This is a genomic window from Streptomyces sp. NPDC086023, from assembly GCF_044540325.1.
Lineage (GTDB): Bacteria > Actinomycetota > Actinomycetes > Streptomycetales > Streptomycetaceae > Streptomyces.
Genome location: NZ_JBITRX010000009.1, coordinates 114667 through 342492 on the forward strand (window position 1 = coordinate 114667; position 227826 = coordinate 342492).

The 227826-nt window shown below is 74.1% G+C and carries 191 protein-coding genes and 5 pseudogenes; 94 read left to right on the forward strand and 102 right to left on the reverse strand.

Annotated features, from left to right (window positions below):
- Nucleotides 1-19 precede the first annotated feature (19 nt).
- Nucleotides 20-1453 (forward strand): amidase, encoded by a 1434-nt coding sequence (locus ACIF6F_RS19295; protein WP_399948018.1) that lies wholly within the window; start codon nt 20-22, stop codon nt 1451-1453.
- A gap of 33 nt (nt 1454-1486) precedes the next feature.
- Here the strand turns inward: ACIF6F_RS19295 and ACIF6F_RS19300 are convergent, their stop codons facing one another.
- Nucleotides 1487-2965, reverse strand: coding sequence for a glutamate-cysteine ligase family protein (locus ACIF6F_RS19300; protein ID WP_399948019.1), 1479 nt, complete (start codon nt 2963-2965; stop codon nt 1487-1489).
- Nucleotides 2966-3134: 169 nt separating this feature from the next.
- Here ACIF6F_RS19300 and ACIF6F_RS19305 point away from each other — a divergent pair, with 169 nt between their 5' ends.
- Nucleotides 3135-3974: a class II glutamine amidotransferase gene (locus tag ACIF6F_RS19305; RefSeq protein ID WP_399948020.1), complete on the forward strand. Its 840-nt coding sequence runs from the start codon at nt 3135-3137 to the stop codon at nt 3972-3974.
- A 119-nt stretch (nt 3975-4093) separates the two neighbouring features.
- On the opposite strand, the gene ACIF6F_RS19310 is transcribed toward ACIF6F_RS19305, so the two are convergent.
- Together ACIF6F_RS19310 and ACIF6F_RS19315 are read right to left on the reverse strand one after the other, a co-directional pair.
- Entirely contained in the window at nt 4094-4384 is a 291-nt protein-coding gene (locus ACIF6F_RS19310; RefSeq protein WP_399948021.1) for an SHOCT domain-containing protein, read from the reverse strand.
- A gap of 28 nt (nt 4385-4412) precedes the next feature.
- Nucleotides 4413-4886 (reverse strand): DUF6325 family protein, encoded by a 474-nt coding sequence (locus tag ACIF6F_RS19315; RefSeq protein WP_399948022.1) that lies wholly within the window; start codon nt 4884-4886, stop codon nt 4413-4415.
- A 161-nt stretch (nt 4887-5047) separates the two neighbouring features.
- On the opposite strand from ACIF6F_RS19315, the gene ACIF6F_RS19320 reads away from it, so the two are divergent.
- Nucleotides 5048-6685, forward strand: coding sequence for an MFS transporter (locus ACIF6F_RS19320; RefSeq protein WP_399948023.1), 1638 nt, complete (start codon nt 5048-5050; stop codon nt 6683-6685).
- 74 nt (nt 6686-6759) lie between these two features.
- On the opposite strand, the gene ACIF6F_RS19325 is transcribed toward ACIF6F_RS19320, so the two are convergent.
- A complete protein-coding gene (locus tag ACIF6F_RS19325; RefSeq protein ID WP_399948024.1) occupies nt 6760-8115 on the reverse strand; it encodes a hypothetical protein in 1356 nt (451 codons plus the stop codon).
- 234 nt (nt 8116-8349) lie between these two features.
- Here ACIF6F_RS19325 and ACIF6F_RS19330 point away from each other — a divergent pair, with 234 nt between their 5' ends.
- Nucleotides 8350-8907 carry a hemerythrin domain-containing protein gene (locus ACIF6F_RS19330; RefSeq protein ID WP_399948025.1) on the forward strand — a complete coding sequence of 186 codons (558 nt, stop codon included), beginning with the start codon at nt 8350-8352 and terminating at the stop codon, nt 8905-8907.
- 128 nt (nt 8908-9035) lie between these two features.
- Here ACIF6F_RS19330 and ACIF6F_RS19335 read toward each other — a convergent pair whose 3' ends face one another.
- From ACIF6F_RS19335 to ACIF6F_RS19355, 5 genes are all read right to left on the reverse strand, one after another.
- Nucleotides 9036-9740: a DUF6766 family protein gene (locus ACIF6F_RS19335; protein WP_399948026.1), complete on the reverse strand. Its 705-nt coding sequence runs from the start codon at nt 9738-9740 to the stop codon at nt 9036-9038.
- Between the two features lie 81 nt (nt 9741-9821).
- Nucleotides 9822-10271 (reverse strand): hypothetical protein, encoded by a 450-nt coding sequence (locus ACIF6F_RS19340; RefSeq protein ID WP_399948027.1) that lies wholly within the window; start codon nt 10269-10271, stop codon nt 9822-9824.
- Nucleotides 10272-10437: 166 nt separating this feature from the next.
- The gene (gene xdhC / locus ACIF6F_RS19345; protein WP_399948028.1) at nt 10438-11256 is read right to left on the reverse strand and encodes a xanthine dehydrogenase accessory protein XdhC; all 819 of its coding nucleotides are present in this window, start codon (nt 11254-11256) and stop codon (nt 10438-10440) included.
- A complete protein-coding gene (gene xdhB, locus ACIF6F_RS19350; protein WP_399948029.1) occupies nt 11249-13657 on the reverse strand; it encodes a xanthine dehydrogenase molybdopterin binding subunit in 2409 nt (802 codons plus the stop codon). The genes xdhC and xdhB overlap by 8 nt, the downstream gene beginning before the upstream one ends.
- Complete coding sequence (locus ACIF6F_RS19355; RefSeq protein WP_399948030.1) at nt 13654-15171, reverse strand: xanthine dehydrogenase small subunit; 1518 nt, start codon at nt 15169-15171, stop codon at nt 13654-13656. The genes xdhB and ACIF6F_RS19355 overlap by 4 nt, the downstream gene beginning before the upstream one ends.
- Before the next feature lie 467 nt (nt 15172-15638).
- Between ACIF6F_RS19355 and ACIF6F_RS19360 the strand changes: the two genes are divergently transcribed.
- Nucleotides 15639-16436 (forward strand): lysostaphin resistance A-like protein, encoded by a 798-nt coding sequence (locus ACIF6F_RS19360; protein ID WP_399948031.1) that lies wholly within the window; start codon nt 15639-15641, stop codon nt 16434-16436.
- Between the two features lie 28 nt (nt 16437-16464).
- On the opposite strand, the gene ACIF6F_RS19365 is transcribed toward ACIF6F_RS19360, so the two are convergent.
- Complete coding sequence (locus ACIF6F_RS19365) at nt 16465-18204, reverse strand: alpha/beta hydrolase (RefSeq protein ID WP_399948032.1); 1740 nt, start codon at nt 18202-18204, stop codon at nt 16465-16467.
- Nucleotides 18201-20924, reverse strand: a complete 2724-nt coding sequence (locus ACIF6F_RS19370) for a cation-translocating P-type ATPase (protein ID WP_399948033.1) — start codon at nt 20922-20924, stop codon at nt 18201-18203. Before ACIF6F_RS19370 ends, ACIF6F_RS19365 begins: the two co-directional genes overlap by 4 nt.
- Nucleotides 20925-21120: 196 nt before the next feature.
- Here ACIF6F_RS19370 and ACIF6F_RS19375 point away from each other — a divergent pair, with 196 nt between their 5' ends.
- From ACIF6F_RS19375 to ACIF6F_RS19385, 3 genes are all read left to right on the forward strand, one after another.
- Nucleotides 21121-22380, forward strand: a complete 1260-nt coding sequence (locus ACIF6F_RS19375; protein WP_399948358.1) for an SLC13 family permease — start codon at nt 21121-21123, stop codon at nt 22378-22380.
- Between the two features lie 5 nt (nt 22381-22385).
- Nucleotides 22386-22901, forward strand: a complete 516-nt coding sequence (locus ACIF6F_RS19380; protein ID WP_399948034.1) for a universal stress protein — start codon at nt 22386-22388, stop codon at nt 22899-22901.
- Nucleotides 22902-23063: 162 nt separating this feature from the next.
- On the forward strand, nt 23064-24149 hold the full coding sequence (locus tag ACIF6F_RS19385) for a M20 family metallopeptidase (RefSeq protein ID WP_399948359.1): 1086 nt from the start codon (nt 23064-23066) through the stop codon (nt 24147-24149).
- Between the two features lie 129 nt (nt 24150-24278).
- Here ACIF6F_RS19385 and ACIF6F_RS19390 read toward each other — a convergent pair whose 3' ends face one another.
- A complete protein-coding gene (locus ACIF6F_RS19390) occupies nt 24279-25217 on the reverse strand; it encodes a glycoside hydrolase family 16 protein (protein WP_399948035.1) in 939 nt (312 codons plus the stop codon).
- A gap of 320 nt (nt 25218-25537) precedes the next feature.
- Between ACIF6F_RS19390 and ACIF6F_RS19395 the strand changes: the two genes are divergently transcribed.
- From ACIF6F_RS19395 to ACIF6F_RS19410, 4 genes are all read left to right on the forward strand, one after another.
- Nucleotides 25538-25912, forward strand: coding sequence for a hypothetical protein (locus ACIF6F_RS19395; RefSeq protein WP_399948036.1), 375 nt, complete (start codon nt 25538-25540; stop codon nt 25910-25912).
- 96 nt (nt 25913-26008) lie between these two features.
- Entirely contained in the window at nt 26009-28159 is a 2151-nt protein-coding gene (locus ACIF6F_RS19400; RefSeq protein WP_399948037.1) for a bifunctional polysaccharide deacetylase/glycosyltransferase family 2 protein, read from the forward strand.
- Between the two features lie 2 nt (nt 28160-28161).
- On the forward strand, nt 28162-29559 hold the full coding sequence (locus ACIF6F_RS19405) for an acyltransferase family protein (RefSeq protein ID WP_399948038.1): 1398 nt from the start codon (nt 28162-28164) through the stop codon (nt 29557-29559).
- Nucleotides 29560-29683: 124 nt separating this feature from the next.
- On the forward strand, nt 29684-30748 hold the full coding sequence (locus ACIF6F_RS19410; RefSeq protein WP_399948039.1) for an NAD-dependent epimerase/dehydratase family protein: 1065 nt from the start codon (nt 29684-29686) through the stop codon (nt 30746-30748).
- Nucleotides 30749-30775: 27 nt separating this feature from the next.
- Here ACIF6F_RS19410 and ACIF6F_RS19415 read toward each other — a convergent pair whose 3' ends face one another.
- The 3 genes from ACIF6F_RS19415 to ACIF6F_RS19425 form a co-directional block, all read right to left on the reverse strand.
- Nucleotides 30776-31183 (reverse strand): FKBP-type peptidyl-prolyl cis-trans isomerase, encoded by a 408-nt coding sequence (locus ACIF6F_RS19415; protein ID WP_399948040.1) that lies wholly within the window; start codon nt 31181-31183, stop codon nt 30776-30778.
- Between the two features lie 75 nt (nt 31184-31258).
- Nucleotides 31259-32194, reverse strand: a complete 936-nt coding sequence (locus tag ACIF6F_RS19420; RefSeq protein WP_399948041.1) for a 5'-nucleotidase — start codon at nt 32192-32194, stop codon at nt 31259-31261.
- A gap of 104 nt (nt 32195-32298) precedes the next feature.
- The gene (locus tag ACIF6F_RS19425) at nt 32299-32985 is read right to left on the reverse strand and encodes a hypothetical protein (RefSeq protein ID WP_399948042.1); all 687 of its coding nucleotides are present in this window, start codon (nt 32983-32985) and stop codon (nt 32299-32301) included.
- 337 nt (nt 32986-33322) lie between these two features.
- On the opposite strand from ACIF6F_RS19425, the gene ACIF6F_RS19430 reads away from it, so the two are divergent.
- Complete coding sequence (locus ACIF6F_RS19430; protein ID WP_399948043.1) at nt 33323-35779, forward strand: SpoIIE family protein phosphatase; 2457 nt, start codon at nt 33323-33325, stop codon at nt 35777-35779.
- A gap of 14 nt (nt 35780-35793) precedes the next feature.
- On the opposite strand, the gene ACIF6F_RS19435 is transcribed toward ACIF6F_RS19430, so the two are convergent.
- From ACIF6F_RS19435 to ACIF6F_RS19445, 3 genes are read right to left on the reverse strand one after another with little or no spacing between them, the layout of a single operon-like run.
- Nucleotides 35794-36882, reverse strand: a complete 1089-nt coding sequence (locus tag ACIF6F_RS19435; protein WP_399948044.1) for a tetratricopeptide repeat protein — start codon at nt 36880-36882, stop codon at nt 35794-35796.
- Entirely contained in the window at nt 36882-37943 is a 1062-nt protein-coding gene (locus ACIF6F_RS19440; RefSeq protein ID WP_399948045.1) for a hypothetical protein, read from the reverse strand. The genes ACIF6F_RS19435 and ACIF6F_RS19440 overlap by 1 nt, the downstream gene beginning before the upstream one ends.
- A complete protein-coding gene (locus ACIF6F_RS19445; RefSeq protein WP_399948046.1) occupies nt 37940-39277 on the reverse strand; it encodes an AAA family ATPase in 1338 nt (445 codons plus the stop codon). The genes ACIF6F_RS19440 and ACIF6F_RS19445 overlap by 4 nt, the downstream gene beginning before the upstream one ends.
- Nucleotides 39278-39460: 183 nt before the next feature.
- Here ACIF6F_RS19445 and ACIF6F_RS19450 point away from each other — a divergent pair, with 183 nt between their 5' ends.
- On the forward strand, nt 39461-40861 hold the full coding sequence (locus tag ACIF6F_RS19450) for a DUF5685 family protein (protein WP_399948047.1): 1401 nt from the start codon (nt 39461-39463) through the stop codon (nt 40859-40861).
- A gap of 117 nt (nt 40862-40978) precedes the next feature.
- Here ACIF6F_RS19450 and ACIF6F_RS19455 read toward each other — a convergent pair whose 3' ends face one another.
- Nucleotides 40979-42211 (reverse strand): lyase family protein, encoded by a 1233-nt coding sequence (locus tag ACIF6F_RS19455; RefSeq protein ID WP_399948048.1) that lies wholly within the window; start codon nt 42209-42211, stop codon nt 40979-40981.
- Between the two features lie 241 nt (nt 42212-42452).
- Here ACIF6F_RS19455 and ACIF6F_RS19460 point away from each other — a divergent pair.
- Both ACIF6F_RS19460 and ACIF6F_RS19465 read left to right on the forward strand, forming a co-directional pair.
- A pseudogene (locus ACIF6F_RS19460) lies at nt 42453-42821 on the forward strand (fumarylacetoacetate hydrolase family protein); the annotation flags it as partial.
- On the forward strand, nt 42818-44425 hold the full coding sequence (locus tag ACIF6F_RS19465) for a bifunctional 3-(3-hydroxy-phenyl)propionate/3-hydroxycinnamic acid hydroxylase (RefSeq protein ID WP_399948049.1): 1608 nt from the start codon (nt 42818-42820) through the stop codon (nt 44423-44425). The pseudogene ACIF6F_RS19460 and the gene ACIF6F_RS19465, both read left to right, overlap by 4 nt.
- An 80-nt stretch (nt 44426-44505) precedes the next feature.
- Here ACIF6F_RS19465 and ACIF6F_RS19470 read toward each other — a convergent pair whose 3' ends face one another.
- Together ACIF6F_RS19470 and ACIF6F_RS19475 are read right to left on the reverse strand one after the other, a co-directional pair.
- Nucleotides 44506-46029 (reverse strand): aldehyde dehydrogenase family protein, encoded by a 1524-nt coding sequence (locus ACIF6F_RS19470; RefSeq protein ID WP_399948050.1) that lies wholly within the window; start codon nt 46027-46029, stop codon nt 44506-44508.
- A gap of 196 nt (nt 46030-46225) precedes the next feature.
- Nucleotides 46226-47488, reverse strand: a complete 1263-nt coding sequence (locus tag ACIF6F_RS19475) for a GAF domain-containing protein (RefSeq protein ID WP_399948051.1) — start codon at nt 47486-47488, stop codon at nt 46226-46228.
- A gap of 247 nt (nt 47489-47735) precedes the next feature.
- On the opposite strand from ACIF6F_RS19475, the gene ACIF6F_RS19480 reads away from it, so the two are divergent.
- Nucleotides 47736-48242 (forward strand): MarR family winged helix-turn-helix transcriptional regulator, encoded by a 507-nt coding sequence (locus tag ACIF6F_RS19480; protein WP_399948053.1) that lies wholly within the window; start codon nt 47736-47738, stop codon nt 48240-48242.
- Nucleotides 48243-48389: 147 nt separating this feature from the next.
- Nucleotides 48390-49088: an alpha/beta fold hydrolase gene (locus tag ACIF6F_RS19485; RefSeq protein ID WP_399948055.1), complete on the forward strand. Its 699-nt coding sequence runs from the start codon at nt 48390-48392 to the stop codon at nt 49086-49088.
- 106 nt (nt 49089-49194) lie between these two features.
- On the opposite strand, the gene ACIF6F_RS19490 is transcribed toward ACIF6F_RS19485, so the two are convergent.
- Both ACIF6F_RS19490 and ACIF6F_RS19495 read right to left on the reverse strand, forming a co-directional pair.
- Nucleotides 49195-50595: an SWF or SNF family helicase gene (locus tag ACIF6F_RS19490; protein WP_399948057.1), complete on the reverse strand. Its 1401-nt coding sequence runs from the start codon at nt 50593-50595 to the stop codon at nt 49195-49197.
- 44 nt (nt 50596-50639) lie between these two features.
- Complete coding sequence (locus ACIF6F_RS19495) at nt 50640-53747, reverse strand: SNF2-related protein (RefSeq protein ID WP_399948059.1); 3108 nt, start codon at nt 53745-53747, stop codon at nt 50640-50642.
- Between the two features lie 164 nt (nt 53748-53911).
- Between ACIF6F_RS19495 and ACIF6F_RS19500 the strand changes: the two genes are divergently transcribed.
- Both ACIF6F_RS19500 and ACIF6F_RS19505 read left to right on the forward strand, forming a co-directional pair.
- Nucleotides 53912-54094, forward strand: coding sequence for a hypothetical protein (locus ACIF6F_RS19500; protein ID WP_399948061.1), 183 nt, complete (start codon nt 53912-53914; stop codon nt 54092-54094).
- A 56-nt stretch (nt 54095-54150) separates the two neighbouring features.
- Nucleotides 54151-54693, forward strand: a complete 543-nt coding sequence (locus ACIF6F_RS19505; RefSeq protein WP_399948063.1) for an MOSC domain-containing protein — start codon at nt 54151-54153, stop codon at nt 54691-54693.
- A 70-nt stretch (nt 54694-54763) separates the two neighbouring features.
- Here ACIF6F_RS19505 and ACIF6F_RS19510 read toward each other — a convergent pair whose 3' ends face one another.
- From ACIF6F_RS19510 to ACIF6F_RS19525, 4 genes are all read right to left on the reverse strand, one after another.
- Nucleotides 54764-55252, reverse strand: a complete 489-nt coding sequence (locus tag ACIF6F_RS19510; RefSeq protein WP_399948065.1) for an SAM-dependent methyltransferase — start codon at nt 55250-55252, stop codon at nt 54764-54766.
- 71 nt (nt 55253-55323) lie between these two features.
- The gene (locus ACIF6F_RS19515; RefSeq protein ID WP_399948067.1) at nt 55324-56247 is read right to left on the reverse strand and encodes a hypothetical protein; all 924 of its coding nucleotides are present in this window, start codon (nt 56245-56247) and stop codon (nt 55324-55326) included.
- 240 nt (nt 56248-56487) lie between these two features.
- Nucleotides 56488-57030, reverse strand: coding sequence for a barstar family protein (locus ACIF6F_RS19520; RefSeq protein ID WP_399948069.1), 543 nt, complete (start codon nt 57028-57030; stop codon nt 56488-56490).
- A 10-nt stretch (nt 57031-57040) separates the two neighbouring features.
- Nucleotides 57041-64471, reverse strand: coding sequence for a ricin-type beta-trefoil lectin domain protein (locus ACIF6F_RS19525; RefSeq protein WP_399948071.1), 7431 nt, complete (start codon nt 64469-64471; stop codon nt 57041-57043).
- 560 nt (nt 64472-65031) lie between these two features.
- Here ACIF6F_RS19525 and ACIF6F_RS19530 point away from each other — a divergent pair.
- Nucleotides 65032-68175 carry a DNRLRE domain-containing protein gene (locus ACIF6F_RS19530; protein ID WP_399948073.1) on the forward strand — a complete coding sequence of 1048 codons (3144 nt, stop codon included), beginning with the start codon at nt 65032-65034 and terminating at the stop codon, nt 68173-68175.
- Between the two features lie 199 nt (nt 68176-68374).
- A complete protein-coding gene (locus tag ACIF6F_RS19535) occupies nt 68375-69292 on the forward strand; it encodes an oxygenase MpaB family protein (RefSeq protein ID WP_399948075.1) in 918 nt (305 codons plus the stop codon).
- Here ACIF6F_RS19535 and ACIF6F_RS19540 read toward each other — a convergent pair.
- Entirely contained in the window at nt 69283-69882 is a 600-nt protein-coding gene (locus ACIF6F_RS19540; RefSeq protein WP_399948077.1) for a class I SAM-dependent methyltransferase, read from the reverse strand. The genes ACIF6F_RS19535 and ACIF6F_RS19540 overlap by 10 nt on opposite strands.
- A 159-nt stretch (nt 69883-70041) precedes the next feature.
- Here ACIF6F_RS19540 and ACIF6F_RS19545 point away from each other — a divergent pair, with 159 nt between their 5' ends.
- The 7 genes from ACIF6F_RS19545 to ACIF6F_RS19575 all read left to right on the forward strand — a co-directional run bounded on the left by ACIF6F_RS19545 (nt 70042) and on the right by ACIF6F_RS19575 (nt 76810).
- Entirely contained in the window at nt 70042-70818 is a 777-nt protein-coding gene (locus ACIF6F_RS19545; RefSeq protein ID WP_399948079.1) for an MHYT domain-containing protein, read from the forward strand.
- A 136-nt stretch (nt 70819-70954) separates the two neighbouring features.
- Nucleotides 70955-73567 (forward strand): nitrate- and nitrite sensing domain-containing protein, encoded by a 2613-nt coding sequence (locus tag ACIF6F_RS19550; RefSeq protein ID WP_399948081.1) that lies wholly within the window; start codon nt 70955-70957, stop codon nt 73565-73567.
- 20 nt (nt 73568-73587) lie between these two features.
- Nucleotides 73588-74007, forward strand: a complete 420-nt coding sequence (locus tag ACIF6F_RS19555) for a roadblock/LC7 domain-containing protein (protein ID WP_399948361.1) — start codon at nt 73588-73590, stop codon at nt 74005-74007.
- Nucleotides 74008-74024: 17 nt separating this feature from the next.
- On the forward strand, nt 74025-74408 hold the full coding sequence (locus ACIF6F_RS19560) for a DUF742 domain-containing protein (RefSeq protein ID WP_399948083.1): 384 nt from the start codon (nt 74025-74027) through the stop codon (nt 74406-74408).
- A complete protein-coding gene (locus ACIF6F_RS19565) occupies nt 74408-75025 on the forward strand; it encodes a GTP-binding protein (RefSeq protein ID WP_399948085.1) in 618 nt (205 codons plus the stop codon). The genes ACIF6F_RS19560 and ACIF6F_RS19565 overlap by 1 nt, the downstream gene beginning before the upstream one ends.
- 274 nt (nt 75026-75299) lie before the next feature.
- Complete coding sequence (locus ACIF6F_RS19570; RefSeq protein ID WP_399948087.1) at nt 75300-75695, forward strand: roadblock/LC7 domain-containing protein; 396 nt, start codon at nt 75300-75302, stop codon at nt 75693-75695.
- Between the two features lie 164 nt (nt 75696-75859).
- Nucleotides 75860-76810 carry a DUF6397 family protein gene (locus ACIF6F_RS19575; RefSeq protein ID WP_399948089.1) on the forward strand — a complete coding sequence of 317 codons (951 nt, stop codon included), beginning with the start codon at nt 75860-75862 and terminating at the stop codon, nt 76808-76810.
- On the opposite strand, the gene ACIF6F_RS19580 is transcribed toward ACIF6F_RS19575, so the two are convergent.
- The 3 genes from ACIF6F_RS19580 to ACIF6F_RS19590 all read right to left on the reverse strand — a co-directional run bounded on the left by ACIF6F_RS19580 (nt 76727) and on the right by ACIF6F_RS19590 (nt 80611).
- The gene (locus tag ACIF6F_RS19580; protein ID WP_399948091.1) at nt 76727-77134 is read right to left on the reverse strand and encodes a YchJ family protein; all 408 of its coding nucleotides are present in this window, start codon (nt 77132-77134) and stop codon (nt 76727-76729) included. The two genes, ACIF6F_RS19575 and ACIF6F_RS19580, sit on opposite strands and share 84 nt — an antisense overlap.
- A gap of 5 nt (nt 77135-77139) precedes the next feature.
- Nucleotides 77140-78018 carry an acyl-CoA thioesterase gene (locus ACIF6F_RS19585; RefSeq protein ID WP_399948093.1) on the reverse strand — a complete coding sequence of 293 codons (879 nt, stop codon included), beginning with the start codon at nt 78016-78018 and terminating at the stop codon, nt 77140-77142.
- A 79-nt stretch (nt 78019-78097) separates the two neighbouring features.
- Nucleotides 78098-80611 (reverse strand): DEAD/DEAH box helicase, encoded by a 2514-nt coding sequence (locus tag ACIF6F_RS19590; RefSeq protein WP_399948095.1) that lies wholly within the window; start codon nt 80609-80611, stop codon nt 78098-78100.
- A 145-nt stretch (nt 80612-80756) separates the two neighbouring features.
- On the opposite strand from ACIF6F_RS19590, the gene ACIF6F_RS19595 reads away from it, so the two are divergent.
- Entirely contained in the window at nt 80757-81548 is a 792-nt protein-coding gene (locus ACIF6F_RS19595) for a metal-dependent hydrolase (protein ID WP_399948097.1), read from the forward strand.
- A gap of 135 nt (nt 81549-81683) precedes the next feature.
- A complete protein-coding gene (locus ACIF6F_RS19600; protein ID WP_399948099.1) occupies nt 81684-82907 on the forward strand; it encodes a hypothetical protein in 1224 nt (407 codons plus the stop codon).
- A 95-nt stretch (nt 82908-83002) separates the two neighbouring features.
- Here the strand turns inward: ACIF6F_RS19600 and ACIF6F_RS19605 are convergent, their stop codons facing one another.
- The 4 genes from ACIF6F_RS19605 to ACIF6F_RS19620 form a co-directional block, all read right to left on the reverse strand.
- Entirely contained in the window at nt 83003-84784 is a 1782-nt protein-coding gene (locus tag ACIF6F_RS19605; protein WP_399948101.1) for an ABC transporter ATP-binding protein, read from the reverse strand.
- On the reverse strand, nt 84781-86628 hold the full coding sequence (locus ACIF6F_RS19610; protein ID WP_399948103.1) for an ABC transporter transmembrane domain-containing protein: 1848 nt from the start codon (nt 86626-86628) through the stop codon (nt 84781-84783). Before ACIF6F_RS19610 ends, ACIF6F_RS19605 begins: the two co-directional genes overlap by 4 nt.
- 78 nt (nt 86629-86706) lie before the next feature.
- On the reverse strand, nt 86707-89646 hold the full coding sequence (locus tag ACIF6F_RS19615) for an FAD-binding and (Fe-S)-binding domain-containing protein (RefSeq protein WP_399948105.1): 2940 nt from the start codon (nt 89644-89646) through the stop codon (nt 86707-86709).
- 19 nt (nt 89647-89665) lie between these two features.
- On the reverse strand, nt 89666-90208 hold the full coding sequence (locus ACIF6F_RS19620; protein WP_399948108.1) for a MarR family winged helix-turn-helix transcriptional regulator: 543 nt from the start codon (nt 90206-90208) through the stop codon (nt 89666-89668).
- A gap of 95 nt (nt 90209-90303) precedes the next feature.
- Here ACIF6F_RS19620 and ACIF6F_RS19625 point away from each other — a divergent pair, with 95 nt between their 5' ends.
- Together ACIF6F_RS19625 and mltG are read left to right on the forward strand one after the other, a co-directional pair.
- Nucleotides 90304-92136 carry an ABC transporter ATP-binding protein gene (locus tag ACIF6F_RS19625; RefSeq protein WP_399948363.1) on the forward strand — a complete coding sequence of 611 codons (1833 nt, stop codon included), beginning with the start codon at nt 90304-90306 and terminating at the stop codon, nt 92134-92136.
- A gap of 24 nt (nt 92137-92160) precedes the next feature.
- Complete coding sequence (mltG, locus tag ACIF6F_RS19630) at nt 92161-93108, forward strand: endolytic transglycosylase MltG (RefSeq protein ID WP_399948110.1); 948 nt, start codon at nt 92161-92163, stop codon at nt 93106-93108.
- Nucleotides 93109-93610: 502 nt separating this feature from the next.
- Here mltG and ACIF6F_RS19635 read toward each other — a convergent pair.
- Together ACIF6F_RS19635 and ACIF6F_RS19640 are read right to left on the reverse strand one after the other, a co-directional pair.
- Nucleotides 93611-94675, reverse strand: a complete 1065-nt coding sequence (locus ACIF6F_RS19635) for an NAD(P)-binding domain-containing protein (RefSeq protein ID WP_399948365.1) — start codon at nt 94673-94675, stop codon at nt 93611-93613.
- A gap of 61 nt (nt 94676-94736) precedes the next feature.
- On the reverse strand, nt 94737-95360 hold the full coding sequence (locus tag ACIF6F_RS19640) for a helix-turn-helix domain-containing protein (protein WP_399948112.1): 624 nt from the start codon (nt 95358-95360) through the stop codon (nt 94737-94739).
- Between the two features lie 78 nt (nt 95361-95438).
- Between ACIF6F_RS19640 and ACIF6F_RS19645 the strand changes: the two genes are divergently transcribed.
- From ACIF6F_RS19645 to ACIF6F_RS19655, 3 genes and pseudogenes are all read left to right on the forward strand, one after another.
- Nucleotides 95439-96431 (forward strand): class I SAM-dependent methyltransferase, encoded by a 993-nt coding sequence (locus ACIF6F_RS19645; protein ID WP_399948115.1) that lies wholly within the window; start codon nt 95439-95441, stop codon nt 96429-96431.
- Nucleotides 96432-96512: 81 nt separating this feature from the next.
- Nucleotides 96513-96932 (forward strand): secondary thiamine-phosphate synthase enzyme YjbQ, encoded by a 420-nt coding sequence (locus tag ACIF6F_RS19650; RefSeq protein WP_399948117.1) that lies wholly within the window; start codon nt 96513-96515, stop codon nt 96930-96932.
- Nucleotides 96929-97578 (forward strand): annotated as a pseudogene (locus tag ACIF6F_RS19655) (hypothetical protein). The gene ACIF6F_RS19650 and the pseudogene ACIF6F_RS19655 overlap by 4 nt, the downstream one beginning before the upstream one ends.
- Before the next feature lie 57 nt (nt 97579-97635).
- Here the strand turns inward: ACIF6F_RS19655 and ACIF6F_RS19660 are convergent.
- The gene (locus tag ACIF6F_RS19660; protein WP_399948119.1) at nt 97636-98190 is read right to left on the reverse strand and encodes a hypothetical protein; all 555 of its coding nucleotides are present in this window, start codon (nt 98188-98190) and stop codon (nt 97636-97638) included.
- Nucleotides 98191-98452: 262 nt separating this feature from the next.
- Between ACIF6F_RS19660 and ACIF6F_RS19665 the strand changes: the two genes are divergently transcribed.
- Entirely contained in the window at nt 98453-99832 is a 1380-nt protein-coding gene (locus ACIF6F_RS19665) for a glutamate decarboxylase (protein ID WP_399948121.1), read from the forward strand.
- Between the two features lie 94 nt (nt 99833-99926).
- Here ACIF6F_RS19665 and ACIF6F_RS19670 read toward each other — a convergent pair whose 3' ends face one another.
- Together ACIF6F_RS19670 and ACIF6F_RS19675 are read right to left on the reverse strand one after the other, a co-directional pair.
- Complete coding sequence (locus tag ACIF6F_RS19670; protein WP_399948123.1) at nt 99927-100547, reverse strand: LysE family translocator; 621 nt, start codon at nt 100545-100547, stop codon at nt 99927-99929.
- Between the two features lie 169 nt (nt 100548-100716).
- A complete protein-coding gene (locus ACIF6F_RS19675; protein ID WP_399948125.1) occupies nt 100717-101949 on the reverse strand; it encodes an ROK family protein in 1233 nt (410 codons plus the stop codon).
- Between the two features lie 339 nt (nt 101950-102288).
- On the opposite strand from ACIF6F_RS19675, the gene ACIF6F_RS19680 reads away from it, so the two are divergent.
- The 6 genes from ACIF6F_RS19680 (at nt 102289) to ACIF6F_RS19705 (ending at nt 108283) form a co-directional block, all read left to right on the forward strand.
- On the forward strand, nt 102289-103245 hold the full coding sequence (locus ACIF6F_RS19680; RefSeq protein ID WP_399948127.1) for a TauD/TfdA dioxygenase family protein: 957 nt from the start codon (nt 102289-102291) through the stop codon (nt 103243-103245).
- A 188-nt stretch (nt 103246-103433) separates the two neighbouring features.
- Complete coding sequence (ssuE, locus tag ACIF6F_RS19685; RefSeq protein ID WP_399948129.1) at nt 103434-103988, forward strand: NADPH-dependent FMN reductase; 555 nt, start codon at nt 103434-103436, stop codon at nt 103986-103988.
- Between the two features lie 100 nt (nt 103989-104088).
- Nucleotides 104089-105120: an ABC transporter substrate-binding protein gene (locus ACIF6F_RS19690; protein WP_399948131.1), complete on the forward strand. Its 1032-nt coding sequence runs from the start codon at nt 104089-104091 to the stop codon at nt 105118-105120.
- Between the two features lie 3 nt (nt 105121-105123).
- On the forward strand, nt 105124-105945 hold the full coding sequence (locus ACIF6F_RS19695) for an ABC transporter ATP-binding protein (protein ID WP_399948133.1): 822 nt from the start codon (nt 105124-105126) through the stop codon (nt 105943-105945).
- Nucleotides 105942-106865 (forward strand): ABC transporter permease, encoded by a 924-nt coding sequence (locus ACIF6F_RS19700; RefSeq protein WP_399948135.1) that lies wholly within the window; start codon nt 105942-105944, stop codon nt 106863-106865. The genes ACIF6F_RS19695 and ACIF6F_RS19700 overlap by 4 nt, the downstream gene beginning before the upstream one ends.
- Nucleotides 106866-106942: 77 nt before the next feature.
- On the forward strand, nt 106943-108283 hold the full coding sequence (locus ACIF6F_RS19705; protein ID WP_399948137.1) for an LLM class flavin-dependent oxidoreductase: 1341 nt from the start codon (nt 106943-106945) through the stop codon (nt 108281-108283).
- On the opposite strand, the gene ACIF6F_RS19710 is transcribed toward ACIF6F_RS19705, so the two are convergent.
- The 4 genes from ACIF6F_RS19710 to ACIF6F_RS19725 form a co-directional block, all read right to left on the reverse strand.
- Entirely contained in the window at nt 108255-109223 is a 969-nt protein-coding gene (locus tag ACIF6F_RS19710; RefSeq protein ID WP_399948139.1) for an SCO0930 family lipoprotein, read from the reverse strand. The genes ACIF6F_RS19705 and ACIF6F_RS19710 overlap by 29 nt on opposite strands.
- Before the next feature lie 138 nt (nt 109224-109361).
- Complete coding sequence (locus ACIF6F_RS19715) at nt 109362-110087, reverse strand: anti-sigma factor family protein (protein WP_399948141.1); 726 nt, start codon at nt 110085-110087, stop codon at nt 109362-109364.
- Nucleotides 110084-110665, reverse strand: a complete 582-nt coding sequence (locus ACIF6F_RS19720; protein ID WP_399948143.1) for a sigma-70 family RNA polymerase sigma factor — start codon at nt 110663-110665, stop codon at nt 110084-110086. The genes ACIF6F_RS19715 and ACIF6F_RS19720 overlap by 4 nt, the downstream gene beginning before the upstream one ends.
- Before the next feature lie 56 nt (nt 110666-110721).
- Entirely contained in the window at nt 110722-111693 is a 972-nt protein-coding gene (locus ACIF6F_RS19725) for a DUF1996 domain-containing protein (RefSeq protein ID WP_399948145.1), read from the reverse strand.
- A gap of 209 nt (nt 111694-111902) precedes the next feature.
- Here ACIF6F_RS19725 and ACIF6F_RS19730 point away from each other — a divergent pair, with 209 nt between their 5' ends.
- Nucleotides 111903-112877 carry a tellurite resistance/C4-dicarboxylate transporter family protein gene (locus ACIF6F_RS19730; RefSeq protein WP_399948147.1) on the forward strand — a complete coding sequence of 325 codons (975 nt, stop codon included), beginning with the start codon at nt 111903-111905 and terminating at the stop codon, nt 112875-112877.
- Here ACIF6F_RS19730 and ACIF6F_RS19735 read toward each other — a convergent pair.
- The 4 genes from ACIF6F_RS19735 to ACIF6F_RS19750 all read right to left on the reverse strand — a co-directional run bounded on the left by ACIF6F_RS19735 (nt 112847) and on the right by ACIF6F_RS19750 (nt 116616).
- Nucleotides 112847-113956, reverse strand: a complete 1110-nt coding sequence (locus tag ACIF6F_RS19735; RefSeq protein ID WP_399948149.1) for an aryl-sulfate sulfotransferase — start codon at nt 113954-113956, stop codon at nt 112847-112849. The genes ACIF6F_RS19730 and ACIF6F_RS19735 overlap by 31 nt on opposite strands.
- 46 nt (nt 113957-114002) lie before the next feature.
- A complete protein-coding gene (locus ACIF6F_RS19740; protein WP_399948151.1) occupies nt 114003-114995 on the reverse strand; it encodes an ABC transporter substrate-binding protein in 993 nt (330 codons plus the stop codon).
- A 137-nt stretch (nt 114996-115132) separates the two neighbouring features.
- Nucleotides 115133-115858, reverse strand: a complete 726-nt coding sequence (locus ACIF6F_RS19745; RefSeq protein ID WP_399948153.1) for an ABC transporter ATP-binding protein — start codon at nt 115856-115858, stop codon at nt 115133-115135.
- Nucleotides 115855-116616 (reverse strand): ABC transporter permease, encoded by a 762-nt coding sequence (locus ACIF6F_RS19750; protein WP_399948155.1) that lies wholly within the window; start codon nt 116614-116616, stop codon nt 115855-115857. The genes ACIF6F_RS19745 and ACIF6F_RS19750 overlap by 4 nt, the downstream gene beginning before the upstream one ends.
- Nucleotides 116617-116768: 152 nt before the next feature.
- Between ACIF6F_RS19750 and ACIF6F_RS19755 the strand changes: the two genes are divergently transcribed.
- The 3 genes from ACIF6F_RS19755 to ACIF6F_RS19765 all read left to right on the forward strand — a co-directional run bounded on the left by ACIF6F_RS19755 (nt 116769) and on the right by ACIF6F_RS19765 (nt 119864).
- Nucleotides 116769-117338, forward strand: a complete 570-nt coding sequence (locus tag ACIF6F_RS19755) for a helix-turn-helix domain-containing protein (protein ID WP_399948157.1) — start codon at nt 116769-116771, stop codon at nt 117336-117338.
- A gap of 353 nt (nt 117339-117691) precedes the next feature.
- Complete coding sequence (locus ACIF6F_RS19760; RefSeq protein ID WP_399948159.1) at nt 117692-119359, forward strand: hypothetical protein; 1668 nt, start codon at nt 117692-117694, stop codon at nt 119357-119359.
- An 88-nt stretch (nt 119360-119447) separates the two neighbouring features.
- Complete coding sequence (locus ACIF6F_RS19765) at nt 119448-119864, forward strand: hypothetical protein (RefSeq protein WP_399948161.1); 417 nt, start codon at nt 119448-119450, stop codon at nt 119862-119864.
- 65 nt (nt 119865-119929) lie between these two features.
- On the opposite strand, the gene ACIF6F_RS19770 is transcribed toward ACIF6F_RS19765, so the two are convergent.
- Genes ACIF6F_RS19770 through ACIF6F_RS19780 form a run of 3 tightly spaced genes read right to left on the reverse strand, consistent with a single transcriptional unit; the run spans nt 119930 to nt 120913 of the window.
- The gene (locus ACIF6F_RS19770) at nt 119930-120154 is read right to left on the reverse strand and encodes a hypothetical protein (protein ID WP_399948163.1); all 225 of its coding nucleotides are present in this window, start codon (nt 120152-120154) and stop codon (nt 119930-119932) included.
- 32 nt (nt 120155-120186) lie between these two features.
- Nucleotides 120187-120651, reverse strand: a complete 465-nt coding sequence (locus ACIF6F_RS19775) for a hypothetical protein (RefSeq protein ID WP_399948165.1) — start codon at nt 120649-120651, stop codon at nt 120187-120189.
- Nucleotides 120652-120667: 16 nt separating this feature from the next.
- On the reverse strand, nt 120668-120913 hold the full coding sequence (locus ACIF6F_RS19780; RefSeq protein WP_399948167.1) for a hypothetical protein: 246 nt from the start codon (nt 120911-120913) through the stop codon (nt 120668-120670).
- A gap of 290 nt (nt 120914-121203) precedes the next feature.
- Here ACIF6F_RS19780 and ACIF6F_RS19785 point away from each other — a divergent pair, with 290 nt between their 5' ends.
- Both ACIF6F_RS19785 and ACIF6F_RS19790 read left to right on the forward strand, forming a co-directional pair.
- Entirely contained in the window at nt 121204-121995 is a 792-nt protein-coding gene (locus ACIF6F_RS19785) for a hypothetical protein (RefSeq protein ID WP_399948169.1), read from the forward strand.
- 49 nt (nt 121996-122044) lie between these two features.
- Entirely contained in the window at nt 122045-122335 is a 291-nt protein-coding gene (locus tag ACIF6F_RS19790) for a hypothetical protein (protein ID WP_399948171.1), read from the forward strand.
- 318 nt (nt 122336-122653) lie between these two features.
- Here ACIF6F_RS19790 and ACIF6F_RS19795 read toward each other — a convergent pair.
- The 4 genes and pseudogenes from ACIF6F_RS19795 to ACIF6F_RS19810 all read right to left on the reverse strand — a co-directional run.
- Nucleotides 122654-122890: pseudogene (locus ACIF6F_RS19795) on the reverse strand (DapH/DapD/GlmU-related protein); the annotation flags it as partial.
- Between the two features lie 4 nt (nt 122891-122894).
- A pseudogene (locus ACIF6F_RS19800) lies at nt 122895-123544 on the reverse strand (transposase); the annotation flags it as partial.
- A 114-nt stretch (nt 123545-123658) separates the two neighbouring features.
- The gene (locus ACIF6F_RS19805; protein ID WP_399948173.1) at nt 123659-124645 is read right to left on the reverse strand and encodes an NAD-dependent epimerase/dehydratase family protein; all 987 of its coding nucleotides are present in this window, start codon (nt 124643-124645) and stop codon (nt 123659-123661) included.
- Nucleotides 124646-124649: 4 nt separating this feature from the next.
- Nucleotides 124650-125597, reverse strand: a complete 948-nt coding sequence (locus tag ACIF6F_RS19810) for a hypothetical protein (RefSeq protein WP_399948175.1) — start codon at nt 125595-125597, stop codon at nt 124650-124652.
- Nucleotides 125598-125714: 117 nt separating this feature from the next.
- On the opposite strand from ACIF6F_RS19810, the gene ACIF6F_RS19815 reads away from it, so the two are divergent.
- Nucleotides 125715-126464 (forward strand): MerR family transcriptional regulator, encoded by a 750-nt coding sequence (locus tag ACIF6F_RS19815; protein WP_399948177.1) that lies wholly within the window; start codon nt 125715-125717, stop codon nt 126462-126464.
- A gap of 61 nt (nt 126465-126525) precedes the next feature.
- Here ACIF6F_RS19815 and ACIF6F_RS19820 read toward each other — a convergent pair whose 3' ends face one another.
- From ACIF6F_RS19820 to ACIF6F_RS19830, 3 genes are read right to left on the reverse strand one after another with little or no spacing between them, the layout of a single operon-like run.
- Nucleotides 126526-127209, reverse strand: a complete 684-nt coding sequence (locus ACIF6F_RS19820) for an HAD family hydrolase (protein WP_399948179.1) — start codon at nt 127207-127209, stop codon at nt 126526-126528.
- A gap of 46 nt (nt 127210-127255) precedes the next feature.
- Nucleotides 127256-127735 carry an Lrp/AsnC family transcriptional regulator gene (locus ACIF6F_RS19825; RefSeq protein ID WP_399948181.1) on the reverse strand — a complete coding sequence of 160 codons (480 nt, stop codon included), beginning with the start codon at nt 127733-127735 and terminating at the stop codon, nt 127256-127258.
- A gap of 45 nt (nt 127736-127780) precedes the next feature.
- Nucleotides 127781-129367: a beta-N-acetylhexosaminidase gene (locus tag ACIF6F_RS19830; protein WP_399948183.1), complete on the reverse strand. Its 1587-nt coding sequence runs from the start codon at nt 129365-129367 to the stop codon at nt 127781-127783.
- A 287-nt stretch (nt 129368-129654) separates the two neighbouring features.
- Between ACIF6F_RS19830 and ACIF6F_RS19835 the strand changes: the two genes are divergently transcribed.
- A complete protein-coding gene (locus ACIF6F_RS19835) occupies nt 129655-129915 on the forward strand; it encodes a hypothetical protein (protein ID WP_399948185.1) in 261 nt (86 codons plus the stop codon).
- A 27-nt stretch (nt 129916-129942) separates the two neighbouring features.
- Here the strand turns inward: ACIF6F_RS19835 and ACIF6F_RS19840 are convergent, their stop codons facing one another.
- The 3 genes from ACIF6F_RS19840 to ACIF6F_RS19850 all read right to left on the reverse strand — a co-directional run bounded on the left by ACIF6F_RS19840 (nt 129943) and on the right by ACIF6F_RS19850 (nt 132740).
- The gene (locus tag ACIF6F_RS19840; RefSeq protein ID WP_399948187.1) at nt 129943-130221 is read right to left on the reverse strand and encodes an SHOCT domain-containing protein; all 279 of its coding nucleotides are present in this window, start codon (nt 130219-130221) and stop codon (nt 129943-129945) included.
- A 603-nt stretch (nt 130222-130824) separates the two neighbouring features.
- Nucleotides 130825-131490, reverse strand: a complete 666-nt coding sequence (locus ACIF6F_RS19845) for a response regulator (RefSeq protein WP_399948367.1) — start codon at nt 131488-131490, stop codon at nt 130825-130827.
- A gap of 59 nt (nt 131491-131549) precedes the next feature.
- A complete protein-coding gene (locus tag ACIF6F_RS19850) occupies nt 131550-132740 on the reverse strand; it encodes a sensor histidine kinase (protein WP_399948189.1) in 1191 nt (396 codons plus the stop codon).
- A gap of 239 nt (nt 132741-132979) precedes the next feature.
- On the opposite strand from ACIF6F_RS19850, the gene ACIF6F_RS19855 reads away from it, so the two are divergent.
- On the forward strand, nt 132980-133357 hold the full coding sequence (locus ACIF6F_RS19855) for a VOC family protein (RefSeq protein WP_399948192.1): 378 nt from the start codon (nt 132980-132982) through the stop codon (nt 133355-133357).
- Between the two features lie 178 nt (nt 133358-133535).
- Here the strand turns inward: ACIF6F_RS19855 and ACIF6F_RS19860 are convergent, their stop codons facing one another.
- The gene (locus ACIF6F_RS19860) at nt 133536-134765 is read right to left on the reverse strand and encodes a nitrate/nitrite transporter (RefSeq protein ID WP_399948194.1); all 1230 of its coding nucleotides are present in this window, start codon (nt 134763-134765) and stop codon (nt 133536-133538) included.
- A gap of 386 nt (nt 134766-135151) precedes the next feature.
- Here ACIF6F_RS19860 and ACIF6F_RS19865 point away from each other — a divergent pair, with 386 nt between their 5' ends.
- The 3 genes from ACIF6F_RS19865 (at nt 135152) to ACIF6F_RS19875 (ending at nt 139134) form a co-directional block, all read left to right on the forward strand.
- Nucleotides 135152-136654: an FUSC family protein gene (locus ACIF6F_RS19865; protein ID WP_399948196.1), complete on the forward strand. Its 1503-nt coding sequence runs from the start codon at nt 135152-135154 to the stop codon at nt 136652-136654.
- A gap of 207 nt (nt 136655-136861) precedes the next feature.
- On the forward strand, nt 136862-137995 hold the full coding sequence (locus ACIF6F_RS19870) for a nitric oxide synthase oxygenase (protein WP_399948198.1): 1134 nt from the start codon (nt 136862-136864) through the stop codon (nt 137993-137995).
- A gap of 56 nt (nt 137996-138051) precedes the next feature.
- The gene (locus tag ACIF6F_RS19875) at nt 138052-139134 is read left to right on the forward strand and encodes a lactonase family protein (protein WP_399948200.1); all 1083 of its coding nucleotides are present in this window, start codon (nt 138052-138054) and stop codon (nt 139132-139134) included.
- A gap of 138 nt (nt 139135-139272) precedes the next feature.
- Here the strand turns inward: ACIF6F_RS19875 and ACIF6F_RS19880 are convergent, their stop codons facing one another.
- Nucleotides 139273-140199: a sirohydrochlorin chelatase gene (locus tag ACIF6F_RS19880; protein WP_399948202.1), complete on the reverse strand. Its 927-nt coding sequence runs from the start codon at nt 140197-140199 to the stop codon at nt 139273-139275.
- Nucleotides 140200-140336: 137 nt separating this feature from the next.
- Between ACIF6F_RS19880 and ACIF6F_RS19885 the strand changes: the two genes are divergently transcribed.
- Nucleotides 140337-141014: a uracil-DNA glycosylase gene (locus tag ACIF6F_RS19885; RefSeq protein WP_399948204.1), complete on the forward strand. Its 678-nt coding sequence runs from the start codon at nt 140337-140339 to the stop codon at nt 141012-141014.
- A gap of 36 nt (nt 141015-141050) precedes the next feature.
- On the opposite strand, the gene ACIF6F_RS19890 is transcribed toward ACIF6F_RS19885, so the two are convergent.
- Entirely contained in the window at nt 141051-142139 is a 1089-nt protein-coding gene (locus ACIF6F_RS19890) for a WD40/YVTN/BNR-like repeat-containing protein (RefSeq protein WP_399948206.1), read from the reverse strand.
- 325 nt (nt 142140-142464) lie between these two features.
- Between ACIF6F_RS19890 and ACIF6F_RS19895 the strand changes: the two genes are divergently transcribed.
- Together ACIF6F_RS19895 and ACIF6F_RS19900 are read left to right on the forward strand one after the other, a co-directional pair.
- Complete coding sequence (locus ACIF6F_RS19895; RefSeq protein ID WP_399948208.1) at nt 142465-146082, forward strand: hypothetical protein; 3618 nt, start codon at nt 142465-142467, stop codon at nt 146080-146082.
- 4 nt (nt 146083-146086) lie between these two features.
- Complete coding sequence (locus tag ACIF6F_RS19900; RefSeq protein ID WP_399948210.1) at nt 146087-147019, forward strand: hypothetical protein; 933 nt, start codon at nt 146087-146089, stop codon at nt 147017-147019.
- A 43-nt stretch (nt 147020-147062) separates the two neighbouring features.
- Here ACIF6F_RS19900 and ACIF6F_RS19905 read toward each other — a convergent pair whose 3' ends face one another.
- Nucleotides 147063-148139: an NADH:flavin oxidoreductase/NADH oxidase gene (locus tag ACIF6F_RS19905; protein ID WP_399948212.1), complete on the reverse strand. Its 1077-nt coding sequence runs from the start codon at nt 148137-148139 to the stop codon at nt 147063-147065.
- 129 nt (nt 148140-148268) lie between these two features.
- On the opposite strand from ACIF6F_RS19905, the gene ACIF6F_RS19910 reads away from it, so the two are divergent.
- The gene (locus tag ACIF6F_RS19910) at nt 148269-148622 is read left to right on the forward strand and encodes an ArsR/SmtB family transcription factor (protein WP_399948214.1); all 354 of its coding nucleotides are present in this window, start codon (nt 148269-148271) and stop codon (nt 148620-148622) included.
- Nucleotides 148623-148923: 301 nt separating this feature from the next.
- Here the strand turns inward: ACIF6F_RS19910 and ACIF6F_RS19915 are convergent, their stop codons facing one another.
- Entirely contained in the window at nt 148924-150276 is a 1353-nt protein-coding gene (locus ACIF6F_RS19915; protein WP_399948216.1) for an FAD-dependent oxidoreductase, read from the reverse strand.
- Between the two features lie 54 nt (nt 150277-150330).
- Entirely contained in the window at nt 150331-150990 is a 660-nt protein-coding gene (locus ACIF6F_RS19920; RefSeq protein WP_399948369.1) for a DUF305 domain-containing protein, read from the reverse strand.
- Nucleotides 150991-151178: 188 nt separating this feature from the next.
- On the opposite strand from ACIF6F_RS19920, the gene ACIF6F_RS19925 reads away from it, so the two are divergent.
- On the forward strand, nt 151179-152663 hold the full coding sequence (locus tag ACIF6F_RS19925; RefSeq protein ID WP_399948218.1) for an LVIVD repeat-containing protein: 1485 nt from the start codon (nt 151179-151181) through the stop codon (nt 152661-152663).
- Between the two features lie 29 nt (nt 152664-152692).
- Here the strand turns inward: ACIF6F_RS19925 and ACIF6F_RS19930 are convergent, their stop codons facing one another.
- The 4 genes from ACIF6F_RS19930 to ACIF6F_RS19945 all read right to left on the reverse strand — a co-directional run bounded on the left by ACIF6F_RS19930 (nt 152693) and on the right by ACIF6F_RS19945 (nt 156105).
- Nucleotides 152693-153328, reverse strand: coding sequence for a TetR/AcrR family transcriptional regulator (locus tag ACIF6F_RS19930; RefSeq protein WP_399948220.1), 636 nt, complete (start codon nt 153326-153328; stop codon nt 152693-152695).
- A gap of 181 nt (nt 153329-153509) precedes the next feature.
- The gene (locus ACIF6F_RS19935) at nt 153510-154130 is read right to left on the reverse strand and encodes a phosphatase PAP2 family protein (RefSeq protein WP_399948222.1); all 621 of its coding nucleotides are present in this window, start codon (nt 154128-154130) and stop codon (nt 153510-153512) included.
- A gap of 274 nt (nt 154131-154404) precedes the next feature.
- On the reverse strand, nt 154405-155340 hold the full coding sequence (locus tag ACIF6F_RS19940) for a M56 family metallopeptidase (RefSeq protein WP_399948225.1): 936 nt from the start codon (nt 155338-155340) through the stop codon (nt 154405-154407).
- 129 nt (nt 155341-155469) lie between these two features.
- On the reverse strand, nt 155470-156105 hold the full coding sequence (locus tag ACIF6F_RS19945; RefSeq protein ID WP_399948227.1) for a DUF5134 domain-containing protein: 636 nt from the start codon (nt 156103-156105) through the stop codon (nt 155470-155472).
- 325 nt (nt 156106-156430) lie between these two features.
- Between ACIF6F_RS19945 and ACIF6F_RS19950 the strand changes: the two genes are divergently transcribed.
- Nucleotides 156431-156979 carry a GNAT family N-acetyltransferase gene (locus ACIF6F_RS19950; protein WP_399948229.1) on the forward strand — a complete coding sequence of 183 codons (549 nt, stop codon included), beginning with the start codon at nt 156431-156433 and terminating at the stop codon, nt 156977-156979.
- 50 nt (nt 156980-157029) lie between these two features.
- Here the strand turns inward: ACIF6F_RS19950 and ACIF6F_RS19955 are convergent, their stop codons facing one another.
- Complete coding sequence (locus ACIF6F_RS19955) at nt 157030-157713, reverse strand: glycerophosphodiester phosphodiesterase (RefSeq protein ID WP_399948231.1); 684 nt, start codon at nt 157711-157713, stop codon at nt 157030-157032.
- A 183-nt stretch (nt 157714-157896) separates the two neighbouring features.
- Complete coding sequence (locus ACIF6F_RS19960; protein ID WP_399948233.1) at nt 157897-158535, reverse strand: PadR family transcriptional regulator; 639 nt, start codon at nt 158533-158535, stop codon at nt 157897-157899.
- Between the two features lie 67 nt (nt 158536-158602).
- Here ACIF6F_RS19960 and ACIF6F_RS19965 point away from each other — a divergent pair, with 67 nt between their 5' ends.
- The 5 genes from ACIF6F_RS19965 to ACIF6F_RS19985 all read left to right on the forward strand — a co-directional run bounded on the left by ACIF6F_RS19965 (nt 158603) and on the right by ACIF6F_RS19985 (nt 164073).
- Nucleotides 158603-159724, forward strand: coding sequence for an LLM class flavin-dependent oxidoreductase (locus ACIF6F_RS19965; protein WP_399948235.1), 1122 nt, complete (start codon nt 158603-158605; stop codon nt 159722-159724).
- Between the two features lie 28 nt (nt 159725-159752).
- Complete coding sequence (locus ACIF6F_RS19970; RefSeq protein ID WP_399948237.1) at nt 159753-160754, forward strand: alpha/beta hydrolase; 1002 nt, start codon at nt 159753-159755, stop codon at nt 160752-160754.
- A gap of 81 nt (nt 160755-160835) precedes the next feature.
- A complete protein-coding gene (locus ACIF6F_RS19975) occupies nt 160836-162233 on the forward strand; it encodes a DUF6421 family protein (RefSeq protein WP_399948239.1) in 1398 nt (465 codons plus the stop codon).
- 23 nt (nt 162234-162256) lie between these two features.
- Complete coding sequence (locus ACIF6F_RS19980) at nt 162257-163015, forward strand: SDR family NAD(P)-dependent oxidoreductase (RefSeq protein ID WP_399948241.1); 759 nt, start codon at nt 162257-162259, stop codon at nt 163013-163015.
- The gene (locus ACIF6F_RS19985; protein WP_399948371.1) at nt 163012-164073 is read left to right on the forward strand and encodes a threonine aldolase family protein; all 1062 of its coding nucleotides are present in this window, start codon (nt 163012-163014) and stop codon (nt 164071-164073) included. The genes ACIF6F_RS19980 and ACIF6F_RS19985 overlap by 4 nt, the downstream gene beginning before the upstream one ends.
- A gap of 123 nt (nt 164074-164196) precedes the next feature.
- Here ACIF6F_RS19985 and ACIF6F_RS19990 read toward each other — a convergent pair whose 3' ends face one another.
- Nucleotides 164197-165048 carry an MBL fold metallo-hydrolase gene (locus tag ACIF6F_RS19990; protein ID WP_399948244.1) on the reverse strand — a complete coding sequence of 284 codons (852 nt, stop codon included), beginning with the start codon at nt 165046-165048 and terminating at the stop codon, nt 164197-164199.
- 69 nt (nt 165049-165117) lie between these two features.
- Nucleotides 165118-165780, reverse strand: a complete 663-nt coding sequence (locus ACIF6F_RS19995; RefSeq protein ID WP_399948246.1) for a GNAT family N-acetyltransferase — start codon at nt 165778-165780, stop codon at nt 165118-165120.
- 263 nt (nt 165781-166043) lie between these two features.
- Between ACIF6F_RS19995 and ACIF6F_RS20000 the strand changes: the two genes are divergently transcribed.
- Entirely contained in the window at nt 166044-166688 is a 645-nt protein-coding gene (locus ACIF6F_RS20000) for a GAP family protein (RefSeq protein ID WP_399948247.1), read from the forward strand.
- A gap of 13 nt (nt 166689-166701) precedes the next feature.
- Here the strand turns inward: ACIF6F_RS20000 and ACIF6F_RS20005 are convergent, their stop codons facing one another.
- Complete coding sequence (locus ACIF6F_RS20005; protein WP_399948249.1) at nt 166702-168132, reverse strand: MFS transporter; 1431 nt, start codon at nt 168130-168132, stop codon at nt 166702-166704.
- A gap of 83 nt (nt 168133-168215) precedes the next feature.
- Between ACIF6F_RS20005 and ACIF6F_RS20010 the strand changes: the two genes are divergently transcribed.
- A complete protein-coding gene (locus tag ACIF6F_RS20010; protein WP_399948251.1) occupies nt 168216-168755 on the forward strand; it encodes a CGNR zinc finger domain-containing protein in 540 nt (179 codons plus the stop codon).
- Between the two features lie 65 nt (nt 168756-168820).
- On the opposite strand, the gene ACIF6F_RS20015 is transcribed toward ACIF6F_RS20010, so the two are convergent.
- A complete protein-coding gene (locus tag ACIF6F_RS20015; protein ID WP_399948255.1) occupies nt 168821-169543 on the reverse strand; it encodes a lysophospholipid acyltransferase family protein in 723 nt (240 codons plus the stop codon).
- Nucleotides 169544-169807: 264 nt separating this feature from the next.
- On the opposite strand from ACIF6F_RS20015, the gene ACIF6F_RS20020 reads away from it, so the two are divergent.
- From ACIF6F_RS20020 to ACIF6F_RS20045, 6 genes are all read left to right on the forward strand, one after another.
- On the forward strand, nt 169808-170140 hold the full coding sequence (locus tag ACIF6F_RS20020; RefSeq protein WP_399948256.1) for a thioredoxin family protein: 333 nt from the start codon (nt 169808-169810) through the stop codon (nt 170138-170140).
- A 215-nt stretch (nt 170141-170355) separates the two neighbouring features.
- Nucleotides 170356-170436, forward strand: coding sequence for a putative leader peptide (locus tag ACIF6F_RS20025; protein ID WP_399948373.1), 81 nt, complete (start codon nt 170356-170358; stop codon nt 170434-170436).
- 43 nt (nt 170437-170479) lie between these two features.
- Nucleotides 170480-171019 carry a flavin reductase family protein gene (locus ACIF6F_RS20030; RefSeq protein ID WP_399948258.1) on the forward strand — a complete coding sequence of 180 codons (540 nt, stop codon included), beginning with the start codon at nt 170480-170482 and terminating at the stop codon, nt 171017-171019.
- Between the two features lie 214 nt (nt 171020-171233).
- Nucleotides 171234-172022 carry an electron transfer flavoprotein subunit beta/FixA family protein gene (locus ACIF6F_RS20035; RefSeq protein WP_399948260.1) on the forward strand — a complete coding sequence of 263 codons (789 nt, stop codon included), beginning with the start codon at nt 171234-171236 and terminating at the stop codon, nt 172020-172022.
- 57 nt (nt 172023-172079) lie between these two features.
- Entirely contained in the window at nt 172080-173042 is a 963-nt protein-coding gene (locus ACIF6F_RS20040) for an electron transfer flavoprotein subunit alpha/FixB family protein (RefSeq protein ID WP_399948262.1), read from the forward strand.
- 224 nt (nt 173043-173266) lie between these two features.
- Nucleotides 173267-174556 carry a DUF6986 family protein gene (locus ACIF6F_RS20045; RefSeq protein WP_399948264.1) on the forward strand — a complete coding sequence of 430 codons (1290 nt, stop codon included), beginning with the start codon at nt 173267-173269 and terminating at the stop codon, nt 174554-174556.
- 123 nt (nt 174557-174679) lie between these two features.
- Here ACIF6F_RS20045 and ACIF6F_RS20050 read toward each other — a convergent pair whose 3' ends face one another.
- Complete coding sequence (locus tag ACIF6F_RS20050) at nt 174680-175666, reverse strand: LacI family DNA-binding transcriptional regulator (RefSeq protein WP_399948375.1); 987 nt, start codon at nt 175664-175666, stop codon at nt 174680-174682.
- Nucleotides 175667-175877: 211 nt separating this feature from the next.
- Here ACIF6F_RS20050 and ACIF6F_RS20055 point away from each other — a divergent pair, with 211 nt between their 5' ends.
- The gene (locus tag ACIF6F_RS20055) at nt 175878-176921 is read left to right on the forward strand and encodes an NUDIX domain-containing protein (protein WP_399948266.1); all 1044 of its coding nucleotides are present in this window, start codon (nt 175878-175880) and stop codon (nt 176919-176921) included.
- On the opposite strand, the pseudogene ACIF6F_RS20060 reads toward ACIF6F_RS20055, so the two are convergent.
- Together ACIF6F_RS20060 and ACIF6F_RS20065 are read right to left on the reverse strand one after the other, a co-directional pair.
- Nucleotides 176900-177331: pseudogene (locus ACIF6F_RS20060) on the reverse strand (MBL fold metallo-hydrolase); the annotation flags it as partial. The gene ACIF6F_RS20055 and the pseudogene ACIF6F_RS20060 sit on opposite strands and share 22 nt — an antisense overlap.
- A gap of 137 nt (nt 177332-177468) precedes the next feature.
- Complete coding sequence (locus tag ACIF6F_RS20065) at nt 177469-178833, reverse strand: dipeptidase (protein ID WP_399948268.1); 1365 nt, start codon at nt 178831-178833, stop codon at nt 177469-177471.
- 365 nt (nt 178834-179198) lie between these two features.
- Between ACIF6F_RS20065 and ACIF6F_RS20070 the strand changes: the two genes are divergently transcribed.
- A complete protein-coding gene (locus ACIF6F_RS20070) occupies nt 179199-180455 on the forward strand; it encodes a geranylgeranyl reductase family protein (RefSeq protein WP_399948377.1) in 1257 nt (418 codons plus the stop codon).
- Between the two features lie 11 nt (nt 180456-180466).
- Here ACIF6F_RS20070 and ACIF6F_RS20075 read toward each other — a convergent pair whose 3' ends face one another.
- Entirely contained in the window at nt 180467-180925 is a 459-nt protein-coding gene (locus ACIF6F_RS20075; protein ID WP_399948270.1) for a nitroreductase family deazaflavin-dependent oxidoreductase, read from the reverse strand.
- 166 nt (nt 180926-181091) lie between these two features.
- Here ACIF6F_RS20075 and ACIF6F_RS20080 point away from each other — a divergent pair, with 166 nt between their 5' ends.
- Together ACIF6F_RS20080 and ACIF6F_RS20085 are read left to right on the forward strand one after the other, a co-directional pair.
- Complete coding sequence (locus ACIF6F_RS20080) at nt 181092-181793, forward strand: TetR/AcrR family transcriptional regulator (protein ID WP_399948272.1); 702 nt, start codon at nt 181092-181094, stop codon at nt 181791-181793.
- Between the two features lie 93 nt (nt 181794-181886).
- Nucleotides 181887-182015, forward strand: a complete 129-nt coding sequence (locus tag ACIF6F_RS20085) for a hypothetical protein (protein WP_399948274.1) — start codon at nt 181887-181889, stop codon at nt 182013-182015.
- Between the two features lie 1006 nt (nt 182016-183021).
- Here ACIF6F_RS20085 and ACIF6F_RS20090 read toward each other — a convergent pair.
- Genes ACIF6F_RS20090 through ACIF6F_RS20100 form a run of 3 tightly spaced genes read right to left on the reverse strand, consistent with a single transcriptional unit; the run spans nt 183022 to nt 184920 of the window.
- Complete coding sequence (locus ACIF6F_RS20090; RefSeq protein WP_399948276.1) at nt 183022-183468, reverse strand: DUF6332 family protein; 447 nt, start codon at nt 183466-183468, stop codon at nt 183022-183024.
- A 24-nt stretch (nt 183469-183492) separates the two neighbouring features.
- Entirely contained in the window at nt 183493-184230 is a 738-nt protein-coding gene (locus ACIF6F_RS20095) for a maleylpyruvate isomerase family mycothiol-dependent enzyme (RefSeq protein WP_399948278.1), read from the reverse strand.
- Nucleotides 184231-184254: 24 nt separating this feature from the next.
- Nucleotides 184255-184920: an alpha-ketoglutarate-dependent dioxygenase AlkB family protein gene (locus ACIF6F_RS20100; protein ID WP_399948279.1), complete on the reverse strand. Its 666-nt coding sequence runs from the start codon at nt 184918-184920 to the stop codon at nt 184255-184257.
- Nucleotides 184921-185012: 92 nt separating this feature from the next.
- On the opposite strand from ACIF6F_RS20100, the gene ACIF6F_RS20105 reads away from it, so the two are divergent.
- Nucleotides 185013-186257, forward strand: coding sequence for an ROK family protein (locus ACIF6F_RS20105; RefSeq protein WP_399948281.1), 1245 nt, complete (start codon nt 185013-185015; stop codon nt 186255-186257).
- 19 nt (nt 186258-186276) lie between these two features.
- Here the strand turns inward: ACIF6F_RS20105 and ACIF6F_RS20110 are convergent, their stop codons facing one another.
- Together ACIF6F_RS20110 and ACIF6F_RS20115 are read right to left on the reverse strand one after the other, a co-directional pair.
- Nucleotides 186277-186825: an ATP-binding protein gene (locus tag ACIF6F_RS20110; RefSeq protein ID WP_399948283.1), complete on the reverse strand. Its 549-nt coding sequence runs from the start codon at nt 186823-186825 to the stop codon at nt 186277-186279.
- A 217-nt stretch (nt 186826-187042) separates the two neighbouring features.
- Entirely contained in the window at nt 187043-187327 is a 285-nt protein-coding gene (locus ACIF6F_RS20115) for a hypothetical protein (protein ID WP_399948285.1), read from the reverse strand.
- A gap of 193 nt (nt 187328-187520) precedes the next feature.
- Between ACIF6F_RS20115 and ACIF6F_RS20120 the strand changes: the two genes are divergently transcribed.
- Nucleotides 187521-188663 carry a PLP-dependent cysteine synthase family protein gene (locus tag ACIF6F_RS20120; RefSeq protein ID WP_399948287.1) on the forward strand — a complete coding sequence of 381 codons (1143 nt, stop codon included), beginning with the start codon at nt 187521-187523 and terminating at the stop codon, nt 188661-188663.
- A 15-nt stretch (nt 188664-188678) separates the two neighbouring features.
- Here ACIF6F_RS20120 and ACIF6F_RS20125 read toward each other — a convergent pair whose 3' ends face one another.
- Nucleotides 188679-191942: an ATP-binding protein gene (locus ACIF6F_RS20125; RefSeq protein WP_399948289.1), complete on the reverse strand. Its 3264-nt coding sequence runs from the start codon at nt 191940-191942 to the stop codon at nt 188679-188681.
- A 356-nt stretch (nt 191943-192298) separates the two neighbouring features.
- Here ACIF6F_RS20125 and ACIF6F_RS20130 point away from each other — a divergent pair, with 356 nt between their 5' ends.
- Complete coding sequence (locus tag ACIF6F_RS20130; RefSeq protein WP_399948291.1) at nt 192299-192991, forward strand: VOC family protein; 693 nt, start codon at nt 192299-192301, stop codon at nt 192989-192991.
- A gap of 153 nt (nt 192992-193144) precedes the next feature.
- On the opposite strand, the gene ACIF6F_RS20135 is transcribed toward ACIF6F_RS20130, so the two are convergent.
- Complete coding sequence (locus ACIF6F_RS20135; RefSeq protein ID WP_399948293.1) at nt 193145-193627, reverse strand: SRPBCC family protein; 483 nt, start codon at nt 193625-193627, stop codon at nt 193145-193147.
- A gap of 204 nt (nt 193628-193831) precedes the next feature.
- On the opposite strand from ACIF6F_RS20135, the gene ACIF6F_RS20140 reads away from it, so the two are divergent.
- Nucleotides 193832-196504 carry a hypothetical protein gene (locus ACIF6F_RS20140; RefSeq protein ID WP_399948295.1) on the forward strand — a complete coding sequence of 891 codons (2673 nt, stop codon included), beginning with the start codon at nt 193832-193834 and terminating at the stop codon, nt 196502-196504.
- Here ACIF6F_RS20140 and ACIF6F_RS20145 read toward each other — a convergent pair.
- The 5 genes from ACIF6F_RS20145 to ACIF6F_RS20165 all read right to left on the reverse strand — a co-directional run bounded on the left by ACIF6F_RS20145 (nt 196464) and on the right by ACIF6F_RS20165 (nt 202897).
- Nucleotides 196464-198941 (reverse strand): right-handed parallel beta-helix repeat-containing protein, encoded by a 2478-nt coding sequence (locus ACIF6F_RS20145; protein WP_399948297.1) that lies wholly within the window; start codon nt 198939-198941, stop codon nt 196464-196466. The genes ACIF6F_RS20140 and ACIF6F_RS20145 overlap by 41 nt on opposite strands.
- Nucleotides 198942-199090: 149 nt before the next feature.
- Nucleotides 199091-199720 (reverse strand): hypothetical protein, encoded by a 630-nt coding sequence (locus tag ACIF6F_RS20150; RefSeq protein ID WP_399948299.1) that lies wholly within the window; start codon nt 199718-199720, stop codon nt 199091-199093.
- A gap of 295 nt (nt 199721-200015) precedes the next feature.
- A complete protein-coding gene (locus ACIF6F_RS20155; protein ID WP_399948301.1) occupies nt 200016-200849 on the reverse strand; it encodes an MOSC domain-containing protein in 834 nt (277 codons plus the stop codon).
- Between the two features lie 81 nt (nt 200850-200930).
- Nucleotides 200931-201401, reverse strand: coding sequence for a DUF6643 family protein (locus ACIF6F_RS20160; protein ID WP_399948304.1), 471 nt, complete (start codon nt 201399-201401; stop codon nt 200931-200933).
- Nucleotides 201402-201724: 323 nt separating this feature from the next.
- The gene (locus ACIF6F_RS20165) at nt 201725-202897 is read right to left on the reverse strand and encodes a glycosyltransferase (RefSeq protein WP_399948306.1); all 1173 of its coding nucleotides are present in this window, start codon (nt 202895-202897) and stop codon (nt 201725-201727) included.
- A gap of 138 nt (nt 202898-203035) precedes the next feature.
- Here ACIF6F_RS20165 and ACIF6F_RS20170 point away from each other — a divergent pair, with 138 nt between their 5' ends.
- The gene (locus ACIF6F_RS20170; protein ID WP_399948308.1) at nt 203036-203827 is read left to right on the forward strand and encodes a glutamate racemase; all 792 of its coding nucleotides are present in this window, start codon (nt 203036-203038) and stop codon (nt 203825-203827) included.
- 639 nt (nt 203828-204466) lie between these two features.
- Here ACIF6F_RS20170 and ACIF6F_RS20175 read toward each other — a convergent pair.
- A complete protein-coding gene (locus tag ACIF6F_RS20175) occupies nt 204467-205459 on the reverse strand; it encodes an ADP-ribosylglycohydrolase family protein (RefSeq protein ID WP_399948310.1) in 993 nt (330 codons plus the stop codon).
- Between the two features lie 109 nt (nt 205460-205568).
- Here ACIF6F_RS20175 and ACIF6F_RS20180 point away from each other — a divergent pair, with 109 nt between their 5' ends.
- The 4 genes from ACIF6F_RS20180 to ACIF6F_RS20195 all read left to right on the forward strand — a co-directional run bounded on the left by ACIF6F_RS20180 (nt 205569) and on the right by ACIF6F_RS20195 (nt 208691).
- On the forward strand, nt 205569-205946 hold the full coding sequence (locus tag ACIF6F_RS20180) for a VOC family protein (RefSeq protein ID WP_399948312.1): 378 nt from the start codon (nt 205569-205571) through the stop codon (nt 205944-205946).
- 71 nt (nt 205947-206017) lie between these two features.
- Nucleotides 206018-206530: a hypothetical protein gene (locus tag ACIF6F_RS20185; RefSeq protein WP_399948314.1), complete on the forward strand. Its 513-nt coding sequence runs from the start codon at nt 206018-206020 to the stop codon at nt 206528-206530.
- 74 nt (nt 206531-206604) lie between these two features.
- Nucleotides 206605-208185, forward strand: a complete 1581-nt coding sequence (lnt, locus tag ACIF6F_RS20190) for an apolipoprotein N-acyltransferase (protein WP_399948316.1) — start codon at nt 206605-206607, stop codon at nt 208183-208185.
- A 29-nt stretch (nt 208186-208214) separates the two neighbouring features.
- A complete protein-coding gene (locus tag ACIF6F_RS20195) occupies nt 208215-208691 on the forward strand; it encodes an NUDIX hydrolase (protein WP_399948318.1) in 477 nt (158 codons plus the stop codon).
- A gap of 493 nt (nt 208692-209184) precedes the next feature.
- On the opposite strand, the gene ACIF6F_RS20200 is transcribed toward ACIF6F_RS20195, so the two are convergent.
- Nucleotides 209185-209943 (reverse strand): trypsin-like serine peptidase, encoded by a 759-nt coding sequence (locus ACIF6F_RS20200; protein WP_399948320.1) that lies wholly within the window; start codon nt 209941-209943, stop codon nt 209185-209187.
- Between the two features lie 239 nt (nt 209944-210182).
- Here ACIF6F_RS20200 and ACIF6F_RS20205 point away from each other — a divergent pair, with 239 nt between their 5' ends.
- Nucleotides 210183-211475, forward strand: coding sequence for a GNAT family N-acetyltransferase (locus tag ACIF6F_RS20205; protein ID WP_399948322.1), 1293 nt, complete (start codon nt 210183-210185; stop codon nt 211473-211475).
- Between the two features lie 496 nt (nt 211476-211971).
- Entirely contained in the window at nt 211972-212283 is a 312-nt protein-coding gene (locus ACIF6F_RS20210; RefSeq protein WP_399948324.1) for a DUF6191 domain-containing protein, read from the forward strand.
- Between the two features lie 18 nt (nt 212284-212301).
- On the opposite strand, the gene ACIF6F_RS20215 is transcribed toward ACIF6F_RS20210, so the two are convergent.
- A complete protein-coding gene (locus ACIF6F_RS20215) occupies nt 212302-212943 on the reverse strand; it encodes a TetR/AcrR family transcriptional regulator (protein WP_399948326.1) in 642 nt (213 codons plus the stop codon).
- A gap of 90 nt (nt 212944-213033) precedes the next feature.
- Between ACIF6F_RS20215 and ACIF6F_RS20220 the strand changes: the two genes are divergently transcribed.
- Both ACIF6F_RS20220 and ACIF6F_RS20225 read left to right on the forward strand, forming a co-directional pair.
- A complete protein-coding gene (locus ACIF6F_RS20220; protein WP_399948329.1) occupies nt 213034-214194 on the forward strand; it encodes an FAD-dependent monooxygenase in 1161 nt (386 codons plus the stop codon).
- Nucleotides 214195-214348: 154 nt separating this feature from the next.
- Entirely contained in the window at nt 214349-215824 is a 1476-nt protein-coding gene (locus tag ACIF6F_RS20225) for an SH3 domain-containing protein (protein WP_399948331.1), read from the forward strand.
- A 64-nt stretch (nt 215825-215888) separates the two neighbouring features.
- Here ACIF6F_RS20225 and ACIF6F_RS20230 read toward each other — a convergent pair whose 3' ends face one another.
- The 5 genes from ACIF6F_RS20230 to ACIF6F_RS20250 form a co-directional block, all read right to left on the reverse strand.
- Entirely contained in the window at nt 215889-216644 is a 756-nt protein-coding gene (locus tag ACIF6F_RS20230) for a hypothetical protein (protein WP_399948334.1), read from the reverse strand.
- Nucleotides 216641-218296 carry a serine/threonine-protein kinase gene (locus ACIF6F_RS20235; protein ID WP_399948379.1) on the reverse strand — a complete coding sequence of 552 codons (1656 nt, stop codon included), beginning with the start codon at nt 218294-218296 and terminating at the stop codon, nt 216641-216643. The genes ACIF6F_RS20230 and ACIF6F_RS20235 overlap by 4 nt, the downstream gene beginning before the upstream one ends.
- A 131-nt stretch (nt 218297-218427) precedes the next feature.
- Entirely contained in the window at nt 218428-219690 is a 1263-nt protein-coding gene (locus ACIF6F_RS20240) for a Tm-1-like ATP-binding domain-containing protein (RefSeq protein ID WP_399948336.1), read from the reverse strand.
- Nucleotides 219691-219748: 58 nt separating this feature from the next.
- Nucleotides 219749-220237, reverse strand: coding sequence for an NUDIX domain-containing protein (locus ACIF6F_RS20245; protein ID WP_399948338.1), 489 nt, complete (start codon nt 220235-220237; stop codon nt 219749-219751).
- A 19-nt stretch (nt 220238-220256) separates the two neighbouring features.
- Nucleotides 220257-221339, reverse strand: coding sequence for a cation diffusion facilitator family transporter (locus ACIF6F_RS20250; protein WP_399948340.1), 1083 nt, complete (start codon nt 221337-221339; stop codon nt 220257-220259).
- A gap of 171 nt (nt 221340-221510) precedes the next feature.
- On the opposite strand from ACIF6F_RS20250, the gene ACIF6F_RS20255 reads away from it, so the two are divergent.
- From ACIF6F_RS20255 to ACIF6F_RS20265, 3 genes are read left to right on the forward strand one after another with little or no spacing between them, the layout of a single operon-like run.
- Nucleotides 221511-223895 carry an FHA domain-containing protein gene (locus ACIF6F_RS20255; protein ID WP_399948343.1) on the forward strand — a complete coding sequence of 795 codons (2385 nt, stop codon included), beginning with the start codon at nt 221511-221513 and terminating at the stop codon, nt 223893-223895.
- Nucleotides 223896-223901: 6 nt separating this feature from the next.
- A complete protein-coding gene (locus ACIF6F_RS20260; protein WP_399948345.1) occupies nt 223902-224573 on the forward strand; it encodes a hypothetical protein in 672 nt (223 codons plus the stop codon).
- The gene (locus ACIF6F_RS20265) at nt 224573-225577 is read left to right on the forward strand and encodes a serine/threonine-protein kinase (RefSeq protein ID WP_399948347.1); all 1005 of its coding nucleotides are present in this window, start codon (nt 224573-224575) and stop codon (nt 225575-225577) included. The genes ACIF6F_RS20260 and ACIF6F_RS20265 overlap by 1 nt, the downstream gene beginning before the upstream one ends.
- Here the strand turns inward: ACIF6F_RS20265 and ACIF6F_RS20270 are convergent.
- The gene (locus ACIF6F_RS20270) at nt 225574-226875 is read right to left on the reverse strand and encodes a streptophobe family protein (protein ID WP_399948349.1); all 1302 of its coding nucleotides are present in this window, start codon (nt 226873-226875) and stop codon (nt 225574-225576) included. The two genes, ACIF6F_RS20265 and ACIF6F_RS20270, sit on opposite strands and share 4 nt — an antisense overlap.
- Nucleotides 226876-227826: the final 951 nt, after the last annotated feature.

Below are 227826 nucleotides of genomic sequence, written 5' to 3' on the forward strand. Positions count from 1 at the left end.
CCGAGGTGCTGAGGTAGCGGTGACGGGTTTCGAGGAACGGCCCACGGTGCACGCCTTCCGGGACGACGCGCTGGGGGAGCACGACGCCGTCGGGCTCGCGGCGGCGATCCGGCGCGGTGAGGTCGGCGCCGCGGAGGCCGCCCGGGACGCGGCGGAGCGGGTACGGGCCGTCGACGCGCGGCTCGGCGCCGTCCAGGTGTACGCCGACGCCCCGGCGCCCGCGGGCGGAGCGGCCCCCGCCGACGGCACGGCCGGTGCCTTCGCCGGCGTACCCACCTTCGTCAAGGACAACACCGACTACCAGGGCCTGCCCACAGGCCACGGCAGCGCGGCCTTCACCCCGCGGACCGCGCGCCGGCACGCGCCCTTCACCCGGCAGTTCCTGAGCAGCGGCGTCACGGTGCTCGGCAAGACCCGGCTGCCCGAGTTCGGCTTCAGCCCGAGCACGGAGTACGAGGGCGCGGAACCCGTACGCAACCCCTGGCACACGGGACACTCCGCGGGCGGCTCCTCGGGCGGCAGCGCCGCCCTCGTCGCCGCCGGGGCGGTACCCGTGGCGCACGCCAACGACGGCGGCGGCTCGATACGGATACCCGCGGCCTGCTGCGGGCTGGTCGGGCTCAAGCCGACCCGGGGCCGGGTCGTGCGCAACGCCCAGAGCCGCCAACTCCCGCTGGACATCGTCTCCGACGGGATCGTCAGCCGCTCCGTGCGGGACTCCGCGGCGTGGCTGGCCGCCGCCGAGGCCCACTGGCGCAACCCGAAGCTGCCGCCGCTGGGCCTGGTCGAGGGCCCCTCCGACCGGCCGCTGCGCATCGGCTTCCTCGTCGACTCGCCGAACGGGGTCAAGGCCGACGCCACCACCAGGGCGGCCGTCACCGAGACCGCGGCCACGCTGGAGGGCCTGGGCCACCGCGTCGAGCCCGTCGAGCTCGCCGTCGACCCCCGCTTCACCGACGACTTCCTCACCTACTGGGGACTGCTCTCCTTCCTCATCGGCGCCACCGGCCGCACCTTCGGCCCCGACTTCGACCGGCACCGCATGGACGGCCTCAGCCGGGGGCTGCGCGAGGAGTACCTGCGGCACTGGCGCGGCACCCCGGGCGTGCTGCGCCGCCTGAAGCGCACCAGGGAGGCGTACGCGGCGGCGTTCCGCGGACTGGACCTCGTGCTCTCGCCGGTGCTCGCGCACACCACCCCCGAGATCGGGCGCCTCAGCCCGGCCGTCCCGTACCGGGAGCTGGTCGAGCGGATCCTCGCCTACGTGGCGTTCACGCCGCTCAACAACGTCGTCGGGACCCCGTCGGTCTCGGTGCCGGCCGCGCGGGCGACCGAGGACGGGCTGCCCGTCGGCGTCATGTTCTCCGGCCGGCCGGGCAGTGAACGCCTGCTGCTGGAGGTCGCGTTCGCCCTGGAGGCGGACCGCCCGTTCCGGCGCATCCAGGACGTGTGACCCGGGCCGGCCGCCCGCCGCAGGGTCCCGCGGTCAGTCCACCGGCCAGGTGTGCACCGGGGCGTTGAGGTGCATGAACTCCATGTACTGGCAGGTCATCCGGCGCAGCGCCTCGTGCCGGTCGCGGTGCAGCGTGTCGTCCAGGTGGTGGAACATCTCCGCCTGCCAGGTCGCCCCGTTGCGCCCCGTCACACAGCGCTGCTCGATCACGCCCAGCAGCGGCTCCCGCCACGCGTCGTCCATGCCCGCGGCCGCCAGCCCCCGGTGCGCCAGCGGCAGCAGCCGGCGCAGCACGAGTTCGGCGGGCGGCACCTCGCCCATGCCCGGCCAGTACAGGGAGGCGTCCATGCCGTGCCGGGCGGCCGCGTGCAGGTTGTCCTCGGCGGCCGCGAAGGACATCCGGGACCACACCGGGCGCTCCTCCTCGACCAGCGCCCGGGTCAGGCCGTAGTAGAAGGCGCCGTTGGCGAGCGTGTCGGCGACCGTCGGACCGGCCGGCAGCACCCGGTTTTCCACCCGCAGGTGCGGCTTGCCGTGGGCGACGGCGTACACCGGCCGGTTCCACCGGTACACCGTCCCGTTGTGCAGCGTCAGCTCCGCCAGCTCCGGGACGTCCCCCGCCTCCAGCATCTCGTGCGGGTCCTCGTCCTCGCACAGCGGCAGCAGCGCGGGGAAGTAGCGCTGGTTCTCCTCGAAGAGGTCGAACACGCTGGTGATCCAGCGCTCCCCGAACCACACCCGGGGCCGCACGCCCTGGACCTTGATCTCCTCCGGCCGGGTGTCGGTGGCCTGCTCGAACAGCGGGATCCGGGTCTCGCGCCACAGCTCCTTCCCGAACAGGAACGGCGAGTTCGCCGCCAGGGCCACCTGGACACCGGCGATGGCCTGCGCCGCGTTCCAGTACGCGGCGAACTCCTCCGGCGCGACCTGGAGGTGGAACTGCGTGCTGGTGCACGCCGCCTCCGGGGTGATCGTGTCGGCGTACGCGCGCAGCCGCTCGATCCCGTCCAGCGCGAGCCGCAGGTCCTCGCCGCGGGCCGCGAAGACCTGCTCGTTGAGCAGGTGGTAGCGCGGGTTCTCGGAGAGCGCGTGCTCACCCACGTCCGACAGCCGCAGCGTCGGCAGGATCCCGACCATCAGCAGGTGCGCGCCGACCCCGGCGGCCCGCTCCTCGGCGTGGTTGAGGGCGTCGCGTATCTCCCGCTCCCAGGCGTCCGGGCCGCCCTCGGTCAGCCGCCGCGGCGGAATGTTGATCTCCAGGTTGAACCGGCCCAGCTCGGTCGCCCAGGCGGGGTCGGCGATCGCGGAGAGCACGTCCGCGTTCCGCATGGCCGCCTCGCCGGTGCCGTCCACCAGGTTCAGCTCGATCTCCAGCCCGACCTGGGGCCGCTCGTTGTCGAAGCGGGACTCCCTGAGCATGCGGGCGAGCGCGTCGAGGCAGGACTGCGTCTTGTTGCGGTAGCGGCGCCGGTCCTCCCGGGTGAACACCAGCGCCGGGACATCCCGTCCCATCGGACCTCCCGAGTCCCCCGGGCCGGGCCCGGGCACTCGTCGGCGTTCTCCCTCCAGCGTCGCACGTCCCCCGCCGCGCCGCCCGTGGCGTGCGGGGCGTCCTGGACTACGCTCGAAGAACGCGCGTCCGGATGCGTGCGCCGGGCGCGTACGAGAGAAAGGACGCGCCATGTGCCGCTGGCTCGCCTACGCCGGTGCCCCCGTCCTGCTGGACGACGTCCTGTACAAGCCGGACCACTCGCTGATCGACCAGAGCCTGCACTCGAAGCTGGGCGTGGAGACCACCAACGGCGACGGCTTCGGCGTCGGCTGGTACGGGGCGAACGGCGACCCCGAACCCGGCGTGGTCCGGGACATCGGTCCGGCGTGGAACAACCGCAACCTGCGGGAGATCGCCGCGCACGTGCGCTCGCCGCTGTTCTTCGCCCACGTCCGGGCCTCGACCGGCACGGCGGTGCAGCAGACCAACTGCCACCCGTTCCGGCACGGGCGCTGGCTGTGGATGCACAACGGCGCGATCACCGACTTCCACCGGCTGCGGCGCGACCTGTGCATGGCCGTGGACCCGGCGCTGTTCGCCTCCATCGAGGGCTCCACCGACTCCGAGGTGATGTTCTACCTCGCCGTGACGTTCGGCCTGGACCAGGACGTGCCCGGGGCGGTGGCGCGGATGGCCGGCTTCGTGGAGCGGCTGGGCAAGGAGCACGGCGTGGAGTCGCCGCTCCAGATGACCATCGCGGTCTCGGACGGCGAGCGGCTGTGGGCCTTCCGGTACTCCACCCAGGGCCGCTCCCGCTCCCTCTTCTACAGCAGCCGGGCCGACGAGATCCGGCAGCTCCATCCGAACCTGGCGTTCCTGCGCCTCTCCGACACCACCCGGCTGGTCGTCTCCGAACCGCTGGGCGACCTGCCCGGCGCCTGGAACGAGTTGCCGGAGAGCAGCTACATCATCTGCCCGACGGGGGAGGGCGAGGCGGACTACTTCCCGTTCTGGCCGGAGGACCCCTGAGAGGGGGCGGAGGGCCGCGCCGCAGGCAGCCGACGGCCCCCGCACGCGCGACGCGTGCGGGGGCCGCCGGCGCGCCAGCCGGACACCGCGGGCACCACACAGGACTTTCGCAACACCCCCTAACCCAGGAGGCGCCGCTTCTGCTCGGCGAACTCCTCCTCGGTCAGCACGCCCTGCTCCTTGAGGGCGCCCAGCTCCTTCAGCTGGTCGATCTTGGACGACATGTCGTCGGCCGGCGCGGGCGGGGGCGGCGGAGGCTGGTACGCCTGCTGGGGCGCCATCTGCGCCTGCTGCTCCTCCTCCTGCCGGGCCCAGCGGCCGGCCTGACGGCGGCTCACACGGTTGGACACCGCGGTGGCGGTGCCGGCGACGACGGCGGTGCGGGCGACGCCGCGAAGAAGTCCGGGCATGATCCTCATCTCCAGGCCGGGCCGGGGTTCACTCCCCGTCGTACGTCTCTTCCAAGGCGTCCAGCGACGCCAGCAGCGCCTGGACGGGGATCCGTCCGGCTGCGACGAGCTGCGCCCCGCCGCGCCGGAGGGCGCGGGCGAACGGCGCCGCCCAGGTGTTCTCGTACACGATGATCCCGGCCGAGTTCCCGGGTTCCAGGGCGCTGCCGGCCTCGTCCAGGTCGCCCTGGTCCAGGAGGCCCGACGAGGCTCCCTCGAACACGGACAGGTCGACCTCGCCGCCCAGGTCCTGGAGCTCCACCGCGGTCACGGTGCCGTCCAGGTCCTTGCGGACGAAGACGAAGTCGAAGATGCGGATGATCCCGCGGTCGACGAGATCGACGAGGATCGGGAGTCCCTCACCCGTCATCCGGTTGCCCGGGAACTCGACCACGACGTAGTCGACCGGGCCCAGTTCCTCGATGTCACCGAAGCCCGGCGCGGTCTCGGCCTCGCTGCTCATGCGCAGCTCCTGTCGGTATGGGGTGAAATGTCATCTCATTCCAGCACGCAGCCCGGGCCCCCGCACGTCCGGAACGCCTCCGCCGAAGAGCCGTCGCCAGTCCGATGAGCCCACCGGCGAGGCGCCCGGCCGGGCCACCGCTCCCGTGGCACGCTGCGGGCATGACACAGGCGGATGCGGCCGGCAAGGCGGCGGGCGCGAGGGTCGTCCTGCTGACCCTGGCGACGGGTCAGTTCCTGATGGCCCTCGACAGCTCGGTGATGAACGTTTCCATCGCGACGGTGGCGGAGGACATCGGCACGACGGTGAGCGGCATGCAGGGCGCGATCACCGCGTACACCCTCGTCATGGCGATGCTCATGATCAGCGGCGGCAAGGTCGGCGCGCTCATCGGCCGCAGGCGGGCCTTCATGATCGGCTGCATCATCTACGGGTGCGGGTCCCTGCTGACCTCGCTCGCCCCCAACCTGACCGTCCTGATGGTGGGCTGGTCGTTCCTGGAGGGCGTGGGCGCGGCCCTGATCATGCCGGCCATCGTGGCGCTCGTCGCCTCGAACTTCGACAAGGAGCAGCGCCCGGGCGCGTACGGCCTGGTCGCCGCCGCGGCTGCGGTGGCCATCGCGGTGGGCCCGCTCATCGGCGGCCTCGCCACCACCTTCTTCTCCTGGCGCTGGGTGTTCGCGGGCGAGTCCGTCCTGGTCGTCGCCATCCTGTTCCTGGCCCGCCGGTTCGCCGACGCCCCCGTGGACCGCCGTCCGCACATCGACGTACCGGGCGCGATCCTGTCCGCCGCGGGCATCGGACTGTTCGTCTTCGGCCTGCTGCGCACCAGCGAATGGGGCTGGTTCCGGCCCAAGCCCGGGGGCCCCTCCTGGTTCACACTCTCGCCCGTCGTCTGGCTGATGCTCGCCGGGGTGCTGCTGGTCTGGCTGTTCTTCCGCTGGGAGGCACGCCTGGTGGAGCGCGGGGCGGAGCCGCTGGTCGATCCCGGGCTCCTGGAGAACCGCCAGCTCACCGGCGGCCTGACCATCTTCCTCTTCCAGTACCTCGTCCAGATGGGCGTGTTCTTCGTCGTCCCCCTCTACCTGTCCGTGGCGCTCGGCCTCTCCGCCCTCCACACCGGTGCGCTGATCCTCCCGCTCTCCCTGACGCTGCTCGCCGCCGCGGTCGGGATCCCGAAGTTCCTGCCGCGCGCGTCGCCGCGGCGCGTGGTGCGGTTCGGCATCCTGGTGATGTTCATCGGCGCCGGGGTCCTGATGGCGCTGCTCGATCCGGACTCCGGCCCCGAGGTCGTCACCGTCCCGATGCTCCTGATCGGCCTCGGGATCGGGGCCCTCGCCTCCCAGCTCGGCGCCGTCACCGTGTCCGCCGTACCGGACGAGCAGAGCGCCGAGGTCGGCGGCATCCAGAACACCGTCACCAACCTCGGCGCCTCGATCGGCACCGCCCTCGCCGGCTCGATCATGGTCGCCGTGCTGGCCTCGTCCTTCCTCGCCACCATCGACCAGAACCCGGCGGTCCCGGCCGAGGTGAAGACCCAGGCGCACACCAACCTCGCCGGCAGCGCCCCCTTCCTGTCGGACGCCCAGCTGGAGGATGCGCTCGACGCGGCGGGCACGGACCCGGCGGTGACGGAGGCCGCGCTGGAGGCGAACGACACCGCGCGCATCGAGGGGCTCAAGGCGGCGCTCGGCATCCTCGCCTTCGCCGCCCTGGTCTCCCTCTTCTTCACCCAGCGGATCCCGGGGGCACAGCCGGGCGCGAAACGGGCGGCGGCCGGCGCCGACGCCCCTGCCTGATGCAACGCCGGCGCCCCGCCCGGAGGGCGGCGCCGGTGGCGCCGGATCCGGGCGGGGCGTCGTGGGCAGTGCGGTCAGGAGGGGCCGGGCGGCGAAGACGGGCCGGGCGGTCCCGGCGACACCTTGTCGGCCGGCTCGTCCGCGGCCTCGGGATGGCTGTCCGCGGCGAGGAACTCCGCCACCGCGAGCGCGAAGAGCAGGGCCAGCGCCAGCCCCAGGACCACCCAGCCCGTCGGGTAGGACCACAGGATGTAGACCAGGGCGGCCACCGCCACCAGCCCCCAGGTGATCCAGGTGCGGTGCCGCCGGACGAAGGGGCCCACGGGACCGGTGCGCAGCCCCAGGCGGTCGGCGGCGGCCCGGGTCGAGGAGATGCCGGAGTGCCACAGCGAGCGGGCCGCCGTCGCGTACCGGCCGGGGCCGGAGAGCCAGGCCGCGAGGGCCACCACCACGCCGAGGACCACGACCATGCGGATCGTCGTGCGCAGCAGGCGGATCATCGCGTCGTACACCGAGCCGGCGGCCGGCTGGGACACCGTGTCCGGCAGCGCGTTCAGGTAGACCGTGCGGAAGACCGTCAGGACGACGCCCAGGACGAGGGCGGCGAACGCGAGGCCCAGCGCCCCCGCGACCAGGGTGCGGCGGCGGTGGACGGAGGTCAGGATGCCGGCGACGACCAGCAGCACGGCCACGATCGGCAGCCACACCCCGGCCAGCTCCAGCAGCCGGAAGCCGGTCTTGACCCGGCCGATGTCCTCGGACTGCACGACGGTGAAGTCGGTGTGGATCTCGGGGATCTTCGCCGCGACGTTCATCCCGGAGTCCACCAGGCGCTGTTTGACCTGCTCGACGACCGGCGCGAGGTCCACCGTCACCGTGTCGTTCTTGATCTCCACCGCGCCGTCGCCGCTGCCGGTCAGCGCCCGGACCACGGAGGTGTGGATGGTGCGGTTGGCGTTGGTCCAGATGTTCTCGAAGGCGTCCGACGCGACGACGTCCCGCGCCTTCTCCTTCACGAAACTTGCGACCGCGTCCTCCAGCGAGCCGCCCAGCTTGCCCAGCGCCTTCTCCAGCAGCGGCCGGTCCTCGGGGGCCGCGTCCGTGAGCAGCGTGGCGAGGTCGAGCCGTTCCTTCACGGCGTTGGTCACCCGGTTCGCCACGGCCTCCTGGACGTCCGGGTCGGAGGCGAGCGGCGCGACCGTGGAGACGTACCGGTCGGTGTTCCCCACGATCTGGGAGGTCCACGCGGCGACGATGCCCAGCGGGGCCAGTACGCACCCGATCACGATCAGCAGCGTGGACAGCAGCGCCCGCATCCGGTGGTGCTCGCGCGGTGGCCGCTGCGCGGTCGCCTTCTCGGCCTCCAGCGCCGCGATCCTGGCCCGGAGCGCGGCGATCTCACCCGCGCTTTCCTCACCCTGACCCTGCACGGCTGACCTCCTACGGCGTCGGGGCACGGGAGCCGCAGGGGCGGCCCACGTGCCCCACAGCCTGCCGCCGGCCCGCGCGGGCGGCACGCAGTGCGCGGCCGACCGGATGACGGCGGGCCCGCCGGGAACCGCGTGGCAGGACCGGTGGCCACCGGTCGGGCGCGGGCGCATGGCGCGCGCCACGGCGGGCAGCCGCGGGCCATCAGGACCATCCAGGGGGGACGGGAGCCAGCCATGTCCACCGACGCGATCGTGATGCTGAGGGACGACCACAAGGAGATCAGGAAGCTCATCCGCGCCTGCCGGGCCGCGGCGGACGGCCAGGACCGGCCCGCCGGCGCGGACACCGGGGGCACCGCGGACACCGCGGACACCGGCGGCGGCACCCCGGCCGCCGAGGCCGTCAAGGAGTTGCTCCACCTGCTGAGCGTCCACACCTACCTGGAGGACGAGGTCATGTACCCGCGGGCCCGCCGGCTGGTGCCGGAGACCGGCGGGACCGTGCTCCGGTTCCACGAGGAGCACCACGTCGCGGACGTCCTGGCCGGCGAGCTGGAGGCCATGGACAGCCGGGACGAGGGGTACGCGGCGAAGGCCGCCGTGCTGATGGACGCCGTGGAACGGCACATGAAGGCGGAGGAGGAGGGGTGGTTCCCCCAGGTCCGCGCCGCCGTGGGCCGCAAGGAACTGCAGGCCATCGGCGCCCGCATGGCCGAGCTGCGCGAACTGGCCCCGCAGCGGCCCCGCCGGACGCTGCTGCGGAAGGTCGCCGACGCGCTGTCCGCGGCATGAGCCCCGGCCCGGCGGGGGCCGCCGGACCACCGGGACGGGCGGAAAGGGCTGCCCGCCCGCCCGTGGCCCGGCGGCCCCCACCGGGCCGGTCTCCGGGCCGGACGCGCCCCGCCGCGTCCTCCGGCGGTTCAGCCCTCGACGCCCGTGGCCGAGTGGGCCGCGCCCACCGGCTTGGACTCCGGGGATCCGCGCTGCCGGAGGTAGACGGAGAGGATCGCCATCGCCGCGACCGCGAGCAGCTCGGACTGCCAGTTCTGCAGCGAACGGTTCCAGAAGTCGGCCGAGGCCAGGTACGCACCCCAGCCCACCGGTTCCTCCAGCTGCCGCAGCTGCTGCTCGTCGTACGCAGCGACGCCCGTGATGGACTGCGCCAGCCACGAGAGCAGGAACAGGCAGGCCATCACGGTGCCGAGCGAGCGCGCGTACAGAGCCTGGCGCCAGCCGCCGCGACCCGCCCACCGCGGCGACTCCGGCCGGGCGTGCTCGCCCATGCGCTGCTCGCGCTCGCTCTCCGGCCCGGCCTTGTGCAGCTCCTTCGACTCGGGCGAGCCCCGCTGGAGCAGCCAGACCGTGCCGAAGATGTAGAGGAAGAACTGGAGGAACTCCGACTGCCAGTTCTCGGTCACGTCCACGGCGAAGTCGGAGGACATCAGGTACTCGCCGAGGCTGAGCTGCTGGAGACCGTCCACGGCGAGCGCCTCGTTGAACTCGGCGTGCCCGGCGAGCGCCTGGCCGGCCAGGACTACGAGGAACGCGGAACCGAACGCCAGGGTCAGGCTGTTGTCGTGCCAGAAGCCCCGCCGCCGGCCGCGCCCGCCGCCCGCGGGGCTCACCGGTGCATCACCCCGATGGCGATGAAGTAGCCGAGCCCGCCGACGACGACCACCAGGCAGGCGACGAACAGTGCGCGCATCTCAGGCCCCTTCCACCGTGCACCGGTACGGGAGGTCCCCGCGCGGCTCGCAGCCGGCGGCCACCACCCTCCAGCCGCCGCGGAACTGGGAGAGGAACAGCGTGTCGGCCGTCAGCCGCAGCAGCGCCTGGCGCCCGTACACCTCGGTGCCGTGCACCGCGCCGCCGCGCGGCAGGTCCTGGTCGCCCAGGGCGGCGGCACAGGGCCGCTCCTCCTGCTCCTCCAGCCGGGTACGCGTGACCGGGGCGAGCAGCGCGCAGGCGGCGGCGTGGTCACCGGCGGCCAGGGCGCGCTCGAAGGCGGCCCCGGCCTCCCGGGCCGCGTCCTGCCGGGAGGCGGGCGCCCCGCACCCGGACAGCAGCACGGCCGCCGCGGCGCAGACGAGCACGGCCCCCGGGGGGCGCGTGCGACGCGCTGTCCGGGGCGGCGGCGCCCCTGCGGTGGTGTCCATCGGCTGCTCCTCGGCCGGGCACCGGCGACGGCCCGCCGGCGTTCGCCGGAGTGTTCCCGCCGACCGCCCGGCCCAGCCGCGCCGTGCCGGAAAATCCACCCGCCGGCCGCACCCGGCCGCACCCGGCCGGACCCGGCCGGACCCGGCCGCAGCCGGAGGACAGGCCTCAGGGGCGGTCCTCCTCGAAGCGGCGGAGCAGGTCCGCCGCGACGCTCACCGCGATCGTCGCGGGTTCCTTGCCGGTGATCCCGGGGATCCCGATCGGGGTCCTGATCCGGTCGATCGCCTCGGCGTCGTGGCCGCCCTCGGTGGCCAGCCGCTGCCGGAACCGCGCCCACTTGGCGGCCGAGCCGATCAGCCCGACCGAGCCGAGGCCCTCCGTGCGCAGGGCGGCGTCGCAGAGCGCGGCGTCCTCCGCGTGGTCGTGCGTCATGATCAGGACGTGCGTGCCGGCCGGCAGCCGCTCCAGCACCTCCTCCGGGAGCAGCGGGGTGTGGTGCACCCTGATCTGCGCCACCGCGTCCGCGAGCACGTCCAGCCGTTCCTCCGTGAGCATGTCCGGCCGCGAGTCGACCAGGTGCAGGTCGAGGTCGTGGCGGGCCAGGATGCGGGCCAGCTCCAGCCCCACGTGGCCGACGCCGAAGACCGCCACCGCCGGGACCGTCGGCAGCGGTTCGAGCAGTACGCCGACGGCGCCGCCGCAGCACTGCACGCCGTGCGGGCCGCTGACCTTGTCGTTCAGGGCGAAGTCCAGCAGCTCCGGTTCCGGGCCGGGCGTGCCGATCAGCTCCCGAGCCCGGTCGATCACGACGGCCTCGATGTTGCCGCCGCCGATCGAACCCCAGGTCGCGGTCCGGCCCACGACGAGCTTGGCCCCCGCCCTGCGGGGTGCGTGGCCGCGCACGGTCGCGACGGTCGCGAGCACGCCGGGTTCCCGGCGCGCCCGCAACCGCGCGACCGCGGCCACCCAGGTGGTGTCAGGCATGGCTCAGGGCGCCGGAGTCCGTGCGGGACGCCGCGCCGCGGCGCGGGGCACCGCCGTCGGCCCGCGCACCGCCGGCCCGGGCGGCCTCGACCGCCCAGTACACCGCCTCGGGCGTCGCGGGAGAGGCGAGCTCGACGCAGACCCCCTCGGGCCCGAAGGCGGCGGCCGCCTGCCGCAGCGCCTCGCGCACCGAGAACGCCAGCATCAGCGGGGGCTCGCCCACCGCCTTCGAGCCGTAGACCGCGCCCTCCTCGGTGGCGTTCTGCAGCAGCCGTACGTGGAACTCCTCGGGCATCTCCGAGAAGCTCGGCAGCTTGTACGTGCTGGCCGCCCGGGTCAGCAGCCGGCCGCGGTCCGGGCCGTCCCCGGTGTCCCAGCGCAGGTCCTCCAGCGTCAGCCAGCCGGCACCCTGCACGAAGCCGCCCTCGACCTGTCCGACGTCGATCATCGGGGACAGGCTGTCTCCGACGTCGTGCACGATGTCCACCCGCCGGATGCGGTACGCGCCGGTGAACCCGTCCACCTCCACCTCGGCGGCGGCGGCGCCGTACGCGAAGTACTTGAACGGCGAGCCGCGGAAGGCCTTGGCGTCCCAGTGCAGGCCCTCGGTCCGGTAGAAGCCGGCCGCCGACAGCTGGACCCGCTGGACGTACGCGGTGCGCACCAGGTCGTCCCAGGCCAGCTCCCGGTCGCCGCCCAGGACGCGTGCGACGCCCTCGGTGATCCGCACGTCACAGGCGTTGGCGCCGAGCCGGGTGCCCGCCACCCGCAGCAGCCGTTCCAGCAACTGCTCGCAGGCGTTCTTCACCGCCGCGCCGTTCAGGTCGGTGCCCGCGCTGGCCGCGGTGGCCGAGGTGTTGGGCACCTTGTCGGTCCGGGTCGGGGCCAGCCGCACCTTGTGCAGCGGGATGCCCAGCGTGGTCGCGGCCACCTGCAGCATCTTCGTGTGCAGGCCCTGGCCCATCTCCGTGCCGCCGTGGTTGATCAGGACCGAGCCGTCCTTGTAGATCAGCACCAGCGCCCCGCCCTGGTTGAAGGCGGTCAGGTTGAACGAGATGCCGAACTTGATGCCGGTGACCGCGAGCGCCCGCTTGGTGTGCGGGTGCGCGGTGTTGAAGGCCGCGATCTCCCGCTGCCGGTCGGCGAGGCCGGCGTCCTGCCGCACCTGCTCCCAGACGGTGGAGATCCGCTCGGCCTGGGTGACCGGCTGCCCGTACGGGGTGGTCTGGCCCTGCCCCGGCCGGTAGAAGTTCCGCTCCCGCAGCTCCATCGGGTCCAGGCCGAGCAGCGGCGCGCACCGGCCCAGGATGTCCTCGATCACCAGCATGCCCTGGGGCCCGCCGAACCCGCGGAAGGCGGTGTTCGAGACCTTGTTGGTCCGGGCGATGCGCCCGGCGACGCGGGCGTTCGGGATCCAGTACGTGTTGTCGATGTGGCACAGCGCGCGGGCCACCACCGGCTCCGACAGGTCCAGGCTCCAGCCGCCGTCCGCGGTCAGCGTGGCCTCCAGGGCCTGGATGCGGCCCTCGGCGTCGAAGCCGATCCGCCACTCGGCGTGGAAGCCGTGGCGCTTGCCGGACATGGTCAGGTCCTGGGTGCGGTTGAGCCGTACCCGGACCGGCCGGCCGGTCAGCCGGGCGCCGAGCGCGGCGACGGCCGCGAAGCCGTGCGGCTGCATCTCCTTGCCGCCGAAGCCGCCGCCCATGCGCAGGCACTGCACGGTCACCTCGTGGCTGTGCAGGCCCAGTACGTGCGCCACGATCTCCTGGGTCTCCGAGGGGTGCTGGGTGCTGCTCTGGACGAACACCTGCCCGTTCTCGTCGATCAGGGCCAGGGCCGCGTGCGTCTCCAGGTAGAAGTGCTCCTGGTCGGAGAACAGGAACTCGCCGGTGAACACGTGTGCGGAGTCGGCGAAGCCGGCCGCCACGTCGCCGGACTCCATCACGGGCCGGGCGCCGTGGAAGCTGCCTGCGGCGATGGCGTCCGGCAGCGTGAGGACGGAGGGCCGCTCGTCGAGCTCCACCTCGACGGCCTCCGCCCCGAGCCGAGCCGCCTCCAGCGTCTCGCCCAGCACCCAGGCGACCGCGTGGCCGTGGAACATGACCTCGTCGGGGAAGAGCGGCTCGTCGTGCTTCATGCCCGCGTCGTTGACGCCCGGCACGTCGGCGCCGGTCAGCACGCGGACCACGCCCGGCACGGCGAGCGCGGGCGCGGTGCGCAGCGCGGTGATCCGGCCGTGGGCCTTCATGACCTGCACCGGGTAGGCGTGCAGCACGTCCTTGGTGCGGTGGACCAGGTCGTCCGTGTAGAGCGCGGCGCCGGTCACGTGCAGGTGCGCGCTCTCGTGCGGCATCGACACGCCCACGACGGGCTTCTCGGGACGCTCGGACAGTCGGCTCATGACGTCACCGCCTCGGTGGTCTGCGCGTACAGCTTCAACAGGCTCTGGCCGAGCATCGCGGAACGGTAGCCCGCGCTGGCCCGGTGGTCGTCCATGGGGGTGCCCTCGGTGCGCAGCACCTCGGCCGCGGCGCCCACGGTCTCCGCCGACCACGGCCGGCCCTCCAGGGCCGCCTCGGCGGCCAGGGCGCGCAGCGGGGTGGCGGCGACGCCTCCCAGGCCGATGCGGGCCCTGCGGACGGTGCCGTCCTCGATGTCCAGTGCGAACGCCACGGCCACGCTGGAGATGTCGTCGAAACGCCGCTTCGCGATCTTGTGGAACGCGGTCACCGGAGCGAGCGGCAGCGGAATCCGCACGGCGCGGATCAGCTCACCGGGCCTGCGCACGCTCTGCCGGTAGCCGGTGAAGTAGTCGCGGAGCGGCACCTCGCGCTCCCCGTCGGCGCCGGCCAGCACCAGCGACGCGTCCAGCGCGAGCAGCGCCGGCGGGGTGTCGCCGATGGGGGAGCCGGTGCCCAGGTTGCCGCCCAGGGTCGCGCTGTTGCGGATCAGCCGGGACGCGAACTGCGGGAACACCTGCGCCAGCAGGGGGATCCGCCCGTCGAGGCGCCGTTCGAGCTCGGTGAGGGTCAGGGCCGCGCCGAGCTCGACGTGTCCGGACGCGAAGCGCAGTTCCCGGAGTTCGGCCAGCCGGTCGACGGCCACCACACAACTCGCGCGCCGGGAGCGGATGTTCACCTCCACGCCCCAGTCGGTGCTGCCTGCCACCACCACGGCCTCGGGACGTTCGCCCAGCAGGCGCAGCGCCTCCGGGAGGCTGGCGGGACGCAGGAACGCGCTGCCGCCCTCGGTGTACGCGGTCGCGGCCGGGGCGGGCGGCGCCTGCTCGCGGCGGCGCGCCAGCGGGTCGTCCTCGGCGGGCTCGCCGACGGCGAACGCGGCGTCGCGGATGGGCCGGTAGCCGGTGCAGCGGCACAGGTTGCCGCTCAGCGCGTGCAGGTCGAAGCCGTTCGGGCCGTGCTCGGGGTCCGGAGCGCCGGCCCGGTCCGGGGAGCCGGCCGGGTGCGGGGCCCCCGCCGGGTCCGTGCCGGCGGTGGGCTCGGCGTGGGCGCAGCGGCCGGGCCGGTAGAACTCGGCGGCCATGCTGCAGACGAACCCCGGTGTGCAGTATCCGCACTGGGAGCCGCCGCGCACGGCCAGCTCCTGCTGTACGGGGTGCAGCGCGGGCGGCGTACCGCCCTCACCGCCCGTGGCGAGGCCCTCCGAGGTGACGACCTCCTGGCCGTCGAGCGCCGCGGCGGGCACCAGGCAGGCGTTGACCGCCACCCAGTCCGTGGGCTTGTCCACGCCTGGCCGTGCCACCAGCACCGAGCAGGCGCCGCACTCGCCCTCGGCGCAGCCCTCCTTGGTGCCGGTCAGGCCGCGCTGGCGCAGGAAGTCCAGCAGGGTGGTGTGGGGAGCGGCGGGGGCGAGCGGGGCCGCCGTCCCGTTGACCGTGATCCGCGCCGCGGTCATCGCATGTCCTCGTCTCGGTGGGCGTTCGTACTGTCGGTTCTGGTCGCCATGGCAGCAGCCTTCTGTTTCGGGTGGCGCAGCTCAGGAACCCGGCGCGCGCTCGACACGCAACGGCGTGCGGCAGCCGGGTGGGGAAATCAGAGGGAATCAGAGAACACGAAAGGGCCCGGGCCCGCGATCGGGCACACCGGGAAAGGGGGACGGCTCAGCAGCCGTGCGCTACACGGCCCGGGGTCCAGGCGGTCTCGTGAGCCGAGCGGGGCGCGGGGAAGACGACCGGCATCCGACGCCGCCCCCTTCCGTCATCTCACGAACCAGTGCGCCCGAAGCTACGTCGCCCCAGGTCCGCAGGTCAAGCCCCGCCGGGAGCCGGCGCCGGGCGCCGGGCGCCGGGCGGAGCCGACGGGTAGCGTGGGGGCGGGGGAGGGCCGAGACGACCCGTCGGCAACGGAAGGACGGACTCCGCAGTGCCTTCCCGCGATCAGGACCACGGCACCCCGGACGCCCGCCCGCACGGCCGGTGGCGCCGTTCCCGCAGCACCCGGCACGGTCCCCTCGGTACGCGGCGCCGTCCGCTCGGCACCTGGCCGGCCGTCGGGCTCACGGTGGCCGTGCTCGCGGCCGCCAACGTCCTCATCCACGAGTGGTCCGGCGCGGCCGCCCTGCTGACGTCCGTCGCGGCGGCCGCCCTGCTGCTCGGCGTGCTCTTCCGGGCCGGCGGCACCCTGGCCGACGCGGGCCTGGCGCCCGGCACGCTGGGCCGCGGCGCCCGCTGGGCGCTGGCGCTGATCGGCCTGGTCGGCGCCGTCTACCTGATCGGGGCGCTGCTGCCGGCCACCAGGCCGCTGTTCGAGGACCGGCGGTACGCGGAGATGGACGCGGGCCAACTCACGCTGCGCGTCACCGTACTGGTCCCCCTCGGCACCGTCCTGCTGGAGGAGACCGCGTTCCGCGGTGTGCTGTACGGGCTGGTCGCCCGGGCCCGGGGCACCGGGTGGGCGACGGCCGTGTCGAGCGTGCTGTTCGGCCTGTGGCACGTCCTGCCCTCGCTGCGCCTGTCGACGGCGAAGCCCGCGCTCGACCCGGTGTTCGGCGACTCGGCGTTCGGGGCCGGGCTGGCGGTCGCGGGCGCCGTGCTGTTCACGGCGGCCGCGGGCGTCCTGTTCTGCGAACTGCGGCGCCGCAGCGGCAGTCTGCTGGCGCCGATGGGGCTGCACTGGGCGGTCAACGCGCTCGGCTACCTCTTCGGCTTCGTGCTGCGCTGACCGCTCCGCGGGTCCGGCGCGCGCCCGGTCAGTCCTGGGGCCGGACGAGCTCCTTCAGCCGTTCCAGGTCCTGCGGCGTGAATCCGGTGGGCCGCATCACGGCGTTCCAGCCGTCGACGTACTCGGCCTTGTACGTGTGGCCGTGGCCGTCCGGCACCCCGGTGGAGAACGGCAGGTCGGCGGTGACCTGCCAGAACGTCACGAACGGGATCCACACCATCGCTTCGAGCACGTCGCCGCCCGGCGCCTCGCCGATCCAGTCGGGTTCGGAGAGCAGCAGCTCGGGGCTCCACCAGACGATCGGGTCGGACGGGTGCATCAGGTACAGCACCCGCGTGCCGTCCCACGGCCGGTCCGCCGGCGGGATCCCGGACGCCGGCCCGTCGGTGAAGCGTACGGTCCGCCCCTCCTTGTAGACGGGCTCGATCTCGGGGCTGCCGGGCTCGCGCTGGTCGCTGAACTCCCGGAACAGGACGTTGAAGTTGGGCGGCCCGGCGAACAGCGTGCCGGCGGTGCGGTTGCGCAGGTCGTACTCGCCGCTGAAGGCCGTCTCGCCGCCGAACGAGCCGAGGCTCTCGCCCGCCACGAACAGCCGCGGCCGCCGGTCCTGGGGCAGCCCGGACCAGACGTCGTACACCGCGTCGAAGAGCTCGCGGCCGGCCTCGCGCGCCTTGGACTGGTCGACGAGGTACGACAGCCACGACGGCAGGTACGAGTACTGCATCGCGACCGTGGCCGCGTCGCCGCTCCCCAGGTACTCGAACGTGTCCACGGCCGCCGGGTCGACCCAGCCGCTGCCGGTGGTGGTCATGACCAGCAGGTTCGCCCGGTCGAAGCCGCCCGCCCGCTGCAGGTCGGCGACGGCCCGCTCGGCCCGGTCCTCCGCGCTGCCGGCCGTGTCCAGGCCGGCGTAGGCGCGTACGGGCTCCCGGGCCGTGCGGTGCGTGAACGCGCCGATGTCCGCGGCGGTCGGACCGCTGCCGGTGAAGGCCCGGCCCTGGCGGCCCAGCGTGTCCCACGGGATGAGCGAGCCGGGGCCGCCGGAGCGCAGGGTGGAGGTGGGCTGGTGCACGCCCTCGGGCGTCTCCGTGTCGCGCAGCGAGAACGCCTCGTTGGCGGCGTTGACGAAGCCGCCCAGCAGCACGCCGCTGAACACGGACCAGGCCAGGCCCGCCACCACGAGCCAGCCGACCACCTTCGTGGCCTTCGCGCCGATCCAGCGCCCGAGGAGGCGGACGACCCAGTGGTACGCGCGCCGGAGCCCACGTCCCGCGTAGAGGAGCAGCCAGAAGACGAGCAGGGCGATGAACGGGCAGGCGACGGTGGCGAGGACGCTGAAGTCGGTGACGCCCATCAGCCTGCGGATCTCCCGCTGCCAGTACTGGCCGAACCCGAAGGCGAGGCCGAACAGCACGACGGCGGTGATGATCAGGACCTGCCACGACCGGTGCGAGGCGGGCCGCGCCTCCCGGTCGGCGAACGCGCGCCACACGTACGCGGCGACGACGCCGAGCCCGTATCCGATGGCCCCGCTGATGCCGCAGATCAGGCCTTGGAGGACGCCGCCGCGGGGGAGCAGCGAGGGGGTGAACGACAGGCAGGCCAGGAGCAGGGCGCCCCAGCAGCCGGGCAGCGTGAGGCTGATCCACCGGCGGCGCCTGCGGGAGAGCGGCGGCGCGGGTTCCCCGGCGGGCGCCGGTGCTTCGGCACGCGCCGGCTCCTCCGGGGGCTCCGGTTCGTCGGGAGGCCTCGGCCGGCCGGTGATCATCGCGCGTCCCCGGAGCGCCTGGCCACCCACTTGCCCAGCTCCCACAGGACCAGCAGCACCAGCGCGGCCAGCACGGCCCAGCCGAACTGGCGGGCGTCGATCCGGGTCGTCCCGAGCAGGTTCCGGAAGCCGTCCAGCTGCGTCACCAGCACGGCGAGCACCAGCTGGGCCAGCGCCACCCAGTTCATCTGCCGGCTGTCGAAGGTGTCGGGCGTCAGCACCGACTCCGTCTCGCTGCGGCACTCGAACGCCGCCACGATCAGGCAGAGGGAGAACGCCGTGAACGCGATGGACTGGCCGGTCTCCACACCGTCGAACAGCTCCTCGCCGAGCTTGACGAGCCCCAGCAGCAGGATGGTGACCGCGAGCCCGGCGAGGCCGACCGTGACGAGTACGGGACGGGTGAGCACAGACTCCCCGCGGGGGCGCGGTCTGCGGCGCATCAGCCCCGGGCTCTCCCGGTCGAAGCCGAGCGCGAAGCCGAAGGACGCGTTCACCACGAAGTGGATCCACAGCACCTGCGGCGGCGTGAAGGGCTCGCCCGCCGCGATGTCGAAGACGGTGGCGCCGAGGAACGTGAGCACGAACGTCACCAGCAGGAGCAGGACGAACCGGATGTACTTGGTGAGGTTGTCGTAGATCCTGCGGCCCTGCCGCACCGCGTAGACGATGGTGGCGAAGTTGTCGTCGGAGAGGATCATGCGGCCGGCGTTCTTCGCGACGTCCGTGCCGCTGCCCATCGCGATCCCGATGTCGGCGGCCTTGATGGCCGGGGCGTCGTTGACGCCGTCCCCGGTCATCGCCACGACCTCGCCCTTCTTCTTGAGCGTCTCGGCGAGCAGCACCTTGTGCTCCGGCGCGACACGGCCCACCACGCCGATCCCGTCAATCCGGGCGAGCTGCTCCTCCTCGCTCATGGCGGCGAACTCGGCGCCCAGGACCGCCTCGCCGGGGATCCCGAGCTGACGGGCGATGGCCGCGCCGGTGGTGACGTCGTCCCCGGTGACCATGCGGACCCGGATGTGCGCCGCCTGAGCGCCCGCCACGGCGTCCCTGGCCTCCTCGCGGGGCGGGTCGACCATGCCGACGAGGCTGGTCACCCGCAGGTCGGTGACGTACCCGAGCAGGTCGCCCGCCGGGTCGAACCCGGCCGGGTCGAGGTCCCGGGTGGCGGCGGCCATCACCCGGCGCCCCTCGCCGCCCATCCGCTCGGTCTGCGCGTCGGCGCGTTCGGCCAGCGCGGCGTCCCAGGGGATCGCCCCGCCGCCCGCGAGGGCGGTCGCCGCCCGTGTCGTCACCGCCGGGACCGCGCCCTTCACGAAGCACCGGACGACCTCCCTGCCGTCGGCGTCGACCGCGGAGTGGAAGGTGGCCATCAGCTTGTAGCCCGGGTCGAACGGCAGCGTGGCGAGCCGGGGGAGGCGCTCCCTGGTGGCGTCGGCGTCCAGCCCGGCCTTGTGCCCGAGGACCAGGAGCGCCGCCTCGGTGGGGTCACCCACCGGCACGCCGTCCACCAGCCTGGCGTCGTTGGTGACGAGGTACGGCAGGACCGCCTCCTCCACGCCGGCCGTGGTCCCCGCCGCGTGGTTGACCTGCCCCTCCAGCCCGTAGCCCGTACCGGAGACCGTGTACCGGCCGGTGGGTGTCACCACCTCGACGACGGTCACCTGGTTCATCGTCAGGGTGCCGGTCTTGTCGGAGTTGATCGCCGAGGTAAAGGCCAGGGTCTCGACCGACGGCAGCTCCTTCACGATCGCGTTCCGCTCGGCCAGGTTGAGACTGCCGACGGACAGGATCGCCTGCGTGACGGTCGGCAGCGCCTCCGGGATCGCCGCGATGGCCAGCGACACCGCGCTGACGAACAGGGCGTCCCACGCCTGGTCCCGCTGCCGGCCCAGCGCGAACATCACGATCATGGTCAGGCCGGCCGCCGCGGTGATCCACAGCGTCAGGGTGTTGAGCTCCCGGGTGAGCGGCGGCACCTCCTTCTCGGTGGCCGACAGCATCCCGGAGATCTTGCCGAGTTCGGTGTCGGCACCGGTCGCGGTGACGACCAGCACGCCGCTGCCGTGTGTGACCGGCGTGTTCATGAAGGCCATGTTGGTCCGGTCCCCGGGCGTCGGCAGCGGCCCGGCCAGCGCCCCGGTGTCCTTGGCGGCGGGCACGCTCTCGCCGGTGAGCGCGGACTCGTCGATCTGGAGGGCACTGGCCTCGACGATCCGGCCGTCCGCCCCCACCTGGTCCCCGGCCGAGACGAGCACGATGTCGCCGACCACCAGCTGCTCGGCCGGGATCTCGGCCTCCACGCCCTGCCTGCGCACCCGGGCCGTGGCCTTGAGCATCGACTGCAGCGCGTTCATCGCGCTCTCCGCCTTGCCCTCCTGACGCAGGCCCACGACCGCGTTCAGCAGCGTCAGGACGACGAGCAGGACCGCCGTCGTCCACTCCTGGATGAGCAGGGAGACGATCGCGGCCGCCACGAGCACGAGCTGCATGTAGCTGCGGTACTGGGCGAGGAAGCGGCGCCAGGCCGGGATCCGCCGCTCCTCGGGGAGCGCGTTCGGACCGTGCGCCCTCAGCAGCTCCGCGGCCCGCTCCGCCGACAGGCCGGCCTCGGGATCGACGCCGAACGCGCCGAGGACCTCGGCCGGCGTCCGGGCGTACCAGTCGTCCCCCGCGGCCCCGTGCGCCCCTCCCGGGGCAACCGACCGTTCCGTCATGGTCCCGCCTCCGATCCGTGGCCTGTTCATTGTCGGCGTGGCCGCCCGACTTCGCCTGCCGGAGCCGGGGCGGCCCCCGCCCTGCCCACGGCGGGACGAGCAGCAGGTCAGCGCGGGGGAGCGGCGGCTCGACGGGTACCGTGCGGGGTGATGGAGCACAGGCGGGCCGGCCGCCCGGACGCGGAAGGACCCGACCCTGAACACTCAGCTCGCGGAGGCGCTGTCCGCGGCCCTGCTCGTGCTCGTCCTGGTCTGCGCCGTCGTCCGCCCCTTCGGCTGGCCCGAGGCGGTGACCGCCGTCCCGGCCGCAGCCCTGCTCGTCGTCACCGGCGCGATCTCCCCCGAAGACGCGCTGGCCGAGGCCGAGCGCCTCGGACCGGTCGTCGGCTTCCTCGCCGCCGTGCTGGTCCTCGCCAAGCTCTGCGACGACGAGGGGCTGTTCCAGGCGTGCGGGGCGTGGATGGCGCGTACGGCGGCGGCCCGGCCGCGCCGGCTGCTGGCCCAGGTGTTCCTGGCCGCCTCCGCGATCACGGCGGTGCTCAGCCTCGACGCCACGGTGGTGCTGCTCACCCCGGTGGTGTTCGCCACCGCCGCCCGGATCGGCGCCCGCCCCAAGCCGCACGTGTACGCCTGCACCCACCTGTCGAACACGGCGTCCCTGCTGCTGCCGGTCTCCAACCTGACCAATCTGCTGGCCTTCACGGCCAGCGGCCTCGCCTTCACCCGGTTCGCCGCGCTGATGGCCCTGCCGTGGGCCGCGGCCATCGGGGTCGAGTACCTGGTCTTCCGCCGTTTCTTCGCCGCCGACCTCGACGCCGGGGCGGAGGCGCCCGCGGCCGTCGAAACGCCGCCGCTGCCCCTGTTCGCCCTCGTCACCGTGGGGTGCACGCTGGCCGGCTTCGTGCTGACCTCGGCGGTCGGCGTCGACCCCGCGTGGGCCGCCCTCGCCGGGGCGCTGGCCCTCGCCGTACGCGCTCTGGTACGGCGGCGCACGACCCCGCGGGCCCTGCTGAGTGCCGCCTCCGTGCCGTTCCTCGCCTTCGTGCTGGCGCTGGGCGTCGTGGTGCGGGCCGTGGTCGACAACGGGCTCGACGACGTACTGGGGCGGGTCGTCCCGGACGGCACGTCGCTGCCGGAACTCTTCGCGCTGGCCGCGCTGGCCGCCGTACTCGCCAACGTGATCAACAACCTGCCGGCGGTCCTCGTCCTGCTGCCGCTCACCGCCCCGCTGGGACCGGGAGCCGTCCTCGCCGTCCTGCTGGGCGTCAACATCGGCCCCAACCTCACCTATGCGGGCTCCCTGGCGACCCTCCTGTGGCGGCGCATCGTCCACGCGCACGACAGTGAGGTGGAACTGAAGGAGTTCACCCGGCTCGGCCTGTACGCGGTGCCGGCCGCCCTGGCCGCGGCGGTACCGGCACTGTGGGTCTCGCTGGCCGTCATCGGAGGAGGCTGACGCCCGTGCGCGTGGTCGTCTGGATTGTCGAGGGCACCTGGCCCGCCTGCGTGGACGCCGCGCGCGCCCACGCCCCGGCGGACGCCGCGATCGTCCTGCTGCACGTCACGCCGGCCGGTGTACCGGGCGCCGCGCACGGCGCGTTCGCCGGCCTGCTGGGGCGGGGCCACCCGCCGGAGGACCGCCCGGCCGGAGGCTGGGGGAGCGACCCGGGCACCCGCATGGAGCACCTCGCCACCGCCTCGGCGGAACGACTCCTCCGCGACGCCGCCGACCGCCTGGGCCGGCCCTGTACGCGCCGCGAGCGCACCGGCCGGGTCGAACGCGAGGTGCTCGCCGAGGCCGGTGCGGCCGACCTGCTGGTCCTGGCCCGCGACGGGGACCGCGCCCACCCCGGCCCGCACGGCATCGGCCCGGCCGCACGCCACGTCGTCGACCACGCCCCGTGCCCGGTCCTCCTGGTCTGGCCGGACCCCGCACCGCCCGGCCGCGCCCCGCGGCCCGGCCCACCGGAGACGTGACACGGGCGCGCCACCACCCCGGCGGCGTCCGGCGTGATCCGGGGGAGACGGCCTAGCGTGGGGGGATCCCGACCCGGAGGACGCCCCGTGCCGACTGACCGAGGACCCCACCACCCGTGGGCGGACCACGTGTCCGTCCCCGCCCTGCCCCGGCTCGACGCCATGCTCGCCGACCTGGAAGAGCTGGTGACCTGCGAGTCGTACTCCGCCGACCACACCGCGGTGGCCCGCAGCGCGCACGTCGTCGCCGAGCAGGGCACGCGGCTCCTCGGCGGGCAGCCCCACACGCTCGTCGTCGACGGCGTCACCCACGTCCGGTGGACCTTCGGCAGCCCGCGCGTCCTGCTGGTGGGCCATCACGACACCGTCTGGCCGATGGGGTCGCTCGCCGGCCACCCCTGGTCGGTGGAGGACGGCGTCGCCCGGGGGCCCGGCGTCTTCGACATGAAGGCCGGCCTGGTCCAGATGTTCCACGCCCTGGCCTCCCTGCCCTCGCTCGACGGGGTGTGCGTCCTGGTCACGGGCGACGAGGAGGTCGGCTCCGGCACCTCCCGCCACCTCGTCGAGGACCTGGCGCGGCAGTGCGCGGCGACCTTCGTCCTGGAGCCGTCAGGCCCGGGCGGAGCGCTCAAGACCGGCCGCAAGGGCGTCTCCTTCTACGGGATCACGGTACTCGGCCGCGCCGCGCACGCCGGCCTGGAGCCCGAGAAGGGCATCAACGCGGCCACCGAACTCGCCCACCAGATCCTGGCGTTGCGGCAGATCGCCGACACGGTGAACGAGCGCACCGGACCCGGGACCACGGTCACCCCGACCCTGGCCTCGGCCGGCAGCACGGCCAACACGGTCCCCGCCCGCGCCGAGCTCAGCGTGGACGTACGCGTCCCCGGCGCCGCCGCCCAGGACATCACCGACCGCCTGATCCGCGCCCTGCGCCCGCACGACCCGGAAGCGAGCCTGCGCATCTCCGGGGGCCCGAACCGCCCGCCCCTGGAAACCACCGCCTCCGAGAAGCTCTTCGCCCTGGCCGAGGACATCGCCGCCCGCCTGGGCATGGCCCCCCTGGGCCGGGCCGGCGCCGTCGGCGGCGGCTCGGACGGCAACTACACCGCCGGCGTCGGCTGCCCCACCCTCGACGGCCTGGGCGCCGTGGGCGACGGCGCCCACGCCGACCACGAGCACGTCCTCACCCCCGAGATGCCTCCCAGGTCCCGCCTCCTGGCCCACCTCGTGGGAGCCCTGCAATGACCGCACCTGACGGTGCGTGAATGATTCGAAGAAGAATTGACGGGGTGTCTTCTGCCTTTTTCCGGGCGGAAGTCGAACGGGTGCGAAAATCGATCTTGATTGGCCGGTCCTGGAATTCCGGGGGGAGGGTCAGGGCTTCGGCAGGGTGTTGATGTGGTGTGTGTCCGAGGCGTAGAACGCGTTCACCGTGTTCTTGATTTCCGTGTGGGAGACGGCTTCGTCGGCCTTGTAGTAGAACCAGTTGACCTTCATGTCCCAGGTGCGCGGGCCGCCCGTGAAGGGGAGGTCGATGAACCAGCTGCTGAAATGGACGTCCATCTTCTCGCGCGGGACGTACTTGCCGGAGCTGGTGAAGAGGTCCTCGCCGTCCAGCGAGTAGGTGACCTTCCCGTCCATGGCGGTGATCATCAGGATGTGCCAGCCCCGGAGGCGCTTCTTCAGGGTGTGGCTGACGCGGTCCGGCGGGTCGGCCTTGTACCAGCTGACGTTGTCGAGCTGCGGCCCGACCGAACCCCAGCCGCCGTTCGGCAGGTACTCGCAGTCCAGTTCGCTGTAGTTCTCCGACGAGTCCGCGGGCGAGATCGGGAAGAAGGTCTGGACGACGTGGTCGCCGTCGCGGCCGCTCGTCGGCTCGTCGCTGAAGTGGACGCGGGCGGCGAAGGTGCCGGTGAAGAGGTTCCGGCCGGTGCTCTGCACCTCGACCTGGCTCGTGCCCTGCGCGGTGCCGTCGGTGGAGGAGCGGAGCTGCAGGACGCGGCCGCCCTGGGCCGTCGGGTCGGCGGGGAACCCGGCGCCGGCGGACCAGGTGTCCTTGATGCCGGGGCCGCCCCCGCCCGTACGCACCTCCCAGCCGTTGGCGGCGAAGGCGGGGTCGTCGGCGCCGCTGTACCGGAAGTCGTCGAAGAGGATCCCGGGCGGGCCGGCCGGGGTCGGCGGAGTGCTCGGGGCCGGCGCGGCGGCGTCGTCACCACCCGGGGCGCCGGAACACGCGGCGAGCACGCACAGCAGGGCGGGCAGCGTGAGCGCGCTCCACGCGCGTCGGCGAGAGGTGCGGCGGGGCAGGCTCACACGGGCTCCTTGGGGCGCAGAGGCGGTTTCGGAACACGCCCGGCTTCGTGAAGATCAATTACTGGTTTCTGATCGCCGATCCGATGATCGCGGTCATGTGAGGCGTCATCTTAAAGGCCCCGGAGGTATTCGCCGTCACGGCCTCGTGCACGGGTGGAACTACCCTCCGGTACGAGAATTTGGCATTTCGATCCGATTACGACGGCCGAGCAGAACACGCCAAATCCAGACAACGGGTCCAAGTCGAATCGGACCGGTGCACTAGCGTTCGCCCTGCGATCCCGCGGTCTACGTACCCTGCACTGAAAGGCCCTCGCAAGGTGCGCCAAGATTTCAATTTCTTCGAACGCGGATCGGCGTACCAGGCGCAGCCCGACACCCCGGGGCCGAGCCCCGAGGAACCCGCTCCCGCACCGGTGTTCGTCGACCAGTCGGGCACGCGCGGCCGCCTGCTACGGGGTCTCGGCTGGCCCGTCTCGGTGATCGGCGCGGTCCTGGCGGTCGCCATGGGCGGCAGCCTGATCGGCGTACAGGCCGACGCCCCGGCGATGGGCGTACCGGAGCAGCCCACCTGGGCCCCCGCCCCGCCGACCCCCCTGCCGTCGCCGGCGCGCACCCGCTCGTCAGCGCCGGCCGCGTCGCCGGCGGCGTCGCCGTCGATGTTGCCGTCCTCGTACCCGGCCGCCTCCTCCTGACCCCAGCAGGCCCGAGGACGGTCCGGCCACGCCGGACGAAGACTCCACCCCCGGCCTGCCCGGCCGGCCCCGCACCACCCATCTCCAGGAGCGTCATTGTCCCGCCACCAGCGCCGCCGGCAGTCCCTGCTGAGGCCGCGCCGACTGGCCGCCCCGCCGCTGCGCTTCTTCATGCCGCTGTCCCTGCTGGCCTGCCTGCTCGCGCTGCTCGTGCTGCGCGGCCTCGCCACCAACGAGGCGTTCCACGACGACCGCATCGCGATCTCGGTCGACAAGTTCAGCGTCCCGCGCCACCTGCTCAAGGGCGGTCCGGTCATCGACGCGCGCGGCAGCCGCAACGAGCAGCCCGTGAGCTACCGCATCCCCGACCGCACCGCCGTCCTGAGCTTCGACGACGGCCCCTCGCCGAAGTGGACCCCGAAGATCCTCAAGATCCTCGCGGACCGCGGCGTCCGCGCGGACTTCTTCGTCACCGGCGCCATGACCACCCGCGAGCCGGAGCTGATCCGGCAGATCGTCGCCGGCGGCCACGAACTCGGCGTGCACACCTTCACCCACCCCGACCTCGTGTACCAGTCCCACGCCCGGATCAGCTGGGAGCTGGCCCAGACGCAGCTGGCCCTGGCCGGCGTGGCCGGCGTACACAGCGCCCTGTTCCGCCCGCCGTACTCCTCCGACGCCACGGCGATGGACGACTGGAACTACCCGGTGATCAAGTACGTCGGCGCGCGCGGCTACCTCACCGCCTTCGTCGACCGCGACACCGACGACTGGAAGCGCCCCGGCGTGGAGAAGATCGTCAAGGCGGCGATGCCGACCAGGCCCGGCGCGGGCGCCGTGATCCTGCTCCACGACGCCGGCGGCGACCGCACCCAGACCCTCGCCGCGCTCGGCCAGATCATCGACCGGCTCCAGGCCCAGGGCTACCGCTTCACCACCATCTCGGACGCACTCGGCGCCTCCAGCGCCACCGTGCCGGTGCAGGGCTACCAGCTGTGGGCGGGCAAGGGGTACCTCTGGGCGACCCAGTTCGCCGTGCTCACCCTGCCCGTGCTGGTCGGGCTGCTGGCCGTGGTCGGCTTCCTCAACTTCGGCCGGTTCGCGCTCATGCTGGTCCTCGCGCCCGTCCACGCCCGCCGCGCCAAGCGCCGCGACGCCTGGGGCCCGCCCGTCACCGAGCCGGTGACCGTGCTCGTACCCGCGTACAACGAGCGCGAGTGCATAGCGAACACCCTCAACTCCCTCGCCGCCGGCGACCACCCGATCGAGGTGATCGTCATCGACGACGGTTCCACGGACGGCACCGCCGACATCGTCGAGGCGATGGACCTGCCGTTCGTCCGGCTGATCCGCAAGGCGAACGGCGGCAAGTCCAGCGCGCTCAACACCGGCATCGCCGCCGCCTCGTACGACATCATCGTGATGATGGACGGCGACACCGTCTTCGAGCCGTCCACCGTCCGCGAGCTGGTCCAGCCCTTCGGCGACCCGGCGATCGGCGCCGTCGCGGGCAACGCCAAGGTCGGCAACCGCGACAGCCTCATCGGCGCCTGGCAGCACATCGAGTACGTCCTCGGCCACAACCTGGACCGCCGGATGTACGACATGCTGGGCGTCATCCCCACCATCCCCGGCGCGGTCGGCGCCTTCCGCAAGGAAGCCCTCCGGCAGGCCGGCGGCATGAGCGACGACACCCTCGCCGAGGACACCGACATCACCATCGCGGTGCTCTGCGAGGGCTGGCGGATCGTCTACGCCGAGCACGCACGCGCCTGGACCGAGGCGCCCGCCAGCCTCCAGCAGCTCTGGTCCCAGCGGTACCGCTGGAGCTACGGCAGCATGCAGGCGATGTGGAAGCACCGCGGCGCGGTCACCTCCGACGGGCCGGCCCGCCGCTTCGGGCGGCTCGGACTGCCGCTCATCGTGCTGTTCGGCGTGGTCGCCCCGCTGCTGGCACCGCTGGTCGACCTGTTCCTGCTGTACGGCGTGTTCTTCGGGGACGCCGCGCTCACCCTGACCAGCTGGGGCGGCTTCGTCCTGCTCCAGGCCGCGCTGTCCTGGTACGCCTTCCGGCTCGACCGCGAGAAGCCCTGGCACCTGATCAGCCTGCCGATCCAGCAGCTGGTCTACCGGCAGCTGATGTACGTCGTCCTGCTGCAGTCCGCGATCACGGCGATGACCGGTGGCCGCCTGCGCTGGCAGAAGCTCCGGCGCACCGGCGAGGTCGCCGCACCGGTGGAGGCCTGACCATGACCGCGCCCATGCACTCCGGACGCAACCAGGACACCCTGAAGCTGAGGGTTCCCCCCATCCCGCGACCGCAGCCGGGGGCATCGCCCCGGGAGGCTGCCCCGCCCCGGCCGACGGCGTACCAGGAGTGGCCCGAGCCCTGGTCAGAGCCCTGGCCCGCACCCGCTTCCGTGCCCGCTTCCGTGCCCGCACCGGGACCGGACGCCCCCTGGACTCCGGAGGCACCGGAGGCGGCCGAGGAAGAGCCCCGACCCGCCCGCGGCCGCGACCGCTACCTCGACCTCCTCCGCGCGCTGGCGCTCGGCCGCGTGCTGCTCTACCACAACTTCGTGTGGGGGTGGCTGCCCCTCGTCTTCCCGTCGATGGGCGTGATGTTCGCCCTCGCCGGCTCGCTGATGGCCCGCTCGCTCAGCCGCCCGGCCCTCGGCGTGATCCGCGGCCGCCTGCGCCGCCTGCTTCCCCCGATGTGGCTGTTCGGCGCCATCCTCATCACCCTCCAGATCATCGACGGCTGGGGTCCCGACTCCGAGGGCCACCCCAACTGGTGGTGGTCCAAGATGGCGTTCTGGATCCTGCCGCTGAGCACGCCGCCGTACGCGGACGAGCTGACCGGCTTCGGGCTCGTGGAACAGTCCTGGGCCGCCCAGATCGTCGTACCGCTCTGGTACCTGAGGGCCTACCTCTGGTACGTCCTGTTCTCCCCGCTGATGCTCCGGGCGCTGCGGCGGCTGCCCTGGGTGACGCTGTTCGCCCCGCTGGCGCTGACGATCGTGATGCACACGTTCCTCGCCGACCAGGAGTTCATCTACTACCGGGTCTGGGAGACCGCGAGCGACTTCGCCATGTTCGGCTCCTGCTGGATCCTCGGCATGGCCCACCAGGAGGGGATCCTCAAGAGGATCCCGCAGTACGTGCTGCCGTCCGTCGCGCCGCTGGTCATGGTGGCGGGCTTCTGGTACCTCCAGACCAGGCCGGTCGACCCGACCGTGCCGACCGACATCGAGGCCTGGCCGATCGCCCAGGCCCTGTGGTCCCTCGGCTTCGTCGCCATCCTGCTCCACATCAGCCCGTCCTGGGACCGGTGGCCCCGGTGCCTGGAGCGCTGGAACGGCCTGATCGCCTTCCTCAACGCACGCGCCGTCAGCGTCTACCTCTGGCACCAGGTGGCGCTCGTGGCCGCGATCCCGCTGATCGACCCCCTCTGGAGCGTCCCCTTCGTCTACGAGCACTTCCAGTGGCTGCTGGCAAGCCAGTGGTTCACGCTCCTGGTGGCGATCCCGCTGGCCGCGCTGCTCGTGCTGACCTTCGGCTGGGTCGAGGACGTGGCCGCCAGGCGCCCGCTCCGCCTCCTCCCGTACCCGCGCCGCCAACGCGGCAGACGCCGCTCCGCAGGCTGACGGGCGCGCCTGCCACCGCGACCCCGGCACCGTGACCCCCTGGTGCCGGGGCGGGCCGTCGGCATAGGCTCCGGCGACCCGCGCGGCCGTCGTGCGGCGAGCGCGTCCGAGGGACGGTGGGGGAATGGACAGCACGCAGGGCGTCGTCGGGGAGCCGGTGCTCGTGACCGGTGGCACCGGTTTCGTCGGCAGTCACCTGGTCCGGGCGTTGCTGGAGCGCGGCTACCGCGTTCACGCCACGGTCAGGTCGCTGCGGGACGCGGAGAAGGTGCGCCCCCTGCGTGAGATGGCCGACCACTTCCCCGGCCGCCTGGAGCTGTTCGAGGCGGACCTGCTCGTGGCGGGCTCCTTCGACGCGGCGATGGACGGGTGCCGGGTCGTCTTCCACGTCGCCTCGCCCTTCCTCATGCCCGAGCAGATCAAGGACGGCCTCAAGGACGTGGTGGAGCCGGCGCTGACCGGCACTCGCAACGTCCTGGCCGGCATCGAGCGGACGCCCACGGTCGAGCGCCTCGTCTTCACCTCCACCGTCGGCGCGATCTTCGGGGACTACGCCGACGTCCTGGACATGGACGGCCGCACCCTCTCCGAGCGCTACGTGAACACCACGAGCACCGTCGAGAACAACCCGTACCACTACGCCAAGACCGCCGCCGAGCAGACCGCGTGGGAGGCGGAACGCGCCCAGGACCGCTGGCGCATGGTGTCGGTCAACCCCGGCCTCGTGCTCGGGCCCTCGCTGACCCCCGCCTCGGCATCCGGCAGCCTCTTCCTCGTGGACGAGCTGTTCAAGGGCTGGTTCTGCTACGGCGCACCCGACTTCTCCTTCACCGTCGTGGACGTCCGGGAGGTGGCCGCGGCCCACATCGCCGCCGCCGAGAAGCCCGGCGCGCACGGCCGGTACATCCTCGCCCGGCCGGAGATGGTCTCGTTCCGCGAGATGGCCCGGGCCCTGCTGGCCGTACGCCCCGGAGACCCCCGACTGCCCAGGTGGGGCCTGCCCCACTGGCCGGTACGGCTCCTGGGACCGGCCTTCGGCCTGACGCAGGACTACATCCGAAAGCACCTCGGGATCAGGTTCGCCGTCGACAACCGCAGGAGCACCGAGGAACTCGGCATCACCTACCGCCCCTGGCAGGAGACCCTCCTCGACCACCACCGCGCCTGGACCGGCCGCCGCGCAGCGTGACCTCCGGGCCGGCCGGGGGAGACGGCCTCACGAGGCGCTGCTCCACCCGCCCGTGCCCGTGTACGAGTCGACCAGGTCCACCACGAAGACCAGCGTCGACCCGGCCGGGATCAGTGGTGAGGGCGACTGGTTGCCGTAGCCGAGACGCGGCGGGACGACGATCTCGCGCCGGCCGCCGACCCGCATCCCCTTCACCCCCCGGTCCCAGCCCTTGATCACCCTGCCGCTGCCCAGCGCGAACTTGAACGGTTCGCCCCGGTCCCAGGAGGCGTCGAACTCCCGCCCCGTCTCGAAGGTCACCCCGACGTAGTGGACCTTGACGACCATGCCCGGCTTCACCTCGGGCCCGTCCCCGACGACCAGGTCCCGGACGGTCAGCTCGGCAGGGGCCCCACCCTCCGGAACCTTGACCTCCGGCTTCTCCAACGCACCCATTGCAGCCCTCTCCCTCGCCGTCGACAGCCCCCGCACCGACCGGCCGGACATCCCGGACGCCCCGTGCGGCGGGTGTCACGCTACCGGCGCGTTCACGATTCCGAACGGCACGTGGACGCTCGGGGTGGCCGGCGCCGTGCCGTTCAGGTGGGCGACCTGGTCGTCGAAGAAGAGATGCGGGTCGAGGGCGCGCATCACGGCGGCCTTGTCGATGCCGCCGAGGAAGAAGGCGTCGTTGACGCGCAGCCCCCACTGCCTGAGGCTGCGCACCGCCCGCTCGTGTGCGGGCGCGTCCCGCGCGGTGACCAGGGACACCCGCAGACGGGGCTGGTACGACGGGACCGTGCGGCGCTCCTCCTCCTCGCGCCGCTGGATGCGGTTGACGCCCGCGAGGAACTCCCTCAGCGGGCCGGGGTCGTGCGGGGTGGTCGCGTTGAGGACCTCGTGCGCGCGGAACTCGTCGATGCCACCGGCCTGGTAGATCCGCTCCGAGGCGTCGTCCGCCAGTACGCCGTCGAAGTCGAAGGCGATGCGCAGCTCCCGGTCGGCCTCGTCGTCGACCCGGTCCGTCCGGAGCACGTGCCCCGCGGGCATCCCGTCCGCCATGGCCTCACGGACGTCGGACCCGTTGGCCGACAGGAACAGGGACATGTTCAGGGCGGGCATGAACCGGTGTGACGGCAGGCCCTGCCGGAAGACCGCCCGGCTGATCTGCAGCCCGTGCGCCGCGATGGAACGCATCACCCGCAGCCCGGTGTCCGGGTCGTTGCGCGACAGGATGATGACCTCGACCAGAGGATCGGAGGGATCCGCGAGGTCGTTCAGCGACAGCAGGCGCCGGACGAAGGGGAACGCCACGCCCTTGTCCAGGACGTCGTCCACATGGGCCTCCTGGCAGCTCCGGTACGCGGCCTCACCCCGCTCCCGGAACACCGCGTCGCACTCGGTGAGGTCGAACAGGGCACTGGAGGCGATCCCCACGACGAGGCGGTCGGACAGGTCGTACTTCATCACGCCCCCCGCCGGCACACCTGCAACACCGAGGGGGTTATCACCCGTTCGAATATGCCGGAAACGCGTGTGCTGCCCAGAGCCGTCCCGTCGGACGTCGGCCGTCAGGCGAGGACGTTGACCGCGCGGGCGACCACGAGTCCGAGGATGAGCAGGGAGACGAGGGACTGGATGCCCATGGCGATCTTTGCCCAGGGGGCGAGCGGCATGACGTCGGTGGGGCTGAACGCGGTGGCGTTGGTGAGCCCGAGGTAGAGGTAGTCGATGAAGTAGGGCCGCCAGTCGGCGCGGCTCAGCCGGGGGTCGAGCTGCTGGGGGAAGGCGAGGGCGGGCGCGGAGGGCATGCGGTGGGCGCGGGCGGCGGGCCCGCCGCCGTCGAGTTCGAAGTACAGCAGGGAGAAGGCGAGGACGGTCCCGGCCCACACCGTGCCGCCGGTCTGCAGCAGGCTGACGGCGGAGCTGGTCTCCTTGCCGGCGTGGAGGATGTCGTCGACCAGTTGAACGGTCGACCAGACGGCGCTGAGGGCCAGCACGCCCACCAGGGCGATCGACAGGGTGCGCAGGGCGGCCGAGCGCCGGTCGATCCGGCCCGGGTCGCCGGCGATGAGCGCCAGCAGGAGCAGGCCCTCGACGGAGGGAAGGAGCCAGCGGGGCGCCAGTCGGAGGTCGTCGGGGAGCAGCACGGTCAGCACCATGGCGGTGACGACGGCCGCCGCCATCGGCCATCGGGGCTCGCCCAGGGGCTCGTCCGGTCCCGGGCTCGGGGTCGGCTCGGGGGTGGGTCCGGTCACGATGGCGGCCCCTACGGTCGGGTGCGGAGGGATGAGGTGCCGGTCGCCCAGGACCGGATTCCGACTCTGGAGGCGGCCGCCCGGCCGGTCAAGGAGGCCACGCCGGTGCGGCCGGGCGCCCCGAGCCGCCGCTGCGCAGGGCCCGGGGGGTCGGGCCCGGTCCGTACGACGACCGGCCCCGCGAGCCTCCCGGCGCCCTGGCGCCCTGACGCCCGCCGGGGCCGTCCCGGCCCGTCACGGCCCGCCCCCACGCGTTCCGACTCGCCCGCACGGTCCCGGGCACGACAGCATGGAGGGAGGGCGCCCGGCGGATTCCCGAGAGGAGGCGACGCGGACGGTGACCAGTCGTGGCTTTGCGTTCTGCGGCGCCGAGCTCGCCGCTGTCTACGTGGTCGCCGACCAGGGCAGGGAACTCCATCTGGCCGAGCTGACCGGAAACCGGGGCCTCCTCCACGGACTGCCCGCGGTCCTCGCCGTGGCCGGCCGTTCGCCCGCCGCCCATGCCTTCCGCGCCGGCCGCGCCCTCTGGCTGGCCCCCGGGGAACTCACCACGTTCACCGCGGACGCCCCCCATCACGCCCACCACCACGCCCCCCGTCACGTTACCGCCGGGAGCCGCGGCGGCGGCCCCGACCCGCCCGCCGGGATCTCGCTCGGCGCGCTGCCCCTCGGACACGGCGACCAGGAGCTCGGGTGCCTCGTGGTGGCCGGGGAGGTCGGCGACGGCTTCAGCGCCGACCGCCGCAGCCTCCTGGAGCTCTACGCCGACCAGGTGGCCGCCGGACTCGAATCGGTCGCCGCCCGCTCCGCCGGGCGCAAGGCCCCCCAGGCGCACCTGGCCCAGTCCCTGGTACCGCACCAGGGCGGCGCGTTCATCGTCGAACTGAGCACCGGCCGCATGGAGGCACACGCGCACGTGCTGGAACTGCTCGGCCTGCCTCCCGAGGAGTTCGACGGGAAGGTGGAGACGCTGCTCGCCCGCGCCGTCCCCGACGACATCCCCGCACTGATGGCGGTCGTGGAGCCGGACCGGCGGGACGCCGACGGACAGCAACTCGCCTTCCGCGTCCACCGCCCGAACGGCGAGCTGCGCTGGCTGGGGCTGCGCTGCCGCGTGGAGACGGACTCCGCCGGCACCCCGCGCCGCGTCCTGGGCGTGGTGGCCGACGCCACCTACCTGCGGCCCAGCGCCGACGAGGTCTCCCTCGTACAGCGGCTGTCGGCCACGCTCGCGGGTGCGGCGACGATCCGGGAGGTCAGCCGGCTGGCGGTCGCCGCCCTGCGCGAGCCGCTCGGCGCCGCCCGGGTCGCGGTCGGCGAGCTGGAGCCGGAGCGGCTCATCATCACGTCCCTCGACCCGCCGGAGCCCGATGCCTGGCCCGAGGCCTGGCGCTCGGAATGGCGGTCGGAGTGGCCCGACGTACCGCTCGGCGACCTGCCCACCCTGCAGAGCGCCGTGCGCGGGGGACACCTGAGCCTGTGGCCGCCCGGCGCGGCGCTGGAGCGCGGCCTCTCGGGCCTCGGCCCGGGCGGTCTGGCGGTCCTGCCGCTGTCCGCCGGGGGAAGGACGGTGGGAGCGTGTCTGGTGGGGTGGGACGCGGAGCACCGGTTCGGACCGGAGGAGAGGTCGCTGCTCACCGCGACGGCCGGCCTGGTGGGGCAGGCGCTGGTGCGCGCCCACGCCCTGGACGCCGGCCACGAACTCGCCACCATGCTCCAGCGCAGTCTGCTGCCCCGCAAACTCCCGGAGCTGCCGGGCGGGGTCGCCGTCGCCCGCTACCTCCCCGCCACGGCGGGACTGGAGGTCGGCGGTGACTGGTACGACGTCATTCCGCTCGGCGGCGGCCACGTCGCGTTCGTCATCGGGGACGTACAGGGCCACAGCGCCGCGGCGGCCACCATCATGGGCCAGATGCGGACGGCCGTCAGGGCGTACGCGGTGGAGGGCCACCCCGCCGACGTGGTGGTCGCACGGGCCAACCGGCTGCTCGTCGGCATGGAGACCGACCTCTTCGCCACCTGCGGGTACGTCGACCTGGACATGGAGGAGGGCATCGCCAAGGTCGTACGGGCGGGCCACCTCCCGCCGGTGCTGCGCCACCCCGACGGCGTCACCGAGGAGATGGTCGTCGAGGGCGGCCCCCCGCTGGGCGTGCTCGCGGAAGCCGAATTCCCCATGACCGAGGCGGGGCTGCTCCCCGGCACCCTGCTCGTGCTGCTGACGGACGGTCTGGTCGAGTCCGCCAGGCTGCCTCTCGAAGAGGGCATGCGGCGGGTGCGCGACGTGCTCGCCGTGGCCAACCCGGTCGACGCGGGAGCGGTCGCCGACGAGCTGCTCGTCGCCGTGGGCCGTCGCGACGACGACGTGGCGCTGCTGCTGCTGCGCTACGACGGGACACGGGACCGGCCGTTGCGCAGCCACTGGAAGGTGTGGCGGCTGCCCGACGCGGTCCTGCACGCGCGCCGCTTCGCCGCACGCACCCTGCGGTCCTGGGGAGCGGCGGACGAACTCGACACGGCCCTGCTGGTCGTGTCCGAGCTGGTCACCAACGCCATCGCGCACACGCAGGGCGAGGTGGGGATGGACCTGACCCTCTCGGCGGACCGCCTGCGGATCGCCGTGAGCGACGCGTCGCCGCGCAGCCCCGTCAAACCGGTGTCGGTGAGCTGGGAGTCGACCGGTGGCCGGGGGCTGCTCATCGTCGAGGCGATGACGGCGGCCTGGGGCTCGGTGCCGCTCAGCGGCGGCAAACAGGTGTGGGCCGAGATCCCCTGGCGCCGCCCGGCCGGCTGACCCGCCGAGTGGGGCTACGGCTTCGGCGCGTTCTGCCGGAGGGCCGTGTGGCCGGCCACCGACATGACGAGGGCGAAGAAGAACAGCGGAATCGCGAGTGCGCTGAACAGGGCGCTGTGCCACAACACCAGGGCCAGGACCGGGTGGACGACGAGCAGCCCCACGGAGAAGGCCATCCCGAGGACCGGCCGGGAGCGGCGCGACACCAGCAGGAGGGGACGGCGCAGGTGGGGCGGGATCCGCCGGGTCTGCCACAGCAGCCAGCCTCCCCAGCTGCCGACGAGCACGCCGGCGCACACCAGGAAGGTGACGACGGCCCCGGTGCCGGTGGCGCCGGCACGCAGGTGGGCGGCGCCCAGCGACACCGCGACGATGCCCGCGAGGGCGACCCAGCGGGATTCCACGAGCGCTCCCCAGGCCATCCTCTCCAGGTTGTGGGGGGCGTGCCGGTCGTCCACGTCGAGGGCGGCGGACCGGACGAAGCCCTCGGCGGCCCGGGTCCACGAGCCGGGACGGAGCCGGCTGCGGCGCAGGTGGAGCAGCGAGAGGTTGTTCAGGGCCTGGCTGCTGTCCGGATCGAGGCGCAGCGCCGTCTCGTACGCCTCCTGGGCGACCTGGTACCGGCGGGCGTGGTGGGCGGTCAGGCCGACGAGGAAGTGCGCGTCGCTCTCCTCGGGGGCGAGGGCGGCGGCCGTGCGCGCCGCCTCGTGTGCGGCCCGCCTGCGCTTCCCGCCGCCGGCTCGGCGGGCGCGGCCGGTGCGGTCCAGCACGGTGCCGAGGGTGTAGTGGCTCCCCCAGTGCTGCGGGGCGAGTTCGACGGCGCGCCGGGCGGAGCGCTCGGCCTGCTCGTACTCCTCCAGGGCGAGCAGGACGTGCGCGCGCATCAGCCAGGCGCCCACCGACTCGGGTGCGACGTGCAGGGCCCGTTCGACGGCGGTGAGCGCCTGCTCCTCGTTGCCGAGACGGTGCCGGCAGCGGGCGAGCAGCACGAGTGCGTCGGCGTCGTCGGGGTCGTCGGCGAGGTGCCGGGCGGCGAGGACGGCGGCCTGCTCGTAGCGCCCCAGGTCGAAGAGGGCCTCGGCCTGCTCCAGGGCCCGGCCCATCAGACCTTGTCCCGGTCGTGGGTGATGCTGAGCAGGTTCGGTACGAGCGCCAGCCAGAACAGCACCTGGGGGACGGTGCGCCCGCTCCACGGAAGGGCCACGATCAGCAGCGCGCACAGGGTGGCCCAGGTGGCCTGGCCGAGCACGACCCTGGGCCAGAAGGAGCGGCGTACGAGCGAGAGCACCGTGAGCCGTGCCCCGGTCCGCAGCCGCCGGTACCGGCGCCAGGCACCGAAGCCCCACACCACGGCCATCAGGGCCAGCGCCCACAGCCGGGTGCCGGGATGGACGGGCAGCTCCTTCGCCTCGCCCCCGGTGGGGAAGACGCCGACGGTGACGGCGGCCATGACGAGGCAGAGCAGCGCGAGCCACCGGGTGCCGCGCAGCATCCGGTAGACGGCCCTGTCGAGGTCGGAGCGGAGCCACCCGGACTCCGGGGCGACGGCGAGTGCACCGGCGTAGAGGTCGGCGGCCCGGGCGGCGGACGTGCCGGGCTTGCGGGCCTCGCGCTCGGTGACCACGCTGACGGCGAGCTGGTCGGCCGGGTCGATGCGCAGGAGCTGCCGGATGGCCTCGTCCACCAGGTCGTGGCGGCCGCTGAACGGGGCGACCTTGTACATGGTGTGCCACGTGTCGACGACGTCGGGTTCGAGCCGTACGGCCTCCAGGGCGTGCTGGAGCGCCTCCTCCTTCGTCCCCACGAAGATCAGCATCTCGGCGAGCTGGGTACGCGGGCCCCAGCGATCCGGCGCGAGGCGGATGGCCTCGCGCTGTGCCAGCGCGGCCTCCGGCAGCCGGCTCAGCCTCCGCAGGGCGAATCCGCGCATGAAGTGCCCGTCGGCGAACTCGGGTTCGAGCTTCAGCGCCTGGTCGGCGGCGTCGAGCCCCTCCTCGTGCCGGTCGAGGCCGGTCAGACAACGGGCGCGCGTGGTCCACGCCCTGCGGTCGTCCGGTGCCTCGGCGAGCCGCCGGTCGAGGAGGGCGAGGGCCTCGTCGTGGCGCTTCATGTCGTAGAGCTCAAGGGCCTGTTCGACCCGCGGGTCCAGGGAGGTTCCACTCACAGCTTGCGCTTCCTCTTCAGGTAGGCGACGAGGTCGTCGTAGATGCCGCCGTCGTTGGCGAACATGGCGACGTTGCGGGCGGAGGCGAACCAGGATTCGCTGGAGGGCTTGATCTGCCCGGCCGCGGCCAGGAGGTCCTTCGTGCCGATCATGCGGACGGAGCCGGACCGGGCGGAGTCCAGGAGTGCGTACTCGGCCGCGCTCTCGCAGACATGGGCGAGATCGGCGCCCGAGAAGTCCTCGGTGGCCTTGACGAGCTTCCCGAGGTCCACGGACTCGATGGGGCGCTCGCGCAGGTGGTAGCGGAGGATCGCCTCCCGGGCCGGGGCGTCGGGCGGCAGCACGAGCAGGGTGCGGTCCAGGCGGCCGGGGCGGCGCAGGGCGAGGTCCACGTCCCAGGGGACGTTGGTCGCGGCGAGCACGAAGACGCCCTCGTTCTGGGCGGCGTCGATGCCGTCGAGTTCGGTGAGGAGCTGGTTGACGACGTTGCGCAGACCGCTGTGGTGGGAGCGCGATCGCTTGGCGCCGAGTGCGTCCAGCTCGTCGAGGAAGACCACGCAGGGCGCCTGCCGGCGGGCGGCCTGGAAGATGTCGTGGAGGTTCTTCTCCGAGGTGCCGATGTACATGTCGAGGATGTCGGAGAGCGAGACCGACAGGAAGCCGGCACCGAGTTCGCCGGCGACGGCCCGCGCGATGAACGTCTTGCCGCAGCCGGGCGGGCCGTAGAGGAGCAGCCCGCCGCGCAGCGACTTGCCGTACAGCCTGCGGAGTTCGGGATTGCGCATCGGGGCGAGGAAGGCGGCTTCGAGCCGGTCCTTGACCTGCTGCATGCCGCCCACGTCGGCGAGGCGTACGTCGCCCGGGGCATCGACGTCCCACGCGGATGCGCCGCCGGGGTCGCCGCTGCCGTCTGCGGTGAGGGGGGCCTCGGTGGCCCCGCCCGCGTCGGCGGGGCCGGTCGGGGCGGTGGGGCCGGCGGTGAAGCGGGGGCCGACGACGCCGGCGACCTCCTGCTCGGCGGCGGCCCAGTCGAAGGCGGTGGGCCGGGCTGAGTGCGTGCCGGGCGCGGGCGTTGCCGCGGAGTGCGTGCCGGCCGAGTGCGTGCCGGCGGGGGACGTGCCGGGTGTGGGCAGTTGCATGGCACGGGCCATCAGGCCCCGTACCGCCTCGTCGCCCGGCGCGTGCTGCAGTGCGACCGCGGCCTCCACGACAGCCTCGTCGTGCCTCCCCTCCGCGAGCAGCAGTTCGGCGAAGTGCAGCCGCAGGGGAACGTCTTCGGGAGCGGCTGCGACGGCGGCCCGCAGGCTGTGGATGAGAGGTGACTCGTCGGACATGGGGTCAGCCTAGGAACCGGCCCGCGACGCTCGTGCACCGGGTGCGGTCACGATCGACGGACCGGGAACGCCTGCATCCTCGGCACGGGGAAGGAACCATCTAGGATGTCGGCCGCGTGTTGCTGTCACGTGCGGTTGACGTCACGCCGCCGTGGCTCGCTGTTCCTACGGGGGAGAACTTCGGTGTTCGGAATCATCAGGCCCTGCCGTCATCGCCTGGGCGAGGGCTTGCGTACCGAGTGGATGGCGCATCTGTGCGGGTTGTGCCTCGCGTTGCGCAGCGAGTACGGACAGTTCGCGCGGGTGGCCACGAACTACGACGGCCTGATCGTCTCGGTGCTGACCGAGGCGCAGTCGGAGCGGACCGGGGACTGGCGGCGCGGTGCCGGTCCGTGCCCGCTGCGCGGGATGCGGTCGGCGGACGTGGCGCAGGGCGAGGGCGCACGGCTGGCGGCGACGGTGTCGCTGGTGCTGGCCGCGGCGAAGATACGTGACCACGTGGCCGACGGCGACGGCCTGGTGGGGCGCCGCCCGGTGGCGCTGGCGGCCCGCCGGATCGCCCACGGCTGGGACCGTGCGGGCGCCGCGGGCGGCGAACGGCTCGGCTTCGACACGGCCGTGCTGACCGGGGCGGTCGAGCGCCAGCCGGAGGTCGAGCGGTCGACCGGGCCCGGCGGCTCGCTGCTGACGGTCACGGAGCCCACGGAGACGGCGACCGCAGCCGCCTTCGCGTACACCGCGGTGCTCACGGACCGCCCGGGCAACGCCGGACCGCTCGCCGAGGCCGGCCGGCTGTTCGGCCGACTGGCGCACCTGCTGGACGCGGTGGAGGACCTGGCCGCGGACGAGGCGTCCGGTGCGTGGAACCCGATCGCCGTGACCGGCGCGGACCTCGCCGAGGTGCGCCGCCTCTGCGACGACGCCGTCCACGGCATCCGACTCGCCCTGTCCGACGCGGTGTTCGTCGACGGACGGCTGGTGGCGGCTCTTCTGGGCGGCGAGCTGGAGCGCGCCGTCGACCGCGTCTTCGACCCCCGGCACCGTCACCATCGGCACCGCCCCCAGGCGCGGGGCCTGCGCATGCTGCCCTGGCTGGGCCGCCGCACGGCGACGGACGCGGCCTCGGAGACCGGCATCGGCACCGGTGCCGCCACCGGCGCGGCATGCGGCGTCGGGGCCCTCGCGGGTGCGGCCGCCGCGGGCCCGTCGATGGCGTCGGGCCGGCCGCCGGAGGGGCAGTGCCGGCGGTGCGGACAGTGGCGCCGGCTGTGCGCCCACTGCGGGTTGTGCCCCGCCTGTTGCCGCTGCGACGCCGACGACGCGGAACCCTGGGACTTCGGCGGCGGCGGCAACAGCGGTTCGGGCCGGAACGGTTCCGGGGGTGACGGCTGGTTCGGAGGCCATGGCGGAGGCCACGGCGGAGGCAACTCGGGTGGCTTCTCCGGCGGTTCAGGGGGAGGCCACGGCTCGGGCGGCTCCGGTGGCCACGGCGGCTCGGGCGGCTCCGGCGGCTCGGGTGACGGCTGCGGCGGTGGCGGTGGCTGCTGCAACCCGTGCAAGTGCTGCTGCGACTGCTGCGACTGAACGAGGTCGGCGCCCCGGCAGGACGCGGACCGGCCCCTGACCGTGGCCGTTGCCCTGCCGTCTCACCGGTTGAGGGTGAGGGTGAGGTGAGACGGCAGGACAACGACGCCCTCGGTGTCAGGTACGGACCGGGCCCGTTCCCGCGATCACCTCGGGCCGCAGCAGGGCGCTGAGTTGCCCGGCCGGCAGCAGGCCCCGTTCCAGGACGAGTTCGGCCACGCCCCGGCCGGTTGCGAGGGCCTCCTTGGCGATGTCGGTGGCGGCGGTGTATCCGATGTACGGGTTGAGGGCGGTCACCAGGCCGATGGAGTACTCGACGGTGGCGCGCAGCATGTCGGTGTTGGCGGTGATGCCGCTCACGCAGCGTTCCGCGAGCGTCAGGCAGGCTGCGCGCACGTGGGTGACGGACTTCGACAGCGAGTGCAGGATGACCGGCTCGAAGGCGTTGAGCTGGAGCTGTCCGGCCTCGGCGGCCATGGTGATGGTGATGTCGTTGCCGATCACCTCGAAGGCGACCTGGTTGACGACCTCGGGGATCACCGGGTTGACCTTGCCGGGCATGATGCTGGAGCCCGCCTGGACCGGCGGCAGGTTGATTTCGCCGAGTCCGGCGCGGGGCCCGGAGGACAGCAGGCGCAGGTCGTTGCAGGTCTTGGACAGCTTGACGGCTATGCGCTTGAGGACGCCGGACATCTGGACGAAGGCGCCGCAGTCCTGGGCGGCTTCGACCAGGTCGGGAGCGGTGACCAGGGGCAGGCCCGTGATGTCGGCGAGGTGACGGCGGGCGGCCTCGGCGTATCCGGCCGGGGCGTTGAGACCGGTGCCGATGGCGGTGGCGCCGAGGTTGATCTCATGGATGAGCCCGAGGGCTTCCGCGAGCCGGCTGCGGTCCTCGTCCAGCATGCCGGCGAAGGCGGAGAACTCCTGTCCGAGCGTCATCGACACGGCGTCCTGGAGCTGGGTGCGGCCCATCTTCAGGACATCGTGGAACTCGGCGGCCTTGTCGGCGAAGGCGTTCTGCAGGACGGCCATGGCGTCGAGCAGACCGCGCACCGCGAAGACGGTCGCGATCCGCACGGCGGTGGGGTAGACGTCGTTGGTGGACTCCTGGCAGGCGGCGACGATGACGGCCGCCTTCGAGGGCTCCAGCAGGCCGAGTTCGCCGTTGGCGAGGGCTGCGGCCTCCTTGACGGCGGCGAGGGCGTCGATGAGGTGCGGGTAGGCGGAGATCGGCGTGCCGGTGATGGGGAAGTTCTCGGTGGCGCGCAGCGTGTGAACGCCCCAGTAGGCGTCTGCGGGGACGTCGCGGTCTCCGAGCAGGTCGTGTTCACTGCGGCTGGAGGCGGTCATGGGTGTGCGGACCCTCTTCCTGAGGTGGGCGGATCAGAGGTGGTGACAGGGCCGGGCGGGAGTCAGGCGGTCGCGGTGACAGGGGCGCCGGGCGGGACAGGCCATCCCCGGCGCGGGCGGACGGGCGGACGTCCGGCTCAGCCGTCGCGCCCGGCGGCGGCGCGCGCCACGCGGCCGCGGACCGCGTACCAGCCGGCGGCCAGTGCCGCGGCGATCAGCGGTACGCACAGCACGGTGGTGTCAGGACCGCACCCTCGCCGACATGATCGTCCGCCCGGCACAGGCGCTGACCTTGCTGGCCCGTTTCCAGACCCTCGACCCGGGCGACCTGCTGCTCACCGGGACCCCCGGCGGCACGGCCCTCAAGGCCCCGCCCAAAGGGGTCGAGAAGATCGGCGCGCTGCTGCCGCCCGCCGTGAAGTGGAAGGCGTTCTTCAAGAGCCAGGCCCGCAACCCGCACTACCTGCACACGGGTGACGTGATCACGGCGACGATCTCGACCGCGGACGGGCGGATCGACCTCGGCGAGCAGCGCACGCCCGTCACGGACGCCGGGGACACCCCCTGCTCGAAGAGCTCGGGAGAAGGACCCGAGGTGAGCCGCACATGACCGCCGACCAGGCCGGCCCCCGGGACACCGCACCCGGGCCCGCACGGACAGACCCCGCACCCGTCGTGATCATCGGCGCCGGGCCGGTGGGCGTGACCGCCGCCCTCCTCCTCGCCCGGCACGGTATCCGCACCGTCGTCCTGGAACGTCACCAGGACGTCTACCCGCTCCCGCGCGCCGTCGCCACCGACGACGAGGTGCGCCGCATCCTCCAGGCCGCAGGCGTGGGCGAGGGGTTCGCCGCGATCGCCCGCCCCGCGAAAGGACTTCGGCTGCTGGACGCCCGGCACCGGGTCATGGCCGAGTTCCGTCGCTCCGAGCACGGCCACCACGGCTACCCGCAGACCAGCATGTTCGACCAGCCCGAGCTGGAACGACTGCTGCGCGACGCCCTCGCCCGGAACCCGCAGTGCGAACTGCGCAGCGGCGTGGAGGTCTCCGGTGTCACCCCGGACAGCGCCGGCCCCGTGCACGTGACCTACCGCGACGACGTTGGTGAGCATCAGCTGTCGGCCGAGGCGGTCCTCGGCTGCGACGGCGCGGGCAGCCTCACCCGCGACGCCATCGGCGCCGCATGGGAGGACCTGCGCTTCGAGGAACGCTGGACCGTCGTCGACGTCCGCACGAAGGCCGACGTCCGCTGCTGGGAAGGCGTCGACCGGGTCTGCGACCCGCACCGCCCGGCAACCTTCATGCGCGTCGGCGAGGACCGGTACCGCTGGGAGTTCCGGCTGCAGGACGGGCAGCAACCGGTCCGCGAGCTGATCGCCCCATGGCTGCCACCCTCCTACGACGGGGACTTCGAGGTCGTCCGCGAGACGCAGTACACCTTCCGGGCACGGGTGGCCGACCGGTGGCGCAGCGGACGGGTCTTCCTCCTCGGCGACGCCGCCCACCTCACCCCGCCGTTCATCGGACAGGGACTCTGCTCGGGCCTGCGTGACGCCCACAACCTCACCTGGAAGCTGGCCCGCGTCCTGGGCCAGGGCGGCGACGAACGGCTGCTGGACACCTACGAGAGCGAGCGCAAGCCGCACGCACGGCACGCGATACGGCTCGCGGTCGCCATGGGCTGGGCCATGACCGGCGGCCAGGACAGTGCCGCAGCACTGCGCCGCGGGATCCTGGCCGCGGCCTGCCGCATACCCGGCCTCACGCAGCTGGCCGGCCGCGACCTCAGCCCGCCCCTGACCGCCGGACCCCTCGTCCGGCGCCGCAGCAAGGGTGTGGTGGGCACCCACACCCACTGCCCGCAACCGTGGGTGGTGGGACTCGACGGCCGGCGCACCCGTCTCGACGGGTTGCTCGGCGACACCTTCACCGTCCTGACCGCCGCCGAGCCCTGGACCTCGCTGCGCGCACTCGCCCAGGGGCTCGGCGTCCCGGCGATCCCCGTGACCGACCTCCGTGACGACGGCACCCTCGCCGCCTGGCTGCGCGCCGCCCGGGCGGACGCCGTCCTGCTGCGCCCCGACCGCGTCGTCATGGACGTCGTCCCGGCCGGGAGGCACGACTTCACGGCCACCGCCGCCTGGGCGTCTCTCCTGCACACCGCGCGCAGCCCCCACCCTTCCCCGCCCCGACCTGCGGATCGGGTGTCGTGAGAGCGGCGATGATCGACGGGTCACCCAGCGCGAGGCGCCTGACGGCCCAAGGCCCGGCTCAGGCGCCTCGTTCTGCGCCTCTAGAAGAAGCCGAGCTTCTTCGGCGAGTAGCTGACCAGCAGGTTCTTCGTCTGCTGGTAGTGCTCCAGCATCATCTTGTGCGTCTCCCGGCCGATGCCGGACTGCTTGTAGCCCCCGAACGCGGCGTGGGCCGGGTAGGCGTGGTAGCAGTTCGTCCAGACGCGGCCCGCCTGGATCGCGCGGCCCGCGCGGTACGCGGTGTTGATGTCACGGGTCCAGACGCCCGCGCCCAGGCCGTACGACGTGTCGTTCGCGATGCGGACCGCGTCCTCGAAGTCCCGGAACGACGTGACCGAGACGACCGGGCCGAAGATCTCCTCCTGGAAGATCCGCATGCGGTTGTCGCCCTCGAAGATGGTCGGCTGCACGTAGTAGCCGCCCGCGAGCTCGCCGTCGTGCTCGATGCGCTGACCGCCTGTCAGGATCTTCGCGCCCTCCTTCCGGCCGATCTCCAGGTACGAGAGGATCTTCTTCAGCTGGTCGTCCGAGGCCTGGGCGCCGATCATCGTGTCCGTGTCCAACGGGTTCCCGGGCGTGATGAGTTCGGTACGGGCCACGGCGGCCTCCAGGAAGTCCCCGTACCGGCCGTGCTCGATCAGGGCGCGCGAGGGGCACGTGCACACCTCGCCCTGGTTCAGCGCGAACATCGTGAAGCCCTCCAGGGCCTTGTCGCGCAGGTCGTCGTCCACTGCCCAGACGTCGTCGAAGAAGATGTTCGGGCTCTTGCCGCCCAGCTCCAGCGTGACGGGCTTCAGGTGCTCCGCGGCGTACTGCATGATCAGGCGGCCCGTGGACGTCTCGCCGGTGAACGCGATCTTCGCCACGCGCGGGCTGGCGGCGAGTGGTTTGCCCGCCTCCTCGCCGAAGCCGTTGACGATGTTCACGACGCCCGGCGGCAGCAGGTCGGCGACCAGCCCCATCCAGTAGTGCACGGACGCCGGGGTCTGTTCGGCCGGCTTGAGGACCACCGCGTTCCCGGCCGCCAGCGCCGGAGCCAGCTTCCACACCGCCATCAGGATCGGGAAGTTCCAGGGGATGATCTGCGCGACCACGCCCAGCGGCTCGTGGAAGTGGTACGCGACCGTGTCGTCGTCCACCTCGCTCAGCGTGCCCTCCTGCGCGCGCAGGGCGCCCGCGAAGTAGCGGAAGTGGTCGATCGCGAGGGGGATGTCGGCCGCCAGGGTCTCGCGCACCGGCTTGCCGTTCTCCCAGGTCTCGGCGACGGCGAGGCGTTCGAGGTTCTGCTCCATGCGGTCGGCGATGCGCAGCAGGACCGCGGAGCGATCCGCTGCCGGGGTGCGGCCCCAGGCCGGTGCCGCGGCGTGCGCGGCGTCCAGCGCCCGCTCCACGTCCTCGGCCGTGCCCCGCGCGACCTCCGTGAACGGCCGGCCGTTCACGGGGGAGGGGTTCTCGAAGTACCCGCCGCGCGCGGGCGGTACGTACGCGCCGCCGATCCAGTGGTCGTAGCGGGGTGCGTACTCGACGAGCGAGCCCTCGGTGCCGGGCGCTGCGTAACGGGTCATCCCTGACTCCTCCCGATGACGCGCCCGTCCGCGGTGACGGGCGCTCGCCGTGACGCTAGGAGCCGGTACGTTGCGCGGACGTTGCCCCGCGGGCCGCAGTCCGGGCAGGGAGGGCAGGGAGGGCGGGGCGGGCGGGGCGGGCGGTGCAGCGCGGGAAAGGGGCACGGCGGGTCGTCCGCGGCCGGGGCCCGGCCGGTCAGCCGGCCGCCGTACCCAGTTCCGCGTCCAGCGCCCGCGCCCGGGCCAGGGCCGGGCCCCGGCGGTCGGCCGGCAGGGCGTGCGCGAGGGCCCGCCAGACCTCCAGGTCCCCCTCGCCCCACGGGCTGTACGCCCAGTCGCCGAGCAGCCCCGCGTCGCCGCGCGCGACCAGCGCCGCCCGCAGCCGGTCCGCGAGCCGGCGCCGCAGCCGGGCGATCTCCGGGGCCGTCGAGGACGGCAGCAGCGGACCGGCGTACGCCGACAGGGCGGCGGACACCGCGCCCAGCGCCAGCTGCTCCGCCACGTACGCGTGGTCCGTCGTCACCGGGGACGCCAGCCGGTAGGGCCGGGACAGCAGGACGCCGGGGCCCAGCAGGGCGCGCAGCCGTGACATTTCAGCGCGCAATGTCACAGGTGACACCGTTTCATCCTCGTACAGCCTCACCAGCAGTTCGTCCCCGGTCATCCCCTCCGGGCGGCACGCCAGCAACAGCAGGATCTCGCTGTGCCGCCGCCCCAGCCGCACCCGACGACCACCGTGCGCGAACACCGCCTCGTCCCGCCCCAGCACCCGCAGCCCGTCCACCGCCACCGCCGGCTCCGGGGCCAGCAGCGCCAGCTGCGACTCCGCCGCCCGCGCCACCGCCTGCACGAACGCCAGCGAATGCGGATGCGCCAGCCCGTCCCCACCCGTGATGTCCACCGCCCCCAGCAGACGCCCGCTCCGCGGATCGTGCACCGGCGCCGCCGCACACGTCCACGGATGCACCCACCTGCTGAAGTGCTCCGCACCGAACACCTGCACGGGACGGTCCAGGGCCATCGCCGTCCCCGGCGCGTTCGTCCCCATCGCCGACTCCGCCCACCGCGACCCCGGCACGAACCCCAGTCCGTCCGCGCGCCGACGCGTCGCCGCGTGCCCCTCCACCCACATCAGCCGCCCGCCCGCGTCGCACACCGCGAGGAGGTGCTCCCCGTCCGACGCGAACGCCCCCACCAAATCCCGCACCACCGGCATCACCCGCGCCAGCGGATGCTGCTCCCGGTACTCCGCCAGCTCCGCGTCCGGCAGCTCCACCCGCGCCGCGCACTCCGGGCTCACACGGGCGCGCGCACACCGCCGCCACGATTCGGCCACCACCGTCCGCACCGGTGGCCCCACCCGCCCCTCCGTGGTGAACACGGCGTGCGCTCGCCGCAGTTCACGCGACCGCCGCACCGGATCGGCACCGGCCGGCAACGCCACCCACGGATCGCTCAACACGCCCTCCCGCCCTCGCGTGCCGGGCCCGCGCCGCCGCGAGCCCTCCGGCGCCCCCATCGTCGTACCGGCCCCGGGCCCCGGCAAGAAGCGCGCCGGCCACCCCCTCCCGGCCCCGCCGCGCCGATACGGCCGATTCGCGCCGCACGCCGGAGAGGCGCCCGACGGCGGCCTTGGCTAGGGTTGCCGAGGGGCCGCGCCACCACGACGCCACCCCGCAGACACCGCGAGGCACCCAGGGGGAACCATGCCCGGCACCGCGCCAGAAGACCGGCGCCCGGACGACCGGCGTGCCGTCTTCCGCCAGTACGTCGACGCCGTCGGCCTGCACGGAATGGCCGGCGCCGAGGCCGCGGGACTCCAGCCCTCCGAGTGGTTCGCCCTCAGCCACCTCACCCGGGAGGGACCGCTCACCTCCGGCGAACTCTCCGCCCGCACCGGACTCACCACCGGCGCCACCACCCGCCTCATCGACCGCCTCCAGCGGGCCGGCTACGTACGCCGCACCACCGATCCCGGCGACCGCCGCAAGGTGCTCGTCGAACCCGTGCCGTACGCGCTCGCCGACGTGGACGACGTCGTCTCCCCGGCCAGGCGCCGCATCGCCGAACTCCTCGACACCTACTCGGCCGACGAACTCGACCTGCTCTTCGACTACTTCAGCCGCGCCGCCCCCGCCTTCCACGCGGCCACCGAGGAGATCCGCGAGGCGGCCGGGCCGCGCCGCAGGACCACCGCCGCCGACCGGCTGTAGCCCGGCGCCCGGCGCCGTCGTGACCGGTGCCGTCGTGACTGTGACCGGTGCCGTCGTGACTGTGACCGGTACCGCCGTGACCGGCGACCGGCAGGGCCGCTCGCCGGGAACCACCCGCTGTCGGTGCCACCGGCTAGCGTGGCGGCCATGAGCGAATTCGTACTCGTGCCGGGGGCCTGGCTGGGCGCCTGGGCCTGGGACACCGTCGTACGCGACCTCCGCGCGGCCGGCCACGGCGCACTCCCGCTGACCCTGACCGGCCTGGCCGAGCGTCGCGGCACCCCCGCCGGACAGGCCACCCACGTCCAGGACGTCGTCGACGCCGTGGTCGGCGCGGACCTGCGCGACGTGGTGCTGGTCGGGCACAGCTACTCGGGCATCCCCGTCGGCCAGGCCGCCGAGCGCATCGGCGACCGCCTCACCCGGGTCGTCTTCGTCGACTCCAACGTCCCCGCCCACGGCGAGTCGTTCGTCTCCGCCTGGCCCGACGGCCGCGCCATGGTGGAGGCCGCCATCGCGGCCCACGACGGCTTCTGGCCGCCGCCGACCGCCGCCGACTACGCCGGCCAGGGCCTCACCGACGCGCAGATCGCGCGCATCGTCGACGCTGCCACCCCGCACCCCGGCGCGTCCCTCACCGAACCGGCCGTACTCGCCCGCCCGCTCGGCGAACTGCCCGCCCTGTACGTGAAGTGCCTGCTGGACGGCACCGAACCGAGCGCCGACGTGGCCGCGCTGCTGAAGCACGACAGCTGGCGGTCGGCCGAGCTCGACACCGGCCACTGGCCCATGTTCTCCCTGCCGCACGCACTCTCCCGCCTCCTCCTGGAGGCCGCGACGCACTGACACCGCCGCCGCGCGGAACGCCGGATCCCGGGCCGCCCCACAGACGGGGTGCGGCCCTGGGCGGGGTGCGGCCCGGGGCCGGGTGCGGGGCCCGCCCCGCCCCCGATCAGTCCTCCGGCCCGGAGTCACCGGGCTCCGGTTCACCGGGGTCCAGTACGGACAGGGCCGCGGCCGGGTCGGGTTCGCCCGCACCCGCGGGCACCCACCGGCCGGCCTCCTCGCGGAAGGGCCACCAGCGCCCGTCACGCCCGTAGCGCAGCTGCGCGCCGGATCCCCGTACGGTCCACCGGTTCCGCACCCCGCGCAGCACCGGGCCCTCGCCCTCCTCCCAGGCTGCCGCCAGCGCCGCCCGCATCCGGGCCCGCTCCTCCCGCCCCGGCTCCCACTCCTCCTCCAGCACCTCCAGCGCCGCGGCGCCCCCGTACCGCCAGGCCCGCACGGCCAGCGCCAGCCCGCGCCGGTCGCGCCCCGTGCCGGCGGCCAGCCGCCCCAGTACCCGCAGGTCGGCGGCGTCCGCAGCGAGCCGCACCGCGTCCTGATCCAGCGTCAGTTGCGCCTCGTACGTACGGAGTTCGTGCCCAGGCACCACCGCCTCGGCCAGCATCCGGCGGGCCACCCCGGCCGCGGACTCGGCCAGGAACTCCAGCGCGTCCACATCGACCCCGCCCCCCGGCTCCCGCTCCGTGTCCAACGAAGGCGGCTGGCCCGGCACCTCCGGCACGCCGGGCGGCTCCGGCAAGGGCGCCAAAAGGATCGAGGCAGTCGCGAACGCCTCGGCAGCGTCCACCCCCTCCCCGGCCCCCTCAGCGCCGACGGCACCCGCACCACCCGCACCGCCCCCGGCGTCACCCCGGGGACCGGACCCGACACCGGACCCGGCACCGGACCCGGCCCCCGACCCCCCACCCGCCCCGGCGATCCCGGCCGCCCGCACCTGCAGCCCGTCCAGCACCTCACGCTCCCCGCGCCCCCGCAACAGCAGCAGCACGAACGGATCGCGGTCCAGCAGCCGCGCCACCTCGTGGCACAGGGCCACGCTGTGCGCACAGTGGTCCCACTCCCCGCACTCACACTCGGGCTCCAAGTCGCCTATCCCCGGCAGGAGTTCCACCCCGGCGGCACCCGCGTCCTGCACCAGCTCGGGCGGCACCACCCGGTCCAGCAGCGCCGCGATGTGCCCCGCCTCGCCGGCCGCGACCGCCAGCAGCCGGTCCCAGTCGCCCGCGTCGAAACACCGCACCAGCACATCGGCCCGGTACGCCTCCCCGTCGCCGTCCGTGACCACGGCCGTCAGCCTCCCGGGCCGCACCGAGACCGCACCGACCCCGCCGGCCCGCGCCAGCCGCCGCCCGAGCTTGACCTGCGCGCCGTCCAGCGCGCTGTGCTCCAGCGCCCGCAGCCACGCCCGGCCCCACCAGGTCTCCGCGAAACCGCGCCCGTGAGCGGCCGGCGGCAGCACCCCGAACGTCAGCTCCCGCCCCTCCTCCCCGTGGCCGCCGCCGCGCATATCCCCGTACCCCGCTCCCGGACCCGCTCCCGTACCCGTCCCCGTCACTCCATGCCTCCCCGCAGCTCCACGAGCTCGGCCAGTTCCGCGTCGGTCAGTTCGGTCAGCGCGGTCTCGCCGCCCGCGAGCACCGCGTCGGCCAGCGCCTTCTTCCGCTCCAGCAGCGCAGCGATCCGGTCCTCGACCGTGCCCTCCGCCACCAGCCGGTGCACCTGCACCGGCTGCGTCTGCCCGATGCGGTAAGCGCGGTCCGTCGCCTGCGCCTCGACCGCCGGGTTCCACCAGCGGTCGTAGTGCACCACATGGCCGGCCCGGGTGAGGTTCAGCCCCGTACCCGCGGCCCGCAACGACAGCAGGAACACCGGCACCCCACCCGACTGGAACCGGTCCACCAGCTCCTCGCGCCGTCGCACCGGCGTGCCCCCGTGCAGCAGCTGCGCCGCCACACCCCGCGCCGCCAGGTGCCGTTCGATGATCCTGGCCATCGCCACGTACTGCGTGAAGACCAGCACCGAACCCCCCTCCGCGAGGACCGTGTCCAGCAGTTCGTCCAGCAGCTCCAGCTTTCCCGAGCGGCCCGGCACCCGGGGCCGCTCCTCCTTCAGGTACTGCGCCGGGTGGTTGCAGATCTGCTTCAGCGAGGTCAGCAGCTTCACGACCAGACCGCGCCTGGCCAGGCCGTCCGCGGCCGCGATCTCCGCCAGCGACTCCCGCACCACCGCCTCGTACAGGCCCGCCTGCTCGGCCGTCAGGGACACCGGGTGGTCGGTCTCCGTCTTCGGCGGCAGCTCGGGCGCGACGCCCGGATCGGACTTGCGGCGCCGCAGCAGGAACGGCCGCACCAGCGCGGCCAGCCGCTGCGCCGCAAGGGGATCCGTCCCGCCCTCGACCGCGGCCGCGTACCGCGAACGGAACGTGCCCAGCCGCCCCAGCAGCCCGGGCGTCGTCCAGTCCAGTACGGCCCACAGCTCCGACAGGTTGTTCTCGACCGGCGTGCCGGTCAGCGCCACCCGCGCCTTCCCGCCGATCGTCCGCAGCGCGCGCGCCGTGCCCGAGCGCGGGTTCTTCACGTGCTGCGCCTCGTCCGCGACGACGAGGCCCCAGGGGACGACGGCGAGGGCGGGCGCGTCCAGGCGCATCGTCCCGTAGGTGGTGAGCACGATCTCGCCGGCGGCCGGACCGGTGGCCGCTCCCGCTCCTGCGCGCGCTTCTGCTCCCGCTCCCGCGCCCGCTCCTGCGCCCGGTCCCGCGCCTGCTCCTGCTCCTGCTCCCGCCAGGCTCCGGGCGCCGCCGTGGAAACGCCGTACCGGCGTGCCCGGCGCGAACCTCCCCACCTCCCGTTCCCAGTTGCCCAGCAGCGAGGCCGGGCAGACGACCAGGGTGGGCCCCGCGGTCGCGGGATCGCCCTGGCGGTGCAGATGCAGCGCGATCAGGGTCACGGTCTTGCCCAGGCCCATGTCGTCCGCCAGGCAGCCGCCGAGGCCGAGCGCGGTCATCCGGGCCAGCCAGTCGAGTCCGCGGAGCTGGTAATCGCGCAACACCGCGTTCAGTCCCGGCGGTTGGGGCACGGGCGGGACGGGATCACCGGGCCCGTGCGGCTCGTCACGGCGCTCGGGGTCGGCCAGCCGCTGCCGGAGGCGTTCCAGGGGACCGGTCGCGGTGACGTCGAACCGCTCGCCGTCCACCTCCGCCGTGCCGGTCAGTACGGCGGCCAGCGCGTCCACTACGGGTACCTTCCGGTCCTGGCGCCGCCGGGCGCGCCGGGCCTCCGCCGGGTCGATCAGCACCCACTGGTCGCGCAGCCGCACCAGCGGCCGGCCCGCCTCGGCCAGCCGGTCCAGTTCGGCGCGGGACAGCGGCCGGTCGCCCAGGGCGAACGACCAGTCGAAGGCGAGCAACGCGTCGGGGGAGAGCAGGGAGGCGCCGCCCGACGCGTGCCCGGGTCCGTCCGCCCCGGCCCGGGCGGAGGGCTCGGGCGCGCCGGGCTCCTCCGGCGGGCCGACCACCGCCCGCGCGGTCAGCCGGCGCGCCAGCTGCCGGGGCCAGTGCACGTCCACGCCGTCGGCGGCCAGCGCACGGGAGGCCTCGCCCAGCAGTTCCGTGACCTCCTCGTCGGCCAGTTCGACCGGGTCGGGCACGGCGGCGGTCAGCATCGGGGACAGCGGCGACCACAGGAGTGCGGCCCGGCGCAGGGCGAGCAGCGCGTCCAGGCGGGCCCGCGGGGAGAAGGACCGGGCGGCGGCGCCGGTGCCGCGCCACACGTCGGCGGCGTCGGCGACCACGGAGGCATCGCCGAGGCTGTGCAATTGCAGTACGACACGGAACATTGCACCCGACAGGTCCGCCCCGCCTGCCCCGCCCGGCCCGCCGAGCTCCCCGGCTTCGGCGGAGTCAGGCAGCCCGGGCAGCTCCACGCGCAGCGAGATCCGCACTCCGGCGTCGTGGCCGGCGGCCACGTCGGCGGCCCAGGCACGCAGTTCAGGCCGGGCCGTCCGGAGCGGCGGTACTGCGGCGAAGACCGGCCCGCCCGCGGCGGTCTCGGCGGCGGGGGAGCGGGGCAGCGTATCGGCCACCGCGTCGAGGAAGTCCCGTACCAGCGCCTCGGGGTCGGGCAGCCGCAGCGGCCCCGGTCCCGGCAGCGGGACACAGTGCGCAGAGGGCGGCATGGCGGCCGCCAACTCCCGGACCCTCCGGTGGTCCTCGGTACCGAGCGGCCCCGCCCGCCACGCGTCGTGGCCGTCCTCGGTCAGGCCGGGCAGCAGCAGCCCGCGTGCCGTGAGGTGGAGAGCCTGGAGTGCCGCCGCGCCCCAGAAGGCGACTGCCGTCCCGCCCAGCGCGGGCTCGTCGCGCGCGACGGCGCGGGCCCGCGTCAGGAGGGGCAGGGCGTCTTGCACGGAGACCAGGCGCGCGGTCGTGCTGACGAGGCGGGGCGCGGGGTCACCGGCCGGGCCGGGCGCCACGGTGGCGAGCACTTCGTCGGTGCCGGGCGGAAGCGTCGACGGGAGCGCGGCGGGGAACGCGGCCGGCGGCGTCGCATCCGGCGCTTCGGGGTCGGGACCGGGGCGCCAGAAGGCGAACCTGCCGGTGCGGGCGGGCGATCCGGGCAGGAAGACGGCGTGGCAGCGGGCGAGGTCGGAGATCTCTGGGAGCACGCATTCCTCAAATTTGACTACTTGGGTCCGGGGCGGCCGAGGGTACTCCGCCGGATGCCCCGACGGGAGCGGCCGCGCCGTGACCCGGGTCACTTCCGCGTTGCGGGAACGGCGCCGGGAGGCGGAGCGTTGAGAGAGCACGAGGCCGGAAGGAGGCGTTCGGGATGTCGAACCGCGGGAAGGTGGCCGCCGCCGGAGTGGCGGCGGCGATCGTACTGTTCTGGGCCGTCGGTTTCTGGGCGGGCCTGCTCGTCCTGATCGGCGTGCCGGCCGCCGCGTACCTGCTGCTCGACGACTCGCAGCGACGCAGGGTGCGGGGCATGGGCCGCAAGCGGCTCGGACGCTGAGGGCGGGGATCCTGGGGCCGGGGAGCCGGCCCGACACGAGGGGGGAAGGACTGAGAATGGGCGCAACCGTCACGGCGGTCAGCAGCAACGGCGTGTACTCGTTCACCAAGCCGAACCGGGACAGCATCACGCTGCTCACCGGGCTGGGCGTCGAGGGGGACGTCCACTGCGGGGTGACGGTCAAGCACCGCTCGCGCGTGGCCCAGGACCCCACGCAGCCGAACCTCCGCCAGGTGCACCTGATCCACCGGGAGCTCTTCGAGGAGGTCGCCGGGGCGGGCTTCGACGTGGCCGCCGGACAGCTCGGCGAGAACGTCACCACCGAGGGCATCGACCTGCTCGGCCTCTCCCGCGGCACGCTGCTGCACCTGGGGGCGGACGCGGTCGTGGAGGTCACCGGCCTGCGGAACCCCTGCCTCCAGATCGACAACTTCCAGGACGGACTGCTCAAGCAGGTCGTCGGGCGGGACGCGTCGGGGGCGGTCGTGCGCAAGGCGGGCGTGATGGGCGTGGTGCGCCGGGGCGGCGTGGTCCGGCCGGGCGACACCATCACCGTCGAGGCGCCGGAGGGCGAGCACGTCCCGCTCGAACGCGTCTGACGCGGGGCCGGGACACCGGTCGGTGCCGGGCCGGGGCCGCGCACGCGGCCCCGGCTGCCCGGGAGCGGTCTCAGTAGTAGTCGCGCATCAGCTCGGCGGACCACTCCGCCTGGCGCACCTCGCCGCGGGGGCCGAACTCGGCCATCCAGGGCTTGATGTCCAGGACGGGGGTGCCGTCGACCGCGTCGAGACCCGCCACGTGCACGTCCAGGCCTTCGACCTTCACCACGCTGCAACGGGACACGGCCAGTCGGTTGGGGCGGTTCTTGCCGCGCTGGGCGAAGATGCCGACCAGCGGCCAGTCCTGGTTGCCGCGCGGGTGGCGGGCGCCGGTCTCGATCCGGTCCTCGGCGACCCGGTCGAAGTGGTACACGACCTCGACGTGGGAGAAGTCCGCCAGGCCGAACAGCGCCTCGGGTCCGAACCGGTCGGGGTCCAGGCGGATCACCGCCGTCTCGCGGCCCCAGTCGTCGTCCACGACCTCGGTCCGTCCGCCGGTCACCGTACCGATGGGCTCGCAGTGCACCTGGGTCACGCCCGTACCTCCCGATCGCGCCATTTCACATGTCACGGTGACATGTGACACATGATCGTAGACGCCTCTCCGGGCCCGCAGGCGGCCGTGCCCCGTCAGGAAGGCCGGACCGCGATCTCGTCCAACGAAGCCAGCAGCCCCGGGAGTTCGGCCCCGCGCCCGACCGGGATCACGCCACCGGGCTCCTCGTCGAGCAGCACGAAGGCGATGTCGTCGGTACGGGCCACCATCGACCAGCCGGGACCGTCCACCCGCAGCATCCGCGCCTCGTCCGACACGAACGACGACCGGATCCGCCCCGGCGGCGGGGGCGCGTCGACGTACGCCCGGGCCTCGTCCAGCACCCGCCGCACCCCCTCGTGCCCAGACCACCCACCGGCGGCACCGTCGCCACCCCCGGCCCGGGCGGCGCCGTCCTCACCGGCGGCGTCCTCCACACCCGCGGCAGCCCCCTCACCACCGGCGTCGCCACCGGCGTCCTCAGCCCCCGGTGCGTCGAAGCGCTCGCGCCACTCGCCCCACCGGGCTCCGATCTCGTCGGCCCCCATCCGGCGCTGTGCGGGCCCCCACACGCCCCCGGCCGGCGGCGCGAGCGGCACCCGCAGGGTCCCGTCGGCGCCCTGCTCGGGATCGTGCGGCTCCGGCAGGCCGGGCGCGGCCACGGCGAGGTCGATCGGCCAGCCCCCGAGGGAGGCCACGATGGTCCGCTCGTCGGGCGACAGGTCGTACTCCATGCCGCAGTCCCAGGACGCGATGGCCACCGCCACCAGCGACACGTCGTCGACGATCACGGTCCAGCGGGCCCCTTCCTCGTCCTGGCCGAGCACCATCCCGTACCCCTCCTCGTACGGGGTCAGGCCGAGCAGCGCGCACGCCTCGGGGTAGTCGTCGCCGAGGACGCTGGGGAACCGGGCCGGTGTGAGCAGCACCGCGGACAGCACGAAGAGCGAGCCGCCGGCGTCCTGCCCGGCGGCGTCCTCCGCCGTCACAGCGCCCTCGTCCTCGTCCGTACCGGCCACGTGCCCTCCCCATCGGATGTTCGTCGGCGCACCCTAACCAGTGAGTAACCCACACGTCGAGAGCCCGCCGGCAGTGACTTTCCGCTGCGCGGTCACCCGCTGACCTGCGCCGCACGGCCGTACGTCGGCGCCAGCGGGCGCTCCGTCGGCTCCGAGGGCGACGGAAAGGCCCCGCGGAGCGGTCAGGACGCGTGAGAGCCCCCGTCCTTCGAGGACGGGGGCTCTCACGGCGGGGTTTTGCTAGCTGAACCACACTTCGGGGTTCAGCTCGGCCGTCACGTGCTCACCCTCCACCGTGACGAGCAGGTCGGAGTGCTCGATCCTGGCCGCCACTTCCTTCGGGTCGCACTCGTCCATGAGGAAGACGAAGTGCTCGATGACGGCCGGTCGATAGCGTGGTTCCCCATCGAGGTCCACCGACGAGTTGGCCCTGTCGGCGCCTTGGCACAAGACCGACACGAACAGCTTCAAGTGCTCTGCGCGCATCAGGACATCCGCTCCCCTGATCACGCCGACCACTCCGACGCCGTCGGTGACGGACTCGCAGAGGTCGTCCAGACAATCGACCATCGCGTCCCAGTTTCTGCCGAAATATGCAGGGAACGAGAACTTGTCGGAGAATTCCTGGAAGAGCTCGCCGACGTCGAGCAGGCGATTTGCGCTGAGTTCGCGCACGCGCCCCCCGTGATGCACCAGATTCTCGATCTGATCGCTTATCACGCGGGAGTCCCGCGGGCCGAAGATGACCCAGGGGGCTTGTGTCCCGGTGAGGTCGAATGGCATCTCGGATCCCTTATCCCGTGAATTCGCCGACATAGTAGAAAGTGCCGTAGTGGTCCGGTGTGTAATACGCCGGTCCAGGCCCGTCCTTCGGGGTCAACAGGCGTTCGGCGCCGCGAATCTTGTTGGTGCAACCGGCTTCCGAGCAGACGGGGAGGTCGGATATGGCGTTCACATCCCACTCCTTGTACTTGCCTCCGGGCAGCTGCGACAGGTTGTTGCCCCAGTTCTCGTTGCCATTGTATCCCGGGACCTTTCCTATTCCTCCCGATCGGCTGTTCACCATGTTCAGCATGTCCACTGCCTTCTTCGGTGCGTTGCCCGCAACGAGCCCAGGGCCACTCGGACTTCCCGATGCGCCTCCGTGCTTGTGGCACCGCGGGCCGGAGTTGTGCACCAGGACCGGTGTCTCGGCCGCCAGCACGTAGTACGTGTGGAGGCTTGCCACCGTCAGGTTGTACGTGCGCTGTTCGGTCTCGAAGGCGCGGGTGGCCTTCAGGGTGACCGTGGTGCCCTCGGGCGTGCGGAGGGTGGTGCCGGGGGTGAGGTCGGCCGCGTCCTTCCATGCCTGGTCCGATTCGGACCAGAACGGGTGGTGGGCCGTCGTGACCACCGACGAGTCGGCGGACTCCGCGTCCAGCGTGAGCTCGACGTACTGCTTGTCGGTGTCGGTGACGATCACCGCGGCGACCGGCTGGGCTTCGGTGAGCCCGGTCTCCGGATCGGTGGTGAGCACCACGTCCCCGGTCTGCAGCTCCTCGATCGGCTTCGTGGTCCCGTCGGCCATCTGGACGTGGGTGCCGGCCGGGAAGCTGTTGACCATGTCGATCAGGCATTGGACCGGGACTCCGCCCTTGCCGCCCTTGATCGAGGCCTTCAGGCCCTTGAAGAGGATCTTGCCGACCTTGCCCGCGCCGAAGGTCACGGCCGAGATGCCGACGTCGATCGCCAGGTCCACGACGGCGTCCTTGCAGGCGCCGCCGTCCTGGTGCACGCCGCACTCGTACGCGTCCCTGACGCCGAGGACCTCAAGGGCGTCGATGTCGGGCGTCGTGCCCATCCAGCCCATCTGGCCGGCGGCCGTGCAGAACGACATGGCGTCGCCGGGGCGCGGGATCGGGGCACCCGTGCACTGCGCACGCGTCCAGGTCATCAGGGCGGACTCGTAGGAGACCCCCCGCGCCCAGTGGAACTGCTTCATCAGTTCCTCGTGCGTCGGCACATAAGTGCCGTTCACCTTGATCGAGTTGCCGGACTTCTCGACCTTGACCCCGGTGCCGCCCGTGGAGTTGCCGGTGGTCTTCCCGCCACCGCCGCCGCCACCGCCGCCGTAGCCGTCGGCCACCGCCTTCGGGTCCTTGGCCGGGTCGTAGTCCCCGTAGGTGCCGTTGCTGCCGGAGCAGTAGTTCGGGTAGCAGCTCTCCAGACCTGTCGGGTCGCTCTGGTTGACCGGGTCGCCGTTGGAGTACGTGTACCCGTTCATCTGGAGCGGGTCGGTGATGTCCATGATCGGGTCGACCGAGATGAACCGACCGGTGGAAGCGTCGTACTCGCGGGCGCCGATGTGGGTGAGGCCCGTCGAGCCGTCGTCCGTGCCGACGCCGAGGAACGTCCGCTTGCCGGCGAACGACCAGTCGTTCTTGGCCGGTCCGCGCGTGTTGCCGTACGGGTCGAACTTCCGCCGCGTGACCGCCTGACCCGGAGCCTGGTCGATGACCGTGGTGACGGTTCCGTGGTGGTCCCCGAGGGAGACCGTCAGCTTGTGGCCGGTGCTCTTGCCGAACGTACGGCGGAGCGTCGTCGGAGCGCCTTCACTGCTGTAGTACCGCACGGCGTCGACGGCCTGGCCGGCCTTGTCGACCGTGACCTCGGCCTCGCCCAGGTACAGCGTCCGGCTGGAGCCGGTCTCCTGGATGAGGCGGTTCCCGTCGGCGTCGTAGACGTACGTCGTGGTGTCGCCGAACGACCACTTCTGGTTGGGACCGCCGTTACAGGCGTAGAGGATCAGGTCGGTGCCGTCCGCGCTGTTCCCACCCGGCACGTCGACGCACTGGCCGGTGGTGGGGTGGTACAGCGTCTGGTCGGCAGGACGGTGGACGAACTTCTGGGCCGTGCCGCCGTCGCACGTGGCCAGCCGCACCGCACCGCTCTGGTTGGTCAGGCACTTGTCGAGGGCTTTCACCGCGTTCCCGGTGAACCGCCACTGCTGGGCCTTGCTCAGGTTGCAGGAGGACAGCTGAACGGGCGTGCCGTCCGCCGTCTGCCCGCTCTCCACGTCGAGGCACTTGCCGGCCAGTCCGGTCACCGCGAAGGCCCCGACGCCCGGACTCACCGCCCGGGTCAGCTTGTTGCGCCGGTCCCATTCCAGGGTCTGGGTGTCCCCGCCGATCGTCCTGCGGGTCGTGTTGCCCCGCTCGTCGTACCCGAACGTCGACTGCAGCGTGACGGAGTTGCCCGGGTCGCGCGTGACCGCGTCGACCTTGCTCAGGGCGTGCGGCTTGGTCACCACGGGCGGCTGGGCGCCACCGGTGGCGGCGACCCCGTAGGAGTACGTGTACTCGTCGTCCAGCGCGGGGTCGACCAGGTCGTGGACCGTCAGCTTGGTGCGGTTGCCGATCGCGTCGAACGCGTAGGTGTGCCGGTAGCCGTCACCGTCCGGTCCCGCCGTGACGTCGTCCTTGACCGGGCCGCTGCAGGTCTTGCCGGTCCAGGCCTGGGTGAGCTGGCCGAGCGGGTCGTAGCCGAAGCACTGGCGGTCGACCTTGCCGCCCGGCTGGGTGTCGGTGATGGAGTTGATGTTGCCGAGTACGTCGTAGTCGTACGACAGGGCGTTGACCCGGTTGGGGTTCGCGGTCTCCCGGTCGGCGATCGTCTCACGCAGGCGGCCGGTGTTGCGGTTGTAGAAGTTGGTCGTCCACACCCGCTGCGGGGCGTTGCCGGAGGCGGTCCGGAGAACCTGGCCGAAGGGGCTGTACACGGTGTCGGCCGTGTACCAGGCCAGGCCGGACATGGTGATCTGGCCGCCGTCGCCGCTGTAGCGGTTCACCAGCCGCTCGGCGGCCAGGCCGCCGGGGGTGGCCGGGAGGCTCGTCGTCTGGACGCGGCCCGTCTTCGTGTACGTGTTGCCGTAGACGTACACGCCGGAGACGCCCTTGGTCTGCGGGGCGTCCGGGATGGTCAGCTTGGTGCCGGTGGCCCGGTACTCGCTGTCGTAGCCGGTGACCTCGCTCGTCACGGCGATGCCGCCGGTGTGGCGCGTTGCCGCGACCGGGTAGCCCTTGGCGTTGGGCAGGGTGTCGTAGGACCAGGTGGCCAGCAGCGGGCCGTTCCAGTCGTCCTCCACCTGCGAGGTCTTGCGGCCGAGCTTGTCGTAGTAGGTGAAGGTCTTCTCACCGGTCGCGTTGCCGGTCCACACCACGCGGTCGAGGTTGTCGTAGCCGAAGGTGCCGGTCCCCATGTCGGGGTCCTGGGAGGACAGGAGCCGGCCGCGGGCGTCGTACGTGTACGTCCAGTCGTTGCCCGCGGCGTCGGTCACCTCGGACAGGTTGCCGCGCACGTCGTAGGCGTACGTCGTGTCCCGCCAGGTCATGGGCGTGGCCGTGGTGAGGGCGTGCTGCATCTTGACCTTGCGGCCGAGCACGTCGCTCGTGACCTTGACCGCCCGGCTGCCCTGCAGCGGGGTGGGCGTCGTGCCGGTCGACATGGCCGTGCGGGTCAGCACGTAGTCGCCGCCGTACTCCGTGGTGGTGGAGAACGGCGCCTGCGCCTCGTCGCTGTAGAGGTTGGTGGAGCGGACGACGCGGCCCATGCCGTCGTAAGCGGTCTGGGTGGAGCTGGGGACGTGGAAGACGGTCTCGGGGACGAACACCTTCGTGTCCGGTTCGCCCTCCGCGTGATAGCTGTTGTTGACGTGGCGGACCTGGCCGTTCGAACCGTAGAGGGTGTCGACGACCAGGCGGCCGCCCCCGACCGCCTCGGTCTGGTTCTGGCGCGGGCGCAGGAGACCGTCGTAGATGGCGACGGCGTCCTCGTAGGTGCCGTTGTCACGCAGGGTACGGCTGGTGACGGCGGGCGGCTCGTGATCCGTGACCTGGTAGTCGAAGACGTGGGCAGCGGCGTCGGTGGCCGGGTTCTGCGAGGCGGTCCACACCTGGGTGACTCGGCCCAGGGCGTCGTAGGTCTGCGTGACCTTGCGGCCGTTCGCGTCGGTCGCCTCGAGAGCGCTGCCGCGCCCCGGGTCGACCTTCGCGGTCGCGGTATGGCCCAGCGCGTTGGTCACCGTCGTGCTGAACACGGCACCGGTGGCCGGCGTGTACGAAGTGGACTTGGTGTTGCCCGCGGCGTCGTAGACCTTCAGGACGCGGCCCAGCGGGTCGTACTCGGTGCGGCTCGTCGTGATCCAGCCGGTGCCGGCGCCGTCGAGGGTGTCGACCTGGAACGGCAGGCCCTTGACGGGTGCGGTGCCGAAGGCGTTCAGCGCGTCATAGGAGGTGCGCGCGTCGGCGAGTACGGTGCCGGTCTCGGTCTTGGTGCAGTCGCCCGCCGTGCTGCGGACGCGCTGCGGCAGGCCGATGAGGTGCTTGCCGGTGTTGTGGACGTAGGTGTTGACGGCGCACTTCTCGTCCTGCGCGGTCCAGCCGGTTCCGTTCGAGGTGAGTGCCTCGGTCTGGGTGGTCAGGAGCAGGCCGTACGTCGGGTCGAAGGTGTTGCGGGTCCGGTTCAGGTAGGTCCTGCCGCCGCTGACCGAGGTGTACACCTCGGTGCGCGCGGTGCCGGTGCGGAACGCCTCCAGGGGGGTGGTGCCCTCGCGGTTGCGGGTGGCGGTCTTCTCGCTCCAGGGCCACGTCAGTTCGCGGGAGGCGATGTCCCCGCCCGCCTTGGTGTAGACGATCGTCTCGGCTGCCCGGCCCTGGTGGCTGGGCAGGTCCTCACCGAGTTCCTGGGTCCCCGTGGAGTCCATGACGACTGCCTTCGGGCGGCCGCCGTCCCCGGACATGCCGCGGAAGTAGCGGACCTTGGACTGGGACTGCTCGGCGGCGTCGGGCCTGCCGGTGTTCTCGGTCGCGCCCCGCCTGGTGGTCACCGACGCGTAGCCGCGCCACTGGTTGTAGGTGCGCAGCTCCGGCCTGGAGAACTCGTCGGTGTCCTTGCCCCAGGCCGCGTCGTCATAGGTGTAGCTGGTGATGACGTCGGGCTGGCGGGCGACGCGGTCCTTCTCGACGATCCGATCGACGACGTACTTGTTGAACCACTCCAGGGGCGGCGTCTCCAGGTCCGGGTCGGGTGACCAGTGGACGGGGAAGCAACGCGTCTTGTTCTCTTCGGGCTTGGGGTGCGTGGTGCCCACGGGGCACGGGTCGGAGTAGTCGACGTAGATGTCGCCGCCGGTCTCGGTGCGGACCGTTTCCACGCGCAGCCGGTCGAAGTCGGGAGTGGGGTCGGTGGCGCTCTTGGCGACCCGGTTGGGCATGTCCTTCACGTTGGGCAGGAAGGACACGGGCGGCAGCGCGATGGTCTTCTGGTTGCCGGCGCTGTCGTTCTGGGTGGCGTAGCCGGTGCGGGAGATCGACTCCAGCCACAGCGGCGGGTGCGTGTCGGTGCGCTGCTTGGGGAAGGACTGGGTGAGGGTCCACTTGTCGACCTTGGACAGGGCCGTGGAGCCTTCGGTGCGCTGCGCGTAGGTGGTGACGGCGGTCAGGCGCTTGCGGGTCCAGAACGTGGGCGAGCTGACGTAGCAGTCCCCCGGGGCCTCCTTGCAGTGCAGCGTGGCCGGGGTGTCCCACCAGGGCTGCTTGTCGGCGTAGTTCCTGGACTCGAACCTGGCGTCGGTGCAGGCCGTCTGACCGGCCTCGATGCAGCGCTCGTCTAGGGTGAACTCGACCTTGGCGGCCGGCGCTCCGCCGAGGTTGTCGGCACGCAGCCCGTAGATGATCTGCGTCGGGTAGCCGCCGCGGACGTACGGGACCTTCTCCTTGACCTTGCCGTTCTGCGCGTAGCGGTTGCGCTCCTTGAACCAGTCCACGACCATCGCGTTGCCGTGGACGTCCTCGACGTAGTCGAGGTTCCAGCGCCAGCCCTGGTTGCAGAAGGACGCGGCGTAGGTCGAGGCGTGGCAGGGCTCGCCGGGGTGGTTGCCGACGACCGGCACGGTGAAGACGGAGTCCGTCGTGGTGCGCGTCTGACCGTCCGTGCCGACGTGGCCGCCGACGTTGTGGCGGCCGAAGTGGTACCGGGTGCCGTCGCGGGTGGTGACGACCCAGTACTCCCCGTCCTTCGCGCCGTTGCCGTTCGCGGCGTCCGTCTTGCGCTCGACGCGCGAGCCGTCGTCGGAGGCGGGGATCCAGTTGCCGGTGGCGGCGTCGTGGACGAGCTCGGTGCTGGTGCCGTTCAGCGACATGACGACGTTGTCGGCGGCCCAGCAGAGGTCGCTCTTCTTCTTGTCGGTGCCGTTGTCGTTGTTCGGCGTGCCCTGGGTGTGCTTGCGGTCCTGGGAGCAGGAGCGGTAACGCCGCTCGATGAACCCGGGTTCGTAGCCCCAGCCGTCGCCGATCCAGGAGCCCTGGCCGTTGGCGATGGAGGTCCTGCCGTCGACGGACTGGGAGGAGTAGGAGAACGTGATCTGCGGGGAGGGCCCGGCCGGTGCCGACGGCACGCCCAGCGGGTAGCTCCAGGCGAACCCGCCACCACTGCCGCCGGCGGTCCAGGTGCCCGAGGGGGAGAGCGAGGTGGCCGTGTACGTGCCGCCCGCGCCGGATCCGGAGTCGGAAGCGGTGAGGACCACCGGGCTGCCCCCGGACATGGTGCTCATGCCCTGGCTGGGAGCGGTGGCCGGGTCGACGGTGGCACGGACGGTGTTCGTGCCGGGGTCGTTGGTGCTCGGGATCTCCTGGGGCTGCGAGCACTCGGGGAGTTCAGGGGTGGTGAGGAAGCACTCGGGGAGCTGCTTCAACTCCAGCCGCGACGACCATTCGGTGCCGTACAGGTCCTCGAACTTCTCGTAGTCGAGCTGGACGTCGACCGGAGTGGATCCCTGGACCGGCGGCGTGATCTTGATGATGGCGCCGTCCACGCCCGCAGCCTCCGTGGCGGCACGCGCCTCGATGGCGACGGACCAGGTCCCGGAGGGATCCGGCGGGGTGGGCTCCGCCTCGGTCGGCGAGGCCTTTCCGAGCGCCACGGGCAGCGAGCCGGCCTGGACGAGGGAGCCGCCGCTGAGCGCGACGTCGGCGGATCCCGCGGGCGGCGGGGTGACCTCGACGGGCTCGTACTCGGCCGGCGGCTGGGCCGGGACGCCCGCCCAGCCCTCCAGCTTCGCGGCTTCTGCCTGGTCCAGCTTCGCCGGGTCCACCTGATCGAGGCCCGGAAGCTGGAGTCCGCTGCGGTCACCGGGACCTGCGGCCCAGGACGTGCCCGGCAGCAAGGTGACCATCAGGAGTGCGGACAATACCGCACTGGTGTGCCGGGCCGGACGACTGCGCCCGGCCCTTGCCCTCCCGTTTCCGGGCAGGCGGAAACTACGCGCCGAGAACGGCGACATGAAGACCCCCCACGCTCTGCAGTCCGCATTTCGGACATGCGGAAGGCAGGGAAATGACAAATTGCGAGGGCGATCCTGAGGGCAATCGCCGGCGAAAGTCCACTGGTTCTTTGGGACTTGTGACCTTGATCACCGAACGGTCGGTGATTGTCGGGATAAACGGCCTGAATTTGTCGTATCACGTCGTGGGAGCCCTGGCATCCGGTGATGACGGGTGCCGGAGGCATGGTCCATGCTCTGCTCGCACATCTCTGATCTGAGTTGAAGGGCCCCTGGGGAGCGGCCCCGTCGGCGTGCGAGCCGACCACCACCAGTACCGAACGAGTACCGAGGGCCTGCTGCGGCATGCCCGAGGGGGGAGAAGAACCGTCGTGGCAGTGAGCGAGTCCCCGGACGCAAGTCCGGCAACTCCGCCGGGGGGCAGTGAAACGGTTCCGGCGGCGCGCCCGAGGAGCCGACGGGGAGCGGTGGCCGCTCTTGCGGCTGTGCTCGCCCTGGCTCTCGCCGTACCCGTCGGGATCCGCCTGGCGGACGGGGACGCGGGGAGGGGCGCGCAGCCGCGGCAGGACGCGAAGGCCGGCACCGACGGCCCGGTGGACGCCGTGCAGGCGCGTCAGGCGGCCAGGCGAACGGGCAAGCCGGTGGAGGTCACGGCGGAGCGCGGGGAGAACCTCACCGTCTGGGCCCAGCCGAAGGGCGGATTCCGGGCGCATCTGTACAGCAGCGCCGTCCGCGCGAACGTCAACGGCGTCTGGAAGCCGGTCGACACGACCCTGCGCCGCACCGCGGCCGGGTACTCACCCGCGGCGGTCAACGGCGGGCTGGTGTTCAGCGCCGGCAGCGGCCGGGCAGCGATCCCGGGCGGCGACAGGGCCGGCCGAGGCCCGGCCCGCTCGGTGCTGCCCGTCGAGAGCGCCGCACCGGCCTGGACGGAACTGGTCCGCCTGACCACGGGCGGACACGCGATGACCGTGGCCTGGCCCGGTCCCCTCCCGGCCCCGGCCATCGACGGCGCCCGCGCGCTCTACGAGAACGTCCGCCCCGGCATCGATCTGCTGATGACCGCACAGGACGGCGGTTACTCGCACATCCTGATCGTCAAGGACCGCAAGGCGGCGGCGGATCCGCTGCTGGGGGAGCTCAGGTACCGCCTGGCCTCACCCTCGTTGAACTTCCGACTCGATGCCGCTTCCGGCGCGCTGAGTGCCCGCAATGCCAAGGGACAGGAGATCGCCGGCGCCCCGTCGCCCTTGATGTGGGACTCCTCGGGCAAGGTCGCCGTCACGCAGGGTGAGGCTCCCGCTCCGAAGAGCCGAGCCGCGCGCGGGCATGCGGCCTTCGGCCTGCCGGGCCTGGCCGGTGCCGAGGGTGCCCGACTGGCCGTGGCCAAGGCCTCGTTCGCCCAGGGCACGCTGTCCCTGCGCCCGGACCGGTCGCTGCTGACCGGCGAGGACACGGTGTTCCCCGTGTTCATCGACCCGTCGTTCAAGGGCCACAAGCACAGCTGGTCGCACCTGTACAAGACGCTCGGCAACAGCAGCTTCTACAACGGGCAGAACTTCAACAGCGGGACGAACGAAGCGCGCATCGGATACGAGTCCACCACGGGCGGCACGTCCCGGGCGATCTTCAACTTCGAGTTCGGCTCGCAACTCCACGGTGCCGGCATCAAGAGCGCCCGGATGCGAGCGCTGCAGACGTACTCGTGGTCCTGTACGCAGAAGGCCACGGACATCTACTCGACGCCGTTCGCCGAGTCGACGAGCACGTGGAACAACACGACCGGCTGGTGGGGCAAGAAGGTCGCCACCGAGCAGGCGGGCTACGGCTACAACAGCACCTGCCCGGACAACTGGGTGGCCCCCGACATCACGGGCATCGTCAGCGAGGCGGCCAACAGCCGCTGGGGAGCGCTCTCCCTCGGCCTGAAGGCGCCGAGCGAGTCGGACCCGTACTACTGGAAGAAGTTCCTCGCCAACGGCGAGACCGCCCCGTACATCGAGGTCGACTACAACAAGCTGCCGGACATCCCGGTCGCGGCCAACATGAGCACGTCGCCCGGTGGTGCGTGCCTGACGAGCGGCGCGGGTACCAGCATCGGCAAGACCAACGTGACGTTCCAGGTCAAGGGCACCGACCCGGACGGCAACCTCAAGCAGGTCCAGATCGAGATCTGGGACGCGGCCAGCGGCGCGAACGTCCACAACGAGTGGCTGTGGCCCAACTCCGACGGCGTGATCACCAAGGAGATCGCCTGGGACCGCTTCACCTCGGGCCGCAAGTACTACTGGCTCTCCCGCACCACCGACTGGGACGGCTCGTGGTCCCAGGGCAGTGGCCCGCTCGACTCGGGCGGCGGTGGGTGGTGCACGTTCACCGTCGACCACGTCGCGCCCACGAGTCCATCGGTCCGTTCCGGCCACTTCCCGGCCCCGGGCCCGGACGGCGCGGTGTGGAGCCTGGAGCCGGCCGGGACGCCGAACCAGTGGATCGAGGTGATGGGCAACGGCACCAAGGCCGAGGACATCCGCGAGTTCCAGTGGAGCCTCAACCACCCCACCTACGACCAGAAGACCTGGGTCTGGAACACCGAGCTCGCCCTCGGCTCGATCAACCTCAAGGTCGACACCGCCGGCCCCAACGTGCTGTACGTGCGGACGGTCAACAAGGCGGGCAACATCTCGGTTCCGACCGAGTACCTTTTCTACGTGCGCCCGCGGGCCGGTCTGGACAAGCCCGGAGACGTCACGGGCGACGGCTTCCCCGACATCCTCGCCATCGACTCCGCCGGCAACCTGCGCACCTACGCCGGCGACGCCACGGGCGACACCGACGCCTGGATGCCCGGCGCCGTCGACGGGGCCAAGCCCGCCCCGGCCGGCTACTGGAAGACGGTCAACGGCAAGCCCGTGCTGATCGGCCATTCCGTCGACTGGTTCCCGGGCGACGGGCTCACCGACCTGGTGGCGCGCATGCCCGACGGCAAGCTGTACGTCTACCCCGGTGACGGCGCCGGACGCTTCGACATCAGCCGCCGCATGGAGATCCTGTTGCCGGCGGGCGCGCCGGACCCGACCACCCTCACCCAGCTCGTCACCACCGAGGACGTCACCGGTGACGGCCTGCCCGACGCGTTCGCCCGCGCCGGGGACGCCTTCTGGGCCTTCACCGGCTACACCGGTGCCAGCTTCACCCAGGCCAAGCTGATGTCGGCCACGGCGTGGACCCAGCGGGACATCGTCGGGGTTCGGGACATATCGGGCGACAAGGTTCCCGACCTGGTCTTCCGGGACAACGCGGACCCCAACCGCGGCCTGGCCCTGCGCAAGGGCAAGCCCGGGGCCAACGGCGGGGTCGACCTGAACTCGCTGGCCAGCGCTGCCGCGGCGGTCGACGCCAAGGACTACACCTACGCCACCACCGGCTGGGGCCGGGCGGCGATCCCGATGGTCCTGGGCACCCCGGACGCCAACGGCGACGGCGTGGCCGACATCTGGGCCGTGAACAACATCGGGCACATGTACCTGATGCGGGGCGGCACCACCCAGTGGCTCGGTGACGCCAGCGGCCGCGACGAGGACGACTGGCACACCTTCCTCACCATCGGCTAGCCGGACCACCGGGTGCCGAACGGCCTCCGCGTGCGGTGGAGCATTCCGGCTCCGCCGCACGCGGAGGCTTCCTGGTCCTGTGTGTGCTGTCGTGCCCTGCCCGGTGTCTGCGTGCGGCCCGTGGGCAGGGGGTGGTGTGGGTGCTCCAAAGCGCGTTCCCGCACGTAGAGTTGGGGTTCCGCGACTGAAGGGGAACCAGGTGAAGCGTTACGACCGGCTCAAGGAGATCCTCCGGCTCGACCCCGAGAAGGACTTCCTCACGATCTACCGGCTGACCGCCACCTACGAGTTCCCGTGGGACTTCACCCGGGCCCTGGAGCTCGCCCTGTACCGCACGTACGCCGTCCCTGGCATCGGACGGCTGCTCGCCGAGACCGCCGAGTTCACCGAGCGCCCGCAGAAGCGGTACGACGACACCGCGCTCCTCCTCGACGCGGTCGTCGAGCACGGCTTCGACAGCGAGCAGGGCCGCACCGCCATCCGCCGCATCAACCGGATGCACCGCAGCTACGACATCTCCAACGACGACATGCGCTACGTCCTGTGCACCTTCGTCGTGATCCCCAAGCGCTGGCTGGACGTCTACGGCTGGCGCCCCATGACGGGGCACGAGACCCGCGCCTCGGCGCGGTACTACGCCACACTGGGGCGTCACATGGGCATCCGGGACATCCCCGCCACCTTCGAGGAGTTCGAGGCCTTCCTCGACGCCTACGAGAAGCAGCACTTCGGCTGGGACGAGGGAGGCCGGAAGGTCTCCGACGCCACCCTCGGCCTGATGGCCTCCTGGTACCCGGCCCCCCTCGCGCCCGCGCTGAAGGCGGCCAGTCTCGCTCTGCTCGACGAGCCGCTGCTGGCGGCCTTCCGGTACGAGCCCCCGCGCCCGGCGGTCCGCGCCCTGGTCCGCGGCGCCCTGCGGCTGCGCGGCCGCGCGGTCCGCCTGATGCCGCCGCGCAGGGCCCCGCACTACGCCCGCCAGAACCCCGAGATCAAGGGTTACCCGAACGGGTACGAGGTGTCCGCCCTCGGCACCTTCCCGGTGCCCGGCGTCCGCGGCTGCCCGGTGCCGCACGAGCTGCGGGAGGCCATGGCCGAGGACGCCGGCCGTCAGTCCTGACGTACCGCCAGGGCCAGGAAGCGCGCGTCCTCGTCGGCGTACGACACCATCCGCCAGCCCGAACCGGCCAGCAGCGGGCCGAGGTTGGCCTCGGCCCGCAGGTCGTCCGGGGTCAGCCGGCGGCCGTGGCGGGCCGCCAGCGCCGCGCGGCCGATCGGGTGGAACAGCGCCAGCCGGCCGCCGGGCCGCACGACGCGCGCCAACTCCCGCAGGTTCGCGGCGGGTTCGGGGAGATGGGCGATGAGCCCCGCGGCGAAGACCGCGTCGAGGCAGCCGTCCCGCAGGGGCAGTCGGGCCACGTCCGCGCACAGTAGCGCGCCGGCGCGGTCGCGACCGGCGGCGGCCGCCCGGGCCAGCATCTCGGGCGTGAGGTCGGCTCCGACGACGGTGCCGGACGGGCCCACGGCCCGGCGCAGCGGGGTCAGGGCGCGCCCGGTGCCGCAGCCGGCGTCGAGGACGCGGTCGCCCGGGCGCAGGCCGAACTCCGCCACCGCGGCCTCGAAGGCGGGGGCGTCGTCGGGGAACTTGGTGTCCCAGGCGGCCGCCCGGGCGCCGAAGAACTCCTGGACGTGTGTGTGGTCGTCGCTCATGCGCCCATGATCCCCCACGGGAGTGCGGAGCCCGCCATACATTCCGTGTGCACCATGCCACCCGGTGTGATCGTACGTGAACGTATCTCTGTCATATTCCAGCAGCTTTCGAAATGCGCCCCTTGTTCGCGCCCTCACCCGGACTAGCGTCCCGAGGCCATGGGACACCTGGACCACGCGGCCTTCGGCTGGCTGACCCCCGTGCTGTCATACGTGATGGCCTCCATCGGCGCCGCCCTCGGGCTGCGCTGCACCGTCCGCGCGCTCGGCGCGACCGGACGCTCCCGGCGCAACTGGCTCCTGACCGCGGCCTCCGCCATCGGCACCGGCATCTGGACCATGCACTTCGTCGCGATGCTCGGCTTCAGCGTCACCGGCACCGAGATCCACTACAACGTGCCGCTGACCATTCTGAGCCTGCTCGTCGCCATGGCCGTGGTCGGCGCCGGGGTGTTCGCCGTCGGTTACGGCAAGGACCGCGGCCGCGCTCTCGTCCTCGGCGGCCTCACCACCGGTCTGGGCGTGGCGAGCATGCACTACCTCGGCATGGCCGCACTGCGATTGCACGGTGACATTTCATACGACCCGCTCACCGTCGGCATCTCCGTCGCCATCGCCGTCGTCGCCGCGACCGCCGCGCTCTGGGCCGCCCTCAACATCAAGTCGCCCGTGGCCGTCGCCGTCGCCTCCCTGGTCATGGGCGCCGCCGTCAGCAGCATGCACTACACCGGGATGACGGCCGTCTCGGTCACCGTGGCCCCCTCCGACGCGGCCCTCCCCGGCGCCACCGCGATGCAGTTCATCTTCCCCCTCGCCGTCGGCCTCGGCTCGTACCTCTTCCTCACCTCCGCCTTCGTCGCGCTCTCCCCGACCGCGGACGAACGCGCCGCGTCCGCCTCGGCCCAGCGGCTCGGCGCCGGGGCCCCCGCCCACTGACCACCGCAACCGCCCCGCGCCCGACCCGTGCGGTCGCCCTGCCGGGCCCCACCCCAGCGCCGACCCCCGCCCCCGTCCGCCCCCGTCCACCCGCCCGCCCCCGACCCGCCGCACCGTCATCCGGAACGAGGAGCTCATGCGCACACCCCGCAGGACCCCGGACGCAGCGGCGCCCGCCCTGTCCGCGCCCCCGGCGCGCGGCCGCCGCGCGCACGCGGGCCCCCCGGCCGAGGAACACCCCGGGGACCGCCACCCGCGCCCGGACTCCCACCCCACCCCGGCCGCGACCCCCGAGGGCCGACGCCTCAGCCTGCGCCCCCGCACCGTCCGCGCCAAGATCGTCTCGCTCCTGATGGTGCCCGTGGTCTCCCTGCTCGCCCTCTGGGCCTTCGCCACCGTCAGCACCGCCCAGGACGTGGCCCGCCTGAGCCGCCTCCAACAGGTGGACACCGAGGTCCGCACCCCCCTGGCCAAGGCGGTCACCGAACTCCAGGCGGAACGTATCGCCGCCGTACGCAACGCCGCCGTCCCCGGCCCGGACCGCGCCGCCGCCCTCGAAACCCAGGGCCGGCGCACCGACGCCGCCCTCGCCGCGCTCCGGCTCGGCGACCGGAACACCGTGGCCGACACCGGCGACCACCCCCCGAGCGTCGCCGGCCGCCTCCGCACCTTCGTCCGCGACGCGGGCGCCCTGACGGCCGCCCGCTCCGACACCGGCGCCCCCAAGGCCACACCGTCCGCGGTCTTCGACACGTACACCCGCGTGATCGACGGCGCCTTCGCCGTCGGCGGCGCTCTCGCCGGCAGCCAGGACGGCGAACGCGGCACCGGCGCCCGGGTCCTGCTCGACTTCGCCCGGGCCGCCGAACTGCTCTCCCGCGAGGACGCCCTGCTCGCCCAGCGCGACGCCAAGGGCACGCTCACCAACGAGACGCTCCGCCGCTTCACCGGCGCCGTCGCGAGCCGTCGCACCCTCGTCGCCGCGGTCGCCCCCGACCTCCCCGCCGCGGTCCGCGCGGACTGGCGGACCGCCACCAAGAGCGCCGCGTACACCGTGCTGACCCTCGCGGAGAACAAGCTCACCGGAGCCCTCGCCGCCCCCGGCAAGCAGCCCGTCCGCACCGTGCCCGCCGACTGGGAGGCCGCCCACGGCGCCGTGACCGACGCCATGCGCGAGGCCGAAGCCGCCGGGCACACCGGCAGCGCCCACCGGACCGACCCCCTCTACGGCGGACTCGTCAGCGGAGCCGGTGCCGCCGTCCTGTTCGGCCTCGCCGCCGTCGCCGCCTCCCTCGTGATCTCGGTGCGGATCGGCCGCGGCCTGGTCGTCGAGCTGGTCTCCCTGCGCAACGGCGCCCTGGAGATCGCCCACCACAAACTCCCCCGGGCCATGGACCGGCTGCGCGCCGGACAGGACATCGACGCCGCCGCCGAGGCGCCGCCCGGACACCCCGCCGAGGACGAGATCGCACAGGTCGGCGAAGCGCTCTCCACCGTCCACCGGGCCGCGCTCAGCGCCGCCGTCGAACGCGCCGAACTGGCCAGCGGCGTCTCCGGGGTCTTCGTCAACCTCGCGCGCCGCAGCCAGGTCCTCGTCCACCGCCAGCTCAGCCTGCTCGACTCCATGGAACGCCGTGCCGACGACCCCAGTGAACTCGGCGACCTCTTCCGCCTCGACCACCTCACCACGCGCATGCGCCGGCACGCCGAGAGCCTGATCATCCTCTCCGGAGCCGCTCCCGGCCGGGCCTGGCGGATGCCGGTGGCGCTCACCAACGTCGTACGCGCCGCCGTCTCCGAGATCGAGGACTACCCGCGGATCGAGGTCCGGCAGCTGGCGGAGGCCTCCGTCATCGGCGCGGCGGTCGCCGACCTCACCCACCTGCTGGCCGAACTCATCGAGAACGCCGCCACCTTCTCCCCGCCGCACACCAAGGTCCGGGTGAGCGGGGAGCCCGTCGGCAACGGGTACGTCCTCGAGGTGGAGGACCGCGGGCTGGGCATGGGACCCGAGACGCTCGCCGAGGCCAACCGGCGGATCGAGCAGTCCGAGGCCCTGGACCTGTTCGACAGCGACCGGCTCGGACTGTTCGTGGTGAGCCGGCTGGCCGCCCGGCACCAGGTGAAAGTGCACTTGCGCATGTCACCGTACGGTGGCACCACGGCGGTGGTCCTGCTCCCGACCGCGCTGCTCCAGGGCGGAATGACCATCGGTGAGGACGAGCGCCCCGGCGGCCGCCCCCGCGACGAGGAGCCCGAGCCGCTGATCTCCGTACGCGGCGCCCGTCAGGTCGAAGCCCGCCGCGCCCCCGCCGACCGGCCCGGCCCCGCCCCCGTCGAGCGGCCGGACCCCGCGCCCGTCGCACGGAGCCGCCCCCGGCCGGCCGGTCCGGCCGAGGGCGAGCAGCCCCCGGCCCCGGTGGCGGCCCTGCGCCCGCGGGGTGCCGCGGGAGCGGGCGTACGCAACGCGGCGCCCGGCACCTCCCCGCAGGCCCCGCCTGCCGAGCCGCCCCCGGCCGGCCCCCCTCCGGCCGGCGCCACCGAACTGCCCCGCCGGGTACGCCAGGCCAGCCTCGTCCCGCAGCTGCGGGAGGCCCCGGCACCCGCCCCCGCCGCCGGTTCCCGCGCGCCCGAAGACCCTCCCGGCCGCACCCCCGAGGAGGCCCGCGACCGGATGGCCGCCTACCGCGCCGGCTGGGCCCGGGGCACCGACGACGCCAAGAACGCCACCGAAGGAGACCAGTCGTGATCGAACACCACAGACCCGACATGGACACGGCCCGCCGGTCCGGCGAACTCGACTGGCTGCTGGACGACATGGTGGCCCGGGTCCGCGAGGTCCGGCACGCCGTGGTGCTGTCCAACGACGGCCTGGCCGTGGGCGCCTCCAGCGCGCTCAGCCGCGAGGACGCCGAGCACCTGGCGGCCGTGGCCTCCGGGTTCCACAGCCTCGCCAAGGGCGCGGGCCGCCACTTCCGCACCGGCGGAGTGCGCCAGACCATGGTCGAGATGGACGACGGCTTCCTGTTCGTCGCCGCGGCCGGGGACGGCTCGTGCCTCGCCGTGCTCAGCGCCGCCTCCGCCGACATCGGGCTCATCGCCTACGAGATGGCCCGCCTGGTCAAGCGGGTCGGCGAACACCTGTACACACCCCCGCGGTCCGCGGCGCGGCCGCCGGCCGCGGGCTGACGGGACGGGCCGGGCAGATGACGGGTGGACGCTGGTACGACGCCGATGCGGGCCCGCTCGTACGTCCGTACGCGATGACCGGCGGGCGCACGAAGCCGGGGCCCAGCGGGGTGCGCTTCGACTTGATCGCGCTGGTCGTCGTCGACCCCGACGGGCTGGACGCGGCGGCCGAGTCGCTCCTCGGCCCCGAACACCGGGCCCTGCTGGGCCTCTGCCGCGACGAGACCCAGTCGGTCGCGGAACTCGCGGCGGAGGCGGACCTGCCGGTCGGCGTGGTGCGCGTACTGCTCGGGGACCTCCTGGAGGCGGGCCACGTCCGGGTGAGCCGCCCCGTACCGCCGGCACAGCTGCCGGACGAGCGGATTCTGCGTGAAGTCATCGAGGGATTGCGAGCGCTGTGATGGGACATGTCGACGGCTCGGGCGGGGATCCGGCCGCCCTCGCGCTGAAGATTCTGGTGGCGGGGGGCTTCGGGGTGGGCAAGACCACCCTGGTCGGTGCGGTGAGCGAGATACGCCCGCTGCGCACCGAGGAGCTCCTCAGCGAGGCCGGCGAGCTGGTCGACGACACCGGAGGCGTCGACCAGAAGCGGACCACGACCGTGGCCATGGACTTCGGACGGATCACGATCCGCTCCGGGCTGTCGCTGTACCTGTTCGGAACGCCGGGGCAGGACCGCTTCTGGTTCCTGTGGGACGAGCTGTCGCAGGGGGCGCTGGGCGCGGTGGTGCTGGCGGACACCCGGCGGCTGGAGGACTGTTTCCCCGCCGTGGACTACTTCGAGCACCGGCACATCCCGTTCGTGGTCGCGGTCAACTGTTTCGTGGGGGCGCGGCGTTACGGGGCGCACGACGTGGCCCGCGCGCTGGACCTGGACCAGGGGACGCCGGTGGTGCTGTGTGACGCGCGGGACAAGGACTCGGGGAAGGAGGTGCTGATCAGGCTGGTCGAGTACGCGGGGCGGGTGCACACCGCGCGGCTGCTGGAGTCGGTCGGTTCGCCGCCGGGCCAGGCCTGAACGGCGCTCTTGACAGCGCTGCGGAGGTGCCGGGGGCCGGGTCCCGCGGCCCGTGGGAGGCACCGGATCGCTGCGGTGCGAGCCCCTCCCGTCTGGGAGAACGCCCGACGGGCCGGGTCAGGCCCGTGACCGGGGCCTTCCCGCCCGCCACCCCTCTTTGGTCATTCTCACCACCAACCGGGCCTGCGCCTTGCCCGAAAGCCGCTGGTGGGGTTGGCTGGCGGGACAGGTACGCGGGGACGGGGGCGACCGCGCGAACGGGGAGGGCGACGACATGGCGCTGGACAGGCAGCTCGACTGGTTGCTTGACGATCTGATGCGCAGGGTGGACCAGGTGCGGCACGCGATCGTGCTGTCCAACGACGGACTGGTCACCGGGGCGAGCAGCGGGCTGGAGCGGGCCGACGCGGAGCACCTGGCGGCGGTGTCGGCCGGGCTGCAGAGCCTGGCCAAGGGGTCCGGCATGCACTTCAGGGCCGGACAGGTGCGGCAGACGATGGTCGAGTACGACGAGGGGACGCTCTTCGTGATGGCCGCGGGGCCGGGCAGTAGTCTGTGCGTGCTGAGCGCGGCCGAGGCCGACATCGGTCAGGTGGCATACGAGATGACGCTGCTGGTCAACCGGGTCGGTGAGCACCTGGGCGTGGAGGAGCGCAGCCGCGTCGACTGAGGGCTGGCGGCCGGGGGCGGGCAAGGCGGGCGGGACGCAGAGGGCCGGCAGGGCCGGCAGGGCTGACGGGGCCCTGCGGAGTTGTCCACAGGCCCGAGCGGATGTCGTCGCTCTGAGTTACGGTCTTCACACAGAGTGGTCAACGACTCATGGAGGAGACCGACATGAGCACGATGCAGCATGCCGTAGCCCGGAACGCCCGGAACGCCCGGACCGCCCGGACCGGGCCGGACGTGATCGTCCCGGGCCCGCGCCGGGGTCCGCTGCGGACCGTGGGGTTCGCCCGGGCGGCAGAGGAACTGGGCCTGCGGCGCGCCGAGTTCGAGACGGCCCTGGAGATGGGGCTGTTACGGCCGGACGCCGGCCCGGAGCGGTTCAGCCGCACCGAGCTCGACCGGATCAGGTGCCGGGAGGGCTTCCCCGAGGCGCTGCGCGAGCGGGTGCGCACCGTGGGCACCGTCACCGGCGCCGAACTGCTGGGCACGGGTACGGAGCGGCTGCGCTCCCTCGCCCGGTGCGGGTACGTCACCCCGGCCGGCTACCGCGTGAACCGGTACCGCGCCCTGGTCTGGCTCTACCTCGCAGGGGAGCTGCGGGAGTTCGGGGAGCGGCGGCCGGAGCTGCTGGCCGGTCCGCTGCCGCCGGAGGACCGCGAGCGGCTGGTTGCGGGGGCGGACGTACGGGCCCGCAACTGGCGCGGGCGGTACACCGGGCTCCGGCTGAGACGTACCGCGGATCCCTGGGAGCGGGCCGCCGTCATCGCCGCGGTGCTGGCGGAGGAGGAGCTGGCCGGGGTGGTGCCGGATGCGGGGGAGCGGACCCTGCTGGCCGGCCTCGCACCCCCGCCGCCGTACGGGCACCCGTACGCCCCGGCCGCGGCCGCGGTGGCGGCTCCGCTGCTGCGGGCGCGGCAGCCGGACGAGGTGCTCTGGTACCGGGCCAGTCTGGAACTGGCCCTGGCCGAGGCGCGGTCCGGAGCGGGGCCCGGGGCGGGGTGCGCCGGGGCGGGGCGCGGGTCGCCGCCCCGCGGGTCAGTCGAAGACGACGGGCGAGAGCGGGCCCACGTAGACCCAGGCACCGCGCTCACGGGCGAAGGAGCTGTTCTCGTGGAGTGAGCCGGTGTGGCCGCCCTCGCGGTAGTGCGCCCGGAACTCGACCGAGCCCTCGGTGTCGAAGAGGGCGCCGCGCTCCGTGCCCAGGATCTCCAGCCGCACCCACTGCTGGTCCGGGTCGAGGTCGAGCCGGGGCGGGCGGGTCGACGGGTGCCAGGACCGCATCAGGTACGGCACGTCGCCGACGGCGAAGGCGCTGAAGCGCGAGCGCATCAGCAGCTCGGCGGTGGGCGCCTGCTGGGCGCCGGAGTGGTAGCGGCCGCAGCAGTTCGCGTAGTCGGCGGGCAGCCCGCAGGGGCAGGGGGCGGTCGGGGGCGGCGTGGGCACGCGGGTCAGCCCTTCAGAGAGGCGTAGGGGCGGAAGAGTCCCTCCTGGACCACGGAGACCAGGAGGCGTCCCTCGACGTCGTAGATCCGGCCGCGGGCCAGGCCCCGGCCGCCGTGGGCGATGGGGGACTCCTGGTCGTACAGGAACCACTCGTCGGCCCGGAAGGGGCGGTGGAACCACATGGCGTGGTCCAGGGAGGCCATGTCGAAGCCGCGGGGGCCCCAGAGCGGCTCCACGGGGATGCGCACGGCGTCGAGGAGGGTCATGTCGCTGGCGTAGGTCAGCGCGCAGGTGTGCACGAGCGGGTCGTCGCCGAGCGGTCCGACGGCGCGCATCCAGACGGCGCTGCGCGGGTCGGCGTCCTTGACCTCCTCGGAGGTCCAGCGGAGCCGGTCCACGTAGCGGATGTCGAAGGGCTGGCGGCGGGCCATCCGCTCCAGCGCCTCGGGCAGCGTGCCGAGGTGCTCGCGGATCTCGTCCGCGAGGTTCGGGAGGGTGTCCGGCGGGACGAGGTGCCGCGGGGGCAGCTGGTGCTCGATGCTGCCCTCCTCCGGCTGGTGGAAGGAGGCGGTGAGGTTGAAGATGGTGCGGCCCTGCTGCACGGCGGTGACCCGGCGGGTCGTGAAGGAGCGGCCGTCGCGCACCCGCTCGACCTGGTACACGATCGGCACGCCCGGGATGCCCGGGCGCAGGAAGTACGCGTGCAGCGAGTGGACCGGGCGGTCCCCCTCGGTGGTGCGGCCGGCCGCCACCAGGGCCTGGCCCGCGACCTGCCCGCCGAAGACCCGCTGGAGGGATTCCTGCGGGCTGCGGCCGCGGAAGATGTTGACCTCGATCTGCTCCAGGTCGAGCAGGTCCACGAGTCTTTCGGCGGGGCTGGTCATCAGGGGGCCTCCACTGCGGTCGGGTTCCGGCGGACGGGTTACCGCGCGCGGGCGGGACGGGCGGTCGGGGCGCCGTGCGTCAGAGCTGGCCGACGGAGGTGACCCGCAGCACGGCCCGGCCCTCCTCGTCGGAGGCCGCGAGATCGACCTCGGCGCTGATGCCCCAGTCATGGTCGCCGTTGGGGTCGGCGAAGGTCTGGCGGACGCGCCACAGACCGTGCGCCGGGTCCTCCTCGATCATGAGGAGCTTCGGGCCGCGGGCGTCGGGGCCGGTGCCCAGGTCGTCGTACTCGTCCCAGTAGGCGTCCATCGCCTCGCCCCAGGCGTCGGCGTCCCAGCCGGACTCCTCGTCCATCCGGCCCAGCTCGTCGACGTCGTCGAAGGCCGCCAGTTCCACGCGGCGGAACATGGCGTTGCGGACCAGGACCCGGAAGGCGCGCGCGTTGGCGGTGACCGGCTTGACCTGGTCGGCCTTCTCCTGTGCCTCCTCGGCCGTCTCCAGCTCCGGGTTGGCGAGCTGCTCCCACTCGTCGAGCAGGCTGGAGTCGACCTGGCGGACCATCTCGCCCAGCCAGGCGATGAGGTCCTCCAGGTCCTCGGACTTCAGGTCGTCCGGGATGGTGTGGTCCAGCGCCTTGTACGCGCTCGCGAGGTAGCGCAGCACGATGCCCTCGGTGCGGGCCAGTTCGTAGAAGGAGGTGAACTCGGTGAAGGAGAGCGCCCGTTCGTACATGTCGCGGATCACGGACTTGGGCGAGACGGGGTGGTCGCCCACCCACGGGTGGCTCTTGCGGTACACGTCGTAGGCGTGGACGAGGAGCTCTTCGAGGGGCTTGGGGTAGGTGATGTCCTGCAGGCGCTCCATCCGCTCCTCGTACTCGACGCCGTCCGCCTTCATGGCGCCGACGGCCTCGCCCCGGGCCTTGTTCTGCATGGCGGCCAGGATCTGGCGCGGGTCGTCGAGGGTGGACTCCACCACCGAGACCATGTCCAGGGCGTAGGAGGGCGATTCCGGGTCGAGCAGGTCGAAGGAGGCGAGCGCGAAGGTCGACAGGGGCTGGTTGAGGGCGAAGTCCTGCTGGAGGTCCACCGTCAGGCGGATGGTGCGGCCCTCGGCGTCGGGGGTGTCGAGCTGCTCGACGACCCCGCCGTCCAGCAGTGAGCGGTAGATCGCGATGGCGCGGCGGATGTGGCGGAGCTGGTTCTTGCGCGGCTCGTGGTTGTCCTCCAGCAGGTGGCGCATCGCCTCGAAGGCGTTGCCGGGCCGGGCGATCACCGAGAGCAGCATGATGTTGGTGACCTTGAAGCGGGAGGTGAGCGGCTCGGGCTCGGAGGCGATGAGCTTCTCGAAGGTGTTCTCGGTCCAGCCGACGAAGCCCTCGGGGGCCTTCTTGCGGACCACCTTGCGGCGCTTCTTCGGGTCGTCCCCGGCCTTGGCGAGTGCCTTCTCGTTCTCGATCACGTGCTCGGGGGCCTGGGCGACGACGAAGCCCGCGGTGTCGAAGCCGGCCCGGCCGGCGCGCCCGGCGATCTGGTGGAACTCGCGGGCGCGCAGCGTCCGCACCCGGTTGCCGTCGTACTTGGTGAGGGCGGTGAACAGCACGGTGCGGATGGGCACGTTGACGCCCACGCCGAGGGTGTCGGTGCCGCAGATGACCTTCAGCAGGCCGGCCTGGGCGAGCTTCTCCACCAGGCGCCGGTACTTGGGGAGCATGCCGGCGTGGTGGACGCCGATGCCGTGGCGGACGTAGCGGGAGAGGTTCTGGCCGAACTTGGTGGTGAAGCGGAAGCTGCCGATCAGCTCGGCGATCCGGTCCTTCTCCTCGCGGGAGCACATGTTGATGCTCATCAGCGACTGCGCCCGCTCGACCGCCTGGGCCTGCGTGAAGTGGACGATGTAGACCGGCGCCTGCTTGGTCTCCAGCAGCTCGGTCAGGGTGTCGGTGATGGGGGTGGTGACGTACTCGTACGACAGCGGCACGGGGCGGGTGGCGGACCGGACCACGGAGGTGGGCCGCCCGGTGCGCCGGGTCAGGTCCTCCTCGAAGCGGGACACGTCGCCGAGGGTGGCCGACATGAGGATGAACTGCGCCTGGGGGAGTTCCAGGAGCGGGATCTGCCAGGCCCAGCCGCGGTCGGGCTCCGCGTAGAAGTGGAACTCGTCCATGACGACCTGGCCGATGTCGGCGTCCTTGCCGTCGCGCAGGGCGATGGAGGCGAGCACCTCGGCGGTGCAGCAGATGACGGGCGCGTCGGCGTTCACGGAGGCGTCGCCGGTCAGCATGCCGACGTTCTCGGTGCCGAAGAGCTTGCACAGGTCGAAGAACTTCTCCGACACCAGCGCCTTGATCGGCGCGGTGTAGAAGGTGACCTTGTCCTGGGCCAGGGCGGTGAAGTGCGCGCCGGCCGCGACGAGGCTCTTACCGGAGCCGGTGGGGGTGGAGAGGATGACGTTCGCGCCCGAGACGACCTCGATCAGCGCCTCTTCCTGAGCCGGGTACAGGGAGATGCCCTGGTCCTCGGCCCACGTGGAGAAGGCCTCGAAGAGGGCATCGGGGTCGGCGGTGGGCGGCAGCTGATCAATGAGGGTCACGCCCCCATCTTGCCTGGCTTCTCCCCCGAAGAGGGAACCGGAGGGCCCCACGAAGATCGTCAACGCTACGCTGTGCCGTCGACCGGGCCCGCGCGACGCCGTCAACGGGGCCAGAACACACCACACCACTGGGGCGGGGACGAGCATGATGGGTCCGGCACACTCACTTTCCGGGGCAGCGGCCTGGCTGGGGGTGGGAGCGGCGGCAGCGGCCGCGGGCCACCCCATGCCGTGGCCGGTGCTGGTCGTCGGGGCGCTGATCTGCGCCGGGGCGGCGCTGGCCCCCGACCTCGACCACAAGTCCGCCACCATCTCGCGCGCGTTCGGCCCGCTGTCGCGCGGCCTGTGCGAGGTGGTCGACAAGATCTCGTACGCCGTCTACAAGGCCACCCGCACCCCGCGCGACCCGCGGCGCTCGGGGGGACACCGGACGCTGACCCACACCTGGCTGTGGGCGGTGCTGATCGGCGGCGGCTCCTCCGCCATCGCCGTCACCGGGGACCGCTGGGGCGTCCTCGCGATCCTCTTCGTCCACCTCGTCCTCGCGGTGGAGGGGCTGCTCTGGCGGGCCGCCCGGATGTCCAGCGACGTACTGGTCTGGCTGCTCGGCGCGACCAGCGCCTGGATCCTCGCCGGGGTCCTGGACAAGCCGGGCAACGGGGCGGACTGGCTGTTCACCGCCCCCGGCCAGGAGTACCTGTGGCTGGGCCTGCCCATCGTGCTGGGCGCCCTGGTCCACGACCTGGGTGACGCGCTGACCGTCTCCGGCTGCCCCGTGCTGTGGCCGATCCCGATCGCCGGGAAGCGCTGGTACCCCGTCGGCCCGCCGAAGGCGATGCGCTTCCGGGCCGGCAGCTGGGTGGAGCTGAAGGTGCTCATGCCGGTGTTCATGCTGCTCGGCGGCGTGGGCGGAGCGGCGGCCCTGAACTTCATCTAGGGGGCGTCCGAGCGGCCCGTAACAGCCCTGCCACGGCCGTGCGTGGCGGGGTGGGCATCCCGGGTTGAGGCGTACATGATGTCTGCCGACGAGCCGTCAGGTCCGTCGGCTCGCACATGACTGGGGGGACACGGCATGAGGACGAGCAAGGGCACGACCCGGAGAGCGGTCGGCACGGCCGCCGCGGGGACCGTACTCGCCGCCCTGGCGCTCGCGGCACCGGCACACGCAGCCGCAGGACAGGCGACGGGGCACCAGGCCACGGCGAGGGCCGCCGGCGGCACCACGGGCACCCTCACGGGCACCGGCTGCACCCCGTCGATCCGGGTGCTCGCCTCCCTGCCGGGGCCCGGCGAGGACCCGCGTCCCTGGATGGCCACCACCGAGGTCCGCGGCATCGGCCCGCTCGGCCTCTCCGTGGGCCGCTCGCAGAACCGCCCGGCCTACTGGACGGGCACCGCCGTGCACGCCGTCCCGCTGCCGTCCGGCTACACCAGCGGCGTCGTGGAGGCGGTCAACCGCTGGGGCCTGATGGTCGGTTCGGTCTCCGGGCCGGGCCTGGCCCCGCTCGCCTTCCGCTACTTCCCCGGCGCCCCGGCCGTCGGCATCCTGCCCGGCGGCACCCACGCCACCGACGTCAACGACTGGGGCCGGGCCGTCGGCCACCGCCGCACGGCGAGCGGCATGACCGGTCTGGAGTGGTCCGGCGGCAGCCTCCGCCGCGAACTGCCCCTGCCCCCGCACATCACCCGCCTCGAAGGGGTCGGCGGGATCAACAACGCCGGCCAGATCGTCGGCGACGGCTTCGGCCTGATCGGCGACGAGGGCTACTTCGCCGGCCTGCGCTGGGCCGCCGACCCGGCCACCCCGCCCGCCGAACTCCCGGACGTCCACCCCGGCGACACGTACAGCACGTACGAGCCCCGCGACATCGACGAGTCGGGCCGCATCGCCGGCACCTACGGCTTCACGCACACCCTGCTGACCAACGGCGCCCACTGGCTGCCCCCGTACACGGCCGTCACCCACGCGCCCGGCCTCGGCGACCGCACGCAGAGCACCTTCGAGGACATCAGCCCGACCACGAACGTCAGCGTCGGCACGGCCTCCGACTCCACCATCGTCGGCCCCTGGCCGCCGGAGACCGCCCCGCCCCACCAGGCCACCTACTGGAAGGGCAGCGGCCCGCTGCTCGGCCTGCCCCGGCTGGCCGCCACCCCGACCGCCCACGCCGGCGCGTTCACCGTCACCGACCACGACCAGGTCGGCGGCTTCGCGGTGGACGCCGCCGACGTGATGCACCCGGTGATCTGGACCTGCGCCTCGAAGCAGGCGACCCTGCCGCCCAGCGGGTCGTAGGCCCGTCACGTCCCCGCACGACGACGGCGGGCCCCCACCCGAAGGCGGGGGCCCGCCGTCACACGCACCGGTCACCAGAGGAACGGGACCGGGCCTCACCCGTGCCAGGACCGCCACAGCGCCGCGTACGCACCGTCCGCCGCCACCAGCTCGTCGTGACTGCCCAGCTCGCTGATCCGGCCGCCCTCGACGACCGCGATCACGTCCGCGTCGTGCGCCGTGTGCAGCCGGTGCGCGATCGCCACGACCGTACGCCCGTCCAGCACCCGCGCCAGGGACCGCTCCAGGTGCCGGGCCGCCCGCGGGTCCAGCAGCGAGGTCGCCTCGTCCAGCACCAGCGTGTGCGGATCGGCCAGCACCAGCCGCGCCAGCGCGATCTGCTGCGCCTGAGCCGGGGTCAGCGCGGTGCCCCCGGAGCCCACCTCCGTGTCGAGGCCCTGCTCCAGGGCGCGCGCCCAACCCTCCGCGTCGACGGCACCCAGCGCCGCCCACAGCTCCGCGTCCTCGGCACCCGTCCTGGCCAGCCGCAGGTTGTCCCGCAGCGTGCCGACGAAGACGTGGTGCTCCTGGTTGACCAGCGCCACGTGCTCCCGCACCCGCTCCGCGGGCATCTCCGCCAGCCGCGCCCCGCCGAGCGTCACCTCGCCCGCGCGCGGCCCGTAGATGCCCGCCAGCAGCCGGCCCAGCGTGGACTTCCCGGCGCCCGAAGGGCCGACCAGCGCCATCCGGGTGCCCGGCGGCACCGCCATGGACACCTCGTGCAGCACGTCGACGCCCTCGCGGTAGCCGAAGCGCACGTCGTCGGCCCGCACCTCGCGGCCCGCCGGCACGGTGCCCGGGTCGCCCGCGTCGGGCTCGATGTCCCGCACGCCGACCAGGCGGGCGATCGACACCTGGGCGACCTGGAGCTCGTCGTACCAGCGCAGGATCAGGCCGATCGGGTCGACCATCATCTGCGCCAGCAGCGCGCCCGTGGTCAGCTGGCCCACCGTCATCCAGCCCTGGAGCACGCACCACCCGCCGATCAGCAGCACCGCGGCCAGGATGGTCACGTACGTGACGTTGATGACCGGGAAGAGGACGGACCGCAGGAAGAGGGTGTACCTCTCCCAGGCCGTCCACTCCTTGATCCGCCGCTCCGACAGCTCGATCCGCCCGCGGCCCAGCCGGTGCGCCTCCACGGTGCGGCCGGCGTCCACGGTCTCGGCGAGCACCGCCGCCACCGCCGCGTACCCGGCCGCCTCCGAGCGGTACGCCGAGGGAGCCCGCCGGAAGTACCAGCGGCAGCCGATCACCAGCACCGGCAGGGCCACCAGCGCGGCCAGCGCCAGCGGCGGCGCGGTCACCGCGAGCGCCCCGTACAGCAGCCCGGCCCACACCACGCCGATGGACAGCTGCGGCACGGCCTCGCGCATCGCGTTGGCCAGCCGGTCGATGTCCGTGGTGATCCGGGAGAGCAGGTCGCCCGTGCCGGCCCGCTCCAGCACGCCCGGCGGCAGCCCGACCGACCGCACGAGGAAGTCCTCGCGCAGGTCGGCCAGCATCTCCTCGCCGAGCATCGCGCCGCGCAGCCGCACCATGCGGGTGAACACCGTCTGGACCGCGAGCGCGGCCGCGAACAGCAGCCCGACGCGGCCCAGATGGAGCTCCCGGGCACCGGCCGTGAGGTCGTCCACCACCCGGCCCAGCAGGTACGGGCCGACCAGCGAGGCGACCACGGCGACGGCGTTCACCGTCACCAGCGTCACGAACGCGCGGCGGTGCCGCCGCAGCAGCCCGCCGACGTACGCGCGTACCGTCGCCGGGGTGCCCACCGGCAGCGTCGCGGCCGATTCCGGGGCCGCCGGGTCGTACTCCGGTGGCGCCACGCCGATCATGCCGACTCCTCGATCTCGGAGAGTTCTTCCAGTCCGCCGACGTCCAGCGCGGTCAGGGCGCCGGGCCCGGCCGCCCCCCGCTCCTCGTCGGTCTCTCGGGTCACCACGGCCCGGTACCGGCGGTCGCGGGCCAGCAGCTCCTTGTGGCTGCCGACCGCCGCCGCCTGCCCCTCGTGGACCAGGACCACCCGGTCCGCGCGGTCCAGCAGCAGCGGCGAGGAGGCCAGCACCACGGTGGTGCGGCCCGCCCGCAGCGCGGCGACGCCCTCCGCGATCCGCGCCTCGGTGTGCGAGTCGACCGCAGACGTCGGCTCGTCCAGCACGAGCACGGCCGGGTCGGTCACCAGTGAACGCGCCAGCGCCAGCCGCTGCCGCTGCCCGCCGGACAGGGACCGGCCGCGTTCGGTGATCCGCGCGTCCATCGGGTCGGTCACCCCCTCGGGCGCCGACTGCAGCAGCGCGTCGAGCACGTCCCCGCACTGCGCCGCCGTCAGCGCCTCGCCCGCCGCCACCTGCCCGGAGGCCGGTACGTCGAACAGCTCGCGCAGCGTCCCCGACAGCAGCACCGGGTCCTTGTCCTGCACCAGCACCAGCTCCCGCGCCGTCTCCAGCGGAAGGTCGCCCAGGGCCACCCCGCCCAGCAGCACCGACGGTCCCTCCGCGGCCTCGGCGGGATGCCCGCCCAGCCGCTCCGCCAGCCGCCCGGAGAGGTCGGGGTCGCCGCACACCACGGCGGTCAGCAGCCCCTCCGGGGCCAGGACGCCGGACTCCGGGTCGTACAGGTCCCCGCCCTGCGGCGGCTCCGGCGCGTCCGCGGACCCGGCCGCGGTCCCGGGCGGCTCGCCCTCGGTGCGCGTGAGCGTCAGCACCCGGGCCGCCCGTTTCGCGGACGGCCGCGAGAAGGAGTACGCCATCGCGATCTCCTCGAAGTGCCGCAGCGGGTACAGCATCAGCGCCACCGCGCTGAAGACCGCGACGAGTTCACCGACCGCGATCCTCCCCTCCAGGGCCAGCGTGGCCCCGTACCAGACGACGGCCAGCAGCAGCAGACCCGGCAGCAGGACCTGGACCGCCGAGATCAGCGCCCACATCCGGGCGCTGCGCACGGCCGCCCTGCGGACCGCCTGCGAGGCCTCGCGGTACCGGCCCAGGAAGAGTTCCTCGCCGCCGATCCCGCGCAGCACGCGCAGTCCCGCGACGGTGTCGGAGGCCAGCTCGGTGGCCTTGCCGGCCTTCTCGCGCTGTGCGTCCGCCCGCTTCGTGGCGTGCGGCAGCAGCGGCAGCACGGCCAGGGCCAGCACGGGTACGCCGACCGCCACGACGACGCCGAGTGCGGGCGCGTACACCAGCATCCCGACGACGATCACCACGATCGAGAACACGGCGGCCAGGAAGCGGGAGACCGCCTCGACGAACCAGCCGATCTTCTCGACGTCGCCGGTGGAGACGGCCACCACCTCGCCCGCGGCGACCCGGCGGGTCAGCGCCGAGCCCAGCTCCGCGGTCTTGCGGGCCAGCAGCTGCTGCACCCGGGCCGCGGCCGTGATCCAGTTGGTGACCGCGGTGCGGTGCAGCATGGTGTCGCCGAGCGAGATCGCCACGCCGAACACCAGGAGCAGCAGGCCCACCCGGGCGAGCCGCCCGCCGTCGCGGTCGACGACCGCCTCGACGCCGAGGCCGACCGCGAACGGCAGGCCGGCGACGCCGCAGAAGTGCAGGACGCCCCAGGCGAAGCTCTTGAGCTGGCCGCCGAGCTGGTTGCGGCCCAGCCACAGCAGGAACCGGGGGCCTGACCGTGCGTCGGGTTCTCCGGGATCCGGATACGGAAGGTCGCTGATCTGCATGACGCCCCAGACACGGTGAGTGGTCCAAACCGTGCAAGGTTCGCCTTCCCGGAGGCACCGGGGCAATCGATTTTCCCGTCAGGGGCGGGTGGCCCGCTCCAGCTCCAGGAGCACCGAGCGGTACGAGCGCCCGGTGGCCCGGTCCATGCCGACCTCGCACATCCGGTTCGCCGACAGGTGCAGGTCGTAGGGGCGGGCCAGCACCTCGGCGGCCTCCTTCGCGGTGGCCGACGCGGTCAGCTCCGGGTGCAGCATCCCCCGGTCGCCGGCGAAGGCGCAGCAGCCCAGGTCGTCCGGCACCACCACCTCCTCCGCGCAGGCCCGCGCCACGGCCGCGAGGTGCGCCTCGTCGCCCAGGTGCCGCATCGAGCAGGTGGGGTGCAGCACGGCGGAGCCGGCCCGGCGCAGCACGGTCAGGTGCGGCAGTAGCTCCTCGGCGGCCCACACCACCGAGTCCACGACGGTGAGTTCGGCGTGCAGGGCCCGGTTGTCGTCCGTGAGGTACGGCACCACCTCGTGCGCGATGCCCAGGGTGCAGGAGGAGGCGTCCACGACCAGGGGCAGCCGCCCGCCGGCGGTCCAGCCCCAGGCGGCCTCCACGATCCTGTTGGCCATCAGCTCGGTGCCCGCCCGGTAGCCCTTGGAGTGCCAGATGGTGGCGCAGCAGGTGCCGGTCACGTCCTCCGGGATCCACACGGGCTTCCCGGCCCGCGCCGACACGGCGACCACGGCCTCGGCGAGCGAGGCGTCCGCCGCGTCGTCCGGCCCGCCGAAGATCCGGTTGACGCAGGCCGGGTAGTAGACGGCCGCGGCCCGGGCGCGGGGGGCCGAGGGCGGCAGGGCGCGGGCGGCGGCGCCGGGGATCTGCGGCAGCCACTCCGGGACGAGGTCGGGGCGTACGGCCTTGCGGGCGGCGCCGGTCAGGGCGCGCAGCGGGGCGTCGCCGGCCCGGCGGGTGACGGCGTCGGCGGCGGCCACGGCCAGCCGGGCGGTGTGCTCGACGGCCCCGAAGCCGCGGGCCGCCAGCTCCGCGGCGCGTTCCTCGCGGGGGGTGTGGCGGCGGTGCCGGAACTCCTTCATCAGGGCGCCGGTGTCGATGCCGACGGGGCAGGCCAGCCGGCAGGTGGAGTCGCCGGCGCAGGTGTCGACCGCGTCGTACCCGTACTCCCCGAGCAGCCCGTCGAGCACCGGTGAGCCGGGGCTCTGCCGCATCATCTCGCGGCGCAGCACGATGCGCTGGCGCGGTGTGGTCGTCAGGTCCTGGCTGGGGCAGGTCGGTTCGCAGAACCCGCACTCGATGCACGGGTCGCCGACGGCCTCCACCTCGGGGATGGTCTTCAGGCCCCGCAGGTGCGCGTCCGGGTCGCGGTCCAGCACGATGCGCGGTGCGAGTACCCCGTCCGGGTCGATGACCCGCTTGGTGCGCCACATGAGTTCGGTGGCGCGCGGGCCCCACTCCAGCTCCAGGAAGGGGGCGATGTTCCGGCCGGTGGCGTGCTCGGCCTTGAGGGAGCCGTCGAAGCGCTCGACCGTGAGGCGGCAGAAGGCGTCCATGAACGCCGCGTACCGCTCGACGTCCGCGGGCTTCGCGGCGTCGAAGGCCAGCAGGAAGTGCAGGTTGCCGTGGGCGGCGTGGCCCGCGACGGCGGCGTCGAAGCCGTGCTCGGCCTGGAGCGTGAGCAGGGCCTGGCAGGCCTCGGCCAGCCGGGCGGGCGGGACGGCGAAGTCCTCGGTGATCAGGGTGGTGCCGGAGGCGCGGGCGCCGCCGACGGCCGTGACGAACGCCTTTCGGGCCTTCCAGTAGCCGGCGACGACGGCCGGGTCGCGGGTGAAGGCGTTGGTCACCGAGGCGACCGGCGCGACCAGCTCCAGACCCGCCAGCACCTCGGCCGCCCGCCGCTCGTACTCCTCCTGGGCGCCCTCGTCGGGGGCGCGGAACTCCACGAGCAGGGCGGCGGTGTCCCCCGGCAGCGCGGCCCAGTCCGCGGGCACGCCCGCGACGGACACCGAGGCGCGCAGCGTGTTGCCGTCCATCAGCTCGACGGCGAGGGCCCCGGCCGCGTTGAACGCCGGGACCGCGGCCGCGGCGGCGGGCAGGGAGGGGAAGAACAGCAGGGCGGTGCTGAGCAGCCGGTCCAGCGGCAGGGTGTCGAAGACGGTCTCGGAGATGAAGCCGAAGGTGCCCTCGGAGCCGACCATCAGCCCGCGCAGGATCTCCACCGGAGTGGTGCCGTCGAGGTAGGCGTCCAGCCGGTAGCCGTTGGTGTTCTTGATCTCGTACTTGGCGCGGATCCGGGCGACCAGTTCCGGATCGGCCTCGATCTCCCGCTTGATCTTCATCAGCCCGGCGCACAGGGCTGGTTCGGCGCGGGCCAGTTCCTCGTCGGCGAGCGGGTCGGCGGTGTCCACCACCGTGCCGCCGGGCAGCACGAAGGTGAGCGAGGACAGGGTGCGGTACGAGTTCCTCGTGGTCCCCGCGGTCATGCCGGAGGCGTTGTTCGCCACCACCCCGCCGAGGGTGCATGCGATGGCGCTCGCGGGGTCGGGGCCCAGCACCCGGCCGTACCGGGCGAGCGCGGCGTTGGCCCGTACCACGGTGGTGCCCGGCCGGATCCGGGCGCGGCGGCCCTCCTCCAGCACTTCGACGCCCGACCAGTGGCGGCGCACGTCGACCAGGATGTCCTCGCCCTGCGCCTGGCCGTTGAGGGAGGTGCCGGCCGCCCGGAAGACCACCTCCCGGCCCCGGCCGTGGGCGTAGGAGAGCACGGCGGACACGTCGTCGACGTCCTCGGCGACGACCACCACCTGCGGTACGAAGCGGTAGGGCGAGGCGTCGGAGGCGTACCGGACCAGGTCGGAGACCTTCCACAGCACCTTGTCGGCGCCCAGCAGCGCGGTGAGGTCGTCGCGCAGCCCTTCGGGGGTGCCGTGCGCCATCCGCTCGGGCACCCGGTCGGGGGAGGGGCCGGTGACGGTACGGGGCCTCAGCGCCCCGGGCTTCGGCTCCAGCAGCGGCATCGTGCGACCCCTCGCCTTCTCAGCAGCGCGGCTCGGGCCCCTCGGCCAGAGCGGTCAGCAGACCGCCGAGCACCTCGCGCTGGCCCGCGGTCAACGGAGCCAGGATCTCCTCTGCCGCCTCCCGCCGCGCGTTGCGCAGCCGGCGCAGCGTGGCGCGGCCGGTGTCGGTGAGCTCCACGCGGACCACGCGGCGGTTGGCCGGGTCGGGGGCGCGGCGTACGCAGTCGGCCGCCTCCAGGCCGTCGACCAGGCTGGTCACCGCGCGGGGGACGACCTCCAGACGGGCGGCCAGGTCGGCCATCCGGGGCGGCGCGTCCCAGTGGGCCACGGTGCGCAGCAGCCGGGACTGGGCGGGGGTGATGCCGAGCGGCTCCAGGTGGCGCTTCTGGATGCGGTGCAGCCGGCGGGTGACCCGCAGCAACTGCTCGGCCAGCAGGCCGTCGGCGTCGGAGGCCGGGTCCGGACCGGCGGGGCGGTCGGGACCGGGCGCGGGCTCCGCTTCGGGTCCGGGCTCAGGTCCGGGTCCGGGCTCCGGAGAGGCGGCGGGCGCGGTGCTGCTCATGCGGGGAACCCTATCAGGACCATGTTCATTGTGAGTATAGGTAACAATGAGCTACGCTCCCCATGGCACTGTCGCCGCACCTCCTGAAGGAGCCCATGCACCCGCACGGACCCGACTGGACCCCCGCGTCCCGCCCCCTCGATCCCAGCCGCCCCGACCCGGACGGTCAGCCCCGCGAACTCCGCCGCATCGTGCGCCTCTTCCGCCCGTACCGCGGCCGGCTCGCGCTGGTCGGCCTGCTCGTCGCCGCGTCCTCGCTGGTCTCGGTGGCCTCGCCGTTCCTGCTGCGCGAGATCCTCGACACCGCCATCCCCGAGGGCCGCACCGGACTGCTCAGCCTGCTCGCCCTCGGAATGATCGCCACCGCGGTCGTCACCAGCGTCTTCGGCGTGCTCCAGACCCTCATCTCCACCACCGTCGGCCAGCGCGTCATGCACGACCTGCGCACCGCCGTCTACGCCCAGCTGCAGCGGATGCCGCTGGCCTTCTTCACCCGGACCCGCACCGGCGAGGTGCAGTCCCGCATCGCCAACGACATCGGCGGCATGCAGGCCACGGTCACCTCCACCGCGACCTCGCTGGTCTCCAACCTGACCGCGGTGGTCGCCTCGGTCGTCGCCATGCTCGCGCTCGACTGGCGGCTCACCCTGGTCTCGCTGCTCCTGCTGCCCGTCTTCGTGTGGATCAGCCGCCGGGTCGGCCGCGAGCGCAAGAAGATCACCACCCAGCGCCAGAAGCAGATGGCCGCCATGGCCGCCACCGTCACCGAGTCCCTCTCGGTCAGCGGCATCCTGCTCGGCCGCACCATGGGCCGTGCCGACTCCCTCACCCGGTCCTTCGCGGAGGAGTCCGAGCGGCTGGTCTCCCTGGAGGTCCGCTCCAGCATGGCGGGCCGCTGGCGCATGTCCACCATCGGCATCGTGATGGCCGCCATGCCCGCCCTGATCTACTGGGCCGCCGGCATCGCCCTCCAGTCCGGCGCCCCCTCGCTCTCCGTGGGCACCCTGGTCGCCTTCGTCACCCTCCAGCAGGGCCTCTTCCGGCCCGCCGTGAGCCTGCTGTCCACCGGCGTGCAGATGCAGACCTCCCTCGCCCTGTTCGCGAGGATCTTCGAGTACCTCGACCTGCCGGTGGACATCACCGAACGGCCCGACCCCGTCCGCCTGGAGACCGTCAAGGGCGAGCTGCGCTTCGAGGACGTGGACTTCGCCTACGACCCCCAGCACGGCCCCACCCTCACCGGCCTGGACATCACCGTCCCCGCAGGCGGCTCCCTGGCCGTGGTCGGCCCCACCGGCTCCGGCAAGAGCACCCTCAGCTACCTCGTGCCGCGGCTGTACGACGTGACGGGCGGCCGGGTCACCCTCGACGGGGTGGACGTGCGCGACCTGGACTTCGACTCCCTCGCCCGCTCGGTGGGCGTGGTCTCCCAGGAGACGTACCTCTTCCACGCCTCCGTCGCCGACAACCTCCGATTCGCCAAGCCGGACGCCACCGACGAGGAGATCGAGGAGGCCGCGCGCGCCGCGCAGATCCACGACCACATCGCGGGACTGCCCGACGGGTACGACACCCTGGTCGGCGAGCGCGGATATCGCTTCTCCGGCGGCGAGAAGCAGCGCCTGGCCATCGCCCGCACCATCCTGCGCGACCCGCCGGTGCTGATCCTCGACGAGGCCACCAGCGCCCTCGACACCCGGACCGAGCACGCCGTCCAGACGGCGATCGACTCCCTCTCGCGCGGCCGCACCACCATCACCATCGCCCACCGGCTCTCCACGGTGCGCGACGCCGACCAGATCGTGGTCCTGGACTCCGGGCGCATCGTCGAGCGGGGCACCCACCGGGAGCTGCTGGCCGCCGACGGCCGGTACGCCGCCCTGGTCCGCCGGGATGCCGAGCTGGCGCCCGCAATGCCGGAAATGTAACGGTCGGCGGGTTAGCGTGCCCGCATGCGCCGCTCCCGCCCCGGCCGCTCCCGTCCCGGCCCCCTCGGCTCCCACGACCCCCTCGGCTCCCTTGGGCCCGCCGGGCCGTCCGGTTCCTCCTGGCGCGCCGCCGGCCCCGGCCGGCCGCCGCGCCGACGCTCCCGGCTGACCCGGCGCGGCCGGCTGCTGCTGTTCCTGGCCATGCTCGCCGGCACCGGCTTCCTGGTGCTCGTACCCCGGCTGACCGGCGGCGACGCGCCGCCCGAGCAGCCGCGCCGGCTGCTCGTCCCGGAGGGCTGGCGCGCCCCGCAGGTGTACGCCGCCGTGGACCGGGCCCTGGGCCTGGCGCCCGGCACCACCCGGGCCGCCGTCCCGCGCGCGGGGCTCGCCCTGCCACCCGAGGCCAAGGGCAACCCCGAGGGGTTCCTCTTCCCGGCGACCTACCCGGTCACCTCGAAGACGACGCCGGAGGGGCTCCTCCGGTACATGGTCGACACGGCCAACGCGCGGCTGGCGGGTGCCGGGATCGCCGGAGCGGGCCGGGCCCAGGGGATGACGCCGTACCAGGTCGCGACGCTGGCCAGCGTGATCGAGGCGGAGGCGGACGCCCCCGCCGACCGCCCCCGCGTGGCGCGGGTGATCCACAACCGGCTGGCCCGCTCGATGCCGCTCCAGATGGACTCCACGCTCAACTACGCGCTGGACCGGCACACCCTCGACGTCAGCCTGGCCGAGACCCGCCTGGACAGCCCCTTCAACACCTACCGCCGCCAGGGCCTCCCGCCCACCCCGATCGGCAACCCGGGCCTCGCAGCCCTGCGCGCGGCGGTGTCCCCGGCGGCCGGCGACTGGCTGTTCTCCGTCACCGTCCGCCCGGGCGACACTCGCTTCAGCGCCACGTACGAGGAACACCGGCAGCACGTGGCGGCCTTCAACGCGGAACGCCGCGCGGCGAAGGCCGGCACGGGCTGAGAGCCGTCGGCCCTGGTGCCTCTCCCCTGCGCCCTGGAGGCCCGAAGCCCCTTCAGGGACAGGCGCCCCGGGAGCTTGAGGTCCTCGCGGGCCGGGCCACCGCCGCCCCAGGCGGGGCTCGGCCCGGGCGTGGGACCGACACCCGGGCCCACGGACGGGGGCCGCGTGCCGCCGCGTGCCCCGCGTGCCGCCTGTGGCCCACCGCCCACCGCCCACCGCCCACCGCCCGGGCCCGTCCCGTCGGGCCGGAGGCCGGAGAAGGCGCGGCCGGGAACCAGGCCGCGCCGGGTCCGCGGCCGGCGCCGCCGCGGTCGCCGAACCCGCCGCACGTACGCACGCTCGCGCGCCGCACCGCGCCGCCCTGAGCCGGGGCACCGCGCCGGTGCCGGCGCCACGAGCCGGTGCCACGAGCGGGGCCGTGGCGCGGCCGGGGGTGGGCCGGGCGTGCCGCGGCTGGGGGGCGTACCGCGGCGCTGATCCGTGTCCCGTGCCGGAGGGCGGCTCAGGCCGGCACCGGGTGTTCCGCGCGGGCCAGCAGCCGGCGGATGTCGCGGACCGCCGTGGCGCCGGCGCGGTTGGCGCCGACGGTGCTCGCCGAAGGTCCGTAGCCGACCAGGTGCACCCGTTCGTCGCGGACCGCCCTGGTGCCCTCGACGCGGATGCCGCCGCCCGGCTCGCGCAGCCGCAGCGGGGCCAGGTGGTCGACGGCCGCGCGGAAGCCGGTGGCCCAGAGGATCACGTCCGCGTCCACGCGCGTGCCGTCGGCCCAGGCCGCCCCGGTCTCGGTGAGGCGCTCGAACATCGGCCGCCGGTCCAGTACCCCGGAGTCCCGCCCCCGCCGCACCGTCTCGTTCAGCGGCAGGCCGGTCACGCTGACCACCGACTGCGGGGGCAGCCCCTGCCGCACCCGCCGGTCCACCAGCGCGACCGCCGCGCGGCCCTCCGCCTCGCCGAACGGGCCCTCGCGGAACACCGGCGGCCGCCGGGTCACCCAGGTGGTCCCCGCCGCGACCTCCGCGATCTCCAGCAGGTGCTGCACGGCGGAGGTGCCCCCGCCGACCACGATCACGCGGGCGCCCGCGAAGGCCGCCGGGCCCGGATAGCCGGCGGTGTGCAGCATGCGGCCGCGGAACAGCTCCTGACCGGGGTAGCGCGGCCAGAACGGCCGGTCCCACGTGCCGGTGGCGTTGATCAGCGCCCGTGCCGAGAACACCCCGGCCGAGCTCTCCACCCGCAGCCGTCCGCCGTCGCCCTCCCGCACCGCCGACACGTCGACCGGCCGCAGCACACCGAGGCTGAAGGTCTCCTCGTACGCGGCGAAGTAGTCGCCGATCACCTCGGCGGAGGGCCGCTCCGGATCCGCCCCCTCCAGCTCCATGCCGGGCAGCGCGTGCATGCCGTGGACCTTCCCGTACGTGAGGGTGGGCCAGCGGAACTGCCAGGCGCCGCCGGGCCGGGGCGAATGGTCCAGGACGACGAAGTCCCGCCCGGGCTCCAGCCCGGCGCGGCGCAGGTGGTACGCGCCGGACAGCCCGGCCTGGCCGGCGCCGACGACCGCCACGTCCACCTCCCGGACCGCGCCCGGGCCGGTGCGTACGGGGTCTGCCGCAAAGTCGTTCACGGTTCTACTAACTGCGGGGTGCTCCCGGATCTTCCCTGCGCGGCCTGGCCCGTACGTGCATCCGCTCGCCCTGTTTGCCGAAGAGGCTCAACACCTCCACGGGCCGGCCGTCCGCGCTCCCGAACCAGTGGGGGAGCCGGGTGTCGAACTCGGCCGCCTCGCCCGCCCCCAGCACCAGGTCGTGCTCCGCGAGGACCAGCCGCAGCCGCCCGTCCAGCACGTACAGCCACTCGTACCCCTCGTGCGTGCGCAGGTCCGGCTCGCTGCCCCGGTCCGGGATCACCAACTTGTACGCCTGGAGGGGGCTCGCGCTGCGGGTCAGGGCCACGGCGGTGCCGCCGTGGGGCATCGTGCGCGGCGACATGCGCACCCGCGGGTCCCCGACCTCGGGCGCGCCGACAAGGTCGTCCAGCGGCACCTGGTAGGCCTGGGCGAGCGGCAGCAGGAGCTCCAGGCTCGGCCGGCGCTGCCCCGACTCCAACCGGGAGAGGGTGCTCTTCGAGATGCCGGTCGCCTCGGACAGCGCGGCCAGGGTCAGACCGTGCCGGTCGCGCAGGCGGCGCAGCCGCGGGGCGACCTCGTCGAGGACCGCCTGGTACGGCGCGGGCCGGTCGGGAGTGGGTTCGTCCATGCGGGCATTCCACTCTCTTGTCCCGGAAACGGCAACAAAAGTTTGCCGGTACCGGGCCCCGGGTGCACGCTCCGGAACATGAGCCCTCACACGGACCCCACCCCGACCCCCGGCACCCACGGACACGGCCACGGCAGCCACTCTCACGGCAGCCACTTCCACCGCGGCCGCCACTCCCACGACGACCGCACCACGGACCTCGACTGGGCCGACCCCGCCGACCACCTGGAGCAGAACGCCGAGGTCCATCTTCCCGTCCTGCGGGACGTCGCGGCCCGCCTCGGGGAACTCCTCGGCCCGGCCCACGAGGTCCGCCGCGTCCTCGACGTCGGCAGCGGGCCCGGCGTCATGACCTCCGTACTCGCCGAGGCCTTTCCGGCCGCGGAGGCGGTCGCCGTGGACCCCACCCCCGCCCTCCTCGACCGCACCCTCGCCCGCGCGGAGCGCCTCGGCCTGGGCGGGCGGATCGCCGTACGCCACGCCGAACTGCCCGACGGCCTGGGCACCGGCGCCGAGGAGCCCGGCGCGGGCGGCGTCGGCACGGCCGACCTGGTCTGGAGCAGCAAGGCCGTCCACCACGTCGGCGACCAGCAGCGCGCGCTGGACGCGCTGGCCGCCGTACTGCGCCCGGGCGGCCTGCTCGCCGTCGCGGAGGGCGGACTGCCGGTGCGCTTCCTCCCGCGTGACATCGGCACCGGCCGTCCCGGCCTCCAGGCCCGGCTCGACGCGGCCCAGGAGGACTGGTTCGAGGAGATGCGCGGCGAACTCCCCGGCAGCACGGCCCTGGTGGAGGACTGGCCCGCGATGCTGGCCCGGGCCGGACTCACCGAGACCGCCAGTTTCACCCTCCTCCTCGACCTCCCGGCCCCGCTGGCCGCACCGGCCCGCGCCTTCCTGCACGCACAGCTCACCCGGATCCGGGACACGCGGGGCGACTCGCTCGCCGCGGACGACCGCAAGACCCTCGATCTGCTGCTCGACCCGGAAGCCCCGGAAGGCCTCCTGAAGCGACCCGACGCCTTCCTCCTCTCGGCCGTCACGGTCCACACCGGCCGCCGCCCCGCGGCCTGACGCGACGCACGGGACCGGGGGCGCCGCGCCCCGGGCCCCGCCCGCCCCGGGAACGGCAGGCGGATGGACGAGGATGAAGCCATGTCACCCTTCACGACGCACGTCCTCCGGATCGCCACCGGCCGCGCCGAGACCGTCACCGACCTGACCGACGCCTGCGCCGATTTCCTGTCCGGCGCCGCCGCGGGCCGGGACGGCCTGCTGAACGTCTTCGTCCCGCACGCCACCGCCGGCATCGCGGTCATCGAGACCGGCGCGGGCAGCGACGACGACCTGCTCACCGCCCTCCACCACCTCCTCCCGGCCGACGACCGCTGGCAGCACCGGCACGGCTCACCCGGCCACGGCCGGGACCACGTCCTCCCGGCCCTCGTCCCGCCCCACGCCACCCTCCCGGTCGTCAACGGCCGTCTGGCCCTGGGCACCTGGCAGTCGGTCTGCCTGGTGGACACCAACAAGGACAACCCCGACCGCGAGGTCCGCCTGAGCTTCCTGGGCTGACCGGCCCGGCGTCCGGCGCCGGGCTTAGGCTCCTGCCGAGAACGGCCGACCTGCCGATCGTCACGCTGGAGAGGCATCCGCTCCCCGACCGGATCGACCGCCGCAGTGGCATCCCGCTCGACGCGGCGAGCCCCTGGCGCAGCTCGTGTCGCAGTGCGTCACGCGGTCGGCGCGAACGTCCCGCACTGCGGCGAGGGCGACCGGCCCGGGCGAGGGTCTGTCCCGGATGGTGGTCCCGGCGGAGGTGGCCGCCGGTTCGGGGCGAACTCGACGGCTGCCGCCACGCCGCCGACAAGGCCACCGCCATCCTGCTCGACCAGGGCAGGCCCGGCGTCTCGCTGGGACTCGACTCGGCGGTTCACACGATCAGCACGGCTCTGGGCAAGGCCGACCGCCGCCTCGCCGGGTGGCAGAGCGCCCTGGACGGACTGCCCGAGGGCGGGGCCGTCGAACTCGGTACGCCGACCAAGGCGTTCCTGGGCGCCCCGTCTCCACAGTCGAAGTCGACCGCCTCCTGAGTGCGGCGCACCGGCTCCACAAGGCGGGCGGCGGCGTCGGGCTCAACGGCCGCACGACGGACGTGGCGATCGAGATCGCCCGCGACGCGGACGGCTCGGTCGTCGTGCTCCTCGTGCTCCCCGCGTAGCCGCAGCCGCACCGGCCGCCCGGAAGCCCGCCGGCCGTGCTCCCCGCCGACGGGTGGTCACAGGCCCTGGGCGGCGGCTCGGTCGGCTGCCCGGGCGAGGGTGCGGAGGGGGATGCTCGGGGAGCCGAAGGCGTCGTTGAAGCGGGGGACCGACGGTACGTCCGCGTCGAAGGTGCGGCGGATGGTGTCCAGGAGGACGTCGGCTGCGGTGCCCTCCAGGCCGGCGTCGCCGCGGGCCTCGGCGCGGAGTGCGCCGAGGAGGCAGCGCGCGCCGTCCTCGTCGACGAGGCGGCCGCTGCACCAGCCGCCGGTGGCCAGCCGGTGGTGGGCGCGCTGGAGGAGCGCGGCGACGGGGGTCGCGTACGCGTCCTCCGGGGGGTGGGGCGACGGTGCGGGGGCGAGCGTGACCACGTCGGCCAGGTCGAGCGGCTCGGTGGGGAGGTGCGCCGTGTTGACCTCGTACGCCACCGCCGCCTCGGCCAGCCGGGCGGTCATCGTCGCGTCGGCCAGGGCCAGGCGGTCCTCCAGCGTCAGTCCCGATGCCCTGGTGGACCCGGACCCGGGCGCGGGAGGACGGGCCGTGCTGGTGGAGGCCGGTGGGTGCAGGGGCATCGTGGCTCCGGGCGGGGTGGAGGTGCGTGCCGCTCGTGGGGGTGGGGCGCGTGCGGTCTGCGGGGGCGGGGCGATGCCGGGCGACCCGCGGGTGGTGGCGGCATGGGTGGTTCGTATGAGGATCGGGTGATGTGGGGCGTTGTGCCCCCTCGGGGCGCGCCGCGGGCCGCGCGTTCACCCGTACGGCTCGTCGGACGGGCGGGCGGCGGGCCGGTGGACCAGCATCGGTCCCGGTGGATGCCGACCGAGCGGAGGAGCCGCCATGGCCTTGCACGAGACGAAGCGGGACGCGACCGCCGCGTTCGCCGACATCTACGCGACCCCGATCAGCCGGGCGACCCTGCCCAGGCTGAGCATGCCCGACGGCACCGCGGACCCACGGATCATCCGCGCCCTCATCGAGGACGAGCTCGCCCTGGACGGGAACGCGGCACAGAACCTGGCGACCTTCTGCACCACCTGGAGCGAGCCCGAGGTGCACGCGCTCATGGACGCGTGCCTCAACAAGAACATGATCGACAAGGACGAGTACCCGCAGACCGCGGAGATCGAGTCCCGCTGCGTGCACATCCTCGCCGACCTGTGGCACGCCCCCGAGGGCACCAGCACCATGGGCTGCTCCACCACCGGCTCCAGCGAGGCGGCCATGCTCGGCGGCCTCGCCCTGAAGTGGCGCTGGCGCGCCCGCCGCCAGGCCGAGGGCAAGCCGACGGACCGGCCGAACCTCGTGTGCGGGCCCGTCCAGGTGTGCTGGGAGAAGTTCGCCACCTACTTCGACGTGGAGCTGCGCCAGGTGCCGCTGGAGCCCGACGCCACCGGCCTGCAGCCGCACCAGCTGCGCGAGTACGTCGACGAGAACACCATCGGCGTGGTCGCGATCCTGGGCGTCACGTACACCTGCGACTACGAGCCGGTCGAGGCCATCGCCGCCGAACTCGACGCCATCCAGGCGGAGACCGGCCTGGACGTGCCGGTGCACGTCGACGCGGCCAGCGGCGGTTTCGTCGCGCCCTTCCTCCAGCCCGACCTGCCCTGGGACTTCCGGGTGCCCCGGGTCGTCTCGATCAACGCCTCGGGGCACAAGTACGGCATGGCACCGCTCGGCGTCGGCTGGATCGTCTGGCGCTCGGCCGAGCACCTGCCGGACGAGCTGGTCTTCAAGGTCAGCTACCTCGGCGGCGACATGCCGACCTTCGCCCTCAACTTCTCCCGCCCCGGCGGCTCGGTGATCGCCCAGTACTACGTCATGCTGCGCCTCGGCCGCGAGGGCTACCGGGCGGTGTACGAGGCGGCCGCGGCCAGCGCCCGCGCGCTCGGCGAGGCGGTGGCCGGCATGGGCCCCTTCCGGCTGCTGTACGACGGCCGGGGCGGCCTGCCGGCGGTGTCGTGGACGCTGGCCGACGCGAACGCGCCGTTCACCCTGTACCAGCTCAGCGACCAGCTGCGGCTGCGCGGCTGGCAGGTCCCCTCGTACCCGCTGCCGCCCGCCCGTGACGAGACGGTGATCCAGCGCGTCCTGATCCGGCACGGCATCAGCCGCGACAAGGTGGCCCTGCTCGCGGCGGACCTGGGCGCCGCGGTGGACCGGCTCACCGCGGCCGCGGGCGGCCTCCCGCCGGCGCAGCCGAGCTTCCACCACTGAGGCACCGGTCCCGCCCGGGTCGTCGCACGGCGACGGCGCGGGCCGGACCGTCGGTGTGCCGCGTGGCGCCCGGCCGTGTGCCGCCTGCCTCCCGTCAGCGCGCCGAGGCCGCCAGCCGCAGCCCGAAGGCGATCAGCACCACGCCCGTGAGGCGGTCCAGCGCGCGCCGGACCGCGGGGCGGGACAGCTGGGCCCGGGCGCGGGACAGCAGCAGCACGTACCCGCCGAGCCAGGCCACCGTGAGCCCGGCGTGCAGCGTCACGAGCAGCGCCATCCCGGCGGACGGCGGCAGGCCTGCGGGGGCCAGCGCGGGCAGCAGCCCCGTGTAGAACACCGCGATCTTCGGGTTCAGGAGGTTGCCCACCAGCCCGGTACGCCAGGGATTGCCCCGCACCGCCGGGGCGACGGGGTCCGGGCCGGTGCCCGCGGACCGGCCGCCGCGTCGCAGCGCCCCGATGCCGAGCACCACCAGGTACGCCGCGCCCAGCACCCGTACCACCAGCGCGGCGCCCGCCGAGGCGGCCAGCAGCGCCGCGAGGCCCGCCACCGTGAGCGCGCCCCACACCAGCAGCCCGGCCGCGACGCCGCCCACGGTGCGCAGCGCGTCGCCGGGACCCGAGCCGACGGCCTGCCGGGTGACCAGTGCCAGGTCGGGCCCCGGCACCACGGTCAGGAGGGCCAGCACCCCGGCCGCCACCGGCAGTTGCCCGCCCATCACCCCGCCTCCCCGCACGCGAGCGCGCCGGAGGCGCACATCGCGCGGTCGGACGGCAGTGCGCAGAGGGGGCCGGGCGGTGCCGCGAGGGGGCCGGTCTCGGTCATGAGCCCAGGCTGGGGCATGCCCGCTCGTCCGGTCCAGCGCATTGCCCGGGCGTGCGGGGCGGTCAGCAGGGCGGCAGGGGCGACAGGGCCGGCAGGGCGTACCCGGTGGGGTCGGCGAACAGCGGATGCAGCAGCACCGTCGCGGACGCCACGGCCAGCACGTCAGGACCCGCGTGCGGGGTGACGATGCGCTCCGGGTCCTCGCACACCCGGGAGTGGGCCAGCGCCTGCCCCCGGACCTCTTCCAGGTACTCCGGATCGGCCAGGCAGGCCTGCTCGGTGACCACGGCCAGGTCCGGGTTGACCACGTCGATCAGCAGCGCCAGGGCGCGCCCCACCGCCCGGGCCCGCTCGCGCAGCAGCTCCCGGGCCCCCGCGTCGCCGTCGGTCGCGGCGGCCGTCAGTGCCGCCGCGTCCGGCCGGGGCAGGATGCCGCGGCGCACCGCCTCCGCCGCCACGGCCGTGTCCGACGCGGTGGCGCCCAGGCAGCCGGTACGCCCGCACGCACACGGGGTACGCGACCCGGGTACCGGCAGGTGGGCCACGTCGCCGGCACCCGCGCCCGGACCCTGGTGGATCACGCCGGCGATGCCGAAGGCGGCGTCCACCACGTTGCCGACGAACAGGTGCACCAGGCTGCGCCGGGCCTCCGGGCGGCCGAAGAGGATCTCCGACTGGGCCACCGCCCGGGCGTGGTTGTCCAGCCGCACCGGCAGCTCCAGCCGGCCGGCCAGCTCGGCGGCGAGCGGGCGGTCGTACCAGCCGAGCGCGTCGTGGCGGACCACCACCCCCTCGGCGGGCCGCACCCAGCGCCCGATCGCGGCGCCCGCCCCCAGGACCGGCCGGCCGCCCGCGGACCCGGCCAGCAGCTCCCGCAGGGCGGCGGCCGCCATGGCCGGGACCTCGTCCGTGCCGAGGCCGTCGTGCCGGAGGGTGTGCCGGGCGAGCACCCGCCCCCGCAGGTCGACCACGCCCAATGTGGAGCCTGGCACCCCGATGTGCAGGGCGCCGGCCACCGGCCCCGAGGTGTCGCCGGTGTGCAGGTCCAGCGGCACCTGGGGGCGGCCGGCCCCGGCCGGGGCGGCCAGGCCCGGGAGTTCGCGCAGCAGGCCCAGCCTGAGCAGTTCGGTGGACTGCCGGGAGACCGCCGCGGGGCTCAGCCCCGAGAGGCGGGCGATGGCGCCGCGGGCGACCGGGCCGCCGTCGAGCACGGTGCGCAGCACGGCCGCGGTGTTGGCCTCGCGGCGCCCGTCGCCGGCCCTGCGCGGCCCCCGTCCGGTTCCGGTGAGTGTCACGGATTTCCTCCCGTCATGTTGCGCGCCGTTGCGGCGGCGTGAAATCCCGGACGGCCCCGAGGCGTTCGGGCACCGGCGGCACGGGCGTCGGAAATCGGCCGCCCGCGGGGTCGAAAGCGCAGGTCGGAGCGGGTTGGCCGGATTCCGCCCGACCGGCGGGTACGGGGCGTCGCGCGGCCTCCCGCCGCCCCGGGAAGGCCCTTGACCGCCCTCCGCGCCGCTGCCACGCTCCCGGCCAAGGCCACACCGGTTCCGGCCACTTCCCCCTCCTCCGTCCGCACGGGCGAAGTCAACCACCCATTCCTTCCGCTGCGAAAAGAAATCAGAAGGAGCGTCCCCATGACCGCTGTCACGACCTCGGACACCACCACCGTCACCCGGATCGGCGGCCGCATCGGCGCCCTGATCGAGGGCGTCAAGCTCGGCGGCGACCTCGACGAGGGAACCGTCGCCGCGATCCGCGCCGCCCTCCTCGACCACAAGGTCGTCTTCTTCCGGGGACAGGACCACCTCGACGAGGAGGGGCACGAGGCCTTCGCCCGCCTCCTGGGCACGCCGGTCGCGCACCCCACCGTCCCCTCCGCCGACGGGCGTTACTCCCTCGGCATCGAGTCCCGTTACGGCGGCCGCGCCAACCAGTGGCACACCGACGTCACCTTCGTCCCCGCCTACCCGGCCTTCTCCATCCTGCGCGCCGTCACGATCCCGCCGTACGGCGGCGACACCCTCTGGGCCAACACCGCCACCGCCTACGCCCACCTGCCCGCCCCGCTGCGCACCCTCGCCGAGGGCCTGCGCGCCGTGCACACCAACGCCTACGACTACGCCGCGCTGGACCCGGAGGCCGCCCCCGAACTGCTGCGCCAGTTCCGCGAGGTGTTCAGCTCCACCACGTACCGGACCGAGCACCCGGTCGTCCGCGTGCACCCCGAGACCGGCGAACGCACTCTGCTGCTCGGCAACTTCGTGGACCGCATCGACGGCCTCACCGCCAGGGACTCCCGCGCGCTGCTCGACGTCTTCCAGGCCCACATCGAGCGCCCGGAGAACACCGTCCGGTGGTCGTGGCAGGAGGGCGACGTCGCGATCTGGGACAACCGCGCCACCCAGCACTACGGCGTCGACGACTCCGGATCCCACGAGCGCACCCTGCGCCGCGTGACCATCGACGGCGACGTGCCGGTCGGCGCCGACGGCGAGCCCTCCAGGCTCCTGGAGCCCGAGACCGTGCCCGCCCCGGCCTTCGGAGTGGCCTCCGGCGGCTCCACCGCGGGCGACGCCGCCCCGGCCGCCTGACCCACGGCGCGGGCCCGCCCGAGCCGGGGCGGGCGCCGCACCACCGGCGCCCGCCCGGGCACCGGCCGGGCCCCGGGCCCGCCGCCTCCCCGCGCCCGGTACCCGCCCGGGCCCGGCACCCGCCCCGGGCCCACTGCCTCCCGCGCCCGACACCCCGCCCGACGCCGGCCCGTACCAGAGGAGCCCCCGTGTCCCAGCTGCTCGCCCTGTCCGCCAGCCCGTCGGCCGCCTCGCGCACCGCGCTGGTCGCCGACCACGTCGTCGACCGCCTCTCGCTCGGTGGGTTCCCGGCCGCCCACCTGCCCCTGCGCCACCTGCCGGCGGACGAGCTCCTCGCGGCCCGCACCGACGGCGAGGCGATCAAGCGGGCGGTGGAGGCGGTGGCCGCCGCCGACGGCCTGATCGTCGCCACCCCGGTCTACAAGGCCTCGTACTCCGGCCTCCTCAAGGTCTTCCTCGACCTGCTCCCGCAGGACGCCCTGCAGGGCAAGACCGTCCTGCCCCTGGTGACCGGCGGCTCCCTCGCCCACGTCCTGGCCATCGACTACGCCCTGCGGCCGGTGCTCTCCGCGCTCGGCGCCCGCCACGTCGTAGCCGGCCGCTTCCTGCTCGACTCGCACATCGAGCGCCTGCCCGGCGGGGTCCGACTGCGGCCGGAGGCCGCGGTGGGCCTCGGCCAGGCCGTCGACGACTTCGTCGAGGCCCTCCCGTCCCGGCCCGCACTCGCCGGCGCGGCGCTCTGACCCCTGCACCCGCCACCCGCAGCCCTCCACACCGCACAGCCCTCCACACCGCACAGCCCGCCACACCCCGCCAGCCACTCCTCCCCGAAGGACCACGCACATGCATCTCGCCACGGCCCCGAACCGGCGCCAGTTCCTCGCCCTCCTCGGCATCTCGGCGGTCGCGGTCGGCTGCGGCCGGGCCGAGGCGGGCGGCGCCGGCGGCAAGGGCGGCCAGACCCGCACCCTGCGCTACCAGGGCGCCGCAGGCGCCGTCACGCTCCCCGAACTCGCCGAGGACCTGGGCTACCTGGGCGACGTCAAGCTCGAATGGGTCGGCAACACGATCAGCGGCCCCCAGGACATCCAGTCCGCCGCGACCGGCCAGACCGACTTCGGTGGCGCCTTCAACGGCGCCGTGGTCAAGCTCGCCGCCCAGGGCGCCCCCGTCAAGGCCGTGATCAGCTACTACGGATCCGACCAGTACGCGTACAACGGGTTCTACGTGCGGGAGGACAGCCCCATCCGCACCCCGCGCGACCTGATCGGCAAGAAGGTCGGCATGAACACCCTCGGCGCCCACGCCGAGGCGATGCTGGAGATCTACCTGGAGCGCAACGGCCTGAGCCGCGCCGAGATCGACAAGGTCGAGGCCCTGGTGGTGCCGCCGGTCAACACCGAGCAGTCGCTGCGGCAGAGGCAGATCCAGGTCGGCGTGCTCGGCGGCATCCTCCGCGACAAGGCCCTGGCCACGGGCGGCATCCGGCCGCTGTTCACGGACTTCCAGCTGCTCGGGGCGTTCAGCGCGGGCACGTACGTGATGACCGACCGGTTCCTGAAGGCCAACCCCGACACCGCCCGCACCTTCGTCACCGGCGTCGCCAAGGCCATCGAGTGGACCCGCACCACCCCGCGCGAGCAGGTCGTGGCCCGGATGACGGAGATCGTCCGCAAGCGCGGCCGCAACGAGGACCCGGCCGCCCTGAAGTTCTGGCGCTCCTTCGGCGTGGCCGAGACCGGCGGCCGCATCGACGACAAGGCCTTCCAGCTGTGGATCGACTGGCTCGGCAAGCGCGGTGACGTCCCCAAGGGCAAGTTCACCGCCCGCGACCTCTACACCAACGACTACAACGCCTACGGCAAGGCGGGCTGACCCATGACCTCCTCCGCAACCCCGAAGATCGTCTTCGAACGGGTCACCAAGACCTTCCCCGTGAAGGGCGGCGGCCCCGAGTTCACCGCCCTCGACGGCATCGACCTCTCCATCGCACCCGGCGAGTTCACGGTGGTCGTCGGCCCCAGCGGCTGCGGCAAGTCCACCCTCCTCGACCTCCTCGGCGGACTCACCCGGCCCTCAGCCGGCCGGGTGCTGCTCGACGGCAACCCCGTCACGGGCCCCGGCCTCGACCGCGGCATCGTCTTCCAGCAGTACGCGCTGCTGCCCTGGCGCACCGCGCTCGGCAACGTGTCCTTCGGCCTGGAGGCCACCGGCGTACCCCGCCGCGAACGTGCCGAACGCGCCCGCGCCCACCTGGAACTCGTGGGCCTCTCCGGCTTCGAGGACCGGCACCCGCACGAGCTCTCCGGCGGCATGCGCCAGCGCGTCGCGATCGCCCGCAGCCTCGCCTACGACCCCGACGTGCTGCTGATGGACGAGCCGTTCGCCGCGCTCGACGCACAGACCCGCGAATCGCTCCAGGACGAGCTGCTGCGCATCTGGGAGCGCACCGGCAAGACCATCGTGTTCATCACCCACAGCATCGACGAGGCCGTCCACCTCGGCCAGCGGGTCGCCGTCCTCACCTCCCGGCCCGGCCGGGTCAAGGAGGTCGTCCCGGTCGCCTTCGGCTCCCGCGACACCACCGAGGACGTGCGCTCCAGCCCGGAGTTCGCCGCCCACCGCCGGCGGATCTGGGAGCTGCTCCACGACGAGGTCGCCCGCGCCCAGCAGCTGGAGAAGGAGGCAGTGGCCGCATGAGCCAGACCCTGAACCCCGCGAAGACCACCGACGGGACGGCAGCGGCCGCGGAACCGGAAGCGGCTCCGGCCGCCACGGCCGGAGCCGTGCCCGAGGCCCTGCCCCGGCCCGACGCGTCTCCGCCGCACCGCCGTCCGTCCCCCACCCGCCGCGTCCTCACCACCCTGCGGAACGCCGCCCTGAAATCGGCCGCGGTCCTCGCGCTGCTCCTGCTCTGGGAGACCGCCCCGCGCCTGGGCCTGGTCGACCGGACCTTCCTGCCGCCCTTCAGCGAGGTCGCCCAGGCCTGGTGGGGGCTGGCCGCCGACGGACAGCTCGCCGAGAACACCCGCGCCAGCCTGGTCCGCTCGCTGGCCGGCTTCGGCATCGCCGTCGGGGTCGCCGTACCCCTCGGCCTGCTCATCGGCTGGTACCGGCCGGTCGCCGACCTGCTCAACCCGCTGCTGGAAGTGTTCCGCAACACGGCCGCGCTCGCCCTGCTGCCCGTCTTCGTCCTGCTCCTGGGCATCGGCGAGACCTCGAAGATCTCCATCGTCGTCTACGCCTGCACCTGGCCCGTGCTGCTGAACACCATCAGCGCCGTGCGCACCGCGGACCCGACCCTGGTCAAGCTGGCCCGGTCGATGGACCTGCCCACCCACCAGCTGTTCGCCAAGGTGATCCTGCCCTCCTCCGTGCCGGCCGTGTTCACCGGCGTACGGCTGGCCGGGGCGGTGTCCATCCTGGTGCTGGTCGCCGCCGAGATGATCGGTGCCAAGGCCGGCCTCGGCTACCTGGTCAACGCCTCGCAGTTCAACTTCGCCATCCCGCAGATGTACGCCGGGATCATCACCATCTCCGCCATCGGTCTGGGCTTCAACCAGGTCCTCGTCACCATCGAGCGCCGCCTGACCGCGTGGCGCGTCCCGCTCACCGCCTGAACCCGCGCACCGGGCCCGCGTACCGCCGTGCCCGCGCACCTCCACTCCACTCCACCCACCGACCGAGGACGGCCGGCATGCCCCGACAGCTCCACCTCAACGCCTTCCTGATGAACGCGGGACACCACGACGCCGCCTGGCGCCACCCGCGCACCCAGCCCGAACGCATCACCGACCTGCGCTACTTCCAGGAACTCGCCCGCACGGCCGAACGCGGCCTGCTCGACTCGGTCTTCCTGGCCGACGGGGTAGCCCTGTGGGGCAAGGTCCGCCACAACGCGCTCGGCGGCTTCGAGCCCCTGACCCTGCTCTCCGCCCTGGCCGCCGTCACCGAGCACGTCGGCCTGATCGCCACGGTCTCCACCACCTTCAACGAGCCGTACCACACGGCCCGCAAGTTCGCCTCGCTCGACCACCTCAGCGGCGGCCGGGCCGGCTGGAACATCGTCACCTCCGGTTCCGTCGACGAGGCCCGCAACTTCAACCGCGAGGAGCACCTCGACCACGCCCTCCGCTACGCCAGGGCCCGCGAGTTCGTCGACGTGACCACGAAGCTGTGGGACAGCTGGGAGGACGACGCGATCCTCGTCGACCGGGAGCGCGGCGTGTACGCCGACACCGACAAGGTCCGCGCCATCGGGCACAAGGGCGAGCACTTCTCCGTCCAGGGGGCCCTGAACGTGCCCCGCCCGCCCCAGGGCCACCCGCTGCTCGTGCAGGCCGGCTCCTCCGAGGACGGCAAGGAGTTCGCCGCCCAGTACGCGGAGGCCGTCTTCACCGCCCAGCAGACCCTGGCCGACGCCCAGGCCTTCGCCAAGGACCTCAGGGCCCGGCTGCCCCGGTACGGCAGGACCGACGACCAGCTGCTGATCCTCCCCGGCATCGCCCCGGTCATCGGCTCCACGGAGGCCGAGGCGCGCGCCCTGGAGCAGGAGCTCACCGACCTCCAGGTGCCCGAGTACGGGCTGGCCCAGCTGTCCGGGATGCTGGGCACCGACCTCACCGGCCTGCCGCTGGACGGCCCCCTCCCCGAACTTCCGGAGGAGAAGGACATCAACGGCAACAAGAGCCGCTTCACCCTGGTCGCCGAACTGGCCCGGCGCGACGGGCTCACCCTGCGCGAGCTGATCGCGCGGCTCGGCGGCGGCCGGGGGCACCGCGTGGTCGCGGGCACCCCCGAGCGCATCGCCGACGAGATCGAGGAGTGGTTCCGGGCGGGCGCGGCCGACGGCTTCAACATCATGCCGCCCTACCTGCCCGGGGGCCTGGAGGTCTTCGTGGACGAGGTGGTGCCCCTGCTCCAGGCCCGTGGGCTGTTCCGTACGGAGTACACCGGCCGGACGCTGCGGGACCACTACGGGCTGGCCCGCCCCGCCAACCGGCTGGCGGTCACTTCGCCAGCTTCCCCTGCGGCGTGACCGCGAACCAGGTGCCGCCGACGCCCTGGCCGTTGACCTGGCCGGGCGCGGTGTCCCCGGTGAACCAGTACAGCGGCCAGCAGTCGATGGCCAGCTGCTTGGCGCCGTCGGAGCGGGTGTAGACGGACAGCAGCTTGGGGTCCACGCCCTTGACGTCGTTGACGTCGACGGGCTTGGCGGGCTTCCACTTCTCCAGGCAGGCGCCCTGGCAGTTGGACTTCATGGGCCAGGCGGTGTCCTTGGTGAAGCGGTAGAGCGTACGGCCCTTGCCGTCCCGCAGGATGGCCCCGAGGCCCTGGTCCTCGACCGTGGAGAGGGCGGGCAGCGCGGCGGCACCCCCGGCCCCCGCGCCGCCCTGTCCGGCGCCGGCCTGGCCGGCCTTCTTGCCCTCGGGGGTGACGGCGAACCAGGTGCCGCCGACGCCCTGCCCGTTGGTCTGGCCCGGCGCGGTGTCCTTGGCGAAGCGGTACACCGGCCAGCCGCCGATGGTCAGCTGCTTCGTGCCGTCCGCCCGGTCCACGGAGCCCACGGCCGCCTTCGGGACCGCCCCCGGCAGGGTGGTGCCGGCGGGCACCGGGGGCCAGGCGGTGGCGCAGGCGCCCGCGCAGTTGGAGCGGGAGGGGGAGGCGGTGTCCTTGTCGAAGCGGTACAGGGTGAATCCGGCCGAGTCGGCCACCAGGGTGCCGAGCTTGGCGTCCTGGCGGACGGCGAGCGGGCCGGAGGCCGTACCGGCCCCCGCCCCGTCGCCGCCGCCCGCGGAGCCGTAGCCCCCGTCGCCGTACCCGCCGTCCCCGTACCCGCCGGCGGCGCCGGCCGCCTTCGCCGGCGCCTGGGCACCGGCTCCCACGGGCGTGGTCCGCTCGGTGCCGCAGGCCGTCGCGCCGCCGATCAGCAGCGCCGAGGCGGCCACGGCCAGGGTGAGCTTGCGCCGGTTCGTCATGAGAACTCCCGTGATCCTGTGGTTCGTTGTGTTCTGGTCACTCATCAACCACACGCCGGCCCCCGGGAGGGGGTTCAACGGATCACGGGATTTTCTGACCGCCGCACCGGAAAGCGCACCGGAGGCACCCGGGCGGGGTCACAGCGGCACGGTCACGAACCGCTTCCCCGCCTCGTTCTCCACGGCCACCGCCACCACGTCCGCCGGGTCCGTCGCGGCCGAGCCGTCGAGCATCACGCCCTTGCCCTCGCCGTGGGCGGCCGTACCGACCACCCAGCCGCCCGCCGAGGTCCGCGTACCGTCGCGCGCCACGACCACGATCCGGCACCGCTCGCCCGGCGGCACCCCGGTGACGGCCGCGTTGACCCGCACCCATTTCACGGCCGGCACGACCCGTACGGTCATCCGTGCCCCGGTACCGGGATCGGTGGCCGTGGCCAGCCGCGTCCCCGCGGGCGGCACCGGCGCGGTCGCCGTGGGAGCGGTCGGGGGCACGGCGACGTCCCGGGCCCCGTCGGAGGCCTGCGTGCCCAGCCAGAACACCGCCGCCAGGGAGGCCGCGGCGGCCACCCCGGTCAGCGCCCACCGCGTCCGCCGGGCCCGCGCCACCTCTCCCCGCACCTGCCGCAGGGTCCGCTGGAGCAACAGGTCCCCGTCCGGGGGCGGCCCCTCCAGGAACGCCTCGGGCGGCACCTCGCCGAGAGCCTCCTCCAGTTCCCGGAACGCCGCGACCTCCGCCGCGCAGTCCGTGCAGGAGGCCAGGTGCTCCTCGACCGCGCCGGCCTCCGCGTCGTCCAGCACGCCGAGGACGTACGGGCCGAGCTGTTCGTTCACGTGCCCGTCCTGGTACTGCTGCCGGTTCATGCCACCACCTCCTGGAGTCCGGCGGGCCGACGGGTTGGCCTGCTGGGTGTGTGCTCTGCCGTGAACGCCTCGCGCAGGGCGCGCAGGGCGTAGTGCGAACGGGACTTGACGGTGCCCGCCGGGATGCCGAGCGAGTCGGCGGCCTCCGCGACGCTGCGCTGCCGGTAGTACAACTCCTGGAGCACCGCGCGGTGTTCCGGTGACAGGTGGTCCATCGCCGCCAGCACCGCCATCGTGTCGACCACCGAGTCGGCGTGGTCGTCCTCGACCGGGTGCGTGGACGGGGAGCCCGACACCTCCCGGGGCCGCACGTTCCGCGCCCGGGTCCGGTCGATGACGATGTTCCGGGTCACGGTGAGCAGCCAGCCGCGGACCGATCCCTTCCCGTTGACCATGGCCTCGGCGTGCCGCCAGGCCCGGATGAAGGTCTCCTGCACCACGTCCTCGGCGGCGGCCCGGTCGTTCGTCAGGCGCGTCGCGTACGCCAGCAGCGCGTTGCCGTGCTCCTCGTACAGAGACCTGATCAGCGCCTCGTCGGTGGATCCCCGCCGCGCGCGGGGCCGCAGTGGTCCGGCCATCTCACCTTCTCCCTCGCTTGGTTACGTGCGGAACACGCGCGGGGAGCGCCTCCGGTTCACCGGGCTCCGGAGGAATCCCGGGAGCCGCGGCAGCTGCGGCCGGAGTTGATGCAGTCCACCACCCGGTCCATCGCCGCCGGGCCCATCACGTTCACGAACATGGCGTGGTCGGTCCGCGGGCTGTGCCGCTGCTCGGGGAAGGAGTCCAGGGCGAGGGGCGTCCCCGGCGGGACGGGCTCGTACACGAGCGACAGCCGCAGGGCGGGCACCGGGAAGGTGCCCGGCGCGCACGCCCCGTTGCCCGCGGGGAAGGTGAGGTGGGCCCGGTGGTCGGGGGCCGCCGTGTCCAGCCCGTTCCAGCAGCTGGGGAAGACCAGGGTGCGGGTGATCCGGTCGCCGTCGGGGCAGCGGGGGTACCGGACCGTGGCCAGGCCGGGCAGGCCGGCGCAGCCCCAGGCGGCGCGTACCCGGGAGGCGTCGGCGGCGGTGTGGGCCACCGCGTCGCCGGTGATCGCGCGCAGGAACCGCGGCATCGCCACCACCCGGCTCACCGGGTTGCCGCGGAACTCCACGGTCACCGCCGCCTCGCGCAGGATCCGGCCCGCGTTGCCGTGGTGGCCGGAGGCCCGCTCGTACGCCATCCGGCCCGGCCGGTCCGTACGCCGCAGCACCGGCCAGTAGTACGTGGAGCGGTCTCCGTCCCGGCAACTGGTCGCGGCCGCCGCCAGGGACGCGTCGGTGGACGCGGCGGTGGTGGACAGGTTGCCCACGTAGGCGTGGGTGTGGTGCGCGCCGGCCCGCACGCCCGGCGAGACGACCAGGTTGTCCTCGTTGTAGTGCCGCTCCGCGTTGCGCCCGCAGTCGACCACCACCCGGCCCGTCGACGCGTCCGGACCCAGCGCCACCGGCGCGTCGAGCGGCACGGCGGGCACCTCCCCCCGCCCGCCCCCGGGCGGTCCGGCCGCGCTCAGGCCCCCGCCCAGGACCAGGCACGCCAGCACCGCCGTGAGCGTGCGTTCGATCCCCATGGCGGTCACCGTCCCCGCTGCCGGCCCGGCGCGTCAACCACGGCCGGCCGATGCGGCTCGGATCCGGCCGGTGAGCAGCGGGAACCCGCCATCCGGCGCTTGCCGGAGGCAGGTACGCCCGCCGCCCGCCCGCCGGCCCGCGGACCGGCAGGTGCCCCGGGTGGACCACCCGGATGGCGGCACGGCGCCCGCCGGGTTCCGCTGGGAGGATGCGCGAACGTGAGCAGCAGTCGCCCCCGCCCTGGTGGACCGACCTCCCGCCGGCCGCGGGAGCCTTCGTCATGGCCACCGGCATCATCTCCGTCGGCCTGCACCTCACCGGCTACGAGCCGCTCTCGCTGGTCGCCTTCGCCCTCGCGGGCCTGGCCTGGGTGCTGCTGGCCGGCGAGTTCGTCTCCCGGCTGTTCGAGGACCGGCGCCGCTGGCGCTCCGAGGCGGACACCCCGCCCGCGCTCACGGCCGTCGCCGCCACCGCCGTCCTCGGGGTGCGCGCAAGCCTGTACGACTGGCCGGGCCTCGCGTACGGGCTGCTGGCCCTGGCCGCCCTGGTCTGGCCCTTCCTCCTCGTCTCCGTGATCAGGCACTGGCACCGCGGCATGCCCGGCGCCGCGTTCCTCACCTGCGTCGCCACCCAGGCCCTCGCCGTGCTCGCCGGCACCCTCTCGCTCGCCGGGCACGGGGCATGGCTCGCCCGGGCCGCCCTCGCCTTCTTCCTCCTCGGCCTGGTCCTCTACGGCGAGGCGCTGGCCCGCTTCGACTTCCGGCAGGTCCGCGAGGGCCTCGGCGACCAGTGGGTGGCCGGCGGCGCGCTCGCCATCTCGGCGCTCGCGGGCTCGAAGCTGACCGCCTCGCCCGTCTGGACCGGCACCGCACACGACGTGCTGCGCACCGCCACCCTCGTCCTGGTCGGACTCGACCTCGCCTGGTACGTGGTGCTGCTGTTCGCCGAGGCCCGCTGGCCGCGCCCCGCCTACGACATCCGCCGCTGGTCCACCGTCTTCCCCCTCGGGATGACCTCGGTGGCCTGCCTGTCCACCGCGGCGGCCACCGGGGTGGACTGGCTGGAGAGCACCGGCCGGGTGCTGCTGTGGATCGCCCTCGGCTTCTGGGTGGTGACCGCGGGCGGGCTGGTGCTCTCCGTGCGCCGCCGCAATCAGAGCCAGGGGATCTCCTCGGCCGCGTAGCGGTAGGCACGGAAGACGGCGTTCTGGGCGCCCCGTGAGGACTCCAGGCCCACGCCCTGCCCGAAGGCGCCGAACTCGGGGACCACGAACTCCCACACCACGTCCCCGTCGGGCGTCACCTCGAAGAGCCGGCCGAAGGAGCCCTCCGCGACGAAGGTGTTGCCGTTCGCCAGCCGCTGCGCACTGGACATGTAGGGGCTGTAGAAGTTCTGCGGCGGGTTGTCCTCGTACGCCCAGACCTCCGCCCCGCTGACCGGGTCGAGCTCCAGCACGCGGGAGTACGGGACCGAGGTGGTGTCGCGGTACGTGCCGTTGTCGAAGACGAGCACGTTCCCGCCGGGCAGTTCGTGCGGGTAGTGCTGCTGGGCGAGGACGTCCGGGCCGATGCGCCAGCGCACGGAGCCGTCGGCGCGGTCGACGGCCACCGTCGTGGAGGCGCTCCGGAAGCCGACGACCACTCCGCCGTCGTCGAGTTCGTTGACGGTGTTGGCCATGGGCCAGTGCTCGCGGGCGAAGTGCGGGTTGAGGGGGGTCTCCTCGGGGTCCAGGTGCTCGATCGCCGCCCAGCGCCAGACGACCTCGCCGTCCCAGGTCAGCTCGTACACCACGTCGCCCCAGATCCGCCCGTCCGGAGCCGCGGAGCCCGGGATGCCGCCGCGGATGCGGGCGGCGTCGGCGGGGGAGAGGGGCTCGACGGCGAGGACCAGCAGGTTGCCGTTGCGCAGCACCGAGGCGTCGTGGTGGTGGTACGGGTGGCGGACCTCGCGCAGCACCGTGCCGTCGGGCGCCACCTCCTGGAGGATGCCGCCGTGGTAGACGTCCCAGATCGGGAAGAGGCTCGGGCCCGAGGGGTCCTTGCCCTGGTAGAAGAGGTTGCCGTTCGGCAGCAGCCGGCCGTGGCGGCCGGGCGGGTGGGGCAGCCGCCAGGTGTGGGCGGTGCGGCCCTCGATGTCGACCAGGTGCACCTCCCCGGGGCCGGCGATGGGCGTGTAGAGGGTGTACCCGCCGAAGCTGCGGGCGGGGTCGTGCGCGCGCAGGCCGAGGCCGCGGCGGCGGAGGGTGTTCTGGTCGACGGTCACGGGTGTGGCTCCTTCAGGGAACTGGTCGGGTGGATGGGGCGGGGGCTCAGGGGAGGGTGACGGCGGCCGGTTCGGCGGCCCTCAGCGGTGCCGGGTCCAGGACCTTCCGCAGTGCGGCCTCGTCGGCGGACCCGGGCAGCCCCTGGGCGGACTTGGCCCAGACGCCCTCCTCGTGCAGCTGCCGCAGCAGCACGGGCGAGAGCGAGGCCCGGTAGGCGTAGCGTGGCTGGAAGGCGGCGGCGTAGGCCGGCTGCAACGCCCCCTTGGACTGGGCGAGTACGGCGTTCCGCGCGCCCGCCGGGTCCGCGGTCAGCTCCCCCTGTGCCCGCAGCAGGGCGCGCAGCAGGGCGGTGGTCCGGCCGGCCTCGGCGCCGGGGCCGGACACCAGGAGCGTGCGGGCGGTGTAGCCGGTGAAGCGCAGCTCGGCGTGGCGGTCGCCGAGGGCGGTGCGCGTGGCGTCGTAGAAGCTCGGGAAGGTGACCCCGGCGTCGACGTCCCCGCGGGCCAGGGCGGCGGGCACCTGGTTCGGGGCGAGGTTCACGAGCGTGACGTCGGCCGCCGTGAGCCGTCCCGCGGTGAGCATGCGGGAGAGCGCGTACTCGACGTTGGTGCCGCGCGGTACGCCGATCCGCTTGCCGCGCAGCCGGTCGAAGCCGGTGACGCCCCGGTCGGTACGGGTGAGCAGCCGCCAGTCGGTGAACGTGGACAGCTCGGCCACGACGCGGACGTCCCGGCCGCCGAGGGCCGCGGTGACGGCGGGCAGGTCGCCGACCACGCCGTACGCGGCCTGTCCGCCCAGTACGGCGTTCAGCGCGTCCCGCCCGGTCGGGAGGGTCCGTACGTCGGCCCGCAGCCCCTCGGCGGCCCAGTGGCCGCGCTCCTGGGCGACGTACACGGGAGCACCGCCGAGGTGGTCACTGGCCGCCACGGTCACGGCGGGACCCCCGGAACCGCCGGAGCCGGCGTCGGAGCAGGCGGCGGTGAGGGGAGCGAGCAGGACGGCGGTCAGCAGCCCGACGAGGGCGCGGGGTCTGAACACGGGGAGCTCCTTGGGGAGTAGGGGAATGCGGGGGAAGGCGGAAGGGACGGAACCGGAGCCCCGGGCAAACGGCCGGGCCGGCCGGGAGGGACGGACGGAGACGGACGATCGCGGGCGGACGGCAGGCAGGTGGGCGGTCAGGCGCCCAGTTGCGCTGCCACGCGGGCGCGGAGTCCGGCGTCCGGGCCGCCCGGCGGCACCTCGTGGTCGGCCAGGACGCGACCGGGGGAGCCGCCGAGCACCAGCACCCGCCGGGCCAGGGCGAGGGCTTCGTCGAGGTCGTGCGTGACGAACAGCACCGTGGTGCCGGCCCGCCGCCAGAGGTCCGCCAGCAGACCCTGCATCCGGCCCCGGGTCAGCGGGTCCAGCGCACCGAACGGCTCGTCCATCAGCAGCACTTCGGGCTCGGCGGCGAGCGCCCGGGCCAGCGCGACCCGCTGTTGCATGCCGCCGGACAGCTCGCCCGGCCGCTTCTCCGCGCCCTCGGCCAGCCCGACCTCGGCCAGCGCGTCGAGGGCCCGCCGCCGCCGCTCGGAGCGGGGCAGCCCGAGACGCTTGAGGGCGAACTCGACGTTGCCCCGGGCGCTCAGCCACGGGAACAGCGCGTACTGCTGGAAGACCACGCCCCGGTCCGGTCCGGGCCCGGTGACGGGTGCCCCGCCGACGGTGATCCCGCCCGCGGTGGGCCGTACGAACCCCGCCACCGCGTTCAGCAGCGTGGACTTCCCGCAGCCGCTGGGCCCGAGCAGGGCGGTGAACGACCCCGCGGCGAACTCGGCGTCCACCTCCGCCACCACCGGCGCCCCGCGCCCGCCCCGGCCGAAGCCGACGGACACGCCCTCCAGCCGGACCCCGAGGCTCACGACGCCTCCCAGCGGACGATCCGGCGGCCGGCCGCCGCGAGGACCAGGTCCACCGCGACGCCCACCAGACCGAGGACCAGCAGACCGGCGAACACCCGGTCCACCCGCAGGAACTGGCCGTCCACCTGCAGCCGGTACGCCAGCCCGCTCTCGGCCCCGCCCAGTTCGGCCGCCACCAGCGCGAGCAGCGCCACCGACGCCCCGTACCGCAGCGCGGCCAGCAGCGAGGGCGCCGCCGCGGGCAGCAGCACCTCGGCGAACCGGCGGTGCAGCGGCGCCCCGAGCGAGCGTGCCGCCCGCAGGTGGCTGACCGGCACGCGCGAGACGCCGTCGTGCACGTACAGCCAGACCGCCAGCAGCACGGCGTACGCGATCAGCAGCCGCTTCGCGTCCTCGCCGATGCCGAACCACGCGGTGGCCAGCGGCACGAGGGCGATCGCGGGGATCGGGCGGAGGAAGGACACCAGCGGCGTGACGAGGGCCGAGAGCCGCGGCAGGTACCCGGTGGCGAAGCCGAGCACGCTGCCCGCGGCGGCACCGAGTGCGAAGCCCTGGCCGGCTCGCGCCAGGCTCGCGGACAGGTCCTCGGCCAGGGTGCCGCCGCGGGCGGACTCGGCCAGTGCGCGGAACGTTTCGGCGGGGCCGGGCAGCAGCCCCGGCGCCACGGCCCCGGACCAGGCCAGGGCCGACCACAGGGCCAGGACGGCCGCGGCTGCCCCCAGCGGGGGCAGCGCGCGGCGGAGATCGGGGACGGACACGGGTGGCACTCCTCATCGGCGCTCATCGGCGGCTATAAGCAGGATCAATAATTGACGAGGCTTATTAAGGGAGTGTTGCGGCAGTACGAAACCTGCCGGGCCGGTGATCACCGCCGATGGCCCCTCCGGCCCGATGGGGTACGTTCACCTGCGTGTCCCGACCCGAACCCACGCCCGAAGCGCTCGTGGTGGGCCAGGTGATCCGCGACTGCCGCAAGCGTCGCGGTGTCGCGATGGCGGAGCTCGCCACCCGGTCCGGCCTGTCGCAGCCCTTCCTCAGCCAGCTCGAACGCGGCCTCACCAGTCCGAGCCTCAGCTCCATCTACCGGATCGCCGAGGCCCTGGACGTGGCGCCCGGCACCTTCCTGCGCCCCCCGGCGCGCCCGGGCGCGGTGAGCCACGAGTCCGACCCTCAGGTGATCCGGGTGGCGGAGGCCGCCGGCCAGGTGGCGCGCGTCCTGATCCCCGGCGGACGCAGCGGGCTGATGGAGGCGTACGAGCACCACTTCGAGCCCGGGCAGGGCGAGCGCGGCTGGTTCGAGCACGCCGGCGAGGACTTCCTGTACGTGCTGGAGGGCGCGGTCGTGCTGGAGGTCGAGGGCGAGGAGCCGCTGACGCTGGGGGCCGGCCAGAGCGCTCACCACCGCGGCGACGTCCCGCACCGCTGCCGCCTCGCCTCGGAGGGGGCCGCCCGCACGCTTCTGGTCATCGCGGCCGGTTGACCGGTTCCCCCCTGGTGTGCACTGGCGTTCCCCGTGACAATGGCCCGCCACGGGCGAACGGGGGAGCCATGGCACAGGAACAGCTGCCTACGGCCGCAACGGAACGTGTGGCAACGCCAGTTGAGGCGAACTTGGTCGCAACGGAGCCGCCTGGCAACGCAGTTGCGGAGCCAACGGATGCGGCAGAGCCGCAGGCCGCAACGGCCCCGGAGGCGCCGCCCGTACGGCCGGACGCTCCGGCCCCACAGGCGCCTGCCGTACCGCCGGACGCGCCGCCCGTACCGCCGGACGCGCCGCCCGTACCGCCGAACGCGCCGCCCGTACCGCCGGACGCGCCGCCCGTACCGCCGGACATGCCGGCGCAGCAGGCGGCCGACGGGCCTCCGGCGCCCCACGCCGGCGCCCCGGATCCCGCCGACCCGGCGGACGGGCCGCCCGATCCCGAGGCGTCCGACGTCACCCGCTTGCTCTGCCAGTCGGTGTACGCCCGGCCGAACCGCATCGGCGACCTCAAGCGCGCCTGGCGGAGGGCGCGCGGACGCGAGGCCCGGGAGCGCAGACCGCGGCGCAGCCACCGCCGGCGCATCCTCCTGGAGGGCAGCGACGACTGCCCGCCGCTGGGTGAGGCGGCGGCCCAGTGGGTCGTCGACCACGTCCTGCACGGGCCGGCCAGGGCCGTGCCCTCCTACGGCTTCGACCTGCCCGCGGTGGTCGCCCACAGCGTCCGGGCGCGGCGGCTGCGCCGCCTGCGCCGTGCGGCCGTCCTGGCGGCCCTGCTGTTCCTGGCCTGGCTGCGCCCCGAGGCGGCCGTCCTCTGGGGCGGCGCCGTCCTGCTCAGCCTCGGGCTCGCCTGGACCACGCGCGGGGTGGGCTTCTTCCCGCTCGCCGTGCTGGTGGTGCCCTGGATCCTGGCCGCCAACGACACGGCCGGCGCGCGGCCCGGCACCGTCGGCTGGATGCTCTGGCTGCCCCTGGCGTACCTCGGGGCGATGACCGCCGTCTGCCTCGTCGACCGGCTGGTGGTGCTCCGCTCCCTGGCCGCCCTCCAGCACGGCCGCGGCACCCCGGTGCCCCGGCCGTGGGCCGGCGTACTGGCCGCCCGGAAGATCGCCCGGCTCGCCGACGCGGACGACGCCTGGCTGCCGTACGACGAGGCCACCCAGCGCTTCATCGGCGCCGGGCGCGAGACCTGGCACGCCGCGCACTTCGCGATCCCGCTGCGCCCCAAGGAGAAGGGCGCGCAGATCACGCCCTTCACCGAGGAGGAGCTGCTGGGCCACCTGGGGCAGGCGCTGCGTCAACTCGGCCGCGGCGAGGCGGAGATCACCGACCCGCTGCCCGGCTTCGCCGTGGACCGGGTGGTCGCGCTCCAGGCCCCGCTCTGGCTGCTGCACATCCGCAAGCCCGAGCGCGGGGTGCCCGACCCCCGTGGCCAGGGACGCCGTTCACCGACCAGCCACCCCGAGCGGATCTACCTCCGCGCGCAGACCGTGAGCTGGTCGGGACAGGTGGTGGTGACGACGTTCGTGCACTGCGCTCTGGAGGCGGGCGACCTGCGGCTCACCCTCCGGCCCCACGTGATGACCCCGCTCTACAACGAGTTCCTGGTGCTGGCCAACCCGCTGCGGCTGCGCGGCCCGAGACTGGCCGGCTGGCTCGCCGCCCAGGCCGTGCCGGACGCGGTGGCCCGGACGGCAGCCGTGTGGCGGCGGGCGGCGGGCAAGGGGCCGCGCTCACGGCGGCGGGAGGAGAAGGACCCGGTCAGCCTGCGCGACCGGTACTCGTTCGAGGAGATCCTCGACATGCACCAGAGCGACGACGCGACCCGGCACGTGGTCCTGATGGAGACGTGCGCGTTCCGGACGGTCGCCGAGTTCCTCAAGGAGCGCGGGGTCGACACGGCGCTCTACGAGAAGCAGGTGGCCACCGTGATCAACACCATCCAGGTGTTCGGGGACAACACCGCGCCGATCCAGGCCGTCGCCGCCGGCCAGAGCGCCGCCGGCGTCAGCCAGCAGTGACGACGCCCACCGGACGTACGAGGTGCAGCCGTCGACCCGCCGTCCGCAAGGAGGAGCCGTTGACTCGCCAGCCCACGAGGAGGACCCCGTGACCGGACGCCGCCCCGCAGGGGAGCCCGGGGGCCCGCCGCCCGCACCGCACGGCGCGGGAGTGAGCATCGGCGGCCACAACTCCGGGCCCGTGCAGAACGTGGTGGGCCGCGACGTCGCCCACGTCACCCAGTACGCCGGCCCCGTGCCCGGCACCGTCGCGCTCACGGAGGTGCGGGAGCGGCTCGCGGAGTTCCGCACCGCCCTGGACGCGCAGGGTGCGGAACTGCCCAACGCGGCGGCGCTGCGGGCCCTCGCCGACGAGGCGGGCGAACAGCTCTCCGTACCCGATCCCCAGCCGGGCCCGCTGCGCTCCCTCGCGGGGGCCCTCGCGGCGCTGGCCGCGGGCACCGCCCTGCAGGCCGCCGCCGGGGCCTTCGCGGGGGCGATCACCGCCCTGCTCGGCGGCGGCTGACCGCGTCGCGGGCGGCGGGACCCGGACCGGGCAGGACCGGGAACCGCCGCTCGCCGGCGTCGCCGTCAGGCGTTCACTTCCTTCCCGATGGGGTCGGTGTTGAGGGTGCCGCCCGTCCGGGGGAGTTCCAGCGCGATGGCCTGCCGGAGGCTGCTCTGCAGCTGCTCCGCGGAGGTGATGCGGGTCGGCTTCGGCGCCGCGGCGGCGGTGGTGGTGCCGAGCGCGGTCAGAGCGAGACCGGCGGCGATGGCCGCGGCCGCGCCGCGCGCCGTGAGCCGGGTGTGCTTCATGGGCCCCTCCTCGGGGTGGTCGGTGGTGCAGGTCAGCGCGCGGCCGCGATCCACTCCGCCAGCTGTTCCGGCGTCGTGCTCGGATCCGCGACGAGGGTGGCCAGTTCGTCGTCCGTGTAGTTCTTCGTCGCCACGGCCGGGCAGCGGTGGCAGGCGTCCACGCCCTCCTGCCGCCACCACTGGCACTGCGTACGGAGGTGGCACCGCGGCACCGCACGCGTCTCCTCCCGCACCGGCAGCGTCAGCACCCGCTCGATGAGGGTGCAGTCGTCGCCGCGCCGGTTCACGCAGTTGGAGACGCAGTGCGAGGCGAACCGCAGGACGCGCCGCGGCTCGATGCCCTCGGGCACCGAGGGCAGCACCTCGGCCGCCGGCACCGGCTCGGCGAGGTAGGTCACCTGGCCGTCGTGTCCCGACCGCACGCCGAGGACGACGGACTCGGGCGCGTGCGCCGCGCCGCTCGGGCACCAGGTCGGTGCCGCTTCGTCGGTTGCCACGGTGCGCACCTCCATGTCAGCTGTCGGCGGTCGTGTCGGTGACGTTCTCCAGGCGGCCCGTGGTGCCGCCGATGGTGCCGGCCAGGGCCTGGGGCCGCTCCTGCTCGACCGCCTGCCGGAGGCTCTCGTGCAGCTGCTGCACGGACGTGATGCGCTCGGGGCGCGCGGCGGGTTCGGCGTTGGCCGCGCCGACCACCGTGAGGGCCAGGCCGGCCGCAATGACGGCCGCGGCGCCTCCGGCCGCCAGTCGCTTCTGATTCATCGGTCCTCTTCCGGATGCGAGGGGTGCGGGGGAGGCCGCCCGGGCCCGCCCCGCCGTGACCCGAGCACCGTACGTCCGTCGCACCGCCCCGACCGGCAGTCGGCTGCGGCAGTTCGGGGGCCCGCGGCTCGCCCGTCGGGCGGTGCGGGGCGCCTGTCGGGCGGGACGGGCGCCGCCGCGGGGACGTCCGCAGGTCCCGCGCGTCCCCTCCACCCCAACCCGCCGGCCGGCACGACCAGTTGAATCAGCCCACCCGCAGTGCTGTCACCGGCCGGTCGTACGCTCGTGCGATGACCCGCCTCGTCTTCGCCCTCTTCCTGCTGGCCGTCGCCGTGCTGCTGCACGCCCGGCTCGCGATGCACCGCCGCCGGGAGCAGCGGCTGACGGAGCGGTGGGCCGCGCTCGCCGTGGACCCGTACCACGCGGTGCACCGCAGGTGGTGGCCCGAGGACGACGTCCAGGCCGCCGCGGCGCGGCTGTTCCTGGACGGGCTGGTGACCGTCACCCGCCGCGGCAACATCTCCGTCACCCCTGCCGGCGCGGACCCGGACCGAGGCGCCGGGCACCCCCTGCCGGACGCGCTGCTCGCCGCCCTGCGCCGCCGCACCGCTCCCGCCCCGCTCGGCAACGTGCTCGCCAACGACCCGGACTTCGGCCCGGCGCGGGACGAGTTCCTCGCCGCATGCCGGACCCGCTTCCCGGAACCCGAGCCGGAGCGTGGATCCTGCTGCCTGGCCGTCCTCGGCGTGGCAGCGCTGGCCATGCAGATGGTGCTGGGCATCGCCGTGCTGTTCGACCGGATGCCGAGGGGGACGGTGGAGTGGGTCGCGGCCGCCGTCACCGCGGTGGCCCTGGCCGCCCAGTTCGTCTGGCTGGAGAGGGACGACCGGCTCCGCAGGCGGAACGAGGGGCGCGATCGGGTCGCCGAGCGCCTGGAGGCGGAAGGCCCGCACCCGGCCCTCGTGGAACTGGAGGCCCGCCACCCGGAGACCGCCGCCGCCCTCGCCGCCGGCCGCTTCCGCTTCCGCCGCGGCCGCAACCACGGCCGCCCCCGCCGCCGGAGCCGACCTCCGGTCGACTAGGGTCCGAGAACCGGATCACCGCAGGTCCGGAGGGGAGAGCGGGGGGCTCATGACGGGGCGGACGGAGTGGTACCGGCGGGCGGGGGTGCAGCTGGGGCTCCTGTCGGGGGCCGTCACCGTGGCCGACGCGGCACTCGGGGGCCCCGCCCTGTGGGCGGACGTGCCCCGCACCGACGCGGACCTGCGGCTGCGCGAAGCACAGGGCGGGCCTCCCGGCCGGCTGCTCGCGGCGGCGGCCGACCACGCCCTGGCGTCCGGTTCGGCGGAGCTGGAGCTGAGCGTGAACGACTTCCAGTACGTCCACGGCGACCGCAAGCGGGCCCCAAGCGACCTGGGGTGACGGGTCCCTGGTGCTGGAGGTCCCGTCCATGTCGCGCTGGCTCGTCAACGGCGCGGTCCGCGCGGGCTCGCCGGGCTCCACGGACGGCCAGGCGGGCTACGGGGGCGAGTGGAACCCCGAGGTGGAGTCGCACGACCGGAAGCAGTTGGTCGTGCTGCCGTGGTACCTCAACGCGCTCCGCGCGGAGGGGAAGGCCAAGAAGGTGGGGCCGGAATCCGTCCGGGGCCGAAGTCGGCGAGGCCGCTCCCCGCCCGGTAGGGCGACTCAGGGCCGCCGCCGGCCCGCCGCCTCGCGGGCCGGGGGACGCCTTCCCGGGCGTCACCAGCTGCGCTGCACCGTGGCCTTGCCGCCGGTGACCAGGGTGGCCGGGGGCACGTCGTCGGCCACCACCGAGCCGGCCGCGACCACCGCGTCACGGCCGATGCTGACACCCGGCAGGATCGTGGCTCCGGCGCCGATCCACACGTTCTCCGCGACGTCGATGGGCGCCCCGGTGAGGTACAGGCGCCGCTCCCCCGGGTCGACCGGGTGGCCGCTGGTGATGAACGTGGCCTTCTTGACGCCTGACGGCTCCCCTCCCGGCAGCCGGGATCGCCACATGGCCGATCCGGTACAGGTGCAAGACGTTCCGGGCTCCGTGGCGGGCGGTCTTGTACGTCAACATCGTGACGGTGCGCGCCCATGCCTCTTGGAGGCTGGAGCGGTTCAGGCCGGACTTCTGCCTGACGTTGGTTCCCGGGTTTTCGATGGTGCCCTTCGCGGATTTGGTCATGTTCGTGACGTGTAGGTCTTCCACCACGATCACGCCGTAGGTCTTGGCGAGGATGGTGGTGGTTTTGTGCTGCCAGTCGATGCTGCGGCGCGTGGCTTTGGCGCGCAGCGCTCGGATCTGGTCGTAGGTGCGGTGCAGGCGCCGGGAGGTCTTCTCCTTCGGCTTGCGGAAGGTCTTGCGGTGCGCGGCCCGCTGTTCCAGGCGGAGCAGCTTGGCCTTCTCGTCGGGGTGAGCCATTTGTCGCGGTCGGCGGTGCCGTCGGGGAGGCGGGGCGGTCGGCCGTGGTCGTGGTGGTTGCCGTCGGAGAGGGCGAGGGGGATGTTGACGCCCAGGTCGATGCCGACTTCCGGCCCCACATGGGGTTCGGGGGCGCGGTCCAGGGTGGTGATCCGGAAGGCGATGTGCCAGCCCAGGCCGTCCTTGACCAGCCGGGCCCCATGCCGCGATCCTCCCCGGCGACCCGCACTCCCGCGGCCGCCGACGGCCCCGCCCCGCGCACGCCCGCGGCACGCTCGGCGACGGCCGCGCCGAGCACACCGCAGCCCCCCGATCTACCCCAGCTCCGCCAGGAGTTCGCGTTCGCGGCCCGGGGAGAGGCCCGCGCGGCGCGGGCGCGAGAGGCCCTCGGCGCGTTCCCACGCCAGGGTGTCCGCCAGCAGTTCGGACCGGGGGCGGTGCACCAGCCCCGCCGCCCGTGCCGCCGCACCGGTGCGGGCCGCCCAGCCCTCCCAGCCCGGCTCGGCCGCCCACATGGCGAGGGACTCCTCACCCATGAACCACCCGACGCCCCGCTCCACCAGCCAGTCCCGGTCCGCCGCGACCAGCGGGCCGGTGTGGCCGCCCACCTCCCGGCTGAGCGCCAGCCACTCCTCGAAGGACAGGACCGGCCCCACCGCGTCGAAGGTTCCGGTGCGCCCGGCCGCCGCCGAGGCGAGCAGCCAGGCGGCCAGGTCGCGTACGTCGACCACCTGCGTCGGCACGTCCCGCACGGCCGGAACCAGCAACGGCCCCTCGGGGTCCCGCGCCGCGCGCCCCACCCAGTAGCCGGAGCGGCCGCTGTGGTCGCCCGGGCCGCCGATCAGCCCGGCCCGGGCGACCAGCAGCCGGTCCCCGATGGCGGCCGCGCTCAGCTCCTCGCAGGCCACCTTGGCTTCGCCGTACTCCTCGCGGTCCGCCTCAGCCCGCCCGGCGGCCGGGAGCAGCGGGGTGGACTCGTCGGCACCGACCCGCCCGTGGTCGGCGTACGCGCTCACCGACGAGACGTACGTCCAGTGCCGGGCCCGGCCGGCGAGCGCCTCCAGCGCCCCTCGGACGAACCCCGGCTGCCAGGACACCTCGAAGACCGCGTCGAACTCCCGGCCCACGAGCGCCTCGTAGGCGCCGGGGGCGCTCCGGTCCGCGGTGACCAGCTCGGCGCCCTCCGCCACCGGACCGCTCTCCCCGCGCGCCAGGCAGACGACCCGGTGCCCCGCGGCCACCGCCTGTTCCGCCAACTCCCGCCCCAGCCACGCGGTACCACCCAGAATCAGGATCTCCATGGCGTCAGCCCACCACCTCAGGCGCCGACACGCGAGACGGCTTCGCCGACCGCGTAAGGGTGACGAGGCTCCCGGCCGCCACGGCCACGACCAGCACACCGGCCGCGGCCAGGGTGAGCCCGTCCGGCCGGGTCAGCGCCTGCCCCCGCAGCGCCTGCCAGGTGACCAGGGCGAACAGCCCGGTCCAGCCGGCCGCACCTACCCACACCAGCCGCAGCCGGACCGCGGCGTCGCGCAGCCGAGGGACGCGCGTGGCGGCGTACACCAGGACCAGGGCGAGCAGCGGCAGGCCCTGGAGGGCGTGCATGCCGACGAAATGGGCCACCCGCAGGTCGCCGCCGGTGGCGGCCCAGCCGGTGACGGGCAGGTGGGGGCCGCCGTCGGGCACGCCCACGCTGTGCGCCCCGATCGCCGGGCTGTCCTCCACGGCCAGCTGCTCCGGCGTCGGCCGCACCATCAGGAAGCCGGCCGCGAGCCCGGCGAGCCCGACGACCGAGCCGAGCCGGATCGCCCAGGCGGTGGCCCGGTCGGCGAGCGGCTGGCGGAACAGCAGGACCGCGAGGACCAGCGTGGCCAGCCACAGCACCACGATCGTGCTGCCCATGATCTGGAACAGCATCGAGTCGAAGGCGGTCTCCTGGTTGAAGTGGCTGCGCTTGCCGCGCACCACCTGACCCACGATCACCGCCATCTCGACGATGCCTGCGGCCACGACGACGGTGCCGGCCCACCAGCTGGTCCGGCGGCCGCGGGTGAGCAGCGAGTGCATCCAGGCGAGGGTCAGCGCGTAGAGCACGAACGAGACCGAGAACTTCAGCGGCTTGTGCCAGATCGGGGCGCCCACGAGCACCCGGTCGTCCACCACGAGTCCGACGGCGCAGACCACGGCGAGCAGGCCCATGGCGGCGGTGAAGAAGAGCAGCGGACGGTGCCACGCGGCGGTGCGAGACATAGCGGTTCCCCCAGTTCCCCCGGTGAAATTATGGATAGTGGCACTGGCCACTATCTGATAGCGCCACTATCTATGATGGGGTGGGACAGGGCAAGCGATTTGGAGGGAGACGGCGCGTTGCGCATCGGTGAACTCAGCCGGACCACGGGCATCCCCGTACCGACGATCAAGTTCTACGTACGGGAGGGGCTGCTGCCCCCGGGCGAGCTGACCAGCCCCAACCAGGCCAGGTACGCCGAGGCGCACGTGCGCCGGCTGCGCCTGATCCGCGCGCTGATCGAGGTCGGGGGACTGTCGGTCGCCGCGGTCCGGCAGGTGGTCGAGGCGGTGTCCGACAGCGGGCGCCCCGTGCACGACATGCTCGGCGACGCGGCCCGCACCGTCGCCCCCGTGACCGCAGAGGGGCCCGGCCGAGAGCACCTGGACGAGGCCCGCGAGGTGGTACGCGACCTCATCGCCCGGCGCGGCTGGCAGGTGCCGCCGGAGCACCGCTGGACCGAGGCGCTCACCGCGACCGTCGCCTCGTTCATGGCCGTCGGTCACCAGGACTACCTGGACTGGATCGACGACCTGGCGGCCGCGGCCGAGGGCGTCGCGGCGGCCGACCTGGCCTACGTCGCCCGGCGCGTCGAGCGTGAGGACCTGGTGGAACGGGTGGTGGTCGGCACCGTCCTCGGCGACTCGCTGCTGGCCGCCCTGCGCCGCCTCGCGCAGGTCGACGCCTCGGCCCGCAGGTACGGCACGGAGGCGGTGGAAGCGGGGGCGGCGGCACCCGGGGCGCAGCCACGCGGGGCGGTGGAACCGGAGGCGGCGGGGCCGGAGGTGGCGGGGCCGGAGGTGGCGGCACCGGGGGCGGTGGAACCGTAAGCCCCGGCATGCGGTGGCGCGGCGCAGTGGCGGGCATCCTGCGCCGTGCCCCGGGCCCAGGTCACCCCCGCGGCGTCCCCCGCTCCCGCAGCCACGCGTACGCCGCCTCTGCCGTGAACTCCGCCTGGCCGCCCGGGAACAGCAGCCCCGCCGTGGCGAACGCCGGATCGCCGGCCGTCCCGGCCACGTACGGGACCGCCACGCACCCCATGCCGGCCGCGTGGGCCGCCCGCGCGCCCGGAGCCGCGTCCTCCATCACCACGCAGTCGCCCGGTGCCGCGCCCAGCCGCCGGGCCGCCTCCAGGAACACGTCCGGCTCCGGCTTGCCCCGACCGACCTCCTCGGCGGAGACCACCACCGGCAGCAGCGGCGCCAGGCCCGTCCCGGCCAGCACGGCGTCGATGGCCTCCCGCGACGAGCCGGAGGCCACCGCCATCGGCACGCCCTCCGCGTGCAGCCGCTCGACGAACTTCCGCATTTCCGGGTAGGCCTCGGTGGCCGCGCGCGCCAGCTCCAGATAGGCGGCGTTCTGCTCGGCCAGCAGCCGGTCCACCGGCGCGGAGAGCCCGTAGCGCGCCCGGAGGATCTCCAGGGTCTCCCGCGTCCCGATCCCGATGAAGGCCGCGTGCTCCTCCCAGGTGAACCCCTCGACCCCGTGCCGTGCCAGCGTCCGGCGCCCCGACTCGTAGTAGTTCGGCTCGCTGTCCACGAGGGTGCCGTCGAGATCGAATATGACGGAGATCATCCGCTGTGCCCGTCCTGCCGGTTCTGGTCCTGTCTCCTCAAGGATGTCAGGGTTTGCGGGCTGCCCGGCCCACGGACTCCACCAGCGGCAGCAGCCGGTGCGGCACCCGCTCCCGCAGCGCCACCTCCGTCCGGGTCCGCACCACCCCGGGGAGCCTGATCAGCCGCTGGATCACGTCTTCCAGGTGGGCGTTGTCGCGGGCCGCCACCCGGGTCAGCAGGTCCCCGCCGCCGGTGATCGAGTGCGCCTCGATGATCTCGGGTACGGCGGCCAGCGCGTCGCCCACCTCGTCCAGGTGCCCCTGCGTGACCTCGATGTGCACGAAGGCCAGCACCGGGTGGCCGAGCGCCGCGGGGGAGAGGACCGGGCCGGTGCCGGTGACGACGCCGGTCCGCTCCAGCCGGTCGAGCCGCGCCTGGAGCGTGCCGCGGGCGATCCCCAGGATCCGCGCGTACTCGCGCACGCTGGTCCGCGGCTGTTCGATGAGCAGCCGCAGGATCCGGGTGTCCAGCTCGTCGACCGCCATGGTCCGCCCGGCCTCTCTGAAGAAGATCGAAAACGCCTCGGCACCCTACCCCGCGGGCCAGGGGACCAGCGGCGACCGGTAGTAGTCGATCCCCATCGCGTCCCACCGGGGCCCCTGGGCCGCCAGCCGCGTCCGGTAGCTGCTCCAGTCGTGCGTGGCCGCCGGGGACCAGCCGATCTCCGCGATGCCGGGCAGCCTCGGGAAGGCCAGGTACTCGATCTCGTCGCTGGTGTCGATCGTCTCCGACCACAGCGGGGCCTCCACGCCGAGCACGGCCGAAGCGGGCAGCTGCCGCACCAGCGTGGCCGGGTCCCAGGCGTACGCCTTGTCCACCTCGACGTACCCGGCCCACTCCGTGCCGAACGGGGCGCCCGCCTTGTACTTCATGTCGAGGTACGCGTGGTTCGCCGGCGACATCACCACGCGCGTCCCGGCCCGCGCCGCCGCCACCAGCTTCGCCTCCGTGCCGCCCATGCCCCAGTACTGGGCCACCGCGCCCGCCACCGGGCGGGCCTCGGTGATCTGGTGCCAGGCCATCACGGTCTTGCCGCGCTTCGTCACCAGCGGCTGCGCCCTGCCCATGAAGGTGGCGTAGTCCGCCGCCGTGGTCGACTGCGCCTCGTCCCCGCCGATGTGCAGGTACCGGCCGGGAGTCATCGCCGCCAGCTCCCGCAGCACGTCGTCCAGGAAGCTGTAGGTGACCGCCTTCGGCACGCACAGCGAGCTGAAGCCGACCTGGGTGCCGGTGTAGATCGGCGGGGCCACGCCGTTGCAGTTCAGCCGGGCGTACGAGGCCAGTGCCGCGGTCGTGTGCCCGGGGGTGTCGATCTCCGGCACGACCTCCATGTGGCGCGAGGCCGCGTAGGCGACGATCTCCCGGTAGTCGGCCTTGCTGAAGTGGCCGCCGGGCCCGCCGCCCACCTCGGTCGAGCCGCCGTGCGCCGCCAGCCGCGGCCAGGAGTCGATCACGATGCGCCAGCCCTGGTCGTCGCTCAGGTGCAGGTGCAGGGTGTTGATCTTGTACAGGGCGAGCTGGTCCACGTACCGCTTGACCTGCTCCACCGTGAAGAAGTGCCGGGCCACGTCCAGCATCGCGCCGCGGTACGGGTAGCGCGGGAAGTCCCGCACAGTGCCGCCGGCGACCTGCCAGGGGCCGGACTGCCGGGTGCGCTCCTCGACGGACGGGGGCAGCAGCTGCCGCAGGGTCTGCGCCCCGTGGAAGAGGCCGGCGGGCGCGTTGGCCGTCACGGCGACCGTGCCGGGGCCGCTGACCAGCCGGTACCCCTCGGTGCCCAGCGCCTTGTCGTTCGCGCCCAGCCGGAGCTGTATGCCGTCCGTCCCGGTGCCGGCGACCACCGGCAGCGCGAGGCCGGTCGAGGGCCGCAGCAGCGCCGCCAGCCACTCGCCGACCCGCTGGGCCGCGGGTGAGCCGGCGTCGACCCGGATGACCGTCGCGTCGTCGAGGGTGTACGGGCTGCCCGCGGGCGCCACCGAGACCGGGACCGGCACGACCCGCCCCAGCGGCACCGGGGCCGCGGGTGCGGCGGCGGCAGCGGATGCCGTGCCCGCCCCGAGCACGAGGATCAGGGCGGCCAGCAGGCGGGTGAGGAGGACGGTCCTGTGCTGTCTCACTGGCGGTCCCTCCGAAGGGGTGCGCGTCCGTGGTCCGGGCGGCGGCCGGGAGGTCGGCCGCGGGCAACAGCTCCAGGGGCCATTCTCCGGCAGAAGCCACCGGGGGACCCACCCGAACGCCCCCGGCCCCCGTGGGTACCGGGATCCCCGCAGCTCCCGCGCCTGCCCGACCCGTCCGCGGGTACGGCTCGCCCGCCGGCCGCCGCCCCACGCCCCGCCGCGATCGTGGGACCGTACGGCCTCCACCGCCCCGTGCGCACCCGTCCTCCGCCTCGGGGGCGGGGCCCGTGCCAGGGACAGCCCCACCGGGACAGCCCACCGGGGGCCGGCTCCGCCTCCGGCGGGCTTTCCGCGTCGGGGCGGATCCCCGTCCCGGACGGGGATCCGCCACCGCCACCGCCACCGCCACCGCCACCGCCACCGCCACCGCCACCGCCACCGCCACCGCCGCCGCCGCCACCGCCGCCACCGCCGCCGCCGCCACCGCCGCCGCCACCGCCGCCGCCACCGCCGCCGCGGCGGGTCGGCCAGCCGGCCGGCCGCGGTGACGGCTGCGCGCGGGCCGGTACGCCGGGTCAGAGGCCGGCGTCCTTGGGGCGTCGGCCGAACTGCTCGTCCAGCACCGACAGCCGTCGCCAGTACTCGTCCTCGTCGATCTCGCCGGAGGCGAACCGCCGCCCGAGCATCGCGATCGGCGAGTGCTCGCCGTGCACTGCGCGGCCCTGCCACGGACCGCGCCTGCCTCGCCACACCGTGCGGCGCAGCACGGTCACCACGGTGATGACGACCGCTGCCCACACGAGCGGGAGGAAAAGGATCCACGGGCCGGGCCCGTCGTACGCGAGGGTGTTCACCGTCGTTCAGCTCCTCGATGGCGCCGGCGTCCGGGGCGGACGCCGTGACCCTTCGAGACTCGCCCCGCCCCACCCGTCCCGTCGTCGTCCGCCCGGCGGCACCGGCCCTGCTCCCGGGGGAGTACGGGCCCGGCGGCGGGAGCGGCCCGGTCGTACGAGCCCCAGGCCCCCGGCACCGCGTGCGCCGAGGGCACTTGCCCGGTCGCACCCGCCCGGCGATCCGGCCCAAGGGGCGCGCCCCCGGCCCCCGTCGGCCCGTACCTGCCCCCGGCACCCGGCCGAGCACACACGCCCCGGCACCCGGCCGCCGCTACCCCCCCGGCTGCCGTCGGCCCGTATCCACCCCCGCACCCGGCCGACGGCTCTCGCCCGCGGTGCTCGGGAAGGCACTCGCCCGCAGCTCCCGCCCCCCGTACCCGCTCCGCTGCCCACCCCCGCGCCCGGCCGACGCCACCCACCTCCGCCCGGCCCGGCCCCACACCCCAAGGGCACCCGGCGTCCGGCCCCACACCCCAGGCGCACCCGGCGTCGGCCCCGCCCCGAAGCGGCACCCGGCGTCCGGCCTGCCCCCGCACCCGGCACCTGGCCCGGCCCCGTGTCCCGTCAGTCCAGCCAGCCTGGTCTGACCAGGCCCGACTCGTAGGCCAGCACCACCAGTTGGGCGCGGTCGCGGGCGCCGAGCTTCACCATCGTCCGGCTCACGTGAGTCTTGGCGGTGAGCGGGCTGACCACCAGCCGGCGGGCGATCTCCTGGTTGGTCAGGCCCATCCCCACCAACGCCATCACCTCCCGCTCCCGCTCGGTCAGCGCCTCCAGCGGTGCGGTGGCCGCGGGCACTTTCGACCGCGCGGCGAACTCGGCGATCAGCCGCCGCGTCACGCCGGGCGAGAGCAGCGCGTCGCCCTCGCGAACCGCCCTGACCGCACGTACCAGTTCCTCCGGCTCGGTGTCCTTCACGAGGAACCCGGAGGCGCCCGACCTGAGCGCCTCGAAGACGTACTCGTCGAGCTCGAAGGTGGTCAGCATCACCACCTTCACCTGCGCGAGCGCGGGGTCGCCGGTGATCGCGCGGGTGGCCGCCAGGCCGTCGAGCACCGGCATCCTGATGTCCATCAGCACCACGTCGGGCCGCAGTTCGCGGGCGAGCCGGACCGCCTCGGCCCCGTCGGAGGCCTCGCCCGCCACCTCGACGTCCGGCTGTGCGGACAGCAGCGCCCGGAACCCGGCCCGCACCAGCAGCTGGTCGTCGGCCAGCAGCACCCGGATCACACCGCCCGCCCCGCCTGCGCCGCCCGTGCCATTCACCCCGCTCGTACCGCCCACCCCGCTCACCCCTCCTCCACCGGCAATACCGCCCGCACCCGGAAACCGCCCCCGGGCTCCGGCCCCGCCTCCAGGGTGCCGCCCAGCGCGGCCGCCCGCTCCCGCATGCCGACCAGCCCGGTGCCGCTGCCGCCCGCGTCCGTGCCGGCGGCCGGGCCCCCGTCGGTCACCAGCACCTCCAGCGCCCCGGGCGCGCGGGTCACCCGTACCAGGGCGGTACGCGCCCCCGAGTGCCGGATCACGTTCGTCAGCGCCTCCTGCACGATGCGGAAGGCCGCCAGCTCCGTCGCCGCCGGCGCCCCGGCCCCGGGCGCGCCGGCTTCCGGCCGATCCACCCGTACGGCCAGCCCCGCGGCGGCGGCCTGTGCCACGAGCTCCGGCAGCTGCGCCAGGCCCGGCGCCGGGGTACGCGGGGCCGCCCCCGGTGCCCGGAGGGCGTCCAGCACCTGCCGCACCTCGCCCAGGGCCTCCTTGCTGGCCGCCTTGATCGTGGTGAGCGCGGACCGGGCCTGCTCCGGGTCGCTGTCCAGCAGCGCCAGGCCCACGCCGGCCTGCACGTTGATCACCGAGATGCTGTGGGCCAGCACGTCGTGCAGCTCGCGTGCGATCCGCAGCCGCTCCTCGTCGGCCCGCCGGCGTTCCCGGGCAGCCCGCTCGGCCCGCTCCCTGACCGCCCGCTCGCGCCGGGTCCTGGCCAGTTCGGCGACGGCGAGCAGCACCAGCACCCAGGCCGTCGCCCCCAGTTCGGCGGTCCACGAGCCGGGTTCGTCCCCGGCGGGGGGCAGCCACCGGTACAGCCAGTGCGCGACCAGCAGGTGACCGGCCCAGAGCAGGCCCAGCGCCGTCCACGCCGCGTACCGGTGCCCGGCGGACACCGCCGCGAGGACGGCCACCACCACCGCGAGGAACACCGGCCCGTACGGGTACCCCGCCGCCAGGTAGGCGAGGGTGACGCCGCAGACCCCGAAGACCACCGGCACCGGATGGCGGTGGCGCCAGACCAGCAGCACGGGGCCCGCCAGGAGCAGCAGCCGGGCCCAGACGTCGACCGGCCGCGCCTCCGGCTGCGCGTGGGCGGCCCATCCCGCGCCGGCCTGCGCGACGAGCGCGACCAGCAGCGCGGCGCGCACCGGCCGCCCCCGCCGGTTCCGCCACCCGTCCCGCCGCCGGCCGTGCGCGGGCGCCTGGTCGTCCATACGACCACGCTAGGGGCGCCCGGCGCCGGGCGCGTCGGCCGGGCGTCGCGACTTCCCGTACTCCCCGGGGAGTACGGGAGTAGGGGAGCCCGGGAGTTCCGGGCACGGGAGTCCAGGGGTACGGGAGGTCGCGCGGCCGCCCCTTTGTGTGCCGCTGCCCGGCGGGAGACGATGGAGGGGACGGGGCGGGACCGGGGGCGTGCGCGGACGTGGCCGCGAGCAACGGAAGGACCACCGTCATGCTGGGAGAGAGCAGGGCGTTCAGCGGCTTCTCGGTCGACAGCATCGAGACGGCCAGGAAGTTCTACGGCGAGACGCTCGGGATCCGGGTCTCGGAGGACATGGGCATGCTCTTCCTCCACCTCGGCAGCGGAGCGGACGTCCTGGTCTACCCCAAGGACGACCACGCCCCGGCCACCTACACCGTGCTGAACTTCCGGGTGGACGACATCGACGAGGCGGTCGACGGCCTCGCCGCCCTCGGCATCGCCTTCGAGCGGTACGAGGGCTTCGGGCAGGACGACAAGGGCATCGCCCGCGAGAACCCTCCCGGGCCGGCCATCGCCTGGTTCAAGGACCCGGCGGGCAACGTGCTGTCCGTGCTCCAGGAGCCGTGACCGGGCCGGTCACCGTTCACGCCAGGCCGGCCGGAGCCGCTCCCGCGCCGCCCGGAGCCGCTCCCGCGCCGCCCGGAGCCGCTCCCGCGCCGCCCGAAGCCGCTCCCGCGCCGCCCGGGACCGCCCCGCGCCGCTCCCCGGTGCCCCGGCGCCGCGCGCCCCCCGCCCCCCGCCCGTGTCAGACGCCCGACCGCACCGCCCGGTCCGGCCGCTCCGCGTCCGCCGGGCGGACGGTCCGCATCCGGACGTACGCGTACACGGCGCCGGCGAGGGCGAGGTCGGACAGCAGCATGAAGCCGATCGAGTAGGAGTCCTTCGCGCTGTGGATCGCGCCCATCACCAACGGCGGCACGAACCCGCCCAGGCCGCCGGTGGCGCCGACGATGCCCGTCACGCTGCCCACCTGGGCCTGCGGGGTCACCTGGGAGACGAGCGCGAAGACGCTGCCGCTGGCGGTGCCGAGGCCGGCCGCCATGCAGAGCAGCGCGATCGTGCCGACCGGGTTCAGCGGTGGGTCGAAGGCCTGGACGACCGCGAGCAGCGCCACCACGCCCAGCGCCCCCGCCGTGACCCGCGCGGGGTGGATCCGGTCCGACAGCCAGCCGCCGACCGGCCGGAACACCACGGTCACCAGGGCGAAGCCGGCGGCCTTGGTGCCGGCGTCGGTCGCCGACAGCCCGTACCAGGTCTTCAGGTACGTCGGCAGGTACACGCCGAAGGCGACGATGCCGCCGAAGCCGATCGCGTACAGCGCGGCCAGCTCCCACGTCACCCGCAGCCGCCCGGCCGCGCCCAGCCGCTCCGCGAGCGAGGCGGTCGGCACGGGCCGGTCCGGCCGGTCCCGCAGCAGCAGCGCGGCCAGGACGGCGTACCCGGCGAGGGCGACGGCCACCACGGTGAACGGAAGGGCGTAGCCGTGCTCGGCCAGCCGCGGTGTGATGTACCCCGACAGGGCCACGCCGCCCATGCCCATGCCGAACACGCCGAGCGCGAAGCCGCGCCGGGCGGGCGGGAACCAGGAGTTCACCAGCGGGATCCCGATCGCGAACGTCGTGCCGCCCAGCCCCAGGAGGAACCCCACCGCCAGCATCAGCGGATAGCTGTCCCGCACGACGACCAGCAGCAGCACCGGCACGATGGTCAGCGCGGAGACCAGCGGGAACATCAGCCGCGCTCCGTAGCGGTCGGTCAGCGCGCCGACCGGGATCCGCCCGAGCGACCCGACCAGCACCGGCACCGCCACGAGCAGCGACTGCTCGAAAGAGCTCAGCCCGAGCCGGTCCTGGTAGTCCCCGGCGAGCGGGGCGATCAGGTCCCAGGCCCAGAAGGTCAGGGTGAAGCCGACCGTGGCCAGGACCAGGTTGCGGTACGCGGCGCCCGGCGGCGGCGCTGTCGACGTGGCCTCCATTCCGCCAGTCAAGGCGGCCCGGACCTGCCGGTCGCGCGGGACTGCGCCGAACGGGCGGTGCGCAGGACAGCCCTGGCCGACGATGTCCCAGGTCACCCTGCCGGCAGGGCTGCCGCCCGCACCTGGGCCGTTGGCAGCCGGATGGCCCACCTCTCGGCCACCGGACTGAGCCAATGGCCCACCCGACCGGCCGCCAGTTGAGCCAGACACCTTTGAGATGTTTATCTGTGCAGTATCCATGTACTTACGGCGCCGCAGCGCCGGACCGGCAACGAGGCCGGACCGGACCGCGGTGCCTTCGTCGTGCCTGCGGCCCCCACCACCCCCGGGAGGCCCAGGCGCGGCGTCGAGCACGACAAGGGGGGCGGCCCACCGCCGTGAAGAGGATGTTCGTGGCTCCTGACCCGGGGCACCTGAGGCTGAGGAACTCGTCCCGCGCCGTCATCGGCGTGGGCTTCGCCGTCGCCGTCGCCGAACTGGCCGGCCTCTCGCTCACCGCCTCCATCACCGGAGGCCTGGCGGCCCTGCTCGCCCTCTTCACCGTCACCGACGCCACCGTGCGCGCCCAGGCCCGGACCACCGCGCTCCTGCCGGCCGCCGGCTTCCCCGTCCTGGCCCTGGCGACCACCCTGCACGGGGTCCCGATGGCCCGCGACGCGGCCTTCGTGGCCGTCGTCTTCTGCGGGGTCTACGCCCGCCGCTGGGGGCCCCGCGGCCACGCGCTCGGGATCTTCGCGTTCATGAACTTCTTCATCACGCAGTTCCTCCACGCCGTCCCCGGCCAGCTGCCCGAGCTGTACGCGGCGGTCGGCCTGGCCCTGGCCGCCGCCGCCCTGGTCCGCTTCGTGCTCTGGCCCATCGAGCGCCGCACCCCGCCCGCCCCCGTGCCGCCGCCGCTGCCCGGCCGGGGCCTGGCGCGCACCACCACGCGGCAGGCCTTCCAGGCCACCGCCGCCTGTGCCGTCGCCCTCTCCATCGGCCAGGGCCTCTCCGAGGACCGCTGGTACTGGGCCGTGGGCACCGCCTGGTGGATCTTCGTCAACACCGCCTCGCGCGGCGAGACCCTGGTCCGCGGCTTCCGCCGGGTGCTTGGCACCCTCATCGGCATCGCCGTCGGCATGCTCGTCGCGATCCCTCTGCACGGCGCCGCCGCACCCACCGTGGTGCTGGTCGCCCTCTGCGTCTTCGGCATCTTCTACACCGCGCCGGTCTCGTACAGCTGGATGATGCTCGCGGTCACGGTGATGGCCGGACTGCTGTACGGCCTGCTCGGCGTCCTCGACCCGGCCCTGCTCGTGCTCCGGCTCGCCGAGACCGCCGTGGGTGCGGTCTGCGCCGCCCTCGCCGTGGTCCTGGTGCTGCCGGTCACCACCCACGCCACGAACGACGCCTGGATCCAGCGCGCGCTGCGCTCCGTCCACGCCGCCACCGCCGAGGCCGCCGCCCGCCTGGCAGGCTCGCCGACCGCCGACCCCGCCCCGCACGCCGCCGAACTGGAGCTGCTGCTCGGCCGGGTGCGGATGTCCCTGGCACCGCTGGTCCACCCGCTCAGCCCGTACCGCGCCCGCAAGGCCCGGGCGCGCGCCGTGATCGCGCTGCTGGACGAGTGCGCCCGCGAGGTGCGCGGGCTCGCGGCCGTGGCCGCCGACCCGGACGCCGGGCACGACGCCCGGCTGGCCGCCGCCTGCTGGCGCGTCGAGGCCGCGGTCGAGGCGCTCACCGTGCCCGGCGCCGGGCCCGGCGCGGCCGACGGCGCCGTACGGGGGCACCGCCCGGCGGCTCCCGCGGGCGAGCCGGCGCTGGCCCATCTGCACGGTCTGGAGCGGCTGCTGGCCGAACTCGACGCGCCGCTGCGCACCGCGCCCCGCGCGTCGCTGGTGCGTTCCTGACGCCCCATTACCACGTCCGCCCGCCCGGCGGGCGTGTTCCGGCATTCCTCTGCGGGTGATCCCTCGAACGGGTGAAGGATATTCACCGATCCGGGCGCGCCGTACGTCACTCTCTGACCTGCGGCATGTACAACGGGTGCTTGTTCTCAGCACATTCATCCGGCATGTACAGGGTGGATCTGGCCGGTAAGGGGGTAACCGCCCGGAATGGAAATACTGCAGCTGCGCTCGACGGCCGCTCATGTGTGGACGGCGGCCAAGGAGTTCATCCGGCTCCACCACCGGGAGAACCCGGAGGCCGGCGATCCGTACGACCGGCTCGCCGTGGTGTGGAAGGAGATCGAGGAGAGCGGCACCTACCGCCACACCCCGCAGGAACTGGTCCACGGTGCCCGCGTCGCCTGGCGGAACAGCAACCGCTGCATAGGCCGCCTCTACTGGAACTCCCTGCGCGTACGCGACCACCGCGACCTCACCGGCGCCGACGACATCGCCGCCCAGTGCGTCGAGCACCTGAGGGAGGCCACCAACGCCGGCCGGGTGCGGCCCACCATCACCGTCTTCGCGCCGGACACCCCGGACCGGCCGGGTCCGGTCATCTGGAACGAACAGCTCATCCGGTACGCGGGGTACGGCCCCGAACACGGCATGCAGGGCGACCCGCGCAACCGGGGCTTCACCGAGGGGGTCCGGCGGCTCGGCTGGCCCGGCGGCCCCGGCACCCCGTTCGACGTCCTGCCCCTGGTGGTCCAGGGCTGCGACGACAAGCCCCGGTGGTTCGAACTCCCCCCGGACGCCGTCCTCGAAGTCCCCATCGAACACCCCGAGGGCGACCACTGGCGGGACCTGGGACTGCGCTGGCACGCAGTCCCCGCGATCTCCAACATGTGCCTGGAGATCGGCGGGGTGCGCTATCCCGCCGCCCCCTTCAACGGCTGGTACATGGGCACCGAGATCGGTGCCCGCAACCTCGGCGACACCGACCGCTACAACCTGCTCCCGACCGTCGCCCGCAGGCTGGGGCTGGACACCTCCAGCGACCGCTCCCTGTGGAAGGACCGCGCCCTGGTCGAGCTGAACCGGGCCGTGCTGCACTCCTTCGACCGCGACGGGGTGACCATCACCGACCACCACACCGAGTCCCGCCGCTTCCTGACCCACCTCGACCGCGAGGAGCAGAAGGGCCGCACCGTGGGCGCGGACTGGTCCTGGATCGTCCCGCCGATCTCGGGCTCCGCCACCCCCGTCTTCCACCGCACGTACGACACCACCGAGAGCAGCCCCGCCTACGTGCAGAACCCGGGGGCCCAAGCCCGGGCCCAGGGCACCGACTTGGTCTAGACCTTCTGCTACGGTCGGCCGGGACGGGACCCACGTCGACCGGGAAGGGCACCATCGTGAACGAGGACACCGGACAGCGCGGCGCGGCCGACGGCGGCCGCCGCGCCCACATCGGCTCCTTCACCTCGGCGGGCGGCCGCGGCATCACCACCGCGGCCCTCGACCCGGCGACCGGGGAACTGACCCTCCTCGGCACGACCGGCGTCCTCGCCGACCCCTCCTACCTCGCGCTCGCCCCCGATGCGCCGGTGCTCTACGCGGTCAGCGAGGGCGAGCACGGCACGGCCGCGGCCTTCGCGCTGGGCGCGGAAGGCCCGTATCCGCTCGGCGACCCGGAACCGGTCGGCGGCGCCGGACCCACCCACCTCAGCGTCGCCGGACCCTGGCTGCTCACCGCCCACTACACCTCCGGCGGCGTCGGCGCCCTGCGCCGCACCCCCGGCGGCGGCCTCGCCGGCCCCCCTGCCGTCCTCGGTCACCACGGCAGCGGCCCCGACCCGGTCCGGCAGACCGGCCCCCACGCGCACCAGGTGCTGCCCGACCCCAGCGGCCGCTGGGCCGTCTGCGTCGACCTCGGTACGGACTCCCTGCGCGTCCTCGCGCTCGACCCCGCCGGCGACACCGCCCACCCGCCGCGCCCGCACGCCGAGACCGCCCTGCGCCCCGGCAGCGGCCCGCGGCACCTCGCCTTCCACCCCGGCGGCCGGCACCTGTACGTCCTGAACGAGCTGGCACCCACCCTGACCGTCTGCCGCTGGGACCCCGAGAAGGGCGCCGCGGAACCCGTCGCCGAGGTCCCGGTCGCCCCCGAGGAGGCCTCCGAGTACGTACGCGGCTACCCCTCCGCCCTCGTCGCGGACCCGGACGGCCGCTTCCTGTGGGCCGCGGTCCGCGGCCACGACACCGTCGCCGTGCTCGCGCTCGACGAGGACGGGGCGGGCGCCGCCCTCACGGCGAGCGTGGACTGCGGCGGCGTGTGGCCGCGCGACCTGGCCCTCGACCCCGTGGGGCGGCGCCTGTACGCGGCGAACGAGCGCTCCGGCGACGTGACCTGGTTCGACGTGGACCCGGAGACCGGCCTGCCGCGCCGCACGGGCAGCGTGGACGTACCGGCGGCCACCTGCGTGGTCTTCGCCTGACCGGCCCCCGGAACGGGCTGCCGGCCGCCAGAGCGCCTGCCGACCCCCACCGGGCGCCATTGGAGCTCCAGAGGCGGGAAACGCCGCAGGGCCCGCCTCCCGGCGCCGGGAGGCGGGCCCTGCGGGCGTCCGGGCGGGTCAGCGCACCGGGGCGCCCTGTGCGGGCTGGGCGATGCCCAGCGCCGCCGCGTACTGGGCCACGGCGAGCTTGCCCAGCGCCGGGTAGGCGCCCAGCGGCTCGGCGGTGGCGCAGTCGGCCTCCTTGCACGCGGTGTCCAGCAGGCCCTCGGCGGCCTCCGGGCCGATCAGGTACGGGGCCAGCGCCAGCTGCACCGAGCCGGAGCCCCGCAGCTGGTCGGCGACCGAGGCCACCGAACCCTCCTGGTCCAGAGCGGCCGCCATGACCGGCACCGCGAGACGGGCGGCCAGCAGCATGCCGGTGATCCCGGCGGCCTGCACGGCCTCCTCGCCGCCGACGGTGCCCAGGATGATGCCGTCGGCCGCCGTGGCCACCGTGAACAGCCGGGCGCGGTCGGCGCGGGCCAGGCCCGCCTCCGACAGGCGCACGTGCAGGGCCTCTGCCAGCAGCGGGTGCGGACCGAGCACGTCGGCCAGCTCGGCCGGCGCGGAGCTGTCCATCAGCGCCTGACGGATCCGGCGCAGCAGCGCGCTGTCCGGGCCCGCCAGCAGCGGGACCACCACGGAGGACGGGCCGTCCTGCTTCGGCACCTCCTGGCCGGCGGCACGGGCGAACTCGGCACGCGCCTCGCGCTCGGCCTCGACCGCGCCCAGCACGGCCTGCAGGGTCGGGAACTCGGAACCCTCGGCGTCATCGCCGTCGAGGTAGCCGATGCGGGCGTCGAGGCCGGGCAGCTCCGAGCGGGCGATGCTGAGGGTCTCCTCCGCCAGGGACCGCGTCGCGGCCGAGGGGACGCCGGGCACGGCGAGCACCAGCGACGGCGCGCCCTCGGGCGCCACCGCGGGCTCGGGACGACGGTGACGTCCGGTCTGGCGGGGTCGCGGCATTCGTACGGGCAGGCCACCAGGCCCAGTGGGGGAGCTCATGCGGCCGCATGCTACTGGTTTTCCCGGACCTGCTGTTCGGGAGGGGCCCAGTCGGGCGGCATCTGTCCGTATTTATCTGCTGAAGGTACAATCTCCGGCGTCCGGGCCCCTCCTGTGCGCCAGTAGAGTGATCACTCGTGGCAGCACAACCGTTGAACGAACTCGTCGAGCAGGGGTGGGCGGACGCGCTGAGCCCCGTGGCCGGGCGGATCGCGGCGATGGGAGACTTCCTGCGCGCCGAGGTCGCCGCCGGACGCACGTACCTCCCGGCCGGCCCCAACATCCTGCGGGCCTTCCAGCAGCCCTTCCACGAAGTGCGCGTCCTCATCGTGGGACAGGACCCCTACCCCACCCCCGGCCACGCCATCGGGCACAGCTTCGCGGTCGCGCCCGACGTGCGGAGGCTGCCGGGCAGCCTGGAGAACATCTTCCGGGAACTCCACACCGACCTCGGCCTGCCCAGACCCTCCAACGGCGACCTCACGCCCTGGACCCGCCAGGGCGTGCTGCTGCTGAACAGGGCCCTCACCACCGCGCCCCGCCAGCCCGGCGCCCACCGCGGCAAGGGCTGGGAAGAGGTCACGGAACAGGCCATCCGCGCCCTGGTCGCCCGCGGCACCCCGATGGTGTCCGTGCTCTGGGGCCGCGATGCCCGCAACCTCCGCCCCCACCTCGGCGACCTCCCGGCCATCGAGTCGGCCCACCCGTCGCCCATGTCCGCGGACCGCGGCTTCTTCGGCTCCCGCCCCTTCAGCCGCACCAACGACCTCCTCACCCGCCAGGGCGCCCAACCGGTCGACTGGACCCTCCCGTAGCCGATTCCCCGGGCGCCCCTCGCGGCGCGCCCGGGCTCAGGGTTCGAGTGCTGCCGCGCGGACGCAGAGGACGTCCGGGAGGTGGGAGGCGAGGAGGCGCCAGGTGTCGCCGTCGTCGGCCGAGGCGTACAACTCGCCGTTCCTGTTGCCGAAGTAGATGCCCGCGGGGTCCGCGTCGTCGGTGCAGAGCGCGTCGCGCAGCACCGTGCCGTAGTGGTCGTCGGCCGGCAGGCCCGCCGAGAGCGGCTCCCAGGTGGCGCCCGCGTCCGTGGTGCGGAAGACCCGGCAGCGGTGGCCGGCCGGGACGCGGTCGGCGTCCGCGTTCAGCGGGAAGACGTACGCCGTGTCCGCGCGGTGCGGATGGGCGGCGACGGCGAAGCCGAAGTCCGAGGGCAGCCCGCCGCCGATGTCCGTCCAGTTCGCCCCCGCGTCGTCGCTGCGGTACACGCCCCAGTGGTTCTGGAGGTAGAGGCGGTCGGGGTCCACGGCGTCCCGGTCGATCTTGTGGACGCACTGGCCGAACTCCGGGTTCGGGTCCGGCAGGGAGACCGCGGAGATCCCGGTGTTGGACGGGTCCCAGCTCCGGCCGCCGTCCCGCGACCGGAACACCCCGGCCGTCGAGACCGCCACCGTCAGCGCGCCCGGGTCGCGGGGGTCGGTCAGCACGGTGTGCAGGCCCTCGCCACCGCCGCCCGGCACCCACTTCGACCGCGTCGGGTGCTCCCACAGGGAGCGGACCAGCTCGAAGCTCTCGCCGCCGTCCTCGGAGCGGAAGAGCGCGGCTGGCTCCGTGCCCGCGTACACCACCCCCGGCTCGGCCGGACCGGCCGGGCGCAGCTGCCAGACCCGCTCCAGGGAGGCCCCCGTGTCCTTCGGGAACCGCACGGCCGGCCGGGCCGGTTCGCTCCAGGTGGCGCCCAGGTCGTCGGAGTGGAACACCGACGGGCCCCAGTGCGAGCTGTCCCCGCCCACCAGCAGCCGCGGCACCGCACCGCGCCGGTCGACGGCCACCGAGTACACGGCCTCGGCGTTGAAGTGCGGCCCCGTGAACTCCCAGCGGTCCTTCCTCCTGCGGCCGAGGAAGAGGCCCTTCCTCGTGCCCACGGCGAGCAGTACGTCGGTCATGCCCGACACCTCCGGACGTGCGGTCTCCGGTCCCGCGGCTCGGGCCCGGCCCCTGCCCACTCTGCACCCGCCCACGGACAACGGCCCCCCGACACGGCGTACGCGCCCCAGGCCCCGGCACGAGCCCGCCGCCCCCGGCACGGCCCCGGAGCGTGCCCCGCCCCCGCCCCCGGAGCACGCCCCGCCCCGCTCCCCGGCACCGGCGGCGGCCCCGCCCCCGACGCCCCCCGCGTGCACCCCCGTCACCAGTTGGGGCAAACGCGCCCCCCTCCCAACCCCCCGTCTCCTAGGCTGAGTCGGGCCAGCATCCGCCGCGAGGAGTGTGATGACAGCCCAGCACGACGATCTGATCGGCCGCCTCGAACAGGGTCCCTGCTTCCTCTTCCTGGGGCAGAAGTACCTCCTCCTGGAGAGCGGGGTCGACCCCCTCGCCGGACCGGTCTCCAGAGCCGCCGGCGGCGGCACGGAGGCCCAGGACCTCTACACCTCCCTCCTCCGCGTGCCGGCGCCGCGCCGCCAGCCGGTGCTGGCCGCCCTCGCCCGCTCCGCCGCCAACCTCGCCGAGCCGGCCTGGCTCAAGGTCGTCGCCGACCTGCCCTGGAACGGCGTGTTCAGCACCGCCATCGACTCCCTCTTCGTCCGGGCCCTGCGCAACGAGTCGCGCACCGTCCAGCCGGTGGTGTCCTCGCAGTTCCGCCCGGCCGCGCCGCGCAGCCGCACCCAGGTCCAGGCCGTCCTGCTGTTCGGCGGCGCCGACCAGCCGCCGGAGAGCCAGCCGCCCACCAACCGGATCGAGCTCGGCGCCCGCCGCTCCGAGGCCCGGTCCCTCGCCCAGCGCCTGCCCGACGAGCTGATCACCCCGCGCGGCGTGCTGATCATCGAGGCGTGGAGCACCGACGACTGGTTCGGCCCCGAGGACCTCTACGGCATGCTCAGCCGCCTCGGCCAGGGCCAGGCGCACCTGTTCTCCGCCACCGAGATCGAGCTGGAGGACGAGTACGTCGCAGCCGCAGTCGAGTCCGGCGTGCTCGTCCCGCACGAGGAGGACTTCGCCAGCTACGTCCAGGAGGCCAAGGAACGCGGCGCCCTCTCCGACCGGCTGCGCTTCGACTCCGGCGGCCACCAGCTGGAGCTGGTCTCCGAGCAGGGCGTCGGGCTCCACGAAGTCCCCCGCGACATCTGGAACGCCGTCTCCTCCTTCGGCCAGCCCATCGACGCCGACCTGCTCACCCCGCCCGCCAGCCAGTCCCCGGAACTGCGCTACGCCCGCTTCCGCGAGTTCCTCGGCGCCAGCGAGTCCTCCTCCATCTGGTCCGCCGTGGCCGCCGGGCTGCCGTTCCGCCGCGACTACGAGGGCGAGCTGCGCAAACGCGTCGACGGCGCCCTGTCGGGCCGCGGCCTGCTGGAACGCCCGCTCCTCCTCGTCGGCCAGACCGGCACGGGCAAGACCATCGCCCTCGCCTCGCTCGCGTACGCCATCGGCAAGCAGAAGCAGCACGCCGTCCTGCACATCCCGCGCCGTGCCAACCGCCCCTCGTACGACGCCATCGACCCGTTCTGCGAGTGGGCGGAGCGGATCACCAACGCCAGCACCCTGATCGTCTGGGACGGCATGGTCGACGCGGACGAGTACTTCCGGCTGGCCAAGTACCTCGACTCGCGCGGCCGCCGGGCCGTCGTCGTCGGCAGCTGCTACAGCACCGCCGAGGACGACGACCTCCAGCACAAGGCGAAGGCCCAGGCCAGGAAGCGCGCCGCCAAGGCCCCGGCCCAGCGGCGCCGGGTGAGCAAGTCCGACGACAAGCGGCACATCGTCCGGGCCCCCGCCGTCCTGGAGGACAAGGAGGAGATGGTCCGCTTCACGGCGCACCTGGGCTCCCTCGGGATCATCATCCCGGCCACCGACTGGTCCGTGATCCAGAAGGACCGGACCTTCCTCTCCGCCCTCTACCGCCTGCTCCCGGAGACCCGGGGCCCGGTCAGCGGGGGACTGGTGCTGGAGCTCAGGCACGCCGAGAGCGCCCTCGCCGCCGAGGTCCGCACCTCGGGCGAGTACGTGCCCCAGACCGCGATGGCCGCCGCCCTCCACAAGGCCGGCCTGGTGGACAAGCTGGAGGAGACCCTCAGCAACATCGGGGAGGACGGCGAGGGCTCCTCGTACCGGGGCCCCTACGAGCGGCTGGTCAACATCGTCCTCGTGGTCTCCCGGCACGGCCAGGCCATCCCACTGGAGCTGGCCCTGCGCGTGGTCGGCCGCGACGGCGTGCGCAACCTGCCGCAGCTCCTCGGCAAGATCGACCTGATCCGCTGGCTGGAGGACCGCAACGGCAACTACGCGCTGTCCGCACGCAACGAACTCGAGGCCGAGATCCTCGTCAAGGCGGAGCGGACCAGCGACGAGTCGGAGATCGAGGCCATCGCCGAGGCCCTCGCCGAGGTGCGCCCCGACTCGACCACGGGCGGCGGCAGCGAAGTGCAGTTCGCCGTCGACCTGCTGAACCGGATAGGCCCGCAGGGGGAGCAGGAGGAGCGCTACGCCCCCCACTTCCTCCGCATCGCCGACGCGTTCGCCCGGGCCAACGGCGCCGCCATCGTGTCCAACCCGAGGCTGGCGCTCCTGGAGACCAACCTGTGCCGCGAGTGGGTCAAGTACGCGCAGACCAAGAAGATCGCCGACGCGGAGAAGCGCACCGACGTGCTGCGCCGCGCCGAGGACGTGGTCGAGAACGCGCTGGCCGGCGGCCCGTTCTCCAGCCGCTCCGGCGTACGCGCCAACCTGATGGTGGAACAGGCCAGCGTGGTCGGCGCGCAGATCTACGAGCTGCTGCGCAGCGGCCCGGACGGCAAGGCGCCCGACCCGATGCCGGTCGAGCGCATGCGGGCGTTGCTCAAGCGCGTCCTGCGGATCACCTCCGAGTCGATGGGCATCTCGGCCGACAAGTACTACCCGGTCGACGTGGTCTGCTGGGTGACGCTGGAGATCGTCAAGAGGGAGGCCCTGCCGCCGCGTGAGCTGGACGAGCTGCTGGCCGAGTGCCTCTCCCGGCTGCTGCTCATCGAGGTGGGCGACCTGAGTCCGAAGCAGGAGGCCAAGTACAACGCCCGCTTCTCCGACATCGCCGCCGTAGCGAACGAGGAGCGCATCGCCGACGAGAAGCTCCGCGAGCTGGCCGAGCACGACGAGCCCCTCGCCGCCTACCTCTACGCCCTGCGGGTCAGCGGCCTGGTCCGCAACGACCCCGACCCGGACGGCATCCGGGTGGCCTTCGCCCACCTCCAGTCCAAGGCCGGGACCATCGACGACCGCCGCTGCCTGCGGCTGCTGGTGGACCTCTTCTGGATGGCCAAGACCGGCCACCGCTTCATGGAGGGCGAGCGGCTGACCCTCCCGCTGGGCCGTCAGGACTGGCACGAGTGCCTGGAGCTGGCCGGCAAGCTCCAGGCCCTGGACGACCTCTCGAACCTGCGGGTGGAGTTCATGCGGGCCCTGGCCCACTTCCACCTGGGCCAGCTGGGCTCCGCGTTCGACGCCTTCCGCAAGGCCGAGCGCCAGTCGCACCAGTTCCGCCGCCGCATCGTGACCATGTACGTGGCCAGCGACACCGAGGGCCACCCCCGCAGGTTCCACCCCACGGTCCGCCGGGTGGACCCGGACCAGCGCAAGGGCATGTGCTGGGTCGAGGAGCTGGCCCGCGAGATCCCCTTCCAGCCACACGACTTCGGGATCGCGGAACCGGCCCGTGGGCTGGCCCTGCCGGAGGCCTTCGTCACGTTCAACCTGCGCGGGGCGATACTGGAACCCGCCCGGCGGCCGCACTACAAACTCCCGCCGCACCTGGTCTCCGGGCTCATCCCGGGACCCGCGTCCGAGCCCGAGCCCGGCAGGCCGTCGGGGGGCTCCCGCGCCCCCGGTACGCCGTTCCCGCACCCGGAAAAGGGGTAGCCGCGTGGCCACCGAGCCGGCGAAGGCCGAGGCCCCGGTCGCGATGGTGTCCCGGCTCGACCTGCGCGGTCAGGAGCTCCAGAACCTGTGCCAGGCGCTGACGGCCCTGCCCGTCGGCGACCCGGTGACCGCGCCGCGGCCCGTCCTCGACGACGCCCAGCACGGCTTCCTCACCTCGACGATCTGGCTCAGCTCCTGGCTGCACGAGGCGTGGGCGGTCAGTTTCACGTTCCTGCTGGACCAGGCGAACCGGGTGGGGGTGGGTGTCGAGGCGGCCCAGGTGTTCCAGTCGGACCTGCAGAAGCTGCGGACCCGCTTCTCGCACAACCTGGACCCGGCGGTGCCCCGGGACCGCGAGATCCAGGAGGACTGCTACGCCTGGTTCCGGCGGGCCTGCGGCTCCCGGGTGCCCAGCGGGGCCGACTGGACCCTGTGCCTGGAGACCCTGCTGGAGGCGGCCGTCGCGTACCTGGGCGTGGCCATCGGGATTGCCCGGGCCATCGAACAGGACGTGGACGCCGAGGCGCTCCTCGAACACTGGAAGACCAGGCTCGGCCGGTCGGGCGTCCTCATCGACTACCGGCAGCACCTGGAGCGGGCCGCAGGCGACCTGGGCGTGAAGAACCTGGAACTCAGGGAGGTACGGGAGCGCCACCGCCCCCGCTGGGACCGCACCCTGTCCGTCGCCTCGGCGCGGTCGGACATCGAGACGGTGACGCAGCGGCACATGGAGCACGCCCTGCTGGCCGAGACGGGGCGCGTCCTGCCCGTCACCGCGAGCCAGGTGATGGCCAAGCTGGAGCTGAAGCCGGGCGAGCGGGTGGCCGCCGCCCTCAGGCTGGGGCAGGTGCTGTACGCGCTCAACCCCGACCAGGACAAGAACTCACTGCTCGACGCCATCGTCCGGCACTGGAGCCGCATGGAACCGGACGACTGACCACGACCCCGGCCACCCCCTCGCAGGGGCGGCCGGGGCCACGTCAGGCGCGTGCGTACTGACCGGGCGTACGGATCTCCGCCCCCAGCTCGCGGGCGGCCCGGCGCGCCCAGTACGGGTCGCGCAGCAGCTCGCGGCCCAGCAGGACGGCGTCCGCCTCCCCGTTGGCGACTATCTTCTCGGCCTGCGCCGGGTCGGTGATCAGGCCGACGGCGGCCACCGGCAGCCCGGTCTCGGCGCGCACCCGGGCCGCGAAGGGCACCTGGTAGCCGGGGGCCACGGGGATCCGCACCCCCGCGGCGTTCCCACCGGTGGAGACGTCGAGCAGGTCGACACCGTGCTCCTTGAGCAGTGCCGCGAAGCGGACCGTGTCGTCGCCGGTCCAGCCGCCCTCGTCCAGCCAGTCGGTGGCCGAGATCCGGAACAGCACCGGCAGGTCCTCGGGCCACTCGGCACGGACCGCGTCCACGACCTCCAGCGCGAAGCGCACCCGGTTCTCGAAGGAGCCGCCGTAGCCGTCGGTGCGGTGGTTGCTGTGCGGCGAGAGGAACTCGCCGATCAGGTAGCCGTGCGCACCGTGCACCTCGACGACCTTGAAGCCCGCGGCCAGCGCCCGCCGCGCCGCGGCACCGAACTGCCCGACGACCTCCCGGATCTCATCAGCCGTCAGCTCGTGGGGTACGGGGTGCCCCTCGGCGAAGGCCACCGGGCTCGGCCCGCTCGGCTGCCACCCGTGCGCCTCGGGCCCGACCGGCGCCCCACCCTTCCAGGGCCGCTCGGTCGAGGCCTTCCGCCCGGCGTGCGCGAGCTGGACACCGGGGACTCCGCCCTGTGCGCTCACGAACTCGGTGATCCTCCGCAGCGCCTCGGCCTGGGTGTCGTTCCAGATGCCGAGGTCGTACGGGGAGATCCGGCCCTCGGGGGAGACGGCGGTGGCCTCCTGGATCACCAGGGCGGTGCCACCGGTGGCGCGTGCGGCGTAGTGGGCGAAGTGCCAGTCGGTCGCGACTCCCGTGAGCGGCCCCTCGGGTGCGGCCGAGTACTGGCACATGGGTGCCATCCAGACGCGGTGGGGAAAGGTCAGGGACCGCAGGGTGAGGGGCTCGAAGAGGGCACTCATGAAGGCAGCTCCGTTTCACGCGACTGGTACGTGGATCACCGTACTACGAAGCTCACCGTACTACGACACCCATCGGACTACCAGCCTCGCAATGTCCCTAACTACGACGGTTCTCGTACCATTGGGTTCGTGACCGAGACCGAGACGACCCCCGGCCGCGCCCTGGCCCACCCCGAACGGGCGGACATCCGCCTCGACGCGGTCCTGCACGCCCTGTCCGACCCGATGCGACTGCTCGTGGTCCGCAGACTGGCCGAGGCGAACGACGAACTCGCCTGCTCCGCCTTCGAACTGCCCGTCACGAAGTCGACGAGCACGCACCACTTCCGCGTCCTCCGCGAGAGCGGCGTGATCTGCCAGCAGTACCGCGGCACCGCCAAGCTGAACACCCTCCGCGAGGGCGACCTGAACGCCCTCTTCCCGGGCCTCCTGGGCACGGTCCTCCAGGCCGCCGAGGCCGAGGCCGCCCGACTGGGCGGCTGATCCCGTGACGCGGCCGGCCGGCGAGCCCCGGGCGGCCGTCCGCCGCCGAAACGGGAGAAGTGCGTAGCGAGCCTGGGCGGCTTATGACGGGGCACAGACGGCCCGGAGGCCGCCGAGCCGGCCGGCGGGCCTACGGACGGGGACGCGTCCGCCCCGTGGGGCGGGCCCGCACCTGGGTGCGGGGAATCGCACCCGGCACGGCCAGGCCTGAGGTGTCCTCCCTGGACGCCCCCAGACCCCGCACCACCCGCAGCTCCGGGACGGCGTGGCTTCGGCTCTCACCCGCATCCACCCGCGCCCCTCACCCGCCCCCAGCGGCAGCCCCCAGCAACCCACCCCAATCCGGAATCTTCACGGACCGCCGCCCCAGCGAGCGCCCCAGTTCCTCCTCCGCCCGCTCGATCGCCAGCCACCCCCGCCACTCCACGGGCCGCAGGCCGGCCGCGCGCAGTGCGTCCAGCGGATCGCCGGTGACGTCCCGTGCCGCCAGCACCGCCGCATCCGCGAGCAGCGCCCCCGCCGTCTCCTTGGCGCAGGGCCGGTTGGTGCCGATCACCCCGGTCGGCCCGCGCTTGATCCAGCCGGCCACGTACTCACCGGGCGACGGCGCACCCTCCCGCAGCACCCGCCCCGCCGCGTGCGGGACCGTGCCGGTGCGGGCGTCGAAGGGCAGCCCGGGCAGCTCCCGCCCCAGGTAGCCGACCGACCGCAGCACCAGCTGGGCCTCGACGTCCTCGTACGCGCCGGTGCCCCGCACCCCGCCCCGGCCGTCGGGCAGCGTCCGCTCGAAGCGCACCCCCGCCACCCGCCCGTCGGGCCCGGCCAGCACCTCCACCGGCCGCAGGTAGAACCGCAGGGTGATCCGCCGCGATCCACCCGCGGGCGACGCGTCGGCCCACCCCCGCAGCACCTCCACGTTCCGGCGGTTCGCCGCGGGCAGCGCACCGGGGTCGGCGTAGTCCGGGTCCAGCGCCAGCTCCGCCGGGTCGACCACCGTGTCCACCCCGGGCAGCGTGCCCAGCTCCCGCAGCTCCTTGGTGGTGAACTTCCCCTGCGAGGGCCCCCGGCGGGCCACCATGGCCACCTCGCGCACCGCGCTCCGCGCCAGCGCGCCGAGCGCCGGCTGGGGCATGTCCGTGGGCCGCAGCTCCGCCTCGCCCCTGGCCAGGATCCGCGTCACGTCGACCGCGACGTTGCCGGCGCCGATCACCACCGCCGACCTCACGGCCCCCAGCCCGAACCCGTCGTCGGCGGCATCGGGATGAGCGCTGTACCAGGACACGAAGTCGGTCGCCGCGTACGACCCAGGCAGCCCCTCGCCGGGGATCTCCAGGTGCCGGTCCCGTGCCGCGCCGACGCAGTACACCACCGCGTGGTACATCCCCAGCAGCCGCTCGGGGGACAGCTCGGGTCCGCCGACCTCGACGTTCCCGAGGAAGCGGATCCGCTCGTCCTCCAGCACCGTGCGCAGGCTGCCCTGGAGGGACTTGATCTTCTCGTGGTCGGGGGCCACCCCGTACCTGACCAGTCCGTACGGGCAGGGCAGCCGGTCCAGTACGTCGACCCGGACGTCCGGCACGTCCCGCTGCTGTACGAGCGTCTGTGCCGTGTAGACCCCGCTCGGGCCCGAACCGACGACAGCGACACGAAGCACGGCGGCGCTCCTTCCCGCAGGGTGTCTTCAGCATGCCACCGGGCAACCGAGGCGTCAGCCCATGGCCCGCATCCGATTGATCTCGGCACTCTGCTGGGCGATCACTTCGGTCGCCATCTCCTCGACGGTCACGTTGTTCCCGCCCTGGAGGGCCTCGCCGGCCATGGTGAGCGCACCGCTGTGGTGCGCGATCATCAGCTCCAGGAACCGGCGGTCGAAGTCGGCCCCGCGCGCCGCCCGCAGCCCGGCGAGCTGCTCGGGTGTGGCCATGCCGGGCATGCCCCCGTGTTCGTGGTGGCCCGCGGCGGGCCGTCCGGCCGGGTGCGCGGCCAGCCACCCCTGCATCGCTCCGATCTCGGGCTGCTGGGCGGCGGAGATCCGCTCCGCGAGCCGCTTGACGCCGGGCGCGGAGGCGCGTTCCGGCGCCAGCGCGCTCATCACCAGGGCCTGCCGGTGGTGCTCGATCATCCCCTGGACGTAGGCGAAGTCGGCGGCGTTGGGGGAGTCGTCGGGGCGGGCCTTCGCCGCCTCCTCGGCCGTCAGCTTCCGGTTCGGCTCGCCCGGCTTCCCCGGGGCGACGACCACCGCTCCGGCACCCTTCCCCTCGGCGCGCCCGTCCCCACCGCCCGCATCACACGCGGTCAGGGCCAGGGTCAGCACCACCCCGGCGAGACCGAGACGGAGACCGAGACGGAGATGAGGGTGGATCAGCACAGCGTCCTCCTGGGGGAGTTGGCGTCGTACGGTCACGCGTACAGTCCTGGGCCGGGTCGTACGTCACTCGTATCACTCGTGTAAACGCTGTCATGCGCCATCTATTGCCATGGGCATGATAAAGAACATACTGCCGGGGTCCATGTTCCGTTCCCATCTCTGCAACAGCGGATTCCAGGGAGGAAGCAGTGACCTCGTTGCACCTCGACCGACCGAGGCGCAGACGGCTGGGTGTGGCCGCAGCGGCGGCCGGACTCCTGGCCACTTTCCTGGTGGCCGGCCCCGCGGCCGCCACCCCCGACCCCGGGGACGCGCCGGCCAAGGAGCCGGTCTCCCAGGAGGCCGCGGCCGCGGCCCGCGCCGCCATCGCGAGCGGGGAGATACCCGGCCAGGACGAGATCGTCCACAGCGACAACGTCGAGCACCTCGTCAACCTGCCCAAGGACCAGCTCAAGGGCACCAACAGCGACCTGGCCTTCCAGGGCAAGTACGCGTACGCGGGCAACTACGACGGCTTCGTGATCTACGACGTCAGCCGGCCGCACGCGCCCAAGGTCGTCAGCCAGGTGCTCTGCCCCGGCGGCCAGAACGACATCTCGGTCCAGGGCGACCTGCTCTTCCTCTCCACGGACTCCTCCCGCAGCGACGACTCCTGCAACAGCGTCTCGCAGCCCGCGTCGGAGAAGTCCTCCTGGGAGGGCATCAAGATCTTCGACATCAAGGACAAGAAGAACCCCAAGTACATCAAGTCCGTCGAGACCAACTGCGGCTCGCACACGCACACCCTGGTGCCCGCCGGCCGCGACATCTACGTCTACGTCTCCTCGTACTCGCCCAACGTGGCCTTCCCGGACTGCCAGCCCCCGCACGACGGCATCTCCGTGATCAAGGTCCCGAAGCTGGCGCCCACCCAGGCAGCCGTCGTGGCCTTCCCGGTGCTCTTCCCGGACGGCGGCAACCCGGGCGCGCCCACCAACCCGGGCGTCTCCAAGACCACCGGCTGCCACGACATCACCGTGCTGCCCTCGAAGAAGCTCGCCGCCGGCGCCTGCATGGGCGACGGCATCCTCTTCGACATCAGCAAGCCCGAGCAGCCCAAGGTGATCGACCGGGTCCAGGACAACGTCAACTTCGCGTTCTGGCACTCCGCCACCTTCAACGAGCGCGCCGACAAGGTCGTCTTCACCGACGAGCTGGGCGGCGGCGTCGGTGCCACCTGCAACGCGGCCACCGGTCCGAACCGCGGCGCCGACGGCATCTACGACATCACCGGCAAGGGCGACGCCCGCAAGCTGGTCTTCCGCAGCTACTTCAAGATCCCCCGCCACCAGGCGGACACCGAGAACTGCGTCGCCCACAACGGCTCGCTGATCCCGGTGCCCGGCCGCGACATCATGGTCCAGGCCTGGTACCAGGGCGGCGTCTCCGTCTGGGACTTCACCGACTCCGCGAACCCGCGCGAGATCGGCTACTTCGAGCGCGGGCCCCTCTCGACCAACGCCATCACCACCGGCGGCTCCTGGTCCGCGTACTACTACAACGGCCACATCTACTCGAACGACATCGCCAAGGGCTTCGACGTCCTGAAGATCAACGACGAGCTCACCGAGCCCGCCGCCGACATCTGGCTGGACCGCCTCAACGTCCAGACCCAGCCGCAGTACCAGTACTGACGCCGACGCAAGGCGCCCGCGGACCGGACTCAGTCCGCCGCGCAGCGCAGGGGGGTGCCACCGGCCGGTTCCGGCCCCGGGGGCACCCCCCGCTCCCAATCCAGCCCGTACCGCTGGAACAGCTCCGCCCGCAGCCGCTCCACCGGCATCGGAGCCCCGGGCAGCAGCACGGCGAAGACCGCCCCCATCAGCAGGGCGCGCAGCAGCGGGTAGTCGGTGTCCACCGAGGGCGAGCCGTACGCCGTGACCGTCCCCCGCAGCAGCTCGGCAAGCCGCTGCTGCTCGGGGCACTGCACGAAACCGTCGGCCGACAGGATTCCGGCCATGTGCGTGCGCATCAGCACCGGCTGCTCCAGCGCCAGGCCCAGGATCGCGTCGATGGCCCGCGCCAGCAGCTCCCGCCCGTCCTCGGTCCGGGGCTCCCGCTCCAGCGCCGCCGACAGCGTCCGGTGCATCAGCCGGTGCACCGCCGACTGCAGCAGCTGCCGCTTCCCGGGGAAGTAGTACGAGACCAGGCCGCGCGCCGCGCCCGCCCGGTCGGCGATGTCCGCGAGCGTCGTCGCCTCGTACCCGCGTTCGGCCACGAGCTCGACCGTCGCCTGCAGCAGCCGCTCGCGAGAACGTCTGCGCAACTCTTCATTGACCGACGGGCTGCGCGGGGACATGCTTACTCCTGCGTTGACTGGCTCACAGCCAATATACTCAGCGCACACCACGCCGGGGCACTTGCCGGTGCCCTGTGTCGTGGGCGGGGGCCGGTTCTGGGCGACGCGGGGGATCGTCCAGAACCGGCGCCGAAAACCCTCCCGGCGCGGCCGGGACGCCCGCCGCGGACGCAGCCCCGGGTCAGGGCCCCGACCGCCGGGCGCGCGGGCGCTCGTACGCCGCGGCCGCCAGGAGGACCAGGGCCGCGCCCAGCAGCCAGCCGCCCAGCACGTCCGTGGGCCAGTGGACGCCCAGGTAGACCCGGGTGAACCCGACACCCAGCACGGACACGGCCGCGAGGACCACCGCCCAGGGCGGCCGCCCGCAGGCCCACAGCAGCAGCCCGCACACCACCGCCGCGGTCATCGCGTGCCCGGACGGGTACGCCGCGAACTCAGCCGAGGCCACCGGGTCGGGCCAGCGCGGCCGGGCCCGGCCGACCAGCGCCTTCAGCGCGTGCTGGGCGCCGGCGCCCAGGACGGTGACCACCGCGACGTACAGAGCCCGCCTCCGGTCGCCCCGCCGCAGCAGCCACAGCACGGCCGCGGCGGCGAGCAGACGCATGGTCCACGGATCCCACACCCAGTCGCTGAGCAGCCGGTTCACCCGGGTGAAGCCGGGGTGCGCGAGGGCGTGCCGGTGCAGGGCACCGGCCGCCCGGACGTCGAAGGAGACCAGCGGCCGCCAGCGGACGGCCACCAGGACCGTCAGCAGCACCGTGAGACCGAGAACAGCCAGACCCGTCCGAAGGAACACGCGCATGCCTCCAGATCCTCGCCCATCCGGAGTGCCGATGCCGACCGCGGCACCGCCGGGCACGCCTCCGGTTGTCGTGGGGGAGGGAGAGGCGCACATCGGAGAGCGGGACTGGCGGAGGGGCACGCAGCAGGAACGACACGTGCTGTGACGGGTTCGGGCCGTGCGAGGCGCGGGGCGACGGCCCGGGCGCCAGGCACGCGACGCCCGCCCAACAGGCGACGCCCGCCCAGGCCCGGCGCCGCCCAACAGGCGACGCCCACCCCGGACGCAAGGCCGCCTACCCCAGCGCGGTGAGTCCCGGCACGAACGTGACCAGCAGCGGCACCACCGGGACCAGCGCGGCGGCCGCGGTCAGCCGCAGCCGGCGCAGGGCGGTGAGCCGGGGCGCGGCGGACAGCAGCCGGTTCACCCGCTGCGGCACGTGCGCCTGCGGCGTGGGGCAGGGCCCGAACACGCCCTTGTCCTCGTTGAGTTCGACCAGCGCCAGCGCGATCGTCAGCCGCCCGTACCGCCGCGAGGCGACGTCGTCCGCGGCCAGCTCCACCAGCCGGTGCATCTCGGCGCGGAACGCGGCGAACACCGGGACCTGCGGGAACCCGCCGGCCAGCGCCTGCCCGCAGTGCAGCAGCCAGTCGTGCCGCGCCGCCGCGTGACCCTGCTCGTGCGCCAGTACGGCGTCCAGCTGGCGTCCCTTGAGCCGGTTCAGCGCCGTCGTGGTCACCACCAGCTGCGGGGCCGCACCCGGCAGCCACCACGCCTCGGGCCGCGGCGCCTCCAGCACCACCAGGCGCCCCGGACTCGCCTCCTCGCCGGGCAGCAGCGGCGCCCGGACCAGCAGTTCGGCCTGCCGCGCCCGCCGCCTGGCCCGCGCCCGCAGCACCTCGACGGCGAGCATCGCACCGGTCCACAGCCCGCCCAGGGCCAGCAGCAGCGCCGTACCGGCGGCCCACGGACCACCCGCGCCCAGCGCGTACGCGTCCACCACCCCGTGGGGCGCGACGGCGAACACCCGGCCGCGCACCGCCTGCCACGCGGCGGCCGCGCTCAGCACCATCGACAGCCCGAAGCACAGCAGCACCGCGGCCACGACGCACTGCCACACCCAGAGCGCCACCACCGGTTCGCGATCGGTCCAGTCGGCGCGGGCCAGCAGCCGGGGGGCGACGAGAGCGGTCAGGACGCCGAGCACGAGGAGAACGGCGGGGACCATCATGTCCGCCAGCCTATGAGCGGGACCCTACCCCCGGGTATGGCCCCGGCCCCCAAGTGACGGACGCCACGCCGTCTCCGTCAGGTCGGCCCACCCAAACCCTCACAGGCCCTCACAGGCCCTCACAGGCCCTCACAGGCCCACCAGCATCGCGAACATCCCCATTCCCATGGCCAGTCGGCAGGCCTCCGCGACCTCGCCCCGCGCCGCGCCCGGAACCCGGCCGGCCCCCGGGGCGCCGCCCCCCGCGCTCGCGCCCGCACTGCCGCCCGCGCCCACGCCGACACCGGCCCCGCCCCTGGCCGTCACCGGCAGGAGCCGCAGGCCGCCGCGCAGCACGTACGCCGCGTAATAGAGGAGCAGTACGCCCGTCAGCAGCGGCACGCCGCCCGCCCCCGGCACCGCGTGGTGGGCCGCCGCGCCGGTTCCGGGCACCGCTGCCATCGCCGCGACCATGTACACCATCGCCAGCGACCCCACCGCGTGGTGCACGTGGTGGCTCCGCCGGCAGTCCGGGCGGCGCAGCCCCCACAGGGCCCACGCGCCCGCACCCAGGAACACCCCGCCCAGCACCAGCCGGCTCCACTCCGGGGACCACAGGGCCGCCACCGGCACCGCCATCGCCGCCATGCCGAAGGCCATCAGCGCCTCCGCCCCCGCCCCCGCGCGCTCGTCTGCGGTGCCGGTGCGCAGCCGCAGCAGGCAGGAGCCGCCGCTCGCCGCGCACAGCAGCACGAGCAGCCAGGCGGTCGTGGTCGTCCCGTGCACGGCGCGGCCCCCTCCCGGGTCGGCGGTGTCGTACGAGACACCCGATCCACAAGGAGAGGGATGCCCGTCCGGCCGGGGGCGCACGCGGGCGCGCGGGAGCGCCGGGGAGTGAGAAGGGGCGGGAGAGGGACGGGACGGACGGGAGCGGCAGGAGGGACGGGAGGGAGCGCGGGGGAGTACGAGCGGAACGGCAGGGAATCCGGGAGGCGGCCGCGGCCGCGGCTCGGGGCCGGGCGGAACGGCCGGATGGCCCCGTCCGGCCGCCCCCGCCGCCGGGTTAGGCTGCACGGAGCCCGGCACCACCGCACGCGAACGGAGATCCACCATGGACGCCAGCGCCACCCGTACCGAGGCCGCCCCCACCTTCCGGGACGCGGTCCCCGCCGACGTGGCGGACCTGGTGGCCCTGGTCGAGTCGGCCTACCGCGGGGACGCCAGCCGGGCCGGCTGGACCACCGAGGCGGACATCCTGGAGGGCCAACGCACCGACCCCGAGGGCGTCCGGGCGATCGTGGACGCCACCGACAGCACGCTGCTCGTCGTCGAGCGCGAGGGCCGGATCGTCGCCTGCTGCCAGCTGGAACACCGCGGGGACAGCGCGTACTTCGGCATGTTCGCGGTGCGCCCGGAACTGCAGGGGGCGGGCCTCGGCAAGCTGATCATCGCCGAGGCCGAGCGCCGGGTGCGGGACGCCTGGGGGGTGGGGGAGATGCAGATGACCGTCATCTCCGCCCGCGAGGAGCTGATCGCCTGGTACGAGCGCCGGGGCTACCGGCGCACCGGGAAGACCAGCCCCTTCCCGTACGGGGACGAGCGCTTCGGCATCCCCCAGCGTGACGACCTGGAGTTCGAGCTGCTGGTCAAGGCCCTCTGACCGGGCCACCCTCCAGGACCGCCCGCCGGGACCGCCGAGCGGCCCTCCGACTACGCCGTGAACCGGCCGGTCAGCCGGATCTCGGGGAAGTCGGTCACCGCGCCGTCGAGTTCGAGGGCGCGCACCAGCCGCAGCTGCTCCTGCGTGTTCACGGTCCAGCCGACCACCCGCAGGCCCGCCGCGTGCGCCGACTCCACGGTCTCCAGCGTCAGCCGGCGGATGTTCAGGGCGACGGTCTCGGCGCCGGCCGCCAGGGCCCGGTCCACGATGTCCTCGCCGTACCGGCTCGCGGTGAGGGTGAGGCGTACGCCCGGCACCAGCCGGGCCATCTCGCCGAGGGCCGCGTCGTGGAACGAGGAGACCTCCACCCGCGAGGTCAGGTCGCGCCGCAGCATGACCTCGGCCAGCGCCTCGGCCACGGGAACGTCCCCGATCTCGGCCTGGAGCGGGGCGCGGACCGCGTCCAGCACCTCCTCGAAGACCGGGACGCGTTCGCCCTGCCCGGCGTCGAGCTCCCGCAGCTCGGCGAGGGTCAGGTCGACGACGGCGCCCGAGCCGTCCGTGGTGCGGTCCACCTCGGCGTCGTGCATGACGACGAGGGCACCGTCCTTGCTCAGCTGCAGATCCAGTTGGACGAGGTCCATGCCCGAGCGTTCGGCGCGGACGAACGACCGGAGGGTGTTCTCGGGTTCGGCGCCCATGACCCCGCGGTGACCGATGGTGAGGAAAGTCAAGGTTCTCTCGCTTCCGTCGACGGCGGCTCCCGCGCGGCGGCCCTGACCGCCCGCGCGGTAAGGAGGCAGCGTAATGGGCCGTGCGCGGGTTGAGACCGTCCGTGCACGCACCGTCCTCATGCCCTTTGGCCAGTACCCGCCTGCCCCCTTCCGTCCGCCGGACCCCACCGGCCCCCCGCCGCGTCACCCGGGCGTGGGCGCGTCCCCGCCGCCTTGACGCGGGAGGGCCCCCGGATGCGTACGCCCCACCGCCCCGAGGCCGTCGAGGTCGGCCAGCAGGGCCTCGGCCAGCTCCAGTTCGGCCAGATGCTGACGCTCGCTCCAGCGCAGTGCCAGCTCCGGAAAGGCCCATTCGGACGTGCCGGCCGCCTGCGCGCGGGCCTCGCGCACCTCCGTGAGCCCCTCCCGGGTCCGTCCGACGTGTTCCTCGACCATCGCCCGCAGCCGTGCCGGATCGGCCAGATGGCCCAGCCACACCCGCAGCAGCACCCCGTGCTTGAGCACCGGGGGGCCGGCCTCGGCGGTGTCCGCGGCCCAGTCCGCGAGGGCCTCGCGGCCCTCGGGGGTGATGGCGTACCGGCGTTTGGTCCGCGGCTCCTCGGGCCCCGACCGCTCGGAGGCCGCGTAGCCGAGTCCCTCCAGGCGGCGCAGCTCGGCGTAGATCTGGCTGATCGCCGGGGACCAGTAGAAGAAGCGCAGCGAGGAGTCCGCCCACTTCTTCAGCTCGTAGCCGGTCCGCTCGCCCGGGAAGGACAGCAGGCCGAGCACGGCCCAGGCGGTCGGCGGCAGTTCGGGGCGCCGTGCGTCTTGCTTCCTTCGCATCTGACTACTAGTCATATGACGAATTGAAGTAAGGCCGGGCACGGGACGCAACCCCCTGGAGGACGCCGTGAAATTCTCCGTCATCTTCGAAGCGCAGCTGGCCGATCCGACGGTCGAGCGCGAGCACCAGGTCATCCGCGACTGCGTGGAACAGGCCGTGCTCGCCGAGCGGATGGGATTCGACCGGATCTGGGCCGTCGAGCACCACTCCCTCAAGTGGTACGCCCACATGTCGGCGCCCGAGGTGTTCCTCACCTGGGTGGCGGCGAAGACCAGCACCATCCGCATCGGCCACGGCGTGGTCTGCATGCCCTTCAACTTCAACCACCCCGTCCGGGTCGCCGAACGGGCCGCGATGCTCGACCTGCTCTCCGGCGGGCGGCTCGACCTGGGCGCGGGCCGCGGCGGCACGGACCAGGAGACCTCGCTGTGCGGCGTCGACCGGGACCGCACCGTCCAGGAGGTCGAGGAGGCCCTGAGGATCATCGGCCGGGCCTGGCAGGAGGAGGAGCTGGAGTACCACGGCGAGCTGATCGACATCGACCCGCACCCGATACTCCCGCGGCCCCGCCAGTCCCCCCACCCGCCGCTCTTCCTCGCGTGCAGCCGCGACGACACCCTGGTCCAGGCCGCCGAACTGGGTGTCGGGGCGCTCGTGATGGGCTTCGCGGGACCCGAGTCCATCGCCGCCATGCGGGCGGTCTACGACGGCGCCCTCGCCGCCCGGGACGGCTCGCGCGCGGTCTCCACCGTCGTCAACGACCACTTCTCCGTGCTCTGCCCGACCATCGTGCTGGACGACCCGGCCGAGGCCCGCCGGATCGGCATCCGCGGGCAGCGCTTCTTCGCTCAGGCCATCGGCCACTGGTACGGCGGGGCGGGCGTCCCCGACGAGGCGGTGGTCGAGGGGAGCGACGAGGCGGCCGAGATGCGCAGGGCGGCCGAGCAGGTGGTGGCCCGGCTGCACGAGCTGGAGATCCCGGTGCGCCCGACCTCCACCGCCACCTTCAACGCCGACCACGCGTACGGCAGTGCCGACGACGCCATCGCGTACGTGGAGCGGCTCAGGGACGCGGGCGCCGACGAGATCATGTGCCTGGTCCAGATGGGCACCGTGCCGCAGGAAGCGTGCCTGGAGACGCTCCGGCAGTGGGGCGAGAAGGTCATCCCGCACTTCCGGGGCGCGTGAGCGCGTGCGGGACGCCGAGAAGAGCTCCGTGGCCCCGGCCGAGGACCGCCTGTCCCCGCTCGCCCGGGCCTGTGCCGACGCCCTCACCGCCGCCTTCCCCGACCTCGGCGGCACCGTCACCGACGCCGCCGAGGCCCGCCGGATCCTGGCCGCCGCGCCCCGGCCGGCCGCCGCGCCGCCGGAGGTCGGCTCCGTCCGGGACACCCTGATACCGGGCCCCGGCCCCGACGGGCCGCCCCTGCCGGTACGGATCTACCGCCCCGACCCCCTGCGCTGGCCCGGCCCCCGGCCGACCGTGGTGTTCTGCCACGGCGGCGGCTGGGTGCTGTGCGACCTGGATACCCACGACGCCACCGTCCGCGGGCTGTGCCGGGCCTCCGGGGCGGTGGTCGTCTCCGTGGGCTACCGCCGCGCGCCCGAGCACCGCTTCCCGGCCGCCGTCCACGACGCGTACGCCGCCCTGTGCTGGGCGGGCCGCCGGCTCGGCTCGCTGGGCGGTCACCCGGACGCCCTGGTCGTCGCCGGGGACAGCGCCGGGGGCAACCTGGCCGCGGCCTCCCTGCTGCTCGCGCGGGAGCGCGGCTGGCCCCGGGTGGCGTTGCAGGTGCTGGTCTACCCGGTGCTGGACGCCGCCGGTCGCGGGGGCTCGTACGTGCGGAACGCGACGGGCTACTTCCTCACCGCCGCCCACGTGCGCTGGTTCTGGGAGCAGTACCTGGGCCCCGGCGGGGACGGCGGGCACCCCCTGGCCTCCCCGCTCGTGGCCGGAACCGAGCGGTTGCCGCCCGCCCTCGTGGTCACCGCCGGCTGTGATCCGCTGCGGGACGACGGGGCCGCGTACGTACGGGCGCTGCGCGCGGCCGGGACCCCGGCCCGGGAGGACGCGTACCCCGGCATGTTCCACGGGTTCCTCGCCCTGGCCGGGGTGCTTCCCGAGGCCGGGGCGGCCCTCGACGGCATCGGCGAAGCCATCGCCGGGACGGTGGCCGACGGGAAGAATTTCACCGGAGCGGGGGGTGGCGCAGGATAATTTATTGATCCTCCTCTTGAGCGGGAGAGCCTCATACGCATACGCTGCCCATACGTGAGGTTCTCCTGTGGAGGAAGTGACATGACGGAAACTCTTGTGCAGGGTGCGGGCGGTGGCGTGATAACCGCCGGTATGCGGGTGGTGGACCACCCCGCATGGCCCGTGCTCAAGGCCGCCGTGGAAGAGATCCGCCCTTGGCAGTCCAAGGACGGCTCGATCGACTTCGAGGCGGACGGCGCCCCCAGCCGCGCCACCGCCGAGGCCACGGTGGACCGTGTGATCGGCGCCGTCGAGGAGATCTCGCCGCTGCTGCCGCACACCGCCGCCTACCACCAGGCGCTCGTCTCCGACCTGCGCAAGTGGGTCGCGGGCGGCTTCCAGGTGCCGGACTTCCTCGACTCCCTGCTGGCCTTCCAGCCGGCCGCCGAGCGCGCCGACGGCCTGCAGCACCTCGTGGTCTTCCCGATGTACACGCAGAACGGCAACCCGGACCGCAACCTGGAGGCCGTCGCCCTCACCATGGTGTGGCCCGAGTGGCTGGCCGAGCTGGAGCGCACGCGCTACGACAACCCGCTCTTCCTCGGCATCACCTTCCAGGACTTCACCGCGGGCTACGACACGAACTCCGCGGTGCTCTTCCCCGAGACCATCGCCGTGCGCGAGGCCCCCGAGCGCTTCAGCTGGGGCGGCATCTTCTGCGACCGCGAAGCCGCCCGCTTCCGCCGCGTCACCGAGGCGGCCGTCGACACCCTCGGCCTGGAGCTGCCGGCCGACATCGCGACGATGCTGGGCGACCAGGACCGCTGCGAGAAGGCCTTCGTCCTGTGGGACATGGTCCACGACCGCACCCACAGCCACGGCGACCTGCCGTTCGACCCCTTCATGATCAAGCAGCGCCAGCCGTTCTGGATGTACGGCCTGGAGGAGCTGCGCTGCGACCTCACCGCCTTCAAGGAGGCCGTGAAGCTGGAGGCCGAGGGCAACGCGCACGGCCGGGACGTCCAGTACGCCGTCCTGTTCGACCGGATGTTCCGCTTCCCGCTCTCCGGCGACCGCAACCGCAACTACGACGGCCTCGGCGGCCAGCTGCTCTTCGCGTACCTGCACAAGCACGACGTGATCCGCTGGACCGACAACAAGCTGAAGATCGACTGGCAGCGCGCCCCGCAGATCACCAACCAGCTCTGCGCCGAGATCGAGAAGCTCTACCGCGACGGCATCGACCGCCCGAAGCTGGTCCACTGGTTCAAGGCGTACGAGCTGGTCTCCACCTACCTCGCCCCGCACCCGGGCTCCAAGTGGGCCAAGGGCCCCGACGCGCTCGACCTGACGCAGCCGCCGCGCAAGCTCGTGGACGACGTGCTTCCGGACGAGTTTCCGCTCAGCATGTTCTTTGAGGCGCTCTCGAAGAAGCTCAAGGACGTGATCGCCTCGACCAAGGGCATCACGGCGCAGAGCGCCGAGCGGGCCGCCGCATGAGCGCTCGCGCGGAGGAGGCTGGGATGGACGGCAACGGCAACAACGGCTCCCTTGCCGGAGCGGTGATCGCGGTGGCCGGTGCCGCCGGACCCGCCGGCCGGGCGGCGCTGCTCAGGCTCGCCGAGGCGGGCGCCACCGTGGTGGCGTCGGACGCCGACCCGGCCCGCCTGGCGGAGGCCGTCGACGCGGCGCGCTACGCGCACGGCGGCGCCACCGTCATCGGCGACACCGTGGACCTGCTGGACCTGGAGGCCACCCGCGAGTGGGCCGCCCGCACCGAGAAGGAGTTCGGGCGGATCGACGGCCTCATCCACCTCGTCGGCGGCTGGCGCGGCGCCAACTCGTTCACCGAGTCGGACCCCGAGGACTGGAACTTCCTGGAGAAGCTCCTGATCCGCACCGTCCAGCACACCTCCATGGCCTTCCACGACGGCCTGCTGCGCAGCGACAAGGGCCGCTACGTCCTGGTCAGCCAGGTCGGCGCGCACAAGCCGTTGGCCAACAACGCCGCGTACAACGCCGGCAAGGCCGCAGCCGAGGCGTGGACCCTGGCGATGGCCGACTCCTTCCGCAAGGCGGGGGGCGAGGACGGTCCGGGCGCCGCTGCTGCGATCATGGTCATCAAGGCACTGGTGCACGACGCCATGCGCGCCGAGCGCCCCAATGCGAAGTTCGCGGGCTTCACGGACGTCAAGGAACTGGCTGAGGCCATCGTCGGCGTCTGGGACCGGCCCGCCTCGGAAGTGAACGGACAGCGTCTGTGGCTCACCCCGCAACCCTGAGGACCGACGCCCGCCGGCACCATGATCCGGCGGTGCGAGGTTTCGCCAGCGACAACTACGCGGGAGCACACCCGGAGGTCCTCGAGGCGATAGCCCTCGCCAACGGGGGCCACCAGGTCTCCTACGGCGAGGACGAGTACACCGAGCACCTGCAGAAGGTCATCCGCAGCCACTTCGGCCCCTACGCCGAGGCCTTCCCGGTCTTCAACGGCACCGGCGCCAACGTCGTCGCCCTCCAGGCGATGACCGACCGCTGGGGTGCGGTGATCTGCGCCAAGACCGCCCACATCAACGTGGACGAGGGCGGCGCTCCGGAGCGGATGGCCGGCATCAAGCTGCTGGCCGTCCCCACCCCGGACGGCAAGCTCACCCCCGAGCTGATCGACCAGGAGGCCTGGGGCTTCGAGGACGAGCACCGGGCGATGCCGCAGGTCGTGTCGATCACCCAGAACACCGAGCTGGGCACGGTCTACACGCCGGACGAGATCAAGGCCATCTGCGACCACGCCCACTCCCTCGGGATGAAGGTCCACCTGGACGGGGCGCGGATAGCCAACGCCGCGGCCTCGCTCGACGTGCCGATGCGCACCTTCACCAACACGGTGGGCGTCGACGTGCTGTCGTACGGCGGCACGAAGAACGGCATGCTCTTCGGCGAGGCGGTGGTCGTGCTCAACCCGGACTCCGTCCGGCAGATGAAGCACATCCGCAAGATGTCGATGCAGCTGGCGTCCAAGATGCGCTTCGTCTCGGTCCAGCTGGAGGCGCTGCTCGCCAAGGACCTGTGGCTGCGCAACGCCCGCCACGGCAACGAGATGGCCCAGCGGCTGGCCGCCGGCGTCCGCCAGGTCGACGGGGTGGAGATCCTCTACCCGGTGCAGGCCAACGCGGTCTTCGCCAAGCTGCCGCACGAGGTCACCCGGCGCCTGCAGAAGCGTTACCGCTTCTACTTCTGGGACGAGGCCGCCGGCCACGTCCGCTGGATGTGCGGCTTCGACACCACGGAGGAGGACGTCGACGGCTTCCTCCAGGCGCTCAAGGAGGAGATGGCCCGCTGACGCGAGCCGTCGCCCCGACAGCTGAACGGATGTGCCCCGCACCGGACATGCCTTGACGTCCGGTGCGGGGCACACCCGTGCTCGCGGCCCCAGGGCCTCCGGGCCACCGGTGTGCCCCCGACGTCACGTCGCCGACGGCCGCGGCTGCTCCGGCGGGACCGAGCTCTCGGCGACCGCCATCCACTGGTCCAGATCGGCCTGGGTGAACTCCGTCCACGGCGGGACCCCGGGGAGCCGGCGGAGCAGCTCGTAGGCCTCGGGGATCCGGTCCCCGCGGATGACCGGGCAGTGGCAGCCGGCGATGACCTCGGCGTCCAGGCGCTGGAAGTCGCCGACGACCGCCCCGAACTTCTGCGCGTCCAGCAGGGCGACCCAGGGGGAGACCAGGGTCCCGCCGAAGAACTGGCCGTCGCGGAACTCGTCGGAAGAGAGCTCGGCCGTCTCGGCCATGGGGGTCGGCACGTTCGTGGCGAAGGTGTCCACGGCCCACAGCACGCGGGACTTCGCGTCGAAGAGGGCGCGGGTCGTGGGGTTGTCGTACAGGGGCGGCCGCTTGGCGACCAGGGTGCGGTCGCCCGCGTCGATCGTGTCGCCGTCGGTCATGAAGCGGCACCTGTTGATCGGGGTCTCCCACTCCTCGGCCATCCGGCCGATGGAGAACCACGTGGTCAGCAGGGTCGCGTTCGGGCATTCGGCGAGGACCGCCAGGAGGTTGCCCGCGTGGTCGCGGTCGTCGTGGGTGAGGAAGATCCACCGGACGTCCAGGGGATCCACGACGGACCAGGCCGCCTCCAGCCACTGGGACCGCACCGCGGGCGCCCCGGTGTCCACGAGGACCGGTTCGCTGCCCCGGATCACCATCGAGTTCATCGGGAAGTGACCGACCGGCGGGGCCTCCAGGGCCCACGGGATGACGAACGTCTCCTCGGCGATCTTGTAAGGCTGCAGAAGGTCGAAACTCTCCAGGGTCGTCATGGCCGCCCTCCCTGGACCGGACTCGCGGCAACTCCCATGAATCCAGTCCAGCCCCGTCCCGGCCCGCCGTCAAACGCGGCGGTCGTGCCGGGGCGGGGTCCACGGGGCGGGGGGTCGGTGGACGAAGCCGGTCAGGGGGGCCAGGGTCTTCCAGCCGAGGGTCTCGTAGAGCGCGCGGCCCTGGACGGTTGCGCCCAGGGTGGCGGTGGTTGCGCCGTGTTCGACCGCGGCGTTGGTGAGGGCGTTCATCACCAGCGTTCCCAGGCCGCGGCGCTGGTGCGCCTCCTCCGTGATGATCTGGTCGAAGACGCAGGCGCCGGCCGTGAGGCCGATCCGGCCGCGCGCGGCGAGCGTCCCGCCGGCGGCCAGGACGCGGACGCTCGTGACGCCGTCTGCGGTCTCGGTGGCGGCCGTGTAGCCGTCAGGGGCCCGGACGGTGGCCGGGCGGAGGTCGACGGCCATCAGGAAGCCGGGGTCCGTCGGCTCCCAGACGGGCGGGAACCACGGCTGCATGACGTCCGGTGCCAGGAAGGCCTTGATCCAGGTGGCCGGTTCGGTGACCGAGCCGACGAGATCCCGCGCGGTCTCGGCGTCGGTGTCCAGCAGGACGTGGCGGACCGGCTGGGCCGGCAGCCCGACCCGGATGCTCAGCCCCCACGGCATGTCCACCGGCTTCGGCGTCCGCCGCGAGACGGTCCACCCCTCGACCCACGAACGCGCTGCGTCCCACATTCGGACACCCCTCCGGGTAATGACCACGACTGGAATCCGGATATTACATAGGAGGGCCGGCGGCTGTCCGTGGCTCCGACGCAGTGCCCCGCTCCGCCGGCGGCGCCGAGGCGTTCGTGGGCGTCGGCGTGGTCCGCTTGACCCGCCGGAGGGCCGGCCGCAGAGTCGGGATGCGTGCCGAACCGGCGCCGGCACCCCTCTCCGGGCGGGCAGGCCCGCCTCGGGTGCCGTGCCGGCCTTGATCCCAGGGAGCTGCTGTGCCGATGCTCGTCGATCTGATCGTGATCGGCACGGCCATCACGTTCGGACCGCTGCACAACAGCGCCTGCATGCTGCTCCTCACCTCGCACCGGGGCGTCCGCAAGGGTCTCGTCTACCTGCTGTCCTGGCTGGCCAACCTGGTCGTCGTGATCGCCTGTGTGCTGCTGCTGACCGGCGGGACGCCGCCCCAGCGCCACAGCACCCCGTCCACCGCCGCGGTCGCCGCCAAGCTGGCGATCGGCGTGGGCCTGGTGCTGTTCGGCGGCTACCGGCTCCGGAGGCCGCCCCGTCCGCGCAGAGCACCGCGCTGGACCGCCCGCATCGACCAGGCCTCGCTGGGCACGGCCGCAGCACTCGCCTGGCTGCTCCAGCCGTGGGGCCTGGTCGCCGCCGGAGCCGCCACGGTGGTCAGCGCCGATCTCTCCTCCCTTTCCAGCTGGCTCGTCCTGACCGGCTACTGCCTGCTGGCCACCCTCAGCCTCCTGGCCATGGAGCTGTACGCCGTATGGGCACCGACCGCCGCGCGCACCCGGCTCGACGCGTTGCGGACCTGGCTCGAAGAGCACCAGGAACAGCTGATCGTCACCCTCTCCCTCCTGGCGGGCCTGTGGCTGACCGCCGGCAGCATCTACGCGCTCGTCACCTGACGCGGGACAGGGCTCAGGGCCGGTCCCGCGGCCCGGGTACGGCCCGTGGTGCCGCGGGATCCGCGGCCGCGGACCGCAGGGCGGGGGCCGCCTCGGCCGACGGGGCCGGGGTACGGGCGAGAGCCCGGTGGAGGGCGGCCGCCGCCAGCTGCACCGCGCCGATCGCCGCCAGCAGCCAGGCCGGGGGCAGCGCGGCGCCGAAGCCCGCGGCGGCGGCGCCCGCCGAAGCCGCGGTCATCTTCAGGCCGGCGCCGAGCGTGAACACCTGCTCCCGGGCACCGTCCGGCGCGTGGTCGGCCCGGATCCGCAGGGTCGCGGCCAACAGCGGCCCGTCGCACACTCCGGCCACCGCGAACAGGGCGGCCGCCACCGGAAGCGACGGCGCCCAGGACGCGGCCACCAGCGCCAGACCGGTGCCGGTCATCGCGTACTCCGCCAGCCGCCCGGCGGGCAGCGACAGGCGGGTCAGCCCCAGGGCACCCGTCAGGGCCCCCACCGCGAACGCGGTCATCAGCACGCTCCCGGAGCCGCTGCCGCCGCCCAGCCGGTCGGCGAGCAGCACCGCGGTGGTGGTCAACGCCCCCAGCCCGAGGAACGCCAGCGACGTGGCGGACGTGATCGCCCGCAGCTCCCGCACCCTCCACAGCGCGACCAGCCCGGCGGCCACGACCCCGCCCTGACCGTTCGCCCGGCCCGGCCCGCCCGCCGACCTGTCCGGACTCTCCGACTCGTCCGCGCCGCCCGGCCCGACGGGGCTTCCGGGTCCGTGTGGCCCGCCCGGTCCGGCGGTGGTGGCCGGGTCCGTGGCCCCGTCTGCTGCCAGGGATGCGGAGCCCCCGTTCCCCGCACCCTGCGCTGTCGCCGGGCCCGCTCCGCCACGCCGCCCGTACGGGAGCAGGGCCGCCAGTACGGCGCCCAGTGCGGCGGCGGACGCCAGGGCCGCCATCGACCAGGCGCCCGAGCGGGCGGCGGCGATCGTGCCGACGACGGCCGGGGCGGTGACGGAGGCCGCGTTGTACGTCGCCGCGTCCCACGCGTACGCCCGGTCCCGGACCGGGCCCGCCGGGATCAGCCGCGCCACCAGACTCGACAGCGCCCCGGTCACGACGGGCCCGCACGCGCCGCCCGCCACCGCAACCGCGGCCACCACCGCGGCGGGAGCCCGACCGACCAGCAGCGCCAGCCCCGCGAGCGCCGTGCCGAAGCCCACCAGGGCCCCGGTGTAGAACAGCCGGGGCCGCCGGGCCCGGGCCGCCACCGCCCCGGCCAGCGGGGCGGCCAGTGCGTGCGGCGCGGTCCACGCGGTGAGCACGAACGCACCGTGCGCCGCCCCGCCCGTACGCTCCACCGCCAGCAGCACCAGCGCGAGCCCGACCCCCTCGCCGGCGAACCGGGCGGCCAGTGCCGTCGCCAGATACCCCCTGAGCACCACAGGACCGCGCATCCGCATCCCCTCCCCGCGCGGGCGGCCACCCCCGGCCGGCACCGCGTAACGGCTTGATGCAACAAGACATTACACTCGGCGGTGTGAAGGGATTCGACCCCGCCCAACGCCTCGTCGACCTCGCCAACGAGGTCCGCGTCAGGCCCGAAGCCTCCCGCGAGGCACTCGCCGCCCTCCTGGCCCGGCACGGCGAGCACGCCGACGACCTGACGCCCGAGGCCTTCTCGGCGGCGGACGCGGCCGAACTGCGCGCCGCCGCCCGCAGGATGGGCGAGGTCCTGGCCGAGACCGACGCCGACCGCGCCGCGGCGGCCCTCAACGCGCTCTTCGAGGCGTGCGGGGCCCGCCCCCGCCTCACCCGTCACGACGGCCACGCCTGGCACCTCCACGCGGACCGCGAGGAGGCGGGGTGGGGCGACTGGTTCCTCGCCGCCGGCGCACTCGCGCTCGCCTCGGTCCTCACCGAGTACGGCCGCGTCACCTGGGGCGCCTGCGCCGCCGCCCGGTGCGGCGCGTACTTCCTCGGCACCGGCCCGGGCAGCGCCCGCCGCTACTGCTCCGCCGCCTGCGCGTCCCGGGAACGCGTCGCGGCCCACCGCCGGCGCCAACGCGCCGGACAGTGAGCCGCGTACGTACGTTCTGCCGGGGAACCCCCGGTCTCGACCGGGAGGTCGGCCCGGCGGGACCGTCAGCCCGCCTCGCGCACCTCCGCCGCCGTGGGCGCGGAGCCGCCCAGGTGGGCCGGGAGCCACCAGGCGCCCTGCGCGTCCGCCGGGCGCACCGGGTACGCCCGCTGCGCGGCGTCCAGCAGCTCCTGCACGCGCTCGCGCAGACGGCGGGTCAGCGCGCCCGCGAACTGGTCCGTGGGCGCCTCCATCGGCTCGCCCACCCGCATCGTCACGGGGATGTGACTGCGCTTCAGGTCCTTCGGGCGGCCCTTGGTCCACAGCCGCTGCGTGCCCCACAGCGCCACCGGGATCACCGGAACGCCGGCCTCCTGCGCCATGCGCACGGCACCGGACTTGAAGCTCTTCAGCGTGAACGACTGCGAGATCGTGGCCTCGGGGAAGACCCCGATGATCTCGCCGGACCGCAGCGCCGCGAGGGCCTGCTGGTACGCCTCCTCGCCCTGCTTGCGGTCCACCGGGATGTGCTTCATCGCGCGCATCAGCGGTCCGGACACCTTGTGCCGGAACACCGACTCCTTCGCCATGAAGCGCACCAGCCGCTTCGACGGACGCGCGGTCAGCCCGGTGAAGATGAAGTCCAGATAACCGATGTGGTTCGAGACCAGCACCGCACCGCCCTTGCGCGGGATGTTCTCGGTGCCCTTCATGTCGATCCGGATGTCCAGCGCACGGAACAGGGTGTGCGCCGCACCGATCACCGGGGGGTAGACCAGCTCTGCCATCGTGGGGAGACCCCTCTTTCTGCCTGGGGCGGTGCTCCCGGCGGGAAGTTACGCCAGCGTAGGTACCGGCAAGGGGATCGTGCCCCATGGGAGCGCCGCTGACCAGTCCAGACGCCCCTGGCCGGCGAGATTCTCGTCACGCTGCGAAACCTGCCGGGAATCACGCGGTCACCGGGCGCGCTGAAGCCACCGTACGGAACGGGGGACAATCGTCCCTGCGGAAGGCCATGGGGGCCCCTGAACGAGCGAAGGAGCACGGTGCGCGTGGACGCGACGACCGCGGGCGGTGCGCGACGGCTGGGAGCGGCCGAACTCGGCGCGGAGCCGGGCCGGCGCGCCACCCTCGTGCAGTTCTCCAGCGCTTTCTGCCAGCCGTGCCGGGCCACCCGCCGGATCCTCGCCGAGGTCGCCGGGCTGGTCCCGGGCGTCGCCCACGTCGAGATCGACGCCGAGGCGCGCCTCTCGCTGGTCCGCGAACTGGGGATAGCGAAGACGCCGACCGTCCTGGTCCTCGACGCGTCGGGCACGGAGGTGCGGCGGGCCGCCGGGATGCCGCGCAAGGCCGACGTCATCGCCGCGCTGGGCGCCGCCATCTGACCGGGCGTACGACCGGCAGCCCGGCCACGCGCAGGACCACGGCCCCGACCGCATGCGCGACCAGGCGCCGACCGCGCGCGACCAGGCGCGTCACCCGGTGAAGGCTCGTACGTTCGTACGGGTAACCGGTGCTCACTCCTGGACGCTCCGTGACGCCGCTCGCATCTCGCCGAAGCGGCTTGACTGCACCTGCCAACGATCGACAGGCTGACCGCATGCGGTCAGAACTCCTTTTCCACCGACGGGTCCACATCGACCTGCTCCGGTACGCGAGCGCCTCCTGTCCGGGCTGCTGAACGCCCCCGGACCCGCTCGCAGCCACCAGCAGAAGGACCCGACATGACCGCTCCGTCCGTACTCGCCGCCGCCACCGCCGGCGGCCCCGCCGCCGACGCCGGCCTCCCCGGCTCGCCCGATCTGCTGCGCTCGGTCTTCCGCCGGCACGCCGCCGGCGTCGCGGTGATCACCGCGGCCGACGGGGAGCGGCCGTTCGGCTTCACGGCCACCTCGCTCAGTTCCGTGGCCGCCGAGCCGCCCCTCCTGTCCTTCTCGGTCGGGACCGGCTCCTCCAGCTGGCCCGCGATAGCCGGGGCCGGTCACATCGGCGTCCACATACTCGGCGAGCACCAGCGCGAGCTGGCCGCCACCTTCGCCACCAGCGGCGCCGACCGCTTCGGTCCCGGCACGGACTGGCGCACCGGGCCCGAGGGAGTCCCGCTGCTCGACGGGGTGCTGGCCTGGCTGGTGTGCCGGGTGGTGGCCCGGGTACCGGCGGGCGCGCACCGTGTCGTACTCGCCGAGGTCGTCGCGGGCGACCCGGCGGGGGAGGGTCGTCCGCTGCTGTATCACCAGGGCCGTTTCAACGGTCTGCGCGACTGAGTCGTCCCTGCACAGGGCCGGTTTTCCGGGGTGTCGGGCGGCGTTGGCAAGGTCACAGTTCGGTGAGCTTGCTTCCTGGGGAAAGCCAGGGTGTACTGACGAGTAACATTTCGATCGGAGCGCGGGCCGCCCCGACCGGGATCCGCCCAGTAAGGCGCCTATGCTGCCTGCACAGGGCAGCAGCCAGAAAAGACGATGCAGTAGGAGAGCCGGCGTGAGCTTGAGGATCGTTGTCTGTGTGAAGTACGTGCCCGACGCCACCGGCGACCGGCACTTCGCCGATGACCTGACCGTCGACCGCGACGACGTCGACGGCCTGCTGTCGGAGCTCGACGAGTACGCCGTCGAGCAGGCGCTGCAGATCTCCGAGGAGTCCGACGACGACGTGGAGATCACCGTCCTGACGGTCGGCCCCGAGGACGCCAAGGACGCGCTCCGCAAGGCGCTGTCGATGGGTGCCGACAAGGCCATCCACGTCGAGGACGACGACCTGCACGGCAGCGACGTCATGGGCACCTCGCTGGTGCTCGCCAAGGCGATCGAGAAGGCCGGCTACGACCTGGTCGTCACCGGCATGGCCTCCACCGACGGCACCATGGGTGTCCTCCCGGCGATCCTGGCCGAGCGCCTGGGCGTCCCGCAGGTCACCCTGCTCTCCGAGGTCAAGGTCGAGGACGGCACCGTCACCGGCCGCCGCGACGGCGACGCCGCCAGCGAGCAGCTGGAGGCCTCCCTCCCGGCGCTCGTCTCCGTGACGGACCAGTCGGGCGAGGCCCGCTACCCCTCCTTCAAGGGCATCATGGCCGCCAAGAAGAAGCCGGTCGAGTCCTGGGACCTCTCCGACCTGGAGATCGAGGCGGACGAGGTCGGCCTCGAGGGCTCCTGGACCGCGGTCGACTCGGCGGCCCAGCGTCCGGCGCGCACGGCCGGCACGATCGTCAAGGACGAGGGCGAGGGCGGCAAGCAGCTCGCGGAGTTCCTCGCGGGCCAGAAGTTCATCTAAGGACTTCGGTCACCCCAACCGCCCCCTCATACTTCGCAATCGCAGGAGAGCAGTCCCATGGCTGAAGTTCTCGTCTACGTCGACCACGTGGACGGTGCCGTCCGCAAGCCCACCCTTGAGCTGCTGACGCTGGCCCGCCGCATCGGCGAGCCCGTCGCCGTCGCCCTGGGTGCCGGCGCCGAGGCCACCGCCCCGGCCCTGGCCGAGCACGGTGCCGTCAAGGTCCTGACCGCCGACGCCCCCGAGTTCGCCGACTACCTCGTCGTCCCGAAGGTCGACGCGCTGCAGGCCGCGTACGAGGCCGTCTCCCCGGCCGCCGTGCTCGTCCCGTCCTCCGCCGAGGGCAAGGAGATCGCGGCCCGCCTCGCGGTCCGCATCGGCTCCGGCATCATCACCGACGCCGTCGACCTGGAGGCGGGTGAGGAGGGTCCGGTCGCCACGCAGTCCGCGTTCGCCGCGTCCTTCACCACCAAGTCCCGTGTCTCCAAGGGCACCCCGGTCATCACCGTCAAGCCGAACTCGGCTCCGGTCGAGGCCGCCCCGGCCGCCGGCACCGTCGAGGCGCTCGCCGTCTCCTTCGGCGCCCTGGCCACCGGCACCAAGGTCGTCTCCCGCACCCCGCGCGAGTCCACCGGCCGCCCCGAGCTGACCGAGGCCGCGATCGTGGTCTCCGGCGGCCGCGGCGTCAACGGTGCCGAGAACTTCTCGATCATCGAGGCGCTGGCCGACTCGCTCGGTGCCGCCGTCGGCGCCTCCCGCGCCGCCGTCGACGCCGGCTGGTACCCGCACTCCAACCAGGTCGGCCAGACCGGCAAGTCCGTCTCGCCGCAGCTGTACATCGCGTCCGGCATCTCCGGTGCCATCCAGCACCGCGCCGGCATGCAGACCTCGAAGACCATCGTGGCCATCAACAAGGACGCCGAGGCCCCGATCTTCGACCTCGTCGACTACGGCGTGGTCGGCGACCTCTTCCAGGTCGTCCCGCAGCTGACCGAGGAGATCCAGTCCCGCAAGGGCTGATCCGCCGGCTCCGCCGGACTTCTTGACCTGCCTGACCTGCGCGGCCTGACCTGCGCAGACGCTGAGCCCCGGGGCCGCGTGGTGAACGTCACCGCGCGGCCCCGCGGCTTTTGCGCGGTACGCCCGGACCGCCCGTGGGCAAGCATTGACGGAGCGGAACGCCCTGACTAAATTCTGCTATGCGGATCAATGCTTCCGTGAAGCGGAAAATAGGAGTGTGCAGGATGGGTCAGCAGGAGAAGGTGGCAACGAGCCTCGCAGGCGCGGTCAGCGAGCGCGTCAGCGCCTCGCTCGCGCCGGTGGACGCGGAGCTCGCGCGCCGCTACCCCGGGGACCCCGGCACCCGCCAGCCGATCCACACCGTCTACGTGCCCGGCGACGTCTTCACCGCCGACACCATCCGCTCCTGGGGCGACCAGGCCCTCGCCGCCCTCGACGAGCACGCCCCGGACGCCACCACCTTCGCACGCGTCCTCGGCATCTCCGACGAACTCGCCGGCCCGGTCTACGAGCGCGTCCGCGCCAAGCTCCGCCGCGAGCCCGTCGAGGACCTCCGCGTGGACTTCGAGGACGGCTTCGGCGTCCGCTCCGACGAGGAGGAGGACCAGGCCGCGGCCCGCGCCGCCCGCCTGGTGTCGGAGGCCTTCGCGAACGGCACCAACGCCCCGTACATGGGCATCCGCATGAAGTGCATGGAGTCCAACGTCCGGGACCGCGGCATCCGCACCACCGACGTCTTCCTCTCCGGCCTGCTGGAGCACGGCGGCCTGCCCGAGGGCCTGGTGCTCACCCTCCCGAAGGTCACCTACGCCGAGCAGGTCTCCGCCTTCGTCGAGCTGCTGGAGGCCTTCGAGACCGCCCGCGGCCTGCGCCCCGGCCGCATCGGCTTCGAGATCCAGATCGAGACCAGCCAGTCCATCCTGGCCTCGGACGGCACCGCCACCGTCGCCCGCATGATCGACGCCGCCAAGGGCCGCGCCACCGGGCTGCACTACGGCACCTTCGACTACAGCGCCTGCGTCGGCGTCTCCGCCGCCTACCAGTCCAGCGACCACCCGGCCGCCGACCACGCGAAGGCCATCATGCAGGTGGCGGCCGCCGGCACCGGCGTACGCGTCTCCGACGGCTCGACCAACGTCCTGCCCATCGGCACCACCGAGCACGTCCACGAGGCCTGGAAGCTGCACTACGGCCTGACCCGCCGCGCCCTGGCCCGTGCCTACTACCAGGGCTGGGACATGCACCCGGGCCACCTGCCCACCCGCTACGCGGCCGTCTTCGCCTTCTACCGCGAGGGCCTCGACGCCGCCGCGGCGCGCCTCAAGGCGTACGTCGCGAAGATCGAGGGCGACGTGATGGACGAGCCGGCCACCGCCAAGGCCCTCGCCGGCTACCTGGTCCGCGGCCTGGACTGCGGCGCCGTCGGCGCCGACGAGGTCACCGCCCGCACCGGCCTGACCCGCGCGGAACTGGACGCCTTCGCCATCCCGCGCCGCTCGGCCACCCTGAAGTAACCCCCGCCCCGGGCCCGGCCCGGGACGCCTCGAACCGGCGGGGCCGGCCGGTGCACGCACACCGCCCGGCCCCGCCGTCGTACCGGCCGGGAGCCCGGCGCGGGGCGGCGTGCACGCGGACGGTCAGGCGACCGGGGGGAGTTCGCCCGAGCCGCGGGGGACGAGGCGGGTCGGCAGTTCGATGCGTTCCGTCGGGAGGCGGGTGCCGGCGAGGCGGCGGAAGAGGCGGTCCGTGGCCACCCGGCCCAGGGCCGCCGGGTCCTGGGCCACCACCGTCACGCCCGGGCGCAGCAGATCGGCCAGTTCGAAGTCGTCGAAGCCCACCAGCGCCACGGCGCGGTCCAGACCCGCCAGGACCCGCACCAGCGTCACGGTCACCCGGTTGTTGCCCGCGAACAGGGCGGTGACCGGCTCCCTTCCGGCCAGCATGGCGCGGGCCGCCGCCGTCACCGTCCGCGGATCGGTCGGGCCCAGCGCCACCAGGTCCGCCGGCACCGGCAACCCGGCGTCCGCCATCGCCGCCCGGTAACCCCGCAGCCGTTCCTGGGCGGTGTGGATGTGCGGCTGGTCGCCGATGAACCCGATCCTCCGGTGGCCGTGCGCGACCAGGTGGGCCACGCCGTCCCGCGCGCCGCCGAAGCTGTCCGACAGCACCACGTCCGCGTCGATCCGGCCCGCCGGCCGGTCCACGAACACCGTCGCCACCCCGGCCCGCATCTCCGGCTCCAGGTACCGGTGGTCGTCCCCGGCCGGGATCACCACCAGCCCGTCCACCCGGCGCGCGCACAGCGCCAGGGCCAACTCCCGCTCGCGCTCCGGGTCCTCCGCGCTGGACCCGTTGATCAGCAGGGCGCCGTGGGCCCGGGCCACCTCCTCCACCGCGCGGTTGAGCGGCCCGTAGAACGGGTCCGCCAGGTCCTCCAGGACCAGGCCCACCGTCGCCGTACGCCCCTTGCGCAGCACCCGGGCGCTGTCGTTGCGCCGGAAGCCCAGCTCCTCGATGGCCTCCCGGACCCTCCGCTCGGTGTCCTGGGTGACCCCCGGCTCGCCGTTGACCACCCGCGAGACCGTCTTGAGCCCGACCCCGGCCCGGGTCGCGACGTCCTTCATCGTCGGCCGGTTCCCGTAGCGGGACTCCTGGGGGTTCTGGGGCACGCGGGTCCTCCGGTCGATGCTGGCGCCGATCTTCGAGGATAGTGCCCGGCCGACACGCCCCGCGCGTGCCCGGATACCGTCGGTGCCGTGAGCTCCGGCCCGGTCCCGGGTTTCCGCGACAGGGTGTTGCGGGCAAGCCACAGGGGGCTTCGGATGAGGGGGACTCGTGATCGTCTGGATCAACGGCACGTTCAGCGCCGGGAAGACCAGTACCGCCCGCGAACTGACCGGGCTGCTCCCGGACAGCACCCTGTACGACCCCGAGGTGATCGGCGGCGTCCTGAAGTACCTGCTGCCGCCCAAACACCTCGACGAGGTGACGGACTACCAGGACCTGCCCATCTGGCGGCGCCTGGTCGTCGACGGGGCCGCGGCCGTGCTCGCCGAGGTCGGCGGCACCCTCGTCGTCCCCATGACCCTGCTGCGCCAGGAGTACCGCGACGAGATCTTCGGCGGCCTCGCCGCCCGCCGGATCGAGGTCCGGCACTTCCTGCTCACCCCAGAGGAAACGATCCTTCGGGACCGGATCGCCCACCGCGAGGATCCGGACGTCCCGGACGCCGACGTACAACTCCGCGTACGCCAGTGGGCGTACGACCACATCCCGGCCTACCGGGAGGCGCTGGGCGGCTGGCTCCGGGCCGACGCCCACGCGGTCGACAACAGCACGCTCAGCCCCCGCGAGACCGCCGAGGCCATCGCCGCCGCCGTACGCGGCGGCACCTCCGGCTGCTGCGAGATCGTCCAGACCCCCGAACCGACCGGCGAGACCGTCGCCGCCGGCGTGCTGCTCTTCGACGACCAGGACCGCGTGCTGCTGGTCGACCCCACGTACAAGCCGGGCTGGGAGTTCCCCGGCGGGATCGTCGAGCCGGGCGAGGCACCGGCCCGCGCCGGGATCCGGGAGGTCGCCGAGGAGGTCGGCATCACCCTCGACCGCCCGCCCCGGCTGCTGGTCGTCGACTGGGAGCCGCCGCGACCCCCGGCGTACGGCGGCCTGCGCATGCTCTTCGACGGCGGCCGCCTCCCGGCCGAACAGGCCCGCGCGGTACGGCTGCCCGGGCCGGAGCTGCGCGCCTGGCGGTTCGTCACCGAGAGCGAAGCCGCCGGGCTGCTCCCGCAGAACCGTTTCGACCGGCTGCGCTGGGCCCTGCGCGCCCGCGAGCGCGCCACCGTGCTCAACCTGGAGGCGGGCGTCCCGGTCGGCTGACGGGCCCGGCCCGTCACGGTCCGCCCCGTCAGGGTCCGCCCGCCTGCCCCGGTCGGCCCCAGCCCGTGCTCGTACAGCGGCAACTCCCGGTCGAGCAGCACCGGTTCCGGCACCGGCTGCGCACCCCGGATCACCGGGGCCTCCAGCCGGTGGGCCACCACCTCCGCGCCGTACCGCCCGGCCGGCTCGCCGGCCGAACCGATGTGGTCGCGGTGGCAGTGGGTCAGCACGATGCGGCGCAGCCCCGCGGGATCCAGACCGAGGGAACGTATCCCCTGCTCGAACTCCGCCGCCGACATGACGTTGCCGGAGTCGACCAGGGTGAGCTCGGTCCCGTCGCGCCACAGGTACGCCTGGCCGATCGGGAAACGGAACATGTGCAGCCGCGGAACCACTTCCACGAGATCCATGCCGCGACCGTACGGAGCCGCGGCGGCTCCGCACGGCCGACTACGCCGGGCGCGGACCACGCTCAGAGCACACCCCGCGGAGCAGGCCCCTCCGCATCAACCTCCGTACGGTGGCGGCCCGCCCCGGCGCGGCGGGTTCAGGCCTTCTTCGACTGCGCGTAGTTCACGAGGAACAGCGCCTCGGCCACCGACAGGCGCTCCAGCTCCTCCGGGGAGACGCTCTCGTTGACCGCGTGGATCTGCGCCTCCGGCTCGCTCAGGCCGATCAGCAGGATCTCGGCCTCCGGGTACAGGTTCTGGAGGGTGTTGCACAGCGGAATCGATCCGCCCATGCCGGCCGCCTGCATCTCCTGGCCCGGGTACGCCGCCCGCAGCGCCTCGGCCATCGACGCGTACGCCGGGCTCGCCGTGTCCGCCTGGAACGCCTGGCCGGAACCGACCTGCTCCACCTGCACCCGCGCGTTCCACGGCGTACGGGCCTCCAGGTGGGCCATCAGCAGCTTGTTCGCGACGGTGGTGTCCATGCCCGGCGGCACCCGCAGGCTGATCAGCGCACGGGCGCTCGCGTGCACCGACGGCGTGGCGCCGACGACCGGCGGGCAGTCGATGCCCAGCACCGTCACCGCGGGCCGCGCCCACAGCCGGTCGGAGACCGAGCCGTCACCGATCAGGTCCACGCCGTCCAGCACCTTCGCGTCGGCGCGGAAGTCGCCCTCCGGGTACTGCAGGCCCTCCCAGACGCCCGCCGCGTCCAGCCCGTCCACCGTGGTCGAACCGTCCTCGGCGCGCAGCGAGTCCAGTACGCGGATCAGCGCGGCCAGCGCGTCCGGCGCGGCTCCGCCGAACATGCCGGAGTGCAGGTTGCCCTCCAGCGTGTCCACCTGCACGCGCACCAGCGTCATGCCGCGCAGCGTGGCCGTCACGGTCGGCAGGCCCAGACGGAAGTTGCCCGCGTCGCCGATCACGATGGCGTCCGAGACCAGCAGCTCGGGGTGCGCCTCGGCGTACATCTGGAGGCCGCCGGTGCCCTGCTCCTCGGAACCCTCGACGATCACCTTCACACCCACCGGCACACCGCCGTTGGCCTTCAGCGCGCGCAGCGCGAGCAGGTGCATGATGAACCCGCCCTTGCAGTCCGCGGCACCGCGGCCGTACCAGCGGCCGTCGCGCTCGGTCAGCTCGAAGGCCGGCGAGATCCAGGCCGCGTCGTCCAGCGGCGGCTGCACGTCGTAGTGCGCGTACAGCAGCACCGTCGGCGCGCCCTCGGGACCGGGCAGGTGGCCGTAGACCGACTGCGTGCCGTCCGGGGTGTCCAGCAGCGCGACGTCCTCGAAGCCCTCGGCGCGCAGCGCGTCCGCGACCCAGTTCGCGGCGCCCTCGCTCTCGCTCTTCGGGAACTGCGCCCAGTCCGCCACCGACTGGAACCTCACCAGTTCCGCCAGCTCCTGCTGCGCGCGCGGCATCAGGGAAGCGACGGTCTCGGCGATCGGATGGGACGGCATGGGCACGCTCCTCGTGGGTGCGACGTTGTAGTTCGTGAATGCCGGATAGGCACAGCCGATCTTCCCACAGAGGGGCTCGGACCAGCCCCGCCGTAGGATTCCCTCGGCACCGGAGCAACCTCAGGGATCGGGAGCAGCAACACATCGTGAGCAGCGAGCACGGGGACAACGGCGGCGCGGAGCACGTGGACGCGGAGGGTTCGGGCGCAGGAGGTCCGGGAGCGGAGGCCCCGGGCGCGGGGGGAGCCGGCGCGGAGCGCCCCGGCGCCGGGGACGGGAACGCGGGCGGGCACGGGGACGCGTACGCCGATGCGTCCGCGGACGCGACGGAGGCGGGCACCGGGGACCAGGGACCGGCCGAGGAGATCACCCCGGACGCGGGTGCGCCGGAGACGGCCCGCGAGGTCTGGGACGTGGTGGTCGTCGGGGCCGGCCCGGCCGGCGCCTCGGCCGCGCACGCCGCGGCGGTGGCGGGACGGCGGGTGCTCCTGCTGGAGAAGGCGGAGCTGCCGCGCTACAAGACCTGCGGCGGAGGCATCATCGGGCCCTCGCGCGACGCGCTGCCCCCCGGTTTCGTCCTGCCCTTCAAGGACCGCATCAGCGCGGTCACCTTCTCGCTGAACGGGAAGCTCACCCGTACCCGCCGCTCCCGGCACATGCTCTTCGGACTGGTCAACAGGCCCGAGTTCGACGCCGGCCTGGTGGCCGCAGCCGAGAAGGCCGGCGCCCAGGTGCGCACCGGCTGCGCGGTGGCCCGGGTGGAGCAGCACGGCCCCGACGTACCGGACCGCCGCACCGTCGCCGTGCACCTCGCCGACGGCGAGATCGTGTTGGCCCGGTCGGTGGTCGGCGCGGACGGCAGCGCCAGCCGGATCGGCGCCCACGTGGGCGTCAAGACCGTGCAGGTGGACCTGGGTCTGGAGGCGGAGATCCCGGTGCCGCCGACGGTGGCGGAGGACTGGAAGGGCAGGGTGCTCATCGACTGGGGCCCGCTGCCCGGCAGTTACGGCTGGGTCTTCCCCAAGGGCGACACCCTCACGGTCGGCGTGATCTCCGCGCGGGGCGACGGCGCCGCCACCAAGCAGTACCTGGAGGACTTCGTCGCCCGGCTGGGGCTCGCGGGCTTCGAGCCCGAGATCTCGTCCGGGCACCTGACGCGGTGCCGCGCGGACGACTCCCCGCTGTCGCGCGGGCGGGTGCTGGTGGCCGGTGACGCGGCGGGCCTGCTGGAGCCGTGGACGCGCGAGGGCATCTCCTTCGCGCTGCGCTCGGGCCGGCTGGCGGGGGAGTGGGCGGTACGGATCGCGGAGTCGCAGGACGCCGTCGACGCCCGCCGCCAGGCGCTCAACTACGCCTTCGCCGTCAAGGCCGGGCTCGGCGTCGAGATGGCGGTGGGCCGGCGGATGCTGGCCGTCTTCGAGTCGCGGCCGGGGCTGCTGCACGCGGCCATCACCGGCTTCCGGCCCGCGTGGCGGGCGTTCGCGCGGATCACCCGTGGCTCGACGTCGCTGGGCGAGATGGTCCGTACGTCTCCGCTGGCGGGGAAGGCGCTGCACGCGCTGGACCGCCGGCAGCAGGAGCAGCGGGACAGGGCGGAGAAGCCGGAGCAGCGTGAGGAGTAGGACCCGGCGGGTCAGTCCGACACCGTGATGCGGAAGACAGGGTGGTCGCCGGCGGCCGCGAGGAGCTCGTCGTCGGTGGACCCGGCGGTCACCCCTTGGAAGAACCGGTCGACCTCCCAGCCCCAGCGCTTGAGGTAGCTGCGGAGCACTTCCGGGCGCTCGGCCAGGGGGATCTCGACGGCCGTGAAGGGGCGGACCTTGCGGCCGACCCGCAGTTCGCCGCCGCCCGCGGCCCGCATGTTGCGCACCCACTGCGAGTGGCCGCGGGCGGAGACGAGGTACCGGACGCCGTCGTGGGTGTGGGGGTTGACGGGGATGCGCTGGGGCTTGCCCGAGACCCGGCCGCGGACGCTGAGCTCGGCGGTGCCGGCCAGGCTCAGGCCGAGCCGGGCGAGCCTGCCGATCAGGCGGTTGAGGCGGGCCTCCATGCCCTGGGCGGGAACGTAGTACGGCTGCGGCTGAGCACTCATCGGGGCCTCCCCGGCCATTTTGGAGAGCGGCGCTCTCGCTTGAGATCAGTGTGCACGCATCTGTGTGGCACTGCAAGAGCGCTGCTCTCGAAATTGAGCGGAGATCTCATCCGTGAACGCCGCACTTGTTATTGAGCACCGCTCTCACTCATGGCAGACTGCCCACATGAGCACAGCGCGAGGGGTCAGGGAACGGGCCCGCATCGAACTCACCGCCGCCATCAAGGACGAGGCGCGCAGGCAGCTCGCGGCCGAGGGCGCAGCGAAACTCTCCCTGCGCGCGGTCGCCCGCGAACTGGGCATGGTCTCGTCGGCCCTGTACCGCTACTTCCCCAGCCGTGACGACCTGCTCACGGCGCTGATCGTCGACGCGTACGACGCCGTGGGGGCCGCCGCCGAGGCCACAGCCGCCGGCTCGGCCGGGGCGGACCCGGTGGAGCGCTGGACCCGGCTCTGCGGCGCGGTGCGCGACTGGGCGCTGGCGCACCCGCACGAGTACGCCCTGATCTACGGCTCGCCCGTACCCGGCTACGAGGCGCCCCAGGACACCGTCGCCCCCGCCTCCCGGGTGGGCAACGCGATGATCGGCATCCTGAGGGAGGCCCACGCAACCCGAGGACTGGCGCTGCCCCCGCTGCCCGCGCCCCTGCGCCCCGAGGCCGACCGGATGACCGCGGACTTCGCCGAGGGCCTGCCCCCGGAGGTGGTCGCCGCACTGGTGGCGGCCTGGGCCCAGCTCGTGGGGCTGGTCTCCTTCGAACTCTTCGGCCAGTTCAACCGCGTGGTGGAGGACCGGGACGCCTTCTTCGCCCACGCGGTCCGCCGCCTGGCGGACTCCGTGGGCCTGCTCCCCACACCGGGCGCCTGACGGCCAGCGGTACGACCGGGTGCACGGGGCGTGAGCCTGACGGGGCACTCCGTTCACGAGTGCTGGCGTCCCTTCAGGACGAGGAATCGGTACGTGGCGCAGCGGACGGCCGTGGCGTTCTGCGTGACGGGGGCGCTGATGGGGCCGGGCACGGTGTCGGTCGTCGACCTCGGCACAGGGACCGACCGGCGTGGCAGCGCGGCGCGGGGGAAGCGGGGCTGATCCGGTGGGCTCTCGGCGCGCGGTGGTGCCCGCGTCCGGTGCCGGGGTGCCGGAGCGTTGGTGCACGACGATCGTGCCGGGCGTCCCGCGGCGTTCGCCGGATCGGCAGTCGCTCAGGCGGCCAGGGAACGGGGCCGGTCCACGGCGCATGCTCTGCAGCCCGCGGAGGCCGAAGGAGGCGTGGTTGCTGCCCGGGGGCGCTCCCCTACCTCCGCTCGCCGGAGACCGCGTTCCCGTCTCGTCGTGGCCGGCCTTCTGTGGTTGCGGTCCGATCCGGGTGACTTCTTCTGCCCCCTCTTGAGGCTCAGCGACAGGAAGCCGGCCACGACGAAGGCAAGCGCCGCAGGGCGGCCGAGGCCTTCTGCGCTTGCGCTCGGAGCGGGGTGGCCTCTTCTCGCCCCTTTTGAGGCTTGGTGACAGGAAGCGGGCCACGACGAAAGTAGGCGCCGGGGGGCGGCGGGGCCTTCTGGGGTTGCGTTCCGAGCGGGGTGACTTCTTCTCGCCCCTCTTGAGGCTCAGCCACAGAAAGTCGGCCACGACGAAAGAGAGTGCCGAAGGGCGGCGAGCGGAGGCACCTGAGCGCCCCCGGACAGCAACCACGCCTCTTCCACCTGAACCGGCTGCCGGGGGGAAAGGCAGTGCGGCCGGCGCCCTACCCGCCTGAACGACTGCCGATCCGGCGGACGCCCCGGGACGCCCGGCACGATCGTCGCCCACCGAAGGCACCCGGCCCCGGTCCGCCGAAGCGGGCGGGTCCGGTTGGTCCCGCCCGCCGAGGCGTCGTAACCCGGCGCGTGGAGCCACCAGGCGATCCGGCCGCACGGTCCGTCGGGTCCGGGCCGCGCGCAGGCGGTGCGCCCGCCGAGCACACCCGGCCCCCGCCCGCCGAGCACACCCGGCCCCCGCCCGTCAGGCACGGCCCCCGCCCGTCAGGCATGATCCGCCAGCCGCCAGCCGCCAGCCGCCAGCCGCCAGCCGCCAGCCGCCAGCCGCCAGCCGCCCGCCGTCAGCTGTCTGCCGCCGCGCCGTCCGAGGCGGTCCCGTCCGTCCCGTCTGTCCCGCGTCGCCCGAAGCGCCACAGGACGTGCGTGATCCGCAGGACGAAGACGGTCGCGGCCAGGGCGCCCCCCGCGAGCGGCAGGGCGCGCTCCGCCCACCGCGGCAGCGTGAAGAAGAAGGCGGGGCCCGCCACCGCGCCGAAGACCAGCGCGGCGGCGAAGGCACCGCTGAAGAGGGCGTAGCCGATCTCGACCGTGATCGCGTCCCGGTCCGCCTGCGTCCGCCGCCGCCCTTGCCCGGGACCGGGTGCCGAACCGCCCGCGGAGCCTTGGTCCGCCCCCGGGCCCGATGCCGAACCGCCCGTCGCGCGCCGGTGCGGCTCCCGCCCCGGAGTCCCTGCCGCCCCGCTTCCGGGAATCCCGCCCGCCCCCGGCCCCGCCCCCTGATGCTCCATGCCGTCCAGTGTCGCAGCCGGACGTCAGATGACGGCCGTCTCCACCCAGAGCCGCGCCAGCGACGCGTCGCCGGTCACCACGGCCTCCTCCAGCGGCAGCCGGTTCCACAGGGCCGGGTACAGCCACTCGGCGGGCGCGGCGAGTTCGCAGTCCGCCGGGCCCTCGTCCGTACGCGTGACCGCCAGCGGGCCCGACGACACGGTGGCCGTCCACACCGCGCCCGTGTCCGTGGCCCGGACCCGGAGCACCCGTGGCGCGCCCTCCGTCCGCACGCGCGACCAGGGCCGTACGTGGAAGCGCGTCAGCAGCTCGTCCACCCCGTCCTCGGCCAGCGCGGCGCCCGCCGGCGAGAACGCCTCGCCCAGCGCGGACTCCGCGTCCATGCGGTGGATCGCGGTCTCGTGCGCCTGCCGCCGCGCCCAGAACGCCAGCGGCGCGTCGCCTTCCAGGAAAGCCCAGCAGTCCAGGTCCGCGGGGGCCGCGGACAGTACGTCCAGCAGCCGCGCGTGACCCTCGCGGAACCACGTGATCAGCTCCCCGCCCGACAGGTCCGGGGCCTCCTCCGTCCGCAGCGGCTGCCGCACCGGCTCGGACACGATCCGCGCCGCCCACCGGTGCACGGCACCCGTGTGCCGCAGCAGGTCGGCGACCTGCCACTCCGGGCAGGTGGGGACGGGGGCGTCGGTACCGGCCCGCTCGGCGGCGTCGGCCATCCAACGCCCGTCCCGCTCAAGGTGCTTGATGTGCTCAGCGATCTCCATGCGGCCGAGTCTGCCATCCCCGCGTCACCCGGGCGCCAGCCCCGTCGTGCGCAGCGTCACGTTGATCCGCCCGCCGGCCATCCCGGTCACCGCCGGGTCGCCCGTGCCCGGCAGCACCCGCACCACCCCGTGGTACGCGAAGCGCGAGGGCCCGCCGAAGACGAACAGGTCGCCCGAGGCCAGCTCGACGTCCGTGTACGGGCGTCCGCGCCCTTCCGGGTTGCCGAACCGGAACACGCACGTGTCGCCCACGCTCAGCGAGACCACCGGCGCCGAGGACCGCTCGTCCCTGTCCTGGTGCATGCCCATCCGGGCGGTCCCGTCGTAGAAGTTCACCAGCGCCGTGTCCGGGTCGTACCCGTCCCCGGCCGCCGGGTCCTCGTACGCGTCCCGCAGCGCCTCCCGCCCCAGCTCCGCCAGCCAGCCGGGGAAGGCGGCCACCCGCGCGCCGTTCACGTCGTCCGCCGTGCGGGAGTACCGGTACGGGAGCCAGTGCCAGCCCACGCAGACCGTACGGACCGACATGACCCCGCCCCCGGGCAGCCGGGTGTGCCGCATCGGGACCGGGCCGCGGGCCCACTCCCGGCACGCCGCGACCAGCTCCCGCTGCCGCTCCTCGTCCAGCCAGCCCGGCACGTGGACCGCGCCCGGGGCGAGCGTCAGCCGCGGCCGGGGAAACAGCGCCGACATCCAGCCACACCTCCACCGACGACGGTAGTACGGGTCCGCGGCGACGGGAGCGGGTGCGGACCCGGTCCGTGGATCATGCGAGGATCGGCGTCATGAACGGCGAAGCGGACGGGCGGCGAGCGGGAGACGTGTCCACGCGTACCAAGCTGGAGAGGGGGCGCGGCGCACTGGGGCCGGCCCTGGAGCTCGTCCACACCGGACGCGCCCCCACGCGGGCCGTGCTCACCGCGGAGCTGGGCGTCACCCGGGCCACCGCGGGCGCCGTCGCCGCCGAGCTGGAGGCCCTCGGCCTGATCCGCGTCGACTCCCGGCCCGGCGTCGCCGGAGGCTCCCAGGGCCGCCCCTCGCACCGGCTCTCCGTGGACGAGAACGGCCCCGTGGCCCTCGCCGCACAGGTCCACCCCGACGGCTTCCGCGCCGCCCTGGTCGGCCTCGGCGGCCGCATCGTGGACACCGCACCCGGCTGCATCACGGTCTCCGAGGACCCGGCCCAGGTCCTGGGCGCGGTCGTGGACGCGGGCGCCGCGCTGCTCGCCAAGAGCGGCCGCCGCTGCGTCGGCGCGGGCCTGGCCGTACCCTCCGCCGTCGCCGAGCCCGAGGGCACGGCCCTCAACCCGCTGCACCTGGCCTGGCAGGCCGGCGCCCCGGTACGGGAGATCTTCACCCGGTGTGTACGGGCCGCCGGCATCGAGGGCCCGGTCCTCACCGGCAACGACGTCAACCTCGCCGCGCTCGCCGAGCACCGGCACGGCGCCGGGCGCAGTGCCCAGCACCTGCTGTGCGTGGCCACCGGGCACCGCGGCGTCGGCGGCGCCCTGGTCCTCGACGGCCGCCTGCACTCGGGCAGTTCCGGCCTGGCGCTGGAGGTCGGTCACCTGACGGTGAACCCCGAGGGCCGGGCCTGCCACTGCGGCGGGCGCGGCTGCCTGGACGTGGAGGCCGATCCGCTGGCCTTCCTCACGGCGGCCGGCCGGACCCCGGGCCCGGAGGTCTCGCTGCTCCAGCAGGCCAGGGAGCTGCTCCGCGACGAGCACGCCGACCCGGCGGTGCGCAACGCCACCGAAGAGCTGATCGACCGCCTGGGCCTGGGCCTCGCCGGGCTGGTCAACATCCTCAACCCGGACCGCATCATCCTGGGCGGACTGCACCGGGAGCTGCTGAACGCGGACCCGGAACGGCTGCGCGCGGTGGTCGCCGACCGCAGCCTGTGGGGCCGCAGCGGCGGTGTGCCGATCCTGCCGTGCACCCTGGACCACAACAGCCTGGTCGGCGCCGCCGAACTGGCCTGGCAGCCGGTACTCGACGACCCCCTGGGCACCCTGGGCGCGCCGGTCTAGACGGACGCCCCGGCGTCCCCTACCCGCCCACGGTCACCGGCTCGGCCGGCACGGGCAGCGCCGCGGGCGCGGTGGTCCGTACGGGCAGGTCCACCAGCGGGACGCCCAGCGGCACCGGGCGCAGGATGCGGACCGGCCGCAGCGCCACGGGAGCCTGCTCGGCGGCGGGGAGGACGAACCAGACCACCTTGCCGGAACGGCCGTCGGCGGCCTCGTCCAGCGGCCGGGCGCCCCAGCTCTCGCTGAGGGCCTCCACCAGCGCCAGCCCCCGCCCGCAGGTCTCCAGCGGGTCGGCGGCGCGCACCACCGGGAGGCGGGGGTCGCCGTCGTGCACGGAGACGGTCAGCCGCTCGAAGCGGAGCTCGATCTCGACGGTGCACGTCTTGTCCGGTTCGGCGTGCCGGTGGACGTTGCTCAGCAGTTCCGTGACGCCGAGCGCGGCCCGGTCTATCAACGGGTCCAGCTGCCAGTAGCGCAGTTGTGCAGAAACGATTCTGCGCACCTGGCCGATGCGTGCGGGCAGAGCCTGTAGCTCCACCGTGCAGTGCCTGCTTCGATGACTGATCACGGCTGCGACTCCCCGAAATGAGGTCCGGAAGAAGACGGCGATGCGATCCAGCACGTGCTGACGGCCCCGTGGGTCCGGCGCGCGGCGCGGGCGTCCGCCCGTACCGCGTTGTCACCGAGAGTGCACCCTGAGTGACACCCGTCCAGCGTCACCCACCCCCGCCGCCCCCGCAACTCGCGGCGGCTTGCGGTGCGACGCCGGCCCCCCGGCGGTACGGTCAGCCGCGCGCGGCCCGGGCCCGGCGCACGGCCTCGACGAACCGGCCCGCGGGCATCCGCAGCCGGTACCGCCTGCCGTTGACGCGCGCCACCGCGTCGCCCCGCCCCGGCAGCCACGAGCGCGCGGCGCTCACGGCGCCGAGCGGCGCGCTGTCGATCTCGCGGTCCCGGCTGGTCAGCAGGTGCAGCCTGCCGTCGCGGATCAGCACCTTGCCGGCCCGGGTCAGGGCGCGCGGCCACCGCTCGATCCGTACACCGGTCGCGGTGAACTCGGGTTCTCCCATGGTCGGTCTCCCCCTTCGACACAGGCAGTCTGCCCCCGTCCGGGCTCCGGCACCAGGGGGCGGACAGTCCTCGTCCGAAGCCCGTCCGGCCGTACTCAAAGCGATTCCGATGGATCCCCAAAGTAAGCGTTTGCGCAGGTGGGAGGGGTACATTGCGAAGCAGGGGGACCGAACAAACGGAGGAGCAGGGCACATGAGTACGACCGGACAGTCCGGGGTCAGCACCCCGCTCGCGACCGTGGACGTGGACCGGAGCGACGCCGACTACCGGGCGTGGCTGAAGGAGGCCGTCCGCAAGGTCCAGGCCGACGCCAACCGCTCGGCCGACACCCACCTGCTGCGCTTCCCGCTGCCCGAGGAGTGGGGGATCGACCTGTACCTGAAGGACGAGTCGACCCACCCGACCGGCTCGCTCAAGCACCGGCTGGCCCGGTCCCTCTTCCTGTACGGCCTGTGCAACGGCTGGATCCGGCCGGGCCGGCCGGTCATCGAGGCCTCCAGCGGCTCGACCGCGGTCTCCGAGGCGTACTTCGCCAAGCTGATCGGGGTGCCGTTCATCGCCGTGATGCCCCGCACGACCAGCCCGGAGAAGTGCCGGCTGATCGAATTCCACGGCGGCCAGTGCCACTTCGTCGACGACCCGATGAAGATGTACGACGAGTCCGCCTCGCTGGCCGCGGAGACCGGCGGCCACTACATGGACCAGTTCACGTACGCCGAGCGGGCCACCGACTGGCGCGGCAACAACAACATCGCCGAGTCGATGTTCCAGCAACTCCGCCTGGAGCGCTTCCCGGAGCCGGCCTGGATCGTCGCGACCGCGGGCACCGGCGGCACCTCGGCGACCATCGCCCGATACGTGCACTACATGCAGTACGACACCCGCATCTGCGTGCCGGACCCGGAGAACTCCTGCTTCTTCGACGGCTGGACCGACAACGACCCGCTCGCGCAGAGCGACTGCGGCTCCCGGATCGAGGGCATCGGCCGGCCGCGCATGGAGCCGAGCTTCGTGCCGGGCGCGATCGACCGGATGATGAAGGTGCCGGACGCGGCGAGCGTGGCCGCCTGCCGCGCCCTGGAGCAGGTCATCGGCCGCAAGGCGGGCGGCTCGACGGGCACCGGCCTGTGGAGCGCGCTGCGGATCGTCTCGGAGATGGTGGCGGAGGGACGCCGGGGCAGCGTGGTGACGCTGCTGTGCGACCCGGGCGACCGCTACCTGGACAAGTACTACTCGGACGCCTGGGTGGCCGCCCAGGGCCTGGACCTCGCCCCGTACGCCAAGACCATCGACACGCTGCTGACGACGGGCGTCTGGCGCGAACCGGCCGCCTGAGCGGCGGGCCCACCCTCAGGCCGGCTCGGGCCGGCCCAGCAGGCGGCGCACCTCGGCGAGCAGGACGTCCGGTTCGCAGGGGTGCGACAGGTACGCGGCGGCACCGGCCTCCAGGGCCGTCCGCCGGCCGCGGATGCCGGGCCACGGGGTGATCACCAGTACGGGCGGCGGGGCGGAGCGGGCCGAGCGGACGGCCGCGAGCCCGGACCAGTCCTCGGGGCCCTCGTCGGAGGGAACCCACACCACCAGCGCGATGTCGTCGGCCCGGCCGAGGGTCTCCCGTGCCTCCGCCTCGTCGACCGCCCACAGGATGCCCACATCGAGCGGCGTGAGGGCCTGGATCAGCCTGACCCCCAGGCCGATCCCGGCGCTGACGAACAGCACCGTCTCCCCGGCCGGCCGGTCCGCCCCCGCGGGATGCGCCGGCCCGCCGGTACGGGGCTCGGCTCCCGGTACGGCCACCGGCCCGCCCGCGACCAGCGGGAGGTAGAGGGTGAACACCGAGCCCCGGCCCTTCTCGCTGGCCGCGTGGATCTCGCCGCCCATCAGCCGGGCGATCTCCCGGCTGACCGTCAGCCCGAGCCCGGAACCGGACGGCGCGTGGGCCGGGCCGGGCGACCCGTGCTGGAAGGCCTCGAACACCAGCTGGAGCCGGCCGTCCGGGATGCCCACCCCGGTGTCGGTGACCGTGAAGGCGATCAGCTCCGCGCACCCGTCCCAGCCCTCCTCCAGGAGCCGCTCCCGCACCGGACGCGGCACCGCGGTCCCGGCCGCCGTCACGTCCAGCCGTACCGTTCCCCGCTCCGTGAACCGTATGGCGTTGGTCAGCAGGCTGCGCAGGATCTGCAGCAGCCGCCGCTCGTCGGCGCGCAGCGTGTCCGGCAGGCCGGGGTCGATCCGGACGCTGAACTCCAGTCCGGCGCCCCGGGCGGCCGGCAGGTAGAGCGCCTCCAGATGGTCGGCGACCTGGAGCAGCGGCACCGGACCGGGGACGATCTCCAGCTGGCCGGTTTCGGCGTGGGAGAAGTCGAGGATGTCGTTGAGCAGGTTCAGCAGCCCGGTGCCGGCGGTGTGGATCTCGCGCGCGTAGCCGACCTGGCGGTCGGTGAGGGTCTCCTCCGGGTTGTCCTCCAGCAGCCGTGCGTACATGAGGAGGGACGACAGGGGGCTGCGCAACTCGTGCGACATCGTGGTCAGGAACTCGCTCTTGTCGCGGATCGAGACGGCCAGCAGCTCCAGGTGCTCCTCCAGCATCGCGGACCGCTCCCGCAACTGCTCGGTCATCTCCTGGGACTTGGTCAGCTCGACCTCGGTGCGCTGCTGCATGAGGATGGCGGTGGCGCTGCGGTCGACGAACTCGGTCACGGCCGCCGTGACGTCCGGTCCCCGCTCGCCCAGCCAGCGCATGGCCTCCTGGACGCGGGTGGCGGAGAGCAGGTCGCCGTCGGCGGCGCGCTCCTCCATCACGGCGAGCCACTGCTGGAAGTCGGCGTCCTCGTCGACCCATTCGGCCAGCCTGGCCCACTCGCGGATCAGGGCCTCGTGGGCGATCTCGGCGGTGTCGGGGCCGGTGGTGCCGAGCACCACGAGCCGGCGGTCGGGCTCGGCGAGCAGCTGGGCGATGTGCCAGTCGCGGTCGAGCTGTTCGCGCAGGGCGGTCACCCGCACGGCGCTGCTGGCCCCGCCGCGGGCCCGGACCATCGCGAGCAGCACCCGGCGGATCCGGGCCTCCTCGACACGTCCGGCGAGGAACCGGAAGGCCTTCTCCGCATGCCGGTTGAGGGCGCCGGAAACACCGCCGAGGGCGTGGTATCCGTCGAACGTGATCCGCCGGTCCTGCTGCATCGGCCACAGCTCGGTCAGCGCGAACTCCAGCAGCGGCAGGCTGCCCGGAGACTTGGTGGCCTCGGCCGCGATGGCCTCGGCGACGCCGGGGCTGTAGGTGACGCCCGCAAGCTCGGCCGGTTCCACGACCACCCGGGTGAGCGCGGTGCCGTCGAGCGGCGAGACGTTCAGCTGCCGGTCCTGGAGGCGCGGCCCCACGGCGGGCAGCTCCAGCAGGTCGGGCAGGAAGTCGGCGCGCAGGGTGCACACCAGCCGTACGGGAGAGTCCTCCAGGGTGTCCGGGTGGGGCAGCATGCGCTCCAGGAAGGCGGCGCGGCGCTCGGGTCCGCTGCCGCTGAGCACCTCCTCGAACTGGTCGCCGATCAGGGCCAGTCGGCGGCGGGTCAGCACGGCGATGCGGGTGGCGACGGGCCAGAGGCCCTGCTCCTTCAGTGTGCGGGTGCGGCGGTCGAGCCGCTCCAGCGAGTGGTCGCCGCCGGGGTCCTCCAGTTCGAGGAGGGCGCGGGCGACGGCCTCGTACGGTGCCGGGCCCGGCCGGAAGGCCGCCACGGTCCAGCCGTCGGCGGCCAGGGCGGGCTGCAGTCCGGCCGCGACCAGCGAGGACTTGCCGACCCCGGAGGGGCCGGTGACCAGGATGAACGGCTGGCTCTTGACCATCTCGCGCAGCCGTTCGACCTCGCGCTCGCGGCCGACGAACACTCCGTCGCGGGCGTCGGCCGCGGTGAAGGCCTGGAGACCGCGGTACGGGCAGGGCGGCAGCACGCTGCGCTCCAGCACCTCGGGCCAGACCGCGGCGACCTCGGACACGGGCACGGCGTACGCGTCCTCGAACTCGCCGCCGCGGCCGGCGACGGCCAGCATCCCGATGACCGCGTCGCCCCACCGGTCCGCGGTGATCGCGGGGGAGCCGCTGTAGCCGGGCTGGGCGCGCAGCGCCGACTCGCCGGAGGTGTCGAGCTGAACGAGGCCCCCGCCGACGGCACCGCGGAGCACGTGGTTGCTCCACGCGCCGTTGACCGTGCGGGGCGGGTTGCCGGGGTAGCCGAAGACGGCCACCTGCGCGCCGTCCAGGCCGCCGCGGGCGTCGACCAGCCGCGCCGGGCCCGCGCCGACGGGCAGCGTGTCCCCGCCGACCAGCACCAGCCCGGCCACGTCCCGGCCGGGCCCGTGCTCCCCGGGCGGCGGGTCCCAGGCGGCGATCCGGCAGTTGCGCAGCGGTGCGCCCTCGGCGTCGCCGAGCAGCACGAACTCGACCTGCACCCGGGCCTCTTCGGCGGGACGGGCCGGGTGTGCCTTGGCGCGGTCCAGCGCCACGTTGACGACGTGGGCGCAGGTGACGATGTGCTTCTCGCCCACCACGAAGCCGACGCCGACGGCGGCGCCGGTGGCGCCGTGGCGCACCTTGACGATGAAGCCCTCGCGACGGGCGGCCACGCGGCTCAGACGCGCTTCCCGCGGCACCGGACGCGCGAACCCCTGCCCGGACACCGGTCCGCCGCGGCGCCCCGGCCCGGTCCGCCCACGGCTCCCGTTGCCCCACGGGTCATTGTTGCGAGCTGTCCCACCAACACGCCCCCACGCCCCCGGGACCGCGCACGGCCCCCCTCGCACCTGACACCGGACATCCTGCGACAGTGGAGGCCCGACGCGCAGGCGTATGAGCCGAGTTGCCGCAGGACGGGGGAGGGGTCGGGCCCGCTCGCCCTCGCCCGCGCCGCCGCGCCCCGCGCCCGGGTGGTGCTTCGGACGTCCGCCGGACGCGTCCGCCGGTGGGCTGCGAGGATGCGGGCATGGAGCAGGTACTGAGCCGGCAGGAAGCCTCGGAGGCCGTGCACGACCAGGGCTGGCGTTTCCTGTTGGGCGCCTTGTGGACGTCGGTCCCGACCGGACGGCTGGCCCAGGCCGTCGGCGTGGCGGCGCAGGCCGTCGCGGTGTGCGGCAGCGACGCCGACCGGCACCTCCGGGTCGACGCCCGCCCTGCTCGGGTCGTGCTCACACTGCAGTCGACCGACCATGCGGCGGTCACCACCCGGGACGTCGAGCTCGCGCGCCGGATCACCGCCGCGGTCGGCAAGGGTGGGCTGCTGACGGAGCCCGAGATCGGGACGGGGGCACCGAGGTCGGTCCAACAGCTGGAGATCGCGATCGATGCGCTGGACATCGCAGCGATCAGGCCGTTCTGGAAGGCGGTGCTGGGTTACGCCGACGAGGCGGGCGCCGAAGGGCCGCAGGGTCCGCTCGTCGACCCTGCCGGACAGGGCCCGGCGCTCTGGTTCCAGCAGATGGACCGGGCGCGCCCCCAGCGCAATCGCATCCACTTCGACCTCTGCGTACCCCATGACGAGGCACCCCTGCGGATCGCGGCCGCGCTGGCGGCCGGGGGCCGACTCGTGTCCGCGGCCCGCGCCCCCGCGTTCTGGGTGCTCGCCGATGCGGAGGGGAACGAGGCCTGCGTGACCACATGGCAGGGCCGGGACGACTGAGGTGCACGCCTGAACCGCGCCCGGGCGCCGCGCCGGCCGGCCGGGGCAGGGGCCCGCGAGTCGGCCGGCCGGGGCAGGGGCCCGCGAGTCGGCCGGCCGGGGCACGGCGCCTCGGCCGGGCCCAGGGGGCAGGCGGCCCGGTGCGGCGCCGGGTTACGGCGTCGGGGTCGTCGTGAGGTGGCGGTCCAGGGTGCGCAGGGCGTCGCGGAAGCTGTGGCCGAGGCCCGGGCGGGCGGCGGTGAGGGCCAGGCGGAACGGGGACGGGCCGGCTGCGGCGAAGGTCCACTGGACCCGGGTGCCCGCGCCCTCCGGAGCCAGCCGCCACTCCTCCAGCAGCGCGTGCACGCCGGGGACGTTCGTCTCGTCCACCCGGTACGCGTACCGGAGTTCCGGGTCGGCGGCCATGATCGTCTCCTGGAAGCGGACGCCGCCCATCAGGCGGACCTCCCGGCCCGCGCCGCCGTGCGTCGGCCGGGCCAGCGTCACCGCCCGGAACCAGCGGGGCCAGCCCGTCACGTCCTCGGCCAGCGCGCGGTACACCGCCTCGGGCGGTGCGGCCGTACCGGCCGAGAAGACCAGCCGCACCGGCGCGGTCTCGATGAAGTCGACCCCGACGGGCCGCAGTCGGCGTGCCATGAGTCCCACACCCCCGGAGAAGAGAAACGGTTCGTCCGCACCCTAGCTGTCGGAGCGTCAGATGTCTGCGCGCCCCCTGAACCGGGCATCACCGGACCGGACCGGGATCCTGGTCCCCCCACCCAGAACCGCCCCCGGACCGCCCCGGAACGCCCCGGGCCACCCCGGAACGCGCCGGAACGCGCCGGAACAGGAGGCGCCGCCGTGCCCCAGGAACCCGCCCACCCCGTCGGCCCCTCGCTCGAACTGCTCGTGCACGGCGTCGGCGGCGCCGCCCCCGAAGGCCTGCTCGCCGACCCGCGCACGGTACGGATCACCGGCGACGCCACCGCCGCCGTGTTCCGCCGTACCGAGGACGCCGACGCCGAAGAACACCCCGAGCGCCACGCCGGCCGGCCGGTGACCGAGGCGTACGTCTGGTCCCGCCTCACCTCCGGCAACGGAGCCCGCGCCCTCTGGCTGCTCCTCGTGCCGTTCATGGTGGTCAACCTGGCCCACTGGGCCCGCCCCGGAGCACCCGGCGGCGGCCGCACGGTCCGGACGTACGGCGTCCTGGTCCGCCTGGTCGCCCTCACCCTCACCGTGCTGCTCGTCGCAGCCGCCTGCGAAGTCGCCCTCGACCTGCTCGCCTGGCAGTGCGCCGGCACCCCCGCCTGCGCCGCGGAACGCTCCTGGCTCGGCCCCCTCGCACCCGAAGGGCATGGCTGGTGGTCCCAGCCCGGCCGCCGAGTGGCGCTCTGCGCCCTCGTGCCCGCCGCCCTGACCGGCCTGCTCTGGTACCTCTCCAACCGGACCTGGAGCGCGTACGAGTCCCAGCGCCCCCCGGACCACGAGCCCGGCCGGCAGCCCGGTCACGACCCCCGCCGCGAGCAGGACCCCGAGCCCGGCCGGCAGCCCGGTCACGACCCCCGCCGCGAGCAGGACCCCGAGCCCGGCCGGCAGCCCGGTCACGATCCCGGCCGCGAGCCGTCCCCCGGAAGGATCACCCCGGCCGCGGCCGAACCAGGAGCCGGCCCCGCCCTCGGCCGCCCCGGCTTCTGGTTCGGCCGCCGGCTCGTCGCCCGGCTGCGTGCCGCGCACACCGCCGCCGGCCTCCTCACCGTCGCCGCGGCCGTCACCGGCGCCGCCGCCCGCCACGACCGCGCCCGCGGGCACGTGCCGACGGCCGTGGCCGGCACGGTGCTGGAGGCGTTCATCGCGCTCGGCGCCCTCTTCGTGGTCGGGGTGGTCTGCCGAAGGGGCCGAGCCGAGGGCCACGCCGACGAGCGCCTCGACCGGGCCGTGATCTCCCTGCTGCCCGGCTGCGCCCTGGCCCTGCTGGTCCTCGGCCTCTGCTACGCGGCCTGGTCCCGGCCCGGCTGGCGGTCGCACGGCCGGCTGCCCGGCGACCTCACCTTCGGCCTGCTGATGCTCGCCCAGGGGCTGCTGGTGCTCGCCCTCGCCTGTGTCGCCCACCGGCTGCACCGCCGCCACCCCGTCCCCGGGTCCGCCCTGCGGGGCCTCGGCGGACCCGCCGTGGCGATGCTCGCCTGCGCGCTCGGCGGCGTGATGTCCGGCGGCGTCGCCCAGCGCGTCGCCGACTGGCTCGACGGCGGCGCCACCCCGGGTACCCCCGGCACCCCGCTCGCCGGACCGCCCGTCCTGCTCTCCTGGCAGGCCGCGGTGCTGCCGCCGCTCCTCCTCGTCCTGCTCCTCCTCGCCGGCTGGTTCGGCGCCCGCGGCGCGCTCCTGCGCCGCAGGCTGGCCGCCACCGTCGCCGCCGAATACCCCGGCGAACGTCCCGACACCGACCGCAGCAGGGCCATCGCCGGAGCCCGGGCCGCCGCCTCCCTCACCGACACGACGCCCTGGTTCATCGCCGCCGTCTCCGGCGTCACCCTCGTGCTGGGCGCCGCGGCCCTCGCCGGGGCCTGGCTCAGCCGCGACGTGCCGGGGGAGGCCGCCAGGGGCGCGTACCCGCCGCTCGCGGCCGCCGTCGAGGGCGCGCAGGCGCTCGGCTCCTGGCTGATCGGCTTCGGCTTCCTGCTCTTCGTCACCTGGGGCCGCCGCGCGTACCGCGACGCCTCCGCCCGCCGCACCATCGGCATCCTGTGGGACGTCGGGACGTTCTGGCCGCGCGCCGCGCACCCCTTCGCCCCGCCCTGCTACGCCGAGCGCGCCGTCCCCGACCTGGTCTGGCGGATGACCGCGTGGACCGACCGCACCCGGGAGGCCGGGGGCCGACTGGTCGTCTCCGGCCACTCGCAGGGCAGCGTCCTCGCGGCCGCCGCCGTCTGGCAGCTGCCGCCCGCGGTGCGCGACCGGGTCGCCCTCCTCACGTACGGGTCACCGCTGCGCAGGCTGTACGGGCGCTGGTTCCCCGCCCACTTCGGCCCCGGCCCCCTGACCGACCTGCACGGTGCGATCGGCCGCTGGCGCAACCTGTGGCGGGCCACCGACCCCATCGGCGGGCCGGTCCGGTACGACGGCTCGGGGCCGGAGCACGTGGACCGGGGGCCGCTCAAGGACCCGCTGGCGTACGGGCGTACGCCGGAACACCCGCTTCCCGCACCGCTCCTGGGCCACTCCGACTACCCGGCCGACCCCGCCTTCGCCGCCGAACGCGACGCGCTGCTCGCCCGGATCGGCCCGGTCCGGCCCGCGCCGGCCGAGGGCACCGCCGCCGTGCCCGTGGGCGGGCCGGCCGCCCTGGTCGTCACGGTGTCCACCGCCCTGCCCGGAACCCTGCCCGCGGCCAGGGAACCGCTCGTGGAGATCCCGGGCGGGGAGCCTCCGCCCAGGGAGAGCCCGATCACGGAGCCCCCGGACACGTACGGCCCGGCCGCGGCGAACCCCGTCAGGGAGTCCCCGGCAGATCCTCCGGGAAGAGCAGGGTGAGTTCGTCGGTGCTCGGCTCGGCCAGCTGCGCCACGCGCCCCGCGTGCCGCTCCACCATCGCCTCGAAGGTCTGCCGGGCAGTGCGGCCGTTGCCGAAGGCCGGCCCCTTGGGCAGCCGGGTGAAGTAGTCGAGCAGCGCCTCCGGCGTGCCCCCGCCGAGCCGGTACTCGTGCTCGTCGGCCTGCTGCTCCACGATCCGCAGCAGCTCCGCCGGCTCGTAGTCGCCGAAGGTGATGGTCCGTGAGAAACGCGACGCCACACCGGGGTTGACCGTCAGGAACCGTTCCATCTCGGCCGTGTACCCGGCGACGATCACCACCACCTCGTCGCGGTGGTCCTCCATCAGCTTCACCAGCGTGTCGATGGCCTCGCGGCCGAAGTCCCGCCCGGAGTCCTCCGGCGCCAGCGCGTACGCCTCGTCGATGAAGAGCACCCCGCCGCGCGCCCGGTCGAAGGCCTCCTGGGTGCGGATCGCCGTCGAGCCGATGTGCTCGCCGACCAGGTCCACCCGGGACACCTCCACCAGGTGGCCGCGCTCCAGCACCCCGAGCGAGGCCAGGATCTCCCCGTACAGACGGGCCACGGTGGTCTTGCCCGTGCCGGGAGAACCGGTGAAGACGAGATGGCGGCGGACCGAGGCGGCCTTCAACCCGGCCTGCTGCCGGCGCCGGCCCACCTCGATCATGTCGGTGAGGGCCCGCACCTCCTTCTTGACGCTGTCCAGTCCCACCAGGGCGTCCAGCGCGCCCAGCACCTCGCCGGAGCCGCGGTCCGGGGTCCCGGCGGGCTCGGCCCGCGGGGCGGGTACGACGGCCACGGCCTCCGGCGCGAAGGCCCGCGCGGCCTGCGCCCGCACGGCGCCGCCCGGTACCGCGGTGCGCTCCGTCCCGGCCGGTCCGACTGCCCCGGCCACCCCCGTCACCCCGGCCGGTCCGGCGACCCCGGCCACTCCTGCCGCGCCGCCCGCCCGCAGCCCGCTCTCGTCGCTGGTGCACTCCTCGGCCCGGGGCCCCTCCTCGGCGAACTCGTAGCCGCCGCGTCCGCAGCGCTCCGTACGGCACCGGGTCAGCAGCGTGCGGCAGCCGTCGAGCACGTGGAAGCCGAAGCCGCCGCTGTCCGTGACCTTGCAGGCGTGGAAGGTGCCCCGGCCCCCGGCGGACACGTAGAAGCCGGCCTCGGCGGGGGAGGTGACGGTGCACCGCTCGACCGCCGGGTCGGCGCCCTTCGTGACGATGACGCCGGTCTGCACCGTGTCGACGGTGCAGCCGGCCAGGGTGCCGCCGCTGCCGTGGTCCCGGAACCAGGCGCCGGTGGTGGCCTCCCGGATCCGGCAGTCGTCGAGCTGTGCGGTGGCGCCGTCGCTGACGGAGACCGCGGTGTTGCGCACCTGCCACAGGTCGCTGTCCACCACGTCCGCGCGCGAGCCCCGGTCCAGGACGAACACGGCGTCCGGCACGTCGTGCACCCGGCAGGAGGTGAGCGAGGCGGTGGCACCGTCGCTGATCCACACCGCGGGGTAGTCGCCCGTGCTGTCGTGGATCTCGCACTGCTCGGCGTCGGCGCGGGTGCCCGGGTCCCACACCGACAGGCCGTTGCGGCCGAAGCGGCGCACGGTCGTGCGGCTGAGGGTGAGGACGGAGCGCGAGCGCAGGTCCACGGCGTTCTCGGGCACGTCGTGGATGTCGCACCCGGCCAGCGCCAGCACCGCGTCCGTGTCCAGGGTGACCCCGTCCCCGGTGGTCCGGTGCACCGAGCAGTCGGTGAGCCGGGCCGTGGCGCGGCCGGCGACCTGCACCCCGGTGCCCTTGATCTCGTACACCTCGCAGCCCAGCGCCTCCAGCGCCGAGCCCTCGCCGGTCACGCTCAGGCCCGCCCCGGCGGCGTGGTGCACCCGGACGCGCTCCAGGCGCGGGTGGCCGCCGCGTACGGAGACCCCGGCCTGACCGGCGGAGACCACCTCACAGTCCTCGAACACCCCGCCCCCGCCGTCGAGTACGGCGATCCCGACGCCGGCCGGATTCTCGACCGTGCAGCGGCGGGCCACCGGGCGGGCGCCGCCCCGCACCTCGATGCCGGCCGCCGACCTGGTGGTCACCCGCAGGTCCGTCAGCTCCGGAGCGCCGTCCTCGACCAGCAGGGCGGGCGCGGCAGCGTCCTGGCCCTCCAGGCGCAGGTCCTGGACGACCGCGGAGGCCCGGATGGTGAGCGCGACGCCGTCCACGGGCGCGATCCGCACCGAGCCGACCGCGCCCTCCGGCCCGCGCAGGGTGACGGCGTGGCGCAGCACCAGGTTCTCGCGGTACGTGCCGGGTGCGACGGTCAGGACGTCGCCGTCGCCCGCGGCGTCGAGGGCCGCGGCCAGAGTCGGGTACTCACCGGTGCGGCGCCGCCACCGAGAGGTACCGCCGTGCGTGACCTGGACCGTGCCCTGTGCCATGGCGATGCTGTGCCCCCACCTGGTTGTCGTTCGATGCCGTGCGCGTTCCGGGCCGCGGGACCGCCGCGGTGTTCACCCGCGTCCCGCGCACCCGCGCGAACACGCCGGCCGGTCCACGGTAGCGCGCGCGGGGCCGGGGAGTTGACAGGTCAGCCGCCCGCGTCCGTCCGGCCCCAGTCGGGTCCGGCGGCGGCCCACGCACGGTCCAGGCGTGCGTACCGCCGGTGCGTGAGCCTGCGTACGATCAGCCGCCGCACGGTGGCCACCAGCGCGGCCGCCGTCGCCGCGGCCGCGAGGCCGGCCAGCGCGGAGTGCGTCGCGGCGGTCGTGGTGTCGAGCGGGCGGCTGACGAGCCGGCCCCGGTCGTCGGTCCACACGGGCACCGCCTGGCCGGGCCCGGGTACGTTCGTGCCGGTCGCGACGGTGCCGGTGTGGCGGCTGCCGTCGGGGCCGGTCCAGGACGCGACCACGTGCGGGTCGGCGGGGGCGTGGCGCCGGGCGCCCGGGTCGGCGGAGTCCGCCGCACGGCCGGACGCGGCGGCCCCCGCGGCGGAGCTGCCGGCGGTCACCACCGCGTTGATCAGCGTGCGTTCCGCGTGCTGGCGGCGCACGGCCTGCTGGAGCACGTCGTCCACGCGGGTGCCGGCGAGGGTGCCCACGGCGGGCACGAGAAGGAGGAAGCAGGCGAGGGCGGCGAGCGCGACCCAGGCCTCGATCAGGTCGGTCGTCCTGCGCAGCGGATTGTGCCGCCAGCGCCAGACGCCCATTGCGGTACGCACGGTCCAGCACCCCCTTCGCCCTCCGTCGTCCCAGCCTCCCCCACACCGGGCACTCGCGCATCCGGGGCGGGCGGGCCGCACGTCACGGGTCCCAACGTCCCCGCGCGCCACGGGGTTCCCGCCGGGCGGCGGGAAACACGGAAGGGTGGGACGGGGGTGGCGCCGGCCCGGGGGCGGGGCGGGCGAGAGGGCGGTACGGGGGACCCGCGGGCGGCGAGGCCGGGCAGCGGGCAGCGGGCAGCGGGCAGCAGGCAGCAGGCAGCAGGCGGGCGGGGCGTGGGGCGCCCGGGGGTCGCTAGCCCGTCACCCGTACCTCGTCGCCCACGCGCAGCGTGCCCAGCGTGACCGGGACCAGCAGCTGGCCGAAGATCAGCCGCTTGCCGTCGCGGCGGTGCCGGGCCAGGGTCCGCAGCGGCTCCTTGCCGCGCTCGGCCGTCCGCTGGTCGGTGGTGGTGACCACGCACCGTCCGCAGTTCCTGGCCACGCGGAACTCGACGTCGCCGATCGTGAGGCGGCCCCAGGCGTCCTCGGCCCAGGGCTCGGCACCGGAGACCACGACGTTGGGACGGAAGCGGTCCATCGGCAGCGGGCCCTCCTCGGCCCGGTCGCCCGCGGCTATCAGCTCGTTCAGCGCCTCCAGGGAGGCGAGGGTCGCGATCAGCAGCGGATAGCCGTCCGCGAGGCTGACCGTCTCGCCGGGCAGGGCGAACTCGGGATCCACCGGCCGCCGGTGGGACGGCTCGTCGAGGTGCACCAGCCGGGCGGGCGTGCCGAGGTGGTCGCTGAACCACGCGTGGGCCGCGGCGGGGCCGAGCACGCCCTCGACCTTCTTGCCGAAGAGCGTGAAGGGCGTCAGGCCGTCCGCTTCCGGCACCTCGACCGCGAGCGTCGCGCGGCCGGGTGCCGACACGCTGAATCCGCCGCCCCCCAGCGGCGTCGCGTGTGCCAACGCCAGCCGCGGCTGCTCGCGTTGGGTGATGACCTTGTCGTCATCGTCGATCAGGGCCCACCGTCGGTCCCCGGACAGGCCCCAGGGCTCCACGGCCACCTCGTCGGGGGCAGTCCCCGCAACCGATTTGACGGGATGGACGTGCAGCGCCTGGACCTTCATGACCGAATCGTTGGGCATGGGTGCATCCTGCCAGGTGGTCGTCCCCGGCAGGACCGCACCCTGCGTATGACCGTTGACCGTCGTTCCGCGCGGGACGGTCTAGTAGCCGCGCGACTGGTACGGGCGCCCGTACGGGTCCTCGTACGCACCCTGCGCGGGCACCGGGGCCTGCATCGGGCGGGGCGCCGCGGGGCGCATCGCCTCGTACCCCGTGGTGGCCACCGGGCGGGGCGGCTGCTGCGGGGCGTAGGCGCGCGGGGCCGGCGCCTGCTGCGGGATGTAGGGGGCCGGGGCGTGCTGGAGCGGCACCGGCTGCGGGGCCTGCTGCTGGTAGGGGTAGCCGTACCCGCCGGTGCCCTGGTGGGACGGGGCGGCCGGGAGCGCCGGGAGGGCCGAGGGCAGCGCGGGCAGGTAACTGCTGCTGCTCGGCTGGTCGTAGGCGGCAGGGACCCGGATCGGAGCGATCTGGGGAGTGCCCCGCTCTGCGACCAGGGAGTCGTAGATGGGGGTGTCCGGGAAGGACGGCGCGGAGTAGTAACCGCCGCCGTAAGAGGCGCGGGGGGAGGTCATGGGACATAAGTTAAGCCCACTGGTTCACCCGGTCCATAGGCTGACGCCGGGAACACCGCTCTGACCTGCATATCCGCAGGTAACCACCACACCGTTCACGCCCTGCACGCGGGATCGATTCGTCACCTGGAGACCCTTCTGTCCGATCTCGTACCCCCCGTTGGGGACATGATTTTGACAGATTGTCAAATCGGGGTCGCCGTCGGTGATGTTCGTGGCCGGGCCACGCGTCACCGGTTCTTCACCCACCCGTCATCGCGCAGGGGCGGACGAGGGGGGCGCGAGGCTCCTCGGCGGGCGCCGGCGCCGCCCGCCGGCCCGGGTCAGGCGTCGCTCGGCCGGGGGTAGGTGCGGCCCTTCCACGTGGCGCCCCGCCCCCGGTAGTGCTGCACCGCCGAGTCGACCGTCATCCCCAGGTACAGCAGGGCCGTGAAGGGCAGCAGCGGGGCGAGCGCGGCGGACTGGCGGTAGTAGCGGAGCATCGGCAGATAGCTGCCGGCCATCAGCAGCCAGGCCAGGCCACCGGCGTACGCGGCCGCGGTGTCCCCGGAGAGCAGCCCGGCGGCCAGTGCGACGGGCGGCACCAGGTAGACCACCGCGAGGCCCGCGACCGTACCCGCCAGCAGCAGCGGGCTGTGGCGGAGCTGCGCGTACGCGCTGCGGGAGACCATCTTCCACAGGTCGCCGAGGGCCGGGTACGGGCGGACGCTGTCCACCCGGTCCGCGAGGCCCAGCCAGATCCGGCCGCCGCCGCGCTTCACCGCGCGGGCGAGGGACACGTCGTCGATGACCGCCTGCCGGATCGAGTCCGGCACCCCGGCGCGCACGGCCGCCTCCGTCCGCAGCAGCACGCAGCCTCCGGCGGCCGCCGCGGTCCGGGCGCGCGGGCGGTTGATCCGGCGGAACGGGTACAGCTGGGCGAAGAAGTAGACGAACGCCGGCACGACGAGGCGCTCCCAGGTGGTGGCCACGCGGAGCCGGGCCATCTGGGAGACCAGGTCGAGGTCCGCGGAGACGGCGGCGGCCACCAGCTCGCGCAGACTGTCCGGTTCGTGCGCGATGTCGGCATCGGTGAGCAGCAGGTACTCGGGCGCACCCGCCGGACGGCTCCGGGCCAGCGCGATGCCGTGGCGCAGGGCCCACAGCTTGCCGGTCCAGCCCGGCTCGGGCTCGCCGGGAGAGGTCACGGTCAGCGGCAGCCCGGGGGCGCGCTCCGCCAGCTGCCGGGCGAGGGACCCCGTACCGTCCGTGCTCCCGTCGTCCACCAGCACCACCTCGGCCTCGCCCGGATAGCACTGGGAGAGGATCGACGGCAGGCTGTCGGGCAGTACGGCGGCCTCGTCGCGGGCCGGCACGACCACCGCGACCGAGGGCCAGCGCGCGGGATCGCGGCGCGGCGGCAGCCGGACGTCCGTGCGCCAGAACATCCCCTGGCACAGCAGCAGCCACACCCAGGCGGCCAGTGAGAGCAGCGCGGTCACGGTGAGGACGCTCATCCGCCGCAGTCTGCCGCACCACGCCCCGGCCGTACGGCAGGACAGGCCGTCCCGCGACCCCCGCCTCCCCGGCGGGACCGGGTCGTCGGCACGGGCCGTCGGCACGGGCCGGAGGAGGCCGTCGATTAAAGTGACCGGGTGAAGATCGCGCTCATGGACTCCGGAATCGGCCTGCTGCCGGCCGCCGCCGCCGTACGCCGGCTGCGGCCCGACGCGGATCTGGTCCTCTCGTCCGACCCGGACGGCATGCCCTGGGGGCCGCGTACCCCCGAGGACCTCACGGAGCGCGCCCTCCAGGTGGCCCGGGCCGCCGCCGCCCACGCGCCGGAAGCGCTGATCGTGGGCTGCAACACCGCCACGGTCCACGCGCTCCCGGCCCTCCGCGCGGCGCTGGAGCCCGGCATCCCGGTCATCGGCACGGTACCGGCGATCAAGCCGGCCGCCGCCCGCGGCGGCAAGGTCGCCATCTGGGCCACCCCCGCCACCACCGGCAGCCCCTACCAGCGCGCCCTGATCCGCGACTTCGCCGAGGGCGTCCACGTGACCGAGGTGCCCTGCCCGGGCCTCGCCGACGCGGTCCAGTGGGCCGACGAGGAGGCCATCGCCCGCACCGTGGCCGCGGCGGCAGCACTGACCCCGGCCGACGTCACGGACGTGGTCCTCGGCTGCACGCACTACGAGCTGGTCGAGGACGCCGTACGGGACGCCCTGCGCCCGCGCACCGGCGGCGCGCCGCTCACCTTCCACGGCTCCGCCGACGCGGTGGCCACCCAGGCCCTGCGCCGCCTCGGCATCGAGGCCGACCCGGAGGCGCCGACGACCGGCAGCCTGACGGTCCTGCTCAGCTCAAGGCCGTCGGCCCTCCCGGCGGAAGCCCTGACGTACGCGGAAGGCCGCTTCCTGACCCCGCAACCGGCCCGGACCGCCTGAGACGATCCCGCGGCGGGGCGGCCGGACGGACGGACGGGTGCGGTGGCGGGGTGGGTGCGGGTGATGCCCGGCCTGGCGGCCGGGGCGGTGGCGGGGTGGGTGCGGGCCGTGCCCGGCCTGGCGGCCGGGGGCGGTGGTCAACGGTGATCCCGTGGACATGTCTTCTGGATTGCGCCTCCCCGAAGCGCTGCCAAGGCTGCCCGGCAATGCGGCTACAGGCCTTCAGACGCCTCGCCGCACCATCCCTTTGCAGCCGGCTCATGCGTTCAGAGAAGCGTGGTTGCTGATGGTGGGTGGCTGAGGGAGGCTCCCGTGCGCCGGTGATCGCCCGCGCCTTTCGCGTGGGCGCACCTTCTGTGGCTGAGGTCCGAGACGGGGGATGGCCATGGAAATCCGGTAGTCGTGAACATCAGCCACAGAAGGTGCGCCCAAACGAGACGGTCACGCGGTATCCGGTGCACGGGAGCCTCCATCAGCCCACCAGCCAGCTCAGCCACGCTTCTCTGAACGCCTGGGCCGGCTACAGAAGGTGGGACCGGGAGGCGTATGAAGGCCTGTAGCCGCCATTCCGGTTGAAGCAGTGGGCATGCCGGGAGGCGCAATCCAGAAGGCATATCCACGGGCCCACAATTGCTGCGGCTAATCCACCCCCGGACCCGCACTCATCCCGGGACCCGCACTCACCCCCGGTTCCGCGCCCACCCCCAGACCCACCTCAGCCAGCCGCCTCCCGAGCCCCACCACATCCGCAGCCCGCAGCACCTGCCCCGGCCAGCCAGGCAGCGGGACGTGCAGGGCCCGGCTCCACTCCTCGGGCACGGCCCCGAGCCCGTACACCGCTCCGGCCAGCGTCCCGGTGACCGCGGCGACCGTGTCCGTGTCCCCGCCGACGTCCACCGCCGCGCGGACCGCCGGGGCGAAGTCTTCGGTGGTCCGCAGCGCCCACACCGCCGACCCCAGGCACGGCCAGACCGCCCCGTTGAACTCCGTGGCCCGCTCCGGGTGCCAGTCCGGGGCCAGCACCACGGCGTACCGCTCACGGTGGGCCGGGTGTACGAGGGCCAGCACCTCCGGCAGGCCTGCCAGCGGGTCCGCCCCTCCGAGCGCGAGCCGCACCAACTCGTGCAGGATCGCCGTTCCCTCCCAGGCGGCCCGGTCGCCGTGCGTCAGGGCTGCGATCCGCCGGCCCGCGTCCATCGTGGTCTCGCGGCCCGCCGCGGCGAAGTACACGGCCGGGGTCGAGGCACGCATCAGCGAGCCGTTGCCCGCCGCGCGCAGGTTCACCTGGAAGTGCAGGGCGGCGGCCAGGTCCCAAGGCGCGCCGTTCGTCAGTACGTCCTCGGTCTGGAGGCCGATGTCCTTGGGATCGCCCGCCGCCCAGCGCTGGAACCGGGCGAAGACGTCGGGCAGGTCGAGCCCGCCCCGCTCCAGCAGCGATTCGCCGACCAGCACGGCCATCTGGGTGTCGTCCGTCGCCTCGCCGGGGTCCCAGCCGCCGCCCGCGGCCATCTCGGCCGCGCCCGCCGCCAGCACCCCCGGCGGCCCGAACTCGAAGGGCGCGCCCAGCGCGTCGCCCACCGCTGAGCCCAGCACCGCTCCCGCGGCCCGGTCCGACCATTCCGGCACCGTCATCGTGTTCCTCCCCCGACCCCGTGCGGGGTCCGTCGCACCGTACCTCCGGTGGCCGCCGGAGTCGGTGTACGGGGGGCCGAGTGGGGGCGGACGGCGCATGATGGCCCCCATGGACATCAAGCTGGAGCTCGTGGCCGTGCCCGTCAGCGATGTGGACCGGGCCAAGGCCTTCTACGAACAGGTCGGGTTCCGGACCGACCACGACCACACCGTGAGCGACGACGTCCGCTTCGTGCAGCTCACCCCGCCCGGGTCGGCGTGTTCCATCGCGGTCGGCAAGGGGCTGACGGGGATGGCCCCGGGCTCGCTCGACAACATGCAGGTGGTCGTCGCGGACATCGAGGCCGCGCACGCCGACCTCACCGCCCGCGGGATCGACGTCACCCCGATCGACGACCAGCCCTGGGGCTCCTTCGTCTACTTCGCCGACCCCGACGGCAACCGCTGGGCCGTGCAGCAGACCACGCCCCGCACGGCGGCGGGCTGAGGGACCGGGGCGGGGCCACGGACGGCCGCGTGGCCACTGCCGGGTGTGCGAAAGGTGAGTACGCTGCCACCATGAGGGACCACCCCACCGGACCGCTGTGGACCGGCCGCGCGACCAACCGCGTGCAGTGGCTGCTCGCCGCCGCCGGGGCCGCCTTCCTGGCCCTCGGCATCGAGCTGGCCGTCGAGCCGGCCTGGACCAGCAGCCTCGCCCCGCTCGTCATGTCCGTCGTCGGCTGCGTCGCCGCCGGACTGCTCATCCTCGGCGGCACCCTGGCCTTCGTCCACGTCGCCGTCACCGTCGACGACGAGGGCCTGGAGGTGCGCTGCGGCCACATCGGCGTACCGCGCCGCCGCATCCGCCTCGCCGAGATCACGTCCGCGGAGTTCGCGCCCCGCGTCACCCCGCGCCAGTGGGGCGGCTGGGGCTACCGCTGGCGCCCCGAGAAGGGCACCGCGGTCGTGGTCCGCCGTGGCGAGGGCGTCGTCCTGAGACTGGGCGACGGCCGGCTCTTCACCGTCACCGTGGACGACGCCGAGACCGCGGTACGGATCATCCGCTCCCGCCTCCACACCCCCGGCTGACCGGCGGACGCATCCCCTCCGCCCGTGCCGGGGGCCCGGCCGCGTCCCTCAGGCAGGCGTCGTACACTCCGGCAATGAGCAGCGCCATCCGCACCACCGACACCGCGCCGGCCCCCGCCGCGCCCTCCGGCGCCCGCCGCCGCGGCGCCTGGCTGATCGACACGGGGCTGGCCGCCGCGTCCGGAGCGCTGCTCTACCTGAGCTTCCCGCCCCGGCCCCTCTGGTGGCTGGCGCTGCCCGCCTTCGCCCTCCTCGGGCACTGCCTGTACTGGCGGCGTCCCCGGGCCGGCTTCGGCCTGGGCCTGGCCGCCGGGCTCGGCTTCATGCTGCCGCTGCTGGTGTGGACCGGGGAGGAGGTCGGCCCGGTCCCGTGGTTGGCCCTGGCCCTCGCGGAGGCCCTGATCCTGGCCCTCGGCTGCCTCGGCATCGCCGTCGTCACCCGCCTCCCGCTGTGGCCCGTCTGGGCCGCGGCGGTGTGGGTCGCGGCCGAAGCCGTACGCGCCCGGGCGCCCTTTGGAGGCTTCCCCTGGGGCAAGATCGCCTTCGGCCAGGCGGACGGCGTCTTCCTCCCGCTGGCCGCCGTCGGCGGCACCCCGCTGCTCGGCTTCGCCGTCGCCCTGTGCGGCTTCGGGCTGTATGCCGTCCTGCGCCAGCTGCGCGACGGCCGGCGCAGGCCGCTCGTCGCGGCCCTGACCGTGCTGGTCCCGCTGACCGGCGCCCTGGCCGCCCGCCCCCTCGTCGACGACGCCCCCGAGGACGGCACGGCCACTGCCGCCGTCATCCAGGGCAACGTGCCCCGCGCCGGCCTGGACTTCAACTCCCAGCGCCGGGCCGTGCTCGACAACCACGCCCGCCGCACCGTGCAGCTCGCCGAGGACGTCAAGGCGGGCCGGGAGCCGCGCCCCGACTTCGTGCTCTGGCCGGAGAACTCCTCCGACCTCGACCCCTACGCCGAGGCCGACGCCTACGCCGTGATCGACGACGCGGTGAAGGCCGTCGGCGTGCCCGTCTCCATCGGCTCGGTGCTGGCCCCGGCGACCGGCCCGCTGCGCAACACCCAGATCCTCTGGGACCCGGTGCTCGGCCCCACGGCCACGTACGACAAGCGGCACATCCAGCCGTTCGGCGAGTACATCCCGATGCGCGGCGTCGCCCGCATCTTCAGCTCCGACGTGGACCGGGTGCGCCGCGACTTCGGCCCCGGCAAGGTGCCCGGCGTGTTCACCATGTCCGGCTCCCGCGTGGGCCTGGTGACCTGCTACGAGGCCGCCTTCGACGACGCCGTCCGCGACACCGTGCGGGCCGGGGCCCAGCTGATCTCGGTCCCCAGCAACAACGCGACCTTCGGCCGCACCGAGATGACCTACCAGCAGCTGGCGATGTCCCGGGTGCGCGCGGTGGAGCACGGCCGGTCCGTGCTGGTGCCCGTCACGAGCGGGGTCAGCGCCGTGATCCGCCCGGACGGCACGGTGGCGGAGCGGACCGAGATGTTCACACCGGCCGCGCTCGTCGCGGAGGTGCCGCTGCGCTCCACGCAGACGCCGGCCACCCGGCTCGGCGCCTGGCCGGAGTACGCGCTGCTCGCTGTGGCGGCCGGCGGCCTGGGCGGCGCGCTCACCCTCGCGGTGCGGGCCCGCCGGCGGCGTACCGCCTGACCGGCCGCGGGCCCGGTTAGGGTCGGGGGATGAGCACCCCTGAGTTCATCCGCCGTATCCGGGCCTCCGCGGGCCACCAGCTGCTGTTCCTGCCGGGCGTCACGGCGGTCGTCTTCGACGACGCGGGCCGCGTGCTGCTCGGGCGCCGCGCGGACACCGGGGGCTGGTCGGTGATCGGCGGCATCGCGGAGCCGGGCGAGCAGCCCGCCGAGACCGCGGTGCGCGAGGTGTACGAGGAGACGGCCGTCCGCTGCGTCGCCGAGCGCGTGGTGCTCGTCCAGGGTCTGCAGCCGGTGACGTACACCAATGGCGACAAGTGCCAGTACATGGACATCACCTTCCGCTGCCGCGCGGTCGGCGGCGAGGCGCGGGTCAACGACGACGAGTCGCTGGAGGTGGGCTGGTTCGAGGTGGACGGGCTCCCGCCGCTGGAGCAGTTCGCGCTGGACCGAATCCACCGCGCGGTCAAGGACGAGCCGACCTGGTTCGAGCCCGCCGGCATGTGAGGGCCGTGGGGGGTTCGGGGTGCTGCCGGTCGCTGGAGTTTTGGGGTGCTGCCGGTCGCCGGAGTTTTGGGGTGCCGCTGTGTTCCGCTGGGCCGCCGGAGCCTGCTTTGGGTGGTGGGTCGTGTGGTGTGTGGGTCCCCTCGGTGCTTGACCCGTCGTGGCCTGCAGGCCCAGCGGCAGGCCCACCCCTGGGGCAAGGGGCTTCGCCCTGGCCTTCGGCCACCCCAGGCCCGGGCCTGCCTCCGGTCCAGCCTGCCACGACGCCTCAAGCACCTTCCCCACACACCACACGACCCACCAGGGCAGCCAAGGGTTGTGCGGGGGAGTGGGGTGCGGCCACGCCGGTATCGGCCGCCGGGTGGCTGGAGCGCTTCGCCCCCCAGGCCCGGGTCCACCTCCGGTCAGGCCTGCCACGACGCGTCACGCACCACACGGTCCACCGCCGGGCGTCGGGCCGTGCCGTCTGCCGGGCCGCGGGCCGTCCCGCGCTCCCTCACCCGCCCGGCATCGCCGCCTCGCGGTACAGCGCTCGGGCGGTCCGGCCCAGGACCGCGCTGTACGAGACGTCCGGTGCGGTCCCGCCGCCCTCGTACCCGCCCAGTACGCCCGCCAGGGCGCCCCGCGCCGTCAGCCAGGGGCTGCCGCTGGTGCCGCCGCTGTAGTCGGGGCACTCGACGCGCCGCTGGGTCTCGCCGAACAGCGTGGTCGTATTGGTGCAGCGCAGCGGCACCGCGTCCGTGCGCGGGTACCCGATCACCGTGACCGCCACGTCGCCGGGCTGCTCGGCGGCGACCGGGAAGCCGCCCAGCACGTCCTCGACCTGCCGGCCGTCCAGCGGTGCCACGGTCGCGAAGGCCACGTCCGCGTCCGGGTCCTCGTCCTCGGTCCAGCTGTCGGCGACGTACGCGGCGGTGAGCCGCCAGGCCCCGTACGGCGCCTCGCCCTCGCGGTAGCCGGGCACGAAGACGGTGTCGGCCACCTCGCCGTCGAGGCAGTGCGCGGCGGTGGCGATCAGGTTCCGGTCGGCGCTGCGCACCACCGACGCCGTACAGAAGTGCCCGCCGTCGAGGCCGCCCGTGAAGAGGGCGCCGACGCGGTCGCTGTCCTCCGTCGCCGCCGCCCGCACGGTCGTGCCCAGCGGGAGGTGCGTGCCGTGCGCGGCGCCTCCCGTGGTGAGCAGGGCGACGAGCGGGGTCATCGCCGCGAGCACGCGCACGGCGGTGCGGGCGCGCCCGGCCTGACGGATGAGCATGCGGCGGATCATGCCCCGAGCCTGTGCCGGAAGGCTATGACCGGAGGCTGGCATTCCATAAGAATCGCCTGTGAATTCGACTGACCGGCCGTACGGAACCGGACAATCCGCGCCGAACCTCCCGCGTCTATCGACGCGACGGCGGGATGCCGGGCTCCGCTTTGTGCAACCTGTCGGGCGAGCCCGCCGCCCGCGCCCGCCTAGCCTCGCCGCAGGAGCACGAACGAGGGGCGGTACTGGTGAACTGGCTGATCCACGACTACCGCGAGAGCGATCTCGCCGCGGTGGTCCATCTCATCGACACCACGGCCGAACTCGGGCAGGAGTCCGTCTTCTCGCTCGCCGAGTGCATCAGCGCGCTGACCGACCGGCAACCCGCCGTGGTCGCCGTCCACCAGGGCGTGCCCATCGGCGCGGCCCTCGCCTGCGTCGCGGGGGAGCGGGCCTGGGTGATGCGGATCGCCATCAACTCCAACTGGCGCGGCCGGGGTCTGGCCAGCGCCCTCCTCGTCGAGCTGGAGCGGCGCCTGATCGCGGCCCGGGTGGGCAGGATCGCGTACGTCCTGCCCGAGGAGGACCTGCTGGGCGAGGGACTCCTCAATGCCGGCTACACCCGGCAGCCTGCGGTCGCGTACTTCGAGAAGACCGAGCCCCTGCACGGGCCCGCCGCGGGCCTCCTCGACGACCTCGGGGGCCGCTTCCTGCCGAACGACCTGTGGACCGCGGTCGCCGGGATGGAGAAGGAGAAGGACCTCATCGAGCGCCGGGTCGTCCTGCCCCTGGCCGAGCCCGAGCGGGCCGCGCAGCACGGCGTACGGCCGCCCCGCGCGATCACGCTCTTCGGCCCGCCCGGCACCGGCAAGACCACCTTCGCCCGCGCCATCGCCTCCCGGCTCGGCTGGCCCTTCGTCGAGCTCTTCCCGTCCCGGCTGGCCGACGAGGGCAACCTGGCCACCGCGCTGCGCGACGCCTTCGCCCGGGTCGCCGAGCTGGAGCGGGTGCTGGTCTTCATCGACGAGGTCGAGGAGATCGCCCCGGTGCGCACCGAGCCGGTCCAGCCGGGCGGCATGCACGGGGTGACGAACGAGCTGCTCAAGCTCATCCCGGGCTTCCGCGAGGGCGACGAGCGGCTGCTGGTGTGCGCCACCAATTCCATCCGCTCGCTGGATCCGGCGTTCCTGCGGCCGGGCCGCTTCGACTACCTGATCCCGATCGGCACCCCGGACGCCGGGGCGCGGGCCGCGATCTGGTCCCGCTACACGGCCGGGCGGCCGGACGTCGACGTGGCGGCGCTGGTGGCGGAGACGGAGCTGTTCACACCGGCGGACATCGAGCACGCGGCGCGGATCGCGGCGCAGGTGTCGTTCGAGCGGGACCTGGAGGCGGTCGGGAGCAGGTCCGGCGCGCTGCTGCCGCCGCCCGGCGCGAGCACCGAGGACTACCTGGCGGCCGTGGCGCAGTGCCGGCCGACGGTGACCCCGGCGATGACGGGGGAGTTCGAGGCGGACATCACCGCCCACGCGCGGTTCTGAGCAGAACATCACCGCCCACGCCCGCTCCTGAGGAGGAGGCCCCGACTCGCGGGCGTGGGTGCGGCGACGACCCGTGGTGGCCCGCAGCGCTCCCCAAAGCACTGCGGGCCTTCCGCGCGTGGTGCGCGCGGAACGGCCGCGTTCCCTTGGGGGTGTGTCGCCGGCTGGAACGCGGCACGCGTGGTGCCCACGGAACGGTTCCGGTCGCCCGCGGAAGGGGGTGCTCCGCGGAGCGGGCCGGTGTCCCGTGCGGTTTCGAGTCAATCAGCGGGGGCCTGCCCGCCGCCTCGGCCATCCGGGCAGACCGGCCCGGCCGAAAGCACGAGTCCGGTGCCCTGCCGGCCGGCCGTGAGCATGGGTTACGGTCGATCCGAGGGCCCGCCGTACGGTGTGCCAAGCGGGCGCGTCGTACGGGTGCGCCAAGGAGGCGCGGCGCGGCGCGCGGGCAGGTCGTCCGGGCGTGCCGCGCGGGCCGGAACGCGGGCGGAGGAGTGGGATGGGGTTCGTCGTCTTCATGACGCTGCCGGGGCTCGCCGTGCTGCTCACCGCCATGGCCTTCGTCGACCTGGCGCTCGTGCGCGCCGGCCGCGCCGGGCTGCTGCCCTGGCGGTGGAACGGGCGGCAGGGCCAGGTGGCGTCCACCGGCTTCGAGCAGCTGCACGCCGGCTTCTCGCCGGGCAAGCAGAACGAACTCAAGGAACGCCAGAGCGCGTTGGTCATGCGCGACGACGAAGAGGACGGCGCTCCGCCCCGCACCCGGGTCGACCTCGACGGCGGCAAGGCCGTCATCCGCCTCCCGCACGCCTGAACCCTGGCGCAGGGCCGCTCAGACCGTCAGGGCCGCCCGTACCATCGCGTCCGCCAGGACCCGCAGTTCCTCCCGGGTGGGGGCGGGGCGGGTGTGGGCGAGGGCGCCGGCCAGCCGGTCGTACAGCACCCCGTCCGTCCACGCGACCAGCGCCTCCGCCGCCTCCCGCGGCCGCCGCGCGCCCAGCGCGGCCAGCAGCGCCGCCGCGCCGTCCCGGGCGCCCCGGCCCGCCTCGTGGAGCCGCGCCCCGAGCTCGGGGTTCCGCGCCGCCTCCAGGCTCAGCTCGTAGCGGGCCAGCTGCCGCTCACGGCCCGTGGTCAGCCACCGGTGCAACACGTCCGCCATCAGGTCCGCGGCCTCCACCGGCCCCGCCGGCACGGCCGGGGGCGGTGCGCCGTCGCGGGCGTCGAAGTCCGAGAGGTCCAGCTCCGCCAGCCGCTCGAAGCAGGCCCCGAGCAGGGCCGTTCGCGTCCGGAAGTAGTACGAGGTGCTCCCGGCCGGCAGCCCCGCGGCGGTGTCCACCGCGCGGTGCGTCAGCCCCCGCAGCCCCGCGGCCGCCACCGTGGCGATCGCGGTGTCGGCGATGAGCGTGCGGCGGTCGGTGCCGGACCGGGCGGGGGCGGGGCCGTCGGCGGAGCCCCGGGCGGAGGTGGTGGACATGCCCTCACTCTACAGCTGTAGAGTGAGGGCGCCGACCTCTACGGATGTAGAGGATCCGGCGGACTTCCGTGCAACGAGAGGGGAACGACCATGACGCGGCGGCACGCGGTGGTGGCGGGGGCGGGCATCGGCGGGCTGACCGCCGCGGTGGCCCTGTCCCGAAGGGGCTGGCGGGTCACCGTCCTGGAGCGGGCGGCGGAGCTCTCCGCCGCCGGGGCCGGCATCGTCCTCGCCCCGAACGGCCTGCGCGCCCTGGAGGCCATCGGCGCGCCAGCCGCGGACTGGGCCGGCGAGGCGGCCGTCGCCGACATGGGCATCAGGCGGCCCGACGGCCGCTGGCTGAACCGCGGCGACTCCGCCGCACTCGTCGCCCGCTACGGCCGTGCCCCGCTCGCCGTCCACCGGCCCGCCCTCGCCGAGGCGCTCGCCGGCGCTCTGCCCGCGGGCACCGTCCGGTTCGGCGCCGCCGTCACGGAGGTCGCCGGGACCGCCACCGCACACCCCCTGGTCCGCACCCCGGACGGCGAACTCGCCGCCGACCTGGTCGTGGCCGCCGACGGCATCCACAGCGCGCTGCGCCGCCGGCACTTCCCCGGCCACCCGGGGCTGCACCACAGCGGGGAGGCCGCCTGGCGGACGGTCGTGCCCGGCACCGGCCTCCCCGGCCTGGCCGTCGCCGAGACGTGGGGCCGCGGCGAGCGCTTCGGCGTCGTCCCGCTCGCCGACGGCCAGGTGTACGTGTACGGCACGGCGCTGGCCCCCGAGGGCAGTTCGTACGCCGACCACCGCGCCGAACTGCTCCGCCGCTTCGGCGCCTGGCACGACCCGATCCCCGCCCTCCTGGAGCGGATCGATCCGGCGAAGGTGCTCCACCACGACCTGCACGACCTGGCCGCGCCGCTGCCCCGCTTCCACGAGGGACGGCTGGCCTGGCTCGGCGACGCCGCCCACGCCATGACGCCCAACCTGGGCCAGGGCGGCTGCCAGGCCATCGAGGACGCCGTGGTGCTCGCCCGGCTCGTCGGCGACGGTGACGCGCGCTCGGACGTGCCGGCCGCGCTGGCCGCGTACACCCGGGCCCGCCACCGGCGCACCAACGCCATCGCCCTGCGCGCCCGTCGCGCCGGCCGGGCGGTCCGGCTGACCCATCCACTGGCGGCCGCCGCCCGCGACCTGCTGGTCCGCGTGACGCCCGTACGCGTGGCCCACCGCGCGCTCGACGACCTGTTCACCGGCGTCACCTTCGTCTGACCGGCGGTCCCGCTGCGGCTTCCGAGTGATCACACTCGTGCCGCGCGTGAGTTGCGGAACCCGGCGTCCTTAACTAGTGGGGGCTTCCCGCCCAACCGGCCGACCGCGCCAGACGGCTGCGCGCCGGTTCACTCACGCACGCAGAGGAACGCTCTTGTCTGCTGCCCGCTCCACGTCCGCCGCACTGGTCGTCGCGGCCGTGACCGCGACGTGTCTGCTGCCGGCCGCGCCGGCCCTCGCCGATTCCGAGAACATCCGCTTCTCCCAGCCGTACGTGCCCTCGATCGCACCGGGCAAGACCGGCCGGGTCGTCATCGTGGCCTCCAACGGGGCCGATCCCGCGTACAGCTCCTCCTTCCGGATCACCGCCCCCGAGCACGTGACCTTCCCCGAGTCGGGCATCACCTGGGGCGGGCAGCGCGCGACGGTGCCGTGCGACCGCTCGGCGGACCTGCGCCAGCTCCTCTGCAACGCGGTCACCCGCGCCGGATTCGTCTTCCCGGAGCGCGAGCAGACCCGGCTCGCGGTGGCGGTGAAGGTCGACGCGGACGCACCGGAGGGCACGACGCTCGACGGCGGGCAGTGGTCCGTCGGCTCCGGCGACGAGGTGCCGTACGCGGTTGCCACCCCGGTCACCGGCCCCGAGGGTCCGAAGGGCCCCAAGGGTGACAAGGGCGACAAGGGTGACAAGGGCGAGCACGGCAAGGACGGTAAGCACGGCAAGCACGGGGACAAGGGCAAGCCCGGGCCCCCCGGACCGCAGGGTCCCAAGGGCGACAAGGGCGACAAGGGCGACAAGGGCGACCAGGGTCCGGCGGGTCCGAAGGGCGATCAGGGTCCGGCTGGTCCGCAGGGTGCCGGTGGCCCCCAGGGTCCGCAGGGTCCGGCCGGTCCGCAGGGTCCGTCGGGTCCGGCGGGTGGTCCGCAGGGTCCGGCCGGTCCGGCCGGACCGCAGGGTCCCGCCGGGCCGAAGGGTGAGCCCGGCCTCCAGGGCCCGCAGGGTCCCGCCGGCCCGGCCGGTCCGCAGGGACCGCAGGGTCCGTCGGGCCCGGCGGGCGGTCCGCAGGGTCCGGCCGGCCCCCAGGGTCCGGCTGGTCCGCAGGGCCCCGCCGGTCCCGCCGGTCCGGTTGGCCCGCAGGGCCCCAAGGGCGACAAGGGCGACAAGGGCAAGGACGGCTACCGCGGCCCGCGCGGCGAGAACGGCCAGCAGGGTCCCGCGGGTCCGAAGGGTCCGCAGGGCAACCCCGGCCCCGCCGGACCGCAGGGCAAGCCCGGACCGCAGGGCCCGAAGGGCGACAAGGGCGACTGCAAGTGCAAGGGCAAGCACGGCAAGGGCAAGGACAAGGGCAAGGACAAGGGCAAGGACAAGGGCAAGGGCAAGACGCCCAAGACCAACAAGCTGTCGGCCCGGATCGTGTCCTCTGACGGCTCGCTGAACATCCGCTCCGGCCCGAGCACCGCCCACGCCAAGAACGGCCGGATCGCCAACGGCACGACGGTCGGCGTCCAGTGCAAGACCAAGAACGGCCAGAGCGTGGACGGCAACAAGGTCTGGTACAAGCTCGCCGACGGCCGTGGCTGGATCTCGGCCCGGTACGCGGAGAACCTCAACAGCATCCCCGTCTGCTGAGTCTCCGCACCCGGCCCCGGCGCGACCCCCGTCGCGCCGGGGCCGGCCCCTGCCCGCCCCGCCCTCAGCCGCCGCAGCGGTAGACGAACTCCCCGGCCGCCGTGCGGTGTTCCGGCGTGAGCAGCACCAGCTCCGCCCGCGCCCGGTACACGCCCTCGCCGCGGAACGTCCACAGCAGGTGCAGCCGGGCCTCGCGCTGCCCGCGCGCCACCCGCTCCTCCAGCACGTCCGAGCGCGACCCGTCGTTCCTGACCCAGCGGTACGTGAGCGTCCCCGGCCGCCCGTCGGTCCGTACGACCGCCACCACGTCGGCAGCCGAGTCGCAGCCGGGCCCCTCCGCGGCCGTCTGTACCGCCACCGACCGGACGCCGACCGTGGGCCCGTACCGCTGCCAGCCCAGGTACACCAGCACCGCCAGCAGCACCACGGCGGCGAGGGTGTACCGGCGCAGCCCCGCCCACCGGGACGGGCGCGGCGGCGGTTGGCCGCCGAGCGTCCCGCCGTGCCACACCTGGGTGGTGCCGACGCCGGGTGACCGCTGTCCCGCCCCGGCCGTCACCCCGGGCCCGAAGCGCAGCACCGAGCCCTCCACCCGGTCCGGGAGCACCTCCGGCACCGGCAGGGGCACCGTCACGTCCCCGTCGCCGTCCCCGGGCCCGACCGCGGCCGTGCCACCGGGCACCCGGGGCTCCCGTAGCGTCGTCGCGTGCCCGTCCGGCACCGGGCCGTCGAACCAGTGGCTGCCCAGCACCGTCGCGCTGTACTCCGCCCCGGCCGCCGGCTCCGGCTCGGGCGCGTAGGGAATCCGCGGATCGCTCATGTGATCGTGCACCGCCTGATGAAGACCTGCTGGACGGAGGAGCCGTTGTCGGCGGCCGGCCGGGTCGTGGCGCGCACGCCCCAATAGCAGCCGCCGCCGGTGAAGGTGTGCGTGACGGTCAGTGCGGACCCCTCGTACGGGAAGGACTGGGAGCCCTCGGAGACACCCAGGTGACCCTGCTCGTCGCTGGTGAACCACTCGACGGTGACGGTCACCGCCCCCGCGCCCTCGGTCTTGACGGCCACCTTCGCCTCGCCGGTGCTCACCCCGGTCTGCCGGAAGGAGGAGACCCCCACCGCCCGGACGTACACCGTGGGCGCGGGCGGCTCGGTGGTGGGCGGCGGCGTGGTGGGCGGGGGGTCCGTCCACGTCGGGGTCGGCGTCGTGGTCGGCCAGGCCGTGGCCGTGGTCGGGGTGACCGTGGGCCAGGTGGTGGCGGTGGCCGTGGGGTACGGGGCCGGCGAGGTCGTGGTCGCCGTGGGCGACGCGCTCGGTGAGACCTCGGCCGAGGGGGACGGGGAGGGCGAGGGCCCCGGCGAGCCGGTCGGCCCGGGGGCCGTCGTGCCCGGGGAGGCACTGGTCGTCGCGAACACGCTGACCGCCTCGCGGCCGTGGGGCTCGCCGCCGGCCGCCTGCGAGGCGAACACCAGCACCGCGCCCGTCACCAGCGACAGCCCGGCCGCAAGCCAGCCGCGCCGTCCCGGCGCCCACGCCCCCACCGAACTCCCGTCGCCGCCCAGCGAGGTCTCGGCCAGTGCCGTCGTGCCGACCGCCGGCGGACCGCCAGCCGAGGGGAACAGCAGCGGCAGCAGCGCCGCCACCGCGGCGAGCCTGCGCTGTCCGCGCCGCTCCCAGTCCGGCCCGTACGCGGCCCCGGCGACCGCCTCCAGCTCGGCGACGAACTCCTCGGCGTCCCCGGGCCGTTCCCCGGGCGCCTTGGCCAGGCCCCGCCGGATCAGCGGGCGCACCGGCTCGGGAGCCTCCTCCTCGGGCACGGGCGCCTCGATGTGCTGGAGGGCCAGTTCCGCGAAGTTCTCCCCGCGGTACGGCTTGCGCCCGGTCAGGCACTCGAAGAAGACGGCCGTGGCCGCGTACACGTCCGCCGCGGGGGAGGCCGGCTGCCCCTGCCACTGCTCGGGCGCCATGTACGCGGGCGTGCCCGCCACCCCGGGGGTGCTGCCCCGGCCCGCCGCGATGCCGAAGTCCACCAGCTTCGACGAGCCGTCGGCCGCGACCAGCACGTTCTCCGGCTTGTAGTCGCGGTGCACCACACCGGCCCGGTGCGCGGCCGCCAGGCCCAGCAGCGAACCCTTCAGCACCACCAGCGCGGGCTCAGGGTCGGTCCGGCCCTCCTGGGCCAGCAGGGCGCGCAGCGCGATCCCGTCGACCAGCTCCATCACGATGGCGGCGCCGCCGGGCGCCTCCACGTACTCGTACAGGCCCACCACGTACGGCGAGCGCAGGTCGCCCAGCAACCGCGCCTCCGCCCGGAACTCCCGTACGAAGGCGGGATCCCGCCGGAACCGCTCGCTGAGGTACTTCACCGCGACCGGGGTGCCGGTCGTGTCGTGCACGGCCAGCACCACGCGGCCGCTGCCGCCGGAACCCAGCTCCCTGGTCTCCGTGTACCCGGGGACCGTCCACCCGTCCATCGCGCCCCCTGCCGTGGCGTCTGCCGTGTCGGACACCTCACCAGACACGATTTCCGCCACGGCCGGTTCCAACCCGTGACCGGCCCGCGGCGGGAGCGCACGCGCACCGCCCCGCCGCGGGCCCGGGTGAGTCAGCCGGAGGCGGGCGCCACCCGGTCGTGGGTCCCGATCATCGCGTGCAGCCGGTCCGCCGCCGCCCGGCCGAACGCGGGATCGTTGATGTGCGTGTCGTAGTCGAAGCACTCGGCCGCACTGTCGCGCAGCCCCTCCCGCAGCGCCCCGAACAGCGCCTGGTCGGCGCGCGGATCGTGGTACGGGCCGCCCGGCGCGCCCAGCGTCGACAGCCCCCGCAGCGGCACGCACACCGCCGTGGGCCCGGTCGCCGCGCGCAGCTTCGCCGCCACCCGGCGGCCCAGCTCCGCGCATTCCGCCTCGGTGGTCCTGATCACGGTGATCGACGGGTTGTGCACCCGCACCCGCCGGTAGCGCACCCGCTCCGGCAGCGAGTCCAGGGGCCCGAACTTCACCATGTCCAGCGCCCCCAGGCTCACCACCTGCGGGGTGCCGCACCGCCCGGCCGCGCTGAGCCGGTCGGGGCCGGCCGTCAGCACCCCGCCGCACAGGTCGTCGGCGAGTTCGCTGAGCGTCAGGTCCAGCACCCCGGCGAACAGGCCCTGGCCGGCGAGGTGCTCCAGCGTGCGGCCGCCCGCGCCGCTGGTGTGGAAGACCAGCACCTCGTAACCCAGTTCGGTCAGCCGCTCGCGGGCCGCGTCCACGCCGGGGGTGGTCACCCCCGCCATGCTCGCCGCGACCAGCGGCCGGCCGTCGCCCAGATCGGCCGTGTCCACCGCGCGGGAGGACTCGGCGAAGCCGCGCGCCATCCCGGCGATCGCGTCCGCCGCGTTCGCCAGCACCGGGGCCGAGACCGAATTGATGCCCGCGATGTCCACGACGCTGTACATCATCGTGATGTCCGTGGCTCCGACGTACGCCGAGACGTCCCCCGACGCCATCGACGACACCATCAGCTTCGGCACCCCGAGGGGCAGCGCCCGCATCGCCCGTGAGGCGATGGAGGTGCCCCCGCTGCCGCCGATGGCCAGCACCCCGTGCAGCCGGCCCTCGGCGTGCAGCCGCAGGACCGTCGCGGCGGCGCCGCGGGCCATGGCGGTCACGGCCTCCCCCCGGTCACCGGCCGCCCGCAGCTCCGCCAGGTCCACTCCCGCGGCCCGGGCCACCTCGGCCCGGGGCACGTCCGCCGGCACCCGGGGTTCCCCCATCACCCCCGTGTCGACCACTACCGTCTCCACGCCGGTGCGCCGCAGCCGCTCGCGCAACCAGCCGTACTCCACGCCCTTGGTGTCCAGTGTTCCCACCAGCACGACGATCGTCATATTTGTAATGTTCACGAAGGTGTGCTTGTTGACACGTCACGGTCGGGTCACCGAACGGTCAATCCTCTGCCAGGTGGGTGAGGGTTTCAGCCAGTCGGTCGAGGAACGCCCCCTGGGCCGCGACGAGCTTCCCGCGGGCCTCCTCGCGCGGGAACCAGGCCGCCCGGTCGATCTCCGGGAAGTCCTCGTACCGGCCCGAGAAGGGCGGCCACTCCATCCGGAAGGTGCCCGGCCGCACGGCCGCCGGGTCCAGCTCGGCCTCCACCGCCCAGACCGTCACGATCTTGCGGTTGGCCTGGGTCACCTCGCCGAGCTCCAGGTACTCGCCCTCCGGCGGGGCCAGCCCCAGCTCCTCCTCGAACTCCCGGCGGGCGGCGTCCCAGGCGGTCTCCTCCGGGCCGTACTCGCCCTTCGGGATCGACCAGGCGCGCGCGTCCCGGTCGGCGTAGTAGGGGCCGCCCATGTGCCCGAGCAGTACGTCGAATGCGGTCGGGTCCCCGCCGGTCCTGCGGAAGAGCAGCAGTCCGGCACTGCGTTTCGGCGTCATGGCCCCATGGTGCCCGGCATCAGTGCCCGTGCGGGCCCTCGCGGTGGACCGGACCGTGCGGTGCGGCGCAGTGCGGGTCGCCGTCCGCCGCGCCGGCGAGCCCGACGCTGAGCAGCTCCTCCGCAGCGTGGTCCACCTGGAGGGTGGTGTGGCCGATTCCGTACTCCTCGCGGAGCAGCCGCTCCAGGTCGCGGCGTACGGCGTGGCAGTCGCCCGCGGGCTCGACGAGTATGTGCGCGGACAGCGCGGCCTGGCCGGAGGTGATCGTCCAGATGTGCAGGTCGTGCACCTCGGTGACCGGTGCCAGCCCGACCAGCCGGTCGCCGACCGCATCCGGGTCGAGGTGCGCCGGGGCGGCCTCCAGGAAGATCCGCCCGGACTCGCGCACCAGCCCGTACCCGGCCTTGACCATCAGCGCCACCACCACGAGCGTGGCGATCGCGTCGGCCTGCACGAAGCCGGTGAGCAGCACGACCAGGCCGGCCACGGCCGTGCCGATGAAGGCGAACAGGTCGTTCAGGATGTGCTGGTAGGCGCCCTCGACGTTGAGCGAGGTGCGGTTCGCCTTCGAGATGCACCAGGCCGCCGCCACGTTCACGGCGATGCCCGCGAGGGCCGTCACCAGGACCAGACCGCCGTGCACCTCGGGCGGGTCGAGCAGCCGCCGTACGGCCTCGTAGCCGAGCCAGGCCGCGAGCAGCAGCAGGGTCAGCCCGTTGGCCTGCGCGGAGAGTATCTCCGCGCGCTTCAGCCCGTACGTGAACCCGCCGCGGGCCGGCCGGGCCGCCAGCCGCATCGCGATCAGCGCGAGCACGATCGAGGCGGCGTCGGTGAGCATGTGCGCGGCGTCGGACAGCAGGGCCAGCGAGCGGGCGAACACGGCCACGACGACCTCGACGGCCATGAACGTGCCGATGAGGGTCAGCGCCAGGGTGAGCCAGCGCCGGTCGGCGTTCTCGGCCACCCCGTGGGAGTGCCCGGCGTGGCCGTGCCCTCCGTGACCGTGTCCGGCGTGACCGTCCGCGCGGCCGTCGGCTTCGTCGCGTGCCTGGTCGTGCCCGTGTGCCTGCGCGTGGTCGTGCGCGTGGTCGTGTGCGCCCATGAGGTCCCCCGGTTCGGTTCTCGTACCCGTGTGCGTCTGCCCTCGACCCGTGCAGTGAAGCGCACCGCCGCCACGAAGGCAAAGGCTGCACCGGTGACCGTTGTCATTACCTATAAGAGCCCCCTGACCTGCGACGATGCCAGCCCGAAAGGATCGTGGGAAAATCCAGTCATGGTTGAGCGTCCCGGCGCGCCGACTGCGCCCGAGCTCGTTCTCGAGACCGACGGGGGCTCCACCGTCATGAGCCCCGGCCGGACCTATCACGTCGGCAGGGACCCGCTCAGCGAGATCTTCCTCGACGACGCGCGCGTCTCCTGGCACCACGCGGTCCTGCGCCCCGACGGCGACCACTGGACCCTGGAGGACGAGCACAGCACCAACGGCACCTACGCCGACGGCCGCCGCGTCCACGAGTGGGGCGTCGGCCCCGGCAGCGTCATCCGCTTCGGCAGCGCCGAGGACGGTCCCCGCGCCGTGCTGTCCGCCGCCCCGCCCCCCGCACCCGGCCGGGGCCCCGCACTCTCGTCCGTCGCCAACCCGCGGATGACCGGCACCTTCCGCGCCCCCAGCTCCGTCCGCCCGCTGCCGCAGGCCACCGTCCGGATCGGCCGCGCCCCCGACAACGACCTGCTCATCGACGACCTCGTGGTCTCCCGGCACCACGCCGAACTGCGCGCCCTGCCCGAGGGCGGCCACGAGATCATCGACCTCGGCAGCCACAACGGCACCTTCCTCAACGGCGCCCTCGTCCACCGCGCCGTCGTCGGCCCCGGCGACATCGTCGGCATCGGCCACTCCGCCTTCTGCCTGGTCGACGGCCAGCTCCAGGAGTACGTCGACACCGGCGAGGTCTCCCTCGACGTCCAGGACCTCGCAGTCGCCGTCGACAACGGCCGCAAGGTCCTCCTCGACCACGTGTCCTTCCCGGTCGGCGAGAAGTGCCTGCTCGCCGTGGTCGGCCCCAGCGGCGCCGGCAAGTCCACGCTGCTCGGCGCCCTCACCGGGCTCCGCCCCGCCGACCAGGGCACCGTCCTCTACGACGGCCGCGACCTGTACCGCGACTACGCCGAACTGCGCAGCCGCATCGGCCTGGTGCCCCAGGACGACATCCTGCACGCCCAGCTCACCGTCCGCCGGGCCCTGGCCTACGCCGCCGAGCTCCGCTTCCCGCAGGACACCGCCCCCGCCGAACGCGAGGCCCGGGTCACCGAGGTCATCCACGAACTCGGCCTCACCCAGCGCGCCGACCAGCCCATCCACAGCCTCTCCGGCGGCCAGCGCAAGCGCGTCTCCGTCGCGCTGGAACTGCTGACCAAGCCCTCCCTGCTCTTCCTCGACGAGCCCACCTCCGGCCTCGACCCCGGCATGGACCGCTCCGTGATGCACATGCTGCGCGGACTCGCGGACGACGGCCGCACCGTCATCGTCGTCACCCACAGCGTGCTCAGCCTCGACGTGTGCGACCGGCTGCTCGTCCTCGCGCCGGGGGGCCGCATCGCGTACTACGGGCCGCCCGGGGACACCCTGGACTTCTTCGGCTTCACCCAGTGGCCCGAGGCCTTCGAAGCCTTCGAGACCCAGCAGGACCGCGACTGGGCGGGGGAGTACCGCGCCTCGTCCCACCACCGCCAGTACGTCGCCGACGCCGGCGGCCAGCCCCGGCAGCCCCGCCGGGCGGGCCTCCCCGGCCCCGACGGCACCCCCGGCACCCCGGCGGCGCCCGCCGCGCCCCCGCCCAAGGCCCAGAGCTGGGGCTCCCAGCTCGGCACCCTGGTCCGGCGCTACGCCGCTGCCCTCAGCGCCGACCGCACCTTCCTGATCATCATGATCGCCCTGCCGTTCGTGATGGGCGCCATGGCCCGCGCCCTCGCCGGCAGCGCCCTCACCCAGGAGACGGCACTGAACGCGCTGCTCATCCTGTGCGTGGGCGGCGTCCTCACCGGCGCCGCCAACGCCGTACGGGAACTGGTCAAGGAACGCACCATCTACCAGCGAGAGAGAGCCGTCGGCCTGTCCCGATCCGCCTACCTGATGTCCAAAGTGGTGGTCCTCGGCACCATCACCGTCGTCCAGGCCGTGGTGCTCACCCTCGTGGCCCTGCTCGGCGTGAACCTCAACGCCCCAGGCGGCCGGGGCGTCCTGCTGCCCCCGCTGCCCGAGATCGCCTTCGCCGTCGCCCTGCTCTCCTTCACCGCCATGATGCTCGGCCTCCTCGTCTCCGCCCTCGTGCGCAAGGAGGAGGTCACCATGCCGCTGCTGGTGCTGCTGGCCATCGTGCAGGTGGTCTTCTGCGGGGCCCTGCTCAAACTCCACGGCGTGCCCGGCATCGAACAGCTCGCCTGGCTCGTCCCCTCCCGGTGGGCGCTCGGCGCGATGGCCGGCACCATCGAGCTGGAGCGGATCGTGCCCGGCCCGATCAGCACAGACCCCCTCTTCGACCACGAGACGGGCACCTGGCTGCTCTCCGCCGGGATGCTCGTGGCCCTGTCCGTGCTCTTCGGCGTCCTGGTCGCGCGGCTGCTGCGCCGCCACGAGCCCGCCATCATGCGGAAGTAGCCCTCCATGACCGGATACGACGACGCGTACGCCCCGGACTTCCGCCCCACGCACGTGGTCCCCCAGGAGGGACTGCCCGCCTGGGAGGCCCCGGACGTCTCCCGGCCCACCGAACCGCTCGACCCGTTCCTTCCGGTGCAGCTCCTCGCCCGGCGCGGCGAATGGGGGCAGATCCTCTGCGCGAACGGCTGGAGCGCCTGGGTCGACGGCCGGCTCCTGGTCGCCGTACCGCAGGCACCGCCGACCGGCGGCCGCCCCCTCTCCCGCACCGAGAACCCCCAGCCGCTGCTCGACCGCACCGCCGAGGCCCTCGAACGCTACCGGCGCGCCGCCGCCGACCTCGCCGCCGGCCGCACCGACAGCGAGGGCTTCCGGCGCGCCACCCGCGGCCTGCGCACCGGGGTCGTCGTCGACGGCGAGGACGTGTGGGTGTACGACGACTCGGCCGGCCGGTGGATGTACGGCGAGGGCAGCCGGCTGACCACCTACGCCGCCGCCGGACCCGGGGAGCGGCTCTCGGGAGCCACCCCGGCGGCCCCGCCCGCGCCCGGAGCCCCGCCCGCCGCCACCCCGGCACCGGAGCGGGCCGGCTCCGAGGACGAGACCCGCCCCGCCCCCTCCCTCGGCCACGAGCCCACCCGGGTGACCGGCGTGCCCGACGGCCCCGGTGACCGGTGATGGCGCAGGACCCCGACCCCGGACTCCCCAGCGGCCGGGCCTCCGACCTGCGCGGCCGGCAGATCGCCGGCTACCGCGTCGAGGCGGAGATCGGCCGCGGCGGCATGGCCGTGGTCTACCGGGCCCGGGACCTGCGCCTGGAACGCACGGTCGCCCTCAAGCTGCTCGCCCCCGAACTGGCCCGCAACGACACCTTCCGGCAGCGCTTCGCCCACGAGTCACGGGTCGCGGCCGCCATCGACCACCCGCACATCGTGCCCGTCTTCGAGGCGGGCGAGACCGAGGGCGTGCTGTTCATCGCCATGCGCTTCGTCTCCGGGCAGGACCTGCGCCACCTGCTGGACGGCACGGGCCCGCTGCCCCTCAAGACCGCGACCCGCATCGCCGCCCAGGTGGCCTCCGCCCTCGACGCCGCCCACGACCACGACCTGGTCCACCGCGACGTCAAACCCGGCAACATCCTGGTCGCCGAGGGCACCGACAGCGACCACCCCGAGCACGTCTACCTCACCGACTTCGGCCTGACGAAGAAGTCCCTCTCCCTGACCGGCTTCACCAGCGTCGGACAGTTCGTCGGCACCCTCGACTACGTCGCCCCCGAGCAGATCTCGGGCAAGCCGACGGACGGGCGCTGCGACGTCTACAGCCTGGCCTGCGTGGTGTACGAGACCCTGACCGGCGGCCCGCCCTTCCAGCGCGACGACGACCTCGCCCTGCTGTGGGCCCACCAGTACGACCCCCCGCCGCCGGTCTCGTCCCACCGCTCGGACCTCCCGCACGCCGTGGACGAGGTCCTCGCCAAGGCCCTCGCCAAGTCGCCCGAGGACCGCTACGACACCTGCCTGGGCTTCATCACCGCCCTGCGGCTGGCCGGCGCCGCGGTCGAGACCGCGGCGCCCCCGCCGTCCGCCGAGCCCCCGGCCGCCGACGAGAGGGCCCCCGAACCGCCGCAGCCGCCCCCGCCCTGGGCACTCCCGGTCTTCCGGGCTCCGGCGCGCTCCTAGCCAGGACCCTGTCCCGGGGGCCTGGCCGGGGCCTCGCCGTGGTGGCGGAGGCGGGGGGCGAGCAGGCCGGCGAGAAAACCGGCGGCCGCGCCCCACAGCAGGGCCACGCCGACGTTCCGCCAGAGCAGCGGGCTCAGCTCCACCCGGCCGCCGAGGCCGTCCACGTCACCGATGCCGAGCAGCGAGAGACCGAAGCGGGCCTCGACGTTCCCCAGCAGCGACACGGCCAGCGCGGCCAGGGCCAGCGCCACGCCGAGGCGCACGGCGTGCTGCCAGGGGCGGACGCGGGCGGAGGAGCGTACGGCCGTCAGCACGGCTGCGCCCAGCACCAGTACCGCGGCGACCACCAGCAGCCACCAGGCCCGGCCGTCGTACGCGGTGAGCGTGCCGAGGTCGACCCGTGAGACGTCCGGGGTGCGCAGCACGTCGTCCAGGACCTGCGGCATCGGCAGACCGAACGGACCCTGCACCTGGCCCTCCCAGGCGCCGCCCAGCCCGACGGTGAACCCGAGCCAGGCGATGTTCGGCAGGCCCAGCAGGATCACGGCGAAGGTCTCGGCGACGTGCCCCCGGGTGGCGGCGACCACCAGCCCGATGGCCAGCGCGACCAGCACGTACGCGAGGAGCAGGAGGACCGTGGCGGAGGCGGCCGGCCGCACGGCTTCCTGGAACCGCACCAGCCGGGCCGGCAGCGGCGCCCGCGGGGACACCAGCAGCGCCAGCACCAGCAGGCCCAGGATCCACAGCAGCCCGAAGCCGAGGGTCGCGCCCATGTCGGCCCGGAAGCCCACGGAGGGGGAGGCGTCCAGCAGTTCGCCCAGCTCGCCCAGGGGGTTGTCTCCCACGTCGATGCCGAAGGTCTGCCGGGCCAGGGCCGCGCATCCGGCGAGGGCCAGCAGCCACAGCAGGACCAGCTGGGCGCCGCGCAGCCCCAGTTCGCCGGCGGTGGCCACGGCGCGGTGCCGCAGCGGGCGGACGAAGCAGTACCCGGCGGCGAGTGCGCCGGCCAGGGTGACGGAGAGGGGGAGTACGACGATCGAGGCGTCGGCGTCGGCGAGGAACCCGGCACCGCCGGACACCTCCACGGAGCCGCCGGCCGCCATCACGACCACCGCCGCGACCACCCGGGGGAAGGCACCCTCGGGGAGGTCGGCGGCACCGGCCGCCCAGAGGCCGAGGGAAGCGGTCACGATCATCGCGGCGAAGCCGGCGACCACCGCCAGCAGCGCGTCGCGCCAGCCGTGCACGGCGGCCGCGCGGGTGGCGGCCCCCTGGGAGTTCGCTGCCGTCCGGCTCACCCTGCCACCGTAAGCACCCGAGGGTCGCCCCGCCCGTTGAGGCGGGGCGCGCAGCGCCGCGCGCCGAGCACGAAACCCGGCACCCCGGCGCCCCGCACCAGGCTCCCGGTTCACGGGTGCCCGCACCTGCGGGGCCGTGAGGTCCGCTGAGCGGGATTGTGGGGGGCATGTGCGGGCCAGGACGCCGGGAGGGCTCGGATCCGGCACGAATCGGCTATCGGCAAGGGGGGAAGGGCGCCGCTGCCTCCCGGCACGACCGACTCGGCACCTACCGGGCCGAGAGGTCCGCTGGGCGGAACTGTCGACAGGTGATCTGCGGGTGCAGACGCCGGCAGGGCTCGGACCGGTATGAAACGCCCTCCGCATGACGAAAAGGACGCCGCGGCCTCCCGGCACAAGGGAATCGGCACCTGCCGGGCCGTGAGGTCCGCTGAGCGGAACTGTCGACAGGTGATCTGCGGGCCCAGACGCCGGGAGGGCTCGGACCCGGCCTGAACCGGCCGCCCGCATGACGAAAAGCACGCCGCAACCTCCCGGCATGAGCGACTCGGCGCCTGCTCGGCCGTGGGGTCCGCTGGGCGGAATTGTCGACAGGTGATCTGCGGGTGCAGACGCCGGGAGGGTTCGGACCGGCCGCTTTGGGAGCGCCTGTGGCCTGTTCAGCCCCGGGCGGTCTGTCGGCCGCTGAGACGGCGGGAGCGCGTAGCGATCTGTGGCGGCTTATGAAGGGGCCCTGGCGGCCCGGAGGCCGCCGGGCCGGCCGGTGGGCCTACGGACGCTGACGCGTCCGCCCCGTCGGGGCGCACCCGCACCTTGGTGCGGGGATTCGCACCCGGCACCGCCGGTCCTGAGGTGTCCCCCTGGGCGTCTTTCCTGGGGGTGTCCGCCGAGGGCTTTTGCTTCCGGGCCGGGGTGGCCTGTCAAGGGTGACCCGAAGGGTCATCGCGCAGC

Bases quoted from the DNA above. Each gene is read 5' to 3' on its own strand.
- ACIF6F_RS19660 (WP_399948119.1), bottom strand. From the start codon at position 98,190: ATGCCCCTGCACCCACCGGCCTCCACCAGCACGGCCCGTCCTCCCGCG.
- ACIF6F_RS19365 (WP_399948032.1), bottom strand. From the start codon at position 18,204: ATGATCACCGGCCGGCCGAGGCCTCCCGACGAACCGGAGCCCCCGGAG.
- ACIF6F_RS19825 (WP_399948181.1), bottom strand. From the start codon at position 127,735: ATGGCGGTCGACGAGCTGGACACCCGGATCCTGCGGCTGCTCATCGAA.
- ACIF6F_RS20120 (WP_399948287.1), top strand. From the start codon at position 187,521: ATGAGTACGACCGGACAGTCCGGGGTCAGCACCCCGCTCGCGACCGTG.
- ACIF6F_RS19720 (WP_399948143.1), bottom strand. From the start codon at position 110,665: ATGGCCGGACCACTGCGGCCCCGCGCGCGGCGGGGATCCACCGACGAG.
- ACIF6F_RS19600 (WP_399948099.1), top strand. From the start codon at position 81,684: ATGAGGACGAGCAAGGGCACGACCCGGAGAGCGGTCGGCACGGCCGCC.
- ACIF6F_RS19510 (WP_399948065.1), bottom strand. From the start codon at position 55,252: ATGGCGCGATCGGGAGGTACGGGCGTGACCCAGGTGCACTGCGAGCCC.
- ACIF6F_RS19405 (WP_399948038.1), top strand. From the start codon at position 28,162: ATGACCGCGCCCATGCACTCCGGACGCAACCAGGACACCCTGAAGCTG.
- ACIF6F_RS19315 (WP_399948022.1), bottom strand. From the start codon at position 4,886: ATGAGCAGCGAGGCCGAGACCGCGCCGGGCTTCGGTGACATCGAGGAA.
- ACIF6F_RS19880 (WP_399948202.1), bottom strand. From the start codon at position 140,199: ATGAGCTCCCCCACTGGGCCTGGTGGCCTGCCCGTACGAATGCCGCGA.
- ACIF6F_RS19485 (WP_399948055.1), top strand. From the start codon at position 48,390: ATGAGCGAATTCGTACTCGTGCCGGGGGCCTGGCTGGGCGCCTGGGCC.
- ACIF6F_RS20215 (WP_399948326.1), bottom strand. From the start codon at position 212,943: ATGTCCACCACCTCCGCCCGGGGCTCCGCCGACGGCCCCGCCCCCGCC.
- ACIF6F_RS19410 (WP_399948039.1), top strand. From the start codon at position 29,684: ATGGACAGCACGCAGGGCGTCGTCGGGGAGCCGGTGCTCGTGACCGGT.
- ACIF6F_RS20115 (WP_399948285.1), bottom strand. From the start codon at position 187,327: ATGGGAGAACCCGAGTTCACCGCGACCGGTGTACGGATCGAGCGGTGG.
- ACIF6F_RS19950 (WP_399948229.1), top strand. From the start codon at position 156,431: ATGGACGCCAGCGCCACCCGTACCGAGGCCGCCCCCACCTTCCGGGAC.
- ACIF6F_RS19445 (WP_399948046.1), bottom strand. From the start codon at position 39,277: ATGTCCGACGAGTCACCTCTCATCCACAGCCTGCGGGCCGCCGTCGCA.
- ACIF6F_RS19420 (WP_399948041.1), bottom strand. From the start codon at position 32,194: ATGAAGTACGACCTGTCCGACCGCCTCGTCGTGGGGATCGCCTCCAGT.
- ACIF6F_RS19820 (WP_399948179.1), bottom strand. From the start codon at position 127,209: ATGATCTCCGTCATATTCGATCTCGACGGCACCCTCGTGGACAGCGAG.
- ACIF6F_RS19695 (WP_399948133.1), top strand. From the start codon at position 105,124: ATGACCTCCTCCGCAACCCCGAAGATCGTCTTCGAACGGGTCACCAAG.
- ACIF6F_RS19725 (WP_399948145.1), bottom strand. From the start codon at position 111,693: ATGGGGATCGAACGCACGCTCACGGCGGTGCTGGCGTGCCTGGTCCTG.
- ACIF6F_RS19890 (WP_399948206.1), bottom strand. From the start codon at position 142,139: ATGACCGACGTACTGCTCGCCGTGGGCACGAGGAAGGGCCTCTTCCTC.
- ACIF6F_RS19415 (WP_399948040.1), bottom strand. From the start codon at position 31,183: ATGGGTGCGTTGGAGAAGCCGGAGGTCAAGGTTCCGGAGGGTGGGGCC.
- ACIF6F_RS19470 (WP_399948050.1), bottom strand. From the start codon at position 46,029: ATGACCCGTTACGCAGCGCCCGGCACCGAGGGCTCGCTCGTCGAGTAC.
- ACIF6F_RS20000 (WP_399948247.1), top strand. From the start codon at position 166,044: ATGCTCGTCGATCTGATCGTGATCGGCACGGCCATCACGTTCGGACCG.
- ACIF6F_RS20015 (WP_399948255.1), bottom strand. From the start codon at position 169,543: ATGGCAGAGCTGGTCTACCCCCCGGTGATCGGTGCGGCGCACACCCTG.
- ACIF6F_RS19975 (WP_399948239.1), top strand. From the start codon at position 160,836: ATGACGGAAACTCTTGTGCAGGGTGCGGGCGGTGGCGTGATAACCGCC.
- ACIF6F_RS20145 (WP_399948297.1), bottom strand. From the start codon at position 198,941: ATGGCACAGGGCACGGTCCAGGTCACGCACGGCGGTACCTCTCGGTGG.
- ACIF6F_RS20235 (WP_399948379.1), bottom strand. From the start codon at position 218,296: ATGGACGGGTGGACGGTCCCCGGGTACACGGAGACCAGGGAGCTGGGT.
- ACIF6F_RS19575 (WP_399948089.1), top strand. From the start codon at position 75,860: ATGAGCACGATGCAGCATGCCGTAGCCCGGAACGCCCGGAACGCCCGG.
- ACIF6F_RS20130 (WP_399948291.1), top strand. From the start codon at position 192,299: ATGGAGCAGGTACTGAGCCGGCAGGAAGCCTCGGAGGCCGTGCACGAC.
- ACIF6F_RS19665 (WP_399948121.1), top strand. From the start codon at position 98,453: ATGGCCTTGCACGAGACGAAGCGGGACGCGACCGCCGCGTTCGCCGAC.
- ACIF6F_RS19995 (WP_399948246.1), bottom strand. From the start codon at position 165,780: ATGTGGGACGCAGCGCGTTCGTGGGTCGAGGGGTGGACCGTCTCGCGG.
- ACIF6F_RS19300 (WP_399948019.1), bottom strand. From the start codon at position 2,965: ATGGGACGGGATGTCCCGGCGCTGGTGTTCACCCGGGAGGACCGGCGC.
- ACIF6F_RS19870 (WP_399948198.1), top strand. From the start codon at position 136,862: ATGGAAATACTGCAGCTGCGCTCGACGGCCGCTCATGTGTGGACGGCG.
- ACIF6F_RS19490 (WP_399948057.1), bottom strand. From the start codon at position 50,595: ATGCGCGGCGGCGGCCACGGGGAGGAGGGGCGGGAGCTGACGTTCGGG.
- ACIF6F_RS19960 (WP_399948233.1), bottom strand. From the start codon at position 158,535: ATGCGAAGGAAGCAAGACGCACGGCGCCCCGAACTGCCGCCGACCGCC.
- xdhC (WP_399948028.1), bottom strand. From the start codon at position 11,256: ATGCCTGACACCACCTGGGTGGCCGCGGTCGCGCGGTTGCGGGCGCGC.
- ACIF6F_RS20260 (WP_399948345.1), top strand. From the start codon at position 223,902: ATGACCGGATACGACGACGCGTACGCCCCGGACTTCCGCCCCACGCAC.
- ACIF6F_RS19570 (WP_399948087.1), top strand. From the start codon at position 75,300: ATGGCGCTGGACAGGCAGCTCGACTGGTTGCTTGACGATCTGATGCGC.
- ACIF6F_RS20050 (WP_399948375.1), bottom strand. From the start codon at position 175,666: ATGAAGGACGTCGCGACCCGGGCCGGGGTCGGGCTCAAGACGGTCTCG.
- ACIF6F_RS20200 (WP_399948320.1), bottom strand. From the start codon at position 209,943: ATGCTCATCCGTCAGGCCGGGCGCGCCCGCACCGCCGTGCGCGTGCTC.
- ACIF6F_RS19550 (WP_399948081.1), top strand. From the start codon at position 70,955: ATGCGCACACCCCGCAGGACCCCGGACGCAGCGGCGCCCGCCCTGTCC.
- ACIF6F_RS20165 (WP_399948306.1), bottom strand. From the start codon at position 202,897: ATGAGCGTCCTCACCGTGACCGCGCTGCTCTCACTGGCCGCCTGGGTG.
- ACIF6F_RS19680 (WP_399948127.1), top strand. From the start codon at position 102,289: ATGACCGCTGTCACGACCTCGGACACCACCACCGTCACCCGGATCGGC.
- ACIF6F_RS20105 (WP_399948281.1), top strand. From the start codon at position 185,013: ATGAACGGCGAAGCGGACGGGCGGCGAGCGGGAGACGTGTCCACGCGT.
- ACIF6F_RS20250 (WP_399948340.1), bottom strand. From the start codon at position 221,339: ATGGGCGCACACGACCACGCGCACGACCACGCGCAGGCACACGGGCAC.
- mltG (WP_399948110.1), top strand. From the start codon at position 92,161: ATGCGCCGCTCCCGCCCCGGCCGCTCCCGTCCCGGCCCCCTCGGCTCC.
- ACIF6F_RS19805 (WP_399948173.1), bottom strand. From the start codon at position 124,645: ATGGAGATCCTGATTCTGGGTGGTACCGCGTGGCTGGGGCGGGAGTTG.
- ACIF6F_RS19540 (WP_399948077.1), bottom strand. From the start codon at position 69,882: ATGAGCGACGACCACACACACGTCCAGGAGTTCTTCGGCGCCCGGGCG.
- ACIF6F_RS20185 (WP_399948314.1), top strand. From the start codon at position 206,018: ATGAGGGACCACCCCACCGGACCGCTGTGGACCGGCCGCGCGACCAAC.
- ACIF6F_RS20265 (WP_399948347.1), top strand. From the start codon at position 224,573: ATGGCGCAGGACCCCGACCCCGGACTCCCCAGCGGCCGGGCCTCCGAC.
- ACIF6F_RS19855 (WP_399948192.1), top strand. From the start codon at position 132,980: ATGCTGGGAGAGAGCAGGGCGTTCAGCGGCTTCTCGGTCGACAGCATC.
- ACIF6F_RS20230 (WP_399948334.1), bottom strand. From the start codon at position 216,644: ATGAGCGATCCGCGGATTCCCTACGCGCCCGAGCCGGAGCCGGCGGCC.
- ACIF6F_RS19700 (WP_399948135.1), top strand. From the start codon at position 105,942: ATGAGCCAGACCCTGAACCCCGCGAAGACCACCGACGGGACGGCAGCG.
- ACIF6F_RS19520 (WP_399948069.1), bottom strand. From the start codon at position 57,030: ATGCCATTCGACCTCACCGGGACACAAGCCCCCTGGGTCATCTTCGGC.
- ACIF6F_RS19545 (WP_399948079.1), top strand. From the start codon at position 70,042: ATGGGACACCTGGACCACGCGGCCTTCGGCTGGCTGACCCCCGTGCTG.
- ACIF6F_RS20025 (WP_399948373.1), top strand. From the start codon at position 170,356: ATGCGGTCAGAACTCCTTTTCCACCGACGGGTCCACATCGACCTGCTC.
- ACIF6F_RS20065 (WP_399948268.1), bottom strand. From the start codon at position 178,833: ATGCCGTCCCATCCGATCGCCGAGACCGTCGCTTCCCTGATGCCGCGC.
- ACIF6F_RS19930 (WP_399948220.1), bottom strand. From the start codon at position 153,328: ATGTCCCCGCGCAGCCCGTCGGTCAATGAAGAGTTGCGCAGACGTTCT.
- ACIF6F_RS20220 (WP_399948329.1), top strand. From the start codon at position 213,034: ATGACGCGGCGGCACGCGGTGGTGGCGGGGGCGGGCATCGGCGGGCTG.
- ACIF6F_RS19385 (WP_399948359.1), top strand. From the start codon at position 23,064: ATGCTCGCCGACCTGGAAGAGCTGGTGACCTGCGAGTCGTACTCCGCC.
- ACIF6F_RS19620 (WP_399948108.1), bottom strand. From the start codon at position 90,208: ATGAGCAGCACCGCGCCCGCCGCCTCTCCGGAGCCCGGACCCGGACCT.
- ACIF6F_RS19770 (WP_399948163.1), bottom strand. From the start codon at position 120,154: ATGAAGCACACCCGGCTCACGGCGCGCGGCGCGGCCGCGGCCATCGCC.
- ACIF6F_RS19625 (WP_399948363.1), top strand. From the start codon at position 90,304: ATGCACCCGCACGGACCCGACTGGACCCCCGCGTCCCGCCCCCTCGAT.
- ACIF6F_RS19320 (WP_399948023.1), top strand. From the start codon at position 5,048: ATGACACAGGCGGATGCGGCCGGCAAGGCGGCGGGCGCGAGGGTCGTC.
- ACIF6F_RS20195 (WP_399948318.1), top strand. From the start codon at position 208,215: ATGAGCACCCCTGAGTTCATCCGCCGTATCCGGGCCTCCGCGGGCCAC.
- ACIF6F_RS19705 (WP_399948137.1), top strand. From the start codon at position 106,943: ATGCCCCGACAGCTCCACCTCAACGCCTTCCTGATGAACGCGGGACAC.
- ACIF6F_RS19455 (WP_399948048.1), bottom strand. From the start codon at position 42,211: ATGACCGCCTCCAGCCGCAGTGAACACGACCTGCTCGGAGACCGCGAC.
- ACIF6F_RS19585 (WP_399948093.1), bottom strand. From the start codon at position 78,018: ATGACCAGCCCCGCCGAAAGACTCGTGGACCTGCTCGACCTGGAGCAG.
- ACIF6F_RS20080 (WP_399948272.1), top strand. From the start codon at position 181,092: ATGAGCACAGCGCGAGGGGTCAGGGAACGGGCCCGCATCGAACTCACC.
- ACIF6F_RS19640 (WP_399948112.1), bottom strand. From the start codon at position 95,360: ATGGACGAACCCACTCCCGACCGGCCCGCGCCGTACCAGGCGGTCCTC.
- ACIF6F_RS20180 (WP_399948312.1), top strand. From the start codon at position 205,569: ATGGACATCAAGCTGGAGCTCGTGGCCGTGCCCGTCAGCGATGTGGAC.
- ACIF6F_RS20175 (WP_399948310.1), bottom strand. From the start codon at position 205,459: ATGACGGTGCCGGAATGGTCGGACCGGGCCGCGGGAGCGGTGCTGGGC.
- ACIF6F_RS20160 (WP_399948304.1), bottom strand. From the start codon at position 201,401: ATGACCTCCCCCCGCGCCTCTTACGGCGGCGGTTACTACTCCGCGCCG.
- ACIF6F_RS20045 (WP_399948264.1), top strand. From the start codon at position 173,267: ATGGGTCAGCAGGAGAAGGTGGCAACGAGCCTCGCAGGCGCGGTCAGC.
- ACIF6F_RS19715 (WP_399948141.1), bottom strand. From the start codon at position 110,087: ATGAACCGGCAGCAGTACCAGGACGGGCACGTGAACGAACAGCTCGGC.
- ACIF6F_RS19785 (WP_399948169.1), top strand. From the start codon at position 121,204: ATGACCCGCCTCGTCTTCGCCCTCTTCCTGCTGGCCGTCGCCGTGCTG.
- ACIF6F_RS19310 (WP_399948021.1), bottom strand. From the start codon at position 4,384: ATGCCCGGACTTCTTCGCGGCGTCGCCCGCACCGCCGTCGTCGCCGGC.
- ACIF6F_RS19860 (WP_399948194.1), bottom strand. From the start codon at position 134,765: ATGGAGGCCACGTCGACAGCGCCGCCGCCGGGCGCCGCGTACCGCAAC.
- ACIF6F_RS19480 (WP_399948053.1), top strand. From the start codon at position 47,736: ATGCCCGGCACCGCGCCAGAAGACCGGCGCCCGGACGACCGGCGTGCC.
- ACIF6F_RS19670 (WP_399948123.1), bottom strand. From the start codon at position 100,547: ATGGGCGGGCAACTGCCGGTGGCGGCCGGGGTGCTGGCCCTCCTGACC.
- ACIF6F_RS19905 (WP_399948212.1), bottom strand. From the start codon at position 148,139: ATGAGTGCCCTCTTCGAGCCCCTCACCCTGCGGTCCCTGACCTTTCCC.
- lnt (WP_399948316.1), top strand. From the start codon at position 206,605: ATGAGCAGCGCCATCCGCACCACCGACACCGCGCCGGCCCCCGCCGCG.
- ACIF6F_RS19555 (WP_399948361.1), top strand. From the start codon at position 73,588: ATGGACACGGCCCGCCGGTCCGGCGAACTCGACTGGCTGCTGGACGAC.
- ACIF6F_RS19355 (WP_399948030.1), bottom strand. From the start codon at position 15,171: ATGACCGCGGCGCGGATCACGGTCAACGGGACGGCGGCCCCGCTCGCC.
- xdhB (WP_399948029.1), bottom strand. From the start codon at position 13,657: ATGAGCCGACTGTCCGAGCGTCCCGAGAAGCCCGTCGTGGGCGTGTCG.
- ACIF6F_RS20095 (WP_399948278.1), bottom strand. From the start codon at position 184,230: ATGGAGATCGCTGAGCACATCAAGCACCTTGAGCGGGACGGGCGTTGG.
- ACIF6F_RS20210 (WP_399948324.1), top strand. From the start codon at position 211,972: ATGGGGTTCGTCGTCTTCATGACGCTGCCGGGGCTCGCCGTGCTGCTC.
- ACIF6F_RS19500 (WP_399948061.1), top strand. From the start codon at position 53,912: ATGTCGAACCGCGGGAAGGTGGCCGCCGCCGGAGTGGCGGCGGCGATC.
- ACIF6F_RS19645 (WP_399948115.1), top strand. From the start codon at position 95,439: ATGAGCCCTCACACGGACCCCACCCCGACCCCCGGCACCCACGGACAC.
- ACIF6F_RS20090 (WP_399948276.1), bottom strand. From the start codon at position 183,468: ATGGAGCATCAGGGGGCGGGGCCGGGGGCGGGCGGGATTCCCGGAAGC.
- ACIF6F_RS20100 (WP_399948279.1), bottom strand. From the start codon at position 184,920: ATGTCGGCGCTGTTTCCCCGGCCGCGGCTGACGCTCGCCCCGGGCGCG.
- ACIF6F_RS19990 (WP_399948244.1), bottom strand. From the start codon at position 165,048: ATGACGACCCTGGAGAGTTTCGACCTTCTGCAGCCTTACAAGATCGCC.
- ACIF6F_RS19330 (WP_399948025.1), top strand. From the start codon at position 8,350: ATGTCCACCGACGCGATCGTGATGCTGAGGGACGACCACAAGGAGATC.
- ACIF6F_RS20255 (WP_399948343.1), top strand. From the start codon at position 221,511: ATGGTTGAGCGTCCCGGCGCGCCGACTGCGCCCGAGCTCGTTCTCGAG.
- ACIF6F_RS19650 (WP_399948117.1), top strand. From the start codon at position 96,513: ATGTCACCCTTCACGACGCACGTCCTCCGGATCGCCACCGGCCGCGCC.
- ACIF6F_RS19605 (WP_399948101.1), bottom strand. From the start codon at position 84,784: ATGATCGGCGTGGCGCCACCGGAGTACGACCCGGCGGCCCCGGAATCG.
- ACIF6F_RS19810 (WP_399948175.1), bottom strand. From the start codon at position 125,597: ATGTCTCGCACCGCCGCGTGGCACCGTCCGCTGCTCTTCTTCACCGCC.
- ACIF6F_RS20005 (WP_399948249.1), bottom strand. From the start codon at position 168,132: ATGCGCGGTCCTGTGGTGCTCAGGGGGTATCTGGCGACGGCACTGGCC.
- ACIF6F_RS19710 (WP_399948139.1), bottom strand. From the start codon at position 109,223: ATGACGAACCGGCGCAAGCTCACCCTGGCCGTGGCCGCCTCGGCGCTG.
- ACIF6F_RS20245 (WP_399948338.1), bottom strand. From the start codon at position 220,237: ATGACGCCGAAACGCAGTGCCGGACTGCTGCTCTTCCGCAGGACCGGC.
- ACIF6F_RS19340 (WP_399948027.1), bottom strand. From the start codon at position 10,271: ATGGACACCACCGCAGGGGCGCCGCCGCCCCGGACAGCGCGTCGCACG.
- ACIF6F_RS19595 (WP_399948097.1), top strand. From the start codon at position 80,757: ATGATGGGTCCGGCACACTCACTTTCCGGGGCAGCGGCCTGGCTGGGG.
- ACIF6F_RS19435 (WP_399948044.1), bottom strand. From the start codon at position 36,882: ATGGGCCGGGCCCTGGAGCAGGCCGAGGCCCTCTTCGACCTGGGGCGC.
- ACIF6F_RS19465 (WP_399948049.1), top strand. From the start codon at position 42,818: ATGACCGCCGACCAGGCCGGCCCCCGGGACACCGCACCCGGGCCCGCA.
- ACIF6F_RS19780 (WP_399948167.1), bottom strand. From the start codon at position 120,913: ATGAATCAGAAGCGACTGGCGGCCGGAGGCGCCGCGGCCGTCATTGCG.
- ACIF6F_RS20075 (WP_399948270.1), bottom strand. From the start codon at position 180,925: ATGAGTGCTCAGCCGCAGCCGTACTACGTTCCCGCCCAGGGCATGGAG.
- ACIF6F_RS19895 (WP_399948208.1), top strand. From the start codon at position 142,465: ATGACAGCCCAGCACGACGATCTGATCGGCCGCCTCGAACAGGGTCCC.
- ACIF6F_RS19615 (WP_399948105.1), bottom strand. From the start codon at position 89,646: ATGCCGCTGCTGGAGCCGAAGCCCGGGGCGCTGAGGCCCCGTACCGTC.
- ACIF6F_RS20155 (WP_399948301.1), bottom strand. From the start codon at position 200,849: ATGCCCAACGATTCGGTCATGAAGGTCCAGGCGCTGCACGTCCATCCC.
- ACIF6F_RS19370 (WP_399948033.1), bottom strand. From the start codon at position 20,924: ATGACGGAACGGTCGGTTGCCCCGGGAGGGGCGCACGGGGCCGCGGGG.
- ACIF6F_RS19560 (WP_399948083.1), top strand. From the start codon at position 74,025: ATGACGGGTGGACGCTGGTACGACGCCGATGCGGGCCCGCTCGTACGT.
- ACIF6F_RS20240 (WP_399948336.1), bottom strand. From the start codon at position 219,690: ATGACGATCGTCGTGCTGGTGGGAACACTGGACACCAAGGGCGTGGAG.
- ACIF6F_RS20040 (WP_399948262.1), top strand. From the start codon at position 172,080: ATGGCTGAAGTTCTCGTCTACGTCGACCACGTGGACGGTGCCGTCCGC.
- ACIF6F_RS19935 (WP_399948222.1), bottom strand. From the start codon at position 154,130: ATGCGCGTGTTCCTTCGGACGGGTCTGGCTGTTCTCGGTCTCACGGTG.
- ACIF6F_RS19610 (WP_399948103.1), bottom strand. From the start codon at position 86,628: ATGCAGATCAGCGACCTTCCGTATCCGGATCCCGGAGAACCCGACGCA.
- ACIF6F_RS19940 (WP_399948225.1), bottom strand. From the start codon at position 155,340: ATGATGGTCCCCGCCGTTCTCCTCGTGCTCGGCGTCCTGACCGCTCTC.
- ACIF6F_RS19690 (WP_399948131.1), top strand. From the start codon at position 104,089: ATGCATCTCGCCACGGCCCCGAACCGGCGCCAGTTCCTCGCCCTCCTC.
- ACIF6F_RS19980 (WP_399948241.1), top strand. From the start codon at position 162,257: ATGGACGGCAACGGCAACAACGGCTCCCTTGCCGGAGCGGTGATCGCG.
- ACIF6F_RS19760 (WP_399948159.1), top strand. From the start codon at position 117,692: ATGCCGGCGCAGCAGGCGGCCGACGGGCCTCCGGCGCCCCACGCCGGC.
- ACIF6F_RS19730 (WP_399948147.1), top strand. From the start codon at position 111,903: ATGCGCGAACGTGAGCAGCAGTCGCCCCCGCCCTGGTGGACCGACCTC.
- ACIF6F_RS19305 (WP_399948020.1), top strand. From the start codon at position 3,135: ATGTGCCGCTGGCTCGCCTACGCCGGTGCCCCCGTCCTGCTGGACGAC.
- ACIF6F_RS19505 (WP_399948063.1), top strand. From the start codon at position 54,151: ATGGGCGCAACCGTCACGGCGGTCAGCAGCAACGGCGTGTACTCGTTC.
- ACIF6F_RS19865 (WP_399948196.1), top strand. From the start codon at position 135,152: ATGTTCGTGGCTCCTGACCCGGGGCACCTGAGGCTGAGGAACTCGTCC.
- ACIF6F_RS20135 (WP_399948293.1), bottom strand. From the start codon at position 193,627: ATGGCACGCCGACTGCGGCCCGTCGGGGTCGACTTCATCGAGACCGCG.
- ACIF6F_RS19565 (WP_399948085.1), top strand. From the start codon at position 74,408: ATGGGACATGTCGACGGCTCGGGCGGGGATCCGGCCGCCCTCGCGCTG.
- ACIF6F_RS19850 (WP_399948189.1), bottom strand. From the start codon at position 132,740: ATGGACGACCAGGCGCCCGCGCACGGCCGGCGGCGGGACGGGTGGCGG.
- ACIF6F_RS20030 (WP_399948258.1), top strand. From the start codon at position 170,480: ATGACCGCTCCGTCCGTACTCGCCGCCGCCACCGCCGGCGGCCCCGCC.
- ACIF6F_RS19790 (WP_399948171.1), top strand. From the start codon at position 122,045: ATGACGGGGCGGACGGAGTGGTACCGGCGGGCGGGGGTGCAGCTGGGG.